Annotated in this window: 218 protein-coding genes, 2 tRNA genes, 3 pseudogenes and 1 riboswitch (2 of these 224 cut by a window edge); of the genes and pseudogenes, 120 read left to right on the forward strand and 103 right to left on the reverse strand. The window is 60.1% G+C overall.

Annotated elements, in window-relative coordinates; genetic code table 11:
- Positions 1–505 carry the 5' portion of an MFS transporter gene (locus AXG89_RS06450; RefSeq protein WP_075359056.1) on the reverse strand. Its footprint begins 719 nt before the window's first position, so the window shows 505 of its 1,224 coding nt (coding positions 1–505); its start codon is at positions 503–505; its stop codon lies beyond the left edge, outside the window.
- A 156-nt stretch (positions 506–661) separates the two neighbouring features.
- Here AXG89_RS06450 and AXG89_RS06455 point away from each other — a divergent pair, with 156 nt between their 5' ends.
- From AXG89_RS06455 to AXG89_RS06465, 3 genes are all read left to right on the forward strand, one after another.
- On the forward strand, positions 662–1,327 hold the full coding sequence (locus tag AXG89_RS06455) for a HugZ family pyridoxamine 5'-phosphate oxidase (RefSeq protein WP_062170345.1): 666 nt from the start codon (positions 662–664) through the stop codon (positions 1,325–1,327).
- 385 nt (positions 1,328–1,712) lie between these two features.
- Positions 1,713–2,018, forward strand: coding sequence for an H-NS histone family protein (locus AXG89_RS06460; RefSeq protein ID WP_062168663.1), 306 nt, complete (start codon positions 1,713–1,715; stop codon positions 2,016–2,018).
- Between the two features lie 194 nt (positions 2,019–2,212).
- On the forward strand, positions 2,213–3,406 hold the full coding sequence (locus tag AXG89_RS06465; RefSeq protein WP_062168664.1) for a cation diffusion facilitator family transporter: 1,194 nt from the start codon (positions 2,213–2,215) through the stop codon (positions 3,404–3,406).
- 15 nt (positions 3,407–3,421) lie between these two features.
- On the opposite strand, the gene AXG89_RS06470 is transcribed toward AXG89_RS06465, so the two are convergent.
- From AXG89_RS06470 to AXG89_RS06480, 3 genes are all read right to left on the reverse strand, one after another.
- Entirely contained in the window at positions 3,422–3,880 is a 459-nt protein-coding gene (locus tag AXG89_RS06470; protein WP_062168666.1) for an Lrp/AsnC family transcriptional regulator, read from the reverse strand.
- Positions 3,881–3,974: 94 nt separating this feature from the next.
- Positions 3,975–4,625 carry a hypothetical protein gene (locus AXG89_RS06475; RefSeq protein ID WP_062168668.1) on the reverse strand — a complete coding sequence of 217 codons (651 nt, stop codon included), beginning with the start codon at positions 4,623–4,625 and terminating at the stop codon, positions 3,975–3,977.
- Positions 4,622–5,536, reverse strand: coding sequence for an MBL fold metallo-hydrolase (locus AXG89_RS06480; RefSeq protein ID WP_335671959.1), 915 nt, complete (start codon positions 5,534–5,536; stop codon positions 4,622–4,624). The genes AXG89_RS06475 and AXG89_RS06480 overlap by 4 nt, the downstream gene beginning before the upstream one ends.
- Positions 5,537–5,939: 403 nt before the next feature.
- On the opposite strand from AXG89_RS06480, the gene AXG89_RS06485 reads away from it, so the two are divergent.
- Positions 5,940–6,569 (forward strand): septal ring lytic transglycosylase RlpA family protein, encoded by a 630-nt coding sequence (locus AXG89_RS06485; protein WP_062168672.1) that lies wholly within the window; start codon positions 5,940–5,942, stop codon positions 6,567–6,569.
- Positions 6,570–6,627: 58 nt separating this feature from the next.
- On the opposite strand, the gene rsmI is transcribed toward AXG89_RS06485, so the two are convergent.
- A complete protein-coding gene (gene rsmI, locus AXG89_RS06490) occupies positions 6,628–7,539 on the reverse strand; it encodes a 16S rRNA (cytidine(1402)-2'-O)-methyltransferase (protein ID WP_062170346.1) in 912 nt (303 codons plus the stop codon).
- A 27-nt stretch (positions 7,540–7,566) separates the two neighbouring features.
- On the opposite strand from rsmI, the gene AXG89_RS06495 reads away from it, so the two are divergent.
- The 7 genes from AXG89_RS06495 to AXG89_RS06525 all read left to right on the forward strand — a co-directional run bounded on the left by AXG89_RS06495 (position 7,567) and on the right by AXG89_RS06525 (position 10,681).
- Positions 7,567–7,962, forward strand: a complete 396-nt coding sequence (locus tag AXG89_RS06495) for a YraN family protein (protein WP_236873382.1) — start codon at positions 7,567–7,569, stop codon at positions 7,960–7,962.
- 147 nt (positions 7,963–8,109) lie between these two features.
- The gene (locus tag AXG89_RS06500; RefSeq protein ID WP_062168674.1) at positions 8,110–8,697 is read left to right on the forward strand and encodes an SIS domain-containing protein; all 588 of its coding nucleotides are present in this window, start codon (positions 8,110–8,112) and stop codon (positions 8,695–8,697) included.
- Positions 8,698–8,716: 19 nt separating this feature from the next.
- Positions 8,717–9,523 (forward strand): BON domain-containing protein, encoded by an 807-nt coding sequence (locus AXG89_RS06505; protein WP_062170350.1) that lies wholly within the window; start codon positions 8,717–8,719, stop codon positions 9,521–9,523.
- The gene (locus AXG89_RS06510) at positions 9,520–9,882 is read left to right on the forward strand and encodes a c-type cytochrome (RefSeq protein ID WP_062168675.1); all 363 of its coding nucleotides are present in this window, start codon (positions 9,520–9,522) and stop codon (positions 9,880–9,882) included. The genes AXG89_RS06505 and AXG89_RS06510 overlap by 4 nt, the downstream gene beginning before the upstream one ends.
- A gap of 69 nt (positions 9,883–9,951) precedes the next feature.
- Positions 9,952–10,027: transfer RNA gene (locus tag AXG89_RS06515), tRNA-Ala, on the forward strand.
- 184 nt (positions 10,028–10,211) lie between these two features.
- On the forward strand, positions 10,212–10,487 hold the full coding sequence (locus tag AXG89_RS06520; protein WP_062168677.1) for a hypothetical protein: 276 nt from the start codon (positions 10,212–10,214) through the stop codon (positions 10,485–10,487).
- Positions 10,487–10,681 (forward strand): hypothetical protein, encoded by a 195-nt coding sequence (locus AXG89_RS06525; RefSeq protein WP_062168679.1) that lies wholly within the window; start codon positions 10,487–10,489, stop codon positions 10,679–10,681. Before AXG89_RS06520 ends, AXG89_RS06525 begins: the two co-directional genes overlap by 1 nt.
- Before the next feature lie 252 nt (positions 10,682–10,933).
- On the opposite strand, the gene AXG89_RS06530 is transcribed toward AXG89_RS06525, so the two are convergent.
- Complete coding sequence (locus AXG89_RS06530; RefSeq protein WP_062168681.1) at positions 10,934–12,613, reverse strand: Na+/H+ antiporter; 1,680 nt, start codon at positions 12,611–12,613, stop codon at positions 10,934–10,936.
- Between the two features lie 407 nt (positions 12,614–13,020).
- On the opposite strand from AXG89_RS06530, the gene AXG89_RS06535 reads away from it, so the two are divergent.
- The gene (locus AXG89_RS06535) at positions 13,021–14,340 is read left to right on the forward strand and encodes an EAL domain-containing protein (RefSeq protein WP_062168683.1); all 1,320 of its coding nucleotides are present in this window, start codon (positions 13,021–13,023) and stop codon (positions 14,338–14,340) included.
- 41 nt (positions 14,341–14,381) lie between these two features.
- On the opposite strand, the gene AXG89_RS06540 is transcribed toward AXG89_RS06535, so the two are convergent.
- Positions 14,382–17,951 carry an indolepyruvate ferredoxin oxidoreductase family protein gene (locus AXG89_RS06540; protein ID WP_062168685.1) on the reverse strand — a complete coding sequence of 1,190 codons (3,570 nt, stop codon included), beginning with the start codon at positions 17,949–17,951 and terminating at the stop codon, positions 14,382–14,384.
- Positions 17,952–18,208: 257 nt separating this feature from the next.
- Between AXG89_RS06540 and AXG89_RS06545 the strand changes: the two genes are divergently transcribed.
- Positions 18,209–18,832 (forward strand): glutathione S-transferase family protein, encoded by a 624-nt coding sequence (locus tag AXG89_RS06545; RefSeq protein WP_062170358.1) that lies wholly within the window; start codon positions 18,209–18,211, stop codon positions 18,830–18,832.
- On the opposite strand, the gene AXG89_RS06550 is transcribed toward AXG89_RS06545, so the two are convergent.
- From AXG89_RS06550 to AXG89_RS06590, 9 genes are all read right to left on the reverse strand, one after another.
- Positions 18,829–19,074 (reverse strand): hypothetical protein, encoded by a 246-nt coding sequence (locus tag AXG89_RS06550; RefSeq protein WP_062168687.1) that lies wholly within the window; start codon positions 19,072–19,074, stop codon positions 18,829–18,831. The two genes, AXG89_RS06545 and AXG89_RS06550, sit on opposite strands and share 4 nt — an antisense overlap.
- A gap of 70 nt (positions 19,075–19,144) precedes the next feature.
- Positions 19,145–19,369 (reverse strand): hypothetical protein, encoded by a 225-nt coding sequence (locus tag AXG89_RS06555; RefSeq protein ID WP_062168689.1) that lies wholly within the window; start codon positions 19,367–19,369, stop codon positions 19,145–19,147.
- A gap of 89 nt (positions 19,370–19,458) precedes the next feature.
- Positions 19,459–20,379 carry a carbohydrate kinase family protein gene (locus AXG89_RS06560; RefSeq protein WP_062168691.1) on the reverse strand — a complete coding sequence of 307 codons (921 nt, stop codon included), beginning with the start codon at positions 20,377–20,379 and terminating at the stop codon, positions 19,459–19,461.
- A complete protein-coding gene (locus AXG89_RS06565) occupies positions 20,376–21,668 on the reverse strand; it encodes an AGE family epimerase/isomerase (protein ID WP_062168693.1) in 1,293 nt (430 codons plus the stop codon). Before AXG89_RS06565 ends, AXG89_RS06560 begins: the two co-directional genes overlap by 4 nt.
- Positions 21,665–22,705 carry a LacI family DNA-binding transcriptional regulator gene (locus AXG89_RS06570; protein WP_062168695.1) on the reverse strand — a complete coding sequence of 347 codons (1,041 nt, stop codon included), beginning with the start codon at positions 22,703–22,705 and terminating at the stop codon, positions 21,665–21,667. The genes AXG89_RS06565 and AXG89_RS06570 overlap by 4 nt, the downstream gene beginning before the upstream one ends.
- Positions 22,706–22,904: 199 nt before the next feature.
- A complete protein-coding gene (locus AXG89_RS06575) occupies positions 22,905–23,510 on the reverse strand; it encodes a class I SAM-dependent methyltransferase (RefSeq protein ID WP_062168697.1) in 606 nt (201 codons plus the stop codon).
- Positions 23,507–24,295: a PIG-L deacetylase family protein gene (locus AXG89_RS06580; RefSeq protein ID WP_062168699.1), complete on the reverse strand. Its 789-nt coding sequence runs from the start codon at positions 24,293–24,295 to the stop codon at positions 23,507–23,509. Before AXG89_RS06580 ends, AXG89_RS06575 begins: the two co-directional genes overlap by 4 nt.
- Positions 24,283–25,329 carry an acyl-CoA dehydrogenase gene (locus AXG89_RS06585; protein ID WP_236873383.1) on the reverse strand — a complete coding sequence of 349 codons (1,047 nt, stop codon included), beginning with the start codon at positions 25,327–25,329 and terminating at the stop codon, positions 24,283–24,285. The genes AXG89_RS06580 and AXG89_RS06585 overlap by 13 nt, the downstream gene beginning before the upstream one ends.
- A 332-nt stretch (positions 25,330–25,661) precedes the next feature.
- A complete protein-coding gene (locus AXG89_RS06590) occupies positions 25,662–26,681 on the reverse strand; it encodes a bile acid:sodium symporter family protein (RefSeq protein WP_062168701.1) in 1,020 nt (339 codons plus the stop codon).
- Between the two features lie 498 nt (positions 26,682–27,179).
- Between AXG89_RS06590 and AXG89_RS06595 the strand changes: the two genes are divergently transcribed.
- Together AXG89_RS06595 and AXG89_RS06600 are read left to right on the forward strand one after the other, a co-directional pair.
- Positions 27,180–27,626, forward strand: coding sequence for a hypothetical protein (locus AXG89_RS06595; protein ID WP_062168703.1), 447 nt, complete (start codon positions 27,180–27,182; stop codon positions 27,624–27,626).
- Between the two features lie 745 nt (positions 27,627–28,371).
- Entirely contained in the window at positions 28,372–29,394 is a 1,023-nt protein-coding gene (locus tag AXG89_RS06600) for a porin (protein WP_236873413.1), read from the forward strand.
- Between the two features lie 82 nt (positions 29,395–29,476).
- On the opposite strand, the gene AXG89_RS06605 is transcribed toward AXG89_RS06600, so the two are convergent.
- Complete coding sequence (locus AXG89_RS06605; RefSeq protein ID WP_062168707.1) at positions 29,477–30,442, reverse strand: NAD(P)H-dependent flavin oxidoreductase; 966 nt, start codon at positions 30,440–30,442, stop codon at positions 29,477–29,479.
- Positions 30,443–30,645: 203 nt separating this feature from the next.
- Between AXG89_RS06605 and AXG89_RS06610 the strand changes: the two genes are divergently transcribed.
- Positions 30,646–31,542: an alpha/beta fold hydrolase gene (locus AXG89_RS06610; protein WP_062168708.1), complete on the forward strand. Its 897-nt coding sequence runs from the start codon at positions 30,646–30,648 to the stop codon at positions 31,540–31,542.
- A gap of 190 nt (positions 31,543–31,732) precedes the next feature.
- Here the strand turns inward: AXG89_RS06610 and AXG89_RS06615 are convergent, their stop codons facing one another.
- From AXG89_RS06615 to AXG89_RS06635, 5 genes are read right to left on the reverse strand one after another with little or no spacing between them, the layout of a single operon-like run.
- Positions 31,733–32,641 carry an MBL fold metallo-hydrolase gene (locus AXG89_RS06615; RefSeq protein WP_062168709.1) on the reverse strand — a complete coding sequence of 303 codons (909 nt, stop codon included), beginning with the start codon at positions 32,639–32,641 and terminating at the stop codon, positions 31,733–31,735.
- On the reverse strand, positions 32,638–33,186 hold the full coding sequence (locus AXG89_RS06620) for a DUF1289 domain-containing protein (protein WP_236873414.1): 549 nt from the start codon (positions 33,184–33,186) through the stop codon (positions 32,638–32,640). The genes AXG89_RS06615 and AXG89_RS06620 overlap by 4 nt, the downstream gene beginning before the upstream one ends.
- 41 nt (positions 33,187–33,227) lie before the next feature.
- Positions 33,228–33,728, reverse strand: coding sequence for a YbaK/EbsC family protein (locus AXG89_RS06625; RefSeq protein ID WP_062168711.1), 501 nt, complete (start codon positions 33,726–33,728; stop codon positions 33,228–33,230).
- Positions 33,729–33,755: 27 nt separating this feature from the next.
- Positions 33,756–34,679, reverse strand: a complete 924-nt coding sequence (locus AXG89_RS06630; RefSeq protein ID WP_062168713.1) for a hydroxymethylglutaryl-CoA lyase — start codon at positions 34,677–34,679, stop codon at positions 33,756–33,758.
- 24 nt (positions 34,680–34,703) lie between these two features.
- On the reverse strand, positions 34,704–35,645 hold the full coding sequence (locus AXG89_RS06635) for a 2-hydroxyacid dehydrogenase (RefSeq protein ID WP_062168715.1): 942 nt from the start codon (positions 35,643–35,645) through the stop codon (positions 34,704–34,706).
- 203 nt (positions 35,646–35,848) lie between these two features.
- Between AXG89_RS06635 and AXG89_RS06640 the strand changes: the two genes are divergently transcribed.
- Together AXG89_RS06640 and AXG89_RS06645 are read left to right on the forward strand one after the other, a co-directional pair.
- Positions 35,849–36,472, forward strand: coding sequence for an RBBP9/YdeN family alpha/beta hydrolase (locus tag AXG89_RS06640; RefSeq protein ID WP_062168717.1), 624 nt, complete (start codon positions 35,849–35,851; stop codon positions 36,470–36,472).
- 92 nt (positions 36,473–36,564) lie between these two features.
- A complete protein-coding gene (locus AXG89_RS06645) occupies positions 36,565–37,575 on the forward strand; it encodes a sulfate ABC transporter substrate-binding protein (protein ID WP_062170364.1) in 1,011 nt (336 codons plus the stop codon).
- A 67-nt stretch (positions 37,576–37,642) separates the two neighbouring features.
- Here the strand turns inward: AXG89_RS06645 and bioB are convergent, their stop codons facing one another.
- From bioB to AXG89_RS06715, 13 genes are all read right to left on the reverse strand, one after another.
- Positions 37,643–38,692, reverse strand: a complete 1,050-nt coding sequence (gene bioB, locus AXG89_RS06650; protein WP_062168720.1) for a biotin synthase BioB — start codon at positions 38,690–38,692, stop codon at positions 37,643–37,645.
- Positions 38,693–38,727: 35 nt separating this feature from the next.
- Positions 38,728–39,453 carry a dethiobiotin synthase gene (gene bioD / locus AXG89_RS06655; RefSeq protein WP_062168722.1) on the reverse strand — a complete coding sequence of 242 codons (726 nt, stop codon included), beginning with the start codon at positions 39,451–39,453 and terminating at the stop codon, positions 38,728–38,730.
- Positions 39,450–40,661, reverse strand: coding sequence for an 8-amino-7-oxononanoate synthase (gene bioF, locus AXG89_RS06660; RefSeq protein ID WP_062168724.1), 1,212 nt, complete (start codon positions 40,659–40,661; stop codon positions 39,450–39,452). The genes bioD and bioF overlap by 4 nt, the downstream gene beginning before the upstream one ends.
- Positions 40,658–42,019 (reverse strand): adenosylmethionine--8-amino-7-oxononanoate transaminase, encoded by a 1,362-nt coding sequence (gene bioA, locus AXG89_RS06665; protein ID WP_442861745.1) that lies wholly within the window; start codon positions 42,017–42,019, stop codon positions 40,658–40,660. The genes bioF and bioA overlap by 4 nt, the downstream gene beginning before the upstream one ends.
- A gap of 78 nt (positions 42,020–42,097) precedes the next feature.
- A complete protein-coding gene (locus AXG89_RS06670) occupies positions 42,098–42,883 on the reverse strand; it encodes an enoyl-CoA hydratase/isomerase family protein (protein ID WP_062170367.1) in 786 nt (261 codons plus the stop codon).
- Between the two features lie 1,072 nt (positions 42,884–43,955).
- On the reverse strand, positions 43,956–45,209 hold the full coding sequence (locus AXG89_RS06680; RefSeq protein ID WP_062168728.1) for a dienelactone hydrolase family protein: 1,254 nt from the start codon (positions 45,207–45,209) through the stop codon (positions 43,956–43,958).
- Between the two features lie 345 nt (positions 45,210–45,554).
- Entirely contained in the window at positions 45,555–45,974 is a 420-nt protein-coding gene (locus AXG89_RS06685) for a YchJ family protein (RefSeq protein ID WP_062168730.1), read from the reverse strand.
- Complete coding sequence (locus AXG89_RS06690) at positions 45,971–46,576, reverse strand: glutathione S-transferase family protein (RefSeq protein WP_062168732.1); 606 nt, start codon at positions 46,574–46,576, stop codon at positions 45,971–45,973. Before AXG89_RS06690 ends, AXG89_RS06685 begins: the two co-directional genes overlap by 4 nt.
- A gap of 50 nt (positions 46,577–46,626) precedes the next feature.
- The gene (locus AXG89_RS06695) at positions 46,627–47,304 is read right to left on the reverse strand and encodes an SDR family oxidoreductase (RefSeq protein WP_061998253.1); all 678 of its coding nucleotides are present in this window, start codon (positions 47,302–47,304) and stop codon (positions 46,627–46,629) included.
- 10 nt (positions 47,305–47,314) lie between these two features.
- Positions 47,315–48,508 (reverse strand): acetyl-CoA C-acetyltransferase, encoded by a 1,194-nt coding sequence (locus AXG89_RS06700; protein ID WP_062168734.1) that lies wholly within the window; start codon positions 48,506–48,508, stop codon positions 47,315–47,317.
- The gene (gene can / locus AXG89_RS06705) at positions 48,501–49,286 is read right to left on the reverse strand and encodes a carbonate dehydratase (protein WP_062168736.1); all 786 of its coding nucleotides are present in this window, start codon (positions 49,284–49,286) and stop codon (positions 48,501–48,503) included. The genes AXG89_RS06700 and can overlap by 8 nt, the downstream gene beginning before the upstream one ends.
- Positions 49,287–49,316: 30 nt before the next feature.
- Complete coding sequence (gene aceK / locus AXG89_RS06710; RefSeq protein WP_062170370.1) at positions 49,317–51,119, reverse strand: bifunctional isocitrate dehydrogenase kinase/phosphatase; 1,803 nt, start codon at positions 51,117–51,119, stop codon at positions 49,317–49,319.
- An 86-nt stretch (positions 51,120–51,205) separates the two neighbouring features.
- Complete coding sequence (locus AXG89_RS06715; protein WP_062168742.1) at positions 51,206–51,658, reverse strand: MerR family transcriptional regulator; 453 nt, start codon at positions 51,656–51,658, stop codon at positions 51,206–51,208.
- Between the two features lie 111 nt (positions 51,659–51,769).
- On the opposite strand from AXG89_RS06715, the gene AXG89_RS06720 reads away from it, so the two are divergent.
- Entirely contained in the window at positions 51,770–52,849 is a 1,080-nt protein-coding gene (locus AXG89_RS06720; RefSeq protein WP_062168744.1) for an MBL fold metallo-hydrolase, read from the forward strand.
- Between the two features lie 51 nt (positions 52,850–52,900).
- Here AXG89_RS06720 and AXG89_RS06725 read toward each other — a convergent pair whose 3' ends face one another.
- Complete coding sequence (locus AXG89_RS06725) at positions 52,901–54,487, reverse strand: ABC transporter substrate-binding protein (protein WP_062168745.1); 1,587 nt, start codon at positions 54,485–54,487, stop codon at positions 52,901–52,903.
- Positions 54,488–54,739: 252 nt separating this feature from the next.
- A riboswitch (yybP-ykoY riboswitch) is annotated at positions 54,740–54,911 on the forward strand.
- A 97-nt stretch (positions 54,912–55,008) separates the two neighbouring features.
- Between AXG89_RS06725 and AXG89_RS06730 the strand changes: the two genes are divergently transcribed.
- The gene (locus AXG89_RS06730) at positions 55,009–56,019 is read left to right on the forward strand and encodes a sodium:calcium antiporter (protein WP_062168747.1); all 1,011 of its coding nucleotides are present in this window, start codon (positions 55,009–55,011) and stop codon (positions 56,017–56,019) included.
- A 142-nt stretch (positions 56,020–56,161) separates the two neighbouring features.
- Here AXG89_RS06730 and AXG89_RS06735 read toward each other — a convergent pair whose 3' ends face one another.
- The 3 genes from AXG89_RS06735 to AXG89_RS06745 all read right to left on the reverse strand — a co-directional run bounded on the left by AXG89_RS06735 (position 56,162) and on the right by AXG89_RS06745 (position 59,396).
- Entirely contained in the window at positions 56,162–56,461 is a 300-nt protein-coding gene (locus AXG89_RS06735; protein ID WP_061998260.1) for a flagellar protein FliT, read from the reverse strand.
- A gap of 12 nt (positions 56,462–56,473) precedes the next feature.
- Positions 56,474–58,003 carry a flagellar filament capping protein FliD gene (gene fliD, locus AXG89_RS06740; protein WP_062168749.1) on the reverse strand — a complete coding sequence of 510 codons (1,530 nt, stop codon included), beginning with the start codon at positions 58,001–58,003 and terminating at the stop codon, positions 56,474–56,476.
- Positions 58,004–58,184: 181 nt separating this feature from the next.
- Positions 58,185–59,396 carry a flagellin gene (locus AXG89_RS06745; protein ID WP_062168751.1) on the reverse strand — a complete coding sequence of 404 codons (1,212 nt, stop codon included), beginning with the start codon at positions 59,394–59,396 and terminating at the stop codon, positions 58,185–58,187.
- Positions 59,397–59,680: 284 nt separating this feature from the next.
- Here AXG89_RS06745 and AXG89_RS06750 point away from each other — a divergent pair, with 284 nt between their 5' ends.
- Together AXG89_RS06750 and rpsU are read left to right on the forward strand one after the other, a co-directional pair.
- Entirely contained in the window at positions 59,681–60,628 is a 948-nt protein-coding gene (locus AXG89_RS06750) for an aldo/keto reductase (protein WP_062168753.1), read from the forward strand.
- Between the two features lie 363 nt (positions 60,629–60,991).
- Positions 60,992–61,204 carry a 30S ribosomal protein S21 gene (gene rpsU / locus AXG89_RS06755; RefSeq protein WP_031357080.1) on the forward strand — a complete coding sequence of 71 codons (213 nt, stop codon included), beginning with the start codon at positions 60,992–60,994 and terminating at the stop codon, positions 61,202–61,204.
- A 145-nt stretch (positions 61,205–61,349) separates the two neighbouring features.
- On the opposite strand, the gene AXG89_RS06760 is transcribed toward rpsU, so the two are convergent.
- From AXG89_RS06760 to AXG89_RS06770, 3 genes are all read right to left on the reverse strand, one after another.
- Positions 61,350–61,709 (reverse strand): hypothetical protein, encoded by a 360-nt coding sequence (locus AXG89_RS06760; RefSeq protein WP_061998263.1) that lies wholly within the window; start codon positions 61,707–61,709, stop codon positions 61,350–61,352.
- Positions 61,710–61,777: 68 nt separating this feature from the next.
- Positions 61,778–62,203, reverse strand: coding sequence for a hypothetical protein (locus AXG89_RS06765; RefSeq protein WP_062000648.1), 426 nt, complete (start codon positions 62,201–62,203; stop codon positions 61,778–61,780).
- 479 nt (positions 62,204–62,682) lie between these two features.
- Complete coding sequence (locus tag AXG89_RS06770) at positions 62,683–63,327, reverse strand: DNA-3-methyladenine glycosylase I (protein ID WP_062168754.1); 645 nt, start codon at positions 63,325–63,327, stop codon at positions 62,683–62,685.
- Between the two features lie 162 nt (positions 63,328–63,489).
- Between AXG89_RS06770 and AXG89_RS06775 the strand changes: the two genes are divergently transcribed.
- A complete protein-coding gene (locus AXG89_RS06775) occupies positions 63,490–64,392 on the forward strand; it encodes a BadF/BadG/BcrA/BcrD ATPase family protein (protein ID WP_062168755.1) in 903 nt (300 codons plus the stop codon).
- Positions 64,393–64,431: 39 nt separating this feature from the next.
- The gene (locus AXG89_RS06780; protein WP_062168757.1) at positions 64,432–65,256 is read left to right on the forward strand and encodes a Cof-type HAD-IIB family hydrolase; all 825 of its coding nucleotides are present in this window, start codon (positions 64,432–64,434) and stop codon (positions 65,254–65,256) included.
- A 78-nt stretch (positions 65,257–65,334) separates the two neighbouring features.
- Here the strand turns inward: AXG89_RS06780 and AXG89_RS06785 are convergent.
- Positions 65,335–65,636: pseudogene (locus tag AXG89_RS06785) on the reverse strand (PXPV repeat protein).
- 347 nt (positions 65,637–65,983) lie between these two features.
- Positions 65,984–66,697, reverse strand: a complete 714-nt coding sequence (gene aqpZ / locus AXG89_RS06790) for an aquaporin Z (protein WP_061998268.1) — start codon at positions 66,695–66,697, stop codon at positions 65,984–65,986.
- A 294-nt stretch (positions 66,698–66,991) separates the two neighbouring features.
- Between aqpZ and AXG89_RS06795 the strand changes: the two genes are divergently transcribed.
- Positions 66,992–67,297: an H-NS histone family protein gene (locus AXG89_RS06795; RefSeq protein ID WP_062168759.1), complete on the forward strand. Its 306-nt coding sequence runs from the start codon at positions 66,992–66,994 to the stop codon at positions 67,295–67,297.
- Positions 67,298–67,486: 189 nt separating this feature from the next.
- Here AXG89_RS06795 and AXG89_RS06800 read toward each other — a convergent pair whose 3' ends face one another.
- Positions 67,487–68,551 (reverse strand): glycosyltransferase family 4 protein, encoded by a 1,065-nt coding sequence (locus AXG89_RS06800; RefSeq protein WP_061998270.1) that lies wholly within the window; start codon positions 68,549–68,551, stop codon positions 67,487–67,489.
- 217 nt (positions 68,552–68,768) lie between these two features.
- Positions 68,769–69,095: a hypothetical protein gene (locus AXG89_RS42015; protein WP_162916012.1), complete on the reverse strand. Its 327-nt coding sequence runs from the start codon at positions 69,093–69,095 to the stop codon at positions 68,769–68,771.
- A gap of 158 nt (positions 69,096–69,253) precedes the next feature.
- Between AXG89_RS42015 and motA the strand changes: the two genes are divergently transcribed.
- The 13 genes from motA (at position 69,254) to AXG89_RS06865 (ending at position 82,342) form a co-directional block, all read left to right on the forward strand.
- On the forward strand, positions 69,254–70,114 hold the full coding sequence (gene motA, locus AXG89_RS06805) for a flagellar motor stator protein MotA (RefSeq protein WP_061998271.1): 861 nt from the start codon (positions 69,254–69,256) through the stop codon (positions 70,112–70,114).
- A gap of 37 nt (positions 70,115–70,151) precedes the next feature.
- Complete coding sequence (gene motB / locus AXG89_RS06810) at positions 70,152–71,123, forward strand: flagellar motor protein MotB (RefSeq protein WP_062168761.1); 972 nt, start codon at positions 70,152–70,154, stop codon at positions 71,121–71,123.
- A gap of 48 nt (positions 71,124–71,171) precedes the next feature.
- Positions 71,172–71,552, forward strand: coding sequence for a response regulator (locus tag AXG89_RS06815; protein WP_061998273.1), 381 nt, complete (start codon positions 71,172–71,174; stop codon positions 71,550–71,552).
- Positions 71,553–71,656: 104 nt separating this feature from the next.
- A complete protein-coding gene (gene cheA / locus AXG89_RS06820) occupies positions 71,657–73,876 on the forward strand; it encodes a chemotaxis protein CheA (RefSeq protein WP_062168763.1) in 2,220 nt (739 codons plus the stop codon).
- Positions 73,877–73,927: 51 nt separating this feature from the next.
- On the forward strand, positions 73,928–74,458 hold the full coding sequence (gene cheW / locus AXG89_RS06825; protein ID WP_061998275.1) for a chemotaxis protein CheW: 531 nt from the start codon (positions 73,928–73,930) through the stop codon (positions 74,456–74,458).
- Positions 74,459–74,479: 21 nt separating this feature from the next.
- Positions 74,480–76,264, forward strand: coding sequence for a methyl-accepting chemotaxis protein (locus AXG89_RS06830; protein WP_062168765.1), 1,785 nt, complete (start codon positions 74,480–74,482; stop codon positions 76,262–76,264).
- 56 nt (positions 76,265–76,320) lie between these two features.
- A complete protein-coding gene (locus AXG89_RS06835) occupies positions 76,321–77,247 on the forward strand; it encodes a CheR family methyltransferase (RefSeq protein ID WP_062168767.1) in 927 nt (308 codons plus the stop codon).
- The gene (gene cheD, locus AXG89_RS06840) at positions 77,244–77,963 is read left to right on the forward strand and encodes a chemoreceptor glutamine deamidase CheD (protein ID WP_061998278.1); all 720 of its coding nucleotides are present in this window, start codon (positions 77,244–77,246) and stop codon (positions 77,961–77,963) included. Before AXG89_RS06835 ends, cheD begins: the two co-directional genes overlap by 4 nt.
- Positions 77,960–79,075: a protein-glutamate methylesterase/protein-glutamine glutaminase gene (locus AXG89_RS06845; protein WP_062168769.1), complete on the forward strand. Its 1,116-nt coding sequence runs from the start codon at positions 77,960–77,962 to the stop codon at positions 79,073–79,075. The genes cheD and AXG89_RS06845 overlap by 4 nt, the downstream gene beginning before the upstream one ends.
- 85 nt (positions 79,076–79,160) lie before the next feature.
- A complete protein-coding gene (gene cheY / locus AXG89_RS06850) occupies positions 79,161–79,556 on the forward strand; it encodes a chemotaxis response regulator CheY (RefSeq protein ID WP_061998280.1) in 396 nt (131 codons plus the stop codon).
- A gap of 13 nt (positions 79,557–79,569) precedes the next feature.
- Entirely contained in the window at positions 79,570–80,268 is a 699-nt protein-coding gene (gene cheZ / locus AXG89_RS06855; RefSeq protein WP_062168771.1) for a protein phosphatase CheZ, read from the forward strand.
- Positions 80,269–80,563: 295 nt separating this feature from the next.
- On the forward strand, positions 80,564–81,022 hold the full coding sequence (locus AXG89_RS06860) for a DUF2844 domain-containing protein (protein ID WP_062168774.1): 459 nt from the start codon (positions 80,564–80,566) through the stop codon (positions 81,020–81,022).
- A gap of 18 nt (positions 81,023–81,040) precedes the next feature.
- On the forward strand, positions 81,041–82,342 hold the full coding sequence (locus tag AXG89_RS06865; protein ID WP_061998282.1) for a DUF3443 domain-containing protein: 1,302 nt from the start codon (positions 81,041–81,043) through the stop codon (positions 82,340–82,342).
- A gap of 73 nt (positions 82,343–82,415) precedes the next feature.
- Here the strand turns inward: AXG89_RS06865 and AXG89_RS06870 are convergent, their stop codons facing one another.
- From AXG89_RS06870 to argS, 4 genes are all read right to left on the reverse strand, one after another.
- Positions 82,416–83,207 (reverse strand): SDR family oxidoreductase, encoded by a 792-nt coding sequence (locus tag AXG89_RS06870; protein ID WP_062168776.1) that lies wholly within the window; start codon positions 83,205–83,207, stop codon positions 82,416–82,418.
- 4 nt (positions 83,208–83,211) lie between these two features.
- Positions 83,212–83,865 carry a thiol:disulfide interchange protein DsbA/DsbL gene (locus AXG89_RS06875; protein WP_062168778.1) on the reverse strand — a complete coding sequence of 218 codons (654 nt, stop codon included), beginning with the start codon at positions 83,863–83,865 and terminating at the stop codon, positions 83,212–83,214.
- A gap of 150 nt (positions 83,866–84,015) precedes the next feature.
- Entirely contained in the window at positions 84,016–84,774 is a 759-nt protein-coding gene (locus AXG89_RS06880; RefSeq protein ID WP_062170372.1) for an SPOR domain-containing protein, read from the reverse strand.
- Positions 84,775–84,892: 118 nt separating this feature from the next.
- Complete coding sequence (gene argS, locus AXG89_RS06885) at positions 84,893–86,677, reverse strand: arginine--tRNA ligase (RefSeq protein ID WP_062170374.1); 1,785 nt, start codon at positions 86,675–86,677, stop codon at positions 84,893–84,895.
- Positions 86,678–87,083: 406 nt separating this feature from the next.
- On the opposite strand from argS, the gene AXG89_RS06890 reads away from it, so the two are divergent.
- Positions 87,084–87,410 carry a DUF1840 domain-containing protein gene (locus tag AXG89_RS06890; protein ID WP_061998286.1) on the forward strand — a complete coding sequence of 109 codons (327 nt, stop codon included), beginning with the start codon at positions 87,084–87,086 and terminating at the stop codon, positions 87,408–87,410.
- A 99-nt stretch (positions 87,411–87,509) separates the two neighbouring features.
- On the opposite strand, the gene AXG89_RS06895 is transcribed toward AXG89_RS06890, so the two are convergent.
- The 7 genes from AXG89_RS06895 to AXG89_RS06925 form a co-directional block, all read right to left on the reverse strand.
- A complete protein-coding gene (locus AXG89_RS06895) occupies positions 87,510–87,716 on the reverse strand; it encodes a hypothetical protein (RefSeq protein ID WP_062168780.1) in 207 nt (68 codons plus the stop codon).
- A 137-nt stretch (positions 87,717–87,853) separates the two neighbouring features.
- The gene (gene metH / locus AXG89_RS06900; protein ID WP_062168782.1) at positions 87,854–90,571 is read right to left on the reverse strand and encodes a methionine synthase; all 2,718 of its coding nucleotides are present in this window, start codon (positions 90,569–90,571) and stop codon (positions 87,854–87,856) included.
- A gap of 47 nt (positions 90,572–90,618) precedes the next feature.
- Entirely contained in the window at positions 90,619–91,686 is a 1,068-nt protein-coding gene (locus AXG89_RS06905) for a homocysteine S-methyltransferase family protein (protein WP_062170376.1), read from the reverse strand.
- A gap of 175 nt (positions 91,687–91,861) precedes the next feature.
- Positions 91,862–92,119, reverse strand: a complete 258-nt coding sequence (locus AXG89_RS06910; protein WP_056358215.1) for a BTH_I0359 family protein — start codon at positions 92,117–92,119, stop codon at positions 91,862–91,864.
- 119 nt (positions 92,120–92,238) lie between these two features.
- The gene (locus tag AXG89_RS06915) at positions 92,239–93,027 is read right to left on the reverse strand and encodes an alpha/beta fold hydrolase (RefSeq protein ID WP_062168785.1); all 789 of its coding nucleotides are present in this window, start codon (positions 93,025–93,027) and stop codon (positions 92,239–92,241) included.
- A 153-nt stretch (positions 93,028–93,180) separates the two neighbouring features.
- A complete protein-coding gene (locus AXG89_RS06920) occupies positions 93,181–94,380 on the reverse strand; it encodes a DUF3108 domain-containing protein (protein WP_062168787.1) in 1,200 nt (399 codons plus the stop codon).
- Between the two features lie 129 nt (positions 94,381–94,509).
- Positions 94,510–95,376 (reverse strand): IclR family transcriptional regulator, encoded by an 867-nt coding sequence (locus AXG89_RS06925; protein WP_082771350.1) that lies wholly within the window; start codon positions 95,374–95,376, stop codon positions 94,510–94,512.
- A gap of 104 nt (positions 95,377–95,480) precedes the next feature.
- On the opposite strand from AXG89_RS06925, the gene AXG89_RS06930 reads away from it, so the two are divergent.
- The 4 genes from AXG89_RS06930 to AXG89_RS06945 all read left to right on the forward strand — a co-directional run bounded on the left by AXG89_RS06930 (position 95,481) and on the right by AXG89_RS06945 (position 99,326).
- Positions 95,481–96,482 (forward strand): fumarylacetoacetate hydrolase family protein, encoded by a 1,002-nt coding sequence (locus tag AXG89_RS06930; protein ID WP_062168791.1) that lies wholly within the window; start codon positions 95,481–95,483, stop codon positions 96,480–96,482.
- A 74-nt stretch (positions 96,483–96,556) separates the two neighbouring features.
- Positions 96,557–97,738 carry an ABC transporter substrate-binding protein gene (locus AXG89_RS06935; protein WP_062168793.1) on the forward strand — a complete coding sequence of 394 codons (1,182 nt, stop codon included), beginning with the start codon at positions 96,557–96,559 and terminating at the stop codon, positions 97,736–97,738.
- A 34-nt stretch (positions 97,739–97,772) separates the two neighbouring features.
- Positions 97,773–98,600, forward strand: coding sequence for an enoyl-CoA hydratase/isomerase family protein (locus AXG89_RS06940; protein ID WP_062168795.1), 828 nt, complete (start codon positions 97,773–97,775; stop codon positions 98,598–98,600).
- Positions 98,601–98,645: 45 nt separating this feature from the next.
- Positions 98,646–99,326: a PhaM family polyhydroxyalkanoate granule multifunctional regulatory protein gene (locus AXG89_RS06945; RefSeq protein ID WP_062168797.1), complete on the forward strand. Its 681-nt coding sequence runs from the start codon at positions 98,646–98,648 to the stop codon at positions 99,324–99,326.
- Positions 99,327–99,354: 28 nt separating this feature from the next.
- Here the strand turns inward: AXG89_RS06945 and AXG89_RS06950 are convergent, their stop codons facing one another.
- Genes AXG89_RS06950 through AXG89_RS06965 form a run of 4 tightly spaced genes read right to left on the reverse strand, consistent with a single transcriptional unit; the run spans position 99,355 to position 103,319 of the window.
- Positions 99,355–99,888 carry a chalcone isomerase family protein gene (locus tag AXG89_RS06950; RefSeq protein WP_061998297.1) on the reverse strand — a complete coding sequence of 178 codons (534 nt, stop codon included), beginning with the start codon at positions 99,886–99,888 and terminating at the stop codon, positions 99,355–99,357.
- Between the two features lie 11 nt (positions 99,889–99,899).
- Entirely contained in the window at positions 99,900–101,189 is a 1,290-nt protein-coding gene (locus AXG89_RS06955; protein ID WP_082771352.1) for an SAM-dependent methyltransferase, read from the reverse strand.
- Positions 101,190–101,196: 7 nt separating this feature from the next.
- The gene (locus AXG89_RS06960; RefSeq protein ID WP_062168798.1) at positions 101,197–102,030 is read right to left on the reverse strand and encodes a DUF1365 domain-containing protein; all 834 of its coding nucleotides are present in this window, start codon (positions 102,028–102,030) and stop codon (positions 101,197–101,199) included.
- Positions 102,027–103,319: an NAD(P)/FAD-dependent oxidoreductase gene (locus AXG89_RS06965; protein WP_062168800.1), complete on the reverse strand. Its 1,293-nt coding sequence runs from the start codon at positions 103,317–103,319 to the stop codon at positions 102,027–102,029. Before AXG89_RS06965 ends, AXG89_RS06960 begins: the two co-directional genes overlap by 4 nt.
- A gap of 355 nt (positions 103,320–103,674) precedes the next feature.
- On the opposite strand from AXG89_RS06965, the gene AXG89_RS06970 reads away from it, so the two are divergent.
- The 3 genes from AXG89_RS06970 (at position 103,675) to rfaE2 (ending at position 106,559) form a co-directional block, all read left to right on the forward strand.
- Positions 103,675–104,604, forward strand: coding sequence for a MerR family transcriptional regulator (locus AXG89_RS06970; protein ID WP_069638339.1), 930 nt, complete (start codon positions 103,675–103,677; stop codon positions 104,602–104,604).
- 462 nt (positions 104,605–105,066) lie between these two features.
- Positions 105,067–105,939, forward strand: coding sequence for a hypothetical protein (locus tag AXG89_RS06975; RefSeq protein WP_061998301.1), 873 nt, complete (start codon positions 105,067–105,069; stop codon positions 105,937–105,939).
- A gap of 137 nt (positions 105,940–106,076) precedes the next feature.
- Entirely contained in the window at positions 106,077–106,559 is a 483-nt protein-coding gene (rfaE2, locus tag AXG89_RS06980) for a D-glycero-beta-D-manno-heptose 1-phosphate adenylyltransferase (RefSeq protein ID WP_062168802.1), read from the forward strand.
- Between the two features lie 35 nt (positions 106,560–106,594).
- On the opposite strand, the gene AXG89_RS06985 is transcribed toward rfaE2, so the two are convergent.
- The 3 genes from AXG89_RS06985 to AXG89_RS06995 are packed head-to-tail and all read right to left on the reverse strand — an operon-like array spanning position 106,595 to position 108,620.
- Positions 106,595–106,834 (reverse strand): hypothetical protein, encoded by a 240-nt coding sequence (locus AXG89_RS06985; RefSeq protein ID WP_062000652.1) that lies wholly within the window; start codon positions 106,832–106,834, stop codon positions 106,595–106,597.
- A gap of 44 nt (positions 106,835–106,878) precedes the next feature.
- Positions 106,879–107,676 (reverse strand): type III pantothenate kinase, encoded by a 798-nt coding sequence (locus AXG89_RS06990; RefSeq protein WP_062168804.1) that lies wholly within the window; start codon positions 107,674–107,676, stop codon positions 106,879–106,881.
- Positions 107,673–108,620 carry a biotin--[acetyl-CoA-carboxylase] ligase gene (locus AXG89_RS06995; protein ID WP_061998304.1) on the reverse strand — a complete coding sequence of 316 codons (948 nt, stop codon included), beginning with the start codon at positions 108,618–108,620 and terminating at the stop codon, positions 107,673–107,675. The genes AXG89_RS06990 and AXG89_RS06995 overlap by 4 nt, the downstream gene beginning before the upstream one ends.
- Before the next feature lie 183 nt (positions 108,621–108,803).
- Here AXG89_RS06995 and AXG89_RS07000 point away from each other — a divergent pair, with 183 nt between their 5' ends.
- From AXG89_RS07000 to AXG89_RS07040, 9 genes are all read left to right on the forward strand, one after another.
- Entirely contained in the window at positions 108,804–109,937 is a 1,134-nt protein-coding gene (locus tag AXG89_RS07000) for an MlaE family ABC transporter permease (RefSeq protein WP_061998305.1), read from the forward strand.
- Entirely contained in the window at positions 109,937–110,815 is an 879-nt protein-coding gene (locus AXG89_RS07005; RefSeq protein ID WP_062168806.1) for an ABC transporter ATP-binding protein, read from the forward strand. Before AXG89_RS07000 ends, AXG89_RS07005 begins: the two co-directional genes overlap by 1 nt.
- Before the next feature lie 62 nt (positions 110,816–110,877).
- Positions 110,878–111,837, forward strand: a complete 960-nt coding sequence (locus tag AXG89_RS07010) for an MlaD family protein (protein ID WP_062168808.1) — start codon at positions 110,878–110,880, stop codon at positions 111,835–111,837.
- A 75-nt stretch (positions 111,838–111,912) separates the two neighbouring features.
- On the forward strand, positions 111,913–112,572 hold the full coding sequence (locus tag AXG89_RS07015; RefSeq protein WP_061998307.1) for an ABC-type transport auxiliary lipoprotein family protein: 660 nt from the start codon (positions 111,913–111,915) through the stop codon (positions 112,570–112,572).
- A 46-nt stretch (positions 112,573–112,618) separates the two neighbouring features.
- The gene (locus AXG89_RS07020) at positions 112,619–113,785 is read left to right on the forward strand and encodes a VanZ family protein (protein WP_062170380.1); all 1,167 of its coding nucleotides are present in this window, start codon (positions 112,619–112,621) and stop codon (positions 113,783–113,785) included.
- Between the two features lie 56 nt (positions 113,786–113,841).
- Positions 113,842–114,174, forward strand: a complete 333-nt coding sequence (locus AXG89_RS07025; protein ID WP_061998308.1) for a (2Fe-2S) ferredoxin domain-containing protein — start codon at positions 113,842–113,844, stop codon at positions 114,172–114,174.
- 9 nt (positions 114,175–114,183) lie between these two features.
- Positions 114,184–114,816, forward strand: a complete 633-nt coding sequence (locus tag AXG89_RS07030) for an alpha/beta hydrolase (RefSeq protein WP_062168810.1) — start codon at positions 114,184–114,186, stop codon at positions 114,814–114,816.
- A 433-nt stretch (positions 114,817–115,249) separates the two neighbouring features.
- Positions 115,250–116,461, forward strand: coding sequence for a D-alanyl-D-alanine carboxypeptidase family protein (locus tag AXG89_RS07035; protein ID WP_062168812.1), 1,212 nt, complete (start codon positions 115,250–115,252; stop codon positions 116,459–116,461).
- A 107-nt stretch (positions 116,462–116,568) separates the two neighbouring features.
- Positions 116,569–116,841, forward strand: coding sequence for a DUF493 family protein (locus tag AXG89_RS07040; protein WP_062000655.1), 273 nt, complete (start codon positions 116,569–116,571; stop codon positions 116,839–116,841).
- On the opposite strand, the gene AXG89_RS07045 is transcribed toward AXG89_RS07040, so the two are convergent.
- Positions 116,825–117,814: a transcriptional regulator GcvA gene (locus AXG89_RS07045; protein ID WP_062170382.1), complete on the reverse strand. Its 990-nt coding sequence runs from the start codon at positions 117,812–117,814 to the stop codon at positions 116,825–116,827. The two genes, AXG89_RS07040 and AXG89_RS07045, sit on opposite strands and share 17 nt — an antisense overlap.
- 125 nt (positions 117,815–117,939) lie before the next feature.
- On the opposite strand from AXG89_RS07045, the gene AXG89_RS07050 reads away from it, so the two are divergent.
- From AXG89_RS07050 to AXG89_RS07075, 6 genes are all read left to right on the forward strand, one after another.
- Complete coding sequence (locus AXG89_RS07050; RefSeq protein WP_061998311.1) at positions 117,940–118,266, forward strand: DUF2917 domain-containing protein; 327 nt, start codon at positions 117,940–117,942, stop codon at positions 118,264–118,266.
- An 83-nt stretch (positions 118,267–118,349) separates the two neighbouring features.
- The gene (gene lipB, locus AXG89_RS07055; protein WP_062168813.1) at positions 118,350–119,123 is read left to right on the forward strand and encodes a lipoyl(octanoyl) transferase LipB; all 774 of its coding nucleotides are present in this window, start codon (positions 118,350–118,352) and stop codon (positions 119,121–119,123) included.
- A complete protein-coding gene (lipA, locus tag AXG89_RS07060) occupies positions 119,120–120,121 on the forward strand; it encodes a lipoyl synthase (protein ID WP_062168815.1) in 1,002 nt (333 codons plus the stop codon). Before lipB ends, lipA begins: the two co-directional genes overlap by 4 nt.
- A 463-nt stretch (positions 120,122–120,584) precedes the next feature.
- Entirely contained in the window at positions 120,585–121,877 is a 1,293-nt protein-coding gene (locus tag AXG89_RS07065) for a dicarboxylate/amino acid:cation symporter (RefSeq protein ID WP_236873384.1), read from the forward strand.
- Positions 121,878–121,923: 46 nt separating this feature from the next.
- Positions 121,924–123,927: a sensor histidine kinase gene (locus tag AXG89_RS07070; protein WP_082771353.1), complete on the forward strand. Its 2,004-nt coding sequence runs from the start codon at positions 121,924–121,926 to the stop codon at positions 123,925–123,927.
- A gap of 47 nt (positions 123,928–123,974) precedes the next feature.
- A complete protein-coding gene (locus AXG89_RS07075) occupies positions 123,975–125,315 on the forward strand; it encodes a sigma-54-dependent transcriptional regulator (protein ID WP_062168820.1) in 1,341 nt (446 codons plus the stop codon).
- 69 nt (positions 125,316–125,384) lie between these two features.
- On the opposite strand, the gene AXG89_RS07080 is transcribed toward AXG89_RS07075, so the two are convergent.
- The gene (locus AXG89_RS07080; RefSeq protein WP_062168821.1) at positions 125,385–125,921 is read right to left on the reverse strand and encodes a TlpA disulfide reductase family protein; all 537 of its coding nucleotides are present in this window, start codon (positions 125,919–125,921) and stop codon (positions 125,385–125,387) included.
- 172 nt (positions 125,922–126,093) lie between these two features.
- Between AXG89_RS07080 and AXG89_RS07085 the strand changes: the two genes are divergently transcribed.
- Positions 126,094–126,651, forward strand: a complete 558-nt coding sequence (locus AXG89_RS07085) for a hypothetical protein (protein ID WP_236873385.1) — start codon at positions 126,094–126,096, stop codon at positions 126,649–126,651.
- Positions 126,652–127,030: 379 nt separating this feature from the next.
- On the opposite strand, the gene AXG89_RS07090 is transcribed toward AXG89_RS07085, so the two are convergent.
- The gene (locus tag AXG89_RS07090; protein ID WP_062168825.1) at positions 127,031–128,608 is read right to left on the reverse strand and encodes a YifB family Mg chelatase-like AAA ATPase; all 1,578 of its coding nucleotides are present in this window, start codon (positions 128,606–128,608) and stop codon (positions 127,031–127,033) included.
- A gap of 115 nt (positions 128,609–128,723) precedes the next feature.
- The gene (locus tag AXG89_RS07095) at positions 128,724–128,990 is read right to left on the reverse strand and encodes an accessory factor UbiK family protein (RefSeq protein WP_062170386.1); all 267 of its coding nucleotides are present in this window, start codon (positions 128,988–128,990) and stop codon (positions 128,724–128,726) included.
- Positions 128,991–129,465: 475 nt separating this feature from the next.
- Between AXG89_RS07095 and AXG89_RS07100 the strand changes: the two genes are divergently transcribed.
- The 7 genes from AXG89_RS07100 (at position 129,466) to ptsP (AXG89_RS07130) (ending at position 137,069) form a co-directional block, all read left to right on the forward strand.
- Positions 129,466–129,804 carry a P-II family nitrogen regulator gene (locus tag AXG89_RS07100; protein ID WP_031364354.1) on the forward strand — a complete coding sequence of 113 codons (339 nt, stop codon included), beginning with the start codon at positions 129,466–129,468 and terminating at the stop codon, positions 129,802–129,804.
- Between the two features lie 34 nt (positions 129,805–129,838).
- Positions 129,839–131,326 (forward strand): ammonium transporter, encoded by a 1,488-nt coding sequence (locus AXG89_RS07105; RefSeq protein ID WP_062168827.1) that lies wholly within the window; start codon positions 129,839–129,841, stop codon positions 131,324–131,326.
- 290 nt (positions 131,327–131,616) lie between these two features.
- Positions 131,617–132,906 carry a glutamate--cysteine ligase gene (gene gshA, locus AXG89_RS07110; protein ID WP_056358120.1) on the forward strand — a complete coding sequence of 430 codons (1,290 nt, stop codon included), beginning with the start codon at positions 131,617–131,619 and terminating at the stop codon, positions 132,904–132,906.
- Positions 132,907–133,054: 148 nt separating this feature from the next.
- Positions 133,055–134,014 (forward strand): glutathione synthase, encoded by a 960-nt coding sequence (gene gshB, locus AXG89_RS07115; RefSeq protein WP_062168829.1) that lies wholly within the window; start codon positions 133,055–133,057, stop codon positions 134,012–134,014.
- Positions 134,015–134,316: 302 nt separating this feature from the next.
- The gene (locus AXG89_RS07120; protein ID WP_062168831.1) at positions 134,317–134,805 is read left to right on the forward strand and encodes a PTS sugar transporter subunit IIA; all 489 of its coding nucleotides are present in this window, start codon (positions 134,317–134,319) and stop codon (positions 134,803–134,805) included.
- 50 nt (positions 134,806–134,855) lie between these two features.
- A complete protein-coding gene (locus tag AXG89_RS07125) occupies positions 134,856–135,125 on the forward strand; it encodes an HPr family phosphocarrier protein (RefSeq protein WP_060817338.1) in 270 nt (89 codons plus the stop codon).
- Positions 135,126–135,308: 183 nt separating this feature from the next.
- A complete protein-coding gene (ptsP, locus tag AXG89_RS07130; RefSeq protein WP_172811903.1) occupies positions 135,309–137,069 on the forward strand; it encodes a phosphoenolpyruvate--protein phosphotransferase in 1,761 nt (586 codons plus the stop codon).
- On the opposite strand, the gene AXG89_RS07135 is transcribed toward ptsP (AXG89_RS07130), so the two are convergent.
- The 4 genes from AXG89_RS07135 to gpmA form a co-directional block, all read right to left on the reverse strand.
- Positions 137,057–138,283, reverse strand: coding sequence for an autotransporter strand-loop-strand O-heptosyltransferase (locus AXG89_RS07135; protein WP_062168833.1), 1,227 nt, complete (start codon positions 138,281–138,283; stop codon positions 137,057–137,059). The genes ptsP (AXG89_RS07130) and AXG89_RS07135 overlap by 13 nt on opposite strands.
- Positions 138,284–138,397: 114 nt before the next feature.
- A complete protein-coding gene (locus tag AXG89_RS07140) occupies positions 138,398–139,156 on the reverse strand; it encodes a HesA/MoeB/ThiF family protein (protein WP_062168835.1) in 759 nt (252 codons plus the stop codon).
- Positions 139,157–139,302: 146 nt separating this feature from the next.
- A complete protein-coding gene (locus AXG89_RS07145; protein WP_062168837.1) occupies positions 139,303–140,880 on the reverse strand; it encodes a S41 family peptidase in 1,578 nt (525 codons plus the stop codon).
- A gap of 356 nt (positions 140,881–141,236) precedes the next feature.
- On the reverse strand, positions 141,237–141,983 hold the full coding sequence (gene gpmA, locus AXG89_RS07150) for a 2,3-diphosphoglycerate-dependent phosphoglycerate mutase (RefSeq protein ID WP_062168839.1): 747 nt from the start codon (positions 141,981–141,983) through the stop codon (positions 141,237–141,239).
- Between the two features lie 212 nt (positions 141,984–142,195).
- Between gpmA and AXG89_RS07155 the strand changes: the two genes are divergently transcribed.
- From AXG89_RS07155 to AXG89_RS07170, 4 genes are all read left to right on the forward strand, one after another.
- Positions 142,196–142,621 (forward strand): rhodanese-like domain-containing protein, encoded by a 426-nt coding sequence (locus tag AXG89_RS07155; protein WP_062168841.1) that lies wholly within the window; start codon positions 142,196–142,198, stop codon positions 142,619–142,621.
- Positions 142,618–142,878, forward strand: coding sequence for a glutaredoxin 3 (grxC, locus tag AXG89_RS07160; protein WP_056358080.1), 261 nt, complete (start codon positions 142,618–142,620; stop codon positions 142,876–142,878). The genes AXG89_RS07155 and grxC overlap by 4 nt, the downstream gene beginning before the upstream one ends.
- 91 nt (positions 142,879–142,969) lie before the next feature.
- Complete coding sequence (gene secB / locus AXG89_RS07165; RefSeq protein WP_056358077.1) at positions 142,970–143,443, forward strand: protein-export chaperone SecB; 474 nt, start codon at positions 142,970–142,972, stop codon at positions 143,441–143,443.
- 22 nt (positions 143,444–143,465) lie between these two features.
- Positions 143,466–144,464 (forward strand): NAD(P)H-dependent glycerol-3-phosphate dehydrogenase, encoded by a 999-nt coding sequence (locus tag AXG89_RS07170; protein WP_062168842.1) that lies wholly within the window; start codon positions 143,466–143,468, stop codon positions 144,462–144,464.
- Positions 144,465–144,476: 12 nt separating this feature from the next.
- Here the strand turns inward: AXG89_RS07170 and trmL are convergent, their stop codons facing one another.
- Both trmL and AXG89_RS07180 read right to left on the reverse strand, forming a co-directional pair.
- Positions 144,477–144,947 carry a tRNA (uridine(34)/cytosine(34)/5-carboxymethylaminomethyluridine(34)-2'-O)-methyltransferase TrmL gene (trmL, locus tag AXG89_RS07175; RefSeq protein WP_061998329.1) on the reverse strand — a complete coding sequence of 157 codons (471 nt, stop codon included), beginning with the start codon at positions 144,945–144,947 and terminating at the stop codon, positions 144,477–144,479.
- 18 nt (positions 144,948–144,965) lie between these two features.
- On the reverse strand, positions 144,966–145,781 hold the full coding sequence (locus tag AXG89_RS07180) for a ComF family protein (protein WP_082771454.1): 816 nt from the start codon (positions 145,779–145,781) through the stop codon (positions 144,966–144,968).
- A 133-nt stretch (positions 145,782–145,914) separates the two neighbouring features.
- Here AXG89_RS07180 and AXG89_RS07185 point away from each other — a divergent pair, with 133 nt between their 5' ends.
- The 8 genes from AXG89_RS07185 (at position 145,915) to AXG89_RS07215 (ending at position 153,149) form a co-directional block, all read left to right on the forward strand.
- Positions 145,915–146,886, forward strand: a complete 972-nt coding sequence (locus AXG89_RS07185) for a methyltransferase domain-containing protein (protein ID WP_062168844.1) — start codon at positions 145,915–145,917, stop codon at positions 146,884–146,886.
- A 316-nt stretch (positions 146,887–147,202) separates the two neighbouring features.
- On the forward strand, positions 147,203–147,679 hold the full coding sequence (locus tag AXG89_RS07190) for a DUF2244 domain-containing protein (RefSeq protein ID WP_062170390.1): 477 nt from the start codon (positions 147,203–147,205) through the stop codon (positions 147,677–147,679).
- A gap of 80 nt (positions 147,680–147,759) precedes the next feature.
- Positions 147,760–149,379 (forward strand): cytochrome c oxidase subunit II, encoded by a 1,620-nt coding sequence (gene coxB / locus AXG89_RS07195; protein ID WP_062168845.1) that lies wholly within the window; start codon positions 147,760–147,762, stop codon positions 149,377–149,379.
- 90 nt (positions 149,380–149,469) lie between these two features.
- On the forward strand, positions 149,470–151,107 hold the full coding sequence (ctaD, locus tag AXG89_RS07200; protein WP_061998332.1) for a cytochrome c oxidase subunit I: 1,638 nt from the start codon (positions 149,470–149,472) through the stop codon (positions 151,105–151,107).
- A 97-nt stretch (positions 151,108–151,204) separates the two neighbouring features.
- Entirely contained in the window at positions 151,205–151,345 is a 141-nt protein-coding gene (locus AXG89_RS42020; protein WP_086383990.1) for a cytochrome oxidase small assembly protein, read from the forward strand.
- Between the two features lie 56 nt (positions 151,346–151,401).
- On the forward strand, positions 151,402–151,926 hold the full coding sequence (locus tag AXG89_RS07205; protein ID WP_062168847.1) for a cytochrome c oxidase assembly protein: 525 nt from the start codon (positions 151,402–151,404) through the stop codon (positions 151,924–151,926).
- Between the two features lie 83 nt (positions 151,927–152,009).
- On the forward strand, positions 152,010–152,216 hold the full coding sequence (locus AXG89_RS07210; protein ID WP_062168849.1) for a DUF2970 domain-containing protein: 207 nt from the start codon (positions 152,010–152,012) through the stop codon (positions 152,214–152,216).
- Positions 152,217–152,291: 75 nt separating this feature from the next.
- Positions 152,292–153,149, forward strand: a complete 858-nt coding sequence (locus AXG89_RS07215) for a cytochrome c oxidase subunit 3 (protein WP_061998335.1) — start codon at positions 152,292–152,294, stop codon at positions 153,147–153,149.
- A 219-nt stretch (positions 153,150–153,368) separates the two neighbouring features.
- On the opposite strand, the gene AXG89_RS07220 is transcribed toward AXG89_RS07215, so the two are convergent.
- Positions 153,369–153,578 carry a twin transmembrane helix small protein gene (locus tag AXG89_RS07220; RefSeq protein ID WP_060817322.1) on the reverse strand — a complete coding sequence of 70 codons (210 nt, stop codon included), beginning with the start codon at positions 153,576–153,578 and terminating at the stop codon, positions 153,369–153,371.
- Between the two features lie 108 nt (positions 153,579–153,686).
- Between AXG89_RS07220 and AXG89_RS07225 the strand changes: the two genes are divergently transcribed.
- The 5 genes from AXG89_RS07225 to AXG89_RS07245 are packed head-to-tail and all read left to right on the forward strand — an operon-like array spanning position 153,687 to position 157,828.
- On the forward strand, positions 153,687–154,430 hold the full coding sequence (locus AXG89_RS07225) for an SURF1 family protein (RefSeq protein ID WP_062168851.1): 744 nt from the start codon (positions 153,687–153,689) through the stop codon (positions 154,428–154,430).
- A 48-nt stretch (positions 154,431–154,478) separates the two neighbouring features.
- Positions 154,479–155,141 (forward strand): cytochrome C oxidase subunit I, encoded by a 663-nt coding sequence (locus AXG89_RS07230; RefSeq protein ID WP_082771356.1) that lies wholly within the window; start codon positions 154,479–154,481, stop codon positions 155,139–155,141.
- Between the two features lie 21 nt (positions 155,142–155,162).
- On the forward strand, positions 155,163–156,320 hold the full coding sequence (locus AXG89_RS07235; RefSeq protein ID WP_062168855.1) for a COX15/CtaA family protein: 1,158 nt from the start codon (positions 155,163–155,165) through the stop codon (positions 156,318–156,320).
- A 6-nt stretch (positions 156,321–156,326) separates the two neighbouring features.
- Positions 156,327–157,232: a heme o synthase gene (cyoE, locus tag AXG89_RS07240; RefSeq protein ID WP_062168857.1), complete on the forward strand. Its 906-nt coding sequence runs from the start codon at positions 156,327–156,329 to the stop codon at positions 157,230–157,232.
- Positions 157,229–157,828: an SCO family protein gene (locus AXG89_RS07245; RefSeq protein WP_062168859.1), complete on the forward strand. Its 600-nt coding sequence runs from the start codon at positions 157,229–157,231 to the stop codon at positions 157,826–157,828. The genes cyoE and AXG89_RS07245 overlap by 4 nt, the downstream gene beginning before the upstream one ends.
- Positions 157,829–157,911: 83 nt before the next feature.
- Here AXG89_RS07245 and AXG89_RS07250 read toward each other — a convergent pair whose 3' ends face one another.
- Complete coding sequence (locus AXG89_RS07250; RefSeq protein ID WP_062168861.1) at positions 157,912–158,790, reverse strand: bifunctional helix-turn-helix transcriptional regulator/GNAT family N-acetyltransferase; 879 nt, start codon at positions 158,788–158,790, stop codon at positions 157,912–157,914.
- A 711-nt stretch (positions 158,791–159,501) separates the two neighbouring features.
- Here AXG89_RS07250 and nagA point away from each other — a divergent pair.
- The 9 genes from nagA to cyoD all read left to right on the forward strand — a co-directional run bounded on the left by nagA (position 159,502) and on the right by cyoD (position 171,878).
- Positions 159,502–160,605 (forward strand): N-acetylglucosamine-6-phosphate deacetylase, encoded by a 1,104-nt coding sequence (nagA, locus tag AXG89_RS07255; RefSeq protein ID WP_061998342.1) that lies wholly within the window; start codon positions 159,502–159,504, stop codon positions 160,603–160,605.
- Positions 160,598–161,605 carry an SIS domain-containing protein gene (locus AXG89_RS07260; RefSeq protein ID WP_062168863.1) on the forward strand — a complete coding sequence of 336 codons (1,008 nt, stop codon included), beginning with the start codon at positions 160,598–160,600 and terminating at the stop codon, positions 161,603–161,605. Before nagA ends, AXG89_RS07260 begins: the two co-directional genes overlap by 8 nt.
- Before the next feature lie 14 nt (positions 161,606–161,619).
- Positions 161,620–164,211 carry a phosphoenolpyruvate--protein phosphotransferase gene (gene ptsP, locus AXG89_RS07265; RefSeq protein WP_062168865.1) on the forward strand — a complete coding sequence of 864 codons (2,592 nt, stop codon included), beginning with the start codon at positions 161,620–161,622 and terminating at the stop codon, positions 164,209–164,211.
- A gap of 105 nt (positions 164,212–164,316) precedes the next feature.
- A complete protein-coding gene (gene nagE, locus AXG89_RS07270) occupies positions 164,317–166,092 on the forward strand; it encodes an N-acetylglucosamine-specific PTS transporter subunit IIBC (RefSeq protein WP_062168867.1) in 1,776 nt (591 codons plus the stop codon).
- Positions 166,093–166,429: 337 nt separating this feature from the next.
- Positions 166,430–167,791: a DUF1996 domain-containing protein gene (locus AXG89_RS07275; RefSeq protein WP_062168869.1), complete on the forward strand. Its 1,362-nt coding sequence runs from the start codon at positions 166,430–166,432 to the stop codon at positions 167,789–167,791.
- Positions 167,792–168,036: 245 nt separating this feature from the next.
- Entirely contained in the window at positions 168,037–168,930 is an 894-nt protein-coding gene (gene cyoA, locus AXG89_RS07280; RefSeq protein ID WP_062168871.1) for a ubiquinol oxidase subunit II, read from the forward strand.
- 15 nt (positions 168,931–168,945) lie between these two features.
- Positions 168,946–170,937 carry a cytochrome o ubiquinol oxidase subunit I gene (gene cyoB, locus AXG89_RS07285; protein ID WP_062170392.1) on the forward strand — a complete coding sequence of 664 codons (1,992 nt, stop codon included), beginning with the start codon at positions 168,946–168,948 and terminating at the stop codon, positions 170,935–170,937.
- Positions 170,937–171,545 carry a cytochrome o ubiquinol oxidase subunit III gene (gene cyoC, locus AXG89_RS07290; protein WP_062168873.1) on the forward strand — a complete coding sequence of 203 codons (609 nt, stop codon included), beginning with the start codon at positions 170,937–170,939 and terminating at the stop codon, positions 171,543–171,545. The genes cyoB and cyoC overlap by 1 nt, the downstream gene beginning before the upstream one ends.
- Positions 171,546–171,878, forward strand: coding sequence for a cytochrome o ubiquinol oxidase subunit IV (gene cyoD, locus AXG89_RS07295; protein ID WP_062168875.1), 333 nt, complete (start codon positions 171,546–171,548; stop codon positions 171,876–171,878).
- Positions 171,879–171,954: 76 nt separating this feature from the next.
- Here cyoD and rpoH read toward each other — a convergent pair whose 3' ends face one another.
- A complete protein-coding gene (gene rpoH / locus AXG89_RS07300) occupies positions 171,955–172,890 on the reverse strand; it encodes an RNA polymerase sigma factor RpoH (protein ID WP_061998349.1) in 936 nt (311 codons plus the stop codon).
- Between the two features lie 395 nt (positions 172,891–173,285).
- Here rpoH and AXG89_RS07305 point away from each other — a divergent pair, with 395 nt between their 5' ends.
- Positions 173,286–173,852, forward strand: coding sequence for an acyloxyacyl hydrolase (locus tag AXG89_RS07305; protein ID WP_062168877.1), 567 nt, complete (start codon positions 173,286–173,288; stop codon positions 173,850–173,852).
- A gap of 46 nt (positions 173,853–173,898) precedes the next feature.
- On the forward strand, positions 173,899–174,294 hold the full coding sequence (locus AXG89_RS07310) for a nuclear transport factor 2 family protein (RefSeq protein ID WP_062168879.1): 396 nt from the start codon (positions 173,899–173,901) through the stop codon (positions 174,292–174,294).
- Positions 174,295–174,421: 127 nt separating this feature from the next.
- On the opposite strand, the gene leuA is transcribed toward AXG89_RS07310, so the two are convergent.
- Complete coding sequence (leuA, locus tag AXG89_RS07315) at positions 174,422–176,080, reverse strand: 2-isopropylmalate synthase (protein ID WP_062170394.1); 1,659 nt, start codon at positions 176,078–176,080, stop codon at positions 174,422–174,424.
- A gap of 424 nt (positions 176,081–176,504) precedes the next feature.
- On the reverse strand, positions 176,505–177,473 hold the full coding sequence (gene ybiB / locus AXG89_RS07320) for a DNA-binding protein YbiB (protein ID WP_062170396.1): 969 nt from the start codon (positions 177,471–177,473) through the stop codon (positions 176,505–176,507).
- A gap of 225 nt (positions 177,474–177,698) precedes the next feature.
- Between ybiB and AXG89_RS07325 the strand changes: the two genes are divergently transcribed.
- The 3 genes from AXG89_RS07325 to AXG89_RS07335 are packed head-to-tail and all read left to right on the forward strand — an operon-like array spanning position 177,699 to position 179,671.
- Positions 177,699–178,397: a fumarylacetoacetate hydrolase family protein gene (locus AXG89_RS07325; protein ID WP_062168881.1), complete on the forward strand. Its 699-nt coding sequence runs from the start codon at positions 177,699–177,701 to the stop codon at positions 178,395–178,397.
- Positions 178,398–178,418: 21 nt separating this feature from the next.
- Positions 178,419–179,063 (forward strand): maleylacetoacetate isomerase, encoded by a 645-nt coding sequence (maiA, locus tag AXG89_RS07330; protein ID WP_062168883.1) that lies wholly within the window; start codon positions 178,419–178,421, stop codon positions 179,061–179,063.
- Positions 179,060–179,671: a LysE/ArgO family amino acid transporter gene (locus AXG89_RS07335; RefSeq protein WP_062168885.1), complete on the forward strand. Its 612-nt coding sequence runs from the start codon at positions 179,060–179,062 to the stop codon at positions 179,669–179,671. The genes maiA and AXG89_RS07335 overlap by 4 nt, the downstream gene beginning before the upstream one ends.
- 44 nt (positions 179,672–179,715) lie before the next feature.
- Here the strand turns inward: AXG89_RS07335 and ftsY are convergent, their stop codons facing one another.
- A complete protein-coding gene (gene ftsY / locus AXG89_RS07340) occupies positions 179,716–180,954 on the reverse strand; it encodes a signal recognition particle-docking protein FtsY (protein ID WP_062168887.1) in 1,239 nt (412 codons plus the stop codon).
- Positions 180,955–181,003: 49 nt separating this feature from the next.
- Complete coding sequence (locus tag AXG89_RS42025; protein WP_162916013.1) at positions 181,004–181,153, reverse strand: hypothetical protein; 150 nt, start codon at positions 181,151–181,153, stop codon at positions 181,004–181,006.
- Positions 181,154–181,298: 145 nt separating this feature from the next.
- Here AXG89_RS42025 and rsmD point away from each other — a divergent pair, with 145 nt between their 5' ends.
- The 3 genes from rsmD (at position 181,299) to AXG89_RS07355 (ending at position 182,988) form a co-directional block, all read left to right on the forward strand.
- Positions 181,299–181,991, forward strand: coding sequence for a 16S rRNA (guanine(966)-N(2))-methyltransferase RsmD (gene rsmD / locus AXG89_RS07345; RefSeq protein WP_082771359.1), 693 nt, complete (start codon positions 181,299–181,301; stop codon positions 181,989–181,991).
- Between the two features lie 190 nt (positions 181,992–182,181).
- Positions 182,182–182,685, forward strand: coding sequence for a pantetheine-phosphate adenylyltransferase (coaD, locus tag AXG89_RS07350; protein ID WP_061998356.1), 504 nt, complete (start codon positions 182,182–182,184; stop codon positions 182,683–182,685).
- 45 nt (positions 182,686–182,730) lie between these two features.
- Positions 182,731–182,988, forward strand: a complete 258-nt coding sequence (locus AXG89_RS07355; RefSeq protein ID WP_061998357.1) for a YfhL family 4Fe-4S dicluster ferredoxin — start codon at positions 182,731–182,733, stop codon at positions 182,986–182,988.
- A gap of 30 nt (positions 182,989–183,018) precedes the next feature.
- On the opposite strand, the gene hisC is transcribed toward AXG89_RS07355, so the two are convergent.
- From hisC to AXG89_RS07395, 8 genes are all read right to left on the reverse strand, one after another.
- The gene (gene hisC, locus AXG89_RS07360) at positions 183,019–184,083 is read right to left on the reverse strand and encodes a histidinol-phosphate transaminase (protein WP_062168889.1); all 1,065 of its coding nucleotides are present in this window, start codon (positions 184,081–184,083) and stop codon (positions 183,019–183,021) included.
- 27 nt (positions 184,084–184,110) lie between these two features.
- A complete protein-coding gene (gene pth / locus AXG89_RS07365; RefSeq protein WP_062168891.1) occupies positions 184,111–184,713 on the reverse strand; it encodes an aminoacyl-tRNA hydrolase in 603 nt (200 codons plus the stop codon).
- A 152-nt stretch (positions 184,714–184,865) separates the two neighbouring features.
- Positions 184,866–185,492, reverse strand: a complete 627-nt coding sequence (locus AXG89_RS07370) for a 50S ribosomal protein L25/general stress protein Ctc (protein WP_061998360.1) — start codon at positions 185,490–185,492, stop codon at positions 184,866–184,868.
- 161 nt (positions 185,493–185,653) lie between these two features.
- Complete coding sequence (locus AXG89_RS07375) at positions 185,654–186,607, reverse strand: ribose-phosphate pyrophosphokinase (protein WP_061998361.1); 954 nt, start codon at positions 186,605–186,607, stop codon at positions 185,654–185,656.
- 48 nt (positions 186,608–186,655) lie between these two features.
- A tRNA-Gln gene (locus tag AXG89_RS07380) sits at positions 186,656–186,732 on the reverse strand.
- Between the two features lie 55 nt (positions 186,733–186,787).
- A complete protein-coding gene (gene ispE, locus AXG89_RS07385; RefSeq protein WP_082771360.1) occupies positions 186,788–187,708 on the reverse strand; it encodes a 4-(cytidine 5'-diphospho)-2-C-methyl-D-erythritol kinase in 921 nt (306 codons plus the stop codon).
- A 30-nt stretch (positions 187,709–187,738) separates the two neighbouring features.
- Complete coding sequence (gene lolB, locus AXG89_RS07390) at positions 187,739–188,359, reverse strand: lipoprotein insertase outer membrane protein LolB (protein ID WP_061998362.1); 621 nt, start codon at positions 188,357–188,359, stop codon at positions 187,739–187,741.
- Positions 188,360–188,370: 11 nt separating this feature from the next.
- On the reverse strand, positions 188,371–190,239 hold the full coding sequence (locus tag AXG89_RS07395) for a tetratricopeptide repeat protein (protein WP_062168893.1): 1,869 nt from the start codon (positions 190,237–190,239) through the stop codon (positions 188,371–188,373).
- Between the two features lie 85 nt (positions 190,240–190,324).
- Here AXG89_RS07395 and mutM point away from each other — a divergent pair, with 85 nt between their 5' ends.
- Both mutM and mutY read left to right on the forward strand, forming a co-directional pair.
- Positions 190,325–191,155: a bifunctional DNA-formamidopyrimidine glycosylase/DNA-(apurinic or apyrimidinic site) lyase gene (mutM, locus tag AXG89_RS07400; protein ID WP_062168896.1), complete on the forward strand. Its 831-nt coding sequence runs from the start codon at positions 190,325–190,327 to the stop codon at positions 191,153–191,155.
- Positions 191,156–191,160: 5 nt separating this feature from the next.
- Positions 191,161–192,219 carry an A/G-specific adenine glycosylase gene (mutY, locus tag AXG89_RS07405; protein ID WP_062168897.1) on the forward strand — a complete coding sequence of 353 codons (1,059 nt, stop codon included), beginning with the start codon at positions 191,161–191,163 and terminating at the stop codon, positions 192,217–192,219.
- Here mutY and AXG89_RS07410 read toward each other — a convergent pair.
- The 11 genes from AXG89_RS07410 to kdsD all read right to left on the reverse strand — a co-directional run bounded on the left by AXG89_RS07410 (position 192,216) and on the right by kdsD (position 201,725).
- On the reverse strand, positions 192,216–192,848 hold the full coding sequence (locus AXG89_RS07410; RefSeq protein ID WP_062168899.1) for an LON peptidase substrate-binding domain-containing protein: 633 nt from the start codon (positions 192,846–192,848) through the stop codon (positions 192,216–192,218). The genes mutY and AXG89_RS07410 overlap by 4 nt on opposite strands.
- Positions 192,849–192,883: 35 nt before the next feature.
- Complete coding sequence (gene rapZ, locus AXG89_RS07415) at positions 192,884–193,780, reverse strand: RNase adapter RapZ (protein ID WP_062168901.1); 897 nt, start codon at positions 193,778–193,780, stop codon at positions 192,884–192,886.
- A 72-nt stretch (positions 193,781–193,852) separates the two neighbouring features.
- Entirely contained in the window at positions 193,853–194,821 is a 969-nt protein-coding gene (hprK, locus tag AXG89_RS07420) for an HPr(Ser) kinase/phosphatase (RefSeq protein WP_031357600.1), read from the reverse strand.
- A gap of 163 nt (positions 194,822–194,984) precedes the next feature.
- Positions 194,985–195,440, reverse strand: a complete 456-nt coding sequence (ptsN, locus tag AXG89_RS07425; RefSeq protein ID WP_061998368.1) for a PTS IIA-like nitrogen regulatory protein PtsN — start codon at positions 195,438–195,440, stop codon at positions 194,985–194,987.
- A gap of 399 nt (positions 195,441–195,839) precedes the next feature.
- Entirely contained in the window at positions 195,840–196,193 is a 354-nt protein-coding gene (hpf, locus tag AXG89_RS07430) for a ribosome hibernation-promoting factor, HPF/YfiA family (RefSeq protein ID WP_056357928.1), read from the reverse strand.
- A 172-nt stretch (positions 196,194–196,365) separates the two neighbouring features.
- Complete coding sequence (locus AXG89_RS07435; RefSeq protein ID WP_061998369.1) at positions 196,366–197,883, reverse strand: RNA polymerase factor sigma-54; 1,518 nt, start codon at positions 197,881–197,883, stop codon at positions 196,366–196,368.
- Between the two features lie 167 nt (positions 197,884–198,050).
- Positions 198,051–198,818 carry an LPS export ABC transporter ATP-binding protein gene (gene lptB / locus AXG89_RS07440; RefSeq protein ID WP_172811958.1) on the reverse strand — a complete coding sequence of 256 codons (768 nt, stop codon included), beginning with the start codon at positions 198,816–198,818 and terminating at the stop codon, positions 198,051–198,053.
- Between the two features lie 11 nt (positions 198,819–198,829).
- Positions 198,830–199,528, reverse strand: coding sequence for a lipopolysaccharide transport periplasmic protein LptA (lptA, locus tag AXG89_RS07445; protein ID WP_062168904.1), 699 nt, complete (start codon positions 199,526–199,528; stop codon positions 198,830–198,832).
- Positions 199,529–199,576: 48 nt separating this feature from the next.
- Positions 199,577–200,173, reverse strand: a complete 597-nt coding sequence (gene lptC / locus AXG89_RS07450; RefSeq protein ID WP_061998372.1) for an LPS export ABC transporter periplasmic protein LptC — start codon at positions 200,171–200,173, stop codon at positions 199,577–199,579.
- Between the two features lie 5 nt (positions 200,174–200,178).
- The gene (locus AXG89_RS07455; RefSeq protein ID WP_086386421.1) at positions 200,179–200,742 is read right to left on the reverse strand and encodes a KdsC family phosphatase; all 564 of its coding nucleotides are present in this window, start codon (positions 200,740–200,742) and stop codon (positions 200,179–200,181) included.
- Positions 200,742–201,725 (reverse strand): arabinose 5-phosphate isomerase KdsD, encoded by a 984-nt coding sequence (gene kdsD, locus AXG89_RS07460; protein WP_062168906.1) that lies wholly within the window; start codon positions 201,723–201,725, stop codon positions 200,742–200,744. The genes AXG89_RS07455 and kdsD overlap by 1 nt, the downstream gene beginning before the upstream one ends.
- A gap of 179 nt (positions 201,726–201,904) precedes the next feature.
- Between kdsD and AXG89_RS07465 the strand changes: the two genes are divergently transcribed.
- From AXG89_RS07465 to purU, 5 genes are all read left to right on the forward strand, one after another.
- Positions 201,905–203,908 (forward strand): monovalent cation:proton antiporter family protein, encoded by a 2,004-nt coding sequence (locus AXG89_RS07465; RefSeq protein WP_062170405.1) that lies wholly within the window; start codon positions 201,905–201,907, stop codon positions 203,906–203,908.
- An 18-nt stretch (positions 203,909–203,926) separates the two neighbouring features.
- Positions 203,927–204,502 (forward strand): adenine phosphoribosyltransferase, encoded by a 576-nt coding sequence (locus AXG89_RS07470; protein ID WP_062168908.1) that lies wholly within the window; start codon positions 203,927–203,929, stop codon positions 204,500–204,502.
- 17 nt (positions 204,503–204,519) lie between these two features.
- Positions 204,520–205,134, forward strand: coding sequence for a LysE family translocator (locus AXG89_RS07475; protein WP_061998375.1), 615 nt, complete (start codon positions 204,520–204,522; stop codon positions 205,132–205,134).
- A gap of 72 nt (positions 205,135–205,206) precedes the next feature.
- Complete coding sequence (locus AXG89_RS07480; RefSeq protein ID WP_062168910.1) at positions 205,207–206,052, forward strand: NUDIX hydrolase; 846 nt, start codon at positions 205,207–205,209, stop codon at positions 206,050–206,052.
- A 24-nt stretch (positions 206,053–206,076) separates the two neighbouring features.
- Complete coding sequence (purU, locus tag AXG89_RS07485; RefSeq protein ID WP_061998377.1) at positions 206,077–206,946, forward strand: formyltetrahydrofolate deformylase; 870 nt, start codon at positions 206,077–206,079, stop codon at positions 206,944–206,946.
- A gap of 48 nt (positions 206,947–206,994) precedes the next feature.
- Here purU and AXG89_RS07490 read toward each other — a convergent pair whose 3' ends face one another.
- Together AXG89_RS07490 and uvrA are read right to left on the reverse strand one after the other, a co-directional pair.
- A complete protein-coding gene (locus AXG89_RS07490; protein ID WP_062168912.1) occupies positions 206,995–208,068 on the reverse strand; it encodes an AI-2E family transporter in 1,074 nt (357 codons plus the stop codon).
- Between the two features lie 88 nt (positions 208,069–208,156).
- The gene (gene uvrA, locus AXG89_RS07495; protein WP_062168914.1) at positions 208,157–211,030 is read right to left on the reverse strand and encodes an excinuclease ABC subunit UvrA; all 2,874 of its coding nucleotides are present in this window, start codon (positions 211,028–211,030) and stop codon (positions 208,157–208,159) included.
- A gap of 1,101 nt (positions 211,031–212,131) precedes the next feature.
- Here uvrA and ltrA point away from each other — a divergent pair.
- The 9 genes and pseudogenes from ltrA to AXG89_RS07550 all read left to right on the forward strand — a co-directional run bounded on the left by ltrA (position 212,132) and on the right by AXG89_RS07550 (position 225,014).
- Positions 212,132–213,832, forward strand: coding sequence for a group II intron reverse transcriptase/maturase (gene ltrA, locus AXG89_RS07500; protein ID WP_062168916.1), 1,701 nt, complete (start codon positions 212,132–212,134; stop codon positions 213,830–213,832).
- 322 nt (positions 213,833–214,154) lie between these two features.
- Complete coding sequence (locus tag AXG89_RS07510; RefSeq protein ID WP_062168920.1) at positions 214,155–215,357, forward strand: MFS transporter; 1,203 nt, start codon at positions 214,155–214,157, stop codon at positions 215,355–215,357.
- Positions 215,358–215,422: 65 nt separating this feature from the next.
- Positions 215,423–215,959 (forward strand): single-stranded DNA-binding protein, encoded by a 537-nt coding sequence (locus AXG89_RS07515; protein WP_062168921.1) that lies wholly within the window; start codon positions 215,423–215,425, stop codon positions 215,957–215,959.
- A 667-nt stretch (positions 215,960–216,626) separates the two neighbouring features.
- Positions 216,627–217,844 (forward strand): tyrosine-type recombinase/integrase, encoded by a 1,218-nt coding sequence (locus tag AXG89_RS07520; RefSeq protein WP_062168923.1) that lies wholly within the window; start codon positions 216,627–216,629, stop codon positions 217,842–217,844.
- The gene (locus AXG89_RS07525; protein ID WP_062168926.1) at positions 217,845–219,455 is read left to right on the forward strand and encodes a tyrosine-type recombinase/integrase; all 1,611 of its coding nucleotides are present in this window, start codon (positions 217,845–217,847) and stop codon (positions 219,453–219,455) included.
- Complete coding sequence (locus AXG89_RS07530) at positions 219,442–221,385, forward strand: hypothetical protein (RefSeq protein ID WP_062168928.1); 1,944 nt, start codon at positions 219,442–219,444, stop codon at positions 221,383–221,385. Before AXG89_RS07525 ends, AXG89_RS07530 begins: the two co-directional genes overlap by 14 nt.
- An 83-nt stretch (positions 221,386–221,468) precedes the next feature.
- Entirely contained in the window at positions 221,469–221,885 is a 417-nt protein-coding gene (locus AXG89_RS07535; RefSeq protein WP_069638367.1) for a hypothetical protein, read from the forward strand.
- An 883-nt stretch (positions 221,886–222,768) separates the two neighbouring features.
- Positions 222,769–223,752 (forward strand): annotated as a pseudogene (locus tag AXG89_RS07545) (nucleoid-associated protein); the annotation flags it as partial.
- Positions 223,753–223,754: 2 nt separating this feature from the next.
- Complete coding sequence (locus AXG89_RS07550; protein ID WP_062168935.1) at positions 223,755–225,014, forward strand: hypothetical protein; 1,260 nt, start codon at positions 223,755–223,757, stop codon at positions 225,012–225,014.
- Between the two features lie 328 nt (positions 225,015–225,342).
- Here AXG89_RS07550 and AXG89_RS07555 read toward each other — a convergent pair.
- A pseudogene (locus AXG89_RS07555) lies at positions 225,343–225,579 on the reverse strand (hypothetical protein); the annotation flags it as partial.
- Between the two features lie 546 nt (positions 225,580–226,125).
- On the opposite strand from AXG89_RS07555, the gene AXG89_RS07560 reads away from it, so the two are divergent.
- A protein-coding gene (locus tag AXG89_RS07560; protein WP_062168940.1) for a response regulator crosses the window boundary here: on the forward strand, positions 226,126–226,203 show its start. It continues 855 nt past the right edge of the window; only the first 78 of its 933 coding nucleotides appear in the window; the start codon lies at positions 226,126–226,128; its stop codon lies off the right edge, out of view.

Genomic DNA, 226,203 nt, shown 5'->3' on the forward strand with positions numbered 1-226,203 from the left:
CCGCCATCCCGCCGACGCTGAACATGCCGTGCAGCGACGACATGATCGGGCGCTCGAGCGCCTCTTCTACTGCGCTTGCTTCGGCGTTCATGGCGACATCCAGCGTGGCCATGCTGAAGCCGAACAGCGCCAGCACGAGCACCAGAAGCCAGTAAAACGGCGCGACTAGAATGAGCGCCCCAAACACCGTCATGCCGATACCGCCTGCCAGACATGCGCGGCGCGTCCCGACACGGCCGATCCACCGGCCATTTGTGAGCATTGCGATGATCGAGCCTGCGGCGACCGCCAGCAACGCGATTGAAAGCGCGCCGGGGCTGAGGTGAAACTTATCGCGCACGGTGGGAACATGGACGCCCCACGAGGCGTACAACATCCCCGCAATGAAGAAAACGGCCATGGTGGCGTACCGGGCGCGCTCACGCTTCCTGGCCGGGAGCCTCCTGTGCGCGGCTTGTACGGTATCGGAGCTGGCGGCGGGGGCGCTGGAAACTGATTCAGACACGGAACTCGCTCTCGTTATATCTTCGTTTTGAAGGCCGGTTCAATAACGTTGATGCAATTATTTACCCGACGAAGCTTTCGATTCTATCGAACGCGTTGTCGATACGCTTGTCTGAACACATCGAGATCCTGGTTTGGCTTCCTGATGAGGTTCGCCTTGAATATTCCGTCGCACGCGCCGTTGCATTTGTTGCATCAGGCGTCCAGTGGCACGCTCGCCACACATTCCCGCGAGCCGCACGGTTATCCCTATCCCACGGCATTGCCCTTCGCACCTACATCAGCGCATGTGCCGATGGTCTTGATCAGTCATCTGGCCGAACACACGCGAAACCTTCAGTCGGACGCGCGAGCCGGTTTTCTCATAGCTCACTCAGCGAGCGATGCCGTTCTCGAAGGCCAGCGTCTGACAATGCTCGGTTCTTTTTCTCAAGCCCCGGCAGAATCCATGTCTGAACTGTCGCGCCGTTATCTTCGATATCACCCTGATGCTGCCCGATATCTCGAACTGGGCGACTTCACTTTCTGGGTAATGTCAGTTGAACGCATGCGTTATATAGGCGGGTTTGGCGCAATGGGCTGGCTGGACGGAACTGCCCTCGATGAATCTGAAGCAATATCCGAAGAGAATGAATTGCACCTGCTGGAATTATTTTCCGATTGTTCGTTGCGGCCGCCGGAACTTGAACTAATCGGCGTCGACAAATACGGTTGTGATCTAAGAAGCTCAGGCGTGCGCAATCGTTTCACCTTTGATAAACCGAAAGACACGCAAGCCGAATTGAATGCTGCGCTGATCGATTGTATTGAACGGCATAGGTGATTGTCTGAACTCCAGACCTCGCAAACCTATGCAGACGCGTGCTGTTATGTCACTTGTTTACAGGAAACGCTCATTGTCTGAAGGGTTTCTAACGCAAGCTCGCATCGGATGGAAGGTTTAAGCGACTCGTTTTAAGAGTATTCCCATTTTGTGAAAGATTTTCCGCATTCATTCAAAGATGTAAGTTGGATGAATGGAAAGTGCGGACCATTTAAAGAATCGCACCAAATGTTACCCACACCCGTTCGGCTGAATTGATTTAGATCGAGTGTGTTGAAACACGCATAAAGCCGTGGTTGTGTTAATCTGCGATCCATTGAGAGGCTTTACAATATAACCCCAAGCGGGCACTTGACTCGTACACTGCAAACCAAAGGAAAACATCATGACGTCTTACAAGGAACTTCTCGCGCAGCGCGAAAATCTCGAGCGACAGATTGAAGAAGCGAAGTCGCGGGAATACGCTGAAGTTCTCAATGAAATCAAGCAGAAAATGACCGACTACGGGATCACGCTTGCCGAACTGGCTGGTGGTCGCGGCGGTAAGAATCTGAAAAACGCAGCACGTCCGCGCGCTGGCGTGGCGCCGAAATATCGTGATCCGGATAGCGGTAGCACATGGTCGGGCCGCGGTAAGCCCCCAAAGTGGATTGCCGGTCAGGAACGCGACAATTTTCTGATCCAGAAGTAAGGTCTTTTCATATTAAAAAAGCCGCACCTGCAAAGCAGTGCGGCTTTTTTGTTTCCGGATGATATGGGCGGCTGACTGAGAACGCGTCGCGTTTCTTTTAAATCGATGATTCAAAAGGTTTTTATGGTCGTTTAGCGATCCCGTTTCCCGTTCGCCTTGGTAAGATTGCTCGTACAAACACTCCGAGCAATGAAATGCCGCTATCAACAGCGCGCACCGCTGAGAAGCATGAGGTCGCGCGTAAAACAACCTTTACCAGCATCGCGCTCAATTGCGTTCTGATGAGTGCGCAGATCGTTGTGGGCGTATTTGCTCATTCCCAGGCGCTTATTGCCGACGGTGTTCATTCGTTGGCCGATCTTGTGTCCGATTTTGTCGTATTGCTGGCAAACAAACGAAGTGCTGCGGCCCCGGACGATGACCATAATTACGGGCACAGCCGCTATGAAACAGTCGCTTCATTATTTCTCGGCGCATTGTTAATTGCGGTCGGCATCGGAATGTTATGGCGTGCCGGCGAGCGCATCACGAATCTCCAAGACATTCCGCAGGTCCATGCGAGTGCACTCGTGGTTGCGGTCATCGTCCTTGTTTCGAAGGAACTTTTATTTCGTTATATGTTGCGTGCGGCCGAACGTGTCCGATCCGCCATGCTCATTGCAAATGCATGGCATGCACGTTCGGACGCGGCGTCGTCATTAGTGGTGGGAATCGGGATTATCGGCAGCATGGCGGGCTGGCGCTTGCTCGATCCTATCGCCGCCGCAATCGTGGGATTCATGGTCGCCCGAATGGGTTGGACCTTCGGATGGGACGCTCTGCAGGATTTGTCCGATCGTGCCCTCGACCAGGCTGAATCCGAAAAACTGCGAACCTTGTTAATGGAAACGCCAGGCGTGCGCGACGTCCATGAATTGCGCACACGAAAAATGGGTGACCTTGCTCAAGTCGATGCGCATATTCTGGTCGATCCGCTGATCTCGGTTTCCGAGGGCCATTACATCGCTGAATCGGCGCGAGCGCGCTTGCTCACGAATACGCGCGTGGTCGACGCGTTGATTCATGTCGACCCGGAAAACGACGATATCAGCCCGCCGCCTGCGCGGTTGCCAACGCGCTCTGCGGTGAGCGATGCTGTGAGTGGGTTGCTGAGTGCGCAGGGAATGAGCTTCGATCAACTCAACCTGCATTATCTGAGCAGCGGGTTTGAAATCGATGTGCTGCTTCCCTCCGATTCAAGCGATGCTCAGATCGGGAAGCTGAGACAGATAGATTTCGATACCCTCAGGAAAGAGCTTGGCGTGCGACAGATCCGACTCGCCCGGAGTGTGCAGCCGGAGTCGTCGCCGCAAGCCCGGCCGCTCGAAGACGGCCGGGTGCTTGGCTGAGTTACTACAGCGTGATCAGAGCGGTAATTGGGTATCGAACTTGATTTCGCGAAGTACTACGCTGGTCCGAACCTGCGCTACCGCCGGGATCTTGAAAATGCGGTCATGCAGAAATGCGTCGTACGACTTGATATCGGGCGCGACGATTTTCAGAATGTAATCGGCTTCGCCTGTGGTGCTGTAGCACTCGGTGACTTCAGGACACGTGATGATCTCGCGTTCGAATTGCTCGACGCCGCCCTCCGTATGTCGAGTGAGGTGGATATGCGCGAGCGCGCAAACATGCAGGCCGAGTTTCTCGCGATCGAGCAGCGCCGTGTAGCGCTGAATCACACCTGATTGCTCCATATCCTTGATGCGCCGCCAGCAAGGGGTGCTGGAGAGCCCCACTTGATCGGAAATTTCTTGGACCGAACGCCGGGCATCGAGCTGCAGGAGTCGCAGGATTTTTTGTGAGAACGTATCGAGAGTCAACTGCGCCTCCTTTCGGCCGTTACCAACTCCAATAGTAGAGGTGGCAGAAAGGATGCGCAATGTCAAACGCCTGTCGTGAGCAATATTCCCTAACTCATTGCCCAGACTGCGCGTTTTGTGCTTCGTCGCCGTTGCCGCCGGTCGTTTCGCCGGCGGTTTTGAGCGATGCCAGCCTGGCGCGTTGAGCGCGCAACTCGGCCAGCATGTTGCAGAAGAGCGCGCCCTGTTCGATGGCGTCGTCCAGCGCCACATGAGTATGCGGATGTTCGTCGAACCAGTGTTTGGGCAAGCGCGGCTTGATGGCCTTCCGGTAGGGGAGGTCGGTGAGCGCAAAAGCGAGTGTCTTGATATCCAGCGCCGACCACGAAAACGGGCAGCTTCCGGCGAAACGCATCATGTACCAGAACATATAGGTGAAGTCGAAACCCGCCGGGTACGCCACGAACACGGGCTTGCCGGGCAACGCCTCGACCCACTTGACGTAAGCCTGCATTGCGGCGAGTGGTTGCTGCAGATCCGTCCGGCACGCAGCCCACGCTTCGGGCTGCGTCTTCCACCACGCGGCCTGGACTGGGTGAGGCGTAGCGCCCTCGAGCGTTTCGAGATTTGCCGAGAACGTAGCAACCAATTCCTTGTTCTCCGTATAAGCCGCCGATGCAAAACTGAGCATCGAATGAGGACCCGGAATCGGGCCGTCGGCTTCGACATCCGTGCTGACATAGATTTCAGGGATGGCGGTGCTCATGCAGTTTTCCTGTCGCCGACGTAGGGATTGGTCCGGCGTTCGTGGCCTAGCGTTGAAGTGGGACCATGTCCCGGCACGAACGTGACGTCGTCGCCGAGAGGCCAGAGTTTTTCTTGTACGGAGCGCACGAGGTCGGCGTGGTTACCGCGCGGGAAATCGGTTCGTCCGATCGAGCCCGCGAAAAGGACATCGCCTACCAGCGCAAGCCGGTTTTCGCGGCTGAAGAACACCACATGGCCGGGCGTATGCCCCGGGCATTGATAGACCTCCATGATTTCTTCGCCGAACTGAACAGTATCGCCTTCTTCTAGCCACCTCTCGGGCGTGAACACCTGGGCTTCGCCGAAGCCGAAGCGCTTGCTCTGCTCGGGCAATTGGTCGATCCAGAAAGCGTCTTCCTTGTGAGGGCCATGGATCACGACGCCGTAGTGATCGGCGATTGCCTTGGCGCCGCCACAATGATCGAGGTGACCGTGGGTAAGCAGCACTTTATCAATGGTTACGTCGAGTTCGGCGACCGCTTCAATGATCCGGTCGACATCCCCGCCCGGATCTACGATTGCTGCGCGCCCGGTTGCCTCGCACACAACGATGGAGCAGTTCTGCTGAAAGGGTGTCACAGGAATCAGGGTGACCTTCATGGATAGCAACCAGCATGTAAAACGTTCATTGTAGCGGGCGTAAACAATGGCTGCGGCTGCGCATGCAGCGTTGGCCGATCGATCTAACGCGTGCGCAACAATTAGGAAAAATCCGCAATTTTTACGCTCCCAGAGAGAATGAGTAACAAATTGTGCTTGAATGGAGGGTCGGCTGGAGCTTTTGGGTATAATCGGTCCACTTGTGCATGGTTTGAGCATGCCATCAATGGGCAGGCCGGGAGCGCCATCAGCGCTTTCTACAATTGCCATCAAGTACGCAGTTCGAAGCAAATCGCTTTGAAATCGCAATCAAGCATCGATTCCGATCGATGTGCACGTCTTGTCCAGCCGGGTGCGAAGCACCCGCTCACGGCCTTAGCTGCCGTAACGCTGGATGGGGCCTACGCCGCCGTTCCTGTGCTGTTTATCGCGCAAGAACGTGTTTGCCACGTTCGATGGCGGCATGTGGGGTCTGGTCAGGCTGCCGGGGACAGGTTGCGCCAGACGTGAAAACTAACCGGGCTTGTGCGGCGAGGTACGCCGTTCCCGTGGACACGCGCGTCGGTCGAATTCTCGAGCGACGTCTGCTGTCGCGCGGAAAGCCTTGAGTTGTCTAATACCGTCTGAGAAATAGCAGACGGAACAGGCGGCTCGAACCGTTGATTACACGTCTATGAATGTACGACTCACTCGGCATTTCGGGAGTCTTTTTGTCGCAGCAATCCTCACGGGTTGCGCAATGCCACCGAGCGGTGGCGATCAGGCCGGCATCCAGAACACCGGAACGCAGGTCACGAAGAACGCTGCAGCACCGAAGTCCAGTTCCCCTCACGCCGCAACACCGCTGGCTTACGATTCCCGGCTGAACTCGATTCCATCGTCGATCGATAAATCCGCCGACGCCTCGTCGCTCGCCAATGCAGAGCCGATCACCGCCGGTCCGAATGTCGGCGACTTCGAGCAGCAGGGCCGCGCATCCTGGTATGGCCGTGGTTTTCATGGCCGCAAGACTGCCAGCGGCGAGCGTTACGACATGCACGCCATGACCGCGGCGCACCGCACGTTGCCACTGGCTTCGTGGGTTCGCGTGACCAACCAAAGCAATAACAAGTCGGTGGTCGTCAAGATCAACGATCGCGGCCCGTACGTCGGAAACCGTGTAATCGATCTGTCCTATGCGGCGGCCGCTGCGCTGGGTATGCGTGGCGCAGGCATTGGAAAAGTGAAGATCGAAGGGCTGACGCAGCAAGAAGCGCGACTGGCGCGGGAGCAATCGCTCGCGTCGCTCTCTTCGACTGACTGATCGGCTTGATTTGCCGAGCATCACAAACAAGCGGGCCGTTATTGCAACGGCCCGTTTCCTATTCGACGGACGATTCCTCCGCGTCCTGATCACCGCTGCGCGCTTTGTCCATCGCAAGCGCGCGCGTGTACAACGCGTTGCGCGATGCACCCGTCAACGTGGCCGCGAGCCGCGCCGCACTGCTGACCGATAATTCTTGCAGCAAGGTCTCGAGCAACGCGTCGTGCGCGTCATCGGCGGCTTCCTGCTGCGGCGCCCCTTCCACCACCAGTACAAATTCACCGCGTTGCCGGTTGGCATCGGCGGCTAACCACGTTGGCCCTTCGGCCAGGGTGCATTGGTGAATGCTCTCATGTAACTTGGTCAGCTCACGGGCAATCAGCAGTTTCCGATCGCCGCCGAACGCGCGTTCAAGCGCCTGCACCGTCTCCACTATCCGATGCGGTGCTTCGTAGAACACGAGCGCGGGTACGTGCGTGAGCAACGAGTGCAATTGCGTGTCGCGCTGTTTGGTCTTGGTCGCAAGAAAGCCGATGAACGAGAAGGTGTGAACCCACGCGCCCGCCACGCTCAACGCGGTCGTGAGCGCGCTTGCGCCTGGCAACGGGATGACGGGAAAGCCGGCTTCGCGCACGGCATCGACGAGTTTTGCGCCTGGGTCCGAAATGCCGGGCGTGCCGGCATCGGAGACACATGCAATACGTTCGCCATTACGCAGATGCGCGATCACGTGCTCGGCGGCGCTGCGCTCGTTGTGCTCGTGTACCGCTATGGTCGGCTTCGAAATGCCATAGCGCGAGAGCAGTTGCGACGTGTTGCGCGTGTCCTCGGCGGCCACCCGGTCGGCCAGGCCGAGCACGTGCAACGCGCGCACCGTGATGTCCGCGACATTGCCAATAGGCGTCGCGACGATGTAGAGCGCGCCAGCCGGAAACTGCTGGCCCTGGGCAAGTTCGGAGAGTGGAGTCATGAGGGCGGGCGGCATGCGAAGAACGCATTGTGCCACGCGATCCGATACAACTTTTTGGGGAACGGGGTGTCGAAAACGATTGGAAGCGCGTTCGAGGAGCGCGCGCTGGAGTATTTGCAGCGTCATCGGCTGCGCTTTGTCACTCGCAACTTCGTGTGCCGCGGCGGCGAGATCGATCTTGTGATGCGTGAGATCGGCAGCGCGCGCACGTTGGTGTTCGTAGAGGTGCGGGCGCGGCGCAGCCGGCAGTTTGCCGCTGCGGCGGCAAGCATCGGCGCACACAAGCAGAGGCGACTGGTTCTCGCGGCGCAGCATTATTTGATGACCTGGCGCGGCGCGTTGCCCGCGTGCCGATTTGACGTGATCGCGTTCGACGCGGGCCGTATCGTCTGGCTGCGCGATGCTTTTCGTGCGGATAACTAGCGCAAGCCGTGTGTATCTTGAGTATGGGGGACAACGAGTGCGGTAAACTGCGCGGAGCCCGAAGTGCCAGGACGCCGGGCTCGCAAACCTCCGACGTAACCCATCACTGAATCACCGCGCCTGGTCGCGGCCGTTAACCGAGAGTCGATGTCCGTCGAACGAATCCAGCAGCATTTCCGCGAAAGCGCGGCCGTCCAACGCGAAGCAACTGATGCGCTTGCGTTTCCCATTGCCGCCGCCATCGACGTGTTGTTCGGCGCGCTTGCCAACGGTTCGCGCATTCTCGCGTGCGGCAACGGCGGATCGGCAGCCAATGCACAGCGGCTCGTCGCCACGCTCGTTGGACAGTTCGAGCGTGAGCGTCCTGGCTTGCCTGCCATTTCGCTCGATGCAAATGCGCTGATGCTCACGGCCATCGGGAACAGTTCTGCATTCGAAGAGATCTACTCGAAGCAGGTCCGGGCGCTCGGCCAGGCAGGCGACGTACTCGTCGTCATCTCGACGTCGGGCAACTCGGTCAACTTGCTGGCCGCGATCCAGGAAGCACATGAGCGCGAGATGTTCGTCATTGCGCTCACGGGCAGCGGCGGCGGGGTGATCAGTGAAGTGCTCGCCGACACCGATATCCAAATCTGCGTGCCGTCCGAGCGGGCGGCGCGAATCCAGGAAGTCCATCTGTTAACCATTCATTGCCTGTGCGATGGCATCGACGCGATGCTGCTCGGCGAAGAATGATCTCAAGGGGAACGAGTTGATGAACACGACACGCGTCAAATCGACGCTTGCCAAGGCCACGTTGCTGGCTGGACTGTTATCGGGCGTCGCGCTGAGCATGCAGGGCTGCGCGCTTCTGGCAATTGGCGCAATGGGTGGCGCCGTGGGCGGCGGCACGCTGGTCGCCACCGACCGGCGTACACTCGGCGCGCAAACCGAGGATCGGGAGATCCAGGTGAAGGCGAAGAGCCGCATTGGTGAGAGTCTGCCCGATCAGGCACACGTCAGCGTGACTGTGTTCAACCGGCGCGTGCTGCTTACCGGCGAAGTGCCGACCGACCAGGCGAAGCAGAAGGCCGAAGAGGTCGTGCGCGGCATCAACAATGTGAACAGCATCGTGAACGAGCTTGCCATTCAGGGCGCGAGTTCGTTGTCATCGCGTACTAACGACGCTTATCTGGAAAGTCGCGTGAAGGGCGCGTTGGTCGGCGAGAAGGATCTGCGCGCGAATTTCTACAAGGTCGTGTGCGAGCGCGGCACGGTGTACCTGATGGGTCTCGTCACGCGTGACGAAGGCGCGGCTGGCGCGAGTGTCGCCGCGCAAACGCCTGGCGTGGAGCAGGTTGTAAAGGTGTTCCAGTACATCAAGCCTGAGGATGCGCAGGCATTGTCGGCGGCGGCTGCATCGGGTGCGAGTGCGCCGGCGGTGACGCCTATCGACGATAACCCGACGGTCGGCGCCGTGCCGGATTCATCGGTGAGCTCGAAGCCGCTCGACGGAACATCACCCGCGCCGGTCAAGAACTCGGATGTGCATCCGGGCAGCCCGGCGCCGGCGGCAAAATGAAGCGGTGGTTTTTGAGTGGCGTAGTCGTTGCGGTGGGTTTGGTTGCGGCGGGGCAAGGCGCGGTCGCGGCTGACGCGCCGGCGGCCGCTGTTTCCCCCGCCGATGCCATGAACATTGCGCGCAAGAACGCCTGCATGGGATGTCATGCAGTGGACCGCAAGCTCGTGGGGCCATCGTTTCAGCAGATCGCCGAGAAGTACAAGGGCGACGCGAAAGCGCCGGCGCGGCTCGAGGCAAAGGTGAGGGATGGCGGCAGCGGCGTGTGGGGCATGTTGCCAATGCCCTCGCATCGGTCAATGGATTCGGGCGATATCAGGACGGTCGTTGCGTGGATTCTGGCTGGATCGCCATCGAAGTGATGGGGTGGTTCGCACGCACCTGACGCTTGTCAGGCAGTCATTAGGCTGTGCTAGAATCGATTTCAAGATGGGGGGGTAGCTCAGCTGGGAGAGCGTCGCGTTCGCAATGCGAAGGTCGGGAGTTCGATCCTCCTCCTCTCCACCACGCTTCAACGACAAAACCGGCTTCGGCCGGTTTTGTCGTTTCCGGGCCGAGAGTTATCGCACGTTTTCAGGCTGCAACTTCTGTCTGCACGCTTCTTGACACAACGCAGCGAATCTTTGCTTGACGTCGAGCTTTCGCGCAGTGTTATGTTTCTATCCATGGGGAAACAGGCTTAGGAGCGGAAATGGCAGCAGCAAGCGGACGGATTATCGTGCAGGTGACGACGGGGCAGAAACGCGCTATCGCGCGCACTGCAAGACGGCTCGGATTGAACCTGGGAGAACTCATGCGTCAGGCAGCACAAGGCTTTGCACCGTCAGAAGACGAACGCGATCTGCTCGCCTTGATCGAGCGTGCAAATGTGTCTGCGAGGCAAGCGAGCGAATCACTTGTTGATACGTTGTCGTTTATCCAGGAGTCGAACAAGCGTATCGCTGCAATGACGGCGGAGAATGCTTAATGGGCGTGACTGACAAGTTGTGGGACGCGCTCACGACCGTCATCAAGATAAGCGACAACATGGTGTCGTTGAACAGCAGCGTCAAGGCGCAACAGGCGAAGGTCGAAGGGCTTACAGAGCGCGTGATCCGCCTTGAAACGACATTGGAGCTCCTGTTGCGCACCGGCGGCAATACCAGGAAACTGCCGCGCTAATTGGCGAGCCGCTGGATTGTTCCGTTCGCTCCGCTTGACCCGGGTTCTCCAGTGCCCCAAAAAAAACCGCTCAGTGCCAAAGGCAGTGAGCGGGAAGATCGGAGAGTTACAACGACATCATGCGCTTTCATGGAGTACGCATGGGATGAAGTATGGCGCGGCGGTCATCGTTGAAAAATACGATAACTCCTAAAACGTCCGTTATGTTATTCGTTAGTCCGTTTTAAATCGCTGATTGAAATGAAGCTCCCTTCAAGCGGCCGCGCCTTTCTTGCGATTCACAATCGCGGTTTCGGACAAATCGATTTCGCGCATCAGCTTGTTCAGGGTTTCGTCGTTGATAGCCTGGCGCGTGCGCAGTTTCAGAAGCTCCGATCGCTCCGCCCGCAGCGCGGCCATCTTCAGCTTGGTTTCGACCATCTCACTTTGTCGTGCGGAACGACGAGACTCTTCTTCATCGCCGAGTCCTTCAAGTCGCCGTCTGTACAAACTCATCACGCGTGCCGTGGAGTCCGCACAATGCGCCGCGCCGGTTTCATCCATCTGGCCGGTGAGTTTTTCCTGAGCTGCATCGATTGCACGAATCGCTGCCTGAGCTGCGTGACGGCGCGCGATGCGTTCTTCCGCCGCGTGTGGATCGCCGCGACGCTTCAATCCGCTCAGCAACAGCGGCAATCCAATCACGCCGATTAGCAGCGACATCAGGATCGTCCCCGACGCGATGAAAATGGCCAGATCACGTCCCGGCAACGCGGTACCGTTCGGCAGAACCTCGGGCAACGACAACACGCCGGCCAGCGTGACTGCGCCGCGCACGCCGCCAATAGTGGTCATGGCCACCGTGCGCACACCCGGCACTGCGTTCGACACGCCATGCTTCGCGGCGCCGCGGCTCGCGACCCAGCGCAGCACCCACACCCACGCAAATCGCAACCCATAAAGCGCGATGACCACCGCGGCCACGTAGCCCAGCAGCAAGCCCACTTGGTATAGACCATCGTGATGCGCCTCGATCAACGCGCGTCCGATGATGTGTGGAAACTGCAGCCCGAGCAGAATGAACACCATGCCGTTGAAGACGAACTCGATCATCGTCCAGGTACTCGTCATGCGGATGCGCGCCGCCGTCGGGATGATCTCGCGCAGGCTCTGGAAGTTCATCATCATGCCTGCGGACACCGCCGAGAGGATGCCCGAACAACCGAGTTTCTCGGCGATCAGATACGCGGCGAACGGAATCAGCAACGTGAGGACGACGCCGGCGGCTGGGTCATCGTCGTCGGACATCTTTACGATCCGCCGTGGGATCGTGGTCACGAGCCAACTGATCACCGCGCCGATCAAGAGGCCGCCGACGGCGATCACCACAAAACTTATCGATGCCGCGCGCAACGAGAACACGCCTGTCAGCGCCGCCGCGATGGCGAACTTCAGCGCGACCAGGCCAGACGCGTCGTTCATCAACGCCTCGCCTTCGAGGATGTGCATGAGGTTCGCCGGAATGCGTCCCTTGCCCGCAATGCCGCTCAACGCGACAGCATCTGTTGGCGATAACACCGCTGCCAGCGCGAACGCGACCGGCAAGGGCATGACGGGAATCATCACGTGCAGGAACCAGCCAAGCGCGCCCACCGTCATGAATACGAGGCCGAGCGCGAGCAGCAGGATCGCGCGGCGTTGCATGAAAAATTCGCGCTTCGGGATCCGCCAGCCGTCGGCGAAGAGCAGCGGCGGGATAAAGAGCATCATGAAGAGCTCGGGATCGAACGTGACGTGCAAGCCGAATCCCGGCCACGCGAGACACGCGCCGATTGCGATCTGAATGAGCGGCAAGGGCAACGTGAACGGCAACTTGCTGGCAAGCGCGCTCGTGATGAAGCCGGACAGCGCGACTGCCAGCATCAGAATGAGTACGGTGAAAACGATATCCATTTTTTTCTTGGTGCGGTAATCGGAGCAATGAGGAGCGAACTTCGTCCCGCCACGCTCTTTTGATAACAAAGGACCAAAGTTTAGCTTGGACGGGCGAGCCAGTCTGAATCGGGGCCGCGCACTGCAATGGTGCGATCCGCACGCCGTCCCGTGAAAGAGGCGTCTCGCCTCGGTGCACACGGTGACGAAAGCTCCGCAAACCACTCATGGCTCGTGAGCACGGAGCTTGCTTTATCCAAAGGGACGGGACGCGCAGATTCCCCGCTTAAAGATAATCGAGGGCAGTGTATGAAACCAGGATTGAGCGTGCGGGCGGCGCAGCAAGCAACGCAATCGATTGCGAAAAACAAAGAGGATGGTGTGCACGATACACAAACGCAGGCGTGCATTCGTCCGGGGAAGGCATGATGGCGATAGCGAATCCGGAGAAGATCAAGCCGATCTCGCCGCGGAATTTTGAACTGAGCGTGACATCGGGGTTCGACCGGTATTCGGTCGACCACGGCAACTGGACGCTATCGAGCGTCTTCCAGCCGGTGTTCAGCCTCTCGCACATGCGGGCGGTCGGATATGAGGGTTTGTTGCGTGCGCACGATGCGCTCGATCGCGCCGTGTCGCCGCTCGATGTGTTTGGTCAGGCCGCGCGCATTGGCGAGGCCATGCAGCTCGACCGCCTGTCGCAGGCGCTGCATCTGGAAAATTTCAACGTGTTGGGCGCTCAGAACGAATGGCTGTTCCTGAATGTCCATCCGGGTTCGTTGACCGAGCCGTATCACATGGCCGCGTTGCTGGCGAATCTGAAGCGCCTGAATATCGAACCGCGTCGTGTGGTGCTGGAGGTGCTGGAGGATCGGGCAGACGACATCGAGAAACTCGCCGAAGCCGTGCAGCATTTTCGTGAACACGGCTTTCTGATCGCGCTCGATGACTTCGGCGCGGGACATTCGAATATCGAACGGATATGGCAACTGGATCCGGATATCGTGAAGCTCGACCGCGTGATGCTGTCGCATGCCGCGCAGTCGGCGCATACGCTGCACGGGATGAGCCACTCCAAGCACCGGCGCAACATGGAGGCCATCCTGTGCGGCGTGGTTTCGCTGCTGCATGAAGCGGGCAAGCTGGTGTTGATCGAAGGCGTGGAAACCGAGCATGAGGCGCAGCTGGCGCTCGCAAGCGGCGCGGATTTCGTGCAGGGATTTTTCTTCGGACGTCCGAATCCGGGTCTTGCCGATGCGCCTCAGGCGCACACGTTGATGAGCGAGCTGACGGAGCGTTTCCGCCTGCAGACCGAGGCGAAGGAGCGGCGGGTGGCAGCCCGTCTGCAACCGTATGTACGTGCGTTCGAGCGCGCGGCCGAGCGGCTGGCGGCAGGCGAGCCGCTGGAAGAGGTGTGCTGGAACTTCCTCGCCCTCGATAACGCCGCCCGATGTTTTCTGCTCGATGTCAACGGGCGGCAAGCCGGCCGGAACGTCGTCCTTCGGGCTGATCGGGCTGCCCATGAAGCGCGGTTGTTGCCTTTGATCGATGCTCAAGGCGCGAACTGGCTGCGCCGTCCCTACTTCAGGGACGCGCTGGGTGCGCCGGATCGCGTGCACGTGACGAAGCCGTATTTATCGATCAATGAGGCGCTTCCTTGCGTGACGTTGTCGGTGGAGACTCGCATGGGCGGCCAGCGCGTCGTGCTTTGCGGAGACATCGATTGGGAGGCGGAGGAGGAAGAGTAGGAATGGGTCGAGCTGATCCACGTGAATCAGCTCGCGTCTTTTCATTTCGCCACGACGACTGGAATCCCCCTCAGGGCGCCGGCGCCCTTGAGCTCATCCAGTGATGCCTGCACGTAGCGTCCCGTCTCGACCGCAATCCCGAGCTTCGCGCCCAGATCGCGTTCGCGCCGCTTCACCATCGATAAATTCGCCAGCTTCACGTGCCCATATCCGCGAATGCGTTCGTGCAGCAGCGCAAGCGCTTCGACGTCCTTTGTGTTGTCAGGCGTCATCGCCCTGAGCGCGCGTTGAACGGTGATTTCGTAGTCGCCGGGAAGCTGGCGTTCCATCTTGCGTTCCAGCGACCGGCCGAATGGATCGATCACTGTTCCTCGCAAACCACGCACCTTCGACATCACGCCGAGCACCGGCCATAGCCATTGTCCGAACGTCATCTTGCGCGGCGCGCCGCCATTTTTCGCCCTCGATAAAACCGGCGGTGCCATGTTGAACTTCACGGCGAAATCCTGGCCGGCAGTTCCTTCGAACTGTGCTTCCAAAGCCGCGCGGAAAGCGGGATCGGTGTGAAGCCGCGCGACTTCGTATTCGTCTTTCACAGCAAGCAGCCGATAAAACGTCGTGGCGACCGCCCGCGTCACGGCATCGTTGCCGGATGCAGCGGCAACTGAAACCAACGAGCGGTATCGCGTCACATATTGCGAACCGCCATATGCCAGCAATCGCGCCTCGCGATCGGCAATCAACGTTTCGAGCGGCATCGCGTTCATTTCGATTCGCGGCACGGCGGAGGTCTTGCGCAGCGCCTCAAGCGCGCCGATATCCGCAGCCGCCAATCGCCCGATGGCAAATGCGAGCTTGTTCATAGGTACAGCGACGTTGTTCAACTCGATGGCGCGCATCAACGCCGCGTGCGACACGGGCACGAGTCCGAGTTGCCACGCGTAACCCAGCATCAGGATGTTCGCGCCGATCGTGTCGCCGAGAAAGCGCGTTGCCAGCGCCTGGGCGTCACACGTGTTCATGCGCTCCGCGCCCGCTGCATGCTGCATCTTTTCGAGCAGCGATCCGGCGTGAAGATTCGCGTCCGGGTTCTGCACGAACGTCGCGTTCGGAATGGCGTGCGTGTTCACGACAATGCGCGTGCGGCCATGCCGGACGGTTTGCAATGCGTCGGCGCTCGCGCCCACGACCATGTCGCACGCGAGCAGCACATCAGCCTGCTGGGTATCGATGCGAACCTGGTTAAGCAAGGCATCGGTCGCGGCGAAACGTACGAATGAAAGCACCGCGCCACCCTTTTGCGCGAAGCCCATGAAGTCGAGCACCGACGCGCTCTTGCCTTCAAGATGCGCCGCCATGCTGATGAGCGCGCCGACCGTGACCACGCCCGTGCCGCCGACTCCGGTGATCAGGATGTCGTACGGCGCGTTATCGAGTTCGAGCGCGGGTTCCTGCAACCCATCCACGCGTGCCGCGAGCGCCTCGGGATCGAATCCGTTACCGGCCGCCTTCTTGAGTTTCGCACCTTCCAGCGTCACGAAGCTCGGGCAAAAGCCGTTCACGCACGAGTAGTCCTTGTTGCACGACGACTGGTCGATGCGGCGCTTGCGTCCGAGTTCGGTCTCCACCGGTTCGACCGATAAACAATTGCTCTGCACGCCGCAATCGCCGCAACCCTCGCACACGGCTTCGTTGATGAACAGGCGTTTGTCCGGGTCGGGGAATTCGCCTTTTTTCCTTCTGCGGCGTTTTTCCGCTGCGCACGTTTGATCGTAGATGAGGACCGTCACGCCTTTGATGTCACGCAAACGCCGTTGAACGTCGTCGAGTTCGCTTCTGTGGTGGAACGTCGTGCCCTTCGGAAACTGATCGTGATGCCCGTCGTATTTTTCGGGTTCGTCGCTGACCACGACCAGCGTTGCGATGCCTTCCGCTTCGACCTGCCGCGCGATTTGCGGCACGGAAATGCTGCCATCGACAGGCTGGCCGCCGGTCATTGCGACGGCGTCGTTGTACAGGATCTTGTACGTGATGTTCGTCTTCGCCGCGGCCGCCTGGCGAATCGCCAGGATGCCCGAATGAAAGTACGTGCCGTCGCCGAGATTCTGGAAGACGTGCGGCGTTTTCGTGAACATGGAATGCGACGCCCAATCCACACCTTCGCCGCCCATCTGGATCAGGCCGGTCGTGTCGCGTTCCATCCAAGAAGCCATGAAATGGCAACCGATTCCGGCTTGGGCAATCGATCCATCGGGCACCTTGGTGGATGTATTGTGCGGACAGCCCGAGCAAAAATACGGCGTGCGTTTGACGGCATCGGCGGCATTCGACAGGATTTGCGGCGCAACGAGATCGACAACTTTGTCGCGCCGATCAAGCGCCGGTTTGTGCCGCGCGAGCCAGTCGGCGAAGACAGGCAACACGCGCGACGGACGCAGCTCGCCAAGCGCGCTCAACAGCATTGCGCCGTCCTGCGCATTCTTGCCGATCACAACCGGCCGCGCACCTTGTGTCCGGTTATACAAATGGTCTTTGATCTGCTGCTCGATCACCGGGCCTTTTTCTTCGATGACCAGCACTTCGGACAGGCCTTCCACGAACGTATCGAGCCGCGTGGTTTCTAGCGGAAACGACAAGCCCACTTTATAGATGCGCACGCCAGCGGCGTCGAGATCATCGACGGTCAGATCCAGACGGCGCAACGTTTCCATCAAGTCCAGATGCGCCTTGCCGCACGTCACAATGCCGACGTTCGCATGACGGCTTGGGGCGATCCATTTATCGATGGAATTGGTCTTGGAGAAATAGCGCACCGCTTCCAGCTTAGCGGCCAGCCGCGCTTCGATTGTCAGGCTCGGCAGGTCGGGCCAGCGATTATGCAAACCGCCTTCAGGCGCGACGAAACCTTCCGGCGCCGGCCAAACGGTCTGCAACGCATCGAGGTCGACGGTCGATCCTGACTCCACTGTTTCCGAAATCGCCTTGTATCCCACCCATGCGCCCGAAAAGCGTGACAACGCCCATCCATAAAGACCGAACTCGAGCATATCGGCGATATTCGATGGATTCACCACCGGCATATGCCACGCAATCATCGCCTGGTCGGACTGATGCGGCATGGATGACGACACGCAGCCGTGGTCATCGCCCGCCACGACGAGCACGCCGCCATGGGGCGAGGAACCGTAGGCGTTGCCGTGCTTGAGCGCATCGCCGGCACGGTCCACGCCCGGGCCTTTGCCGTACCACATGGCGAACACGCCATCGACCGTGCGTTCAGGATCGGATTCCACGCGCTGCGTGCCGAGAACCGCGGTGCCCCCAAGTTCTTCGTTGATTGCGGGAAGGAAGCGCACGTCGTGCGACGCCAGCAGCTTCTTCGCCTTCCACAATTGTTGATCCACCATGCCAAGCGGCGATCCACGATACCCGCTCACGAAACCCGCGGTGTTCATGCCCGCAGATCGGTCCAGTTGCCGTTGCATCAGGACGAGGCGAACCAGCGCCTGCGTGCCGGTCAGGAAGATCCGGCCCTGAGTTGCGTTGAGGTTATCGGTGAGCTGATAGGCGGCGAGCGGCGGATGGTCTGCAAATGGGACACGCGCGTTCATGAAGTCTCCGGCGTTTATCGTTGGTATTGAGGGATGTCGTCATTCTTCCTCGCCATAAGCGGAGATTTTTTGCGTTTCTCGCGCTCATATGAGCTGCAGCGCAATGAAACCCATCTTATCGATCGCCGTTGAGTAGAAAAAGCCGGCCGAATGGCTAACGTGTGGTTAACCCGTACCGCGAAGTGCCCAGGAGCGGGTAATCTCAATGCTCCTGCTGCGACGAAGATATGCAGCCTCACAACGAGGAAGATCCGCCCATGAAGCTCTACTACTGGCCAAAGACTCGCGCGTTTCGCGCGCTGTGGATGCTCGAGGAACTGGGTGTGCCGTACGAGTTCGCATACGTGAACATCCGCGCCGGCGAACAAAACGAAGCGGCGTTCTGTGCGGTGAATCCCATGTCGAAGCTGCCCGCGCTCGATGACGACGGCGTCTGCGTTGCAGAGTCGGGCGCGGTGCTCCTCTATCTCGCCGATAAACACCCGCAAGCCGGCCTCGGCGTTCCACTCGACGATCCTCTACGCGGCCGCTTCCTCCAGTGGATGTTCTTCACGGGCGCGTGCCTTGAACCGGCAATGGCTGAAAAGATGATCGGCGCGCCCGGAAACAGCGTGAGTTTCGGCTGGGGTGATCTGGGTCGCGTGGAGAAGGCGATCGAATCGGCGCTCGCGCACGGGCCGTGGTTGCTCGGCGAGCGTTTTACAGCCGCCGATATCCTCGTTTCGAGCACGCTGCAGATTGCGTATATGGCGAAGCTGATCGAACCGGGCGGCGCGCTGTCCGAGTACGTCGCGCGTGCAACGTCACGCGAGGCGCATGAGCGCGCGGTATCGATTGATAAAGCCGAGGCGCAGAAGGCTTCGTCCGCTGCCAAAAATTAAGGAAACGTCTTTGGTTTGGGAATGCCCGCGCCGGCTTCAATGTCGGCGACGGCCTGTACATGCGCGGCATCGACGGCATCGGTCGGGCTCGACAAACCGTTGTCTCCGCCTATGGTTTTCCACGGCTGCACGGCTTTGTCGAGATGACGGATTTCGTATTCAGCGTCCCACCGCGTTCCCTCCAATTCAATAGGACGAACGTGGATTGAATAGACGCCGTAAAGAAAGAGTTGTTCGGACATGCTGAGTCTCCCGTCCAAGCTGAGTTAAACGGAAACGGCGGCGCGGGAAATCCAGTGCCGCCGTATATTTTCAGAGTTCGATTTCGCCGAGAATCCGGTGCGCGAGCGCGCGGGCTTCGTCCAGCGCTTCCTCTTCGGAGAGGGATGTGGCGGCGACATCGTAGAGTTTCGGTTCGTCGCTATCCTCGCCGTCGTCCCGGACCAGCGAGACGACGCCCTGGAACTGGCCGTCGTCGGTCGGACGAACGCCGATAGTCGCGGTGTAGATGCCCTTCGTGTAGATCGTGTCTTCCATGATGCGCTCCGCCAAAGGTTGAAAACGATGCTAGCACGCGTATTTATCGCGCGTATGACCGTCTTTTTCGTAAGCGGTGAGCGCACGTTTCAGGCCAGCAGATCCTCGACTTCTTCGAGCGACGGAGAATGCGCGCCCGACATGCGGCAAGCCGCAGCGCCGGCCGCCAACGCAAACCGCAGATGGTCGGGCCAGCCGCCCGGCCGGGTCATGAGGCTGTAGAGCAAGCCGCCGATGGACGCATCGCCGGCGCCGACTGTGTCCGCGACCTGGACTTTAGGCGGCGTGGCTTGCCAGCTTTCCTCGCCGACATGCAAGGTTGCCTGCGACGAGCCGCGCGTGACGAGCACGGTAGCTTGCGGGTTCATCGCGCGGATTTCGGCGAGGGCGTCGGCCTCGTTTGCAATGTGCGGGAAGAGGCGTTGCAGATCTTCGTCGGAGACTTTGATGAGATCGGCGAGTGCCGCCATCTTGCGCAAGGTCGGCTCGTAACCGTGTTCCATCAGATTCCGGTAATTCGGGTCGAAGCTGATCTTCACGCCGTGTTCGCGCAGTTGCGCGGCAAGACCCGCGAGCGTGTCCCCAAGCGGCTGGCGCACGAGGCTGATGCAGCCGAAGTGCGCCCATTTCACGGCGTCCATCCAGCCGGACGGGAGCAGCGCGGGATCGAAGGCGAGGTCCGCGCCGTTTTCGCCCATGAAGTAATAAGTCGGTGGCTGCGTCTTGTGGACGATCGCCAGTAACGGCGGGCGTTCGACGCGCTGCATGAAGCGCATGTCGAGACCGGCGGCGACGCTCGCGTCCCAGAGTTCATCGGAGAAATTGTCCGTACCGAGCGATCCCGCCGACGCCGTCGGCAAACCGAGACGCGCAACGGCGCGCGCCACGTTCCAGCCCGCGCCGCCCGGACGCGAGAGCCAGTCCGACGGGCCGGTGCGGATCAGGTCGGTGAGGATGTCGCCAGCGGAGACGAATTGCGGGAAGGCAGGAGTGGAGGTCGTCGCGTTCATTGTCTGGCCGTCTCTGTTTCGGCGATGTGCTGGGTCGTGGTGGCTGAGGCTGATGTGTCCGGCGTATTGACGCCCAACGCGTTCAGCACCTCGTAGCACGCGCCCATCGTGTGGTAATCGGTCTTGCCGGCGGGGCTTTTTTCATCGCCGTATTTGCGGTTGTCGCAGGTCAGGATGCGGAACCACGCGCCGTATTTGTGATCGACGAAGTGCGCCCAGCTATAGCGCCAGAGTTCGTCGTAGCAATCCCAGAAGCGTTCGAGGCCCGTGCGTTTGCCGAGCAGCGCGGCCGTGGCGAAGGTCTCGGCCTGAACCCAGAAGTATTTGTCGTGGTCACAAATGGAATTGTCGGGGCCGAAGCCGTAGTAGAGGCCGCCGTGCTGCTCGTCCCACGCGCGGTTGAAGCCGGCATCGAACAGTTCGATAGCGCGCGGTGCGAGCCACGGCAACGCCCGATGCCGCTCCAGGATCAGCAGCAGCTTTGCCCATTCGGTCTGGTGACCGGGCTGGAAACCCCACGGGCGGAAGATGTTCGAACTGTCGGATTCGTTGTAATGCCAGTCGACCGACCAATCCTCGTTGAAGTGTTCCCACACGAGGCCGTTAGAAAGCCGCGCCTGACGCAGCGTGATGTTGCCGGCGATCTTCTCTGCCCGGTCCAGATAGAGCACATGGCCGGTCGCCTCGTACGCGGCGAGCAGCGCTTCGGTCGCGTGCATGTTCGCGTTCTGCCCGCGATAAGGCGACAACTGCCAGTCGGGCGTGGCTTCGTCGGCGTAGAGACCGGCATTCGCATCCCAGAAGTGCTGGTCCATCAACTGGAAGGTTTCATCTATCAGAGGCCGGGCTTCGTCGATACCCGCCATCGCCGCGTGCGCACACGCGAGCAGCACAAACGCGTGGCCGTAGCAATGCCGCGTGCCGTCCAGCGTGCGTTTCGCGCCATCGCGCCACTCGATTTCCCAGTCGTAGCCCTGGTTCACTGCGTCCCAATGGGCGTTGCGCAAAAACGCAAACGCGTGGCGCGCGTTGTCCAGATGATGCTGGCTACCGAAATGGCGAAAGGCCATCGCGTGATTGAAGACAAAGCGCGTACTGCTGACCAGATGCCGCGTGGTGTGGTCGTAGACCGTGCCGTCATCTTTGAAGAAATGATAAAACCCGCCCGATGGATCGCGGGCCGTCCGCTCGTAGAACGCGAGCGTGTGGCGCACATGATCGAGCAGGAAATCGCGGCTGCGGAAGTCCGGTTCGGCCCGGTCCGCCGCCTGGAACGCGGTTGAGTTCATACCGATGTCTGTGTCCGTGTTATTGCCGAGCTCGCGCGCGGAATCAGGCGCACGGGCACGAGCGTGTCGGTGGTGATGTCCATGTCGGCATCGCTGGCGTCGTTGTTTTGCGCTGTTTCCAGCAGCAGGTCCACGCCGCGACGGCCAAGCGCCTCCTTGTCCACCGTGACCGTGGTGAGCGGCGGCGTGCTTTGGGCTGCGGCGGGAATGTCGTCGAAACCGACAAACGCCACGTCTTCCGGAATTCGCAGCCCGTGCGCCACGCAGACACGCATGGCGGCGAGGGCCGCTGCATCGTTATAGGCGAAAACAGCGTCCGGCAGCGGCTTCGATTGCTGGTGAGCTTGCGCGATCAGGCGCTCCATGGCGTCGGCGGCGGCGACTTCCGCGTCGATGGCCGGCTGCGTCGTCACTTCGAGCGTAGGGTCGAAAAGCATGCCGGCTTCGAAGTACGCAAGCCGGTAGCCCATCGCCCGCTGCGCGATGCTGTAGTGCGCCAGCGACCCGCCAATGAACGCGATGCGCTTTCTGCCCATGGCGAAAAGATGCTGCATGGCGAGCGCCGCGCCGCGCGTGTTGTCGACGTTGACCGAACGGAATCCCGGCGCGTGCAGGTCGATCAGCACGACGGGCCGGTTCATCGAACGCAGGTGAGCAAGCAATTCAGGTTCGATGAATCCCGCGACGGCCACCGCGTCGGGTGCGTGAAGCCGCATTTGCTGGGCGAGGTCGTGGGTCGGGCCGGCTGTCAGTACCGAAGGCACCAGCCGCCGCTCGCGGCACGCTTCCTCGAAGCCATGCAAAACGTGGGAGAAGAACGGGCTGACCGCGAAATTATTGTGCTGGCGATGCAGCAGGAAGGTGACGCGCCGGATGCGCGTGCGGAGCTGGGCGGCGTCGTAGCCGAGTTGCCGCGCCGCTTCCACTACACGTTCGCGCGTCGCTTCCGACAAACCCGGCTGGTTCTTCAGTGCCCGCGATACCGTGCCGATCGACACGCTGGCTGCGCGTGCGACATCACGAATGGTTGTACCCATCTGTCTTTCAATCTCCGCATGCGTGTTCTATGGTTTATGAAGCTCGTTCGGCCGGTGTTTATCGGTAAAGCGAGGTTCGCATGATCGCGGGGATTGTATAGTAAAACGATGGGCATTTTACCGTCGCGGGCCTTAGAGAAAACCCGCAACGGCTTGCTGACAAGACTTTCGGTTTGCTTCCTTGTTTAGTAAATGGGATTTAACGGGCTTCGCGCTGATGCACCGACGCCTTGTTCGATGACCACACGTCGAGCACGAGGTCGTCGTCTTCATAGTGCGACAGGGCCGGAATCGCAAGCGTTGCGCGGAGTTCGGCGTGAACGTCGTCGCCGGTAAATCGCCATCCTTCGATTGGTCGACGCCAGTGGCACGCAACCACGGTTCCGCCTGCGCACAGGGAAGACGTCAGCCGTTGTACCAGCCGTCCGAGCTGGTCGTGCGTCAGGTAATAAGCCACTTCGCTGACGACAATCAGGTCGAACTCGCCGTCGGGCCAGTCATCGGGCATTGCGCGTTGTTCGACCTGGACGTGGCGCAGATCCGCCACTCGGCGACGCGCCAGATCGACAGCCGCCGGATTCAGATCCGCCGCGAGAAGCGTGTCGCAACGCGCCGCCAGTTCGGCCGTGAATTCACCATTCGCACAGCCGGGTTCATAGGCGCGGCGGTAGCGTTCATCGGGTAATGCAGCGAGCGTCAATGCCCGCTTGCGGCGTTCGTACCAGCGGTCGCGAAGCAGCCAAGGGTCGTCACTACGCTTGTACAAGCCGTCGAAGTACTCGTGCGCGTTCGGTTCGCCGGTCATATCAGGACGACCTCGTAGGGGCGCGTGAGGCGCTCCAGCACATGGGCCGGGAGAATGGCGTCGCGGCCCGTGGAACCATCGGCTTCTATCTGGCTGCGGAACGCTTGGACCGCGTGAACCTTGCGAGCGAGGGTTGCGTCGTCAAGCGAGATGCGGCGCGCACGGCTCCAGGGCACACGCGAATCGTCGGGCGCTGCCCAATGCCACGTCCAGACCGGAACTTCCACGAAGGGTAGATCAAGTGCGCCGGCAACGGCTGTAACCGCCCGGCCGACCGATTCGTGGTCGGGATGGCCGTCATAGCGCCAGGTGCCGAACACGACGTCCCCGGGTTTCAGGTGCGCTTCGAGCGCTTTCGACAGGTCTGACTCGAAGGTGTTGCCGCCGCCATCCGGCAAATGGAGCCGAACCAGCGCAACGTGGCGCATGCGCAAACGCTGGAGCGCGTCACGTGTTTCCTGCGGCCGCGTGGCGGCGAGGCGCGCGGCTGGCCATTCAGGCGAATCGGGATGGCTTGCGGTGCCATCGGTCACCGCGATGATCAACACCTTGCGGCCCAAATCGGAAAGGCGTGCGAGCAAGCCGCCGGTGCCGAGGATTTCATCGTCGGGATGCGGAGAAACAATCACCGCACGCGCGCCCGGCGGGACGAGCGTGCCCGGATCGACTTCGGGGAGAGTGGAAAGTTGCTCCGAGCTTTGCCATGCAGCTTCTGGCGTGCCGCGTCCCTCGATTGCCCGATCATTGTGCTCTGCGTTTTCCACTTGAGTAACTACAGGTTCCATGCGCTGCCTTCCTCTTTCACGATCCGCTCTGCAAGCGCGGCTTCGTCGCGTTCGGCGTGACTCTGCCGGATAAAGACGGGTAGATCAGCCATCAGGCTGGCGAAATGGCGATTACGACAAAGCGGCGCCGCGCCAAGCGCACGCCCCGCACGTTCGATGACTTCGATTGCCGCCCGCTCCGCCGCAAGCCGCGCGCGAAACGCGCCCGGCATGGGGTCGGCGCGAGGCTCGCGGTCAATCTGCGCAGCCGTTTCCCGCAGAAGGCTGGCTGTGCTGGCAAGTGCGGTATCGATAGCGCCAAGATGCGCGAGCTTGTACGGGTCGGCGCGACGCGTCGCGTCCTGCTTGACGAAGTTGCCGATAGCCGCCGCCGCGCCGAACCAGCACGCGGCAATTCCGCCGCCGCCATGCCAGAAACCCGCGCGTTCCAGATAAGCGCGTGGCGCGCCGATGCGCGTGGCGTGGGCGTTATCGAAGTGAACGTCCACGCTGGCGCTCGCGGACATGCCCACCGCCATCCAGCCCTCGTTAGTGACTCGAACGCCCGGCTGACGCAGATCGACGGCGGCCAGGATCGGCTCGTCCTTTTCGTTCCAGGCGGTGACGAGCGCGTGGCTTACCGACGCCGCGCCCGAGCACCATGCCTTGGTGCCCTGAAGCGTGAGCGCGCTCCCGCCGTCCGACGATGCGCTCGCAGCGAGGCGTGCGGTCGGCGGCTCGGCTGCCCAAACGCCCCATGTCTGGCCGGCTGCCGGAGCAAAGCCATCGCCAATTTCCGCGATGATTGCGAGTACATCGGTATGTCCTTCGTATAGCTTGACCAGCGCCAGGTCGCACGCGGCGACGGCGGCAAGGGAGCGCCACCGCTCGAGCGTCGCGCCCTTGCCGGGAAGCGGCAGCCGGTCGAGACCGGCGTCTATTAATGCCTGCAGAGCGTGGGCTGTGTCTGTGGCGGAGCCTCGCTTGAAGCGGAGCTCGCGCAAAAACGGATCGAGCGCGGACGAAGTCGCGATGCCGTCAGTCATTCTTTGCATGATGAAATCCTGGCCGCTTCGATTAGAACTTGATGGAAACGCGTGCGGGCCGTTCGCTGCCCGTGACGATGCGTTGTCTTCAAGTGTGGCAAGGCACATGCCCGGCCACCAGTCCGCCAAACGGCATATGACGTGAAGCGAAGCGAAACAGTCGATTTGCCCGACGGCGAATCAACTCATATCCCATTCGACCGAGTCGACAGGACGCCTGAACAGACTTCAAATAGCAAAAAAGCCGCACGGGGCGGCTTGATGCTCGGTTCGATGGAGTGGTTATGCTGATTCTGCAACAGGTTGCTGCAATGTTCCCAGGGGAAGCAAAGAGCCGGAGCTTATTGGCGAACCTGCGCGCCTGCGCCTTGAGACTGGTTCGCTTCTTCGCCGGAAGTATCGCGTGCGCCCCAGCGTTGGGCGAGTACTGCGCACGTCATCAGTTGGATCTGGTGGAACAGCATCAGCGGCAGCACGACCGCGCCTACCGCGTGCGAGGCAAAAATGACCTTCGCCATCGGAATCCCCGACGCCAGGCTCTTCTTCGACCCGCAAAAGATGATGGTGATCTGGTCCGCCCGATTGAACCCGAGCCGTTTGCTGGCGAAGGTCGTGACCAGCAGCGCCACGGCCAGCAGCACGATGTTGACAACCACCAGCCCGCCGAGCGTCTGCAAAGAGATGGTGTGCCAGATGCCTTCGTTCACCGCTTCGCTGAACGCGACGTACACGACCAGGAGAATCGAGCCCTGATCGACAAAACGCAGGATGCTGCGATTCTTGTCGAGCCATTTGCTGATCACAGGCCGCAGCAACTGCCCGGCAATAAAAGGAACCAGCAATTGCAGCACGATATTGCCGACCGTATGCCAAGCAGATCCCGCGCGGCCGGCACCGTCCGTTACAACCAAGCCCACGAGGGCGGGTGTGATGAAGATTCCGAGCAGGCTGGACGCCGACGCCGCGCAGACGGCGGCCGGCACGTTGCCTTTGCCAATCGACGTGAACGCGATGGACGACTGCACCGTGGAGGGCAGCGTGCAGAGAAACAGGATGCCCATGTAAAGCGCGGGTGTGACGAGTGGGGTGAGGATGGGTTTCAGCGCCAGTCCCAGCAACGGAAACAGCGCAAACGTGCTCAGCAGGACGACGATATGCAGACGCCAGTGCGTCATTCCAGACACGATGGCTTCGCGCGACAGCTTTGCGCCGTGTAGGAAAAACAACAGTCCGACCGCGATGTTCGTCAGCCAGTTGAAGCCGACAGCAGCGGCACCGCGACAGGGCAAAAGGCTGGCGAGGATCACTGTGCCGATCAGGGCAAGGGTGAAGTTATCGGGAAGGAACTTGGGGCGAGTCATTGAAGATTCTTGGCAGTTTGCGGCGTAAAGGTACTTAACGGGGACCGACGCCTCTCATGGACGACCAAAACCGCTCGAACACGCGTCGAGAACGCCTATTTTCGCCGGATAGCCATTCAATATGCAAATTCATTTAAATGATTTATTAATGCGGCAAACGCATGAGTTTCGATGCTCGAGTGTGGCCGGTAGGACCAGCCGCGTACCACTGGTCCCAGAGCGGAATTCTTGTTTTTCACTCATACAAAACGGGCATCCGCACTTACCCGGATCGGCAAAAAAGTGTGAAGTAACATGGTGTTACAACCATCAGGAAGACCTAACACTTTTTGGCTCGACGCCGATCACCGGGCACAATAAATTGACTGGTAGACCGGTTGGCGGGACGTCATCGTATAGACGAAATGTCCTGATCATCCGACAGCAACCGGTCGGCGATGCAAACGGAACACACGTCCAAAGCACGCTGGAACGAGTCGGACGCCCTGCAGTATCGACATGTCGCTCATCCGAATCCGCCACGCCCGTCGCTTGTTTCTCGCCGCTGCAGCCGGTCTGGTTGCGGCGTCGGCAATGTGTGCAACGGTGGCGTTCGCCGGTGGTGCCGGCTCGAATGGCGCTGTGCTCGCGCATGGCGCTTTCAATCGCGGCGGCGATGCGCACGGGCAGTGGCAAGCCGTGAATCGACGCGCGATGCGAGTCGACGACGTCGACAGTGGCGCGCGGCCTTTTGGTTACCAGCGCGTTGCCGCCGGGTCCGGACTCACGCCGGTCAGCGCAGAAGTCCGTGGCGGAGCGCGTGCCGATCAAGGCGCGCAATTGCATGGCGGAGGGTCGATCCGCGCGGACATCGCGCGTTACAACGAAGAGCGCAGCACGCCACGTGCATCGGGTCGTCCGTCGGACGACCCCCGCTCGCCCGCAAATTCCCCGTACCGCAATTAGTCCATAAACCGAATCGTCGAAGCTACGTGAAGCTCGTTGTTTAAATATCGGTGATAGTGCATAAGCACATTAATCGATCCACGCATTTTTTAATACCGATTCGAACGCGCGGCGATTAAGCCAGTTTCCTTTTCTCATCCGAAACAAAAAACAATTCCGTCGTCTACGGGAAGCATGGCAATGACGTAATGACGCCACAGTTTCCAGACTACCGGCTGCAGTTCCCTTCCTCCCAAAATCATCTGCATTAACAATGCGCTCTGTCTGATTTTTGCGTGCATTTTCAATGTCCGCTCCAGAGTAACCAGCGCGTCTGCGCCGTAGCGTATGGCGCGCGGGGCAATCGATGCGTGCAATCAATCACCGGGTTCAACCGCGGCGGCTTGCGCCGGATCACGTTTCGTTTAAGTCCGTCATGCGCAACCTATTCAAAACGCTATACGCGGCATAAGCAAAGTTATTTTTGTCCGGAAAAATGATCCGTAAAGATGGTCCCCGCCCTGAGTGAGCTCCATCAGCGCGTACACCGTTCAGCGTACGCCAGGAGTCATGTCATTGAGCCATGCCCGGGTGACGCTTGAATCAGGTTGTCCATAACGGGCATTCATAAGAACAGTTAAATAAAGAGCGAGGCATTCATTGCTCGCGACATCCCGGTTTTAACGTTGATACGACAGGAGAGTCCATGAAGCCAACCGTGAACCGCGTGCTGAAAGCCGCGGCCAAGGCGACCGTTACTGCTGGCATGTTCGGCTTGCTTGCCGCCAGTTCCGCCCAAGCGCAATCGAGCGTCCAGTTGTACGGACAGGTCGACGAATGGGTGGGCGCCACGAAGTTTCCAGGCAGCGACCGCGCCTGGAACGTGGGTGGCGGCGGTATGTCGACGTCGTACTGGGGCATGAAGGGCAGCGAAGATCTGGGTAACGGCTACAAAGCCATCTTCACGTTGGAAAGCTTTTTCCGTGCACAAAACGGTCAATACGGCCGCTTTCAGGGCGATACGTTTTTCGCCCGCAACTCGTATGTGGGCATCCAGTCGCCGTACGGTACCGTCACTGCGGGCCGGCTGACGACGCAGCTGTTTGTATCGACGATTCTGTTCAACCCGTTCATCGATTCCTACACCTTCTCGCCGATGGTGTATCACGTGTTCCTCGGACAGAGCACGTTCCCCACGTACACGACCGATCAGGGCGTGGTTGGCGACTCGGGCTGGAACAACTCGGTCCAGTACACGACGCCGGATTTCAGCGGCTTGTCGGGTAGCGTGATGTACGGCCTCGGCAACCAGGCAGGCGAAAACGGCGCGAAGAAATACAGCGCGCAGTTCCTCTACTTTCACGGCCCGTTTGCCGCGACCGGCGTGTACCAGTACGTGAACTTCAGCTCGGCACCAACTGACCTGTCGACCTTCATACCGGGCTACAAGAGCCAGAGCGTGGCTCAACTCGGTGCGTCGTACGACATGAAGTACGTCAAGTTCTTCGCGCAATACATGTACACGAAGAACGATATCGATCCGGGTACGTTCCACGTCAACACCGGGCAGGGCGGCGTGACGATTCCGGTGGGCGTTGGCTCGGTGATGGCGTCGTACGCGTATTCGCGCAGCAATGGCGGCCTGGATCAGACGCACAAGAGCTGGGCGCTCGGCTACGACTATCCGCTGTCCAAGCGTACCGATGTCTACGCGGCATACCTCAACGACAAGTACACGAGCATATCCAGCGGCAACACGTACGGCGTTGGCATCCGCGCGAAGTTCTGATTAGAGCAACACGCTTGAAAAAAATCCCCGCTCGGTCCTGACCATGACGGGGATTTTTTAATTTCGCCCAATCAGCTGAAAATCAACGCGCGATCCCGAGCCGATCCTTCGCGCCGTCGTATTCCTGCTTGAGGCGCGTCACGAGTTCGGCCACGGTCGGGACATCGTCCATCAGGCCCACGCCTTGGCCCGCGCCCCAGATTTCCTTCCACGCCTTGGCCTTGACCGCGGCATCGCCGAAATTCATCGCGTTTTTATCCGATGCAGGCAGCGCATCCGGGTCCAGCCCCGCGTTCACGATGCTTTGGCGAATGTAGTTGCCATGCACGCCGGTGAACAGGTTCGTATAGATGATGTCGGCGGCCTTCGATCCTACGATTGCCGTCTTGTAATCTTCCAGCGCATGGGCCTCGCGCGTTGCAATAAAGCGCGTGCCGATGTACGCGAAATCCGCGCCCATTGCCTGGGCGGCGAGGATCGATCCGCCATTGGCGATGGCGCCGGACAACGCGATGGGTCCATCGAAAATGCGCCGTACTTCGCCGACCAGCGCGAACGGCGACGTCATCCCCGCGTGGCCGCCGGCGCCCGCTGCTACAAGGATCAGGCCATCAACGCCTGCCTCCAGCGCCTTTTCCGCGTGCCGCATATTGATCACGTCGTGCAGCACGATGCCGCCGTAGCTGTGAACCGCGTCGATCATCTCTTTCACAGGCGCGCGCAAGCTCGTGATGAAAATCGGCACGCGATGCTCAACGCACACGCGTACATCGGCTTCAAGCCGCGCGTTCGAATGATGCACGATCTGGTTCACCGCAATCGGCCCGACCGGCGCACCGGGATTCGCCGCCTTGTGCGCCTCGATGCCCTCGTTGATCTGCGTGAGCCACTCGCCGAGCAACTCGGCCGGCCGGGCGTTCAGCGCGGGAAATGAGCCGACAATGCCCGCCTTGCACTGCGCGAGCACGAGATCCGGATAGCTGACGATAAACATCGGTGAAGCAATGACCGGCAGCGCGAGGTGTTGCAAAGCGGCGGGGAGTGCCATGACACGAGTCTCCTGATTGAATATGAAGCTGAGCACGAAAGCCGAACGATCGTTCGATTATAGGCGAAGCTGTAGCGCGCATGACCGGCATGAACTGAGGAAGTCTTCAGGTTCTACCCTGATTCGGGCACGAGAGCAGTCTAGTATCGTCGAGGACGCCTACAATCGTTTTCCCGTTCATCGGATCATCGGATAGAGACGCCATGCCGTTCGAAGACTACCAACCGTTCACCTTCAATGTTTCGGGCGTCGATATTTTCGGCATGAAGGGCGGCAGCGGACCGCCGTTGTTGCTGTTGCACGGCCATCCGCAGACGCATGAGATCTGGCACAGGCTCGCGAAAGATCTGGCGCAGCATTTCACCGTAATCGCCACCGACCTGCGCGGCTACGGCGCGTCGGGCAAACCGCCGAGCGACGAACACCACACGCCGTATTCGAAACGCGTGATGGCCGCCGATCAGGTCGCCGTCATGCGGCATTTCGGCTTCGAGCGTTTCATGGTCTGCGCGCACGATCGCGGCGCGCGCGTGGCGCACCGGATGGCGCTGGATTTTCCGCAAGCCGTCGACCGGCTGATGCTGCTCGATATCGCGCCCACGCTCGCCATGTACGAAGCCACCGACCGCGCTTTCGCCACCGCTTATTTCCACTGGTTCTTCCTGATCCAGCCGGAGCCGCTGCCCGAGCTGCTGATCGGCGCGCATTCGGATGCGTATGTGGAGCGCGTGATGGGCAGTCGTCACGCGGGTCTCGCGCCTTTCGCGCCGCATGCGTTGCAGGCGTATCGCGATGCGTTGCGTCAGCCCGGCGCGGTGCACGCGATGTGCGAGGACTATCGGGCATCGGCGAGTATCGATCTCGAGCATGATCGGGCGGATCTGGAGTGCGGCAACAGACTCGCGTGCCCGTTGCGGGTGTTGTGGGGCAAGGAGGGCGTGATCGAACAATGTTTCGAGCCGCTCGACGAATGGCGGCGCGTGGCGCGCGATGTCAGCGGCCGTGCGGTGCCGTCGGGCCATTACATTCCGGAGGAAGTGCCCGACGAATTGCTCAAGGAAATCCTCGCCTTTTTCGAGGCAACCGAGCGCGCCGCATGATGCGGCACCTGGCGTCATCGAGTGTTCAGGTAAGTGTTATCGGTCTGTAGGGAAAGCACCGATGCATCTCAAAAACAGGCGCGTTAGGATGCATCAGGCGCTGATCACGTCAACAAATTCCGCCGCTTGGACCTGTTTATCGATAACCCATCGACAGCAGACAAGCGGCTTTCTTTTTTGCCCTGGCGCTTCAGACAACCGTCACCGTCTCGCCATCCACCTTCAGCACGCCGCTCGTCTGAAGCTCGCCGAGATACTTGCGTATCAGTTGCGCGTGGTTGCCGGAGAGCATGGCTGCGGCGGCGCGCATGGCGCGGGCGGTAGCGGCCATCAGGATCAGTTCGCTGACCTGCATGGAGCGCAACTCCATCAGCTTGAACACGATCAACACCTTCAGCGCGTTCTTCGCGTTGCGCTCGGGATCGGCACGCAAAAAATCGATACGCGATGACGCCACATCCAGCGCCTTCGAAACATCGGTGAAGGGCGCGCCGTGGCCGGGAATCACCGCGCGTACATCGAGCGTGGCGATCAGGTCGAGCACCGCGCGCTGTTCCGCGAATCCGCTTTCGCCTTCCAGCTCCGGGAAGATCACGCCGAAGCCGGTTTCCCACAGCGCGTCGGCGCTGATCAGCAAGCGTTCCGCCGATGAATACAGCATCAGCGAATGCGGATCGTGGCCGGGTGCGCCGAGCACGGACCAATCGATACCTCCAAGATTCAAGACCACACCCGGCGCAATCGTGCCGGTAATACTGAAGCGCTCGCAGGTTTGCCCGGTCGCGCGGAACGTGAGTTTGCCTTCGTCCCAGTCGCGTACGGCTTGCGCTTCGGTTTGCGGAATCAAGGTTTCGCACGCGAAGTTAGCCTGCAACAGCGCGTTGCCGCCGCAATGGTCGGAGTGCAGATGCGTGTTCAAGATCAGATCGAGCGAACGCCCGGCGCCGAGCGCATTGCGCACGAGCGCGAGCGTCTGCGCCGCGTGCGACGAGTAGCCGGAATCGATCAAGGCGGTGTTCTTATTGTCGATGAAAAGCACGTTGTTCGACGACAGCCAGCCGCGCTCGAAGACGCGCATCGAAGCAGGAAACTGGATCATGCCCGGGCCTTCCGAGGCATCACCACGATCGTCGCTGTCGCCTTGACGACTGTCTCGCCAAGCTGATTCAGCACCTCGCCGTCGAGCTTGACCAGGTCGCCGTCGAGGCTGGCTTTCCAGTGGGCATCGGTGATCAGCCAGCGCATGGCGAGCACGTCGTTCACCTTGACCGCGCGCACGAGCTTGATGCCGAACTCAAGTCCGAGCGGTTGCGCGTAAGCCGAAAAATGTGTCGCGAGCACCGCCATCAAATGCGCGGTGGGCTGCGTACCCGATGCAATCAGAGACCCGAACCGGCTGGCTTCGGCGTAGGCATCGTCGTGATGCAGCGGGTTCTGGTCGTTGACAAGGGTCGCGAACGACTTGATGGAATCAGGCGGCAGTTCGAGCGTGGCCTCCATCCGCTCGCCGACGCGAACAACACGAGGACGCTTTGACGCAAGATCCAGCACCGTGCGCTTTTGCGTGTCATCGAATGACGACCAGCCCGCGATTTCATCGATCGTGCGAAAGCAGCCGTCGCAAAGTTCCGTGCGCGGGTTCATCCTGCATACATCGATACACGGCGACGCCACGGCTTCAGTCATCACGCCGTCTCGCGCAACGCGACATCCACGACGGGCGCGTCAGTGAGCGCGATCAATTCCTGTGGCGTCAGGTTGAACACCGCGTGCGGATGACCGGCGGCAGCCCAGAGGCTGTCGAGCGCGAGGAGGTCTTCATCGATCAACGTGACCGGCGGCGTGACGTGACCAATCGGACAGACGCCGCCGATCGCGTAACCCGTTTTTTCGCGGACGAACCTGGCATCCGCGCGGCCGAGCTCGCCCACGCGCGCAGCGACTTTCTTTTCATCGACGCGATTTGCGCCGCTCGTAATCACGAGCACCGGCGCGTCGTCCTCCTTGCGGCGAAACAGGATCGATTTGGCGATCTGCGCGACCGAGCAGCCCAGTCCGGCCGCAGCTTCCGCCGATGTCTTGCCGGTTTCCGCGAGCATCACGACAGGTTTTGCGTGGCCGCGTTCGCTGAGCAAACGGGCTACGCGCCGGGCGGATTCGGGCAGGGCGTCGAGTGTTTCGTTCATTGGGTCCGGTTCCTGAGAGCTTGTTTTTCAGACGCAAGGCGTCACACCGTGGCGTTTTTTCGCGAGCAATGCGCGTCCCACGCGCGATGCGCTCGGTTTGCCAATGGCCTGCGAAATGAAGTCGCCGATTTCCACGAGCTGATCCAGATCCACCCCGGTTTCAATGCCGAGTCCATTCAGCAGGAAGATCACGTCTTCGGTCGCCACGTTGCCGGTCGCACCCTTGGCATACGGACAGCCGCCGAGCCCCGCCACCGATGCATGGAATATCTCGATGCCTTCCTGCAGCGCCGCGTAGACATTCGCGACGGCCTGGCCGTAGGTATCGTGAAAATGGCCGGACAGCCGTTCACGCGGGAATACCTTCGATACCGCCGCCATCACCTCGCGCGTGCGCCCCGCCGTGCCGACGCCGATGGTGTCGGCAATATCGATTTCATCGCAGCCCAGCGCCTTCATGCGCTCGACGACATCGACCACGGACGCGACCGGCACGTCGCCTTGATAAGGGCAGCCGAGCGCGCAGGAAATGCTGCCGCGCACGCGTAATCCCGCTTCTTTCGCAGCCTTCGCCACCGGCTCGAACCGCGCGATGCTTTCCGCGATGCTGCAATTGATGTTCTTCTGCGAGAACGCTTCGCTCGCCGCGCCGAAGATCACGATCTCGTCGACCTTCGCTTCGAACGCTGCCTCGAAGCCCCGTAGGTTCGGCGTGAGCGCCGAGTAGATCGTGCCCGGACGCCGTTCGATTCCGGCCATGACTGCGGCGCCATCGGCCATTTGCGGCACCCATTTCGGCGATACAAACGACGCCGACTCCACGTTCTGCAAGCCAGCTTTCGCGAGCCGGTTGATCAAGTCGATCTTGAGCCCGGTCGCGACGAAATCCTTCTCGTTCTGCAGGCCGTCGCGTGGTGCGACCTCGACGATTTTCACTTTAGGCGGAAGCATGCCTGTCTCCTTTGTTGGGCGGCATCAGTAGCCGCGTTTTACGTCGACTATGCCGGATATGGGCTCACCGCGCGCAAGCGCCCGGATCTTCAGCGCAATCTGTTCGATGCTTTCATCGCGCAACGTAATGGCCGCGACATGTGGCGTGATTTCGATGCGTGGCGTGGTCCAGAACGGATGATTATCGGGCAAGGGCTCCTGATGAAAGACATCGAGCGCCGCCGCCGCGACCTGGCCGGTCTTCATGGCGCGCAGCAGATCGTCATCCACGACGTGCGCGCCGCGCGCCAGGTTCACGATATACGCCCCCGCCGCAAGCCGCTCGAACGCGCGGGCGTTCAGGATGCCTTCGGTGTCCGGCGTGTGCGGCAACAGGTTGATGAGCATCTTCGCGCCATCGAGGAACGCATCGAATTGTTCCGCGCCCGCGAAAGTCTGCACGCCTTCAATCTCGCGTTTCGTGCGGCTGAAACCGCGAACGGGGACGCCGAGCGTGGTCAGCGTTCGAGCCACGCGTGCGCCGAGCACCCCCATTCCCAGCACGCCGACCGTGAATGTCTTGCGCGGATGCGGCTCGAGCTTTTCCCATCGATGCTCACGCTGGATCGCCTCGTACTCGTCCATCCGGCGCAGATAGCGCAGCACCGTGTAGATCGCGTATTCCTCCATTTGCTGCGCCATGCCGCTGTCTTCCAGGCGCACGAGCAGCGCATTGGGCGGCAGCGTGCCCGGTTCCTTGCGTTCGATATCGAGGATTGCATCCACGCCAGCGCCGAGATTGAACACCGCCTGCAGATCCGGGCGGTTCGCGAACAATTCACGCGGCGCGCGCCAGACGACGGCGTAATCGGCGGGGGCGTTATCGCCGGGTTGCCATAGTCGGATATCCGCTTCTGGAAGCGCGCGGGACAGGTCATCGAGCCACTCCTGGGCCTCGGCTTGATGCTCGTAGAGAATGATCTTCATCGATGGGTCGTGTTCGCTGGAGTAATGAGGCGGTTGCGCAAGTGGATTCACGCATTTTACGGTTTCGCCGATAAAACCGCCCTCCGGTAAAAAAGGGTCGCCGGCTCGCCGATAACCAAATGACGATAAGTTGGTTCTCGCCAACGCCGCCTCGCAGCAGAATTGGTCCTCACCATGCCGGCTTTGGCCGCAGCGAGGTTCACATGAGTTCAAACAGCACATCCGCCTGGCCGCCGCGACTCGTCACCGTGCCGGGTCTGCACGGCAGCGAGGGCGCGCATTGGCAAACGTGGCTCGAGCGGCAATTGCCGAAATCGCGCCGCGTCATGCAGGACGACTGGGACGCGCCACAACTCGATACTTGGGCGCAAGCCGTCGCGGACACGGTATCGAGCGTTCGCGGCCGCGTCATTCTCGCGGCGCACAGTTTCGGCTGCCTCGCGGCGGCGCATGCGATCGCTGAAGTTTTGACGGGCGATGCCGTCGCAGGCGTGCTGTTCGTCGCGCCGGCAAGCCCCGACAAATTTCGGTTCGCGGGCACGTTCGAGGCGCGCAAGCTGAACGTGCCGTCGGTGCTGATCGCGAGCCAGACGGATCCATGGATGCCCTTCGACGATGCCCTGCGTCTTGCCAGCCAGTTCGGCAGCGCGCTGGTGAATCTCGGCGACGCCGGCCATATCAACACGGCCGCGGGCTTCGGTCCGTGGCCGCGCGCGAAGTATTTTGTCGATACGCTGATCCATTGCGCCGCGCCGTCGCATTTCGGCGAGAAGAAAGCAGTGGCGCGCGACGTATTCGAGCGCTTCGAACAACCGGCGTATGGATAACGCATCCGACCGTTTGCGGCCCGAACCTTCGAATGTTTTCGATAGAATCGCCGCTGGCGGCGGTTTTTACTATTCGAACAATCGGGGGATACATGGCGGGTTTGAAGCACTGGGCTGCATTCGCGGCGTTGGGTCTGAGCACGTTCGCGCATGCGGACACGTCGTTGCTGAACGTTTCTTACGACGTGACGCGCGAGTTGTACAAGGACATCGATACAGCGTTCATTGCCGACTATAAGCAGAAGAACGGCGAAACGCTGTCCGTGCGCCAGTCGCATGGGGCGTCGAGTGCACAGGCTTTGTCGGTGATGCAGGGCCTGCAGGCCGACGTCGTCACGATGAACCAGCCTAACGATGTCGACTTGCTGGTCGAACGTGGCGGCCTGGTGCCGGCCAACTGGCGCACGCATTTCCCGAACAACGCGGTGCCCTACACCACGACGATGGTGTTTCTCGTGCGCGCCGGCAACCCGAAGAACATCAAGGACTGGAGCGATCTGGCGCGCCCGGGCGTGCAGGTCGTGATCGCCAATCCGAAGACCTCGGGCAATGGGCGGTATGCGTATCTGGCGGCGTGGGGCTACAAGAAGCAGCAGGGCGCCACGGATCAACAAGCGCAAGCCTTCGAAAAAGCCATCTTCAAGAACGTGCCGGTGCTCGATACAGGCGGTCGCGGTGCGACGACGACGTTCACGCAACGGGGTATCGGCGATGTGCTGGTGACGTTCGAAAACGAAGTTGCGCTGATGGATACCGGCGCGGGCACCGGCGCGGGCGGGAAGGATTTCAGCTCGGTATATCCGTCGGTGAGCTTGCTGGCGGAGCCGCCTGTCGCGGTGGTCGACAAGGTGGTGGACAAGCGCGGCACGCGCAAACAGGCGCAGGCGTACCTGCAGTATTTGTGGACGCCGGCGGTGCAGGAAATCATCGCGCAACATCATTTGCGGCCGCGTAATGCCGAGGTGCTGGCAAAGCACGCAAGCGAATTCAAGCCGATCAAGACGTTCACGGTGGAACAGGTTTTTGGCAACTGGCAGAAAGCCCAGCAAACCCATTTCGCCGATGGCGGGACGTTCGATCAGGTGATTGTGGACAAGAATTGAAGCTGATGCGAAAGGGCGTTCCAACCTGAGTTGGAACGCCCTTTTTACTTAGCGGTGAGAGTCAGGCTTACTGCACCTGCGCATGCCCGCATTTCACATCGCACGCGTCCGCCGTTTCCATCTGCTGAGAAGCCTCGGCGCGCATTCCCAGACGTTCCAGCAATTTCCGGTCGGCTTCTGCTTGCGGGTTGCTTGTCGTCAGCAACTGGTCGCCGTAGAAGATCGAATTCGCGCCGGCCACGAAGCACAGCGCCTGCAGCGCTTCATTCATCTGCTCGCGTCCCGCCGACAACCGCACCATTGCCTTCGGCATCGTGATGCGCGCAACCGCGATCGTGCGCACGAATTCGAACGGATCGAGCGGCGCCGTGCCCGTCAGCGGCGTGCCTTCGACCTGCACCAGATTGTTGATGGGCACTGATTCCGGATACGGCTCCATGTTCGCCAGTTGCGTGATCAACCCGGCGCGTTCACGCCGCGATTCACCCATCCCCACGATACCGCCGCAACACACGTTGATGCCGGCATCGCGTACATGTTCGAGCGTGTCCAGACGATCCTGATACGTGCGCGTCGAGATGATCTGGCCGTAGAACTCGGGCGATGTATCGAGGTTATGGTTGTAATAATCGAGGCCGGCATCGCGCAGACGGGTCGCCTGGTGCGCTTCCAGCATGCCGAGCGTCACGCAGGTTTCGAGACCCATCGCCTTCACGCCGCGAATCATGTCGGCGATCGGCTCAAGATGCTGATCCTTCGGATTGCGCCACGCCGCGCCCATGCAGAAACGGGTCGCGCCGTTCGCCTTCGCAATTTCGGCGGCCTTCAGGACTTCATCGACGGGCATCAGTTTTTCGGCTTTCAGGCCGGTGTCGTGATGCGACGATTGCGGGCAATACGCGCAATCTTCCGGGCACCCGCCGGTCTTGATGGAAAGCAGCGTGGAGAGCTGAACCGTGTTGGCATCGAAATATTCACGGTGAACCGTCTGCGCGCGAAACAGCAAGTCGTTGAAGGGCAGGTCGTAGAGCGCGACGATATCGGCGACGCGCCAGCGGGCCAGCGTTTGCGGTGCGGACGTCTGAGCGGAAGTTTCAGCAGTTTGCAATTGCGACATGTGATGATCCTTTTCGTTTTGCAGATAACGATGAATTACTGGCCTGCATCTGCCGAACGCAAAGTGTCCAGCAGCAGGGATGTATCGATATATTTCGTCGCCGTCAGCGCATCAGGCGGCGCGAGGCGGGGAATGACGCCGAGCAGCGGCGCGTTGTACTGGCTGTCGAGCCGCAACCGGATTGCTTCAATGTTCTCAGCCGGAAACAGCATGTTCGGATCGATTTGGTTCGCGACCCAGCCGACGAGATGCAACCCGCGTGCGGCAATGGCCTCGGCGCTCAGCAACGCATGGCTGATGCAACCAAGGCGCATGCCGACCACGAGCACGACCGGCAAATGCAATGCGAACGCCAGGTCGGCGGTATCGTGAACGTCGGTGAGCGGCACGCGAAATCCACCCACGCCTTCCACCACGACCACGTCCGCCTGCTTGATGGCCGCCTGATGCGCTTCCACAATGCGTGCGATGTCCAGCGACACGTTTTCGCGCGCCGCTGCAATGTGCGGCGCGGCGGCGTCCTTCAGCAAGAACGGCGTGCGTATGGATGGTGGCAGCGTGACGTTCGCGGCGGCGTCGAGTTGATCCGCGTCTTCGTTGTGCCATTCGCCATTGCGTTCGAACGCGCCGGCGGCGATGGGTTTCATCGCGGCGGCGCGCAGTCCGAGCGATGCAAATCCGTGCAGCAGCGCCGCTGAAACGAGCGTCTTGCCGATCTCGGTATCGGTGCCGGTGACGAAGATCGAGAGGGGAGCTGTCATGGTCGATTGCTCAAGGTTTGCAAGGCATGGTCGAGCTTTGCGAGGTCTTCGTGACTGTGCGCCGCCGACAACGAAATGCGCAGTCGCGATGTACCCACTGGAACCGTCGGCGGCCGGATCGCGGGAACCCACATGCGGTGTTCATCGAGCGCGGCGGCGAGCTGAAGCGTCTCTTCATTGCCGCCGATGATCAACGGCTGGACCGCCGTATGCGAATCCACCGGCTGCCATTGTGTACGCTTCAAAATAGCGCGCGTGCTGTCGATCAGTGTCGCAAGATGCGCGCGTCGTTCGTCGCCTTCGGTGCCGCCAATGATCTTCAAACTCGCCGATACCGCGTGGGCCACAGCCGGCACGGATGCCGTCGTGAAGATATACGGCCGCGCGCGCTGGACGAACCATTCGATCACGGTTTCGTGCGCGATCACGAACGCGCCCGATACACCCGCCGCCTTCCCCAGCGTGCCGACATAAACCAGGTGGGGTGAATGCAGTGCGGCATCGGCGAGCGCGCCGCGGCCTTGCGGACCGAGCACGCCGAAACCGTGCGCGTCGTCCACGACGAGCCACGCGCCGTATCGTTCGGCGACTTCGAGCAAACGCGCGAGCGGCGCAATATCGCCGTCCATGCTGAATACCGAATCCGTAACGATGATCTTCGTTGCGCCAACATTGCGCGATGCATCGAGCATGGCGTCGAGCGCTTCGGCATCGGCGTGAGGATAGATGCGGATTTCAGCACGCGATAACCGTGCGCCATCGATCAGCGATGCATGATTCAACGCGTCGCAAAACATGAGCGTGTCGCGGCCGCTCAGGGCGCCGAGCGTGGTCAGCGTTGCCAGGTTGGCCATGTAACCGGTGCTGAAGTACAGCGCACGCGCCTGGTTCACAAAACCGCCGGAGAACGCCGCCAGATCGTCTTCCAGCTTCGCGTGCGCGCGCGAATGGCCGCCGAGCAAATGCGATCCACCGCTGCCTGCGCCGTATTTGCGTGCGCCTTCGGCCAACGCTTCGCGCAAGGTCTCATGCGCGGCGAGCCCGAGATAATCGTTGCTCGCAAAGCCGATGATCTTCCGCCCATCCACCATCATGTGCGCAGCGCAGGCGCTATCCGCAACTTTCCGGCGACGACGCAACCCGTTGCGATCGATATCGGCAAGACCTTGTTTCAGCGTGTCGAACAACGCGGCCGATGTATCGCTCATGCGGCCTCCGCGAGCGTTGTATCGAAGACCTCGAGCGTGCGTTCTGCGAGCAGCGTCTGTTCGTCGTCGCTGAGAATGTACGGCGGCATCAGATAGACGGTCGTGCCGATCGGGCGCAATAAAAGCTCTTGTTTCAAGGCGTTTTCGAAGAAACGGCGCGAGAACGTGCGTGCTTGAGCCGGGTCTTCGATCACGGCATCGAACGCGAAGATCGTGCCCTGCTGACGCAGGTTTTTCACGTGCGCGTGATCTTGCAACGGGCTCAGCGCAGTGCGCAGCAACGACGACTTCCGGCGATTCTCCTCAAGCACGTTGGCCGAGTCGAAGAGATCGAGCGTCGCCAAAGCCGCGCGGCACGCAAGCGGATTCCCCGTGTACGAATGCGAGTGGAGAAAGCCGCGCGTCATGTCGTCGTCGTAGAAAGCGGCGTAGATTTCGTCCCGTGTGAGGACGATCGACAACGGCAAATATCCGCCGCTGATTCCCTTCGACAAACAAATGAAATCCGGCCAGATCCCGGCTTGCTCGCACGCAAAGAATGTCCCGCTCCGGCCGCAGCCGACAGCGATTTCATCGGCGATCAGATGCACGCCGTATTGATCACAGAGGGCGCGCAAGCCCTTCAGATAATACGGATCGTGCATCGCCATGCCGGCCGCGCACTGAACCAGCGGCTCGACGATCACCGCTGCGAGTTGCGACGCCTTGGCTTCGAACAAGGACTTCATGTCAGCGAGTGCGCGTTGCGCGACATCGCGTGCGGTCTTGCCTTCGCGGGCGTTGCGGGCATCGGGCGATGTCACAACGTGCGCGTTGCGGATCAGCGGATCGTAGGCATCCTTGAACAACGCGACATCGGTTACGCCAAGCGCGCCGATGGTCTCGCCGTGATAGCTGTTCGCGAGGCAAACGAACTCGCGTTTCTCTGTGTGCCCGCTGTTGCGCCAAAAATGGAAGCTCATTTTCAACGCGATCTCCACCGCCGAAGCGCCATCGGATGCAAAGAACGCGTGACCCAGCGTGTTGTGCGTCAACGCGTTCAACCGTTCCGCGAGAAGGACCGCCGGCTCGTGCGTGCAGCCGGCGAGCATCGCGTGTTCGAGCGTGTCGAGCTGATCCTTGAGCGCCGCGTTGATGTCGGGATTCGCATGGCCGAAGAGGTTGACCCACCAGGAACTGATGGCATCGAGATAACGATTTCCGTTGTGGTCATATAGCCACGGACCCTTGCCGCGTGCGATGGGCACGAGCGGCATGCGCTCGTGATGCTTCATTTGCGTACACGGATGCCATACGGCGCGAAGGGAGCGGGCAATCCAGTCATCGGTTGCCGGCGTGTGTTGGTTGTTCAGATTCAAAACGACTCCATGGGAGCGGCTCGTCTGTATTGCGCTTTGCAGCGCCATAAGAAAAACAGGCGGCGCTCCCGATCACAATCACGCAAGCCACGACGGCTTGCGTTTTTCCAGAAAACTGCGCACGCCATCGCGGCCTTCGTCCGAGGCGCGAATCCGTGCAATGCGGTCAGCGGTGTCCGAGATCAGCGTGTCGTCGATGGTTTTGTCGGCCAGATCGACGACCAGTTGCTTGCATTCGCGCACCGCGTTCGGACTATTTGCCGCGATGGCTGCGGCGACGGCATCGACGGTGGCATCGAGTGCTTCGTCGGACACCACCTGATGCACGAGGCCGATGCGCAGCGCTTCGTTTGCATCGATACGTTCCGCCGTCACAAAATACCGGTGCGATGCGCGCGCGCCGATCGCGCGGATGACATACGGCGCGATGGTCGCCGGCATCAGCCCGAGCTTTGCCTCGGAGAGACAGAAGTGCGCCGAATCCGCCGTTATCGCGATGTCCGCTACCGCCACGAGACCCATGCCGCCCGCGTATGCGTCGCCCTGAACGCAGGCGATCACCGGTTTTCTGCACGTGTAGATGGTGTTGAGCATGGTCGCGAGACCGAGGGCATCGGCGCGATTTTCCGCGTCCGAGTAGTCCGCCATGCGTTTCATCCAGTTGAGGTCGGCGCCGGCGCAGAACGACGGGCCGTTCGCGGCGAGGATGATCACGCGTATCGACGCGTCGTCGGCCAGGGCGCGAAACGCGGCGGTCAATTCGACGATGGTGGCGTCGTCGAAGGCGTTGCGCACGTCCGGGCGATTGAGCGTGACGCGCGCCACGTGGCCATCGGCGGTGACGGTCAGGCGCTGTAGATTCATGTCGGGCATAGGGGTTCGCGGGGTGCGCGCGGCTCGGTGTTTCGATGAGTATCGATTATCTCTAAATTTGTCGCGGGAGTTTTGGTTTGCACGCCGGTGGGGCCTCCGGCGGGCGTGGCACGCGGTGGGGGTTTTTTTGTCTTTGACGCTAACGTCGGTCTATTGGGAGGCTTTTTGGAGGGAATTGACGGGAAGTTGAGCGGGGAGGTGGTTGCTGGACGGTTTTGGAAGCGGTCGGGGTTGGTGCTGGGTTGCTGCTGGGTTGCTGCTGTTTGGGCTTGCTTGGGTTTCGTTCTAGCTGATCTCTTTAGCACTATTAGCCACTGTCCGTGGCGGGACTTCATTTCTTTGTCCAACGGCGACAAAGAAACGAAGCAAAGAAAACGCCTCCCAACCGCTAATTCTTAAGTGTCCCGAGCGTGCAATGTCAACTGTTTGGTACTTCAGAAGAACGCTCGACGCCATAACCACGAACACTTGAAACCCTCCCCCTCCGTCAACCGCAACCCACACGCTTCGCCACCAGTGTGGGAATCCGTTAACCAGGCTTCCGCGCTTCGCGCCCTGGCGCCCAAATGGAGGGGCTGGTTGTACTGGTTACGTTTGATTCCGTGCTTGCCGGGGACCACCGGTGCGAAGTCTCGGGCAGGTCCATGACCCAGTGGAGCGCTTGGATTCAACCGTTGTTATGGGTTGGGCGGGTTTCCGTATTGACTGCCACAGTTACTGGTGGCGAAGCGTGTGGGTATCTGTTGACGGAGGGGGAGGGGTTCAAGTGTTGGTGGTTATGGCGACAACTGTTCTTCTGAAGTACCAAACAGTTGTCAGTGCACGCTTGGGACACTTATGTGCCTTCGTTTGGAAGGCGTTTTCTTTGCTTCGTTTCTTTGTCGCCGTTGGACAAAGAAATGAAGTGCCGCCACGCACAGTGGCTAATAGTGCTAAAGAAGTCAGCAAGAACGGAACGCGCGAAGGCCCAAACAGCAGCAACCCAGCAGCAACCCAGCACCAGCCCCGACCGCCGCCCATTGAACGTCCAGCTCCCAGCCTTTAGCTGAACAAAGGCAACTCCCTACCGCGAGGCAGTCTGCGTCTGCGCCGCACTGCGCTCATCCCAGACCACGGCATTATTGACCGCATACAACCTGCACGGGTCCGTGCTCTGCTTCTGGCATCCATCGAGCGCCACGGCCATCGGATCATCGCCGCCCTCGGCCCACGACCACGCACCCGAATCCGATACGGCAAACGCGCGGCTCGAATACTGATGCAGGAAATTCTCGTAACCCTCGCGGCCGCGTTCATCGAGGAAAGGCACCGCCGCCACCGCGTCCAGGTTCGCATAGCCCGAAGGCAATGGCGCCTGCGGATACGAAACCTGATACTGCGAATCCGTCGGCATGCCGATTTCGGCCAAAAACGTCTTCACGCGCGGCCACCAGATCGGCACGCCATCGCGATCCCCGACCAGCCGATGCGCATCGTTCTTGTACGCGCCAAAATCCACCATGTCGGCTCGCGCGCCATGCGCCGTGTAAGACGCGAACATGTCATCGGGGAGCGAACCCTGCCACACCGAATCATTGCTGCCATACATCCACAGCGACGGCAGCTTTACGTGCTCGCCATATTCGCCAAACGCGCTGGTCAGGTTCTTCTGCCAGTTGGGGCATTCATCCTGCCGAAGGCCGCCGGAAAAGTTGATCAGACCACGCACGCCGGTGTCCGAACGTGCATCGCGCGCGCCATACGCCATCGTGACCAGGCCGCCATGCGAGGCGCCCGCAACCACGACATGCTTGCTGTCGACAAACGCCTGCTTGTCCATGTAAGCGACCGTCGCCGCAACGTCGCTCGCTTGCGTGAAGCCGTTCGCTTCGACGTTGCAACCGTTGCCGACGTACTCGCCGCCCGACCCGGCGAAGCCGCGGCGATTCGGCACCACGACGACATAGCCATGACGAACGAACTCGCGCGCCAGCGCCAAGGGACGCGCGCGCGGCTGGTCATGTGCGTTGCCGGGGAGTTTGCCGTGATTGAAAACGACCATCGGGAACGGGCCCGTGCCGTTGGGTTTGAAGATGGTGGTTTCGAGCGTGACATCGCCCGATGGAATCTCGATGACCGCCTCGTTGAGGGTGGCATCGACTACTGGAAGCGAGGGATCGAACGCCGGCTTGACCGTGCCGAACGCGGGTGCGTCGAGCGACGCGTATTGCTGTGCGCCGGGGAACGGTTCCGCGGCCGCCTGGGTGGACATGCCCACCAGCGTTGCCGCCACTGCACATACAGCAAAACAACCGGACACCACTTGCCTGAATGCCATCCCCGAAACTCCGCCTGCTTTCGGCCTCGCTGCTGGTTAGCTAAAGCGTGGCCGGCTTATTGTCACGATCCATCAGTTCCGCGCTTTTGTACTGCTGAAAGCAGTATCGCCTGGCGGTCCGTGAAGTCATGTCCCGAATGGACACGACAATGGGCTTCAATATGCAACGTCAGACCGCCGACCAGTAATTAGCTTATGAAACAATAGCTTGCTACCGATTCGCCAACGGCTGGCTAAAAGACAGAGTACCCGTACAAAATGATTGGGCGCAATTAGAAAGTACCCGTGCACTGCACAATTTTTTAAACGAAAGCGCGCGTTAAGGAAATATTTGCCGTGGATTTTCTAATCGCGAAGGGCGCCATCGATATAACGCCAGCGGCCGGCGTTATCGCGTTCAAAGCGGCTGGTCTCGTGCAGACGATGCGCACGCCCGCCCACCTTGTAACGGGCGACGAACTCGACCTCGGCGTGAGTGGTGTCTATGGGCGTATGGCGCTTGATCTGCAGCCCGAGCCAGCGAGTGGCGGAATCGGCCGATGCTTCGAGATCGGGCGGGCAGGTCGCATCGCTCCAGGTCGCACGCAGATATTCGGTGTTGCCAATTACGTACGCGGTGTAGCGCGAACGCATCAGTTCCATGGCGTTCGCCGGCACTTCATCGTCTTCTATGAAGCGTCCGCAACATTGCGTGTACTTCGGTAAACGCTTAACGGCCGCTTCCGGCGATGCCCCACCGCAAGGACATTCGACAGGCTGGGTCACGCGTCGACGCCCGGCATCTCGATATGACCCGGCTGCGCTTTCACGCGCGCAAGCCACGCGCGAATGGCAGGGTATCGGCCGAGGTCGAGGTTGGCTTCATCGGCGACATGGGTGTATGCGTAGAGCGCAATGTCCGCGATGCTGTACTGCTCATCGACGAAATACGTGCGCGTCGCGAGATGCGTTTCCATCACGTCCAGCGCCCGGTATGAACCTGCGGTCTTCTCGGGCAAACGCGGATCGTCGGGGCTTTTCGTGAACTGGAGAATGAAGCGCGCGACTGCGACGTTCGGCTCGTGGCTGTACTGCTCGAAGAACATCCATTGCAGCACGCGCGCCCGGGCGAGGCGATCCGTGGGCAAAAGCGGCGTGCCTTCGGCAAGGTAATAGAGGATGGCGTCCGATTCGAACAGGCACGTGGTTTCATCGATCTGCAGGACCGGCACCTTGCCGTTCGGGTTCATCTGCCGAAACGAATCGGTGCGGGTGGCGCCGTTCATCATGTCCACTTCGTTCCAGACATAGGGGAGGTTCAGTTGTTCGAGCGCGAGTCGAACCTTGTAGCAATTCCCCGATGACGCCACGCCATGCACTTGATACATCACTTCATGTCCTCGTCTTTAGTCGAAAGTCCCTGCGCCAGCGTACGACATTACCATTTGATTTGCGTGCCGTCGTACTGGATGAAACTGCCGTTGAACGTTTTGTGATCCGCAGCGGCCGCCGCGATCACCGCGCGCATGCCGGTTACGCTGTGCGCAGGATCGATCGCCGCCGACGAACCGCCCATATCCGTTCGGACCCAGCCCGGGTGCAGTGAAACGCACGTCGCGCCGCGCGCCTGCAGCGACGCCGCCTTGAGCGCCGCATTCAGCGCTGCCTTGCTCGCCCTGTACAACCACCCCGCCGTAGCGTTCATCTCCGCAATGCTGCCCATCTTGCTCGATACGACGGCAAGCACGCCGTGCGCGGCGTCCGTCAGCGGCAAGAGGATGGGAAGCAATTGCATGGGACCACGGACGTTCGTGCGCATGACTTCATCGAAATCTTCCGCGAGGATGGTTTCCACGTGCTCCGTGCGCGGACCATAAACCCCCGACACGATGATCGCCGCATCCAGCTTCTCGCCATCGAGTTGCCAGCCGAGCGCGGCGATGTCCTCGGGTCTGGTTGTATCGAGCGAGAAGGTCTTGGCGCCCATGGCTTCGAGACCGCTTAACGATGCCGCATCGCGCGCCGTGGCGAGCACCCGCCAGCCATCGCGGCAATACTGGCGCGCAAACTCATGGCCGAGTCCGCGCGATGCACCCACGATCAATACCGTTTTCATAGCGTCACCTTCAGATCAATTCGATGCCCATTGCCGTCGCCTCTCCGCCGCCGATGCACAAGCTCGCCACACCGCGCTTCAGGCCGCGCTGACGCAATGCGCCGATCAGCGTGACGAGGATTCGCGCGCCCGATGCGCCGATAGGATGTCCCAACGCGCATGCGCCGCCGTTGACGTTGACTTTGTCGTGGGGAAGATCATGTTCGCGCATGGCGGCCATCGCGACGACGGCGAACGCCTCGTTGATCTCGTACAGGTCGACATCGCTCGCGCGCCAGCCGTTTTTCTCGAACAGCTTGCGGATCGCGCCGACGGGCGCCGTGGTGAACAACGCCGGTTCCTGCGCGAACGTGCTGTGGCCGACCACGCGTGCGAGCGGCGTCACGCCGAGCCGCCTGGCGGTCGATTCGCGCATCATCACGAGCGCGGCGGCGCCATCGGAAATGGACGATGCATTCGCCGCCGTCACGGTGCCGTCCTTCGCGAAAGCGGGTTTGAGCGTCGAAATCTTTTCGATGTTCGCCTTTGCCGGCTGTTCATCGTGATCGATAACCGTTTCGCCCTTGCGGCCCGATACCGTCACCGGCGCAATTTCCCAGTCGAACGAACCGTCTTCGTTCGCGCGCTTGGCGCGCTTGAGCGATTCGATGGCAAATGCGTCCTGCGCCTCCCGCGTGAACTTGTACGAACCCGCGCATTGCTCGGCAAACGTGCCCATCAGCCGGCCTTTTTCGTACGCGTCTTCGAGGCCATCGAGGAACATGTGATCGAGCACCTGGCCGTGACCCATGCGCATGCCGCCGCGCGCTTTCGGCAACAGGTACGGGGCATTGGTCATGCTTTCCATGCCGCCTGCGACGATTACATCGTGGGAACCGGCGAGCAGCATGTCGTGCGCGAACATGGCCGCGCGCATGCCCGAGCCGCACATCTTGTTGACGGTCGTACTTCCGGTCGATAACGGCAAACCCGCGCCGAGCGCAGCTTGGCGCGCGGGCGCTTGTCCGAGACCCGCGGGCAGCACGCAGCCCATCACGGCTTCCTCGATCTGCTCGGGTTTCAGCCCTGCACGTTCAACGGCTGCGCGGATCGCGACCGAGCCTAGTTGCGGCGCTGTTACGCTTGCGAAGTCGCCCTGGAAGGCGGCCATCGGCGTGCGCGCAGCCGAGACGATTACAACAGGATCAGCGACGAAATCATTCATGCTTCAGCTCCTTGATCACACCTTCCACAATGGCGGGGACATCGCCGAGACGGGCGGCATCCGAGGCAAGTACATCGTTTTCCGCTGAATGCGCACCGCCGCGAGCCAGCGCCGCGATGCAATGCTGATAGGTCGGCTCGACCTCGTCCGGCCCGCTGATCATCATGCCCATGTTGCGCACGCGGCCGTCGTGAACGCCGTAGGTCCAGCCGTGCACGGTGATTTCCTGACCACGCGCCCATGCATCGCGCAGGATGGTCGTGTGGCACACGTTGACCGTTTGTTCGATCGTGTTCAGCTCCACAAGCCGGCGATTCCTGGCGATGCCCATTGGCCATTCTTCGAGCAGCGAGGCGTGTTTGTCGCGTACGTCCTGTACGTGACGCAGCCAGTTGTCCGCAAGACCGACACGCGTTCCAACGAGCGCCGCACCCACGCCGGAACAACCGTAGTGGCCGACGACCATGATGTGCTTCACCTTCAGCAGATCAACGGCAAACTGGATCACCGACAAACAATTGAGGTCCGAGTGCACCACCACGTTCGCGATGTTCCTGTGCACGAACACTTCACCCGGCGGCAAGCCGATGATCTGGTTCGCCGGTACGCGCGAATCGGAGCAGCCGATCCACAAATATTCGGGCGCTTGCTGATGCGCGAGGCGAGAGAAATACTCGGCATCTTCGGAGAGTTTGCGCTCGACCCATTGCAGGTTGTTGTTGAACAAATGCGAGAGCGGGTTGCTGTCTGGATTTTCAGTGTTGTCGATGTTTGACATGGCATTCAGTGCTGGTAGGTCACGCGGGTTTCATGCGGCGGCGCATGCGGCAGGTGCGCCGTTCAGAAAACGCTCGGGATAGCGAACGCTGAAACGGTTGCTGCGTTCGTAGGGGAAAAACTCGGCGAGTTCGCCGTTGAGGATCTGTTCCTTATGCTTTTGCCAGAGAGCCGGATCGAAGAAATCGGCATGGTGTTTCATGAAGACGTCGCGCACTCGCGGATCGCCAAGCAGGAACGTTCCATACGTTTCCGGAAAGATGTCGTGCGGCCCGACGGTGTACCACGGCTCGCCCGACATTTCCTCTTCTTCGGTGCGCGCTTGCGGCACATGGCGCACGTTGCAATCGGTCAGGTATTCGATTTCATCGTAATCGTAGAACACCACGCGGCCGTGCCGCGTGACGCCAAAGTTCTTGTACAGCATGTCGCCGGGAAAGATGTTCGCCTGCATCAGTTGCTTGATGGCGTCGCCGTACTCCCTGATGCCATGCTCGATCTCGTGTGGCGTGCCGTTCTGCAAATACAGGTTCAGCGGCGTCATGCGGCGTTCAATATACAAATGCCGGATCACGAGCTTGTCGCCTTCGTATTCGATCATCGACGGGATTTCTTTCCTGAGTTCCTTGAGCAATGCATCGTCCAGACGGGCTAACGGCAACGCGACGCTCGAATATTCGAGCGTGTCGGCCATGCGCCCCAGCCGGTCATGGCGCTTCACCAGCCGGTACTTGTCCTCGACTTTCTCGCGCGTGGTCTCCTTCGGCGGCGGGAAGTTGTCCTTGATCAGCTTGAACACATAGGGGAACGATGGCAACGTGAACACCAGCATGACCATGCCCTTGATGCCCGGCGCAAGGGTGAATTTATCGCTGGAATGCGAGAGGTGATGCAGCAAGTCACGATAGAACAGATTCTTGCCCTGCTTCTGCAGTCCCACGGACGTATAGATCTCCGCCTTCGCTTTGCCCGGCATGATGGTGCGCAGGAACTGCACATACGCCGACGGCACCTCCATATCCACGAGAAAGTACGAATGCGAAAAGCTGAAGATGATCAGCACTTGTTCGCGTTGCAACAGGACCGTATCCAGCGCGAGCAGACCTGGTTGCGCGTGACGCACGGGCAAGACGAACGGCAGGATCAGGTCGCCATTGATGATCCGCCCGATCATGTACGCCGCCTTGTTGCGGAAGAACAGGGACGACAACATGTGGATCTGGAAATTCGGTGCCGCCTCGAACTCGCCTAATGCCTCGGTGATGGCTCGCATGACGCATTGAACATCGCGTTCGAGCTCTTCAAATGCAGGCTCGAGCTGGAAGTTCGTGACAATGCGCGCGAGCGTTGCAGCGAGCCCGTCCTTCTTTGGGTAATACGCGCGATACGTCGGCTTGGCGGCGGGTTCATCGTTCTCGATATATTCCGTCGATATGGCCGGCCGCACAAAGATAAAGTCGTTACTGAAATACGACCTGTGCAGGATCTTGCAGCACACGGAGTTGAAAAACGTCTCGGCGCATTCGGGTTGCCGATGCGTCGTCAACAAGCCGATGTAATGCAGCTTGATCTGCTGCCAGACTTCATCGTCTATGTTCTCTGCGTCGTATTGGTCCTGCAGACGCGTCACACATTCTTCCACGCGATCGTCGTAGGACGTGATGCGCTCGCGCGCCAGGCGTTGCAGCGCATGCCAGTCGCTTTCTTCGAATAAATGCTTCGCTGCGATCGCAGCATCGCTGAAAACGCGATAGTGACGATCGAACCCTTCGAGCAGCGTTTGCGCGACATCGAAGCCAATCTGCGACGACAGCAATCTGGGAAAGTGATTCATATCGACCCTGCACTTCGTGTGGTGTCGCGTGAGGTGCGTTACTTCCTGTGCATTCAAACCGGGCGATATTGTATCGCCATGGCCGTTCATACCGCCTTCGCGCGTTTCTCCGTGGCCGGAGATGGCGCGGGCATCTTGCGTGCGCGCTTTTCAGCACTCGCCGAAAGCAGCGCACGGCCTTGCGTTTCGTACGCGGCAAGCTCGGCCAGCGTCGCGTTCAGGTCTTCCAGTTGCCGCTCCAGCACCACGCGATGTTCCGCGATCGTGTCCAGGAACGCGTGCAACTGCGCGACGGTGCCCGTGGGTGAATCGTAGAGATCGAGCAGCCGGCTGATTTCGGACAGCGTAAACCCGAGCCGCTTGCCGCGCAGCGTCAGCCTCAGGCGCGTGCGGTCGCGCGCCGAATAGACGCGCCGCACACCGTTCGTGCCTTCGCGCGCCGGCGTGAGCAAACCCTGATTCTCATAGAAACGGATCGCGCGGGGCGTGATGTCGAATTCACGAGCCAGTTCGGTGATGGTGTAACGCGTGTCGGTCATTTGAAAGTAGTGAAGCGCTGAACGGCTTTTGACAACCACTGTAAAATACGAGTTAACGTTAGCGTCAACTTGGCGGCATTGCAAGAATCGACAACCCGGAGACCGACCCGCATGAATCCGCTCGAACAACAACTGGATTACGTTTTCGCCGACCGGCTTCCCGAACCCGGCCGGGCGATGGAAGTCGCGCCCGGCGTCTTTTGGGTACGCATGCCGCTGCCGTTCGCGCTCGATCACGTCAACGTCTGGGTCATGCGCGATGAAATCGATGGCGTGAAGGGCTGGACCGTCATCGATTGCGGTATTTCAGACGAAACCATCCGCGCCAGTTGGGAAAGCGTCTTCGGTACGTTGCTCGACGGCTTGCCGGTTTTGCGTGTGATCGTCACGCACTGCCATCCGGATCACCTGGGCCTCGCCGACTGGCTCTGCAATGGGGGCGAGCAAAAGCGCTGGGGTCCGGTAAGACTCTGGATGTCGCACGGCGAATACGCGATGGGCCGCGTCATGTCCAGTGGCGACGGATCGGATGCAGGCGGCGAGCGCGCCGCACAGCACTTCGCGCGACATGGCATGAGGGACCCGGCATCGCTCGAAGCGTTACGCAAACGCGATACGTATTACCCGAAGCTCGTTCCATCCATACCGCAGCATTTCCGCCGACTGCGCAACGGCGACATGGTCAGGATTGGCGGGCGCGACTGGGAAGTAATAACGGGTTTCGGTCATTCGCCCGAACATTGCGCGTTCTATTGCGCGGAGACCAACGTGCTGATTTCCGGGGACATGGTCTTGCCGCGCATTTCGACGAATGTGTCCGTGTTTGCTATCGAACCGGAGAGCAATCCGGTGGCGCTGTTCCTGGAATCCCTCGGCCGATACGAAGCGTTACCCGCCGATGCGCTTGTCCTGCCTTCCCACGGCAAGCCGTTTCGCGGCATGCATACGCGTATCAGGCAGCTTCGCGACCATCACGCGGCGCGGCTCGCAGAAGTGCGCGAGGCGTGCGCGGCGAAGCCGCAAAGCGCGGCGGACATTGTGCCGATCATGTTCAAGCGTCCGCTCGATGTACATCAGATGACCTTTGCGCTCGGCGAAGCGCTGGCGCATTTGCACTTGCTCTGGCTGAAAGGTGAACTGGTGCGTCGTACGAATGAAGACGATGGCGTAATCCGTTTCGCGCCGGCATGAAAAAACCGGGCGCTTTTATAAGGCGCCCGGTTTTTCAAAGAGCAACAACGCTTACTGCACGGATACGGTCGAAAAGTTCTGCCGTCCAAACGGACTGACCCGATACCCGCTCACGTTGGCTTGCGTCAGCGCGGACGCGGTCGGATAACCGAGCGGGATCCACAGCGCCTGGTCGTGGATGATCTGCTGCGCTTCGGTATAAGCCTTGGTCCGCTTGCCGATATCCGCCGATGCCTTGCCTTCATCGATCAAACGATCCAGCGTCGGGTCGCAAAAACGCGCGAAGTTGATGCCCGAGCGCACGGCGGCGCAACTGAACAGCGGCGAGAGATAGTTGTCCGGATCGCCATTGTCGCCAGCCCACCCCATGAACAACATGTCGTGCTGGCCTTGCTTCGCTTCCTTGATCAGCTCACCCCATTCGATCACCTTGACCTGCGCCTTCACGCCGATCTTCGCCAAGTCCGCCTGCAGCAATTCTGCGCCGGCCTTCGGGTTCGGATTCAGCACGCTGCCGTTCGGACGCACCCAGATGGTTGTATCGAAGCCATTTGGATAACCTGCATCGGCGAGGAGTTTTTTAGCGCGATCGACCGAATACGCGTATGGCGTCACCTGCTTGTCGTAGCTCCACGTGTTCGGCGGGAACGGATTCACGGCGGCCGTCGCCGTGTTCTCGAAGACCGTTTTCAGGTACGTCGTGCGATCGAATGCCTCGTTCAGCGCCTGGCGGACCTTGGGGTTATCGAGCGGCTTTTTCTGCGTATTCAGCGCCACGAACGCCGTCATGAACGCCGGCGTTTCGACGACCTTGATCGAGCCGCCTTTCTTCGCATCGATCACATCCTGCGGCTTCGGCGACAACGCGATCTGGCATTCACCCGCCTTGATTTTCTGCGCGCGCACGGAGGCGTCGGGCGTGATTGCATAGATCAACCGGTCGACCTTCGGCTTCGCGCCCCAGTAGGTCGGGTTCACGTCGTAGCGGATCACGGCGTCCTTGGTATAACTCTTCAACACGAACGGACCCGTGCCGATGGGTTTCGCGTTCAGATCGGTTTCCTTGCCGGCCTTGAGCAATTGGTCGGCGTATTCGGCCGAATAGATCGATGCAAAACCCATCGTCAGAATGGGCACGAAGGTCGCGTTCGGCGTGTTCAGCACGAACTTCACGGTGTTGTCATCGACCTTGGATACCGACTTGATCAGCTTCACCAGACCCATCGATTGCGCATGCGGAAAGCCGCTCGCGCCCGCCACCTTGTGCCACGGGTTGCTGTCCGAAAGCATGCGATCGAACGAAAACACGACGTCATCGGCCGTCAATTTCCTCGATGGCTTGAAGTAATCCGTGCTCTGGAATGCCACGTTCGGGCGCAGATGGAACGTGTAGGTCAGGCCGTCGGCGCTCACATCCCACTTCTCCGCGAGCGCGGGCGTGACCTTCTTCGCGACTTCATCGTAGGAGACGAGTGTGTTGAAGATCACATCCGCCGATGCATTGGTCGTCACGAGCGAGTTGAACTGCACGACATCAAAGCCGTCGGGACTCGACTCCGTGCACACGGTAAGCGGTTTTGCTATCGCGAGCATCGGTATTACGGCCAGGACTGCGGCTGCGAGCATTCTGAAGCGCATGGAATCTCCCGTTTTTGATGCTGTTGTCGGTTAGTCGGTTAATTTTCGTCATTTTTCGATGCAGGCAGCGTTGCGACTCGTTGCGACTTATTGTACGGCGCGCTTCGGCGCACGGTCCTGCGCAACAAACCCGCGTCGGCGTAGCTTACTGAAACGTTATTTCCGCTACAACGACCGATTGGGGATATCGATATGGGACCGATCCCGCCCGGCTGCGTCGCCTTGCCTAATCCGTAGCCCCACGCTAAACTCATGCCCGTCTTTGGGGAGTAGCCTTCCTTCCGCAATGGGAGGAGGACGCGTCAACATACTCGGCTGGTGCCGTGGCGCGTTCGACCGGTCAGGTTTGGCGAGACCATGGGTGCATCTTGTCGTTCACGGTCGGACGGCGCGGGATAGCACCCTGGTTCGCTGACGTCCGACCGTGAAATCATCGTGTCTCCAAAACAAAAATACCCCACTCCGGTCACAAGCCTCTCCTTGCGCAGCGGTCGCCAGTACCCCTCATTGCGAGGTGCGGCATGACCATGCTCTTCCTGCAACTCGCACTCATGCTCGTGGTGATTCTGGCGGCATCGGAATTGTTCACCAATGCGCTCGAGCATCTCGGCGAAAAACTCGGTATCTCCGAAGGCGTCACGGGTTCGCTCTTTGCGGCCATTGGCACGGCATTGCCTGAAACCACCGTGCCGATCATCGCGTTGCTGGGCGCCTCGGCAAATCGTTCGGTCAACGAGGAAATCGGCGTCGGCGCCATTCTTGGCGCGCCGCTGATGCTCGCGACGCTTTCCACCTGCCTGATGGCCATTGCCGTGATCAAGACGCGCGGCCTGAAGGGTCTGGTCACGCCTGAACACACGGGTTTTACCCGCGATCTCAACTTCTTCCTCTGCGCGTTCATGATTGCAGCCGGCGCGATGTTCGTCCCGCATCACGCGTGGCCCGTGCGCGCGTTGTTCGCCGTCGGCCTGGTCGGCGTGTATGTGGTGTATGTGATTACGACGTTTCGCGCATCGGCCAGTCTGGTCGAGAAAGGGCACGGCACCGAGGCGCCCGAGCGCCTGCTGATCGCGCGTGTGGGCTTGCCGACGACGCTTGCGACCATTGCGCTACAGATGCTGATCGGCGTTGCACTGCTGGTTGGCGGGGCGAAGGGGTTTATCGCGGGCGTTGAAGGTGTGTCGCATGTGCTGGGCATTTCGGCGTTGCTGCTCTCGCTGATCATCATCCCGATCGCGACCGAACTGCCGGAAAAGGTGAACAGCATCATCTGGGCGCGGCGCGGGAAGGACACGCTCGCGTTCGGGAACATCACCGGCGCAATGGTGTTTCAAGGCACGTTGCTGCCGGGTATCGGCATCATGCTGACGCCCTGGGAACCGCGCGTTGAAGTGCTGACCGGCGTTTTCATCACGCTTGCCGCCGCCGCATGGCTGCGGTTCAACGCGAGAAAAGGCGGGATCGTGCTTTGGGCGCTGCTCGTGAACGGCGGCCTGTACGCGCTTTATCTCGGATTGACGCTGGGACGGTAAGTCATCGCAGGTGGCGGCGTGCGCCTCGGCATGCCGCCAGTTCGCGCGCAAAAAAAAGCCCGCCGAAGCGGGCATCAATCACATTGCGCGTCGCACTTACCGCGCATCTGTTGTTGTCCTGCGTTGTCTCTTCACTGCCGCTTCAGAGTCGTGCTGCCTGCTGATACCGGCTGGCGGCGCTCGCCTGGTTCATCGCTTGCCGGTGATTCCTCATCAACGCTGTTTCCGCCGATGTCGCCACGTTCATGATCGTCGCAATGCTCGCCTGGATCCGGCGGATGATGACCATGGCATCGGCGGGCTGGTCGGCTTGCAAGCCCATCAGGAGCGGCGAACGCGTTTGCGTGAGTTCGGCGGCGCGGGGCCAGTCGTTATCGGCGGCTGCATTTTCGATGGCTTCCGTCAGCGCCCACGCCTGCGCGATCAGTTCTTGCTGGTTCATCGCTTTGCTCCCTTACTTGTTGGTCGCGAGTGCGCCCGCGCTGTCCGTGCCGCCGAATAACTGCGTGAGGTAGCTGGCGTTGCTTGTCGATTGCGACATCAGCGTGTTCAGCGCCGTGAATTGCGCGTTGTATGAAGTCGTCAACTGCGCGGCGTATGCCGTGAGTGCCGTTTGCTGGTCGCTCAGGCTTTTCAGGTCGGCGGTCAGCGCGGTCGAGCGCGTATCCATGATGCCGCCGGTCGCAAGGAACGACGTCAGGTCGTTGTTCATGTTCGCGGCAACGCCGTTAGTCGAATTGAACAACTTCGCGACGGTTTGCGGATCGCTGCTGAGCGCGGCGGTGAGCGCATCGGAATCGGTCTTGAGCGTGCCGTCCGGCTGCAGCGTGATGCCGATAGACGCGAGATTGACCGCGGACGAGCCCGCGCCGACCGCGCCGCTGATGGCGCTCGAGAGCGTGTTACGGATCGTGTTCATCATGGAGTCGCCGAGCAGCGCGCCCCCTTGCGAACCGACTGCCTGGGTCGAGTCGAACGATGTCAGCGACTGGACCGTGCTCATGTAGTTGTTGTACGCGGTGACGAAGGCGTTGATGGCCGTTGCCTGTCCGGTCGTATCGGGCGCGACGGTCAGCGTCTGCGTGGTGCCGACCGATGTGGAATCGAGCGTCATCGAAACGCCGCTGAGCGCCGTGGTGATCGTGTTGCTGGCGCTGGTTCCGGGCGTGCCCGCGATCGAGAAGTTGGCGTCTTCTCCGGCTACGCTCTGCGTCCAGTTTCCCGATGCAACCGTGGTCACCGAGCCCGTGTAATTGCCGGCCGTTTCCGAGCTGCTTGCGGGCGCGGATGCCGTGCCCGAGGTCACGGCGAGGTTGTTCAGCGCATCGCCCGATGCCGTCCCCGAGATCGAGACATTGATCCCGTTCGAAACACCCGTGGACGACGAACGCAGCACGAGATGCGCGCCGTCCGTGCCGTTCACGATGGCCGCCGTCACGCCCGGATTGCCGGACGCCGAATTGATGGCCGATGCAATGCCCGACAGCGTGTTGTTGTCCGACGTGACCGGGATCGACATGTTCTTGCCGCCGACCGAGATGGTCATGGTCCCGGTGCCGAGCGTATCGGTCGACTTGAACGCGCCCGACGTAATCGACTGCGATGTCGCGATATTCGAGACCTGCACGGAATAGGAGCCCGCCACCGCGCCGGAGGTGCCCTTCGCAGTGATGCCCTTGCCGTCGCCGGTCGCCGTGAAGGCAGAGAGCGTCGTGCCGTCCGAGAGCGCCGAAAGAGACGTCTGCAGCAGGGACATCACCGATTTCAGCGTGCCGAGCGCCGTGACCTGCGTGTTGTCCGTGGTGGTCTTGCTATTGAGAGTGTCCGTCTGGCCCGCGATTTTCGAATTGACGAGCGCGGTGACCAGGGAGTTCACGTCCATGGTCGAGCCGGTCGAGCCGCTGATGATCGACTGTGCGGCCTGCTGGACCGCGCTGTTCGGGTCAACGGTTGAACCGGTTGACGATGTAGATATCGTGCTCATGCATTGCTCCGTTCGTGCGTGGGCCGGAAAACGCTCGATAAATTCCGGAAACGCGAACTGGGAGGCAAGCCTCCCAGCGGTTTTTTTGCTTCTTTTTGCTGCCACTACCGCTGTGATGCGGATGTTTCACCCGGCGCGCATTGTAAGCGGTGCGCGCCGGTTACTGCGTCGGCCAAACTGCTTAGCCGAGGAGCTTCAGTACTTGTTGCGGCAGCGAGTTGGCCTGTGCCAGCACCGAGATACCTGCTTGCTGCAGCACTTGCGCCTTGCTCAGGTTCGCGGTCTCCTGCGCGAAGTCCGCGTCGGTGATTTGCGATTGAGCCGACGACAAGTCCGTCGATTGTGCTTGCTGCGTCGTGGCTACCGAGCTGAAACGGTTCTGGACAGCGCCCAGTTGCGATTGCAGTGCGTTGACGGTGTTCAGCGCATTGTCGATCGATTCAATAGCGCTCGATGCGCCGTTCGTCGTGCTGATGTCGATTGCGGACACTTGCGGCGGTGCGCTGTTTGCGTCGAACGAAGCGAGTTCGCTGGTTTGCTGAGCGGTCGCGGCGGCACCGCTCGCTGTCACGTAAGACGCGGCCAGCGTGCTCGGCGTGCCGGTGGAACCCGCCGTAATGACGTTCGCAGCTACGAAGGCGTACTTGGCCGTACCGTTGCCGCCGTCAGATGCCGGAATAACTTCATTACCGGTGCCGTCGCCCAGCGCTTTGTTGTTCTGGTCCGTATAGGAATAACCACCCTTGCCGTCAGCGATGACGTTGACTGTGGTGATAGCAGCGGGGGCAGCCGTGGTGCCGGCAACATAAGTACCAGCAGCGGCCAGCGACAGACCGTCGATACTGCCAACTGCCGTGCCCTTTTGCGGAACGCCGCCACCGAGCTTCAGGGCCGATACATTGGCCGATGCACCCAGATCCACGCTGATCGACTGGCCGACGTTCGCGCCAACCTGGAAGCTCTTCACGCCAGCCGAACCGTCCAGCAAGTTCGTGCCGTTGTACGTGGTTTGCGACGAGATGCGGTTAATTTCACTGATACGCTGCGACACTTCCGACTGGAGCGCTGCCTGGTCGGTCGACGACAGCGAACCGCTCGAAGCTTGCACAGCCAGTTGGCGAATACGTTGCAGGTTGTCCGTGATCTGGCTCAGACCGCTCGATGCCGTTTGCGTCATCGAAACGCCGTCGTTCGCATTCGATACACCTTGGTTCAGGCCGTTGATCTGCGACGTCATGCGCGATGCAATGGCTTGTCCTGCTGCGTCGTCCGCGGCGCTGTTGATGCGCTTGCCCGACGACAGGCGGGTGATTGCCGACGACAGCGCGCTCTGCGTGCTGCCCAGGTTTTGCTGAGCGACCAGCGAGTTGATATTGCTGTTAATACCGATCATTTGGATTTCTCCTGAAAAAGCTATGTGAGCTAAAAGGGCTGTTTTTGGCTACTACGCCGTCCTGTTGCCTGGCGGTTCCGAGCGTGTTAGCCGGCCGCCTACTTGGGTTAGCGGCCCCTCACAAAAACTTGAGGAATTCGAAAATCATTTGTAGAAGGAATGCCTTGAACGCTGGAGATAGTCTTGCCGTAAGGGGTTTGCAATGGCACACCGCCTGCGGGCATGGAGATTCACGGGTATTCTTTTTCGCAGCATTCCCTTGATTGCACACGTCAGGAGCCACCATGCAACACCGCACCATCGGTACCTCGGACCTCAAGGTCGCGCCGCTCGTCTTCGGCGGCAACGTGTTCGGCTGGACCGCCGACGAACGCACGTCCTTCTCCCTTCTCGACGCTTTTGTCGACCACGGCCTCAATTTCATTGATACCGCCGACGTCTACTCGGCCTGGGTCGAAGGCCACCAGGGCGGTGAATCGGAGACGATCATCGGCAAGTGGCTGAAGGAGAGCGGCAAGCGCGACAAGGTCGTGCTCGCCACCAAGGTAGGCATGCTGAGCACGCGGCCGGGGCTGTCGGCGGCGAACATCGAAGCGGCCGTGAACGACTCGCTCAAGCGGCTCAAGACGGATTACATCGACGTCTATTTCTCCCATCTCGACGACGATAAAACGCCGCTCATCGACACGCTCGGCGCCTATCAGAAGCTGATTGCAGCCGGCAAGGTGCGGGTGATCGGGGCATCGAACTACACGGGCGAACGGCTGGAAGAGGCGCTGAAGATCTCTCAAAAGGAGGGCATTCCGGGTTATCAGGTGCTGCAACCGGAATACAACCTCTATGATCGCGCAGGTTACGAAGGCGACCAGGAGCCGGTCGCCGCGGCGCATAAGGTCTCTGTGGTGACGTACTACAGCCTCGCGAGCGGTTTCCTGAGCGGAAAATACCGGTCCAAAGCCGATACGGAGAACGCTGCGCGCGGTTCCAAGGTCTCGGGCTATCTGAACGATCGCGGCTTGCGGATCATCGATGCGCTCGTCAAGGTCGCCGACCGCCACGGCGTCGCGCCCGCTACAATTGCGCTCGCATGGCTGATCGCACGTCCGAGCGTGACAGCGCCGATTGCCAGCGCGACTTCGGTCAAACAGCTCGAAAATCTTGCCGAAGCCACGCGCATCACGCTCGAGCCTGAAGACATTGCGTTGCTGACGGAGGTCAGTGATCCAACGTAAGTTTTCGCATAAATGCCTGAAAAACTTCGGATTTTCATGGAGTTGCGCCCCGCAAACCGGCTTTGCGGGGTTGGCGATACGTCGACGATCTGATAACATCTCGCCCGAATCGAGATTTTTGCCCGATGACGCCGCAGCTTTTCGCGACGTCTGGCGGCCCGAAGTGCGCTGTTCCGGATTCCAGGGAATGCGCATGCCGTGATCGGCGGTGAAATCCCACCTCTCTCTTTTCCGGCCTCCGTGGCCGCTTTGCTCGTGTTCGCCGCGTTGGGTGGACGATCGGAGTGCCGGCGCGCGGCGTAAGCCCGTTTGGTTACGCTTCGCCGCGCAGTCAGAAAAACGTATTAGCGATTTAGGACTTCCATGACCACTATTGTTTTGAAAGAAAATGAGCCGTTCGACGTTGCGATCCGTCGCTTTCGCCGGACCATCGAAAAGAACGGCCTGATCGCCGAACTTCGCGAACGCCAGTCGTACGAGAAGCCGACGACAGCACGCAAGCGCAAGAAAGCGGCTGCAGTTAGCCGCCTGCGCAAGCGTCTGCGCAGCCAGATGCTGCCCAAGAAGCTTCACTAATTCTTGGCATGTTGCGGCCTCAGTCTGGGCCGCAACAAAGCAAAACGGCGATGCTGCCCGAAAGGGTTGCATCGCCGTTTTGCTTTGTGTTCTGCTTTGCGCTTCGTGTTTTGCTTTGTACTTTGTGGCAGCCGTGCTGTACTTTTCAGACGAAGGCGTGGCGCTCCGCCAAGCGAGCCAGGACCTGCGGCCATTCGTCGACGCGGAAGTCGTCGTGAACTTCTTCCAGCTCGATCAGCAGCTCGGCAATTTCAGGATCGTAGGCATTCACGTTGGATGCATACAGCGCCCGCAATAGCGATCCGTCTCTCGCGTTCCGGTAGTACGAGATACCAATGCCTTCAATGTCCGGCTGGTACACGTCGTCAGCAATCAGCGACCCGATAGCGCATTTGCGGCCGTCGCTGCTGCGAAGCCGGCACGAACCGTTGTCATCCTCCGACACGGCCCGCTGCGTGAGCAGATGCGCGCTCACGCGTTCGTAGATGTCTCTTGCCGTTAACATTGCGTTACTCGTTGTTCTAATTGATGCATTTCCTGGAACCTCGACGGAGCCAGGCAGTGTCCTTGAGCTCAAGCCGCTGACTTCAACCGTTCCGCCGACAGATTGAACTGGCGTGCAATCGATGCAAACCGCTCGCGCCATTCCCATTTGCCGAATACGTCGTGCACGTTCTGCAGGCAACTGAGCAATTCGACGGTAGTCGGGTCGTAGACATTGATATTCGAGCGCAACAACGCCCGCTTCAACGCTGTCACGCCGACATCCATATACGAAGGCACAGACTCGGGACCTTTGTCGATGTAGCGGATAGGCACGCCTTCCATCGCTGTCATGTAGTCTCGCGGCTTGATGAAGCTGCCTACTGGACAGCCGCCGCAGTATCCGCGATATGCGCCGCCGCCTCGCGGCAGCAAAGCTGCCTGACCCTGGCCAAACAAGTGGTGCACGGCGCTATCGAAGATTTCCTGATGCGTCAAAAAGTTGAGGTTTTTCATTCTGCTTTCCCCTGCACCGACATCGCGGCGCTTCGTGGGTGTCATCAAACAGCGTTATCAGTATCGGACGCGATTCGGGTCGTCTTAGCGCGGTGAGCCACACAATCCGCGTTTTTCGATTCGCCATTCGCTTTCCTGCAATACCGCCCGCCAGGACCAAGCACGCTTCGGCCAGCCTCACATCGCGACTGACGGCAAATAAGCCGTTCACGCGCTGCAAAACCAGTTCGCACTTAATTTATAGCGGTTCTTCCCGGTAAAAAATGGGTGCTGGCACTCAGTAGGTCGCAATTTTGACATGCTGCCCGGGTTTCTGCACGGCCGGTGGCCGGCCGACGCGGCTTTGTAGTAAAGGCTCCAGAGCGTTTTCTACCCGCCAAAAAGCATTGCCGTCGGGATTTTCCCTGAGGATGCCTTAAACAACGAAGTTTGTTGCGAAAACGCAATATCTGAGCTGCAAACCCGTGGCAATGAATTTCTTAAACTGATGGCTTTTTGGCGGATTGACGCTTCTCACCTGCGAGAGCGCGGTTCGAGCGGCAGAAGCAGGCGGCTTCGTGGTCGTTGACCATTCCGGTCGCCTGCATGAAGGCGTAGCACGTGGTGGATCCGACGAACGTACAACCGAATTTCCTCAGCGCGCGACTCAATGCGTCCGATATTTCCGTGGAGGCCGGCGCGTGCGAGTACGAAGCGCGCGGAGTGTCGACAGGCGTGCCGCCGACAAACGACCACACGAATGCCGCGAAGGAGCCGTGCTCAGCCTGAATTCGCTGTACCGCGCGAGCGTTGGCGACAGCGGATGCGATCTTCGCCCTGTTGCGGATGATGCGGGCATCGAGCAGGAGTTTGGCTGCATCGTTTTCCGAGAAGGCGGCGATCCTGTCGATATTGAAGTTGTGAAACAGCGTCTTGTAGCCCTCGCGCTTGTTAAGAATCGTCGACCAGGACAAGCCGGCCTGAGCGCCCTCGAGCACGAGCATTTCGAAGAGATGACGATCGTCGTGCGAGGGGACGCCCCATTCCGTGTCGTGATAGTGGGCGAGGGCCGGCGTGCTCACCCAGCCGCAGCGGTGCGGCTCGGGAGTTTCGTTGGGCTGGGCTGATCTCTTAGGTTTTGTCATGGCTGATTCAGGGGATGCATGGTGAACGTTCGATCAGCATAGGTGGAAGGCTTTGCGCGGAACAGTCGGCCGAATGGCATGGTTGGTGATGCGGTCTTGCGTTCAAGTTGTATCCCATTCGGCTGAGTGGCGGTCCCGGCGCCGGGCCGTTAAGCTTCCGGCATGACTAAATCAAACCACTCCTACTCTTATCTGATCGGCGTCGATGGCGGCGGCAGCGGCACGCGTGTTGTCCTGGCCGACGCAAACGGCGTCGAACTCGCTCGTGCGTCGGGTGGACCTTCAGGGCTTGGACTTGGCGTCGAGCGCGCCTGGAAAGCGATCGACTCAACGATCTCACGCGCGTTCGGTTCGGCGGGCTTGCCGTTCGAATGGCAAGCCTGTGCGCTCGGCTGCGGCCTGGCCGGCGTGAACCACGCTGGCTGGCTCGCCCAGTTTCATGAAAGTGCGCCGGATGGATGCGCACTTGTTGTCGAAAGTGACGCATTGACTACGCTCCTGGGCGCTCACGGCGGCGAGCCTGGCGTGATCGTGGCGCTGGGTACGGGCAGCATCGCGGCATCGCTTGATACGCAGGGTCAAGTCGCGATTGCGGGCGGCTATGGGTTTCCGAGCGGTGATGAAGCGAGCGGCGCATGGCTCGGCATGCGCGCGGCGGTGCATCTGCAGCGCGTCCTGGATGGGCGCGCGCCGGCTGACGACTGGTCCCATGCGCTGCTTGAATGCACCAATGTCGCCGATCGCGATGGTCTGGTGGTGTGGCTGAGCGCTGCCAACCAGACCGCCTATGCCACGCTCGCACCCACGATCTTCCAGCATCGAAATCATCCGTTCGCCGAGCGGCTGCTTCAGGAGGCGGGTCGCGAGATCGAGACGATGGTGGCGGCGCTCGACCCCGACAAGGTAATGCCGGTGGCATTGTGCGGCGGTCTTGCGAGCCCGCTCGAACCGTTTGTGCCGGAGACGCTTCGCGCCCGCTTGCGAGTACCGCTTGCGGACTCAGCAGCGGGCGCGCTGCAACTGGCTCACCGCGCGGCGGCGGGGGAAGGGCAGGCAGCGCGCTAGAATGACAGAGTCCTAACAGCTAAAAGGAAGCGCCTTCCCATGTATTCGATCATCGCAACCGATCTCGACGGCACCTTGCTCAACAGCGACCATCAGGTCGACCCGTTCACCGTCGAAACGGTCCGCGAACTTGAAGCGCAAGGGGTGCGTTTCATTATCGCCACGGGGCGGCATTACCGGGACGTGGTGGGGATTCGAATGGTGCTGGGTATCAATGCGTATCTCATCACGTCGAACGGCGCCCGCATCCACGCGCCCGACAACGAGCGTATTTACGCGCGTGACATTGCGCCTTCAGCCGTGCGCCGGCTCGTCCAGCCGGATCTGGCGGGCAGCGAGCGTGTGATCGTGAACCTGTTCGCCGACGACGCCTGGCTGATCGACCGGCATGCGCCGACCTTGCTCGAATTTCACCAGGATTCGGGATTCAACTATGACGTCATGGATCTGCGCCAGCACGACGGCGAGAACATTGCGAAGGTGCTTTATATTGGCGATCCGGAAGATTTGAAGGTGACCGCGGCGAATCTCGAACGTGAATTCGGCGATTCCATCTACGTGACCTTTTCAATGCCGGATTGCCTGGAGGTGATGACGTCGGATGTATCCAAGGGAAGGGCATTGCGGTTCGTGCTGGACCGGCTCGATATCGATACCGCGCATTGCGTGGCGTTCGGCGACAACATGAATGATATCGACTTGCTTGAAACCGCCGGACGTCCATTCATGATGAAAAACGCGAATCCTGATCTGGTCAAGCGCCTGCCGAATATTCCGAGAACTGGCAATAACTTCGAGGCAGGGGTCGCACATCAGCTGCGCAGTTTGTTCGGCATGAGCGACAAAATCGCCGCTGGCGAGTAACACGACCAAACGCGAACAATAAAAAAGGAGCGCCCATACGGCCGCTCCTTTTTTTAGATCTGGCGAAACGCCGGATCTTTATCCACGATGATTCCATCCGCCGCGATTATCGCCGCCATAATTCCCGCCGCGATGGTCCCAGCCGGTACGATCCCAACGGCCCCGGTCCGGTCCGCCCCAGCGCGGTTCATCGTGATGACGCCAGGCGGGCGGCGCCGCACGATAATAAGGTGCGGGTTGTACATAAACGCCGCGGGACTTGTATAAACCGGTGCGCCAAGCGACAAGCCGATATTCAGATCTGTATGTGCCTGCGCGGCTCCTGCTGCACCTAACGCGAGACCAGCGGCAACCAGCAGATGCGTAACGATGCGTGTCATGGTGTTCTCCTTTATGGGCGACGCGTGTCGCATGAATCTAATGTACGCATCCGTCGTCTTACGAGTGTCGACGAGTTGTTACCGGGTGAAAGTGTTGCGAAAGGGAGTCTGCGGGATTAAAGCGTGGCTGGCATGGGTGCAAAACCCATGATGGTAAAAGCTTTGCGGTTGATGGAACGGCGTGTGGCTCTGACGGCCAGCATTTCCAGATTCGAAAAGCAGTAAACGCACATTACATTTGTCGCAGCCGATTCATATTGCCTGGCTGGTTTAAACGGTTGAAACCGCGACCTCAATAAAAAAACGGGCGCCGGGCGCCCGTTTTTCCTCAATCGACTTGCTGTGAATCAGGCCGATGCAAGCGCCCGTTTCTTCGCGCCGGTCAGCAGCGGATAAACCACACCCGCGATGATCGCGCCGATGATCGGTGCAACCCAGAACAGCCACAGTTGTTCCACTGCCGCGCCGCCGACGAACAATGCCGGGCCGGTCGAGCGAGCCGGGTTCACAGACGTGTTGGTCACCGGGATCGAGATCAGGTGGATTAGCGTCAGGCACAGGCCGATTGCGATCGGCGCAAATCCGGCGGGCGCACGGCTGTCGGTTGCGCCAAGGATGACGAACAGGAAGAAGAACGTCATGACCACTTCGCAGACGAGCGCGGCCATCATCGAGTAATGACCAGGCGATTGGTCGCCAAAGCCATTGGTCGCGAAACCGCCGAGTTCAAAGGTCGGCGAACCGCTTGCGATCACATACAGCACGTACGCGCCTAGAATGCCGCCAATCACTTGCGCGACAATGTACGGAGCCAGATCGCGAACCGGAAAGCGGCCGGCGACGGTCAAGCCAACGCTTACGGCCGGGTTCAGGTGGCAACCGGAGATGTGGCCGATGGCATAAGCCATGGTGAGCACGGTCAGGCCAAACGCGAGCGAGACGCCCGCAAAGCCAATACCAAGTTGAGGAAATCCAGCGGCAAGTACGGCGCTTCCGCAGCCGCCCAGCACGAGCCAGAACGTACCAAACATTTCTGCGCCGAGGCGCTGTCCCAATCGCATGATTCGAAGTCCTAAAAATATATAAAAAACTGAAACGTTTTCGCTGCGTGTGATCGCTATTAAATTGACGACCAAATGCAGCGGGTAGGCAGTGTAATCCGAGTATCGGCAGTAGTTGTCAACAATTGTCAAATCAGCCAGAACTAAGGCAAGTCCTATTAAGATTGGCCTATAGTTTCAAGAATCTTCTTAAGTTGTTTGGGACTTTCTGCAATTGCGTTGGCAACCGTTGCATCTTTTATTCGATATCGTTAGGCTTCTCAATAATCGCTGCCTATTGAAAAGGGATTGGAAATGTCGCAATACATTGAGCTGAAGGCGCAAATAGCCAAACTTCAGGAGCAGGCTGAAGTAGCGCGCCGCACGGAACTGGAAGCTGTACTCGTGGATATACGGCGGAAGATCGTTGAGTATGGGCTTACCGCACAGGATTTGGGGCTGACGGTTGTACGCCGCGGGCGCCCGCCGAAGAAAGAACCATTGCCACCGGTCTACCAGGATCCCAAGTCAGGTAATACGTGGAGTGGCCGTGGCAAACCGCCGAAGTGGATCGTGGGTAAAAGCCGGGAGCGTTTCTTGATTAATCAGGAGCATTCCTGACAACGCCGTGCATCGGGACAAACTGCGAAAAAGGCCCCGCTGGTGTCTCTGGATACAAAAAAATCCACCCTGTTGCGGGTGGATTTTTTTGCGCTGCAATAACGCGATTTATTCCAGCTAAGTAAATCAAAAATTCTCCGATGTCGAATCTTTATGGATCGCAACATCGGATTAATCGGCGTTCCTCGATCAGCCTACTGCAACCTGGCGCAGCATCGGGCGCTTTGCCGCCTGAAGCAGGGCGGTATAGCTGTCGACATAATTCTGCGCCATCGTGCTTGCACAGAAACGGCGTTCGAACTGCGCGCGGATTTCGGTGCGCGACAGTTCATCGAGTCGCTGAAGTGCGCCAACTGCGCCCTGCACGTCTTCGCAGATAAAGCCCGTCACGCCGTGATCGATGACTTCCGGGACCGAACCGCGATTGAATGCGATTACCGGCGTACCGCACGCCATGGCTTCGATCATCACAAGGCCAAACGGCTCCGACCAGTCGATCGGGAACAGCAGCGCCTTGGCGCCCGACAGGAACTCCGGCTTTTGCTGCTCGTTGATCTCGCCGACGAATTCCACATTTGCGCTCGAAAGTAACGGCTCGATCGTGCTCTTGAAGTACTCCTGGTCAACCTTGTCAACCTTTGCGGCGATCTTCAGCGGCAGACCGGTTTGCGCTGCGATCTGAATTGCCAGATCGGCGCGCTTTTCCGGGCAAATACGGCCGAGAAAGGCGAGGTATTCCGGCTTCTTGTGTTTTTGCGGCGTCAGGAGATCCTGCGGTAGCCCGTGGTAAATCGTGTTTAGCCACGCGGCTTGCGGCAGCGGCTGGCGCTGCGAATCCGAGATCGAGATGACCGGCGCTTCTGGAAATGCATCGAAAACCGGCTGCAATTCGGGCAGGTCAAGACGGCCATGCAGCGTAGTCACGAACGGCGTATCCATCTGCGAGAACGTCGAAAACGGCATGTAGTCGAGGTGGAAGTGGAGCACGTCGAACTCATGCGCGCGGCGGCGAACCTTCTCCAGCAGCAGCGCGTGGGGCGCGTTCCAGTCACGGATGGTCGGGTCGAGGCGCAGCGCACGCGGCCATGCGGCGTCGAGCGTCGCCTTGGTTTCCGAATCGCCGCTTGCAAAGAGCGTCACGTCGTGACCGAGATCAACCAGGGCGTCGCTCAAATACGAGACAACGCGCTCGGTGCCGCCGTAGAACTTCGGAGGAACTGCTTCGTGCAAGGGTGCAATTTGTGCGATACGCATAACGTGACTCTCCTGTTCGTTGCGGCTTCGAAATACGGTTTCCGATAGAAACCCGCTGAAGCCCTGCGGACGGGCCAGCCTCTATGCTGCCGCCCCCGTTGGAAATCGGACCCGGGTGAATCGGGTTATCCCTTACGACCCATTATCAAGATGACTGCGGTTATCGCCGAGTCATTTTGCAAACGCTTAACCTTGTTACAGGGCGAAACACCGCTGGCTACGAATTGCTGACAACGGCTGAGGTCCTTGCCTGGCGGGCGATTGCATGAATATCGACAAGCTGCGTCGGACTTGATGCGATGCCCAGGACGCAACAATGAGCAATGCCTGTGCCAAGGGTGCGAAAGGCACCACAGCCCGCCTCGTATGGTTTCAGCCACCAAACCGGGTCAATTCGAAGCGGTTTTGCAAAGTAATTGCCGGACGGTGCCGTTAAACAATCAATGCGCCCGTGTTGTAAGAAAAAATGCGCTTGATAGGTAAATCGAAAGCGGGTTTTGCAGAAGTTGGACGACAAATCGGCAGGTTTGCCCGATTTGTTCACGGGATTTTGCGTTGCCCGTGAATCACCTTACACGGTAATCGCCCCGCCAATAAAGACGCAGCCGGTTTCGCGCCGCCCATTTCCCTTCAAAGTTTTCCAGCCTCGTGCCGTAAACCACTTAACGGCGGTTTCGCCGCTGCAACCATGAGGATTCGATTGTGCTGATTTTCATCGGAACACTAGTGACGCTTTTGTCGGTTTTCGGCGGTTATGCGCTGGAAGGCGGGCATCTGGGCGCGCTGGTCCAACCCGTTGAAATCCTGATGATTGCAGGTGCGGGTGTCGGCGCTTTCATCCTCGGCAACGGCATGAAGACGATCAAGGCCACGCTGCGCGTGATCCCGACACTCTTCAAAGGCTCCAAGTACAACAAGGATGTGTACATGGAGCTGATGGCGCTTCTCTACGTGCTGCTTGCCAAGGCGCGCAAGGAAGGCACGCTGACGCTGGAATCCGACATCGACGATCCGGCTAAAAGCCCGATCTTTGCGCAGTATCCGAAGATCCTCGCGGATCACCATATCGTCGAGTTCCTGACCGATTATTTGCGCCTGATGGTCGGCGGCAACATGAACGCGTTCGAGATCGAAAGCCTGATGGACGAGGAAATCGAAACGCATCACGCCGAAGGCGAAGGCCCGGCGCAGGCGCTCCACAAGGTCGGCGACGCAATGCCTGCGTTCGGCATCGTCGCGGCCGTGATGGGTGTGGTCCATACCATGGCATCCGCCGATCAGCCGCCCGCGATTCTCGGCGAAATGATCGCGCAGGCGCTGGTCGGGACGTTCCTCGGCATCTTGTTGTCGTACGGGTTGATCGGGCCGCTGGCGAGCGTTGCGGAGCAGCGCGTGGCCGAGTCGACGAAGATGTTCCAGTGCATCAAGGTCACGATTCTCGCGAGCCTGAACGGTTATGCCCCGGCTATTGCGGTCGAGTTCGGCCGCAAGGTGCTTTTCTCCACCGAGCGTCCGTCGTTCTCCGAACTGGAAGAACACGTGCGCCGCGTGAAGGCCAAGTAACGCCTTCACGCGAGAACGCGCTCCCGGAGAATCTGCCATGTCCAACAAAACCGATCGCCCGATCTTCATCAAACGGATCGTATCGAGCAAGAAAGCGCATCACGGCGGCGCGTGGAAGCTTGCGTACGCTGACTTCATGACCGCGATGATGGCGTTCTTCCTGCTCATGTGGCTGCTGAGCGCGGTGTCGCCAGTGCAGCGCCAGGGCATTGCGGAGTATTTCAACATGCCGCTCAAGAACGCCATCATGGGCGGGCAGAGTTCAGGCATGGACTCGAGCATTCTCAACGGCGGCGGACGCGATATCTCCAGCCCCGAGCAAGGCACGACACGCATGAGCGACGGCACGCGGCGCTCGAATCGCATTGATGAACAAACGCTGAGAGACGCGCAAGGCGAACTTGAACGCCGCGATCAGGCGCGCTTGCACGACCTGCAGGTCAAGCTGATGTCGGCGATAGATGCAAATCCGGTGTTGCGCCAGTTCCGCCAGCAGATTCGCATCGATTCGACGCAGCAAGGTTTGCGCATTGAAATTGTCGATACACAAAAGCGGCCGATGTTCGCCCTCGCAAGCAATTCCGTGCAGCCGTACATGCGCGACATCCTGCGCGAAATCGGCAAGGCGCTCAACGACGTGCCGAACCGGATCGTCGTGCAGGGACATACCGACGCCACGCAATACGCGGGCGGCGAGAAGGGCTACAGCAACTGGGAATTATCGGCGGATCGTGCCAACGCATCGCGCCGCGAATTGATTTCGGGCGGCATGGATGAAGCGAAGGTCTTGCGTGTGATCGGGTTGGCATCGACGCAAAACCTGAACAAGCAGGACGCCCTGGATCCGGAAAACCGCCGCATCAGCATTCTCGTTTTGAATCGCAAATCGGAAGAGTCGATGACACGCGACGAAACCGCCGCGACCACGATTACCAGCAATCCCCTTAACGCTGGCAATGCCACGCCTGGACTCGGCGCGCTCGTGCCGGGCAAAGCGGCGGCCAAGTAGCCAGCTTCAGGAAAAGCCTCAAAACATCGGACCAGGTACGACAAAACCATGATCAAGAACATTCTGACAATCGACGATTCCGCTTCAATGCGCAAAGTCCTCTCGGCGACATTCGTGGCGGCGGGGTATCGCGTGGAAGTTGCCGCCGATGGCGCCGAAGGCTACGAAGCGGCGCTCGCCGAACAGTTCGACCTCATCGTGACCGACCAGAACATGCCGGCCATGAGCGGGCTCGATCTGATCGTGAAGCTGCGCGGGCATCGTGCATATGCGAATACGCCGATCCTCGTGCTGACGACCGAATCCAGCGACCAGTTCAAGGCGGCGGCGCGCGAAGCGGGCGCGACGGGCTGGATCGAAAAACCGATCGATCCCGACATGCTGACCGAACTGGTCGCGACGTTGTCGGACGCCGAGCAGTCGCACTGAAGCAGTGAAGCACTCAAGCACTGAAACACGCAGCACGAGACAAAGCACAAGCAATTACGACGCGCATAGCGACGACAGACAAGGCATCCGGTGGTGACCCAGGCATGACACTCGACATTACGCAGTTCTATCAAACATTCTTCGACGAAGCCGACGAGCTGCTCGCAGACATGGAGCAATTGCTGCTCGCGCTGGATCTGGCGAACCCCGATCCCGAAGACCTCGGCGCGATTTTCCGCGCGGCGCATTCCATCAAGGGTGGCGCGGCAACGTTCGGTTTTTCGGCGCTGACCGAGACCACGCACATTCTCGAATCGCTGCTCGACCGGGCGCGTAACAACGAGCTGGTCTTGCGCCGCGACATGATCGATACCTTCCTTGAAACCAAGGACGTGTTGTCGGATCAGTTGAGTGCTTACCGTGCAAGCGCGGAACCGGATGCGGCCGCCGCAAAGGCGATCTGCACGAAGCTCGAGTTTCTCCGGGATAACGACGCGTGTAACGACGCGGGCCATGCGCCGCAAGCTGCTGCAGAATCGGCACCGTCTTTCGCCGATGCAGCCGCGATCGCCCAGGACCTCGCGCAAGTCGCGATGGCGCTGGGTCCGAACGAGCCGCCCGCGCACGTGGTCGAGCAGGCAAACGAAGCCGTGGAAGAAGAGGGCGACTGGACGGAGTTTCCGTCCGCGCCGGAATCCACGGACGCAAGTGCTGACACCGGCCCGCATCTGAAAATCACGTTACGTGGGGTAGGGGAGAAGGACCAGGCTCTGTTGACCGAGGAGCTTGGAAACCTGGGGACAGTCGTCGGGGAAAAGAAGTCGGGCGGTGACCTGACGTTGTGGCTGGACTCGGATGTATCGGCGGATGACATCGTTGCCGTGTGCTGTTTCGTGATCGATGATTCGCAGATTTCGATTGGTCGCGGCAATGCGTCGAGCGCATCGGTGGATGAAACGCCGGTTGCAGCCGTGGAAGAAATCAAAGAGGTGGCAGAAAAAGCGCCCCAGGCAGAGAAGACGGAACCGGCGGCGGCTGCATCTGCTGCCGCCGAGTCCCGCGCAAACACACCGGTTTCGGCTCCGGCCGAAGCTCCCAAGGCGCGCGCCGCAGCAGCGCCGGCTGCTGCAGAAGGCAGTTCGATTCGCGTGGGCGTTGAAAAGGTCGATCAGTTGATCAACCTCGTCGGCGAACTCGTGATCACGCAGGCCATGCTCGCCGAAACCACAAGCACGTTCGATCCCGCGCTGCACGACCGCCTCTTCAACGGCATGGCGCAACTCGAACGCAATGCGCGCGACTTGCAGGAAGCCGTGATGTCCATCCGCATGATGCCGATGGATTACGTCTTCAGCCGTTTCCCGCGTCTCGTGCGCGATCTCGCCGCGAAGCTCGGCAAGGAAGTCGAACTCGTCACGTTCGGTCAGGCGACGGAACTCGACAAGAGCCTGATTGAACGCATTATCGACCCGTTGACGCACCTCGTGCGCAACTCGCTCGATCACGGCATTGAAACCGTTGAAGCGCGTCGCGCGTCCGGCAAGGCCGCGGCGGGGCAACTGGTGCTGTCGGCGGCGCATCACGGCGGCAACATCGTGATCGAAGTCAGCGACGACGGCGCGGGCCTGCGCCGCGACAAGATCCTCGCCAAGGCGATGAAGCAAGGCATGCAGGTCAGCGAGTCGATGTCCGACGACGAAGTCTGGCAACTCATCTTCATGCCCGGCTTTTCCACTGCCGATCAAGTCACGGATATCTCCGGCCGCGGCGTTGGCATGGACGTGGTGAAACGCAACATCCAGGCGATGGGCGGCCACGTGGAAATCCAGTCGCGCGAGGGCAAGGGTACGACCACGCGTATTGTTTTGCCGCTGACGCTGGCGATTCTCGACGGCATGTCGGTGAAGGTCGGCAGCGAAATTTTCATCCTGCCGCTGAACTTCGTGATGGAGTCGCTGCAACCCGTTGCCGACGATATCTACACCGTCGCGGGCGGCGAGCGCGTGGTGCGCGTGCGTGGCGAATATTTGCCGCTGGTCGCGCTGCACCAGGTGTTCGAAGTCAGCGACGCACGCACCGAACCCACGCAGGGAATCATTACGATCATCCAGTCCGAGGGACGGCGTTTTGCCATGTTGATCGATGAGCTCGTCGGGCAGCAGCAAGTGGTGGTCAAGAACCTCGAAACGAATTACCGCAAGGTGCACGGCATCTCGGCTGCAACCATTCTCGGCGACGGCAGCGTCGCGCTGATCGTGGACGTGGCGGCGCTGAATCGTGAAAACCGCACGGCGCACGGCGCGGTGGCGTCGCTCACACATTAAGCATCAACGCACTGACGCAGTAACCAAACAACCGAACTCCGGGAGCTAAAAATGGCAGCAGACATTCAATCCATCACTTCCGCGGCGCAGCGCCGCGACGTTCAACGCGCTTCCACGCAAGCCGAAGCGGCCGGACAGGAATTCCTGGTCTTTACGCTGGGCGCGGAAGAGTACGGCATCGACATTTTGAAAGTGCAGGAAATTCGCGGCTACGACAACGTCACGCGCATCGCGAATGCGCCGACGTTCATCAAGGGCGTGATCAACCTGCGCGGCATCATCGTGCCGATCGTCGATATGCGCATCAAGTTCAATCTCGGCCGTGTCGAATACGACAACCAGACGGTCGTGATCATCCTGAACGTGGCGCATCGCGTGGTTGGCATGGTGGTCGACGGCGTGTCCGACGTCCTCACGCTTCAGGCTGATCAGGTCATGCCGGCGCCGGAATTCGGCGCGACGCTCACGACCGAGTATCTGACGGGACTCGGCACGGTCGATGGCCGCATGCTGATCCTGATGGACATCGAAAAATTGATGACGAGCAAGGAGATGGAGTTGATTGACTCCGTCGCGGCTTGATCCCACGTTTGGAAGAAAGACATGCTTAAGAACTGGTCGATTCGTACCACGCTGACCCTCGTGGGCTTGCTGTTCGTAGGCTTTGCCGCCGTGGTGGCTGCGCTGTCCCTGAACGGTTTGCGCTCGGCGGGCAATTCGTTGTCCATGCTGGCGGATAGCGACATGGTCTCGGTGCGCGCGCTCAACGACGCGTCGTCGTACTTGCTGCGCGCTCGCGTGACGCTTGACCGGGTGCGTTCACTCGATGAAGCCGGCAAGACCGACGAAGCGAAGAAGGCGATCGATCGCGGCCAGTTTTTGCTCGATAAATCCAACGAGAACTGGAAGCTGTTCCTTGCCACGCCGAAGCCGACCTTGCCGCAAGCAATGCTCGATGAAGTCGTCGCCAAGCGCGACACGCTGATGCGCGAAGGCGTGGATCCGGAGTTTGTCGCTATCCGCGCGAACGACCTGGCCGCGTATCACGCCATCGCCGACACGAAGATCAGCCCGATGTTCGTCTCGCTCGACACGGCGTCGTCCGCGGTCGTGGACTTTACGCAAAAACACGCCGATGCCTTGCGCGCGGATACGCAGGCGCATATTACGTTGCTGATCCAGGTGATCACGGGCGTGATGGTGCTGGCGGTGCTGACGTTGATTGCAACCCGTTTCGCAATGGGCGGCATGATCGTGCAGCCGATCAACGACGCGGTGGATCATTTCGAGCGCATCGCACGCGGCGACCTGACGCGCTCCGCTCACACCGATAAAACCAACGAGATCGGCCGCCTGTTTGCGGGTATAGAACGGATGCGCGTGAATTTGACCGCGATGGTCGGGGCGGTGCATCACGGCGCGGAATCCATCGATGTGGGTGCGCGTGAGATTGCAAGCGGCAATACGGACCTGTCACAACGTACCGAGGAACAGGCGGCGTCGTTGCAGGAAACGGCGTCGAGCATGGAACAGTTGACCAGCACGGTCAAGCAGAACGCCGAGAACGCGCGGCAGGCCTCGCAACTGGCCGTGAACGCGTCTGACATTGCATCGCGCGGCGGTGAAGTCGTCGAGCAGGTCGTGGACACCATGAACGCGATTTCATCGAGTTCGAGCAAGGTGGTGGACATCATCGGCGTGATCGAAGGGATCGCTTTCCAGACGAACATCCTTGCGCTGAACGCGGCGGTCGAAGCGGCGCGCGCCGGTGAGGAAGGGCGTGGATTCGCCGTCGTGGCCGGTGAAGTCCGCAGCCTCGCGCAACGCAGCGCGGCGGCGGCCAAAGAGATCAAGTCGCTGATCGGCGACTCGACGGCAAAGGTGGAAAGCGGCTCGCAACTCGTGGCGCGTGCCGGCACGACCATGGACGAGATCGTCCAGGCGGTGCGTCGCGTGACGGACATCATGGGCGAGATCAGCGCAGCGTCCGACGAACAGTCGCAGGGCATCGAACAGGTGAGCCGCGCGGTTGGGCAGATGGACGAAGTGACGCAGCAGAATGCCGCGCTGGTTGAAGAAGCGGCCGCTGCTGCGGCATCCCTCGAAGAACAGACGCGCAAGCTGAAGGACGTGGTCGGCCACTGGCAAGTCAGCGGCGACACGGCTCAGCAAGGCCGCGTCGAGCCGTCGGTTGCAGCGTCAGCACACGCAAGACGCCCCATTACGCCGATAAAAGTTGCTGCGCGGCCTAACGTCGCGGCCAATCGCGCCGTTAATAAGATTAACGAGAAGATGGTTGCAGCGACTCAGGCCTCTCAAGACGCCGCACCCGCAGCAAAAGCTCCGAAGCTCGCTGCAGTCGCAGCCGGCGACTGGGAAACCTTCTAAGGCAGTGGCAGAAGATCATGCAGGCTCACCGCACGTTCCAGAAGAACAAAGGCTAGATGATGGCAACGCGCTCACCCGTCGATACACCCCGCGACCGGACCCGCTACGGTTCGGAAGTGGAACGCGACTTCGAATTCACCGGTGCCGATTTCGGCCGCATTCGCGACCTGATTCATCGTCGCGCGGGGATTTCGCTGTCCGAGCATAAACGCGACATGGCCTACAGCCGTCTCGCGCGACGTCTGCGCGCGTGCAACATCGATACGTTTCGTCTTTACCTCGACCGCCTCGAAGCGCAGCCGGACAGCGCCGAGTGGGAAGCGTTCACCAACGCGCTGACCACGAACCTGACCGCGTTCTTCCGCGAATCGCATCACTTTCCGATTCTCGCCACGTTTGCGAAGAGCCGGCCGCAGCCGTTTTCTGTGTGGTGCTCGGCGGCATCGACGGGCGAGGAGCCGTATTCCATCGCCATGACGCTGATGGAAACGCTTGGCGACTCGGCCGCGCGCCAATGCACGGTGATCGCGACAGATATTGACAGCCAGGTGTTGCAGAAGGCCGACGCGGGCGTCTATTCGCTCGATTCGGTGAAGACGCTCGGCAATGACCGGCTCAAGCGCTTCTTCCTGAAAGGCACGGGCGCGCACGCCGGCATGGTCAAGATCCGCCCGGAAGTGCGGGCGATGGTGAAGTTCGAGCAACTGAACCTGACGGATTCGAAATATGCGCTGCCGGGCCAGTTCGACGCGATCTTCTGCCGCAACGTGATGATCTATTTCGATAAACCCACGCAAGCGCAAGTTCTCGCGCGCTTCGAGCCGCTGATGAAAAGCGGCGGTCTGCTGTTCGCCGGGCATTCGGAAAACTTCACGTATGTGACGCAGGCGTTCAAGCTGCGCGGCCAGACGGTGTACGCGTTATCGCGTGATTCCGTTGCTGGAACCGCCAAGAAGAAGGCGCTCGCCGGAGAGCCGGCATGAGCGCATTGCCGATCGCGACGAACCTGTATTTCGACAACCACTTCAAGCTCCCGGGCGTGAAGCTGTTGCCGAACGAGTTCTACATGACGGGCGAGAACATGGTGCTCGTCACGGTGCTCGGTTCGTGCGTGGCGGCGTGCATTACTGACCGGACGGCGGGCATTGGCGGCATGAACCATTTCATGCTGCCCGACGACGGCGCGGACGCATCGCAGTCCAGTTCGGATTCCATGCGATACGGCGCGTACGCCATGGAAGTGCTGATCAACGAGATGATCAAGCGCGGCGGCCGGCGCGAGCGCTTCGAAGCCAAGGTATTCGGCGGCGGCGCGGTGCTGGCGGGTATGACGACAATCAATATCGGCGATAGAAATTCCGAGTTCGTTCGCCGCTATCTCGCGCTGGAAAAGATTCGCATCGTGGCTGAGGACTTGCAGGGCATGTATCCGCGCAAGGTCGCGTTCATGCCGCGAACCGGCCAGGCGATGGTCAAGAAACTGATCACGCAGCAAGACCCGAGCGTGGTCGAACGCGAACAGGCGCTGGTGCGGCAAACGCCCGAAGCGCGCAGCGAACGGCTGGCCAAGGCGCGTGCGCGCGTCGAACTTTTCAGCCAGCCGAAAGCCAGGACAACCGATAAACCCCGCATCGAACTATTCGGTGCCGCAGCCGGCCTGCAGCGAACCGTCCGCATGAAGACGGTGGAGGAAGCATGACAACGGCCCGGAGCACGGAACCGAAGATCAGCGTTTTGTGCGTCGATGATTCGGCGCTCGTGCGCAGCCTGATGACCGAGATCATCAATTCGCAGCCCGACATGCACGTGTGCGCGACCGCGCCCGATCCGCTGGTCGCACGCGATCTGATCAAGCAGCACAACCCCGACGTGCTCACGCTCGACGTGGAAATGCCGCGCATGGACGGCCTCGACTTCCTGGAAAAGCTGATGCGGTTGCGGCCGATGCCGGTGGTGATGGTGTCATCGCTCACGGAACGCGGCTCGGAAATCACGCTGCGCGCGCTTGAACTCGGCGCGGTGGATTTCGTGACGAAACCGCGCGTGGGCATCCGCGACGGCATGCTCGAATACTCGGAGAAGCTCGCCGACAAGATCCGCGCCGCCGCGCGCGCTCGTGTCAGGCAAACGCCTCATGTCGTGCATGCGGCGGCGGGTTCAAGCGGTTCGGTCACGGCGTCGAAACCCACGCCGAACCTGAACAACCCGCTGGTGAGCACGGAAAAGCTGATCATTGTCGGGGCATCGACGGGCGGCACTGAAGCTATCCGCGAACTCCTGGTTCCGCTTCCGCCCGATGCACCCGGCGTGATGATCGCGCAGCACATGCCGCCGGGCTTCACCAAGTCGTTCGCGCAACGTTTGAACGGCCTGTGCCGGATCGCGGTGAAGGAAGCCGAGCACGGCGAACGTGTACTGCCGGGCCACGCGTATATCGCGCCTGGCGACGCTCACCTCGTGCTGGCGAGAAGCGGTGCGAACTATGTCGCGCATCTCTCCGACGCGCCGCCGGTCAACCGGCATCGGCCATCGGTGGATGTGCTGTTCCGTTCCGCCGCGCAGCACGCGGGCAAGAACGCGCTCGGCGTGATCCTGACCGGCATGGGCCGCGACGGCGCGCAAGGCATGCTGGAAATGCAACAAGCCGGCGCGTACACATTTGCGCAGGACGAAGCGAGCTGCGTGGTGTTCGGCATGCCGCGCGAAGCCATTGCAACCGGCGGCGTGAGCGAGATCGCGCCGTTGTCGGAAATGACCCGGCGCGTGATGGCGCGCCTCAATTCCATGGGCGAGCGCGCACAACGCGTCTGACCTTCCTCGCGAGCACACGAATTCGAATACCCACGCGGCGTGCGCGCCGCCTGAAGAAACAACGGGAATACAAGGAGCAGTGAAGATGGACAAGAACATGAAGATTTTGGTCGTCGATGACTTCCCGACGATGCGCCGTATCGTCAGAAACCTGCTGAAGGAACTAGGTTTCTCGAACGTCGATGAAGCCGAGGACGGCGCAGCCGGCCTTGCGCGTCTGCGTGGCGGCGGTTTCGAGTTCGTCATTTCCGACTGGAACATGCCGAACCTCGACGGTCTGGAAATGCTCAAGCAGATTCGCGCCGATGCCGCCCTCTCGCACTTGCCCGTGCTGATGGTGACGGCGGAATCGAAGAAGGAAAACATCATTGCCGCGGCGCAGGCTGGCGCGAGCGGTTACGTGGTCAAGCCGTTCACGGCCGCGACCCTCGACGAGAAGCTCACGAAGATTCTCGAAAAGATGGCCAAGGCCGGGAGCTGAGATCGTGAATGAAATGACGACGCAGGAAGCGCTGACGGCGATCGAGCAGGACGGGGATGCATCGAGCGATCGCATTTTGGCGCGCATTGGCCAATTGACGCGCACGCTGCGCGATTCCATGCGCGAGCTCGGCCTCGACAAACAGGTTGAAGCCGCCGCCGAAATGGTGCCGGATGCCCGCGACCGCTTGAAATACGTCGCGACGATGACAGAACAGGCCGCCGATCGCGCGCTGAACGCCATCGAACTCGCGAAACCGATTCAGGAAACCATGCAGCGCGACGCCCAGGCGCTCGATGCCCGTTGGGAAGCATGGTACGGCGCGGCGCAGGACAAGTCCGACGTCAAGACGCTGCTCGCCGATACCCGCGGTTTCCTGCAGCAAGTGCCCGTGCACACGGTCGCGACCAACGCGCAGTTGCTCGAAATCATGCTCGCGCAGGATTTCCAGGATCTGACCGGCCAGGTGATCAAGAAAATCACCGACGTGGTGTACGTGATCGAGCAGCAGTTGCTCACCGTGCTGCTGGAAAACATTGCGCCGGAACGGCGTGAACAGTTTGCGGCGCAGGCGGCGGCGCTTGCGGCATCGAATACGTCCAGCACGCCGGAAACGCTGCTCAACGGTCCGCAAATCAATCCCGAGGGACGCACCGACGTCGTTCAGGACCAGACGCAAGTCGATGACCTGCTCGCCAGCCTGGGCTTCTGACGCCATGCTGATCTGACGCGCGCGGAAGGTAGCTACCAACCGTGCGCGTCAAAACGACACCTATTTCAGCCATCCCGGCGCATTTAGCGTTGCAACATATGTTCACTTTCCCGAGTTCGACGCATTCGGCTGGCATACTTATGTCTCGACGAACGACGCGCACTCGCGCAGCGTTTCAGACGGCAAGATATTGCATGGCTTGAAATAATCGGAACGGAGAAGCGAAGTGGACACTTCGATCATTTCATTCGGCTTTCGGCGCGCTCGCGCGCTGGTTAGTCTCGCAGCAGGATTGATGGTTAGCTTGGCTGCCGTAACGCCCGCTCATGCGGTTCTGGGCGGTGCGCCCATGACGGCGCCGGCCGGCGCTACGGTCAGCAATTCGGTATCGCACGCAGCGGCAGTTGCGGGTTCGGCAGCATCGGCGAGTTCCGCCAGCGCCTTTACCGTGCGCACGACAACGCTTGCCGTCGGCACCGTGGTCAATGAATACGTAGGCGCGGACGGCACGGTTTTCGGCATTGCGTGGCAAGGTCCGCGCATTCCTGATTTGCCGTCGCTGCTCGGCACTTACTTTCCGCAATACGTCCAGGGCATCCAGAACCAGCGCGCCAACGGCGGCGGCCGTGGACCCGTCAGCGTGGCCGGCAGCGCGCTGGTCGTGCGTTCCGGTGGCCACATGGGCGCATTCGTCGGCCAGGCTTATCTCCCGCAAGCCTTGCCTGCCGGCGTCAGCGCCAGCGACATCCAATAACGGACGGAGACTTTCACTATGCGTCCGATGTACTCATCGTCCCTGTTCTCCTTGAAGTCCGGTTTGTTCCGATGGCTCGCCGTGCTCAGCCTGTCGGTGTTTCTCGCTGCCTGCGGCGGCGGAGGCGGCGACTCCGGCAACAGTTCCGTCAGCAGCGGCGGCAGCTCCGGTAGCGGTGGCAGCAGCGGCAGTGGAGGTTCCAGCAGCGGCACGCCGAACGCACAGCCGATTGCATCGACTGCCTCGAACACGGTGCCGATCACCGTCGGCCCCGGCGCACAGAACTTCGTCAACATTCCGAACGTGACCGTGACCGTTTGTGCGCCCGGCACGAGCGTGTGCCAGACCATCGACAACATCCAGGTCGATACCGGCTCGTACGGCCTGCGCCTTGCCAGCGATGCCGCCGCGCAAATCATCACGAACCTGCCGATCAACCAGTCGACGAGCGGCGGCCAGCTTGCGCAGTGCACGCAATTCGCCGATGGCTTCACATGGGGCACCGTGCGTACTGCCGACGTGAAGATCGGCGGCGAAACGGCGAGCGCCATTCCGGTTCAGGTCGTAGGTGATCTGGCCGATTCGACGGTTCCGGCATCGGGCTGTATCAATGGCAGCAACGAAAGCACGTCGCGGCAACTGGGTGCGAACGGGATTCTTGGCGTGGGTGTATCGGCGACGGATTGCGGTGCTGCCTGCGCGAACGCCGCGACCAGCAACTACTATTCATGTCCGTCGGGCACCAATTGTTCGCAGACCGCCGTGGCAGTGGCCAATCAGGTCGTGAATCCGGTGACGAAATTTGCCGTGAACAACAACGGCGTGATCGTGCAATTGCCGCCGGTGACAAGCTCGGCGGCTTCGGTGACGGGGACACTGGTGTTTGGTATCGGGACGCAGAGCAACAATACGCTGGGCAGCGCGACGTCCTATCGTTCAACGGCATTCGGCAACCTGAGCGGCACGTACAAGGGCGCCTCGGTCACGACCATCGTTGACTCGGGTTCGAACGGGCTGTTCTTCAGCGACTCATCCTTGCCGGCGTGCACGACGACCTTCACGGACTTCTACTGCCCGGTGAACTCGACGGCATTATCGGCGACGGTTATCGGGCTGAACGGGACGTCAGGCACGGTAAACTTCACGGTCGCGAACGCGAAGACGCTCGCTGGCAGCGGCACGAACTACGCGTTGAACGGATTGGCCGGCGCCATCGGCTCGTTCCCGACGCTGTTCGACTTCGGCCTGCCGTTCTTCTTCGGACGCTATGTGTACTTCGGGTTCGGCACCAACGGGAATGCGCCTTTCGTGGCGTTCTGACCTCGCGATCCCTTTAAGTCAAAAGCCCGGCGGATTCTCAGTCCGACGGGCTTTTCTTTGGCCGCGCTAATACTTATTCCCCCGCCCGAGGTTTCCTCGGCGCCTTCTCCATCACGCGGTCGTAAAGCCATCGCGGCACGACGTGCAACAGCGCGCCAGCCACGCGCATCTGCCACGGAAAGGTGGCAAACCGCGTCTTCTTGCCAATGGCATCCGCCGTCTTCCTCGCGAACACATCGGCATCCATGAGAAAGGGCATCGGATACGGATTGCGGCGGGTCATCTCCGTGCGGATATAACCCGGCGCGATCGTCACCACCGATACCCCCGCCGGCCGCATCTCCACCCGCAGCGCTTCGAGATACTTCAACGCCGCCGACTTCGATGCACTGTACGCCCCCGATCCCGGCAGTCCGCGCACGCCCGCCACACTTGCGATACCGACAAGCGTGCCGCGCCGCTCGGCAACCATCCGCGCGACGAACGGTTCGAACGTCGCGATCGTGCCAAAGTAGTTGGTATCCATCACTTCGCGAAACGCCTCCAGGTCGCCATGACCGGTCAGCGCGCCGCGGCTGATCCCTGCGTTTGCAATGACGATATCGGCGCCGCCATGCAACGCGCAGAAGTGCTCGGCCGCGCGGCCAAGTGCGGCGGCGTCGCGGACATCGGCGGGATAAAGGGAAATCGATGCAGAGGGAAAGCGCGCGGCAAAAGCCGCGAGGGTGTCGCCACGACGGGCAACGAGACCGAGGACCGCACCGCGCTTCAAATATTCTTCAGCGAGTGCGAGCCCAATGCCGCTCGACGCGCCGGTGATGAAAACCCTCAGCCGGGCCGGCGTGTCGTTCGTAGCGGCGTTCACGTCTTTACATCTTCTTCGCGCGAACCTGATTCACGATGAAATCCATCACCTGGATCGTGCCCGGCAGGCTGTTCGTGGTCGCCGGACCCGTTTCGTACTTGCCTTGGATCGCGATGGTCGGCACGCCGTCGATCTTGTAGGCATCGAGCAGCTTTTTATCGCGTTGCAGATTGCTTTGCGTGGAGAACGAGTTGTACGCATCCATGTACTTCTTCTTGTCCACGCCTTGGGTAGCGAGGAACGTGGCCTGTGCTTCCGGCGTCAGCAGATAGTCCTTCTTCACGTGGATCTCGTTGAACACGGCGGGCGTGAGCTTGTCGGCGAGGCCGAGTGCATCGAGCGCATGGAACATCTTCGAGTGCGGGACGAAGTCGTCGCGGAAGGCAACCGGCACGCGCTTGAACACCACGTCAGGACCTTGCTTCTTGATCCACGCTTCCAGATACGGGTCGAATTCGTTGCAATGCGGGCAGCCGTACCACATGAATTCGATCACCTCGATCTTGCCCTGCGCTTCAACCGGCTGCGCTGCTTGCAGCACGGTGTAGTCGGTGCCCGCGACAGGCGCAGACGGCGATGCATGAGCGGCGCTCATGAAACTCAGGGAGCCGGCAGCGAGGCCGAGGGAAAGAGCGAGGGCGCTGAAGAGTTTTTTCATGGTGACCGAGAATGAGCGTGAGAGGCAAAAGGGGAACACACGACGCTTAAGGGAGGCTTAAGGGGCTAGTCGAAGAGCCCGCCAAGCCGGCTGTCCCCGCACGGACTGCACGCGCCTTGATGTGCTCAAGGCGCGTGCAGTCCATGGAACTCACTGCTTGGAAAAGCGGATGACGGCGGTATCGACGCCTGCATCGGAGAGCCGTTGACGCACGTTGTTCATGTCCTCGAACTTCGTGAACGGTCCGATCCGGACACGGTAATACGTGACGTTGCCGGCATCGCGCTGGGTGACCTTTGACTCGAATCCCTGGAAGCCAAGACGCGCGCGCTGCTGTTCGGCATCGGCTTGCGTCTTGTACGCGCCCACTTGCAGGAAGTAGCCGGTGTTCACGTCACCTGGCGCTGGCGGCGTGACCTTGGCCGTCGACGAAGGCTGCGCATCCGATGCGGGCTTCTTGACCAACGCGGCCGTGGACGAGCCGCTGGGCGCCGCGGCCGGCGAAGCAGGCTTCGGCGTGGCGGCCTTCGGCACTCCGGCCGTGCCATTGTCGCCGGGCGGAACTTCCACGATCTGCGGCTCGTCCAGAACACCCGACGACTGCGTCTGGTTGTTCGTCTGACCCGGCGCGGTGTTCGTCGGCGCGGGCTGTGCGGCTTGCGGCACGGCCTGACCCGGCGACTTGCCCTGCAGCGGACGATTTGGATCGTAGGGCTGGCCGTTTGCGGGCGCCGTACTGGCGTCATTCTGGGCGGGCGCCACTTTCGCCACGAACGGGGTGGGTGCGCGCGTGATGTACAACGCCACGATCACTGCGATTGCGAGGCCGACAATCAAGCCCAGCACGATACCGAGAAAGGTGCCCCCGGTCTGCTTCGACTGCTTCGACGTGCTGCGTGGTTTTGCCATCGTATGAATCACCTGCAAAAAGTCTTCTGAATGGGCGTCGATTATAACGGCGGCTTCAGGCGCGCCAATGCTCGAACGGTCGCACAGGCGCCGGGGTGAACCCGGCCCTGCACTGCAACTACATCTTGACGGGAGCCGATACGCCGATCAGCGCGAGACCGTTTTCGAGCACTTGCCGCGTGGCGGCCAGCAATGCGATACGCGCATTACGCACGCCGTCTTCGTCCACCAGCACGCGCTCCGCATTGTAGAACGAGTGGAATTCGCCCGCGAGGTCACGCAGGTAAAAGGCGACGGCGTGCGGCGCGAGTTCGTCGGCGGCGTGCGAGAGCATGTCGGGATATTCCGCGAGCTTGTTGAGCAGCGCCATGGCGCGTTCGCTCGCGAGCGGCGTGAGATCCACGGCTGGCAAAGCGGAGAGATCGCCCGCGTAGCGCGTCTTCCAGTCGCCGAGGATCGTGCAGATCCGCGCGTGCGCGTATTGCACGTAGTACACCGGATTCTCGTCGCTTTGCTTGAGCGCGAGATCGATATCGAAGACGAATTCCGTGTCGGCCTTGCGCGAGATCAGGAAGAAACGCACGGCGTCGCGGCCGCGGCGAATGGTGTCTTCGTCGATCTGATCCGGCGCGACCTCTTCGCCCGGCGTCATCCCGCCCGACCATTCGATCAGATCGCGCACTGTCACATAACTGCCCGCGCGCTTCGAGATCTTCACTTCCACGCCGTTGCGCATGACCGTGACCATCTTGTGCAGCACGTAGTCGGGGTAGCCCTTCGGGATGCCGATTCCAAGCCCTTGCAGCCCCGCACGAACCCGCGCGATGGTGCCGTGATGGTCCGAGCCCTGCACGTTGATGACCTTGGTGAATCCGCGTTCCCACTTCGCCACGTGGTACGCGACGTCCGGCACGAAGTACGTGTACGTGCCGTCGGACTTGCGCATGACGCGGTCCTTGTCGTCGCCGTCGTCGGTCGTGCGCAGCCACAGCGCGCCATCCTGCTCGTAGGTCTTGCCGGCCGCGATCAACGCATCGACGGTTGCCTGCACGCGGCCTTCGTTATACAGCGATGACTCCAGGTAGAACTGGTCGAACGCCACGCCGAACGCGGTCAAGTCCAGGTCCTGTTCATGGCGCAGATAGGCGACGGCGAAGACGCGAATGGCATCGAGGTCGTCCACGTCGCCCTTTGCCGTCACGGGCGCGCCGTCCTTGGCCGCAACCGTTGCGCCGGCCAGGTAATCACGCGCGATATCAGCGATGTACTCACCGTTGTACGCGTTCTCGGGCCACTCCTTGTCGCCGGGTTTGAAACCGCGCGCACGCAGTTGCGTGGAGGCCGCGAGGTTGCCGATCTGCACGCCGGCGTCGTTGTAATAGAACTCACGATGCACCGCGTTGCCCTGCGTTGCGAGCAGGTTGGCAAGGGCGTCCCCGAGCGTCGCCTGACGGCCGTGCCCCACATGCAGCGGCCCGGTCGGATTCGCGGAGACGAATTCGATCAGCACCTGCTTGCCTTCATCGCGCGTGCTGCGGCCGTAGCCGACGCCTTCGGCGAGCGCCGCCGGCACGACGGATTGTTTCGCCGCTGCCGCCAGCCGCAAGTTGATGAACCCGGGGCCGGCGACTTCCGCTGCATCGACAAGACCTTGCGCCGCGGGCAATCCCAGCACGGCGTCGACGATCTGTTGCGCCAGTTGCCGCGGATTCGCGCGCAGCGGCTTGGCGAGCTGCATGGCGACGTTCGACGCCACGTCGCCGTGCGCCGCGACCTTCGGGCGTTCGAGCACGATTGCCGGCGTAACGAAATTCGCTTCCGATGCGCCTTGCGACGCCTGTACGACCTGCTTGACTGCATCGGTCAGCAGCGTTTCGAGGATAAGTTTTTGTGCGGGCAGCATGCTGATTCTTGATCCGGTGATGTGTTTGTTCGTTTCCGCGCGCGGGTAATTTTCAATCCGCGCGCGGGTAAAAAGCGCGACAAACAGAGGTCGGGCAGTCGGTCGGGACTGCCTCGCGCGCATGCGCATGTTCGCGTCTGGAGGCATGGCTGCAGCCGTTCCCGGCGGTAGCGACAGACCAGCGGTTTGCTATCCGGCGCAACATTTGCTCAGCTAATTCGGGATTTTAGCAGGTGCTAATATGTCGAATCAGGGTCAAGCCGGGGAAAAGATTCAGGAGTTGGAACAATGCGCTGGCGCTGTGGACTGATTGGCCGGACGTCGCCGCGCACTCTCTGAATCGCCCAATACATTGCCAGACATTTAGCCGAACAACAGGCCAACAACAAAAGGAAGGGACCTTGCCATGCTGATCACATTCAAAACCAGCGCTGCACCCGACGTGCAGATGCTCGATAACCTCGCTGACTATTTACTGGGCATCGTAGGAAAACGGCTGGGAGAGCGCGGCGTCATCACGCACGAGGAATTGCCAGCCTGCATCCAGAAACTTGAAGCGGCGGTCGCCACCGACAAACAGGAGCGCGCCGAACACGACGGCCATTTCCACGAAGGCGAAGCCGGCCACGAGCCGCATGAAATCCCCGTGGGCCTGTCGCAACGGGCGTATCCGTTCCTCGACATGATGCGTCTCGCGCATCAGGCGAACGGCGACATCCTTTGGGGCGTTTGACTTCGGCCAGCGTTCGAGCGGCATGAGTATTAAGGCAGCACATAAAAAACCCCGCAATTGCGGGGTTTTTTGTTCATATCAATACCTGTTGCTGACTGCTTACTGTGACGCCGGCATAGCCATGCCCTTCTTCATCTTCGGCTTGCGGGGCTTTTTCTTGTGCTCGGTGACAGGCGGCGAGTAGCTCGACGCAGTGCTGGAACTCGCGCCCATACCAGGCTTTGGGGCCTGCGCAAAAGCGGCCGGACTCAACGATGTACACAGCACCGCGACCGCAACAGCGAGGACAGGCGTCAGCTTGATCATTTTCGACTTTCTCCGAGACGTTTAAGAGTGCGTGACCGCCGCCATGACGGTCCTGCGCACGGTTCCAGTGTAAGGAAATCCAAAATAACCGTAACTGTCTTCGCCAAAATTGCGCGTTTGTAATTCCCGGTATAAGGCTAGAGCAACGGAGCGAGGGCGCGCTCGGCGTCGTTTTTCGATAACGCCATGCGCTGCGCGAAGCTTTCCACCTGGTCGTCCGCGATCTTCCCGACCGAAAAGTACGTACTTTCCGGATGTGCGATGTAAAAACCCGACACGCTCGCCGCCGGCAGCATGGCAAGCGACTCGGTCACCGTCATGCCGATCTCGTTTGCCTGCAGGACGTCGAACATGTCCTGCTTGACCAGATGGTCCGGGCACGCCGGATAGCCCGGCGCCGGCCGGATCCCGCGATATTTTTCATCGATCATGGCGGCGTTGTCGAGCGTTTCGCCGGCCGCGTAGCCCCACAATTCACGACGCACCCGCGCGTGCAGCGCCTCGGCGAAGGCTTCAGCGAAGCGGTCGGCCAGCGCCTTGAGCATGATGGCGCTGTAGTCGTCGTTATCGGCCTCGAACTGCTTTTCCTTTTTCTCGACGCCCAGGCCCGCCGTCACCGCGAACATGCCGATGTAGTCCTTCACGCCTGATTCCTTCGGCGCGATGAAATCCGCTAGCGACCGGTTCGCGCGCTGCACGCCGTCCACGATCGGACGCACGGTTTGCTGACGCAGATTGCGCCACGTCATGGCGACTTGCGTGCGGGTATCGTCGGTATAGATTTCGATGTCGTCGTCGTTCACCGTGTTCGCCGGCAGCAGCATGACCACGCCGTTCGCCTGCAGCCAGCGGCCCTGGATGATGCGCGAGAGCATGGACTTGCCATCGGAGAAAACGCGCCGGGCAGATTCGCCCACGATCTCATCGTTCAGGATCGCTGGATACGGTCCGGCCAGATCCCAGGTCTGGAAGAACGGCGCCCAGTCGATGTAGTTCGCCAGCTCCGCCAGATCGTAGTTCTTGAAGACGCGCCGCCCGATGAACGTGGGTTTCTTCGGCTCGTAACTCGCCCAGTCGATCTTCGTCTTGTTCGCGCGTGCTTCGGCGTAGGTCACCATAGGCGTGGCCTTGCGGTTCGCATGCTGCGTGCGGATGCGCTCGTAGTCCGTCTTCAGGTCGACGAGATACTTGGTCGCGCCCTCATCGGAAAGCAGGCTTGACGCCACCGATACCGAACGCGACGCATCCGGAACATAAACCACGGGGCCATCGTAATGCGGCGCGATCTTCACGGCCGTGTGCACGCGCGAAGTCGTCGCGCCGCCGATCAGCAGCGGCGTCTGCTTGCCGCGGAAATAATCGTCGCGCTGCATTTCGGACGCAACGTAAGCCATCTCTTCGAGACTCGGCGTAATCAATCCCGACAAGCCGATGATGTCCGCGCCTTCCTCCTTGGCTTTCGCCAGGATGGTCGCGCAGGGCACCATCACGCCCATGTTGACCACTTCGAAGTTGTTGCACTGGAGCACGACGGAGACGATGTTCTTGCCGATATCGTGCACGTCGCCCTTGACGGTTGCGATCACGATCTTGCCCTTCGGCCGCACGTCCTCGCCGGCATCGGCCATGCGCTTCTTTTCTTCCTCGATGTACGGAATCAAATGCGCCACGGCCTGCTTCATCACGCGCGCCGACTTGACCACTTGCGGCAGGAACATCTTGCCCGCGCCGAAGAGGTCTCCGACGACATTCATGCCGTCCATCAACGGCCCTTCGATCACGTTGATCGGACGTCCGCCCGCAGCTTCGATGCGCTGACGAACTTCCTCCGTATCTTCCACGATGAAGTTCGTGATGCCATGAACGAGCGCGTGAGCGAGGCGTTTATCGACGGGCTGATTGCGCCATTCCAGGTTCTCTTCTTTCTTCGCGGCGCCGGTTTTGAATTTGTCGGCGATTTCGAGCAGGCGATCCGTTCCGTCTTCACGACGATTCAGCACTACGTCTTCCACGCGTTCGCGCAGTTCGGGGTCGAGATCCGCATACACGCCGAGCTGCCCCGCATTCACGATGCCCATGTCCATGCCGGCCTGGATTGCGTGATACAGGAACACGGTATGAATGGCTTCGCGCACCGGATCGTTGCCGCGAAACGAGAACGACACGTTCGATACACCGCCGCTGATCTTGGCGAACGGCAGGTTTTCCTTGATCCAGCGCGTGGCGTTGATGAAGTCGACGGCGTAGTTGTTGTGCTCTTCAATACCCGTTGCGATTGCAAAGATGTTCGGGTCGAAGATGATGTCTTCAGGCGGAAACCCGACTTCGTTCACGAGGAAATCGTACGAGCGCTTGCAGATCTGCGTCTTGCGTTCGTAGGTATCGGCCTGGCCGTCTTCGTCGAAGGCCATGACGACGGCTGCGGCGCCGTATCGGCGGATCAGTGTGGCGTGATGGCGGAAGGCTTCTTCGCCTTCCTTGAGCGAGATCGAGTTCACGATCGCCTTGCCCTGCACGCACTTCAATCCTGCTTCGATCACCTCCCATTTCGACGAGTCGATCATGATCGGCACGCGCGAGATGTCCGGCTCGGACGCGATCAGGTTCAGGAAGCGCACCATGGCCGCCTTCGAATCAAGCATGGCTTCGTCCATGTTGATGTCGATGATCTGCGCGCCGTTCTCGACCTGTTGCCGCGCGACGGCGAGCGCCTCGTCGAACTGGTTGTTGAGGATCATGCGTGAGAACGCCTTCGATCCCGTCACGTTGGTCCGCTCACCCACGTTGATGAAGAGCGAACCGTCGGTGACGTTGAACGGCTCGAGGCCGGAAAGGCGCATGGTGTGATCGGTCATGGTGTCCCTGAACGTTGCTTTATTGCTTCGCTGATTGCGTTGTCTTTTCAGGCGGCTTCACGATAATGCGACGGCCACTTCCTCGGCTTGACATCGGCGAGCGCCTTCGCGATTTCCGCGATATGTTCCGGCGTCGTTCCGCAGCATCCGCCAGCCAGGTTCACCAGTCCCGCCTGAGCAAACTCCTTCAGCAGGTTCGACGTCACGTCCGGGGTTTCATCGAAACCGGTATCGCTCATCGGGTTGGGCAAGCCCGCGTTCGGATAGCAGGACACGTACGTATCGCAAAGCTTCGCCAGTTCCGCGATGTACGGCCTCATCAGCGCCGCGCCCAATGCGCAGTTCAAACCAAACGTCAACGGCCGCGCATGGCGCAGCGAATTCCAGAACGCCTCGACCGTCTGGCCCGACAAGATCCGTCCGGAAGCGTCGGTGACCGTGCCGGAAATCATGATAGGCAAGAGCTCGCCCGTGTCTTCGAACAACTGGTCGAGCGCAAAAAGTGCCGCCTTTGCGTTCAAGGTGTCAAAGATCGTTTCAACGAGGAACAGGTCGCAGCCCGCGTCCATCAGCGCCTTGGCCTGCGCGTAATAGGCCTCGCGCAGTTCGTCGAAGGTGACGTTGCGCGCGGCCGGGTCATTCACGTCCGGCGAAATGCTCGCGGTCTTGGGCGTCGGTCCGATCGCGCCGGCGACAAAGCGCGGCTTGTCCGGGGTCGAAAATGCGTCGCATGCTTCGCGCGCCAGCTTCGCCGATTGCGCGTTCATCTCGTCGGCAAGCGACTCCATGCCATAGTCGGCCTGGGCCACGGTCGTTGCGCCAAACGTGTTCGTCTCGACGATGTCCGCGCCCGCAGCCAGATACTGGTCATGAATCTCGCGAATCACATGCGGCTGCGTGATCGACAACAATTCATTGTTGCCCTTGATGTCACGGTCATAGTCCGCGAACCGTTCTCCGCGATACGCCGCTTCGTCGAGCTTGTAGCGCTGGATCATGGTGCCCATCGCGCCGTCGAGGATAAGAATGCGCTGCTGCAAGAGCGCAGGCAAAACGGCGCCGCGCGTGTAGGTGCGGCGTTCGGCGGCGGATTTCGGGGCGGGGGACGGATTCATGACGGACATGGCTCCAAACAGGCTTAAATAGCCCAACATTGTATCTGTAGTAGGGCACAAACGCTTTTTAACGGCCTTTTCTGCAAACGCGCAGCGAACAAAAAACCCCGCCATTTGCATGGCGGGGTTTTCAGGGGTGTCGCGGGTGTTCTTGCTGCGCAGTCGGGGCGCTACGTTAGTGAAGGATCACCGGCTGGTTCATCAATATGTCGAATTGGCCGAGAAATTCATCGACGTCTTCAAGCGATTGCTCTTCCTGCATCAACTTCTGAACATGCTCGCGGAATCGTGCGGCAAGCGCTCCGTCGATAAAGATTTCGCGCTGCATGGTCTTGTCCACGATCTCGTAACCCCCCGCCTTCATGGCGAGATGATTGTCCTGCGGCGGGAACTCGACTACGCAATAGTTGGGGCTGTTGTAAATCATCTGCATGGCGACACTCCTTATTCCTGTTTGCCCGTAAGGCGTTTCTGCGTCTTACATTGAGCGTTTGGGTTGGAATTCAAGGGGTGGCCTCGACGTTGATTCCGAAAGCCCATCGAGGACCTTTGTTAGACATTCTCCCGCAAAAATGTTTCCAGAAGAGCCACGAAACGCTGTGTTTCTTCTACCGGGGACAGATGTGCCGCGTCAAGTATTTCAAATTTTGCACCAGGTATTGAATCCGCCACCACTTTGGACTGCGCCGGCGGTAAATCAACATCGTGTTCACCTGCAACAACGAGCGTGGGCGCACTAATCGACGCCACTCGCCCTCGCAGATCGAAATCCCTGATGGCTTCGGCCACTTTGGCGAAACCTTCAACGGACGTCCGTGCAACCATTTCGCCAACATGTTCGACCACTTCAGGATGCGCTTTTCTGAACCGTTCCGTCAGTACGCTTTGTACCGTAGCTTCCACGATACTCGACGTGCCGTTTTGCCGCACGTTGGCTGCACGCTTGTCGAAATCCGGCTTCATCTCGCTCGTTGTGAAAACCGGAGCGCCTGCAACGGTCAGCGTGTTCACCTTGTCCGCATGGTCGACTGCGAACTGCTGAGCAATCATCCCGCCTGCCGACAACCCGACCAGATGCGTCGATGTCACGCCCAGCTTGCTCAACAGCTCGGCAAGATGACCGGAAAGTGCTTCGATGCTCAATGGTTCCGTGGGCGCGGCGCTTTCACCATGTCCGGGAAGATCGTAACGCAGTACCGTGTAGTCATCGCGGAAGTAACCCGCGATCTGGTCCCATACCGATAAATCGCCTGAAAGATGATGGGCCAGGGTCAGCCATGGACCACCACCTTCGTTGCTCACAACATAACGCGTGTCGATACCGTTAATCGTCACATGCATACTGGCTCCGTTGGAATGCGGGTTCAGTTCGGGATCGAACCTTGGTTGCACAACCGCGCGCCTGGAGTCGTCTGCATACCTTCTTAACGGATGTTTCCGTTGCAATCTTTAACCCGTTTGCATGCGTTGTGACTGCATGAAACATGCTGCGGGTCAGGGCTTGTCGGGCTCGGGCGCGCCGGGTGTTGCATCAGGAGTCGCATCCGCCGTGCCCGCACCCGGCGTGGACGAAGGCGGCTGAAGCTTGCCGCGCCAAAGCAGTTCGATCTGCAAGCCGTTGGGCTCGGTTTGCACGATACGAACCGGCAGCCATCCAATCGATGGCGCAAGCCAGATGTCGAGACGGCGACGGTCGTTGTCGCGTCTTGCGAGACGCGTGAAATGACGCGCCTGTACGTTGCCGTCGCGGGCTTGCACGTTTTCGTCGCCGACGGTTTCTATCGGCCAGAGCTCGTTGCTGTCGTTGTCCGCGACGCTGAACTGGCGCACGACGCCGGGTTTGTAGGTATCGGGTGAGCCGCGTACCAGGCTCGCAAGTTGCATCACGACGCTGAAACGATCCTGCGCGCCGTCGACAAGCGGCTGGCTGTTCGGCGTGCGCGTGTAGACGAGTTGTTTCGTGCTGCGATCGAAGACGGTGATGTCGGCGGCCCGGCGGCCGCGTTGTTCCGAGTATTGCTCGGGTGCGATGCCGAAGCCGTCGATATGACCCTTGCTCGAATACACGAACGGTCCGACGAACGGCAATGGAATCGATACGACCATCTCGTAGTGTTGCGCCAAATTGATCCAGTGGATCGTGCCGGTCTGGTTCATGACGCCGTTGATCAACGTGTCGTAGCGGAGGTCGCCGGTGGGCGGGACGTCGAATTTATCGCCGGAAGCGGCTGGTTTTGCAGCCGCGGCCGATGCCGCTTGCGCGGCTGCTGTATTGCTGGCGGCTTTTGCGGCGGCCTGGGCCGCTTGTGCGGCTTGAGCTGATTGTTGGGCCTGAGCGGCTTGCGCTGCTTGTGCGGCTTCAGCAGTTTGTTGTGCTGTCGTGATGGCGTGCGTCGGCTGGGCCGGTTGCGGTGCTGGCTTCGGTGCCGGCTTCGGCGGCTGCGCAGGAAGCGCCGGTGCCTGCGCAACGGGCTTGGGCGTCAGCAACTCCACTTGCACCGGGACATGCTCGGCGGGCGCGGGATTCGATACATTCCGGCTCCTGTCCACCCAGCGTCCCGCAGCCCAATGCAGGGCCAGAACTGCAAGCAGCACGGCAAGCCACAAGGTCCATCGGAAGGATGGAGCGGCGGATGACTCATCGGACGAGGCGCCGGATACAGTGCGACGGCGGCGAAGCAAAGAGAACGGCATCAATAAGGTCGGAAGCGTTCGGGCAGAAAAGGAGCGTGAATGGATGTGAGCCATTGGCGCCAACGCCAATGTGACTCATGCGTGCGCCGCGGCGTTCCGCACACGCTGCAAATCAGGCGCATTGAAATCTTACCGTTCTCCCGGCTTGTACCCGAGTTCGTAAGAAAGCTGGCCGGCGCATTCGCGTAAGGCGGTATCGATGTCGCTGCCCCAGCGGGTATCGAACGATCCTTCATGACCTAGCGCAATCAGTCCGAGCGCGAGATCGCCGGTTGAGTCGAACACGGGCATGCAGAAAGCATGGATCCCCGGCAGCAACATGCCCTCGACGCGCGATGCACCGTGCGCGCGGATCTCGGCGAGCAAGGGTTCCACATCTGCCATGGTCTGGCGCGTGGCCTCGAGTTCGCGATCGAGCATCGCCTGCGTCTTGCTGCGCGGCAGGCACACGGCAAACAGCAAACCCGTCGCCGATGACAACAGCGGCATGACATCGCCAAGCTTCAACGATGCCTTCGCTGGATGGCTCGATTCCATCCAGTGCACGACTGTCGGGCCATGATTGCCCCATACCGCGATCCCCACCGTCTGGTCCAGCCGGTCGCGCAAATCCGTCAGTGCGATACGCGCGAGCTTCACGCCATCCACGCGTGCAAGGCGGGCAAGACCCATCTGCAACGCGAAGCCGCCAAGCTCGTAGCGCCCGGAAACCGGATCTTGCGATACCGCGCCGAGCCGCAAAAAACTCACCAGATACCGGTGTGCTTTCGCCGGACTCATCCCCGCGCGCTGGGCGAGATCGCGCAGCATCATGGCGCGCGGCTCGTTGGTTAGCACGTCGAGCAGACGGAAACCCACCTCGATCGACTGAATGCCGGAACGCGACTTTTCCCCGGCGGTATCGGAGGAATCTTCCGCGTCGGCGGGTTCGAAAGCCGGTGGTTCCAACCGTGATTTCAACCTTAAGGACGATGCTGGACGGCTGGGAGATGACATGAAGAAATCGATTCCGGCACAAACCGGGCGGTAAAAACGGGGTGGACACGATTCACCATCGTAAAATAGATTTCCTCCATCGTCACTAAACGTCGAAACGCTCTATGAAACTTGCCACGCTGAAGGACGGGACGCGCGACGGCCAACTGGTCGTCGTATCACGTGATTTGCGCACGGCCGCCATTGCGGACGCGATCGCGCCGACGCTGCAACGCGCGCTGGACGACTGGAATTTCTACGCGCCGCAATTGCTCGATTTGTCGGACGCACTCAATCTGGGCCGTGCCCGCCATTCATTCACGTTCGATGCCAAAGCGTGCATGGCGCCGCTGCCGCGCGCATTCCAGTGGGCCGACGGCTCGGCCTATGTGAACCACGTCGAACTCGTCAGGCGCGCCCGCAAGGCAGAAATGCCGCCCGAGTTCTGGACCGACCCGCTCATGTACCAGGGCGGCGCGGATGATCTGCTTGGACCTGCGGATGACATCGTGTGTGCGTCGGAGGCATATGGGATCGACTTCGAAGCCGAGGTCGCCGTGATCACCACCGACGTTCCGATGACCACCACACCCGCCGAAGCGCTCAGGCACGTACGCTTGCTGATGCTCGTCAACGATGTCTCGTTGCGCAACCTGATCCCGGCTGAACTGGGCAAGGGCTTCGGTTTCTTCCAGAGCAAACCCGCGACCGCGTTCTCGCCGGTTGCCGTCACGCCCGACGAACTCGGCGATGCCTGGAGTGAAGGCCGCGTCCACAGACCGATGATCGTTCACTGGAACAACAAGAAAGTCGGCCAGCCCGATTGCGGCACGGACATGGTGTTCGACTTCGGCCAGTTGATTGCGCACGCGGCGAAGACGCGCAACGTGCGGGCGGGATCGATTGTCGGTTCGGGCACGATCTCGAACAAGGACGCAAAGCGCGGCTATGCGTGCATTGCGGAGAAGCGGTGCCTGGAAACCATCGAGCACGGCGCGCCCGCGACCGAGTTCATGAAGTTCGGCGACAGCGTCAAGATCGAAATGTTCGATGACGCCGGCAAGTCGATCTTCGGCGCGATCGATCAGTCGGTGGTTGCCCTGCACGAGCAAAACGCCATCCAGTAACGGGTTTCGCCCGATGCGCCCGGATGCTGCGCCGCCCTACACTTAGCCGCATTGTCCATAACAAGGAGATTTCAATGCATTCAGGCGGGGGATGGGGCGCGGCATTCAGGCGGCTGGCGGCAGCAAGCGCATTGATCACGGTTTCGGCGGCTGCGTGGGCGCAGACGCCGCATGTGAAGATTGGGCTGGTTTTATCGCTGACGGGACCGGCCGCGTCGCTCGGCATTCCGGCGCGCGATACCGTCGCGTTGCTGCCGAAGGAAATGGGCGGACGTCCGGTGGATTACATCGTTCTCGACGATGCATCGGACACCACGCAAGCCGTCCAGACCACGAAGAAGCTCATCTCCGAAGATCATGTGGACGCGATCATCGGGTCATCGATCACGCCGAATTCGCTTGCCATGATCGATGTCGTCGCCGATGGCAAGACGCCGATGATCTCGCTCGCGTCGTCATCGAAGATCATCGAGCCCGTCGATGCCAAGCGCCACTGGGTCTTCAAGACGCCGCAAACCGATGCCATGATGGCGTCCGCCATCGCCGAACATGCCAGCAACCATGGCGTCAAGACAATGGCGTTCATCGGGCAGGCCGACGCGCTCGGCGAGACGTTCTACACGGAAGTGTCGAAGTTCGCCCAGCTTCACAAGATCACGATGGTCGCCAACGAGCGCTTCAACCGCACGGACACGAGCGTGACCGGGCAAGTGCTGAAGATCCTCGCGGCGAAGCCCGATGCCGTGGTCGTGGGCGCGGCGGGAACGCCGGCCGCACTGCCGCCAAAGACCTTGCGCGAACGCGGCTTCAAGGGCCCGATTTATCATAACCACGGCACGGGCAACCGCGATTTCCTGCGCGTATGCGGCGCCGATTGCAACGGCACGTTCCTGCCTACAAGCCCGGTGCTGGTCGCGTCGCAGTTGCCCGACGATCATCCGGCCAAACGGCTCGCGCTCGACTACATCAAGCTGTATGAGACGAAGTATGGCGCGGGCACGGTATCGGCGTTCGGTTCGTATGCATGGGACGCGGGCATGTTGCTCAACCGGGCAGTGCCGATTGCGATGAAAGCGGGCGCGCCGGGCACGCCGGAATTCCGAAGCGCGCTGCGCGACGCGCTGGAAGCCACGAAGAATTTTGCGGACACGAACGGGCTGGTCAACATGACGCCGAACGATCATATCGGGCTTGACCAACGGGCGCGCGTGATCGCTGAAATCGAGAACGGCAAGTGGGTTTATCAACCGCGCTAAGAACCTCAACGCCAATCATCAAATCCGTCAAACCATGAGCGATCTTTCTCTTTACTCGCAATACACGTCGCTGGAATTGCGCCGGCACGAGCACGGCGTGCTCGAAATCATCATGAACGGCGCGGGCGCAAATAAGAGCGGACTCGCGACGGCCGATGCAAACACGCATCGCGAGCTTGCCGATATCTGGCGTGATATAGATCGTGATCCGGACACGCGCGTGGCGCTGATTCGCGGCGAAGGGAAGGGTTTCTCGGGCGGTGGCGACCTGCATCTGGTCGAACAGATGGCCTCCGATTTCGATGTCCGCGCGCGTGTCTGGCGTGAAGCGCGCGACCTTGTCTACAACGTGATCAACTGCAGCAAGCCGATCGTTTCCGCGATGCACGGCCCGGCTGTCGGCGCGGGTCTGGTGGCGGGGCTGCTCGCGGATATATCGATTGCCGCGAAAACGGCGCGCATCATCGACGGTCATACGCGGCTCGGCGTCGCCGCCGGCGATCACACGGCGATCGTGTGGCCGTTGTTGTGCGGCATGGCGAAGGCGAAGTATTACCTGCTGTTGTGCGAACCGGTGAGCGGCGAAGAGGCGGAGCGGATCGGGCTGGTATCGCTGGCAGTGGATGAAAGCGACTTGCTGCCAAAAGCGTTCGAAGTCGCGAATCGTCTGGCTCAAGGCTCGCAAACGGCCATCCGCTGGACCAAGTATGCGTTGAACAACTGGCTGCGATCGGCGGGTCCCGCCTTCGATACGTCCCTCGCGCTCGAATTCATGGGTTTCGCCGGGCCCGACGTGCAGGAAGGCATCAAGTCGCTGCGCGAGAAGCGCGCGCCGGATTTTCCGGGCGGCTCGCCTTTTTGATCGGCGATCATTGAATCCATTGCGCAGCACCAAGGAGCAAGTCTGATGACCGATACACCCGGCGGTACACCGCCCTTCGGAAGTTTTCCCGGCATGTCCGGTTTTCCTCAGGGCGACATGATGGAAAAAATGTGGGACATGATGAAGATGAATCCGTTTGCGGCGGCGGTATCGTCGAGCGGATCGCCTTCGCTCTCCATGATGTCGGACATGCTTGCTCCGCTCACGAACGTCGAGGAACTCGACAAACGCATCAAGGACATGCGCGCCGTCGAGCAATGGCTCAAGCTCAACCTGAACATGCTGCAATCGGCGATTCAGGCGCTGGAAGTGCAGCGCGCGACGCTCGCGACGCTGCGAGCATTCGGCGCGTTCGCGCAGTCGTCGGTGGACAGCGCGAGAAACTCGGCTGCGGCGTCTTCGTCGGCGTCTGCCGGGGCCTGGCCTGCGCCACCTCTAAGGGAAGAACAGCCCTCGCCGGAAGCGGAAGCGCCGAGCGAAGCCAGCGCGAACGACGCTTCATTCGATCCCACCGGCTGGTGGAACATGCTCCAGTCGCAGTTCAACAACCTGGCGACGCTCGCGATGGCGCAGCAACCGGCTGCATCGGATTCGGCGAATGAGGACGTCGAACCGCCGAAAGCCGCCGCGCCCAAAGCGCCGGGAAAATCCGCTGCCAAGAAAGCAACCGCAGCCAAGCCGGCGGCGAAAAAAAAGCCGCTGTGAAGCGGCGTTGATCATGAGTCGGCGCGGATTACTGCGCCGCCCCATTTGCCAGCAACTGATTGCGCAACCCCGGCGCCGATGTCCGCGGATCGAACCAGATCGAGAAAAACGCGCGGGCGAAGTCATCGCCGGGAATCGTGCCGATGACCTTGTCGTCTGCATAAAAAGTCGTGCCGCGCTCGGGCACGAACACGCCGACAACATGGTCGCCAGGCTGTACGTCCGGAAAAATCTTTTCCAGTTCCTGCTGCCATTCCCGCGTCTGCGACTTGCTCGCGAGTTTCAGGTCGTCCATCTCTTCGCGGCCCCGTTTTGCAATAGACGCGCCTTTGAATGGCCGCGCATATTCGATGTCGAGCGCGAACGGCCGCGCCGTCAGTTCCTTGCTCGACAGACCTGTTGGGCCGACGTAAAGCCTGGCATCGTAGATATGAAAGCCGTACATGCGCAGTTCGCCCTCGCCCTGAACGCGCGCTTGCGGAATCGTCTGACGCACGAGCGGCGCGGCATCGAAGGCAAACGCCTGCAGCGGCAAGACCAGCAGCATCAGCGCCGCAGCCATGAACCTTCGAATCAGGCGTGTTCCAGCGTGAACTGGATCACGTCGGTGTTCGAGTGCGCGAAAGCGGCCTCGCAATAACATAGGTAAAAGTCCCACAAGCGGATGAAACGTTCGTCGAAGCGTTGCGCGCGGATTTCGTCGAGGCGCGCCACAAACGCATTACGCCACAGCTTGAGCGTGCGTGCATAGTCCTGGCCAAACGAGAGCTGATTGACCACTTTCAGCCCGTGGCGTTCGGCAGCCTGCATGAAGACAGCCGGTGAGGGCAGCATGCCGCCTGGAAAAATATATTGCTGGATGAAGTCGGTGCTCGTGCGGTAACGGTCGAACAGGGCGTTATCGATGGTGATGGTCTGCACGCATGCACGTCCGCCGCGCTTGAGGTTGCGCTTGATGCACTCGAAGTAGCTCGGCCAGTATTCCTCACCCACGGCTTCGAACATTTCGATGGACGCAATGGCATCGAACTGGCCGTGGGTATCGCGGTAGTCCTGCAGGCGCAAGTCCGAACGATCGCCGAGACCCGCGTCCGTCATGCGCTGCTGCGCGTACGCAAGCTGTTCGGTGGACAACGTGAGACCGGTGACGCGCGCTTTCGCTTCGCTCGCCGCGAGTTCGGCGAACCCACCCCACCCGCAGCCAATTTCCAATACGTTCAAATCGACGCCGTCGAGCTGCAACTCGTTCAGCAGGCGCCGGTACTTCGCGCGTTGTGCATCGGCGAGGGTCTGGTCGGGCGTGCCGTCGAAGAGCGCGCTCGAATAGGTCATCGTGCTGTCGAGCCAGAGCTTGTAGAACGCGTTGCCGAGGTCGTAATGCGCGTGAATGTTGCGCCGGCTGCCTTCCTTCGTGTTCGCGTTGCGCAAATGGCGCAGGCGGTTCGTCAGCTTGCCGAACCACGAGCCGTAGATCACCGCTTCAATGGTCGTGCGATTGCGCACCATGATGTCGAGCAGTGCGGCGAGGTCGTCCGTATGCCAGTCGCCGGCGAGGTAAGTCTCAGCAAAGCCGATATCGCCACTCTTCAGCGCCGCCGCGCACACATTCCAGTTCGTCAGCACGACGCGGGCGTGCGGTGCGTTCGCGGCTGCGGGTTCATCGGCGGGCTGGCCGTAGCGGCGCGTGGTGCCGTCCGGCAGGTGGACATCAAGAACGCCGTATTGCAACTGGCCCAGCAACCTGAGCACCACGCGCGCAGCCGCCGGTTTGTACAACGCGCGGTGCGTGCGCAAGAGCGGCCGGATGAACCAGGACGCCGCGGGACTTCGAAGCGATGAAGGAGAGGAGGGCTGAGTCGACATTTGCAAGTCACCTGGTCGGCAGTTCGGCCCGCTCGTGCGAAACATTCGCGGACGGCGGATTGGGTTTGCTCAGGAACGGCACGCGTTTGATGAACAGCTTCAGCGCCTGCCAGTGAATTTTCGCGACGACGCCAAATGTCATCAGCGGATAACCGAAGAACACACGCAGCACGTTGGCTGAGTCAAGCGCACGCGCTGTGCCCGCAATGCTGGTCAGCAGAAGGGGACCCTCGTCGTCTTCATAGTCGATGCGCGCGAGCGAGCGCATCGGCTTGCCGTGTTTCGGCGGCGCGAACATGAAGCGGAACGTGTAGCGGCCCTCGACCTTGCAGAACGGCGAGACGTGGAAGACCTTGCGCGCGGTGAGCGGTGTGCCGTTCAGAATGCCGCCGCCGGGGTCGAGCAAATAGCAATGGCGCTCGCCGAACGTGTTGTTCACTTCGCAGACGACGGCGCGCAACGATCCATCTCCACGTTCGCAAAACCAGAAGCTCACGGGATTGAACACGTAGCCGAGCACGCGCGGGAAAGCCTGGAGGTAGATCTCGCCGTCGGCATCCTGGATGCCGTTGTCATGCAGCATCGATTCGATCCACTGCAGCGCCGTTTGTCCGGGTACGCCGTGGTCACTGTCGTGAAAGCTCAGCAAGCCGAAGCGGTTGTACGCGAACATGCGCGAGTCTTGCAGCGTGCCTTGGGCGAGCCGCGCAGCGCGGGCGCGCAGCGGCAGGCGCAACGTGTAGACGCCGTAGGCAAAGGCGTTGCGTGCCGGGCGCAGGCGCTTATGGCGCACGGGGCCGACGAGCAGCAGGTCAGGTGAATTGAAAACGGGCGCTTTCATGCTGCAAGCGCCGGTTCATCGCGATTCAACGCGATGGCTGTCAATCTGGCCGCCGCATCCAACCCGGATTTCAGGCCGTCCTCGTGGAAGCCGTAACCCGTCCATGCGCCGGCGAACCAGGTGTTGCGCGCGCCTTGTATGGATGGCATGACGCGTTGGGCCTGGACCGCCGCTTGATCGAACACGGGATGGCTGTACGCGAACTCGCGCAGCACGGTTTCGGGACGCGGCTCACGAACCGGATTCAGCGAAACGATCACCGGAGTTTTGAACGGCAACGGCTGCAGCTTGTTGATGAGGTAATGCACGCACAACTGCGGTTCGGCGCCGAGTTCGCCGGTACGGCTTTCGTAGTTCCATGCCGACCACGCGCGCTCGGCCGGCAACAGCGACGCATCCGTATGCAACACCGCGCGATTCGGCGCATAGCCGATTGCGCCGAGGGTCACGGTTTCATCGTTCGATGGGTCGGCTAATAGCGCGAGCGCCTGATCGCTGTGGCATGCGAGCACGACGTGATCGAAGTGTTCGATACCCCGCGTGCTTTCGACTTCCACGCCAAACGCCCCGCGTTTCACCGATGTCACTGGCAGCCCGGCATGGGCATCGCCGATGGCGGGCAACATCCGCCGCACGTATTCCCGTGCGCCGCCGTTGACCGTGTGCCATTGCGGCCGGTCGTTGACTTGCAGCAGGCCGTGGTTATGACAGAAGCGGATCAGCGTGCCGATCGGAAACGCCATCATCTGCGTGGTCGAGCATGACCAGATCGCGCCGATCATCGGCAGCAGATACCAGTCGCGAAACGCAACCGAATACTTCTCACGTTCGATAAAGCGGCTTACCGGCTCGGCGAGTTCAACGTCCTTGCCGGCGAGCGCCATGGCGGTCGTCGTGCGGTTGAAGCGCAGGATATCGGCGAGCATGCGCAGGAATGCGGGGCGCAGCAGGTTGCGGCGCTGCGTAAAGACTGTGTTCAGGTCGCTGCCGGCCCATTCCAGATGTTTATCCGTTACCGCGACGGAGAACGACATGTCGGTTGCGGTCGTCGGGACGTCGAGTTCCTGGAACAGCTTCACGAGATTCGGATAGGTGCGGTGGTTGAACACCAGGAAGCCCGTGTCCACCCCATGCGTCACGCCGTCCAGCGTTACGTCCACCGTGTTCGTATGGCCGCCGAAATACCCGTTGGCTTCAAACAGGGTGACGTCGATACCCGCCTGGGACTTTGCCAGCCGGTATGCGCACGACAACCCCGAAATCCCCGCTCCGATTACCGCAACCTTCATGACGTTGCTCCGTGTGTCTTTGTCTTGTTGTCTGTTTCCGGCGTCTTTTTGCGCCGTGAAACGTCCCGCGTCGCTCCTCGACGGTCAAGGTGATTTACGCAATATCCACTGCGCTGGATGCAAGGCCAGGCAATTAATGTCCATGCCCTGGCAACGGTTTGTCCACTACAAAATACAAAACTCGTCTATGATCAATCATGTTGCCAATCGTTGAGAATGTCCATATATATTAGGTCTAAGGCGATTTCGCTGCAGTCGTCACAATTTTTAGGTCGCAATTTTGTCCATGACAAATACATCGGAAAGTAATCTGCCCCTCAAAAATGGCAGCCTCAACGCCGGCGATGGAGAAGCCATGGCGACGCAGTTGGACGGCGTTGGCGTAGGTATCGGCATTGGTGCGATCGCGCACGAGATCGGACTGACCAAGGACACCTTGCGTGTCTGGGAGCGGCGTTATGGATTTCCGCAACCGTTGCGCTCAACGGGCGGCGAGCGGCTGTATCCGCAGGAGCAGGTGACCAAGCTGAGGCTCGTCAAGCGTTTGCTCGATGCGGGTCATCGGCCGAGCAAGGTATTGCCCCAATCCATCGCGCTGTTGCAGCAACTCGCCGAAGATTCGGGCGTGGGGCAGGACGCGCCGGATGTGGAGCTGGACAAGATGGTGGAGCTGCTGCGCTCCGGCCGATACGACGACTTTCGTTTCGAGCTGCTCAAGCGCGCCACGCGAGAGGGCCTTGCGCATTTCGTGCTGGACGTGGCGGCGCCGCTGTCGGCGCGCATCGGCAACGCATGGGCCGCCGGGACGTTGCAGGTCTATCATGAGCACCTTTTCAGCGAAGCAATGCAGGTCACGCTGCGCTCGCTCATGCGTCCATTGTCCGAAGCGTTGCGTGGCCGCGGCGCGCATCCGCGCGTGTTGCTCACGACGCTGCCCGGCGAGGGTCATGGCCTGGGCATCCTGATGGCCGAGGCCATGTTTGCGCTCGCCGGGTGCGAATGCATTGCGCTGGGCGTACAAACACCGCCGCAAGACATCATCGATGCAATCCCCGCGCACGAGGTCGATGTCCTCGCGTTGTCCTTCTCGGCGTCCGTCCCGGTGCAGTCCGTGGTGAACGGACTCACGGATCTGCGCCAGGCGCTGCCGGCGAAAGTCGCAATCTGGGTTGGCGGGAGCAGTCCTGCGTTGCGACGCAAGTTGCCGGACGGCATTCTCACTGTGAACGGGCTTGCGCCGATTGAAGAGGCCGTCGCCGAGTGGCGTCAGAACGCCATGCTATGATCGGCGCGGCTGTTTGCCGTGTTTCGGTAGTCGCATCAAAGGACTGCTGGCGGTGTATGCGGGTTCACACCGACGCATCAGAGGGAACGGTATGCGTCTTGCGCCTGTCATAACCGGAAGGCATGCTCAGGCGGCTGTGCTGGATGCATCTGGACCGCTTTTAAGAGCATCCTAAATAGTTTCACTCGAGCTCCATACAGCTCGCGCTTCGTACTTACCTCAGGCACAGGGTTCGCTCCTCACCCACGGTAGACATTGCTTACCGCCCAATGCGGCGGAACGGCAACGGGCAAATCGTCGCAGATGGACGCGACAGGCGCTTCTTTACCGCTTTTGCATCTGGGCGCCTGATTCCCGCGTAAAATTGAAAGCTTCGCTGCTGGCGGCGCGGATGACCGCGCGGGCTGGCTACAGTTACAACAGACAGAATCGTCGCACTATGTTGCAATCCAGGGGTGGACTATGAACACGATGCTTTATCCAGAACTGTACAAATCGCTTGAATCGGTTCGTTGGGACATGGAGAAAGACATTCCCTGGGACAAGTTCGACTCGGCGCTCTTGACCGACGAACAAGCCAAGACCATCAAGATGAACGCGATCACCGAATGGTCCGCGTTGCCCGCCACGGAAATGTTCCTGCGCGACAACCACAACGACAGCGACTTCTCTGCGTTCATCAGTGTGTGGTTCTTTGAAGAGCAGAAGCATTCGCTCGTTCTCATGGAATATCTGCGCCGCTTCAAGCCGGAGATGGTGCCCACCGAAGCCGAGCTCGACGCAGTGCGCTTCGAATTCGACCCGGCGCCGCCGCTCGAAACGCTGATGCTGCATTTCTGCGGCGAGATCCGCCTGAACCACTGGTACAGGCGTGCGGCCGAATGGCATACCGAGCCGGTCATCAAGCACATCTACGAAACTATTTCCCGCGACGAAGCCCGGCACGGCGGCGCGTATCTGCGCTACATGAAAAAAGCGATGGTGCAGACCGGCGATATCGCGCGTGCGGCTTTTGCAAAGATCGGTGTGCTGATGGCCTCGGCGCGACGCACGGAAAAACCGCTGCATCCGACCAACCTCCACGTGAATCAGGCGCTCTTTCCGCGCGACACCATCCAGTCTCGCCTGCCTGATCCGGAATGGCTCGAACGCTGGCTCGACGACCAGATTCGCTTTGACGATAGCTGGGAGAAGAAGGTCGTCGAACGGATCTTGCATAACTTATCCATCCTGTTCGAGCGTTCGTTCCTGACGGCTCAGGAGCTGAACCGGTATCGCAAGGAAGTGGTGTTGCGGTTGCAGGCGGCCAAGGGCGCGTCGGAACAGCCTGCCTGAGCTTGACTGCTGGTTTGTTCAGTTCTGGAAACAAGGAAACAGCCCGCCGGTTCATGCCCGCGGGCTGTTTTCTTTTTCGAGGCGTCGTCGCGTGCGTGGCACACTACGCACCTTCCTGATTTCTCCTTGTTCCTGCCATGGCCGCTCCTTTCGAACGCAAGATCATGACGCGCATTGCGCTTGCCGCGTTGCGCCCGCAACTGAGCGCGCCCGTAGTCTTCACGAATGGCGTTTTCGATATCCTGCATCGCGGACATGTGACCTATCTCGCCGATGCCAAAGCGCTGGGCGCAACGTTGATCGTGGGTGTGAACAGCGATGCATCGGTGCGTTTGCTCGGCAAGGGCGATGACCGGCCGATCAATCGTGAGGACGACCGCATGGCGCTCCTGGCTGCGCTGGAAAGCGTCGACTGGGTGGTGAAGTTCGAGGAGTTCACGCCGCTGGAACTGATCGGCGAACTGCATCCGGATGTGCTCGTGAAGGGCGGCGATTACGACATGGACAAGCTTGCCGAATCCGCTCTGGTGCGCAGTTGGGGCGGCAAGGCGCTCGCCATTCCGTTCGAACATGATCGCTCGACAACCGCGCTGCTCAAGAGGGTACGCACGCAGGGGTAGGTGCCTGGTTGCCTGGCAGCGGCCGAGTTAGCGGCTTATTGCGAAAGCGGCGCGGCCTGAACTGCCGCCGCTGGCGCAGGACCGCCGACCACGGCCTGATCCGCCGCTTCTTCCGGGCTGATGGGACGCGTGCGAACGAGTTCAGGGTGAATCTGGCGGTCGAGGTGTTGCGGTTCGCGTCCGCCGGCAGACGGCAACGGTCCGAACACGCCTTGCACGACCACGAACATCAGCAGGTTTGCGAGGAACAACAGGGCGATCAGCCAGCGCAGCATGGAAAGCGCTCCATCAATGAGTTGATCAATCGGGTTCAATTGGTTCATTCGAGTGTTCGGGTCACTGCAGAAGGTGCAGCGTTCTCGCGCGCGATCAACGCGAGTCCGGCGAGCACCAGCGAGTCGTGACGAGTATGCGGCACCTTTAACGCGCCCGCTACTTCGCTGGCCGCGCCGCCGCTCAGAATCAGGCGGAAATCGCCGTTCCATTGCGCGCGCAGATCTTGCCACGCACGCTCTATCAAGCCGGCCTGCGCCAGCAAACATCCTGTCGATAAAGCCGCGCGCGTGTCATTTGCAAAAACGCTTGCGGACGACGCGAGCGCGTCGCGGGCTGTATCGGGCTGGAGAGTGGGCAACTGCGCCGTGTGGCTGCCGAGCGATTGCATCATCAACTGCCAGCCGGGCGCAATCAGGCCGCCGGTAAAGGTGCCATCGGCGAGCAGCGCTTCAAGTGTTGTCGCCGTGCCGAAGGTCGCGATCAACAGGTTTTCGCCGGGATACGCGGCGTGCGCGCCGATCATGCCGCACCAGCGGTCGCTGCCAAGCGATGACGGTTCCGAATAGCTGTTCGTCACGTCCAGTTGTTTCGCCTGAGCGCGCACGAATGTGTACGGCAAGCTTGGCCAGCGTTGCTCGATCTGACGGGCAATACGCTCGTGCACGGCCGCCCCGGCGACGTTCGATATCCACACGCTTCCCGGTTTCACATCATGCGGCCATTCCAGTGGGTCAGCGTGTTCGACGGCGCCGTCGCGCAGGCTTTCGCCTGCGGTCGTCAGGATCGACCACTTGATCCGGCTATTGCCGGCATCGATGAGCAAAAACGGCGCTTCACTCACGGACGTTGCTCCGCGAGCCGTAACGAGACGTCGCCGTTGCTGGCGGTTCTGAGGCCAGTCGCGGTATCGATCTGCAACTGGCCGTTATCGTCGATACCCACCGCCAGACCGCGCGCCACCTCCACGCCTTGCTCCAGCAACACGACCTCGCGCCCCGCATACGCGTGCGCCGCGAGCCATTGCTGGCGAAACGGGCGGAAGCCGTCGGCGCCGAACCGCGCGAGCGTGGCGTCGAGCGCGTTCAGCACGGCGGCGAGGGTATCGGTGAGATTCGCGTCGCTCCAGGCCCTCGACAATGACGCCGGCGTGTTCCCCGGCGTGGGCAGCGCGTTGCGGCGCTGGGCCTCATTGAGTTCCGCCGCCAGTTGCGCCGCGCCGTGCAGGTTGATGCCAATTCCGATCACCACGGCGCTCGCCCGCGGCGTGCTCCACGCGGTTTCGATCAGGATGCCGGCGAGCTTGCCGTCGTCGAGCAATATGTCGTTCGGCCATTTCAAGGCGAGTCTCGCCGATGCCGACAGCGGCAACGTGTTCAGCGCCTCGAGCACGGCGGTGCCGACCGCGAGGCTCAACCCCGCGAGCCCTTCCAGCGGCCGTGGCAACACACATCCGACCGAGAAGGTCAGCGCGTTGCCCGGCTGCGCAATCCACGCGCGCCCGCGCCGTCCACGCCCGGCGGTCTGCAGGTACGCGACGCGCACGAACGGGCCGCCATCAGCCGCCTTCAGCGTGGAACGTGCCGAGAACGAGTCCGGCGCCGACGCCGACGTCCTGTTGCGCGGCTGCGCCTTGAGCTGCGCCATCAGGTCGGCGTTCGTGGAGCCCGTTTCATCGACGATCTCGATTGACCAGTCGCGCACCGGCCGCGCGGCCAGCGACATGAGCCGCTCGCTGTCGATACGCCAGGCGGCATCGAGAGGAAAAGACGAATTGGATGAGTTCATATGCGCATTGTAGCGATGTGCCGGACCCGGGCGTGGCGCCGGAACCCTTCGCGACGGTTGATGCACGGGCCGGAGCGCGGAAAACCCGGCCAAATGGCCAACGCTGTCACCTTTCGCGAGATTCCAGAATAGCTTCGCTACAATGAGTGCTCCCTGAAACCCTACTCCGAGCGTTTTAGAGCCTTGAACTTCGACACTCCGCCAGGCCTCAAGGTCGAGGCCGGCCAACAGGGCAAGGTTGTCCGGCTTTCCGGCCAGTGGACGGCGCTTGCACTGGCGCGCGATCATGCGACCACCAAGCGCGGCGTGGTGGAACGGCTGCGCGGCGTGGGCCAGGAAGCAATCAAGCACTGGGACCTGCTGCCCGTCGAACGGCTCGATCACGTGGGCGGCCAGGCGCTCTGGCGCGTGTGGGGCAGGAAGCTCCCGGAGCAGGTGTCACTCTCCGACACGCAGAAAGAAATCTTCGAGCGCGTCGCATTGCTCGACGCCAATCGCGACGAGCCCGAGGTGGTGGATCGAATCGACCCCATCACGCGCTTCGGGCTGATCCTGTTCTCGTTCTTCGAGCATTTGTACGGCGGCCTGGCGCTGTTCGGCGGCTTCGTGCTGGACCTGATCGGACTGGTGCGTCGGCCGAAACGAATTCCGTGGACGGAGATATCCGCGAACATATATAGCGCCGGCACGCAGGCGCTCGGCATTACGGCGCTGGTCGCATTTTTGATCGGGATCGTACTGAGCTATTTGTCCGCGCAACAATTGCGCATGTTCGGCGCGAACCAGTACATCGTGAATATTCTCGGGTTGTCGGTGATCCGAGAACTGGGGCCTGTGCTCTCGGCCATCCTGGTCGCCGGGCGTTCAGGGTCCGCGATCACCGCGCAGATCGGCGTGATGCGGGTGACGGAAGAACTCGACGCCATGCAGGTCATGGGCATTCCGCACGGCTTGCGCATCGTGCTGCCGCGCGTGCTGGCGCTTGGTATTGCCATGCCGTTGCTGGTGATGTGGACCAACATGGTCTCGCTGCTCGGCGGCGCGCTGGCCGCGAAGCTGGTGTTGGGTATCGATCTGTCGTTTTTTGCGCGGTCGCTGCCGTCGGTCGTGCCTATCGCGAATTTGTGGATCGGGCTCGGCAAGGGCGTGGTGTTCGGCATGCTGATCGCGCTGGCCGCGTGTCATTTCGGCTTTCGCATCAAGGCGAACTCGCAAAGCTTGGGCGAGGGGACCACGACCTCGGTGGTGTCGTCCATCACCATCGTGATCCTGGCGGACGCCGTCTTCGCGATCCTTTTCCAACGGGTGGGAATCTGATGTCGGCAACGCTCGCCTCGGCCGTTCGCCATAAGCCGACTCCGGTGACGGCGGAGCCTGTCATCGAAGTGGTCGATGTAACCAAGCGCTACGGCAGCACGGTGATTCACGAGCACCTGAACCTCGAAGTGCGGCGCGGCGAGATCCTCGCGCTGCTCGGCGGTTCGGGTTCCGGCAAGACCACGCTCGTGCGGCAGATGCTCGGACTCGAGTCGCCCACGAGCGGCACCATCCGCGTGCTCGGCGAAGAATGGGCCAAGATGAACGAAGAAACCGCGCGGATGCTGCGCACGCGCTCCGGCATGATGTTCCAGCAGGGCGCGCTGTTTTCTTCTTTGTCGGTGTACGACAACATTGCCCAGCCGTTTCGCGAACTCGGCAAGATCCCGGAAGACCTGATCCGCGAGTTCGTCATGCTCAAGCTCGAAATGGTCGGCCTTTCGTGCAAGAACATGAGCAAGATGCCGTCGGCGTTATCGGGCGGGATGGTCAAGCGCGTGGGTATTGCGCGGGCGATCGCGCTCGAACCCGAACTGCTTTTCCTCGATGAACCCACGGCCGGGCTCGACCCGAAGGCATCGGACGAATTTGTCGATTTGATTGCTACGCTGCATCGCGCGTTGGGTTTGACCGTGGTTCTCGTCACGCACGACCTGGACACCATGGTCGCGCTTTCCACGCGCGTGGCGGTGCTCGCCGATCGGCGGGTGCTGGTCGCCGCGCCCGTGGAAGAGGCGGTCGCGGTCGATCACCCGTTTATCCGCGAGTATTTTCTCGGGCGGCGCGGCAGGCGCGCGTTGCAGGCGCTTCCGCCCGAACGCCGCAAAAGGTTGCCGGCGGTCGCGCTCGAAGATGCGCCGTGCGGCCCCACGCTCTAGGCGTTCTCATGAGTGGCTTCGTTTTGCGCTCAGGCAGTAAGCAGTAACAAAGGAACCTGTTGATGGAAAACAAATCCCATGCGTTCTTGGCCGGTCTGTTCACTATCGGACTGATGGTCGCTATTGGCGTTGCGGTGTTCTTCTTCAACGTCGACCGCACGGTGCGCGTGCCGTATGACCTGGTCGCGCGGACCAACGTGACGGGCCTCTATACCGACGCCGACGTGCGTTATCGCGGCCTCGGCGTCGGCAAGGTGCAGTCCATCAAATTCGACCAGGGCCATCCCGGTCAGATCCGGATTCGCATCATGGTCGATAAAACCGCGCCGATCACGCAATCCACGTTCGCCACGCTTGGGTTCCAGGGCGTAACGGGCATTGCGTTCGTGCAACTCGACGACACGGGCAAGGACCCGGCGCCGTTGACGTCATCGTCGACCCAGGTCGCTTCGCTGCCGCTGCATCCCGGTTTGTTCGATCAATTGCAGCAACGTGGCGACATCCTGATCAAAAAGTTTGAACGCATCGCCGACGACGCAGACAGATTCCTGTCCGACGACATGCGCGACCAGGTCATGCAGACAACGAAGAGCCTGCAGGGCGCGGCCGACGGCATCGCCATGTTGAGCAAGCAAGTCGGACCGGTGGCGGAACAGTTGCCGCGCACGCTGCATCAGCTCGACCGCACGCTCGCTTCCACGAACGCGCTGGCGAACAACCTGAGCCGTGCGGACGGTCCGTTTGTCACGAACCTGAACAAGGCGGGCGACGCGGCGGAACGCGCCGGCCGCGTATTGAACGAAGTGAACGAGTCGTTACAGGAGATGTCGGCGCGAGTCGGTTATGAAACCTTGCCACGCGTGAATTCGCTGGCCGATGACGTGGGCAGTGCGGCGCGTTCCGTTGATCGCGCGGCTGACACGTTCAACCGGAACCCGCGCAGCGTGCTGTTCGGCGCGCCGCAGCCCGAGCCGGGCCCGGGCGAGCCGGGTTTCAAATGGCCGGCGGCGCCGTCGAAATAAATCTGTTCGTCCACTGCCGCCGTGGTTTCAAACGGCAGCAGCCGGACCTTTCGATAAATCAATCAGGAAACTGAGATGCCACACACGATCTTGCAGGCGAAGCGCTTGGTAAAGCGCGCTGTGCGCCCGCTGCCGCGAGCGCGCTCCGGTTTTATTGTTTTTTCCCTCGCTGCAGTGCTTGCCGGTTGCGCTTCGGGGCCGCCGGCGGCGGTATCGAATATTCGATACGACCTCGGCGACCCCGCACCGCTCGGCAACACCATGCCCATGCCGCCGGTAAAGGTGCTGGCAGTGAGCGCATCCAAGAACCTGGATACGGATGCGTTTTTATATCGCTTGAAATACGCCGATGCACAGCGCATCGGGCGTTATTCGGACAGTCACTGGACCATGTCGCCTGCCGACCTGCTGACGCAGCGTTTGCGCGTCGCCCTGGCGTCACGTGGTCCTGTGCTGACCGGCTCCGACCCGGTGCGCGCGCCCATGCTGCAGGTCGATCTGACGGACTTCGAACAAGTCTTCGATGCCCCCGAAAAGAGCCACGGCGAAGTATCGGCGCGGGTGACGTTGTCGCAGCACGGGCAGGTGGTCAGCCAGCGCACGTTCATTGCGCGCGCCCCTTCCTATACGCCCGATGCCGCCGGCGGCGCACGGGCGCTTGCCGCCGCGTCTGACGACCTGATCGCGCAAATGGCCGCCTGGCTTGGCGTGCAGCCACTGGTTGCATCGCAGTGACAGCGAGGGCGAACCACGCAGCGCCGCGCGCTTCAAGGCGGCCTGCATGATCGTCAAGCACTGGCAACGCCGGCCATCGGCGTTGTCGCGGCAAGCGCTCGCCGTTTATACGCTGCTGATCGTCTATGGGTCGCTGTATCCGTTTTCCGGCTGGCGGTCGCTCGGCATCGGCCCGTTCGCCTATCTCACCGATCCGCTGCCGCAATATCTCACCGCGTTCGATGTGATCACGAACGTGCTCGGTTATATGCCGTTCGGCGCGCTGGCCGTGCTGGCGCTCTATCCGCGATACCGCGGCGTGCTCGCGGCTGGCGTTGCGTTCATTGGCGGGGCGATGTTGTCGGGCGCCATGGAAGCCGTGCAGACGTATTTGCCGACGCGGGTTTCATCGAACCTGGATCTCGCGGCGAACGCGCTGGGCGCGCTGCTCGGCGCCGCGCTGACCGCGCCGGCCACGAGCATGCTGCTCGACCGTGGCGCGCTGCGGCGCCTGCGCTTCATGTGGTTCGAGCGGGACGCGGCGTACATGCTGGGGTTATCGGCGCTCTGGCCTTTCGCCACGATGTACCCCGCACCGTTCCTGTTCGCCGTCGGCAATTTGCCGCGCCTGCTGTGGCAGCAACTCGACCCTGTGATGCAGGAGGCACTGCTTTCATGGATACCGGTAGCGTGGAACGTGACCGCATGGCCGATGCGTCTTGGCGATCGCCTTCCCGATGACACCTGGGAAATGGTCATCACATCACTCAACTTGTTTGCGGCGCTCGTGCTGACCACATTGCCCATGCGAGCCCGCGCACCGCGCGTGCGTCTTTTACTCGGGCTCGTGATTGCAACGCTGTGCGCGAAAGCCGGCGCGACCTTCCTGCAATCGCGCTCGGGGCTGACCTTCGACTGGGCCACCGACGGCGCCGTGTATGGCATCGCGGCCGGCACGGCGGCGGGGCTGCTGTCCCTGCAATGCTCCCGGCCATGGCGTGCAACGCTCGCCGGCATTGCGTTGATCGTGGCGCTCGTGCTGGTCAATCTGCTGCCGGTGAATCCTTACTTCGATATCGTCGTGGCCGACTGGCGCCAGGGACGTTATCTGCATTTCAACGGTCTCGCGCACTGGCTCGCGTGGGTGTGGCCATATGCCGCACTGGGATGGCTGGCATCCACGGCGGAGCGCGCATTCCTGGCGTGGCGGCGTGGCGGTGGCGTGAAAAGCTGACCCGGGTAACGGTCGTTATAATCGAATCAACCCCCACAAAATCCCCGGCCAAGCTCATGGACCCTTTCTACAAGTATCACGTGTTCTTCTGCCTCAACGAACGCGCGCCCGACGCCCCGCGCCCAAGCTGCGCGAATTGCGGCGCCCAGGCCATGCAGGAGTACGCGAAGAAACGCGTGAAGAAACTCGGCCTCGCGGGCGACGGCAAAGTGCGCATCAACAAGGCGGGCTGCCTCGAACGATGCGAACTCGGGCCCGTGATCGTCGTATATCCGGAAGGCACCTGGTACACCTACGTGGATGAAACGGATATCGATGAAATTGTCGATTCGCATCTGGTGAACGGCAAGATCGTGGAGCGTTTGCTCATCGATCAGCCGGCGGCCTGAGGTTCAGGAATGAATGCACAGACCGAGAAGTTCCTGATCGATGGCCCCGCAGGCAAGATCGAAGTCGCGCTGGATCGTCCGGCCGACGGCACCCCCTCGCGCGGCATTGCGCTCGTGGCGCACCCGCATCCGCTTTACGGCGGCACCATGGACAACAAGGTCGCGCAGACGCTCGCACGCACGATGGTCCAGCTTGGTTACATCACGTATCGGTCGAATTTTCGCGGCGTGGGACAAACGGCAGGCGAACACGACAACGGCACGGGCGAGCGCGACGATCTGCTGGCGGTGGTCGCGCATATGCGTGCGCAACCGGGCCAAGCCGATGTTCCGCTCGTGCTTGCCGGGTTCTCGTTCGGCACCTTCGTGCTCTCGCATGTGGCGAAGCAGTTGCGCGAGTCCGGCGAGGCGATCGAGCGCATGGTCATGGTCGGCACGGCAGCGAGCAACTGGCCGGTCGCCGAGGTGCCGGACAACACGCTCGTGATCCACGGCGAAGTCGACGATACCGTTCCGATCACCTCGGTCTACGAATGGGCGCGCCCGCAGGAATTGCCCGTCGTCGTGATCCCGGGCGGCGAGCATTTCTTCCATAGAAAGCTGCATGTGCTGAAGAAGATCATCGTCGACGCTTGGCGTTGAGGCTTACGCAGGAACAACCGCTACTTTCTGCAGGATCAACGCGCGGCGCCAGGGCTTTCAAAGGCTTCGCGCCGCGTTCGTTTTTACACTCGCTTTCAAGAATCCCCGGCAAATCAAGCCACTTCCACGGCAAAAGCAACATTGCGCACGCGTATAATGGCGCAGAATTTTGCCCGGCCGACTATTCGGCCGCCGCTTGGCCGCAGCGCATGCAGCACGCGATTCACCGCTCGATTCAACGGTCGCGTTCAGTCCATGTGCCGCTCGAGTATCGAAGCGCGCGGAGGTCGGTCCGAACGAATCTTCGCGCCCTGCGTCGAAGCACAGCGCTCCGCCGGACTGACCCTCCGCCTGTACAACCCGCGAGTCGCGTCTTTTCTCGGACATCCGGAAAACGCCGACTCGCCGATGCCTTTTCTGCCAATCCGAACCTATGCGCTTTTCCCCTTCCGGCTTGCCCTTCGTTGCTCCCTCTTTCGTTCATCGTGCCGTTGCTGCCGCTATCGTCCTGCCGGCGACGCTCGTAGCGGCGAGCGTTTTCGCCCAGGTTCCGCCACCCGATGTAACGGCCCGCTCGTGGGTTCTCGTCGATGCAACCAGCAACCAGGTGCTCGCGTCCGGCAACCCGGATGAACGCTCGGAACCGGCATCGCTGACCAAGCTGATGACCGCGTATCTCGTTTTCGACGCGCTCAAGTCGAAGAAGATCAACATGGACCAGACCGTCATGCCGAGCGAGGCCGTGCGCCGCGTGGGCACGGACGAGTCGCGCATGTTCATCGAGGCGAACAAGCCGGTGACCGTTCATGATCTCGTGTACGGCATGATCATCCAGTCGGGCAACGACGCAGCCATCGCACTGGCTGAGCTGGTGGGCGGAAGCGAAGGCAATTTCGTCACACTGATGAACGCGGCGGCCAAGCAGATTGGTATGAAAAATACCCATTTCGCCGATGTCAACGGCATGCCCGACCCGAATCACTACACCACGGCAGGCGACTTGGCCGTGCTGTCCACTCGCCTGATCCGCGATTTCCCCGAGTACTACGCCATTTTCTCGGTGAAGGATTTCACCTATAACAAGATCAAGCAGCCGAACCGCAACCGCCTGCTGTGGATCGATTCAACGGTGGATGGCCTGAAGACCGGCCACACCAAGGCAGCGGGTTATTGCCTGATCGCGAGCGCGAAGCGTCCGCTGGAAGGCGTGCCTGACGCGAGCCGCCGGCTGGTCGCCGTGATGATGGGCGAGCCGAAAGAGCACAACCGCGTGCAGGACAGCCTGAAGATGCTGAACTACGGCTACACGGCTTATGACGCGGTGCGCCTCTACAAGGCAGGCCAGGTGATCGATTCGCCGCGCGTCTACAAGGGCACGGAAAACGCGCTCAAGGCCGGCGTGGAAACCGATCAGTACATTACCGTTCCGAAGGGCATGGGCGAGAAGGTCAAGCCCACGGTCACGCATAACGACACCATCGTCGCGCCGGTCAAGAAGGGCCAGCAGGTCGGCACCGTCAAGATGATGGCCGACGGCAAGGAAGTCGCCCAATTCCCGCTGGTCGCGCTGCAGGATGTGCCGCAAGCCGGTTTTGTCGGCCGGACGTGGGATTCGCTGCTGATGATGTGGCAGAAGAAGAAATAAGGAAGAAGCAAGCAACATCGGGCAAGTTGGAATCGGCCGATCCGGCTCCATCTATGTCTGCTGTGAGACGCCCGGACAGCCCGGGCGTCCGTTAGATGGAGAACACCATGAGCTCACCCGATATCGACGCCCTGTTCGATTTCCCCTGCGATTTCCCGATCAAGGTGATGGGCGCGACGCATCCGGAATTCCGCGATGCCGTCGTCACCGTGATCCGCGAATTCGACGACCACTTTGACATCGAGCGCATTGAAACGCGTCCGTCGTCGGGCGGTAAATACACCGGTCTGACGCTCACCGTTCGCGCGCAGAGCCGCGCGCATCTGGACGATATCTATCGTGCGCTGACCGGTCACCCAATGGTCAAAGTGGTGCTTTAAGTACCTGCAGCGACGGTGCCCCTGGCGGCCCGGGCGTGCGCGCAGGCCCGTCGCACACGGCCGGCGTGCGCTCGTAAAGCTGCTTGAACTGCATGATCTCGTCCAGCAGCCACGCGCGAAACGTCTGCACGCGCTGCGTCCCGAGCAGTGCGAGCGGACACACGAAGTAGTAATTCCACGGGCTCGGCCCATCAATATTGAAAAGTCTCACAAGCCGTCCCGCCACGATTTCATGCATGGCGAGCGACCGGCGCACGAGCGCGATCCCTTGCCCTTGAATGGCGGCCTGTAGCAAATTCGACGAATCTTCGTATAGAACGCCGCGCTTGGGTTCGGGCAGATCCACGAGCCCGGCTGCGTCGAACCAGGGGCGCCAGAGTTCATCGTGTGAACGCAGCAAGGGCGCGTCGGCCATATCGGCGGGCGTGCGAGGCAGCTTGCCGCCGCGGAAGTTCGGTGAACAGGCAGGGAAAAACACTTCATCGAGCAGTTCTTCGGAATGCAGCCCCGCGTATTTCCCGGTGCTCGCGAAGCGAATGGCGACATCGACGTCTTCGCGCGTGAAATCGGTCAGTTCGTTTGTCGAGAGCAGTTCGAGATTGATTTCCGGATGCTCTTCGATAAACCCGCCAATTCGCGGCGTCACCCAGCGTGCGGAAAACGACGACAGCATCGATACCACCAGCCGCCGGTCGCGATCCCCCGCACGTACCCGCCGCGTAGCTTCGGCGAGCGTGGCGAGGGTCGTACGGACTTCCGCGGCGTATTGCCGCCCGGTATCCGACAGCCGCACGCGCTTGCCATCGCGAACGAAGAGCGTGACGCCGAGATCCGCCTCGAGCGCCCGGATTTGATGGCTCACGGCGCCGTGGGTGACGAAGAGTTCGTCGGCGGCGCGCGAGAAGCTTTCGTGTCGCGCGGCGGCTTCGAAGGCGCGCAACGCATTGAGAGCGGGGAGTTGGCGTAGGTCCACGGTCATCGGCTCGAATGTGTGTATGTGTGAATATATCTCACATACAGACGAAAATTGCTCGTTTTGCTTAAACCCTTGCTGAGTCTATCTTCTACTCATCAACACGATTTTTGGCGGAGGCTGTCATGCGAGAAATATCCACAAGCATCACGTTCGAAATAGCCGATGGCGAAACGGTGCCGATGCGTATTGGCAACAGCGTCAAGCTGTCGGTTCTCGGCGCGCCGGTATGGGCCACGCGCAGCAACGATACCGAAGACTACTGGCTCGTCCCCGGCGATTCCCTGAAGCTGCGCCAGCACGAGCGGCTTTGGCTGAGCACGGAAGCCGGCGGCACGGCGCAAGTCGTTTTCACGCTGGCGCGGCGTCCAGACCAACGTGCGATCGGCTGGCTGGCGCGTGGCTTCGATCGGCTTGCCGAGCGTTTCCGGTCGGGCTGGCGGACGGTTTGAACCAGCTTTCGACGCATCCGGGCGATCATGCGTTGATTCGTCCTCCGGCGAGGGCGGCGGGATTTCGGTAAACTAACGGAATCATGTCCGCCACGCCGGTAACAACTCCCCCCTCCGCTGTCCTTTATCGCGTTCCAGGCGCTTCAACGCCCAAGGTCAACGTTCATTGGCGTGGCGTGCAGCCATACCCAGAAAGCTTCGACGCCATGCGCGCGTTCACGGAAGCCCGCACGGCCGACACAGCCGATGAAATCTGGCTCGTCGAGCATCCGCCGGTTTTCACGCTCGGGCTGGCTGGCGACCCCGCACACCTGCTGCATCCGAATAGCGATATCCCCCTTGTAAAAGTCGATCGCGGCGGCCAGATCACGTATCACGGGCCGGGGCAGGTCGTGGCGTATCTCATGCTCGACCTGCGCCGGCGCAAGCTGATGGTTCGTGAACTCGTGCAGCGGATCGAGCAGGGCGTGATCGAAACTCTTGCATCGTATAATCTCGAAACGGAACGCAAAGCGGGCGCGCCCGGCATCTACGTCAGCGAGACGCCCGCTCAGCATTCTCATGCGGGCGCGAAGATCGCCGCGCTTGGCCTGAAAATCCGCAACGGCTGCAGTTATCACGGCGTGAGCCTCAACGTGAAGATGGACCTGCAGCCGTTCCTTGCGATCAATCCTTGCGGTTACGCGGGACTCGAAACCGTCGATATGGCCACGCTCGGCGTGCTGGCCGACTGGCACGACGTGGCTCAAACGCTGGCTGACAACCTTACTCACCACATCGGCGGACAAAGCGCTCCCGCCGCCCAACCGCAGAACGGCGTGATTCACGCGAGCCGTCTGAATGGACCGACCGAATGACTGACGTAACCGGAAACATCGCAACCCAGGGCACGACGCCCGCCGTCCCCTACGACGCCACCGCCAAGCAAAAGGCGCAGGCGAAAACGGCGCGCATCCCGATCAAGATCATTCCCATCGAAAAGCTGAAGAAGCCGGAATGGATCCGCGTGAAAGCCGCGACGGGCAGTTCACGTTTCACGGAGATCAAGCAGATCCTGCGCGAGCACAACCTGCATACGGTGTGCGAAGAAGCGAGCTGCCCGAACATTGGTGAGTGCTTCGGCAAGGGCACGGCCACGTTCATGATCATGGGCGACAAATGCACGCGCCGCTGCCCGTTCTGCGACGTGGGCCACGGCCGTCCTGATCCGCTCGATGCCGACGAACCGCTGAATCTGGCGAAGACCATCGGTGCGTTGAAGCTGAAGTACGTGGTGATCACGAGCGTGGATCGCGACGATCTGCGCGACGGCGGCGCCGCGCATTTCGTGGAATGTATCCGTCAGGTGCGTGAGCATTCTCCGCTGACGCGCATCGAAATCCTGACGCCGGATTTCCGCGGCCGTCTTGACCGCGCGATCGGCATTTTGACCGCCGCGCCTCCCGATGTAATGAACCACAATCTCGAAACGGTACCGCGTCTCTACAAGGAAGCGCGTCCGGGTTCGGATTACGCGCATTCGCTGAAGTTGCTGAAGGACTTCAAGGCGCTGCATCCGGAAGTGGCGACGAAGTCCGGCCTGATGGTGGGCCTCGGCGAAACGGAAGAGGAAATCCTTCAGGTGATGCGCGACCTGCGTGCACATGACGTGGACATGCTGACCATCGGCCAGTATCTGCAGCCGTCGGAGCATCATCTGCCGGTGCGCTCTTACGTTCACCCCGATACCTTCAAGATGTACGAGGAAGAAGCGTACAAGATGGGCTTCACGCACGCGGCCGTCGGCGCAATGGTGCGGTCGAGCTATCACGCGGATCAGCAAGCCCACGATGCTGGACTGGTCGGCGCGGTTTGATATTGCTGGTTCTGACGCGATGAAAAAACCCACAACGACGTGGGTTTTTTTATGCCAGCGCGCGTCTGTTTGCGCAGAAAACCTCAATGTCCAATGCTGCTTCCCTGAACCCTCAAAACCTCGGGAAAGCCCGTAGATAAAGCGTCTCAGGGATTACCCGAATGCCGTCCGGATGGTCGGAATGGGTTTTCTTGAAAATCCGGAAAGACAGATTCCGGTCGCTCCAAGGCAACGAAAACCCCTTAAAAATCAAGCGTCGACGCGTTGCAAAAACTGGCACTGACCTTGCAATATAGAAGGAAGGCCAGCAGGCCCCCAAAAAAACAAGGAGACCATTCAATGCAGCCCTGTTCACGCAAATCAACCTGATTTCTGCCGACGCCGGACGCGCATCGCCGCAGTCGGGCGCCGGCGCGTTTTTGTCTCACCCTTTCGCCATTTGCCGACCATGCCCGGAACAACTGTGACAACCGTCAAAAAACCTTTTTATAAAATCCTGTATGTGCAGGTGCTGCTGGCTATCGCCATCGGTATCGCGCTCGGGCATTACTATCCCTCGCTCGCCACCGACATGAAGCCGCTCGGCGATGCGTTCATCAAGCTCATCAAAATGGTGATCGGGCCGATCATCTTCTGTACGGTCGTGACCGGAATCGCCGGCATGGAAGACATGAAGAAGGTCGGGCGCGTCGGCGGCAAGGCGCTGCTCTACTTCGAAGTCGTCTCGACGTTCGCGCTCGTGCTCGGCCTCGCCGCCACGCACATCCTGAAACCGGGTGTGGGCTTCAACATCGATCCGGCTACGCTCGACGGCAAGGCGGTCGCTTCGTATGCTGCGAAGGCGCACGGCCAGACCACGACCGACTTCCTGCTGCACATCATTCCTGACACGATGTCCTCCGCGTTCGCGCAAGGCGAGATCCTGCAGATCCTGCTGATCGCACTCCTGTTCGGCGCGGTGCTGGCCACGGCGGGCGAGAAAGGCCGTGTCGTGACGGGGTTTATCGAAGGGCTGTCGCATATCCTGTTCGGCATCGTGCGCATCATCACGAAGCTGGCCCCGATCGGCGCATTCGGCGCAATGGCCTTCACCATCGGCAAGTACGGCATCGGTTCGCTGATTCCCATGCTCAAGCTGATCGGCACGTTCTATCTGACGTCGGTGATCTTCGTGGTCGTGGTGCTCGGGATCATCGCAAAGCTGGTGGGCTTCAACATTCTGCGCTTCGTCGCGTACATCAAGGAAGAGATGCTGATCGTGCTGGGCACGAGCTCGTCTGAAGCTGCGTTGCCGCAACTGATGCTCAAGCTCGAAAAGCTCGGCTGCTCGCGCTCGGTGGTGGGCCTCGTGGTGCCGACCGGTTATTCGTTCAACCTCGACGGCACGAACATCTACATGACGATGGCCGTGCTCTTCATTGCACAGGCGACCAACACCGACCTTACCTGGACGCAACAACTGACGCTGCTCGCGGTGACCATGCTGACGTCGAAGGGTGCAAGCGGCGTGACCGGCGCAGGTTTCATCACGCTGGCCGCAACGCTCGCCGTAGTGCCGACCATTCCGCTGTCGGGCATGGTGCTGATTCTCGGCATCGACCGCTTCATGAGCGAATGCCGTGCGCTCACGAACATCGTGGGTAACGGCGTGGCGACGGTGGTCGTGTCGGCATGGGAAAACGAACTGGATCGCGACAAGCTGCGTGACCAGCTCAAGCACGGCGCGGTCGATACCGAAGCCGAAACGGTTTCCTGATCGGCGCTGAAGCGATTCGAACGATCGCACAAAGGAACCAACGGCAATGAAAGCGGCGAAGCATTTTCTGGCGGATGCTTCGCCGCGCGTGTTTTCGGGCGCCGGGCATCCGGGCGCCGGGCATCCGGACGCTGCGTTCGAAGCCGCGCGTGCCACAATCGGTGGATCTCACCGATTGGAGCCCGTTCACTTGACGCGGCGATTGCTGGTTTTCCTCGTGCTTCTCGCGGCGCTTTGCGGCGTGTGCGCGCTCACGTGGACTGTTGCGTGGCAGCGCGGCCTTGACGACCTGCGCCAGAACGCGGCGACGCGCGTGGATCGCACGACCGCCGAGCTCAAAAGCACGCTCGACCGCTACGAATACCTGCCGTATCTGCTGTCGCGCCATCCGTTCGTCCAAGAAGTCCTCGCCGATCCAAACCCGCGTTACGCGGCGCGTGCCGATCGTTATCTCGAAGACCTGAACACGCATGCGCGGGCTACGGCGACTTACATCATCCAGGCGAACGGGCGCTGCGTGGCGGCGAGCAACTGGAACGGCCCGGACAGTTTCGTGGGCGCGGAATACCTGTTCCGCCCGTACTTCGTCGATGCCGTCAAAGGCGGCACCGGGCGCTTCTTCGGACTCGGCACCATCTCGCGCGAGCCGGGATATTTCATCTCGCAGCCGGTTTTCCGCGAGGGCTCGCACGAGATCATCGGCGTGGCGGTCGTGAAGCTGAATCTGGAATGGCTGCAGGGCGCCGATTCCTCGGAACCGCTTCTCGTCACCGATGACCACGGCGTGATCTTCCTGTCCTCCGTGCCGGAGTGGAAATATCACACGCTGCGGCCATTGCCGAAGGACATCGAGGCATCGGTTTATACGGCGCGGCAGTACGCGCAACATCCGGTGACGCCGTTGCCTATGACCATCGTGCGCACGCTCGAAGGCGGCGCGCAGATCGTGCGGGTGGGCGGCGGCCGCGACGCGCCCAGTTATCTCGCGACGCAGCGTGCGCTCGGCGAACCTGACTGGCATCTGATGACGATGGTGTCGCTCGCACCGGCCGTCGATGCTGCGCGTAGCGCGACCATTGTCACGGCGCTGGTGTTCATCTCGCTGTGTTCGGTGGCGTTTTACTGGCGCATGCGCCGTGCGCGAATGCGCGAAATGATCCGCAGCCGCGCGCTGCTGCAGACCGCTTACGCCGAGCTCAACGAACGCGTGGCGGAGCGGACGGCGGATTTATCGCAGGCGAATGCGTTGCTGACCAGGGAAGTGAGCGAGCGCACGCGCGCTGAGCAGGACCTGCGCGCCGCGCACGACGAGCTCATCCAGGCGAGCAAACTGGCCGCTTTGGGGCAAATGGCTGCGGGCATCACGCACGAACTGAATCAGCCGCTCGCCGCGCTGCGCAGTTTTTCGGACAATACGCGGGTGTTTATCGAACGAGGGGATCATGTCGCCGCGAATGAGAACCTCGAAGCGATCGCCGCGCTCACCGAACGCATGGGCAAGATCACGAATCAACTGAAGTTGTTCGTGGCGAAGGCGCGGCCGAAAAATGCGCGTACCGATGTCCGCCGCGCGCTGCGAAACGTGCTCGCCATGCTGCAGCCGCGCATGAAAAACGTGAAGGTCGCGTTCGGCGCGGATGACCAATCGGCTCTCTTTGTACGCTGCGAGGACCTGCGTCTCGAGCAGATCCTGATCAACCTGATCGGCAACGCGCTGGATGCGGTGGTGTCGTGCGACGTGCCGCGTATCGATATCGAGCTGATCACGAACCAGACGACGGTCGAAATCGTCGTGCGGGACAACGGCCCCGGCATTGCGCCCGATATCCTGCCGCGCCTGTTCGAGCCGTTTTTCACGACGAAGGAGATGGGGCACGGCCTGGGGCTCGGCCTGGCGATTTCGTCGGCAATCGCACGCGATTATGGTGGTACGTTGGTCGCGCGCAACGTCGCGCCGCAAATCGAAGTCGATGGACCCGAAGGCGGCACGCAGGCCGACGCCGATCGCTCGCACGGCGCAGAATTCGTGATCACGTTGTTGCGCGCTTAAGCGCCGGCCTGGCGCTGGCCGAGAGAATCAAGCAGGAGCAGGAAGCCATGACAGCAGGACTTCAAGTGATCTTCATCGAAGACGACGAACTGGTGCGGCGCGCGAGCGTGCAAAGTCTCCAGCTCGCCGGTTTCGACGTCGCCGCATTCGGCAGCGTGGAAGGCGCCGCACGCGCTATCGACGCCAGCTTTCCAGGCGTGATCGTGAGCGACATTCGTCTGCCCGGCGCAAGCGGCCTCGATCTGCTCGCGCAATGCCACGAGCGCGCGCCCGAAGTGCCGGTGATCCTCGTCACGGGCCACGGCGATATTTCGATGGCCGTCCAGGCAATGCGCGACGGCGCGTACGATTTCATCGAAAAGCCGTTTGCGTCCGAACGGCTGATCGAAGCCGTCCGTCGCGCGCTTGAACGGCGCAAGCTTGTGCTGGAAAACCGGGCGCTCAGGCGCGAACTCGCGGGACAGAGCAGCGTGGCGCCCAGGATCATCGGGCGCAGTCCCGCCATTGACCAGGTCCGCAAGCTGATCGCGAACGTGGCGCCGACCGATGCCTCCGTGCTGATCAACGGCGACACCGGCGCGGGCAAGGAACTGATCGCGCGAAGCCTGCACGATCTCTCGCCGCGTCGCGATAAACCGTTTATCGCTGTGAACTGCGGTGCGTTGCCCGAGCAGATGTTCGAATCCGAGATGTTCGGCTACGAAGCCGGCGCGTTCACCGGGGCGCAGAAAAGGCGTATCGGCAAGCTCGAACACGCGTCGGGCGGCACGCTGTTCCTGGATGAAATCGAAAGCATGCCGCTCGCGCTGCAAGTGAAACTCCTGCGCGTCCTGCAGGACGGCGTGCTGGAACGGCTCGGCTCTAACCAGCCGATTCGCGCGAACTGCCGCGTGATTGCGGCGGCCAAGGGCGACATGGAGGAACACATTGCGGCGGGGACCTTCCGGCGTGACCTGATGTATCGGCTGAACGTCGTGACGATCACGCTGCCGCCGCTCGCGGAACGCCGAGAGGATGTGGTGCCGCTCTTCGAGCATTTTCTCCTCGATGCCGCCGTGCGCTACGAGCGCGCCGCGCCGCTCCTGAGCGATCGGCAGCGTGCAGAGCTGATGCAGCGCGACTGGCCGGGGAATGTGCGGGAATTGCGTAATGCGGCTGACCGGATGGTGCTGGGGATCATCGATGAAACGGGTGTTCCTATCGACGCTGCCACGCAGTCGCTCAAGGAGCGCACGGAGCAGTTCGAGCGCGCGGTGATCGGCGAGGCGCTGGAGCAGTGCAGCGGCGTGGTGGCCGCGGCGGCTGACCGGCTGCAGTTGGGCAAGGCCACGCTCTACGAGAAGATCAAGCGGTACGGGCTTGCGGCGAAGGGTGAGGGCGAGCGCTAGGTGAGTGAAGGCAGGCCATGAACGAAAACGCCCAGCTTGGCTGGGCGTTTCTTTTGACGAAGCTCAAACTCAGGCGGCGTTCAGCGCCTTGTCGAGCAAGGCATCGAGTTCCGCAAACGTCGGTTCACCCACGTAGCGCTTCAGGATCCTGCCGTTCCTGTCCACCACGAAGGTGGTCGGCGTGAGCTGCACATTGCCGAATTGCTTGGCCGCGCTGCCGTCGTCCATTGCGACCTTGAACGGCAGGTTGCGTGTCTGCGCGTAGTTGTTCACGTACATCGGTGCGTCGTAGTTCATGGCGACGGCGACGAATTCCAGGCCGCGGCCCTTGAACCGGTTATATGTATTGATCATCTGCGGCATCTCTTTCATGCACGTTTCGCAGCTTGTTGCCCAGAAGTTGATCAGGTAGACCTTGCCCTTCAGATCGGTCGAGGTCGAAACCTTCTGGCCCGACAAAAGCGTGAACGTGGCGTCCGGCACGCGTTGCTGGCCGCCGAACGCGAAATAGCCGGTACACGCAATCACGCCCGCCACGACCGCCATGACGATATAGCGCAGCGGGCTCTTGCTGCGCGCCGATGAAACCTGTGAATTCTCTGACATGGGAGACCTCGAGCGTGCTCGATATAAGGCAATTGCGTCGGTGTGACCGGATGCTGCGCATTTTAGCCCGAATCCCGGAAAAGCGTCTCCGCTGAAAAGTCCGCTCTGGCGCGGCCAACAGCGCCGTCGGTTCGGGCAGCGGATAATTACGTTTTCTCTTTTTGCTTTGCTCATGAACCGATCTTCGCGAACCGTAGTCCTCAAATCCATGATGGTGGCTTTTAGCGCTGTAGCGCTGCTCGCCTGCACGCCGGCCTACGACTGGCGCACCATTCAGAACAACGACGACGCCTACGAAGTCACATTCCCCGCCAAACCCCGCTCGGATGCGCGGGATATAGAGATCGCCGGAAAGCCGATGCACATGAAGATGCAGACCGCCGAAGCCGGTGACGCGGTATTTGCCGTGGGAACGGTCGACTTGCCCAACGGGGACGCCGCAACGCAGCAAGCCGCGCTCGACTTTCTCCAGCAAGGTTTGGCGCGCAATGTGAACGCTGCGCCGACTGCGCACCCGGTTCAGATCGAAATTGCGGCAGGCGGCAAGCTGCCCGGCTCGGAGATCGAGGTCAACGGTACACGCGATGACGGCCAGAATCGCGAGACACGCCAGATTCGCGCTCGCTTCATCGCGAAAGGAATGCACGCTTATCAACTTGCGATCGTTTCAACCAAAGCGCCCCCGGCTGAGCAGATCGATCAGTTTTTCTCGTCGTTCAAGCTTTATTAAGTATTCGCAGGCCTTCGTCCTTCCGCATTTATCGCCATTTCATTAGTTGAATGACGCCACGACAACGTTTCACGACGAAGAATCTGGACAAGGTTTTAAGGCTAAAACTCGGATTTATCTCAGTTTTTTGAACTATCCACAGAGGTTGTGGATAACTTTGTGGAAAACATCGTCCGGTGAGCCGCAAGCGCCCGTCTGACGCGGCTTTCCTTACTTTGCCTTGATTCGTGGCATCGGAAAAAGATCAATAAAATCAACGGCCTGTGCTTCATTGCCGAAACTGGGGTTTGATCTGATGTTAAGGAAACAAAGAACGGCCCAGTGTGCATAAGTCAAGTCTTGACACGCGAATTTCTTTCTACGGCGACGCGCGGGCGGCCTATACCGCGGCGAAAGCCCGCCGATACTGGATCGCCTCAGCCAGATGCCCCGCCGTGGGTGAGTTGGCGGCAGCCAGATCCGCAATCGAGCGCGCCACTTTGAGCACGCGGTAATACGCTCGCGCCGACCATCCGAAGCGCTCACCCGCTTCGCGCAGCAAGGCTTCGCCGGCCGCGTCCGGGCGGCAGACCGCGTCGACTTCCCGGCCATCGAGTTCGCGATTTGTCTTGCCTTGGCGCTGAAGCTGGCGCTCGCGTGCATCGGCGACACGGCGCGCCACGACTGCGCTTGTCTCTCCCAGAGACCCACTCCTCGCCGATAACTCCGCCGGCGACAATGCGGGCAGCTCGATCTGGATATCGATGCGGTCGAGCAGTGGTCCTGAAAGTTTGCGCAGATAACGAGCGGCGATCTCGGGTGTGCAGCGGCATCGGCCGTTCGGATCGCCGCGCCAGCCGCACGGGCACGGATTCATGGCTGCGACCAATTGACACGCAGCCGGGAAGTCGGCCTGATGCGCGGCGCGTGAAATGGTGATCCGGCCGGCTTCCAGCGGTTCGCGCAGCGTTTCGAGCACTTTCCGGTCGAACTCCGGCAGCTCGTCGAGAAACAGCACGCCCAGGTGCGCCAAGGTGATTTCGCCGGGTTGCGGCGGGTTGCGACCGCCGACAAGCGCCACCGAACTCGATGAATGATGGGGTGCCCGGAACGGCCGCTGGCGCCACTGAGCTGGGGAGAATCCAAGCATGCTCGCGGAAAGGATCGCCGCAGAGGACAGGGCTTCTTCGTCTGTCATGGGTGGGAGAAGGCTGGGCAATCGCGCGGCGAGCATCGATTTGCCTGCGCCAGGCGGTCCGACCATCAAGAGATGATGTCCGCCGGCCGCCGCGACTTCCAGTGCACGCCGTGCGCCGGGATGGCCGATGACATCGACGAGATCGGGCAAGGGTGGGCGCCGGTCTAGCCGGGAGCCGAGCGTTGCGGCACGGACGGGCGTGAGGCGGCCGTTTTCCGAGCCGCAAAGATGTGCACACAAAGTGGGCAGATCGGGCGCACCAAATACTTCGACACCTGGCACGAGCGCGGCTTCCGATGCACTCGCGGCCGGCAGATAAATCTCAGGCATGCGCACGTCGGTGTCCCGCACGAACCCACCTTCCATTGCAACGACGCCCGCATATTGCCGCGCTGCGCCGCACGCCATCGCAAAGGCGCCGCGCATTGGCCGGATGGAACCGGTCAGCGACAACTCGCCCGCAAACTCACGATGCAACAACGCCTCGACGGGAATCTGACCGCTCGCTGCAAGGATGCCCAATGCAATAGGCAAGTCGAACCGGCCGCTTTCTTTCGGCAGATCGGCAGGGGCAAGGTTGACGGTGATCCGGCGAACGGGAAATTCGAAGCCGCAATTCTGAAGGGCGGCGCGAACGCGCTCGCGGCTTTCGCGGACTTCAAGATCAGGCAGGCCGACGATTGAAAACGAAGGTAATCCATTGGCGAGATGAACCTCGACGGTCACCTCGGGCGCGCGCCCAGGAGCGGGCGCGCGGCTGCGCACCACGGCAAGCGACATGATTTTTCCCCGCTGCCCGCGCCCCGTCGTTGCAATTGCAATCGCAAGGCGGCGGTTTATTGATTCAACATCACGGCTCGCTTAGCCGGTGACACGCTCTTTCAGCTTCTTGCCCTTAGTCCTGACTACTCGATGACGTAGCACCACCCAGCTTTGCTTCCAGTTGCGCCACACGCCGTTCGAGCTCTTCAAGCCGGGTACGTGTGCGCACGAGCACTTGCGTCTGGGTATCGAATCCTTCGCGCGTGACGAGATCCAGCTTCGAGAAGCCTTGCGAAAGCATGGCTTTCATATTCTTTTCAATGTCCTTGGCCGGCGAATTCTTGAGCAGCTCGCTCATCTTGGCCTGGAAGTCATTGAATACGTCGTTCGGTTGTTTCATGCGGTCTTTCCTCTTGCGCACCATAAAAGTGCATTCATTGTTAGCTCAGTGCCACGAAATTCTTCATGATCCAAATTGGTGCGTCATAGCGCGAAAGCTGATGGCGGCTGCGCCCAACTCGTCCCTTGACGCGGCGTTTCGTCACGCCCAGAGAATCTGAACTTCGTGCCTGACCTTGCGTGCACTCTAGCAACGATCCACGGTACGCGCCAGCACATGGAAGCACCGTTAGCCATCCGGTCTAGGGAGCGGGCCGGGACCCCGTGAAGCCCTGATGAGCATGCGTAAAGGCTTGCATGGCATACGAGTTGCATAAGTGGCCCCGGCCTTGTCCGGTCGCGCTTTTCCGGGCGATGGGCAAAGCGGCGTGGCGCATGAGACGCCGCTCGCGATGGCACGAGGCAACAAAGGACAGGCATGGGACCAGAGCAAGCGCCAACACGCCAACTCTGTTCGACACACACGCGAGGGATACATGAAGCTCATTACCGCAATCATCAAGCCGTTCAAGCTCGACGAAGCACGCGAAGCGTTGTCGGCGATCGGCGTCTCGGGCATCACCGTCACCGAGGTAAAAGGCTTCGGCCGCCAGAAGGGCCACACGGAGCTGTATCGCGGCGCCGAGTACGTGGTCGACTTTCTGCCGAAAGTGAAGATTGAAGCAGCGGTATCGGACGATATCGTCGACCAGGCGATCGAAGCGGTGGAGCGCGCAGCACGTACGGGCAAGATCGGCGACGGGAAGATCTTCGTCACCCCGATCGAACAAGTCATTCGCATTCGTACCGGTGAAACCGGCGCGGACGCTCTCTAAAAAAAACGAAACGGCGATAAGAGGAAACACAAGAATGCGCAATTTATTGATGTCCTTGTTGATGGCGGGGTCGCTGCTGGGAGTGAGCGCCGGCACCGTGATGGCGCAGGATGCATCGGCGCCCGCGGCTGCGTCGGCCATGGCGGCGCCTGCAAGCGCACCAGATTCCGCGTCTCCGGTCAGCGCCAATACGGCACTGGCTTCCGGCGCGGAAGCAGCATCGGCCGCAGCGCCGGCTTCCGGCGCATCGGACGCAGCAGCCGCACCGGCTGCCCCGACAGAACCGTTCTCTGTGGATTCGTCGAAGATCAGCTCGGGCGACACCGCCTGGATGTTGACCTCCACCGCTCTCGTCCTGTTCATGACGATCCCGGGCCTCGCACTCTTTTACGCCGGTATGGTGCGCAAGAAGAACGTGCTCGCGACCGTGATGCAGTCGTTCGCAATCTGCTGCCTGGTCACGATCATCTGGACGGTCGTCGGCTACTCGCTGGCGTTCACGCCGGGTAACTCGTTCATCGGCGGATTCTCGCGCGTGTTCCTGCACGGCATGAACTACATCAAGGGCGACAAGGCCACGACGCTGACCGTCAGCCACCTGGCCCCGACGATCCCGGAATCGGTCTACTTCGTCTATCAGATGACGTTTGCGATCATCACCCCGGCGCTGATCGCCGGTGCGTTCGCTGACCGCATGAAGTTCTCCGCGATGCTCGTCTTCATGGGCTTGTGGTCGATCATCGTCTACTCGCCGATCGCGCACATGGTGTGGGAACCGACGGGCTGGCTCGCAACGGCCGGCATCCTGGACTTCGCAGGCGGCACGGTGGTTCACATCAACGCCGGTATTGCAGGCCTTGTGTGCTGTCTGGTGCTCGGCAAGCGTGTCGGTTATGGCCGCGAAGTCATGGCGCCGCACAACCTCGTGCTTTCGCTGATTGGTGCATCGATGCTGTGGGTCGGCTGGTTCGGCTTCAACGCGGGTTCGGCAGTGGCGGCTGACGGCCGTGCCGGCTTCGCAATGCTCACGACGCAAATCGCAACGGCTTTTGCTGCATTCGGCTGGATGTTTGCCGAATGGCTGGCGAAGGGCAAGCCTTCGGTACTCGGCATCATCTCGGGCGCGGTTGCCGGCCTGGTGGCGATTACGCCGGCTTCGGGCTACGTTGGCGTGACCGGTGCGATCGTGATCGGTATTGCGGCGGGCGTGGTCTGCTTCTGGTCGGCTACGTGGCTCAAGACGAAACTCGGCTACGACGATTCGCTCGACGCGTTCGGCGTGCACGGCGTGGGCGGTATTCTCGGCGCATTGCTGACGGGTATCTTCGCGGTGAAGGACATCGGCGGCGCCGACGGCAGCATCTTGCTGCAAGCCAAGGGCGTTCTGACCACGCTGGTGTACAGCGGCGTGATGAGCTTCGTCCTGCTGAAAATCATCGACATGGTCATGGGCCTGCGTGTCACGGAAGAAGAAGAACGTGAAGGCCTGGACGTGACGCTGCATGGCGAGCACGTTGAATAAACAATGTTTCAGACCGATTGCGGCAGGGGCGCGAGAGGCCCCGGCTTCAATCGGAGTATGTGGAAAGCAATAGCAGCATAGCTCCGAGATAAGCGCAGCGATTTTGCCCGCCCGTCCTACGGCGGGCATTTTTTTGTCCCGTTTTTGTGCAGTAAGACAGATTCGGATCAGGTGAAATGCTCGCGAAAGACGGCACGAACCGTGCGAATAGGCTTGGGAAAAGGGAGTTCATACCCAAATAGATGAGGCATTTGCTCTACAATCTTTCCTCTTAAGTCCGCGAGTCATCAATGGTTCCGCATCTCGTAACGGCGTTAAACGGCCCCCTGCTCGATCTCGAGCGGAAGATACTCGACGCGACGCCGTCCATTGAACGCTGGTTCCGGCTGGAGTGGCAAGAACACACGCCGCCGTTCTACTGCTCGGTGGACTTGCGCAACGCGGGTTTCAAGCTTGCCCCGGTCGACACCAACCTGTTCCCCGGCGGTTTCAACAACCTGCCGGTCGAAGTGTTGCCGCTTGCCGTGCAGGCCGCCATGGCATCGATCGAAAAGATCTGCCCTGATGCGAAAAACCTCCTGGTGATACCGGAGCGCCATACGCGCAACGCGTTTTACCTGGAGAACGTCGCGCGGCTCGCGACCATCATGCGTCAGGCCGGATTGAATATCCGCTTCGGCACGCTCGATGAAAACATTCATGGCCCGGTGACGATCGCGCTGGCGGATGGCCAGAAGATCGTTCTCGAGCCGCTCGAGCGCACGCCGCGCCGCCTCGGCCTGAAGAATTTCGACCCGTGCTCGATCCTGCTGAACAACGATCTGTCGGGCGGCATTCCGCCGGTGCTTGAAAACCTGCACGAACAATACTTGCTGCCGCCGCTGCATGCTGGCTGGGCGGTGCGCCGGAAATCCAATCACTTTTCCTGTTACGACGACGTCGCGAAGAAGTTTTCAAAGCTCGTCGAAATCGATCCGTGGATGATCAACCCGTATTTCGCGCACGTCGAAGGCGTGGATTACGAGGCGCGCACGGGCGAGCAGGAACTGGCGGATGCCATCGACGGCGTGTTGAAGAAGATCGCGAAGAAGTATCGCGAATACGGAATCAGCGAGAAGCCGTACGTGGTGATCAAGGCCGACGCCGGCACCTACGGCAAGGGCGTGATGACCGTGCACGACGCCAGCGAAGTCGCCGCGTTGACCAAGCGCGAGCGCGTCAAGATGAACGACGCGAAGGACGGCCTGGAAGTGCACGACGTGATCGTGCAGGAAGGCGTGCATACGTTCGAGCGCGTGGAAAACGCGGTCGCCGAGCCGGTGGTCTACATGATCGACCGGTATGTGGTCGGCGGGTTTTATCGTGTGCACGATTCGCGGGATCGCGACCAGAACCTGAACGCGCCCGGCATGCATTTCGTACCGCTCGGCTTCGAGCACACCGCGCTGCCCGATGCCCACGCGAAACCCGGCGCAGCACCGCCGAACCGCTTCTACATGTATGGCGTGGTGGCGCGGCTGGGATTGCTGGCGGCATCGGTGGAACTGGAAAAGACTGATCCGGAAGCCATTCAGGTTTAAGCTTTGAATCCGGAGCACGACGGCCGCACGAGTTGCGGCCGTTTGCACGTCAGGCGCGAACGCACGCAACGTGTTAAAAATCGCGTATTGCAGACCGCTGCCGCTTCTTACCGAATAAACCAAGGCCGAACGGCCGTTCTGGACGCTTATGGACATCCTTTTTATCGCCGATCCGCTCGATCATTTCAAGATCTACAAAGACACGACCTACGCGATGATGGCCGAAGCCGCCCGCCGCGGGCACGCGCTCTACGCGTGCGAGCCGCAGCACCTGGCCTGGGTGTCGGGTAAGGTCGAAGGGTTGGTGCAACGCGTGTCCATAGTCGGCGACGTGGCGGATTCCGCGCGTTCGCCGTGGTATTCGGCCGCAACGCCGGAACTGCGCGATCTGAAGCAGTTCGATGCCGTTCTGATGCGCAAAGACCCACCGTTCGACATGGAATACGTGACGACCACCTGGCTGCTCGAATTGGCCGAGCGTACCGGTGCACGCATCTTCAACAAGCCGCAGGCAATCCGCGACCACTCCGAAAAACTCGCAATCGGCGAATGGCCGCAATTCGTCGTGCCGACGCTGGTCACCCGTGACGCCGACCGGCTGCGCGCGTTCCACGCAGAGCACGGCGACGTGATCCTGAAGCCGCTCGACGGCATGGGCGGCATGGGCGTGTTCCGCGTGAAAGCCGATGGCATGAACCTCGGCACGATCGTGGAAATGCTGAGCGACAACGGCGCGCGCAGCGTCATGGCGCAGAAGTTCATCCCGCAAATCACCGATGGCGACAAACGTATTCTGATCATCGGCGGGCAGCCGGTGCCGTATTCGCTTGCGCGGATTCCGCAAGGCAACGAAGTGCGCGGCAATCTGGCCGCCGGTGGCTTGGGACGCGCGCAACCGCTGACCGAGAACGACCGCAAGATCGCTGAAACGCTGGGGCAGACGCTGTTCAATCGCGGCCTGCTGCTGGTCGGGCTCGACGCCATCGGCGACTATCTCACCGAAGTGAACGTCACGAGCCCGACGTGCTTCCGCGAGATCATGGATCAGACCGGGTTCGATGTGGCGGGAATGTTTATCGATGCACTGGAGCGTGCTGTTGCAATTTAGAGGTGCCTGTCAAAGTGGCAGCCGGGCAGTTGAATCCGTCCGGACTGCTACAATCTGCCACTCATGAGATTCGTTTCGCGGTGCGATCCGGCCCCGAAATTGAAAGTGAGAACTTGCCGCAACGTGTTTCATATTGCGCTGCGCAAGACGTGCAAATTCCGACTAAGCTTGTAATATCCGGGCTTTTTCGACCCTTTTGCATCCGGATCGATGTTTGCGGTCGCTTTTTAATTGCGCGCATATAACAGCAAGTTCCCACGATTTCCGACGTATCTCGTCGTTTTGGGGCAGCACACTCTGATATGGCTGGCATTCTGATCATTGCTCACGCACCTTTCGCTTCGGCGCTACGTGAGTGCATTTCCCACATTTACGGCGGTTTGCCCGCGCGCATCGGCGTGATCGATGTGATGCCGGACTGCGATCCTGTAGAGGTGCGTGCGTTCGCGCGCTCCGAGATCGACCGTCTGAAGGAAGAGAACGGCGCGATCGTTCTCACCGATGTTTTCGGCGCAACGCCCGCGAACATTGCGCAGAGCCTCGCAAGCGACACGGTTCGCGTACTGGCCGGCGTCAACCTGCCCATGCTCGTGCGCGCCGTGTGTTACCGGACCACGCCACTGGAAACGATGGCCGAAAAGTCGCTCCAGGGTGGATCGAAGGGCATTCAGGAGCTGGACGCGTCGACACCTGCAAATCCTTGCGCAATGGCGAGCGCCGCTGCAGCGGCAAGTTGTGCGGTGAAATCGGCGGCAGTTGCCAGCGAACCGGAAAAAGTAGTCAGTCATTAAAATCAAGGCACCTGCACGAGTCAGCCCTTTCACCTAGCGCCCGGAGCATCATGCTGCAACAAGAAACAACGATTGTGAACAAGCTGGGTTTGCACGCGCGTGCCTCAGCAAAGCTCACACAACTGGCAGGAAGTTTTCAATGCGAGATCTGGATGAGCCGCAACGGCCGCCGGATCAACGCAAAAAGCATCATGGGAGTGATGATGCTGGCAGCGGGAATCGGCAGCACGGTGACGATCGAAACCGAGGGCGCCGACGAAGCCGAAGCCATGAAGGCCGTTCTCGCCTTGATCGCCGACAAATTTGGCGAAGGTCAGTGAGGTTGTCACTGAAGATGTTTTGAAGAGAGCCGCGTTCCAACGCGGCTTTTTTTATGCGTTGCTGCAGCGCAAACGGTGAGGGACCGCGTTCGAATTTATAATGAGGCGCGCAATCGTATGTTCGGGCATCGCCAGCCTGCAAATACGACGCAACCGCGATCCACCCTAACCAGAGAGGTGCGCGTGTCGTTCACGCTGCATGGAATCCCAGTCTCCCGCGGCATTGCCATTGGCCGTGCGTATCTGATCGCGGCCGCCGCGCTGGATGTCGACCATTACCTCGTCGAGCCGGATCGTATCGACGGTGAGATCGAACGCTTTCACGCAGCCCAGGCGCAGGTCCACGCGGAGCTCGACGCGCTGCGTGAGGACCTCGCGGCCGATGCCCCTAGCGAAATGGGCGCCTTCATCAACGTCCATTCCATGATCCTGAACGACGCCATGCTCGTTCACGAAACCATCGATCTGGTGCGGACCCGCCGATACAACGTGGAATGGGCGCTCACCGAGCAGCTCGAGATCCTGAGCCGCCATTTCGACGATATCGAGGACGAATATCTGCGCGAACGCAAGGCTGATATCCAGCAGGTCGTCGAACGCGTGTTGAAGGCGCTGGCGGGCGCTCCGTCCACGGCGACGCTCGTGGTCGATGGCGCCGCAACCAACGGTCACAACGACATGATCGTGGTCGCGCATGACATTGCGCCGGCCGACATGCTGCAGTTCAAGACGCAGGCGTTCAAGGGTTTTGTCACGGACCTGGGCGGACGCACGTCGCACACGGCGATCGTGGCGCGCAGCCTGGGCATTCCGGCATCGGTAGGTGTGCAGCAGGCGAGCGCGTTGATCCGGCAGAACGATCTAATCATCGTGGACGGCGATCACGGCATTGTGATCGTGGATCCCGCGCCGATCGTGCTCGAAGAATATTCGTATCGGCAAAGCGAGAAGGTGCTCGAACAGAGGAAGCTTCAGCGCCTCAAGTTCTCGCCCACGCAGACGCTCGACGGCACGAAGATCGACTTGTGCGCGAACATCGAGTTGCCCGACGACGCAAAGACCGCGCTCGATGCCGGCGCAATGGGCGTCGGCCTGTTCCGCAGTGAATTCCTGTTCATGAATCACAAGGACGAGCGGCCGGAGGAAGAGGAGCAATTCGAGGCCTACAAACGGGCCATCGAACTGATGAACGGCCGGCCGGTGACCATCCGGACAATCGATGTCGGCGCCGACAAGCCGCTTGAATCGATGAGCAGCGGCGACGGCTACGAGACCGCGCAAAACCCGGCGCTCGGCTTGCGCGCGATCCGCTGGAGCCTGTCCGAACCGCAGATGTTCATGACGCAACTGCGCGCCATCCTGCGTGCATCGGCGTTTGGCCGGGCGAAGATCCTGATCCCGATGCTCGCGCACGCGCAGGAGATCGACCAGACGCTCGACCTGATCCACGAAGCGAAGCGTCAGCTTGACAGCGCCGGTATCGAATACGACCGCAATGTGCAGGTCGGCGCGATGATCGAGATTCCAGCCGCGGCGATTGCGGTGCGCCTGTTCCTGAAGCGGCTCGATTTCCTGTCGATCGGGACAAACGATCTGATCCAGTACACGCTTGCCATCGATCGCGCGGATAACGCTGTAGCGCATCTTTATGATCCGCTGCACCCCGCTGTGCTGCACTTGATCGCGTTCACGTTGCGCGAAGCGAAAGCCGCAGGCGTGCCAGTTTCAGTGTGCGGCGAAATGGCCGGCGACCCGAGCGTGACGCGCCTCCTGCTCGGCATGGGGCTGACCGAATTTTCGATGCACCCCAGTCAGTTGCTGGTCGTCAAGCAGGAGATCCTGCGCGCGGATCTGAAGGCCTTGAACAAGCCCGTCGCGGACGTGCTTGCAGCGTATGAACCCGCGGAATTGCTTGCGGCCCTGGCGGTGCTTCAGAAGGCTTGAGCCAGCAGTTTCTTGTCGGCTATCAGCTTGTCCACCACGCGCATCACGAATTCAGGCGTGATGATCGACGTGCACTGGAACCGCTGCGCCTTGTCCGCGCGGCGGGGGCACCACGCGAAGTCCGTGGCTTCGAACTCGGCGGTCGTGTCGTTGAAGCAGCTATTGCAGCCATGAAAATTGATCACGCGATACGGCGTGCGAAATTCCGTCGATGGATGCGAAAATCCGCTGATCATCACAACGGGCGTGCCCGCGGCCCACGCGAGCCACGACAACCCGCTTCCCAGTCCGATAAAAAAATCCGCGTGATTCAACAGGCTCAAACGTTCCTGCAATGGCCGGTTGCCGGTGAAATCCTCGGCGCCTTCGGGCATCGTGTTCATGTATTCGGCGTTGCCGTATGACTGCTCTTTATCGATGCACAGGACGCGGTAGCCGAGTGTTTTCAAATGCGCGATCAACGTTGGCCAGCCGCGCGGGTTGTTCCAGTACTTGCATTGCGCAGTCGATTGCGTCGCGATGCAAACATAACGCTCCGTGATTAGGCGGGATTTATCGGCGATGACCACGTTCGGGCGGCGTTCCTCGCAAGGCACGCCGAGCAGGTAGGCAATCATGTCCTGCATGTTGCTCACGCGTGGGTCGGTCGGTTGATGATCGCGCTCTGAAAATGGCTTGAGCAGACCGATGTAGTACGTAGCGTAGAACGTATCCGCCTGACTGTTCAGTTCTTCGTCGGTTTCAATATGCAGACGCGGATAACCCTCGCGGAAAAGCGGCTGCAGATGCGGCCCCAGCGGCATGTGCAGTTCGCAATTGTGCTGCTCGCGAAATGCATCGATGACCGGCATCCACGCGATCGAATCGCCGAGCGCAAGCGGCGCCATGCGTAATGCCACTTTCTTGTTGGCCGCATTGAAGGTGTGGGAGAAGACGAGGCGCTGACCGTCGAACACTTCTAGCAGGAAACGCACGAAATATTTACGCCTGCTCGTGATCACGGTGTTGGCTTCCACAGCTTCGTCAAGTACGACGTTGAACGTGTCCAGGTCGATCATGCGAACGCGCCAGCCATCCACCGGCACTTGCACGCGGCATCCATAGTTGAAGTCGAAGCGGACTCCTTCGGCGCCGCTCAGTGCCGGTGGGCCCGGGCGTGCAAATTCAGTTTCATTCCGGCCGCGCTGCGTGCTTTGGCTTGCTGTCTCACTCACGTGTTGCTCCAATCGCTTTAAGGTTCAGCAGCCACGATAAGGCAGCCGAACCATCAGCTAAATTGGAGGAATCTTAAATTTGAGACAACGCATGCGGGCGACGCGCGAAAGGCACTATTTCGCCGTATGTGATCCGCAAACAGGGCAGTCCGCCTGCCTTGCAATGCGCATGGTGTTCCACTCCATGCGCAGCGAATCGAGCATCATCAGGCGTCCTTGCAATGTCGTGCCGAAGCCGCCAATCAGACGCAGCGCCTCCGCCGCCTGCATCGTGCCGATAATGCCGACCGTCGGCGAGAAGACACCCATGGTCGAGCAGGCCACTTCCTCGAACGCGTCGTCAGGCGGGAACACGCACGCGTAGCACGGCGATTGCGCGGAGCGAAAATCGAAGGTGCTGATCTGGCCGTCAAAGCGGAGCGCGGCGCCCGAGATCAGCGGCACGCCATGCGCGTAACAGGCCGCGTTGATGGCGTGGCGGGTGGCGAAGTTATCGGTGCAATCGAGTACGACAGTCGCGTGCGGGACGTTGTCGTTCAGCCATTGCGCGTCGGCGCGCGTGGCGACCGCGTTCACCTTGACATCGGGGTTGAGCGCGGCGAGCGTCTTGCGCGCCGAGTCCACCTTGGGTTCACCCACGGATGCCGTGGCGTGGACGATCTGGCGCTGGAGATTGGTGAGATCGACGGTATCGGCATCGACCAGCGTCACCTCGCCGATACCCGCCGCCGCCAGGTACATCGCCGCCGGGGCGCCAAGGCCGCCTGCGCCAATGATCATCACGTGCGCATCCAGAAAGCGTTGTTGCGCTTCGATGCCGATTTCATCGACGAGAATATGGCGGGAGTAGCGGAGAAGCTGATCGTCGTTCATCGGGCGCTCGAGTGGGCAATGACCGGCGCGGCGGTCAGGAAGCGCCTATTTTAAGCGCGAGGCTCGCAAACGCAGTAAACCCCGGCAAGGCAGAAACGAAAACGCCGCCCACATGGGGCGGCGTTTGATCTGGCTGGCCGAAAATCTTACTGCGTAGCCGATGCCGGCACGGGCGCCGAAGCAGGCGCCGCAGCGTCCGATCCAGGCGTTGCCGGCAAGGCCGGCTGCACCGCGATCGGAGCGGATGCCGATGGCGTCGGCTTGTCCTGCGCAAGCTTGCGCTCGGAGTACGACTTCGACTCCTGAACCGGTTTGCCTTCAAGCTTGTTCAGGCCTTGGGCAAGCATGAAGTCGTCCGCACTGCCGAACTCGACAGGCTTTCTCTCACGATCCTTCCGGCGCTGCTCAGGCGTCTTCTTGTCGTTCTGCTCTTCAAGAATCCGCAGTTGCTCGAGCCGGTCTGCTTCGCGGGCTTCCTGTTCCTTCTTCTCGTTCGGGTCCTGCGTGTTCGCCAAGTGGTTCGAATAATCCACTTCCCGCGTCACGAGTGCGTCGTCCGGATCGCCTTCCGCGTATTGATCGACCGGAACGTCAGGACGGATGCCCTTGTTCTGAATCGACTTGCCGCTCGGCGTGTAGTAGTACGCGGTAGTCAGGCGCAGCGCGGTGTCCGCGGTCATCGGCCGGACGGTCTGCACCGAACCCTTGCCGAACGTGGTCTTGCCGACGATCAACGCACGATGATGATCCTGCAGCGCACCCGCCACGATCTCCGAGGCCGACGCCGAATACGCGTTGGTCAGCACGACCATGGGCACCTTCTTGAAGATTTCCGGCAGGTTCTTCAGCGGATCGGAGTCGAATGACGGCAAGCGATAGTTGTCGTACGTATCGCGGAAAGTCTGCTTCGCGTCCGCAATCTGGCCGTTGGTGGACACCACCACCGCATTGTCCGGCAGGAACGCGCCGGCCACGCCGACGGCGCTTTGCAGCAGGCCGCCGCCGTTGTTGCGGAGGTCGAGCACGAGACCCTTCAGGTCGGGCTGCTGACGCGCGAGATCCTGCAGCTTCGCGGCGAGATCAGGCACCGTGCGCTCCTGGAAGCTCGTGATGCGGATGTAGCCATAACCGGGCGCCGGGATCTTCATCTTCACGCTTTGCACGCGAATGAGCGCGCGCGTGACCGTGATCGGGAACGTCCGGTCGTCGGTCTTGCGGAAAATGGTCAGCGTAACCTTGGTACCCGGATCGCCGCGCATTTGCTTGACGGCGTTGTCGAGCGTCATGCCGCGCACCGGCTTGTCGTTGATACGCGTGATCAGGTCGCCGGGACGAATGCCGGCGCGAAACGCCGGCGTGTCTTCGATAGGCGAAATCACCTTGATCAGTCCGTCTTCCGACGAGATCTCGATACCGAGCCCGGCGAACCGGCCCTTGGTCTGTTCCTGCAACTCTTCGTAGTCGGTCTTGTCGAGATACGACGAGTGCGGGTCGAGGCTCGACACCATGCCTTTGATGGCGGCGGTGAGGAGTTTTTTATCGTCGACCGGTTCGACGTATTCATGCTTGATTTGCCCGAAGACTTCGGCAAACAACCGCAGTTGATCTAGCGGGAGAGGCGCGGTAGCGGCTTGCTGGGCAGATGCGGAGAGTTGCAGCGTGGCAAATGCGCCGGTAGCAAGGCCCGCGGCGATCAGGCCGATGTTTTTCAGGTTCTTTCGCATAGAGTCTGTTGCGGTCGGAAGCGGATTAGGCTGCGTCGTGGTTGACTGGGCAGTATAACTGCAAGCCCCGGACCACGACTTAAACGCAGCTTAAACGGCGTCCGCCGGCATGGTGGGTAAATTCTTTTCGAAGCCGCGGTTTATTAAAGCGGTAATCCCTGCGCAAATGTCGGGCCCGGCTTATGGGACTTCAGCAAAAAGACCTGATGAAGATTTATGGAGGCCAGTATGAATCGTCTCAACCAGAGATGTCGAATGGGCCTTGGCAAGTATCCAAACAGCTTCGCAGACGATTCGAGCGTGGTTGATCTCGCATCGTCTGCCGGTCAGGCTTGGGATTTGGGCGGAAAGCCCGCTTATCCTGCCTTCCCCTGCTTTGCGACTGCAGCCTGCGCCTTCGCTATGGCATCGGGGTCGCCGAGATAATAGTGCTTGATCGGTTTCAGGTTTTCGTCGAGTTCATAAACGAGCGGCACGCCATTCGGGATATTCAATCCGACGATATCGTCGTCTGAAATCCCATCCAGATATTTGATCAGCGCACGCATGGAGTTTCCATGTGCTGCGATCAGCACGCGTCTTCCCGACTTGACGGCCGGTCCGATGGACTCGTTCCACATGGGCAGCACGCGTGCGACCGTGTCCTTCAGGCACTCGGTCAGCGGCAGCTCTTCGCGCGGCACTTTCGCATAGCGCGGATCGTTGAACGACGTGCGTTCGTCCGACGGATCGAGAGCCGGCGGCGGCGTATCGTAGCTTCTGCGCCAGACCAGCACTTGCTCGTCGCCGTATTGCTTCGCTGTCTCAGCCTTGTTCAATCCCGCGAGCGCACCGTAGTGCCGCTCGTTCAGCCGCCACGAATGCACGACGGGCAGATACATCTCGTCCATTTGATCCTGCACGTGCCAGAGCGTGCGGATTGCGCGCTTGAGCACCGAGGTGTACGCAATGTCGAAACTGAAACCCGCTTCTTTCAACAGCACGCCGGCTTGCTGCGCTTCGCGGACGCCTTGTTCCGTCAGGTCGACGTCGACCCAGCCTGTGAATCGGTTTTCCTTGTTCCACGTGGATTCGCCGTGGCGGATGAGCACTAGCTTGTACATGATGTCCGTTTAGAGGTCGGTTAGTTGGGAAGCCTGTTAAGAAGCAGCAAGAAGCGGAAAACTGGCATCGATTTTGTGCGGCAACGCGCTTCGGCGCAACTCAGCCGATCGGCCGATGCCTTTACGGAGAACGGTTATTTTATAATGGCTGGATTGTCCTGATTTTTTTACGGCTTTTCTTTTCTCCACACTCCCAATCCGGCGGTCCCGAAGTGAAGTTTTTCACCGATTACACCAACCTTGTACTTATCGCCGTCCTCCTCATTTCGGGCGGGTTGCTGCTGTGGCCAACGCTTATGCGGCGCGGCCGCGGCGCTGTTTCACCGGCCGACGCGGTCCTTTTGATCAACCGGCGCAACGCCTCGATCATCGACCTGCGGCCGGTCTCCGAGTACTCGCAAGGGCACATTCCGGCCGCGAAAAACTTTGGTTTGGCGGAGCTCCAAGCAAAAGTTGGCCAAATCGCCAAGAATAAGAGCAATCCGGTCTTGCTCGTTTGCCAGACCGGGCAACAGTCCCAGAAGGCGAGCCAGATTGTGAGCGATGCAGGCTACGCCGAGGTCCATGTATTGCAAGGCGGACTGGATGCCTGGCAAAAAGCTGGCATGCCGGTCGTGAAACAAGGAGCCCTAAAGTGAACAAAGTAATCATGTACAGCACGCAAGTGTGCCCGTATTGCCAGATGGCCGAACGTCTACTAAAGTCGCGCGGCGTGGAAAATGTCGAGAAGGTGCTGATCGACCGTGATCCTGCAAAACGTGAAGAAATGATGACGCGTACGGGCCGACGGACGGTGCCGCAGGTGTTTATCGGCGAAACGCATGTCGGCGGGTACGACGATCTGTCAGCGCTCGACCGCAAAGGCGGCCTGATGCCGCTGCTCGAAGCGGCCTGAACGCATTGCCGGCAGCAAAGCAGCCCGTGGCATTGATCCGGAAAAACCGGAAACGCCGCGGGCTGCACTTTAAATAATCAAGGGAATCAACATGTCTGACGACAACAACCAACCGTTCTTCAACATTCAGCGCATCTACTTGAAGGATATGTCGCTCGAGCAGCCCAATTCGCCGGGAATTTTCCTCGAGCAGGACATGCCGTCGGTGGAAGTGGAAGTGGACGTGAAGGCCGAGCGCCTGGCAGAAAGCGTGTTCGAAGTGCTGGTGACGGGCACCGTGACCGCGAAGGTGTCGGACAAGGTCGCGTTCCTGATCGAAGCGAAGCAAGCCGGCATTTTCGATATCCGCAACATCCCGGCTGACCAGATCGATCCGCTCGTCGGTATTGCTTGCCCGACCATCCTGTTTCCGTACCTGCGCTCGAACATTGCTGACGCTATCACGCGCGCCGGTTTCCCGCCGATCCACCTCGCGGAAATCAACTTCCAGGCGCTGTACGAACAACGCATCTCGCAATTGTCGGCCGCCCAGGAAGGCGTGGCCAACGGCGCGACGCTGAACTAAAACCGATATTCCGGAGCCGGGCATGCAAGTAGCCGTTCTCGGCGCCGGTGCGTGGGGCACCGCGCTGGCTGGCCATCTGGCCACTCGCCACGACACGGTCCTCTGGGCGCGCGATCGCGCGCTCATCGAATCCCTGTCCGCTTCTCATGAAAACGAGCGCTATTTGCGCGGCGTGACGCTGCCTGAAACGCTTGTGTACGAAGCGGATCTTTCCTCCGCGTTGAGTCACGGTGCGGCCGGTGATGCACTTTGCGTAGTCGCCGCGCCTGTAGCGGGCTTGCGCGCGTTATGCCGGACGATGCGCGAGTCGGGGATCGTCCCGGCGCATATCGTGTGGCTGTGCAAAGGGTTTGAAGCCGATACGCAATGTTTGCCAAATGAGGTCGTCGCGGCCGAACTGCCGCAGCACGCGAGCAACGGCACGCTTTCCGGGCCGAGCTTCGCCCGCGAAGTCGGGCAGGGCTTGCCGGTCGCGCTGACGGTCGCGAGCGCATCGGTCACGCTGGGCGAGCGTACCGTCGCGGCCTTCCACCATGGCGCGATGCGTATCTATACCGGTGACGACGTGATCGGCGTCGAGGTAGGCGGTGCGGTGAAGAACGTGCTGGCGATCGCAACGGGTATCGCCGATGGACTCGGGCTGGGCCTGAACGCGCGCGCCGCGCTGGTCACGCGCGGCTTGGCCGAGATGGCGCGACTGGGCGTGGCGTTGGGCGGCCGCGCGGAGACGTTCAACGGCCTGACCGGACTCGGCGATCTGATCCTGACGGCGACCGGGGATTTATCGCGGAATCGCACGGTAGGCATGCAGCTCGCGACCGGCCGATCCCTGACCGATATCCTCGCCGCGCTCGGCCACGTGGCCGAGGGCGTGCGCTGTGCGCGGGCGGTGCTGGCGCTGGCTGAATCTCATGGCATCGATATGCCGATCACCCATGCCGTTTGCCGCGTCTTGTTCGATAACGTCGCGCCGCGCGATGCCGTCCACGCATTGCTGAGCCGCGACGCAAAGGCTGAATAACGGCGCTTCGCTTTATTCGCCACCCTCGAAGCCTGTCTGACGCCACGCCTCGAACGTCACGATCGCAACCGTATTCGACAGATTCAAACTCCTGTTTCCCGGGCGCATTGGCAAGCGGACGCGCCGTTCGGTCGTGAATTGTCCAAGCACCGCGTCCGACAAGCCACGCGTTTCCGCGCCGAACACAAACCAGTCGCCTTCCTGGAACGCGTGCCCGAAAAACGGCGTGGCGCCGCGTGTGGTGAACGCGAACATGCGCGTCACGTCGGGTGTTTCCTTCTCGATAAAAGCGTCCCAGTTCGCATGGACGTGCATCTGTGCGTACTCGTGGTAATCGAGTCCGGCGCGGCGCATCTTGGCGTCATCGAGAGGAAATCCTAACGGCTCGATCAAATGAAGCCGTGCGCCCGTGTTGGCGCACAGCCGAATGACATTGCCGGTATTCGGGGGAATTTCGGGTTCGACCAGAACTACGTTGAACATAAGCGATGACTCAAAAGATTAGTCTTGCGGTGTGCGCAGCGCGACAAAGTTGGTGACACGCCGCGCGCCCGCGGTTTTCAGAGTACGGGCCAGCGCGTCGAGCGTGGCGCCGGAAGTCATGACGTCATCGACTATACCGACGTGTTTGCCGCGGACGTCGCGCAGCACTCTGAAGGCATCGCCGACATTGTGGCGGCGCGTATCGAGATCGAGCTTCGCTTGCGGCGCGGTATTGCGGGTACGCTCGATCAGCGTTGCATCTGCATGCGCACCCAGCCGGCGTGCCAACGGCTTGCCGATGGACCATGCCTGGTTGTAGCCGCGTGTCCTGAGACGCTTCCTGGACAAAGGCACCGGCGCAACGATATCCGGCGCGGCTACATTGGAATCTTCGAACGTGGCTTGCAACTGGCGCGCGAATTCATCGGCGCCCGCTAGCCGCGCCTGAAACTTCAGCTCGAGCGCGAGTGTATCGAGTGGCGCGCGATAATCGGCGAGCGCGATGGTCGCATCGAAATGCGGCGGCTCGGTGATGCAAAGCTTGCAGCGTGACTGAGCGCGGGAGCGGTCTTCGCCGGGGCCGGCAAATACCGACATGGGCAATGCACAAATGAAGCAGCGCGTGCGTGCCTGGTTCCAATACTGCTCATCACAGCCGGCACACAACACTCGATGTGACAAATTGCCACACAATGCGCACTGACTCGGCAAAGCGATGTCGTGCAACCGCACAAACAAACGCGCGGCATCGATAAAGCCTTTTTGCAACAAGCCCAAACCTGCACTTGAAGCGAGGACTGAACGGCGCAGGATGAAGAGAAATTGTCGATCCATCAGTCCGATCCAAAGACGCGGAAACATTCCGAAATACTGGCTATAACGCCAGCGAACCGTTGTGGCGTCTGGTTTTGCTGAACGTTTTAACAATCGACCGAGTATACTTCGCACTCTTAGAAAACAGGTTGTCATGTCCTCAACTTCCGCCAACGCTGGCCGTCCGGCCTACGATTCGCGCCGTATCAGGCGGATTTTCGATCGCCGCGCCGCGAGTTTTGATGACGTCGCATTCCTGCCGCGCGAAATCGCGGTGCGCATGCGCGAGCGGCTCGAGTACATCAAGGTCGCGCCCGTGCGCGTGCTCGATGCCGGCTGTGGCATGGGGGCCGATCTGCCGGGGCTGCGCGAGCGGTTTGCGGATGCATCGGTGATCGGGCTTGATCTGTCGACTGGAATGCTGGACCGGGCGAATAAGGCCGAAACGGCGGAATCGGAAGCCAACGCCGGCTGGCGGCGTTTCCTGCCCGCCACGCTGGGCAAGGCTTTTGGCGCACGGGGTCCGCAACTGGCGCAGGGCGACTTCGCCGAGCTTCCGTTTTCCGCCGGTGCGTTCGAGATGCTGTGGTCGAACCTCGCGCTGCAATGGCACGCGCGGCCCGACCTCGTGTTCCCTGAATGGGCGCGCGTGCTCAAGGTGAACGGCCTGTTGATGTTCAGCACGCTCGGACCCGACACGCTGAAGGAGTTGAGCGGCGCTTACAAGCAGGCGGAGAAGTCCTTGGGATTGACGCCGCGGCGCCACACCATCGAATTCGTCGATATGCATGACCTGGGTGACATGCTTGTCGAAAGCGGTTTTGAGATTCCAGTGATGGATCAGGAAGTGCTGGCAATCACCTACAAATCGCCGGAATCGTTGTTGAAGGATGTGCGTGGCTGGGGTGCTTTCCCCGTCGGGACGGGCGCGCAGCAGCACGGACGCGCGTTGCGCGACGCGCTGCACGCAGCGCTGGAATCACGCCGTCGCGAAGATGGGACGATCCCGCTGACCTTCGAGGTGATTTACGGCCACGCCTGGAAGGCCGTGCCGCGAATGACGGCGGAAGGGCATGGAATCATCAGGCTGGAAGATATAGGACGCGGCCCGAAACGAAGCAAGTGAACAGTGCGGATTGCAGCAGAAGGGCTGGCAAGACGCACTCATGCCGAATTTAATGCACCCTTGACCGCCTCCTGGATACGCGCGTCGACAAGCATCCAAAAGGATGCGGCAAAAGGGCGCAGAGGCTTGTGCGGCTTGGCTTTGCGGCGGGCGCCACCTTGCTTGTGGATGCTGGGCAACACGCCTATAATGCGTCAGTTTGTCGCCTGGCTGGCATGAATTTCGTCGTCTTCATGGTGGCGGGTGAGCATTAAATGAACAGGGCTTGGCACTTGGCGAGAGCGCGGGTGAGACAACTCTGAAGCGGGAGACGGCGATGCAAGCAACCGATCTGCTGATGGACTCCGAGCCAGTCGTGAAGGACTGGTTGTTCAAGCGGAACTGTTCTGTCTCGCCGCGCCAGTTCGTAGCGTTTTATGTATCGCTGGCGCTGTTTTCGCTGCTGATCGCGAGTTTGCTGGTGTGGGCAGGCGCTTGGCTGGTGCTGCCTTTTACGGGTATCGAGTTGCTGGCGGTCGGTATCGCGTTCGTCGTCTACGCGCGCCATGCTGTCGATTACGAGCGGATCCTGCTGTTTCACGACCGGCTTGTGATTGAACGCATGGACGCCGAAACCCTGACGCAGGTGGAATTTAATCCGCGCTGGGTTCGGGTGGAACCGGGAGCGAGGCCGAGAGATCCGGTCAAGCTAGTGTCGCGGGGCCAGTCGGTGCCTGTCGGGATTCATCTGGCACAGTACCGGCGCAAGCAGTTTGCCGTCGAGTTGCGCACATGGCTGATGCGCTGCAACTGACACGCGTCACCGGGTAGGTCGTTTCCGGGGGGGGGGCGATGCATGAGTCGGGCGGATGCAAACGGGGGTCGAGGGTCTGAATGGAAATTTTGGGTAAGGAAGCTATGAAAACAATCAAGCGAGCCCTCTCGGGCGTGCTGGCGTTAAGCGGACTCCTGTTCGCCGGCGCAGCCCTGGCGGTCAGTGACGTTCCCGGCGGTCCTGGAGTGAACGAACTCAACTTCCAGACGCCCGTGACGAAGATCGCCGAGGAGCTCTACGGCCTCCATACGTTCATGCTGATCATCTGCACGGTGATTTTTATCGGCGTGTTCGGCGTGATGTTCTATTCCGTCCTGATGCACCGCAAGTCAAAGGGGCACAAGGCGTCGAATTTCCACGAGAGCACCACCGTCGAAATCATCTGGACGATCGTTCCGTTCGTGATCGTCGTGCTGATGGCGCTGCCGGCCACCAAGGCCGTGGTTGCCATGAAGGACACCACCAACGCCGACCTGACCGTGAAAGTGACCGGTTATCAGTGGAAGTGGGGCTATGACTATGTGAAGGGCCCGGGCGAAGGCATCAATTTCCTGTCCACGCTCACCACGCCGCGCAGCCAGGTCAATGGGCAAGAGCCGATCGGCGAGCTGTATTTGCAGGAAGTCGACAATCCGCTCGTGGTTCCTGTCGACAAGAAAATTCGCATCATCACGACCGCCAATGACGTTGTTCACTCATGGTATGTCCCGGCATTCGGCGTGAAGCAAGACGCAATCCCCGGCTTCGTGCGCGACACGTGGTTCAAGGCCGAGAAGATCGGTACGTTTCGCGGCTTCTGTACCGAGCTGTGCGGCAAGGAACACGCTTACATGCCGGTTGTGGTCGAGGTGCTGTCTGCTGACGACTACAACAAGTGGGTCGATGGCCAGAAGAAGAAAATGGCCGCCAGCGCCGACGATCCGAACAAGACCTACACCATGGACGAACTGAAGGCGCGCGGCGAAAAGGTTTACACGTCGAACTGCGCGGTCTGCCACCAGCCTACGGGCAAGGGCGCGGGTCAGTTTCCGGCACTCGACGGCAGCAAGATCGCGAACGGTCCGATTGCCGAGCACGTGAGCATCGTGCTGAAGGGCAAGGGCGCAATGCCGAACTGGAGCGCGACATTGAATGACGTCGAGATCGCTTCGGTGATCACGTACGAACGCAACACGTGGGGTAACCACACGGGCGACATTCTCCAGCCCAAGCAAGTTGCCGATGCACGCAACGGCAAGATGCCCGAAGGCGGCGACCATCTGGCGGCAGCGGGCGCTGCTGCGCCGGCGGCGGCTTCCGATGCGGCGGCCAGCGCGGCGCCGGCAGCATCGGCGCCGGCTTCGGATAGCGCGGCTCAATCGGCCGGACTTCCCGCCAGCGTTTATTTCGAAACGGGCAAGAGCGCGTTGCCCGCCGACGCAGCAGCAGCCGTCACGGCCGCCGCTGATTACGCGAAGGCGCATCCGGACGCAAAGTTCACGTTGTCGGGTTTCACCGACGCAACCGGTTCTGCCGCGATCAACGCCGACTTGGCGAAGACTCGCGCGCAAGCCGTTCGCGACGCGTTGAAGGCCGCGGGCATTGCGGAAGACCGCATCATTTTGAAGAAGCCGGAAACGATCACGGGCGGTGCTGACGCGAGAGAAGCACGGCGTGTGGAGATCAGTCCGGCTGCTTGACGTACGTACCCAAACGTCGCGCTTCCTTCTGAAAGAAAGCAGGCGTAGCGTATCGCCCAAGTGCCGCAGTATTCGCTTTAGGAGATTGTCATGTCGAGCATCGGACACGATGTAACCGCGGGCCACGAACACGGCCACGCTCATGATCACGGTCATGAGCACGACGAGCACGCGCACGAGCTGCCTTACGGCTGGCGTCGCTGGCTGTTCGCGACCAACCACAAGGACATCGGTACGTTGTACCTGTTGTTCTCGTTCATCATGTTCCTCTCCGGGGGCGTGATGGCGCTGATGATCCGCGCCGAGCTCTTTGAGCCCGGCTTGCAGATCATGCGTCCGGAGTTCTTCAACCAGTTGACCACCATGCATGGGCTGATCATGGTGTTCGGCGCGATCATGCCGGCGTTCGTCGGCTTCGCGAACTGGATGATCCCGCTGCAGATCGGTGCGTCAGACATGGCGTTCGCGCGCATGAACAACTTCAGCTTCTGGCTGCTGCCGGTTGCCGCCATCCTGCTGATCACGTCGTTCTTCGTTCCCGGCGGCGCAACTGCTGCCGGCTGGACGCTGTACGCGCCGTTGTCCACGCAGATGGGCCCGGGCATGGACTTCGCCATTTTCGCGATCCACCTGATGGGTGCGTCGTCGATCATGGGCGGTATCAATATCGTCGTGACGATCCTGAACATGCGCGCGCCCGGCATGACGCTCATGAAGATGCCGATGTTCTGCTGGACCTGGCTGATCACCGCGTACCTGCTGATTGCCGTGATGCCGGTTCTGGCAGGCGCGATCACCATGGTGCTGTTCGATCGCCATTTCGGCACGTCGTTCTTCAACGCGGCGGGCGGCGGCGATCCGGTGATGTACCAGCACATCTTCTGGTTCTTCGGGCATCCCGAGGTGTACATCATGATCTTGCCGGCGTTCGGGATCGTGTCGCAGGTGATTCCGGCGTTCTCGCGCAAGCCGCTGTTCGGCTATAGCTCGATGGTGTATGCAACGGCCTCCATTGCGATTCTGTCGTTCATGGTCTGGGCGCACCACATGTTCGCGACCGGCATGCCGGTGACGGGCCAGTTGTTCTTCATGTACGCGACCATGCTGATCGCCGTGCCGACGGGCGTAAAGGTGTTCAACTGGGTTGCCACCATGTGGCGCGGTGCGTTGAGCTTCGAAACACCAATGATCTTCGCGATCGGCTTTCTGTTCGTGTTCACCATGGGCGGTTTCACGGGCTTGATCCTGTCCATGGCGCCGCTCGATATCCAGATGCACGGCACTTACTACGTGGTGGCGCACTTCCACTACGTGCTCGTGGCCGGCTCCCTGTTCGCGCTGTTCTCGGGCTGGTATTACTGGGCGCCGAAATGGACGGGCTGGATGTACAACGAGACGCGCGGCAAGATCCATTTCTGGGCGTCGATGATCTTCTTCAACATCACGTTCTTCCCGATGCACTTCCTGGGCCTCGCCGGCATGCCGCGTCGTTATGCGGATTACCCGGCGCAGTTCACGGACTTCAACCAGATCGCAACGATTGGCGCGTTCGGTTTCGGCTTGGCTCAGGTGTACTTCCTGTTCGCTGTCGCATTGCCGACGTATCGCGGCGGTGGCGATCTGGTGAAGGCGGAAGACAAGCCGTGGGACGGCGCTGAAGGACTGGAGTGGACCGTGCCGAGCCCGGCTCCGTTCCATACGTTCGAGCGTCCGCCGCAGGTCGAGTAAGTTTTTTGGCGGTGCGTCCCGCAGAAGCGGCGCGCACCGGCCAAACCAGCAGCACACTGACAGCGAATGCATGACTAGCGGAATAAAGTCTGATCGGATGACCCGTAATTCACAGAAGCAACGAACGCCCGCCGAAGTCCGCGCGGGCAACAAGCGGCTCGGATTTATCCTGCTGGCGGTAGCCGCGGTGTTTTTCCTGGCCGTGGTCGTCGACCAGTACGTGCGTTCGAGAGGCTAGGGAGCAACGTGTCTACGCCTCAAGAGGTAAAGGAAGACCGCGCGTTCAATCGCTCGATGATGTTCAAGCTGATCGTCGTCGCGGCCGCCATGTTTGGTTTCGGTTTCGCGCTGGTGCCCATGTACCGTGCGATTTGCTCGATCACCGGCATCAACAACCTTGTGCAGCGCGACGTCGGTGCGCGGGAAGCGAAGAACACGCAGGTCGACACGAGCCGCAAGATCGCCATCGAATTCGATGCCAATGCGCGCGGCCCGTTGCAATTCAAGCCTGAGCAGAACTCGCTCGACGTGCATCCCGGCGAAGTGATGACGGTGATGTACGAGGTGACCAACCAGCAGGGCCGTACGGTTCAGGCGCAAGCCATTCCTAGCTACGCGCCCATGCAGGCCACCGAGTACTTCAAGAAGATCGAGTGCTTTTGTTTTACGCAGCAAACGTTGAAGCCGAACGAGACCCGGCGCATGCCCGTGGTGTTCGTGGTGGACCCGAAGCTGCCGAAGGATGTGAAAACGATCACGTTGTCATACACGTTCTTTGAGTTGACCGCGCCGGCGACGGTGTCACGCAGCGGTACCTGAAGCGGTTACCTTCAAGGCAGCCCGCGAGGCAAGGATGCGCGGCGATGTAGTCCACAAGTCGTGTGAAGCGGCGGAGAAGCATGATGGTCGAAATACAAAAGCCGGTTCCGAAGAGCAGTTTTCTCCGGTTGCTGAAGGCGGTTTTCTGGTCGTTCTTCGGTGTGCGCCGTCGCCGCGACCTCGAAAGCGATGCGTCCCTGAATCCGCTGCATCTGATCGCGGCGGGCGTCATTGGGGCAGTGCTGTTTATCGTCGTGTTGCTGGTGGTGGTGCGGGCAGTAGTGGGATAAAGCTGGTGGGACCGCGTGGGGCGGCGCCCGAGGCAGAAAAAATTCAAGCAACTGGATCGAAGTGGAGAATCAATAATGAGCGGTCAAAACGAAAGCCCGTACTATTTCGTCCCGCACCCGTCGAAGCATCCAATCATGGCCGCCACTGGTCTTTTGATTTCGATGGCTTCGCTGGCGTCGTGGGTGAATGGTGAACCGTGGGGGCCGATCGGCTTTGTTATCGGCCTGCTTTGGCTGCTTTATACGCTGTGGCACTGGTTTGGCGATTCCATCGGGGAATCGGAAGGCGGGATGTACGGCAAGAATGTCGATCTGTCGTACCGCTGGAGCATGAGCTGGTTCATCTTTTCCGAAGTCATGTTCTTTGGTGCGTTCTTCGGCGCGCTGTTCTATGCGCGGCAGATCGCGCTGCACGAACTCGGCAGCCTGGATTACAAGCTGATCTGGCCGGACTTCACCGCGGTATGGCCGAACAACGGCCCGGCTGCGCTGATCTCCCATTTCCGTTCCATGACCCCGTGGCCGCTGCCGACGATCAACACCGCACTGCTGCTGAGCTCGGGCGCGACGCTGACTGTCGCTCACCATGCGCTGCGCGAGAATCATCGTAAGAAAACGATTATCTGGCTGGCTGCGACCGTTGGCCTTGGCGTGATGTTCCTGTTCTGCCAGGGCTACGAATATTTCCATGCCTACAACGAATTGAACCTGACGCTGGCGTCCGGCGTTTATGGCTCGACGTTCTTCCTGCTGACCGGCTTTCACGGCTTCCACGTTTTCCTCGGCGGCACCATGCTGACGGTGGTTCTCGTGCGTGTAATCCGCGGACACTTCACCGCGGACCATCACTTCGCTTTCGAAGGCGCCGCGTGGTACTGGCACTTCGTGGACGTGGTCTGGCTCGGGTTGTACGTGGTCGTCTATTGGTTGTAAGCGCGAACTACGAAGGGACGCGACAATAGTGCGGACCCTTCGCCAGATAGTCTGAAGTCGATTGAAGAAGATGCTTTGAAAAGCGCCGCCTCGACCTGATTCGGGCGGCGTTTTGCGTTTTTGCGATGTGCCGTTTTGTCGCAGCACGGATTGCACGGTCAGGCGCTGGATCGCGGAAAATCGCGCGGAGTTCGAGCCCAACACTTTACTGATGCGCGATCAGCGGCCGAGCGGGATACCGGTAGACTGAATCCAGCCCATCCAGTGCGCGAACAGGATGAAGAGAAACAACGAGATCGACAGCCCGACGCGCATGGCGAGGGACCACACCATGCGCTTGCTCTTGCCCTTGTCGGTCATCATGAAGTACAGCGCCGAACCCAGGCTCGCGATGATGAGAATGAATGCGATGGCAACGAATATGTGCATGAAGACAGCCAGTTGGCCTATGAAGTTCGATTCCTCGATTATCGCATCGCAGGTAATGTGCCGCGTGCGAGTTGAAAGTTTCATCGGTGCACATACGGCGGTCGCGGTATGAAGATCCGCTTCTGGCCGGCGCTGATCATCCTGATCGTGATGGCGGTGACGGTGCGTCTGGGCTTCTGGCAGCGCGATCGTGCGCATCAGAAAGAGCAGCTCAATGCGCGGATCGTCGCGTTCGAGAACGCTCCGGCGCAACGTGTGAGCGCAGCGCCAATGGCCCTGAAGGATGTCGAGTTTCATCGCGTGCAGGCGCGCGGCACGTTCCTGCCTGATCAGGTGGTCTATCTGGATAATCGGCCCTACCAGGACCAGCCGGGGTTTTATGTGGTGATGCCGCTCAAGCTCGACGATGGCGGCGTGGTGTTGGTGAACCGCGGCTGGCTGCCACGGAATCTGGCGGACCGTACGGGTATCGAACCGTATCTCACGCCTGGCGGCGAAGTGGACATCGAGGGGATTGCGCGCGCAAATGCATCGCAGGCGTTCGAGCTCGGGCGCGGCGGATCGGATGCGAAACTGAAGATTCGACAGAACCTGAGTGTCGCCGCCTACGCCACCGAGACCGGCTTGCCGCTGCAACCGTTCGTGATCCAGCAATTGAACAACACCGCTGACAAGCTGGTGCGGGACTGGCCGGCGCCCACCATGGGTGTCGATACGAATTACGGTTACATGCTCCAGTGGTGGGGCATAGCGGCCGCGGCGCTCGGATTCGGCCTGTATGCCGCGCGACGGGCCGCGAAGAAAGACGAGTCGAAGGATCTTCCGGAACAGCCGCTCGACCAGAAGATTTAAAGACGCTACGCAAACCGAACCAAGCGACCAACAAATAGAGGCAACATTTTGTCCATGCAAACTCCCCGTCCTTCGCCGTCCGCTGTCAACAAAGCGCGGGCGCAGCAACAGGAACGCACGCCCGGTTCGTGGAACAAGGGGCGCTGGATGTTGCTGTTGCTCGCCTTAGTGTGCGCGGCGCCGGTGCTTGCGTCGTATTTCATGTACTACGTCGTCAAGCCGACGGGCGGCACGACGAGCTATGGCGCGCTGGTCGAACCGCAGCGCCCGATTCCCGATCAACTCGTCGTCACCGACGAACAAGGCAAGCCGATGCCGCTCTCCGCCTTGCGCGGCAAGTGGCTGATGGTCACGGTCAACGGCGGCGATTGCGACGAAAAGTGCGTCACCCGTCTCTACTTCATGCGGCAGGTGCGTGCGCTGCAGTCGGCTGAACGTGAGCGCGTGGTCAACGTATGGCTGCGTACCGATGATAAACCCGTGTCCTCGGTGATCCAGACGGCGTATCCGCAGCCGGACACGCGCATGCTCATCGCTGATCCGAAAGCCGTGGCCGCGTGGCTGCCGGCAGGCGCAGATTCGCAACTCACCGATCACATCTTTCTCGTCGATCCAAACGGCAACCTGATGATGCGTTTCCCGAAGGACCCGCAGCCGGAAAAGATCAAGGCGGATCTGGCGAAGCTGCTGAAGTGGTCGCGGATTGGTTGAGACAAAAGGGGCCATGCAGGCATGACTTACGTTTTACAACTTGGCTTGATCGGCATTTGCATTGCGTTGTTGCCGCTTTCTTATGTGTGGGTGAAAGCCGACGACAATAAATTTAGCAAGCTCGTCTGGCTGACCACCTTCCTGACACTCGATCTCGTGATGTTCGGCGGCTTCACCCGCCTCACGGACTCCGGCCTCGGCTGTCCCGACTGGCCGGGTTGCTACGGCACGTCGTCGCCTTTTATTGCGCATGCCGCAATCACGGCGGCGCACCAGGCGATGCCCACCGGGCCGGTAAGTATCGGCAAGGCGTGGATTGAAATGATTCATCGCTATTTCGCGATGGCGATCGGCGTGTTGATCATCGCGCAGGTGATCATTGCGTGGACGGCGCGTCTGAAACGTCGCCCGTTGCACGTCTCTCCGTGGTGGCCAACTTCCATCTTGCTGCTGATCGTGGTGCAGGGCGCGTTCGGCGCGTGGACGGTCACCATGAAGCTGCAGCCGGTGATCGTGACCATTCACTTGCTGCTCGGGCTCGCGTTGCTCGGATCGCTCGGCTGGCTGGCGGCGCGCCAGACGCCGATCCCATCGATAAACCCTGCCGCCGCCCGCTGGCTTCCAGCGGCGCTCGTGGGTTTGCTGTTGTTGATCGTGCAGATCGCACTGGGCGGCTGGGTCAGCACGAACTACGCAGTGCTGGCGTGCACGGACTTCCCGCTATGCAACGGCGCCTGGATTCCGCCGATGAACTTCGAGCACGGCTTTCATCTGTGGCGCGCGCTCGGCATGACCGGCGACGGCGATGTCATCTCGCAGGACGCGCTGGTCGCAATCCACTGGACGCATCGCACGTTTGCGGTCGTCGTGGTGCTGTATCTGCTGTGGCTCGCTGCGAAGCTGCGTCGATTTGAGTCATTGCGAAAGCCCGCAAACGGCGTAATGTTCGTGATCGTCGTGCAGTTCCTGACCGGCCTCTCGAACATCCTGTTGCAATGGCCGCTGCCTGTCGCGGTGGCGCACAACGGTGGTGCGGCCATCCTGCTGCTACTGCTCGTTATGATAAACTTTCGGATCTCTTCCAGCCGCCACGGCCACGCCCTGAGTCCCGCTGCGGGATCGTCCGCCACCGCCTCGCTGGACGCGGTATCCGCATCATTCCCGCGCCAAGCTCCGTGAGTTTCTATGGACAGCACCACACTGATTTCTCCCTCCGGTAGCCGCCTCTCGCAATACATTGCGCTGACCAAGCCGCGCGTCACGCAGCTTGCGGTGTTCTGCGCGGTCATCGGCATGTTCTTGTCGACGCCCGGCATGGTGCCCTGGACTGTGTTGATCGGCGGAACGGTCGGCATCTGGCTGCTGGCCGGCGCCGCGTTTGCCATCAACTGCCTGATGGAACAAAAAATCGATGCCATGATGCGCCGCACCGCATGGCGTCCGTCGGCGCGTGGCGAAATCACGGCTGCGCAGATCCTGCTGTTTTCGGCGGTGCTCGGTGCAGCCGGGATGTGGACGCTCTACACGTTCACGAATGCGCTCACCATGTGGCTGACCATCGCCACGTTCGTGGGCTATGCGGTGATCTATACGTGTTTGCTGAAGCCGGCCACGCCGCAAAATATCGTGATCGGCGGGGCTTCCGGCGCCATGCCACCGGCGCTCGGCTGGGCGGCGGTGACGGGTCATGTTCCCGGCGACGCCTGGATTCTCGTGCTGATCATCTTCGTATGGACGCCGCCGCATTTCTGGGCGCTCGCGCTATACCGGAGGAAGGACTACGAGAACGCCGGCTTGCCGATGTTGCCCAACACGCACGGCGAGAAATACACGCGCCTGCACATCCTGCTGTACTCCGTGATCCTCTTTGCCGTGACCATGATGCCCTTCATTTCGGGCATGAGTGGCGTGCTGTATCTCGCATCCGCCGTTGTGCTCGGCGGCATGTTCCTCGGGTATGCGTGGAAGATTTATCGTGATTACTCCGATGCTCTCGCGCGCAAGACCTTCCGGTTCTCCATCGCGTATCTGTCGCTGCTGTTCGGCGCACTGCTCGTGGATCATTACGTGCGGACGGTGATCGGCGTATGAAGTTTTCAGTTCGCGGGATCGTTGTCGGGATGGGATTTGCATTCGCTGCCGTATTGCTCGCCGCGTGCGACAGCAAGCCGGCATTCACGAATCTCGACATTACTGGCAACACGCAGTTCGGCAGCGATTTCTCGTTACCTGATACAACTGGCAAGACCCGCACAATGGCCGACTTCAAGGGCAAGGCGGTCGTGCTGTTCTTCGGCTATACGCATTGCCCGGACGTATGTCCGACCACGATGGCTGAGTTATCGCAGGCGCTCCAGAAGCTCGGCGATGACGCCAAGCGCGTTCAAGTCCTGATGGTCACCGTCGATCCCGCACGCGACACCGCGCCTTTGCTAAGCGAATACGTCGCGGCGTTCAATCCGTCGTTTATCGGCTTGCGTCCCGCCGATACCGCGCAACTCGTGAAGATCACGAAGGACTTCCGCGTGTACTACGCGCAGGTTCCGGGCAAGGCAGCGGGCGAATACACAATGGACCATACGGCGGCCAGTTACGTCTTCGATCCGCAGGGACGCTTGAGGCTATTTGCTCGCGACGGGCAGGGTGTCGACATCTGGGTTCATGATCTGAAATTGCTGCTGGATTAAGCGCAACACACGCCGCGCAGGCGCAAAAGACAAAAGCCCGTTTCAACGCAAGTTGGAACGGGCTTTTTGGTTTCCAGGCCCGGCTACTTCAGGTATTTCTCCCACACCGTTTCGTCGTCGCGTTGCTTTTGAAATCCGCAGCCGCGAAGGAGAGGTTCTGCAAGTTCAATGTAAAGACCCGCCACGCATTCAATGCGCTCATAGCCCGATTCGATGGCGAATTCCTGGCATGCTTCGAGCAAACGCCGGTCGATGCCTTCAAGTCTCGAATCCGGCTCGACGAAGAGCAAGACGATCCGCACATCGGCGGATGAAGGCGAACCGATCAACAAGGCCGCGCCCGCGCTCACGCCATCTTTCTGCGCGATCCAGCACCTGTTGCGCGTGGGATCGGGCGCTGTCAGATATTCTGCGACGACCCTCGCGGCGTGCATCTCGCGTGCCCGTTTTGCTGCGCTGCTCCCGATACCGAGTTGTGCCTCGCGCTCGACGATCCAGCCAAAATCGCCCGGACGCGGACCACGCAACCGGACCCGTGGTGAGCCTTGCGGCAGTGTCAGCAGTTTCTCGACGAGCTCCATCGATGCCATCAGTTGCGAGCCCTCATCCGGCGTCATGGCTTCGAGAGCCGTCGAGACATTGTTGCGTACGTGCGTGCTTGTCGCAGCCAGCACGCTCTCCCCGGCAGGCGCCAACGAAATGTGTCTGCTGCGCGCGTCGCCGGCGTATGGACTCCTGACGATCAGGCCACTACGCTCGAAATCGTTCAGCAGGCGGCTTAGATAGCCCGTGTTTATCTGGAGCGTGCGCGAAAGATCGGCTGCGATTGCCGTGCCCGCGTGCATCACCGCGAAAAGGACGCGCCACTCGGTCGGCGATAACGCACTCTGCTCCGTCAGTTCGTACGGCGCCCAGACGTGCCGCGTGTAAAACCATTGAAACTTGCGCACTGCTTCAGTCATTCCCTCGTTCGAGCTACGGCTCCTCATTTCTTCGCCTCTCTCATCATGTTGTTCACGGTTCACCGTTTCCCCTGGCGAACCGATTTGAATCATTGTGCCGAAAAATAGTATGACCGTGCCATCCTTGCGTCTGACGATAGCTTGCGAAGCTCACAGGGCGTCTATAGTGTGTAGACCGGCCTCAGCGAAGTGGGCTGCATGCAAGGGTAATCACTAATGCGAAATCAATCGTTCGGTCGCGTCAATATTTTTATAAACCATTGATTATGAACAATTTTAACGATGCATTGAATAATGATTTCGTAAATTAACTGGTATTATTTTGGTTATATAATGGGCTCGCCGATTGCACCGGCCATGCGACGATTCCTATGGACATTTCGTCGACGGGGTTATCGTGAAAATTGATCAAATAATGTCAATGAAGGTGCCATTCCGGTGCTTGATTACAGCGTGTTCATCGGTTGGGAGGCGGTGCCACGCGGTGAGGTACCACCGGCAGGCATCGATAAAAACTATCCAGGGTGAAGTACGTCGTCGCAGGAAAACGCCATTTTTTTCCCATGGCGGTTTCCAGCCTGCTCGCAGCGGGCGCGGCGGCTGACGGAGCCTTACCACGCGTCGAAGCGCCGCCGTGCGAGCGCTTCAGGGCCGCCCGCCATGCGAGCGCGACCCACGCGCGTCACGCAGTACGTTTCACGAGAGAGATTCATGCTGAAAGGAAACATCCTGACGACCGACGGCTGGATCCACGGTTCGATCGCGTTCGAGAACGGCCGGGTGACGGCGCTCGAAGGTGCAAGCGTGGACCCCAGGACCAATGACGACCCGTATATCCTGCCGGGCTTCATCGATTGCCACGTCCATGGCGGTGGCGGCGCCGACATCATGGAAGGTGGCGATGCGGCCGTGACCGTTGCGCGCGAACACGCGAAGCACGGCACGACCAGCATGCTCGCCACCACCATGACCGCACCGCGCGACGAACTGATGGCGGTGGTCGCCGGCCTCGGCGAGCAGTCCGTTCGCCGCGCGCCGGGTGGCGCGCGTGTGCTGGGCGTGCATCTAGAAGGGCCATATATCAATCCGGGCAAGCTCGGCGCGCAACCCGATGCAGCAGCCGTCGCCGTGCGCGACGAAGTGCTGAAGTATCTTTCGCTCGCGCCCATCCGCGTGGTGACCATCGCGCCGGAAATCTCGGGGCACATTGAAGTGATCCAGGAAATGGCGGCGCGCGGTGTGCGCGTGCAACTGGGTCATTCACTGGCGACCTATGACGACGCGGTCAACGCGCTCAAACACGGCGCGCGCGGTTTCACGCACTTGTTCAACGCCATGTCGCCGCTGCATCACCGCGATCCCGGCATGGTCGGCGCTGCGCTCGCGCATGCCGAGTACGCCGAACTGATTCCTGATCTTCTCCACGTGCATCCCGGCGCGATCCGCGCCGCGTTGCGAGCCATTCCGCGCCTGTATGTGGTGACCGACAGCACATCGGCGTCCGGCATGCCTGATGGCGAATATCGCCTGGGCAGCCAGCACGTGACCAAGTGCATGGGCGGCGTGCGTCTTGCCGACGGCACGCTCGCCGGCAGCACGCTGACCATGGACCAGGCGCTGCGCAATCTTGTTTCCATCGGCTTGCCGATGGCAGATGTTTCCAATCGCCTGTCACGTTACGCCGCCGATTACCTCGGACTCGAAGACCGGGGCCGGATCGCGCGTGGCGCGTGGGCGGACCTCGTCGTGTTCGACCGTGAACTGGCGTTGACAGCAACTTATGTAGAAGGTGAATCAATTGTCGAATATGCTTGATGAAGCGCTGGCGTCCGCCGACGTGGTGGTTGCCCAGCTTGCCGATACATCCCACATTGAAGCACTCGCCGCCCGGCTCGCCGAAGAGCCGCGGCATGTCGCGCTGACGGTTGCGCGCGGTTCGTCGGATCACGCCGCAAGTTACTTCGCAGGACTGACGATGAGCCGTATCGGCGTGCCGGTCGCGTCGTTGCCCATGTCGGTCGCCACCCTGCAGCAAGCACCATTGCGCGTGAAGGGCCAACTGGCCGTGGCGTTTTCGCAGTCGGGCAAAAGCCCGGATCTGATCGGCACCATGCAGGCACTGCGCGACGCAGGCGCCCTGACCGTCGCCGCCGTGAATGCGCCCAATTCTCCGCTTGCCGAAGCCTGCGAGTGGAACCTGCCGTTGCTCGCCGGCCCGGAGTTGTCCGTGGCGGCAACGAAGAGCTATATCGCGATCCTGTCGCTCTCGGCGATCGTCATTGCGCATGTGCAGAAAGACGCCGAGTTGCTCAACGCGCTCAAATCCTTGCCCGACGCGTTGCGCGCCGCCGGCAAGCTCGACTGGTCGCACGCGGTCAGCGAACTCAAGGACGTCGACCGCATGATCGTGATCGGCCGCGGTCTCGGACTGGCAATCGCCCAGGAAGCGGCGCTCAAGCTCAAGGAAACGTCGGGCATTCAGGCCGAAGCGTTTTCGAGCGCGGAAGTGCGGCATGGGCCAATGGAACTCATCGGCGAGGACTATCCGCTTCTCGTATTCGCACCGCGCGGACCGGAGCAGGCTGGCCTGGTGCAGCTTGCCCGCGACATGCGCGCCCGCGGCGCACGCGTGCTGCTCGCAGCACCCGCCGATATCCCCGAAGCCAACTTGCCGCTGGTCGAGACCGCGCACTTCGCGCTTGATCCGATCGCAGCGATCCTGTCTTTCTATGTGATGGCCGACAGCCTGGCTGCCGCGCGCGGGCGCAATCCCGACTCGCCGCGCCATTTGGCCAAAGTCACCGAAACCCGTTAATCGAGAGTCATCCGATGCGCCGTGCCGAGGAGTCCCTGTTGAACCATTCCCCTGAAAACCTGAGCGATTTTGTATTGGTCGCGCCGTTCACCGGGCCGATGGTGCCACTCGCCGAAGTGCCCGATCCGGTCTTCGCCGACGGCATGTTCGGCGACGGCATCGGCATCGATCCGCTCGCGGGCGTGATGGTCTCGCCGTGCGACGGCGTCATCACGCACCTCGCGCGCACGCATCACGCGGTGACCTTGCGTACGGCGCAGGGCGCGGAAATCCTCGTGCATATCGGTATCGATACGGTTGAGCTCGGCGGCAAAGGTTTTACGCCGAAGGTCGAGCAGGGCGCGACCGTGCGCGCGGGCGACGTGCTGATCGAATTCGATGCGGACTTCGTTGCGCAACACGCGCCGAGTCTTGTTTCTGTGATCGCGGTGGCGAACAGCGACGCGTTCGAAGTGATCGATCGCGCCGGCCTTGGCATGTTGCGGGCGGGCGAAAGCCAGTTGCTGGTGTTGCGCAGCAAGGACGGCGTGAAGGCGGACGCGGCGCGCAGCCCGGCCAACGTCACGGAAGAAGCGCGCCGTAGCGTCACGCTCGGCCACGCGGGCGGCTTGCACGCGCGGCCGGCCGCACGCGCACGCGAGGCGGCGCGCGGGTTCGACGCAAAGGTCGAGGTGCGTTTCAACGGCCGCAAGGCACCCATAGAAAGCGTCGTCGGCCTGCTCGGACTGGGTGCGGGCGAAGGGGCGACCGTCGAGCTGCTTGGCGTGGGTTCGCAAGCAGCGGCGGCGGTGGAAGCGGTCGCCGCGGAATTGCTGCGTGAAGCACATGGCGAAGTGGAAGAAAAGCCGGCACGTACGCGTTCGCCGGCGCCTGTTGCGGTTGTTCGCGACGCGGGCACGCCGCTCGATCCGAATACGCTGGCGGGTGTATGTGCGTCGGCGGGAATTGCTGTTGGCAAGCTCGTCCGCTGGGACGACAACGACGTCGCGCCGCCCGAACAGGCGACGGGGACCTCGGCGGCGGAAAGCCGGCTGCTCGACAAGGCGATTGCGGCCATCGACGCCGAGCTCGACGAAACCGTGCGCACCGCTTCGCAGCGCGGCGCGGTGGGCGAAGCGGGCATTTTCGCGGTGCATCGCGTGTTGCTCGAAGACCCGACATTGCTCGATGCCGCACGCGACCTGATCAGCCTCGGCAAGAGCGCCGGGTTCGCATGGCGCGAGGCGATTCGCGCGCAGATCGTGCTGTTGTCCAACGTTGAAGACGCGTTGCTCGCGGAGCGCGCCGCGGATCTTCGCGATATCGAAAAGCGTGTGCTGCGAGCGCTCGGATACACGAACACGGCCGCGCGTCAGTTGCCCGACGAAGCCGTCCTCGCCGCCGACGAATTCACGCCTTCCGATCTGTCTTCGCTCGACCGCACGCGCGTGACGGCGCTGGTCATGGCGCGTGGCGGCGCGACGTCGCACGCGGCGATCATCGCGCGCCAGATCGGCATTCCGGCGCTGGTTGCCGTGGGCGATGCACTGCACGCGATTCCAGACGGCACGCAAGTCGTGGTCGACGCATCGGCGGGCCGTCTGGAATACGCACCGACCGCACTCGATGTGGAACGCGCGCGCCTCGAGCGCCAGCGTCTCGCGGGTGTGCGCGAGGTGAACCGCAAGACGTCGCAGGCCGCGGCCGCGACCAGCGACGGCCGAACCATCGAAGTTGCAGCGAACATCGCAACACTCGACGACGCAAAGACAGCCGTGGAAAACGGCGCGGATGCCGTCGGCCTGTTGCGTACCGAGTTGTTGTTCATCCATCGCCAGTCGGCGCCGACCGCGGCTGAACACGCAGAAAGTTATCAATCGATAGTCGGCGCGCTGAGCGGACGCACGGCCATCATCCGCACGCTCGATGTGGGCGCGGACAAGGAAGTCGATTACCTCACGCTGCCGCCCGAAACCAACCCGGCACTTGGCCTTCGCGGCATTCGCCTCGCGCAGGTGCGCCCGGATCTGCTCGACGACCAGTTGCGTGGTCTGCTCGCGGTGAAGCCGTTCGGCACGGTGCGCATCCTGTTGCCCATGGTGACCGACTCGGGCGAACTCGTGCGGCTGAGAAAGCGTATCGATGAACTCGCGGCCGAGATCGGCCGGACCGATCCCATCCAGGTCGGCGTGATGATCGAAGTGCCGTCGGCGGCGTTGCTCGCCGACCAGCTCGCTCAGCACGCGGATTTCCTGTCCATCGGTACGAACGACCTCACGCAATACACGCTCGCCATGGACCGTTGCCAGGCGGATCTCGCTGCTCAAGCCGACGGTTTGCATCCCGCTGTCTTGCGCCTCATCAAGGCGGCAACCGATGGCGCGGCGAAGCACGGCAAATGGGTCGGCGTGTGCGGCGCGCTGGGCGGCGATCCGGTTGCGGTGCCCTTGCTCGTGGGCTTGGGCGTGACGGAATTATCGGTGGACCCGGTTTCGGTTCCCGGCATCAAGGCGCTCGTGCGCAAACTCGATTACCCACTGTGCCGTCAGCGCGCGCTCGATGCATTGGCGCTCGAATCGGCACAGGCAGTAAGAGCAGCAAGCCGCGAAATCTGGCCGCTGGACTAACACGTCCTTCCGGCTGCCAGGCTTCGCGTTCACTAGTAAAAAGAATCGATCGACAACACGTTTCACCTCACGATCAACGACAAGACACTTTCTTTGGAGAATTCGATGGACGCTAACCTGTTTGCAAAAATGCAGCGTCTCGGCCGCGCGCTGATGCTGCCGATTGCCGTGCTACCGGTGGCCGGGCTGCTATTACGCCTCGGCCAGCCGGATGTCTTCAACATCAAGATGATCGCCGATGCAGGCGATGCAATCTTCACAAACCTGCCACTCTTGTTCGCCATCGGCGTGGCAGTGGGTTTTGCGAAAGACAACAACGGTACCGCCGGCCTGGCTGGCGCGATCGGTTACCTGATCGAAATCGCGGTGATGAAAGACATCAACGACAAGCTCAACATGGGCGTGCTGTCGGGGATCGTCGCAGGTTGCGTGGCCGGGTTTCTCTACAACAAGTACAAAGACATCAAGCTGCCTGAGTACCTCGCGTTCTTCGGAGGGAAACGCTTCGTGCCGATTGTCACGGGAGTCGTCTGTCTGGTGCTCGGTATTGTCTTTGGCTATATCTGGACGCCGATTCAGGCAGCCATCGATGCAGCCGGCGGCTGGCTGACGGGCGCCGGCGCTCTCGGCGTGTTCGTGTTCGGCGTGCTGAACCGGATCCTGCTGGTCACGGGCCTGCACCACATCCTGAATTCGCTTGCATGGTTCGTGTTCGGTTCGTACACGCCACCGGGCGGCGGCGCAGCAGTGACGGGCGATCTGCACCGCTTCTTTGCTGGCGATAAAACCGCTGGCGGTTTCATGACGGGCTTCTTCCCGATCATGATGTTCGGCTTGCCGGCAGCGTGTCTTGCCATGTTCCACGAAGCACCGAAGGAACGTCGTGCAGTGGTGGGCGGCCTCTTGTTCTCGATGGCCTTGACCGCGTTCCTGACGGGCGTGACCGAGCCGATCGAGTACAGCTTCATGTTCCTCGCTCCCGCGCTCTACGCCATCCATGCTGTGCTCACGGGGCTGTCGCTCGCGATCTGCTCGGCGCTGGGCATTCACCTGGGCTTCACGTTCTCGGCTGGTGCGATCGACTATGTGCTGAACTACGGTCTGTCGCAGCGCGGCTGGCTGGCGATTCCTATCGGCCTGGTCTACGGTCTGGTCTATTACGGGCTGTTCCGCTTCTTCATCCGCAAGTTCAACATGGCAACCCCGGGTCGCGAGCCCGCAACGACGGACGCCGAAGTCGAATCGTTCGACAACACGGGCTTTGTCTCGCCGACGGCCGGCGCAACGGTGCCGCGCGCCGTGCGTTACATCGCGGCCTTGGGCGGTGCATCTAACCTGACGCTCGTCGATGCCTGCACGACCCGTCTGCGTTTGTCCGTGGTGGATTCAGAGAAGGTCTCGGAGCCGCAACTGAAGGCAATCGGTGCACGCGGCGTGTTGAAGCGCGGCGCGACGAGCGTACAGGTCATCATCGGGCCGGAAGCCGATCTCATCTCCGATGAAATCCGTACCCAACTCGAGCGCTCGTCGACTCGCGGTGCGACGCCGGCTTCGTCCACGCCCGCTGCCAGTGAAGCCGCGCCATTGGCTTCGGTTTCTGCCGCCGAGCAAGGTCCGCTCGATCCGGATCCGGTGCGCTGGCTTGCCGTATTCGGCGGCGCAACGAACGTGGCTTCGCTCGACGCCGTGGCTACCACGCGTCTGCGCGTGGTCGTGCGCGATCCGTCGTCGGTTGATCGTCAGCGCTTGTCGACGCTCGATGTAGCGTGGGTTTCCGCCGATACCTTCCACATTGTCGTGGGTAACTCGGCGCCGCGTTATGCCGCCACGATGGCCAAGCGTTTGTCGCCAGGTAACGGAGCTTCTCCGCTGCCGGCGTAAGCGGGCAGTGAAGCACCGCGGCTGAGCCTTCGGGTCTCGGCCGCGGAAGCTCTGTTTAGGTTCACCAAGTTTCAAATTCCAAGGCTGCATTTAAATCCCGGCATGGCGAAAGTCATGAGCCGGGTTTATTATTTGCCGGCAGAAAAGTCACTAGATCTAATTAACTCGCCACTTTTGTCAGCGAGCCCATTCGTCGTTCATTTCCCTGTTGTGTGGAATGCGAAATCACGTCAGCGAATAACGTTGATTTCGTAAATAAAGTAGTTGTGCTGATTAATAAAATAACGCGCAGAAACAGTTCGAGTCAGTGTTTCTCTATCTATTTCAGGAGTCGTTCATGAAAATAAAATCAGTCATCTGGATCATCCTCATGCTGGCCGCTGGTGCAGTCAATGCCCGTGGATTCGATGTCCAATGCAATTACTCTCATACGTTGCCGGATGATGCGATCGTTTATCCCGGGAAACCGGGCGAAGCCATGGTTCATGAATTCTTCGGAAATCCAAATACGAACGCATACACCACCTACGATTCGTTGAACAATAACAAAGTCACGACCTGCAACTCGACGGCAGATATCTCCGCGTACTGGGCGCCGCAATTGAAGCGAAAGTCGGGCATTGTCTTCCCAACGTATCAGAAAACCTATTACCTTAATGATCAGCCAGTGGTGCCTGTTCAGCCAATTCCGCCAGGACTCGAGATGCTGGCGGGAGATCACATGGGCACAGGGCCGAACTCGCACGTGTCATTCCTGTGCTCGGGCGGCCAGTACACAACGTCGATGCCGACGAGTTGCCCGCCTAAAACTCCGGGTGCATCTACCCAACTCAATATCTCAGTGCATTTTCCGGATTGCTGGGATGGAAAGACGCTGAAGCCGATTCTGGGAACTGACAGGACGACGCGAATGAGCAACCTCATGAAAGCTGCGAAAGGTGACCTCAACGTAGCGTATCGAAACACCGACGGCACGTGTCCAAGTGCGTATCCGGTGAAAATCCCCGAACTGCAATACAACCTCGCGTACAACCTCGGAACTGATCCGGATTTATCCAGCGCTCAGCTTTCGCTCGACCCGGTGTTCGAGAACGGGCAATGGGTGCCGCAATGGGGAAGCATGTACACCGCTCACGGCGATTTCATCAGTGCATGGCACACGCAGACCATGCAATATCTGACGGATATGTGCATGAATAAAGACGTCATCTCCGGCGGGTGCGACACCAGCATTCCTGTCTATTATTCTGCCGTTACCGCGAACGTCCAGCTCGATAGCGACGGCACCGCTCACCCTGCGGACACGACGTTAACTGCGGCCCCCGGGAACATTGTTTTGATGAAGTTTCCAATACCCAAGGATCTCAACGATTTTCCTTATGCAGCATCCACTATTCAGACCTTCGGCGGTAACGTGACCGATTCCAGCGCGGTCATGCTCAGTCTCTACTCTGCATCAACGAACTGGGACGACTCGGCCAACTTGCCTGCGGCATCGGCATGCAGCATGAACGGTATTGGCGGTATCTACCTCGATAGCGCTCGGCAGGTCAGGCAAAACGACATCAGCTCGTACATTGCGGACCAGAAAGCGGCCGGGGCGACGGAGGGAGCCCTCTGCATTCGTAACACAACAGGAAGAACAGTCACTTTCTCGTCGCGCACAGGATCATGGACGCCTGGGCTTTTCTTAAAGTGAAGGAGGCGGTGCCTTGAGCCTGATTATCCCAAATAATTAACACTCCCTTTTGTCGCGATGATAAGGGAGTGTTTTCAATGCGAATGAAGAATAATAAACGCGACAATAAGACGCACCAAAGAAAACACAAAAGATTTTTAGAAAAAGTTGGATTAAGCCGGGCCTTGAAATCGCGCTACCCTTCTCCCGAGACTAGTTGAAAGTCTAAAACGTAATATCTCAAAAACGTTGAAATCGGGCAAGGTATGAAACAAAAATCCGGGTCGGGGTTTTGCAAGCGGTTAGCAATTTTCCCTGCTCTTCTTCTGTCAGGTTGCGGCGGCCAGATGGATCTTCTCGATCCAAAAGGCAGCATCGGACTGGCTGAGAAGAATCTTATTCTGACGTCCACGTACGCCATGCTGATCGTGGTCGTACCGGTTATTTTCCTGACGCTGCTGTTTGCATGGAAGTATCGGGCGTCGAATACTTCCGCTGAATATTTACCGAAATGGGCGCATTCGACCAAGATCGAGATTGTGATCTGGCTGGTGCCTGCACTGATCATTCTCTATCTCGGTATTCTGACTTACAAGAGTACACATGCACTGGATCCTTATAAGCCGCTGGAATCAGGGGTAAAGCCAATCAATGTCGAAGTTGTTGCGCTCGACTGGAAGTGGCTTTTCATCTATCCGGATCTTGGCATTGCCACAGTTAATCAAATTCAATTTCCAGTCGGTACCCCGGTGAGCTTCAAGATCACGTCGGATTCGGTGATGAACTCGTTTTTCATCCCGCAATTGGGCGGTCAGATCTATGCAATGGCGGGCATGCAGACCAAGTTGCATCTGATCGCGGACCATGCCGGCGACTATGCCGGTTTGTCTGCGAATTTCAGCGGACATGGATTTTCGGATATGAAGTTTCGCGCCATCGCGACCACGCCCGAAGAGTTCGCAGCCTGGGTCAAAAAGGTGAAGGCATCGCCGAGCCAGCTTGATGGCGTGAACTATGCCGCTGTTGCCGCGCCGACCGAAAAGCAACCGGTCCAGTACTTCTCGAAGGTCGACGCGAATCTGTTCCAGACCATCGTCGCGAAATACAACAACGGGCATGCTCGCAACATACCCGACCCCATCTGCCGTACGAAGGGATAAGTCATGTTTGGAAATTTGCTGGGAAAACTAACGCTGGCGGACATACCGTTCGACCAGCCCATCATCATGGGTGCGGCAGCGTTCATGGCGCTCATCGTGGTGGCCGTGGTCGTCGGGCTGACGTGGTCCGGAAAGTGGGGCTATTTGTGGCGTGAATGGCTTACGTCGGTCGATCACAAGAAGATTGGCGTGATGTACATCGTGGTAGCGGTACTGATGCTGCTGCGTGGTTTTGTCGACGCGCTCATGATGCGCACGCAACTCGCACTCGCTTATAACGGGCCGGGCTTCCTGCCGCCCGAGCATTACAACCAGGTCTTCACGGCGCACGGCGTCATCATGATTTTCTTCATGGCGATGGCCTTCATGATCGGCTTGATGAACATTGTCGTGCCGTTGCAAATCGGCGCACGCGATGTCGCGTTTCCGTTCATCAACTCGCTCAGTTTCTGGATGACGGCGGTTGCAGCGATCCTGATCAACGTTTCCCTGGTGATCGGTGACTTCGCGCAAACGGGCTGGCTTGCCTATCCGCCGCTGTCCGAGCTGCAGTTCAGTCCGGGTGTGGGTGTCGACTACTACTTATGGAGTTTGCAACTTTCCGGAATAGGAACGTTACTCACCGGCGTCAACTTCTTCGTCACGATCATCAAGATGCGCGCGCCCGGCATGACGTACATGAAGATGCCCGTATTCACGTGGACGTCGCTGTGCTCGAACGTGCTGATTCTCGCCACGTTCCCGATCCTGACCGCAACGCTCGCATTGCTCGCGCTCGACCGTTATCTCGGCATGCACTTCTTCACGAACGATGCCGGCGGCAATGCCATGCTTTATCTGAACCTGATCTGGGCTTGGGGGCATCCGGAGGTGTACATCCTGGTATTGCCGGCGTTCGGCATCTATTCGGAAGTCGTCGCCACGTTCGCCAAGAAGCCGCTGTTTGGCTACAAGACAATGGTCTACGCCACGTGCTCGATCATGGTGCTGTCGTTGCTGGTCTGGTTGCATCACTTCTTCACCATGGGTTCCGGCGCGAACGTGAATGCGTTCTTCGGGATCATGACCATGATCATCGCCATTCCGACCGGCGTGAAGATCTTCAACTGGCTGTTCACCATCTATAAGGGCCGCCTGGAGTTGTCGTCGCCTGTGTTGTGGACGATCGGCTTCATGATCACGTTCACCATCGGCGGCATGACGGGCGTGCTGCTGGCCGTGCCCGGCGCGGACTTCGTGCTGCACAACAGCCTGTTCCTGATCGCTCACTTCCATAACGCAATCATCGGCGGCGTGGTGTTTGGTTATTTCGCCGGCTTCACGTACTGGTTCCCGAAGGCGTTCGGTTTCAAGCTGAACGAAACGCTTGGCAAGTGCGCGTTCTGGTGCTGGCTCATCGGTTTCTGGACCGCATTCATGCCGCTGTACGTACTGGGCTTCATGGGCGCAACCCGCCGTATGAACCACTACGACACACCGGGCTGGCAACCGTACATGATCGTCGCGCTGATCGGCGCGCTGATCATCTTGCTCGGCGTGGTGCTTCAGATTACTCAAGTCGTGGTCAGCGTAGTGAAGCGCAATTCGCCGGCATACAAGGACGTCACGGGCGATCCGTGGAACGGCCGCACGCTCGAATGGGCGACCAGCTCGCCACCGCCGGTTTATAACTTCGCGGTCCTGCCCGTGGTGCATGAACTCGACGCCTTCGCTCACATGAAAGAACGCGGCCGCACGCGTCACGCACGCGAGGCCTATCGCGATATCCACATGCCCCGCAATACGAGCGCCGGCCTGATCGTCGCGTTGTTCAGTCTGGCGATCGGTTTTGCGCTGGTCTGGCACATCTGGTGGCTTGCTATTGCCGGATTGCTGGGCGTGATCGTCACGCTGATCATTCGCAGCAACGACACCGACATCGACTACACCATTCCCGCCGCGACCGTTGCCGGAATGGATGGCTCGCCGGCGCAAACGCGCGCGCGCGATCTGCAGGAGGCACTGTAATGCTGACTAAAACCCTCTCACTCAATTCGTCGGAATCGCACGACGATCACGGTTCATCGAATACGGTCCTCGGGTTCTGGGTGTACCTGATGACCGACTGCATCATCTTTGCGTCGTTGTTCGCCGTATTCGCCGTGATGGGAAACCAGTTCGCGGGAGGTCCTTCAGGCAAGGACGTCTTCGAACTGCCTGGGGTCATGCTGGAAACCGCGATCCTGCTGGTCAGCAGCATCACATTCGGCTTCGGCATGCTGGCCGCGTACAAGGGCAAGAAGGCTGCGTTGCTGGCGTGGCTCGGCGTCACGTTCCTGCTGGGCGCGGCGTTTATCGTGCTGGAAATACACGAGTTTCACTTGTTGATCCAGCAGGGTTATGGCCCGGGCACCAGCGCGTTTTTGTCGGCGTTTTTCACGCTGGTGGGAACACACGGACTGCATGTCACGGCAGGCCTGATCTGGATGGTCGTGCTGGCTGTGCAGGTTATCGGCAACAAGAAAGTTACCCAACGCGATCTGACACGCCTCGCGTGCCTGAGCCTGTTCTGGCACTTCCTGGATATTGTCTGGATCTGCGTCTTCACCTTTGTTTATCTGACGAGCGTCGTATAAATGGCACACGCACAATCAATCGATACCGGCGCGGGCCACGGCAGCGTTCGCTCGTATGTCATCGGCTTTGTTCTGTCGGTCGTGCTCACGGCCGCAGCGTTCGGGTTGGTCATGCAACAGGCGTTGGGCCAGACTGAAACGATCATCGCGATCTCGGTGCTCGCGTTCATCCAGATCCTCGTGCATCTCATGTTCTTCCTGCACATGAATACGTCGTCATCGCAGCGATGGAACGTCGTCGCATTCGGATTCACCGTTCTGGTGGCCGTGATCGTGATCGGCGGCACGTTATGGGTGATGCATAACGTCGGCCACCACATGATGTCGCGCTAGGCTCCCAAGCTCACACGCACAGAAAAAAAGCCCGCTGTCTTTCGACAGCGGGCTTTTCGAACTTTCGGCTTACGGGTTATGCGTATTCGTGCAGCGCCGTGCGCATCTTCTTCATTGCGCTAGCTTCGATCTGACGAATCCGTTCGGCCGATACACCAAATTCGTCGGCGAGTTCATGCAGCGTCTTGCCGCCCGAGCCGTCGTCTTCCACCTCGAGCCAGCGCGCCTGGACGATCCGGCGGCTACGTTCATCGAGCGATTCAAGCGCGGTGGACAATCCTTCGCTCTGCAGCTTGTCGAACTGACGCGATGCCAGCACGTTGGTCGGCTCGTTGTGCGAATCCGCCAGATAGGCGATCGGCGCGTACGATTCCTCGCCGTCGTCAATCTGGCCTTCCAGCGCGATGTCGCCGCCGGACAGACGCGTCTCCATTTCCGAGACTTCCTCGCGCTTCACATTCAGCTCTTTTGCAAGACTGTCCACTTCGCCCGGTGTGAACGCGTTGTGTCCGGTCTTGTGGCTGCGCAGGTTGAAGAACAGCTTGCGCTGTGCCTTCGTGGTCGCAACCTTCACCGTGCGCCAGTTGCGCAGGATGTATTCATGAATCTCGGCCTTGATCCAGTGCATGGCGTACGAAACGAGCCGCACATTTTGCTGCGGGTCGAAACGCTTTACAGCCTTCATCAAGCCGATGTTGCCTTCCTGGATCAAGTCGGCATGCGGCAGGCCGTAGCCCAGATAATTCCGGGCGATGGACACGACCAGGCGCAAGTGCGACAGCACGAGCTGACGGGCAGCGTCGAGGTTGTCGTTCTCGCGAAATTCGGTGGCGTACTGACGTTCTTCCGACGGCGTTAGCATCGGAATCCGGTTGACAGCCGAAATGTAGGCGTCGATGTTGCCGATCTGACCGGTCAACATGGACGACTGCGCAAACGTCAGCGCACCTGCCGAAGCGGCCTTGGCCGACGCCGAGTGTCCAGTATTCGGAAGGGTTATCGCATTGGTCACGCTTGTCTGCTCCTTATCAACAAAAAACCCGATGAAAAACCGGGTCCAGCCACAATATTAGCACTCTGCTATTTCGAGTGCTAAAGATTAGAGGGGCAATCAACCCGAGAGTTCCCCAAAAGCTATTAGAACTGATGCTCCAATAGCCCGTAGGTGATTTCCCGAACCTTTCCTTGGATTTCGCCAGAAGAAACGAGTTCCTTGCCAATTTTACCGAAAGAAACTTGCAAGTTTTAGCACGATTTACCTCTTAAATCGTCGATCGGCGAAACTTAATGCCGCATTTCCAACAATCCACAGAACTGTTTTGAGCTTTTTTTTGAGACCGTCTCTAAAATGGCGACGTGCCGCTTTTGCGGTAATTGCGTTTCGAGAAACCAGCCCCGGAGTAGTTCATGCAAAAGAACAAAAGTGTTTGGCAAAAACGCTCTTTTTACGGTGCCCTGCTGGGGGCGCTTGCCCTGGTTTCGGCGAGTGCCAAAGCAGATCAGTTTGGCGTGCAGATCGCCGGCGGGGTTGCCGACCACGATGTCCGCAAGGCGGACGTCGGCGTTGTGTGGGACCCGAACTGGACTTGGTGGGAGATCGGCGGCTTCCATTTCACCGTTGTAGGCGAAGCGCACGTCGCTTACTGGGACATTCGCGAGAGCAACGCTGCACATCCGAATATCTGGGAATTCGGGCTGACGCCGGTATTCCGGTTCATCAAGAGTTCTGGCTGGTTCAGGCCGTATGTGGAGGCGGGCGTCGGCGTGCGGCTCCTGTCGCACGTGCGCGAGACGCAGGACCGTACGTTCTCATCGTCCTTCCAGTTTGCCGACATGGTGGGTGTCGGCGCGGCGTTCGGCGCGCATCAGAACTACCAGGCGGGCTTCCGGTTTCAGCATTTGTCCAACGCCGGTATCGAACACCCGAATCCTGGTATAAATTTCAGCCAGTTATATTTGCAGTACAACTTCTGACGGGGACCGGGTCCATCGGGTCCTCCATCGTGAGAGGAACCGATCGATGCCGGCACAACCCCCCGATGCGCCCGCCGAGGCAATCCGCGAACTCGAGCGCAGCCGTTTTCGCGCAATGGTCGACGGCGACGGCGAGGTGCTCGACACGCTGCTGGCGGACAACGCCAGCTATGTCCACACCAACGGCAAGCGTGAGTCGAAGCGGCAGTTTATCGATGCAATCACCGCCGGCCGGCGGCGCTACCGGCAAATCGAGATCGAGACTCAGGACCTGATGCCGGGCGGGCGGGACACGTGGATAGTGCATGGACGCGCGCTGATCGAGATGGAGTCGAAAAACGGCGCGCTGTTGTTTCCGATCGCTTACACGGCGGTTCATCTTTACGTCAATGGGCAATACAGATTGCTCGCGATGCAGGCGACCCGCGTGGCGCTGGATTAGCGCCGTCGATGCCCGCCGGGTTGGGCATCTGAAGACCGGTAGCGAAGGACAGCGCCTTGTAAGCGCAGATCGCGGTGCCGGTCCCCAGGAATCACCTGTTTTACCACTCGCAAAAATTTGCTAAACGCTAAGCCGCAACTGCTTCGTCCTCCACCGCCTTGCGTCCCGCCCAGCGCGAGCGGTTGACCGCGCTGATAATCGCATCGCTGATAGCCTGAACCGCGTTTGCATGCACGGCGACGCCGTAACGCGCGGTCTGATCGCCAATCCGGCAACCGATGAACACCGCCGTCTCTCCCTTAGCCGTCACCGCTGTCTCAAACGAAGTCACATCGATCGCGGCGCCCGCCGCCTCGCTCATTGCAGCCGCGACGGCCTGGGCATGCGCTTCGTCGGCCGTCTTCGACACCGGCACCAATACGCGACGGTCGTTGAAGCGAATCGCCGAAGCGTCGGCGCGTGACGCGGGCCCTTTTGCATCGAAGTATTCGCGTTTGAAGAGGGCGCAAATGGCGTCGCCTGAAACTTCTTCGCCGGAGGAATCGGCGACTTTTTGAACAGCGTGGCTGAACTCGATCTGCACGCGCCGCGGCGGCGTGAATCCCAACCCGCGTTCGAGGAGATAAGTCGCGCCTCCCTTGCCCGACTGGCTGTTCACGCGGATCACGGCGTCGTAGCTACGGCCGAGGTCGGCGGGGTCGATCGGGAGATAGGGCACATCCCACACGGTGCCGGCCACGCGCTGCGCAAATCCCTTGCGGATTGCGTCCTGGTGCGAACCTGAGAAGGCCGTGAACACGAGATCGCCGGCATACGGGTGACGCGGATGCACGGGGATCTGATTGCATCGTTCGACGACACGCCGCACGCCATCGATATCCGAAAAATCGAGGCCCGGGTCGACGCCTTGTGTGTACAGGTTCATGGCGAGCGTGACGAGATCCACGTTGCCAGTGCGCTCGCCGTTGCCGAAAAGACATCCTTCCACGCGATCCGCGCCTGCCAGGATCGCGAGTTCCGCCGCGGCGACCGCCGTGCCGCGATCATTATGCGGATGCACCGAAAGCACGATGCTGTCGCGATAACCCATGTTGCGGTCCATCCACTCGACCTGATCCGCGAACACGTTAGGCATGGCCGCTTCGACCGTGGCGGGCAAGTTCACGATCATCTTGTGATCGGGCGTCGGCCGCCACATTTGCGCGACGGCGTCGCAGACTTCGCGGGAAAACGAAAGCTCGGTCATGCTGAACGTTTCCGGCGAATACTGATACGTCCAGTGTGTGCCGGGGTGCGCTGCGGCGCATTCCTTGATGATGCGCGTGCCTTCCACCGCCAGCGCCTTGGTTTCTTCCTTCGTCATCCCGAAGACGATTTTCCTGAACGACGGACAAATCGCGTTGTACAGATGCACGATCACGTTCGGCGCGCCTTCCACCGCTTCAAACGTTCGCTCGATGAGGTCCCGGCGCGATTGCACGAGCACTTCGATGGTGACATCGGCGGGAATGCGGTTTTCCGTGATCAGCTTGCGCGCGAAGTCGAAATCCGTCTGCGATGCCGACGGAAAACCCACTTCGATTTCCTTGAAACCCACCGCCACCAGCATCTCGAAGAATTCGAGTTTGGCGTCGATGCTCATCGGGTCGATCAGCGCCTGGTTGCCGTCGCGAAGATCGGTGCTCATCCAGATGGGCGCCCGTTCGATCGTACGGGTCGGCCATTGGCGGCCTTTGAGCGTGACTTGAGGGAAAGGGCGGTATTTCTCGGAAGGGTTGCGCATCATCATCGTGGGCCTCGGCTGAACGCGTTGTACGCGTGAAAGCGCAGTCGTTGCGAGGCGGACACTTGGCCGGCGGCTTGCCGGCATGGGTCCGATGCGCGCTGCCAGGGTTCACGTGTTGCCCGGACGCGGATGACGCCGGTGACAAACGTGAACGATGCAAATGCAGCGTGCATGTGATCCTCGCGTTTTCGTGGCCGTGGATGAACGGACGAAAGCAGACGACTACGGGTGGTGAAAAGGGAACTGCGAAAGGGGCACTACGGGACTACAGGCGGGACCGGGCGTTGGGAACGCACGGCGCCACGTTTAGCGACTTACGCTAGACGTGGCGATAGGGGCCGCGCTAGGCGACCCAGGGTAATTCGAAGGGAGGAGAATTGGGCAAAGCTCATTACTGCACAGTAGCCGACGGCGTGCGGGTTTGTCAACCTGCTTGTCTTCTGACGATTTCCGCAATCAGCTCGGCCTGACGCGCGAGCGCGGCGGGAATCGGCGCTTCGCCGCGCAGAACGGTCTCGATCCAGCGCGCGGTAGTCGCTGCGTCGAGGGCCTCGGGCAAGGGCACGGCAGGCGCTTCCGGCGACGAGCGTTCCGGCGAGAGCAGCGTTTCTGCATGACCATCGTGGAACCAGTCGACTTGCACTTGACGGCGTGTATCGGCGACCGCTTCGCCTTCCGTGCCCCGGGCGAGCAGCGCGCCGCCAGCGGCGGCATCGGGATGTTCGGTGAAAAGTCCCGTCAGGCTTTCCCGATATTCCGGATGCGTGTAGTTCACGAGCCGCAGGCCGGGCTGCGCGAACGGCTGGAGGATCTTGACCAGGGTGTGCGTTGAATTGCGCACGCCCATGATCCGCCGGATGGCCAGAAGACGCGCGAGCTTCGGCGCGAGCACCCCGATGGGCGCGAACGACAGGCGGCGGGAGGCGAGGTTGTCCTCGATCTCATCGTGTGAAGTCGAAGCTTCGATACCCAGTTCCGCGAAAATCGCCGCGCTCGTCACGCGCCCCGGGTCGTCGGTCACGCCGTGCACGAGCACGGGCACGCCTTCACGCGCGAGCAGAAGCGCCAGAAGCGGTGTCAGGTTGGGCTGCTTGCGCGCGCCGTTGTAAGTCGGAATCGATACCGGACGCGCGTCATCGCGGCCATTCTGGATATGCAGGGGCTCGAACGAGCGATGCGCGGCCGCGAGCATCGCGGCGAGCTCCGCCGAGGTCTCCCCCTTCACGCGATACGCCAGCAATACCGCGCCGAGCTCGAGGTCGGAAACGCGGTTGTCGAGCATCGCTTCGTAGAGCGCGTATGTGTCCTCGCGCGTGAGCGCACGCGCACCGTTTGGCCCGCGGCCAATTTCCTTGATGAAACGGGCGCAGGGGAAAGCAGGGGAGTCGGTCATCGAATGGTCCGGGCGGCCGTCTGGTTGTGCACGTTCAGCCGCTTCAGTTGCGCAGTGCGGAAACATATTCAGTACCGCATTTGCGGCGGCCTTGCAAGCAATTGAGCCGCGTCTGCCCCACCTCCCATGCCATTCGGCCGAGTCGCGACGGCAAACCGCGCACGTTAAACTTGAGTCCTTGGTCGAGCCATCCGGGTCGAGTCATACCAACAGGAGAGAAGCGCGATGAGTCATGTATTTGCTGCGGCGCCCGTGGTTGCTGTACCGGTAGCCGGTTCCAGCGACGAATTTCCCGTTCGCCGGATCTATTGCGTCGGCCGGAACTACGAGGCGCACGCGCGTGAGATGGGCCACGATCCAGATCGCGAGCCGCCGTTCTTTTTCGCCAAGCCCGCTGATGCCGTGCTGTTTGTCGCACCCGGCGCGACCGGCGAATTCCCGTATCCGTCGCAATCGAAGAATGTGCAATTCGAGATGGAACTGGTTGCGGCCATCGGCAAGCGGGGCAAGGACATTCCCGCCGATCAAGCGCTTGACTACGTGTTCGGCTACGCGCTCGGCCTCGACATGACTCGCCGCGACTTGCAGGCCGAAGCGAAGAAACTCGGCCGTCCGTGGGATACCGCAAAGGGCTTCGATCAATCCGCGCCGCTTGGTCCAATTCATCCGGTCGCGCAAGTCGGGCATCTGGAAAAAAGCGCGATCTGGCTCACGGTCAATGGCGAAGAAAAGCAGCGCTCGGACATCTCGCAACTGATCTGGTCGGTCGGTGAGACGATCGCGTATTTATCGACTTTGTTCGAGTTGTTCCCCGGCGACCTGATTTTCACGGGCACGCCTGAAGGCGTTGGCGCGATCCAGAAAGGCGACTTGATGAAAGGTGGCGTGGACGGAATCGGCGAATTTGCGGTGCGCGTGGTCTGACTTTAAAAACGGGAGGGGACGATGAAGCTCTATAGCTATTTTCGGAGTTCGGCCGCGTATCGCGTGCGGATTGCGCTGAACCTCAAAGGGCTCGATTACGACTACGCACCGATTCATCTGCTGCGCGATGGTGGGGAGCAACTTAAGCCCGAGTATCGAGAGCTGAATCCGGATGGCATCGTGCCAACGCTCGTGGACGGCGACGACGTGCTGACGCAGTCGATTGCGATCATCGAATATCTGGAAGAGACGCATCCCGAGCCGGCATTGCTGCCGGGCACCGCTCTCGATCGTGCGTTCATTCGTTCGGTCGCGCTGCAGGTAGCGTGCGAAATTCATCCCATCGACAACTTGCGGGTGCTGAAGTACCTGAAGCACACGCTGAAGGTTGGCGAAGAAGCGAAAGACGCGTGGTACAGGTATTGGCTGGAAGCGGGATTCAGCTCGCTGGAAAAGCGTCTTGCGAACGATCCGCGCGTGGGCGCGCTGTGCTTCGGCGATACCTCCACGCTCGCGGATCTGTGTCTCGTGCCGCAAGTGTTCAATGCGCGGCGTTTCAATATCGATACGAGCCGGTATCCGACGATCGAACGTATTGTCGAACACGCCGGGCAAATCGATGCGTTCGCGCGCGCTGCGCCAGGGCAGCAACCGGACGCAGAATGACGACAGCAGTTTTTTTATCCGGCGCCGGGCTTGGCGCAAGTTTGATCATCGCGATTGGCGCTCAGAACGCGTTTGTATTACGGCAAGGTTTGAAGCGCAGACACGTAGGCCTGGTCGTCTCGATCTGCGCGCTGATCGATGTATTGCTGATTGGGTTGGGTATCGGCGGAATGGGCGCGTTGATTGCCCGTGCGCCGGTGCTGCTCGACGTGATTCGATGGGCCGGTGCAGTGTTCCTGTTCCTCTACGGCGTTCGGGCGTTTCATGCGGCATTGAAAGGGCCGGGGCATTTGCAGGCCGAAAACGGCGAGACGCAGACGGCGTTGAAAGCGGCATCGACTGTGCTCGCCTTGTCGCTGCTCAATCCGCACGTTTATCTGGACACCGTTGTGTTGCTGGGTGGGATTGGCGCGCGATACGGCTGGCCGGGGAACGCGTGGTTCGCAGCCGGGGCGATGTGTTCGTCGGTTATCTGGTTCACCACGCTCGGGTTCGGTGCGCGATTGCTGCGGCCGCTGTTCGAGAAAGATGTCTCGTGGCGCGTGCTCGATGTGATCGTGGGTGTGGTGATGTGGTGGATTGCCGGGATGCTGATCTTTTCGCATTAGAGCTTTCGCGCTGCGGGCGTCGAGAAAACGCCCGCAGCATCGGTTCAACTGCCCAGCAACGCGTCCGCGAATTCGTCGGCGCTGAACGGCTGCAGGTCTTCCACCTTCTCGCCCACGCCGATGAAATAAACCGGAATCGGACGCTGGCGTGCGATCGCGGCGAGAATGCCGCCCTTGGCGGTGCCATCTAGTTTCGTCACGATCAACCCGGTCAGGCCGAGGGCATCGTCAAAGGCTTTTACTTGGGCGAGCGCGTTCTGGCCCGTGTTTGCATCGATTACCAGCAAGACTTCGTGCGGCGCATCCGGCTGCGCCTTTGCGATCACGCGCTTCACCTTGCGCAGTTCTTCCATCAGGTGAAGCTGGGTCGGCAGACGGCCGGCGGTGTCAGCCATCATCACGTCGATCTTCCGCGCCTTTGCGGCGCCAACCGCGTCGAAGATCACGGCGGCTGCGTCGCCGCTTTCCTGCGATAAAACCGTCACGTTGTTCCGCTCACCCCACACGCGCAATTGCTCGCGCGCCGCGGCGCGGAACGTGTCGCCGGCGGCCAGCAACACCGACTGGTCGAAGCTTTGCAAATGCTTGGCCAGCTTGCCGATGCTCGTCGTTTTTCCCGCGCCGTTCACACCGGCGATCATCATCACGAGCGGTTGCGCGCGGCCGAGCATCAGCGATTTTTCTAGCGGTCGCAGCAGATCTGCGAGGAGTGAACGCAGCGCGGCCTTCACTTGCATTGCGTCGGTGAGGCGCTCGCTGCGCACTTTTTCGCGCAGTTCTTCGAGCAGATATTCAGTGGCGTCCATACCCGCATCCGACATCAGCAACGCGGTTTCCAGCTCTTCGTAAAGATCGTCATCAATCTTCGCGCCGACGAAAATCCCCGTCAGCCCCGAACTCGTTTTCGACAATCCCGTTTTCAGCCGTGTGATCCAGGAGCGTTTCGCGACCTCTTCCGGCTCAGGCGGCGGCACGATAACAGCCGTTTCCTGCGCCGTGGTCCATTGAGATGCTGTGCGTCCTTGCCAGTAGGGCTTCGCTTGTACTGCAGGTGAGCTGTCAACCGGTTGCGCCGGAGTTACCGGCGTGGTGGCGTGCTGCAGCGAAGCGTCAGGGGTCTGCACCGGCTGTGCCGGCGTAACGGGCGTGGTCGCATGCCGGAGCCCTTCTTCGGCTGGGATTTCGGCTTCGGCTTCGGAATCCAGACCAGCCGCGTCCTCGGCCTGATCTTCCTCAGGCGTGTCGCTCGTTTTGCCTACTAATCGTTTGAAAAAGCTGAACATGGTCTGCAGTGGTGAAGGAGGCGTTTCATCTGTATTGTCGCAAGCGTGTTCAGGAGTCGAACGCCCGCAAAAAAGCCAGGATGACATGGGCCGCCGTGCCGCGAAAAACCGCCAAAAACAGCGGGAAGAGCCGGGCGAAAGGCGTAAAAACGCGAAAGAAACGTATTTTATCAGCCGGCACCGATTGTAGTGGCTGCATGGCGGGTTCCCCCGACATCGAGGATGTCAGGGCTGTGGTAACGTGCCCGCATCGGTGACGCGATCAATCGCACGCCGGCAATGCTTGCAGTCACTTTTTCTCTGTCCCACGCCCGGCTAAACCACCTGCCAACTCACGCACGTCCATGTCCCGCTCTGACATCACCCGAACGCTCACACGAAATCCCGAACGCACCCGCGATAAAAACCGCGACACCGCGCCGAGTCAGCGGGGGCCGAAAGTGCGTGAAGCGCTGCCGTCACGGGGCGGCAAGCCGCATTCCATTCGTATCATCGGCGGTGACTGGAAGCGCACGCCGCTGCCGGTGCTGAGCCTGGATGGTTTGCGACCGACGCCCGACCGCGTGCGCGAGACGCTTTTCAACTGGCTTGGCCAGTCACTCGATGGCCGCCGTTGCCTCGATCTCTTCGCCGGCAGCGGCGCGCTCGGTTTCGAAGCTGCGTCGCGCGGCGCCGCACGCGTCCTGATGGTGGAGCGCAGCGGCCGCGCGGTTGCGCAATTGAAGGCGAACCAGGCGCGTCTCGCCGCGAAAAACATCGAAATCGTCGAAGCCGATGCGCTGCGGCTCGCCGCAAACCTGCCGTCGAACTCCTTCGATGTCGTGTTCCTCGATCCCCCTTTCGGCGATACCGCCATGCTCCAGCGGGCGCTTGAACTCGCGGCGCCGCTGGTATCGGCGAATGGATTGTTGTACGTGGAATCGGGCGAACCGCTCGACCCCGCGGAAGTCCCGGCCTTAGCCGGATGGGCAATTACCCGCGAAGGCAAGGCCGGCGCGGTCCGCTATCATTTGCTGCAGCGCGAAAATGAGGAATAATGCGCGTTCCGAAACGCTGGCCGGCGATTCGCCGGTTTCGGCGGAAGGAACATGCGAAGGGCTTGCATCGGGGCATGATTAGAGACGGCTTCTTGTAGATACCGGCATCGTCCCAATTTTCATCTGGCGAAGTATCGTCAGGAATTCTGCAAAAAAGCGCCAGAAAAAGTATCAGAAGAGGAGATGCCCCATGGTTACTGCCGTTTATCCGGGAACGTTCGATCCGCTCACGCGCGGTCACGAAGACCTTGTGCGACGCGCTTCGAGTATTTTCGATACGCTGGTGGTTGGCGTCGCCGACAGCCGCAATAAGAAGCCGTTTTTCAGCCTGCAGGAACGGCTGGACATTGCCCACGAAGTATTGGGGCACTATCCAAATGTCAAGGTGATGAGCTTCAAGGGACTTTTGAAGGATTTCGTGCGCAAGAACAATGCGCGCGTGATCGTGCGAGGGTTGCGTGCCGTCTCCGACTTCGAATATGAATTCCAGATGGCCGGCATGAACCGTTACCTGTTGCCCGACGTCGAAACCATGTTCATGACGCCCTCGGACCAGTACCAATTCATCTCGGGCACGATCGTGCGCGAGATCGCGCAACTGGGCGGCGATGTCAGCAAGTTCGTGTTTCCATCGGTGGAAAAGCGCCTGCAGGACAAAGTGGGTCCGATCGCGCCTGATTCATCGACGCCCTGAGGGCATCGAAATGCCGGCTGAAACGCCGGACGAAGAGAGTAAAGCATGGCCCTGTTCATTACCGACGAGTGCATCAACTGCGACGTGTGCGAGCCCGAGTGCCCGAACGACGCCATATCGATGGGTGTCGACATCTACGTGATCGACCCGAAAAAATGCACGGAATGCGTCGGACACTACGACGAACCGCAGTGCGTGCAAGTGTGCCCCGTGGAATGCATTCCGCGAGACCCGGCGCATGACGAAAACCCCATCCAGTTGATGGCGAAATATCACGCGTTGATGAAGGCGAAGGGCGTTTGAAGTTGGAGTAACGCCCAACGCCCAACGCAGTTAAAGCACCGCGCGCAACGCGGCCACGAGCGCATCACATTCGGCGTCCGTCCCGACGGTAATCCGCAAGTGTTGATCGATCCGTGGCAGCCTGAAATGCCGCACGAAGATCTCCTTTTCCTTCAGGCTCGCGGCGAGCGCTGCGGCGTCGTGTGCCGGATGGCGCGCGAATACGAAGTTCGCCGCCGACGGCACCACGTCGAATCCCAGCGCTTTCAATTCAGCCGATAACCGCTCGCGGCTCGCGATCACCTTCGCGCAGGTAGCGCGGAAATAATCGTCGTCCTCGAACGCTGCGATTGCCGCAACCTGCGCCAACCGGTCGAGCGGATACGAGTTGAAGCTGTCCTTCACGCGCGTGAGCGCCTCGATCAACGCCTCGTGTCCAAGCGCATATCCGACGCGCATTCCGGCCAGCGAACGCGCCTTCGACAACGTCTGGATCACCAGCAGATTCGGATATTCATCGACCAGAATGGCCGCCGATTGCGCGCCGAAGTCCACATACGCTTCGTCGATCACGACAACAGAATCCGGGTTCGCCGCGAGCAGGATACTGATCTCGTCGAGCGGCAACGCGCGGCCCGTGGGCGCATTCGGATTCGGCAGCAGGACGCCGCCATTGGGCGCACGATAATCATCGACATCAATACCAAAATCCGCGTTCAGCGGCACCGCGTCGAACGCGACGCCGTACAACTGCGCGTACACCGGATAAAAGCTGTACGTGATATCCGGGAAACGGATTGGCGTGTCGTGCTTGAGCAGCGCCTGGAAGGTGTGCGCGAGGACTTCGTCGGAGCCATTGCCGACGAACACTTGCTCCGCGCGCAATCCGTGATGCTGCGCAATGGTTTCGCGCAGCGCGCGTGCCGTCGGATCGGGGTACTTGCGCAGCGAATCGCCGTTGTTCCCAAGCTCGCGAGTGATGGCATCGATAACCCGCGGCGACGGCGGATACGGATTTTCGTTCGTGTTGAGCTTCACGGGACGCGCGAGCGCGGGTTGTTCTCCCGGCACATACGGCGTCAGCGTATTGACAATGTCGCTCCAGAAACGGCTCACGTTTCGCTCCTTATCAAGGCATTCAGTTCAACCGGCGCGATGCAGGTTCATCACCGCGCGTTCCATTTCGTCGTTGATCGCGACAGGCATGACGGCAAGCGCGCGTTCGATCGATGCATCGATCACGTCCTGCTCTTCGCGGCGCGGCGGTTTCAGCACGAAGTTGGCGACATCGGGCTTGGCCCCGGCGCGTGATGCTTCGGGAATCAGATTCCGTGGATGCCCGATGCCAATCCTCAAGCGCCAGTACTGCTGCGACGACAAATGCGCGGAGATGTCCTTCAGGCCGTTATGGCCGCCGCTGCCGCCACCGAGCTTCAGCTTGACTGTGCCGGGCGGCAAATCGAGTTCATCGTGCGCGACGAGTATCTCGTCCGGCAGGATCTTGAAGAACTGGGCGACGGCTACGACCGATTGCCCCGATCGATTCATGAACGTCTGCGGCTCAAGCAGATGGATCTCGTGGCCATTGAGCCGGCCCCGCCCGTAATGGCCGTGGAACCGGCGTTCATCGCGCAGGGATGCCCCCGAGTCGCGCGCCAGTTGATCGACGAACCAGAAGCCTGCGTTATGGCGCGTCGCTGTATATTCGGCGCCCGGATTGCCGAGCCCGACGATCAGTTTGATCATGTTCAATCGTGGCGGCGTGGCTGCGCGCGAATCAGCGCTTCAAACCTCGACCGCACCAGAAAAAGGCTAAAAAAAACCCGCCGGCGCAGAGCAACGGCGGGTCACTTTGTCCACTCGTGAGAGTGGACTCAAGCGTACAGGCTTCAGCAGACTTATGCAGCCGGCTTGTCGCCTTCGGCAGCGGCATCGCCAGACGCGGCTTCCTCGGATACAACGGCAGCCGGAATGGTCGCCGAAGCGATAACCGGGTTTTCTGCTTCGAGGTGAGCGATCAGCGCCACGCCCTTCGGCAAAGCGATGTCCTTCACGTGCAACGCCTGACCCGCTTCGATCTTGGCCAAGTCGAGTTCGACGAATTCCGGCAGGTCAGCCGGCAGACATTCGATTTCGATTTCGTTGATCACGTGCGAGATCACGGCGCCACCGGTCTTCACAGCCGGGTTGGTTTCCTGGTTAAGGAAGTGAACCGGAACCTTGGTGTGCAGCTTCTTCGATGCATCGACACGTTGGAAGTCAACGTGCAGAACCATTTGCTTGAACGGATGGTATTGCACGTCGCGCAGCAGGACTTGTTGCGTCTTGCCGGCAACTTCCAGTTCGAGAATCGACGAATGGAAAACTTCTTTCTTCAGCGCGTGCCAAAGGGCGTTGTGATCGAGCTCAACAGCCAGAGCTTCAGCATTTGCGCCATATACGATACCCGGCGTCTTGCCCGAGTTACGCAGGCGGCGGCTCGCACCCGTACCGTGCAGATTGCGCTCAAAAGCGACTACTTTCATGATTCAACTCCATAATCTGCCCGCGACCAGGCAGTGAAAACGGGGCTGTCCGCAAAAGCGTTCAGCCCCAGAGCAGCGATTCAGGCCTTCGTTCGCCTGAACCGATTACGCGGTATTGAGAAGTTCGATCTCCGCTTCACCGCAAATACTTTCAACCTCGTTCAACCCTCGGCGAACAGCGACATGACCGAGTCGCCGCGCCGGATCCGCGAGAATGTCTCGGCCAGCAGACCCGCGCTCGACAATACACGCACCTTGGTGCATGCGCGCGCTTCGTCGGAGAGGGGAATGGTGTCCGTGACAACCAGTTCGTCCAGTTCCGATGCCGCGATCCGTTCACCCGCGCCGCCCGACAAAACCGGGTGCGTGGCATAAGCGAACACTTTTACGGCGCCGCGTTCCTTCAAAACCTGTGCTGCCTTGCAAAGCGTGCCGGCGGTGTCGACCATGTCGTCCATGATCACGCACGTGCGGCCTTCCACTTCACCAATGATGTTCATCACTTCAGCGACGTTCGCCTTCGGGCGACGCTTGTCGATGATCGCGAGATCGGTGTTGAGCTGCTTGGCCAGTGCCCGGGCGCGAATCACACCGCCTACGTCAGGGGAGACGACCAGCAGGTTTTCGTGATTTTGCTTGCGCAGATCGCCGAGCAGTACGGGCGTTGCGTAGATGTTGTCGACCGGGATGTCGAAGAAACCTTGAATCTGGTCGGCGTGGAGGTCCATGGTGATGACACGATCCACACCGGCGATTTCCAGCATGTTCGCCACGACTTTCGCTGAAATGGCGACGCGAGCCGAACGGGGACGGCGGTCTTGGCGGGCATAACCAAAGTACGGGATGGCTGCAGTGATCCGGCCAGCGGATGCGCGCTTGAGCGCATCGACCATGATCATGAGTTCCATCAGCGTGTCATTGGTCGGTGCGCAGGTGGACTGCAGCACGAACACGTCTTTGCCGCGCACGTTTTCCTGGATCTCGACCATGATTTCGCCGTCAGAAAAACGGCTGACCATTGCCTTGCCGAGAGGGATACCAAGGATCTTGACGACTTCCTGTGCAAGCGCGGGATTCGCGTTGCCAGTGAATACCATCAGGCCGTCACTGCTCATCGTGCACCTGTTCTTGGCTGGGGCGAGAGGAAAAACGCGGGAAATTAATGGCAGGGGAAGAAGGATTCGAACCTTCGCATGCTGGAATCAAAATCCAGTGCCTTAACCAACTTGGCGACTCCCCTACACTAACTTTGAGTCTCACCGGGCAGTGTAGGCCAAACCCGGCAAAACGAAACTTTACGACGCGAAAGCGAAGAGAGGATGCGAATCCAGGCTTTCGGTCACTCTGCTTTTCCAGCTTGCCGGGAGTTTGGCTTGCGCCATCTCAGCTTCGGCTTTACTACGAAAAGCGGCAAACACGCTCGCTCCAGATCCGGTCATTCGCGCAGGTGAAAGATTCGAAAACCACTCCAGCACCTGAGCTACTTCCGCGTACTTCTCTGTCACAACTGACTGCATGTCATTTCGACCGAAACTGTCTGGCCAATCTGCTTCAGAACTATGTTGTGCAAGGAAGTCCGTTATTGTGAGGACTTTTGAGTCCCTTGTCAACGCTTTCTCTGAAAAAATCGCGGCAGTTGGAACATGTACCGCAGGACTCACCACCAGGAAGAAACGTTTCGGTAAATCGACCGCTTGCAGCGCTTCGCCCACACCTTCAGCAAAAGCATTTTGACCGAAGACGAAAAACGGTACATCGGCGCCCAGTTTCAACGCCAGATCCTGCAGCGCCTGCCTCGACAAACCCAAGCCCCACAAGCGATTCAGTGCAAGCAGTACGGTAGCGGCATCAGAACTGCCACCGCCGAGACCGGCGCCCATAGGCAGTATTTTATCAATTTCTATGTTTACGCCAAGGGGGGTGCCGGTGGTCGATTGCAGCAGACGTGCCGCGCGTACAACAAGGTCATCCGCTTCGGGAACGCCCGGGACTTCGGTAATTCGTGCGATCACGCCATCATCGCGGCGGGCAAAGTGAAGCACGTCGCCCCAGTCGAGCAACTGGAACACCGTCTGTAGCGCGTGATATCCGTCCGGACGACGCCCCGTGATATGCAGGAAAAGATTGAGCTTGGCAGGCGCAAGACAGTTGCGCAGGGACGCGTCGACCAGCGGACGCGCCTTGACCTGCGATAAGCCCAGTTCAGTTGAAGACATGCCGATAGGTGCGAAAATGTGCGAAAAACGTTACTGGTCGAGGACGAGCTTGATATCGAGCGGCGGTTCTTCGCGCGACAGGTTCAGGCGTTTGACGCCAGTGGCGGGTGCATCGGCATAGGCCAGATAGTCGATGGTCCAGCCGTCCTGCTTGATCTGCTTCAGGTGGTCATTTTGCGACGACGAGTCCATGGTCGTGCGTGCCCGGGAAGTCGGCGCCGGCGATGGCTGCAGCCAGTAGCGCAGACCTTCCACTGGCAACGCGAAGCCCATTGTGTTGCGCATCAGTTCCGAGACATTGTCAGCGGTTTGTGGGTCACGGTTGGGCAATTCCAGCGTGGCCGATGACGGCGACGACGTCACGATAGCCATGGTTTGCCCCAGCGGATTGCGCAGTTGCAACGTGACGGTATCGCCCGTTTCCTGCCAGTCGAAGTTGCCGTACGCGTTGCGTTGCTGACCGTTCTGGTCGTCGTACTGCACTGCAAACCGGCCGTGATACGCGCGGGTCGTTTGCGCCGTGACGGCGGTTGCCGCATTCGATGTTGTCGGCACCCGCGGCTTGACCGCGCAGCCGGAGAGGACCACGGCGCTTGCCGCCATCAACGCCAGTGCGCTGCGTCGAGCGCGCTGGCCGTTCAGAACATTCATTGCATTCAAGTTCAAAGGTCGTTCACCTGGAATCGTTTGAGCGTTTTGACGAGCGTGTCGTTGCCGGGTTCGAGCTTTTGCGCCTGACGCCACGTGCTGCGAGCCTGGTCCTGCTGCCCGGACTTCCATTGCACTTCGCCGAGATGCGCGCCGATTTCCGCGTTCGGCTGCAAATCGTAGGCTTTCTTCAGGATGTTGGCCGCTTCGGCGTCATTGCCCTGCCGATACTTCGCCCAGCCCAGGCTGTCCATGATGAACGCATCGTTCGGCGCCAGCGATACCGCCTTTTCAATCAGCTTCACCGCTTCGTCCAGACGCTCGTTGCGATCGACGAGCGAATAACCGAGCGCGTTATACGCTTGCGGGTTATCCGGCTGGGTCTTCATCAGCTTGCGAAGCTGCGTTTCCATTACGTCGTAGTGGCCGTTTTTCTCGGCGGCCATTGCGTAGTCGTACGTGAGATCGGGGTCTTCGGGGAAAGCCGCCGATGCCTTCGACAAAGCCGCCTCCGCCTCCGGATATCGCTGCGCCTGGAACAGCAGCGATGCGTCGGTTCGGGCGAGCAAAGCGAGGTCGCGCGGGTCAGAGGTCTGCAGGCTGCCGAGCAACTGACGGGCTTCGTCGACCTTGCCGTGGTTCGCAAGAATCTGTGCGCGCGTGACCTGCGCCGGCAAGTACTGCTGGCTCGAACGCGTGATCTTGTCGAGATACTGGTTCGCCGCGACGTCGTCTTTCTGATCAAGCGAAATCTGCGCGAGGTAGATGTACGCCTGACCCGGATCGGCACCCGGCGTGGCTTCAGCCGCCTTGGCATACTGATTCAGGTAATCCTTCGCCTTGTCCGGCTGCTTCTTCTGGATGTTGATCAACGCGAGCGCCATCAGCGGCGTCAGGTCCTTCGCGTCGTTCTTGCGCATGGCTTCGAACTGCTTTTGCGCGTCATCGAGCCGATCCGCCGATAAATACAGTTGCGCGAGCGCAAGCCGCGCGTCGTGCGATTTCGGATTCTTGTCGACGTACTTTTCGAACGAAGCGATACCTTCGTTGCGCTCAGCCGGACCCATGCGTGCGAGCGTCAACGCGGCGGGCAAGTAATCGGGCTTGAGCTGCAGCGCTTTCTCAAGCGATGCCTTTGCACCCGGCTGGTCGTCGGCGGCGATTTGCTGACGGGCGAGCGCGAGTTGCGTTTCGGGCCGGTCCATGTCGTTCTTGACCAGATCCTTCAACACATTCAGCCCGCCTACGCGATTGGGCCCGCGCGAGATCAGGACCTGCAGCGAGATGATGGCGTCGCCGCGCTGTTCCTGCGGAATCTTCGCGAGCTCGCGTGCGAGGATCGGTTCGGCGTCGTCGGGCTTGCCCGACAGGATCAGCAACGACGCGCTCAATTGCGCTGCGCGTTCCGAGTTCGGCGAGAACTGCTGCCAGAGCTGAACGGCCGTCAGCGCGTCGTTGGGACTTTGTGCGGCAATCGCAATCTCGGTTGCGCGTTGGGCGAAACGAGGGTCGTGCGTATCACGCGCGAGCGCGAGATACGTCTGGTAAGCGGGCGCTGCCTGGCTGCGCTGCAACGCGACTTCGGCCGCGAGCACCTGGAACACGATCTGGCTGGACGCCGCAATATTGGGCAGGTCCTGTGTTTCCTTGCCCGTGGGCGGCGCTGTAATCAGGTCGGCTGCGCTGATCGCGGCCTGGTCGTCGTCCGGAGCGGGGAGTTGCGCCGGACTTTGAGCATGGGCGGAGCCAAGCGCGAACACTGCTACGGCGAGCGCAACCGCTGCCGCAAGCTTGTTCGATGGGACCGGCTTACCGCGTGCCGCAATCGTTTCAGCGGCCGCTGCACGCTGTTTCGAAAACAACTTAACGAAGGACAAGTTCATGGAAATCCGATCAATGTTTCAGTCGATTGTATCGCGCTCGCTACAATACGCGCACGTCCCACAGCAAGTTGCAGACCAGTAAAACATGCCAGAGCTGCCGGAAGTCGAAGTAACCCGACGCGGTATTGAACCGTTCGTTGCCGGCCGCCGTGTCGAGCGTGTCGATATCCGCACGCCCGCGCTTCGATGGCCGATTCCCGCGCATCTTTCAAAGACGATGAAAGCGCTGAAGATCGACAAGGTCGAGCGCCGCGGCAAGTACCTGCTGTTCGAAACCTCTGAAGGTTGGCTGATCGTGCATCTTGGCATGACGGGAACGCTGCGGGTCTTGCGTAACGTGCCGCGCCCGCCCGACGCTGCAAAGCATGATCATATCGATTTGATCTTCGACGACTTCATTTTGCGCTTTCGGGACCCACGGCGTTTTGGCGCCGTGCTCTGGCATGCGCGCGAAGACGGCGACGTTCTCGATCATCCGCTGCTTGCCGGCCTGGGCGTCGAGCCGTTCACCGCCGGGTTCTCCGGCGCGCTGCTGTACCGCATGACCCGCGGGCGCAAGGTGTCCGTCAAACAGGCGCTGCTCGCGGGGACGATGGTCGTGGGCGTCGGCAATATCTATGCATCGGAAAGCCTGTTTCGTGCTGGAATCCGGCCGACGGTCGCCGCCGGGCGCGTCTCGCTCGTGCGCTACGATCTCCTCGCCGACGCCGTGCGCACGACGCTCGCGGCGGCCATCGAAAAAGGCGGCAGTACGCTGCGTGATTTTGTCGGCAGCAACGGTGAGTCCGGTTATTTCCAGCTCGATTATTTCGTCTATGATCGCGCCGGCCTGCCGTGCCACGTTTGCGGCACCGCCATCAAACATATCGTGCAAGGCCAGCGATCCACGTACTTTTGCCCGCGCTGCCAGCGCTAGCCGACATGCTCCAGCTCACCGATTTCTCCACTCGCCTGATCGCGTGGCAACGCGTTCACGGCCGTCATGACCTGCCGTGGCAGAACACGCGCGATGCGTACCGGATCTGGCTGTCCGAAATCATGCTGCAGCAGACGCAGGTGTCGACGGTGATTCCGTATTACGCGCGTTTTCTCGAGCGTTTCCCCGACGTGGACACGCTCGCCGCCGCGCCTGTTGATGACGTCATGGCGCTTTGGGCCGGCCTCGGCTACTACTCACGCGCGCGAAACCTGCATCGGTGCGCCGATGTCGTCGCGACCGAACATGGTGGTGCGTTCCCGCGCAGCGTCGATGAACTCGCGGAATTGCCTGGAATCGGCCGCTCGACGGCGGCGGCGATTGCATCGTTCGCGTATGGTGCGCGTGCGACGATTCTCGATGGCAACGTGAAGCGCGTCCTGGCGCGCGTGTTCGGCGTAGAAGGATTCCCGGGCGAGAAGAAAGTCGAGAACGCGATGTGGACGCTTGCAGAATCCTTGCTGCCAGATGCTGCGCACAAGGACGAAGTCACGGCCTACACGCAGGGTTTGATGGATCTGGGCGCGACGCTTTGCGTGCGCGGCAAGCCGGATTGCGCGCGCTGTCCGTTCGCGCCGGATTGCGTGGCGAATGTCACCGGGCGGCAAAAACAGTTGCCCACGGCGCGGCCGAAAAAGACGGTCCCGACGCGCAAGACATGGATGCTGGTTCTGCAGGACGGCGACACGGTCCTGCTCGAAAAACGGCCGCCGAGCGGCATCTGGGGCGGCCTCTGGAGCCTTCCCGAAGCCGCAGATGAAGACGCTCTGATTGCCGTCGCGCACAGCCTTGGCGGCACGGACACGCTTCAGCGCCTGAGCCCGTTCACGCATACGTTCACACATTTCAAGCTGGACATTGAGCCGCGTCTTGGGCGCGCGGATGCCGCAGCAGAACTCGCCGACAGCCACACGGTCTGGGCGTCGTTATCGGATATCGATGCTTACGGCGTGCCGGCGCCGGTGCGCAAACTCCTCGACGCACTGCAGGGCTCGCTGCTTTAAAGAAGCTGGTGCTGCTGCATGTAGTGATGCACCACGTCGATACGCGCCGCAGCATCTTCCAGTTCCATCAGTTTTTGCCGGGCGCGCATGGGTATTGGCAGAATCTCGGACAAACGGTTCGATACCCACGTCGGGTCATCGAGCAGGAACGGTTCGGTGAAGGGCAGGTCCTTCGGGTCACGCGCCTTGATTGCTTCGATGATCCGCTCCAGAACCTCCGCGCACGCACCAAACTTCACCAGCGCTTCGGCGCTTTCCAGCGGCGCGTCGTCGCCAATCGTCTCCGCCACGCCGACCAGCAGGTTGCTCGGGTCCACGCGATGCGAAAGCAGCCGGAACCGCGTCGTGCCGCGCGCCTGGATCAACAGCATGCCGAACGTGTCCACGTCGCATTGCGTGATTTCGGCCAGGCATCCAATGCTTTCCGGCACGGATGGATCTCCCGGCGACGCGATCTCGTTCCCGCTTTTCAGCAAACAGACGCCAAACGGCGTGCCCTCGCGCAGGCACGCACGCGCCATGTCGAGATAACGCGCTTCGAAGATCTTCAGAGGGAGATGGCCACCGGGAAACAGCACGGTGTGCAGGGGAAACAGCGGCAGGTCGGAGAGAAGGGGATTGGTGGACATCGCACGCTTCTTCTAAAAAGGCCGCCCGAAGGCGATCAGGTTTGCAAGGGTGCGACGTTTCCATCGACGGCGATGGGTGCGTCGCGATGCCGCACGATCACATTGGCGCTTTCGCCGAAACGCGCGGCCAGCGTCTGGGCGATGAACACCGAGCGGTGCTGGCCGCCCGTGCAGCCGATCGCGACCGTGAGGTAACTGCGGTTGTCTTCGCGAAACTGCGGCAACCATTTCGCAATGAACGTGCCGACGTCGTCGATCATCTGATGAACCATCGGCTGGGCCGACAGGAAATCTATCACCGGCTGGTCCAGGCCCGTCAGCGGCCGCAGCTCGCGGTCGTAATAGGGATTGGGGAGCGTGCGGACATCGAAGACGAAATCGGCGTCGAGTGGCACGCCGCGCTTGAATCCGAACGACTCGAACATCAGCGTCAGCCCGGCCGTTTCCTGCTCCACGAAGCTTTTCACCCACGCGCGCAACACGTTCGCGCGCAGGTTGCTGGTGTCGATCTGATGGCCGAATTCCGCGAGCCCTGACACCAGTTCGCGTTCCCGTTCGATCGCTTCGCCAAGCGACGTGTGCAGGCCGACGTCGGCGTCGTGCGTGGGCGAACCGGACAAGGGGTGACGGCGGCGCGTCTCGGAAAAACGCTGGATCAGCGACTGCGTGCTGGCGTTGAGGAACAGCACGCGCACATCGAAGGATTGCGTGAGACCGTTGATGATGGCCGGGACTTCGTCGAGCGAACGGCTGGAACGGGCGTCGATGGCAACCGCGAGGCGCGCCTGCCCTTTGGAGTCGAGATACGTTGCAAGCTCGGGCAAGAAGCGCGGCGGCAAGTTGTCGACGCAATAGTAACCGGCGTCTTCGAGCGCGTTCAAGGCGACGGATTTGCCGGAGCCGGAAATGCCGGTAATCAGGATGATGCGCATGAATGAGGACTCGTCAGAATGGGCGAAAGTTCGGGTCCAGACGTCGCGGGCTTGGTGCTCGATATCAGCCGGTCAGATCAGCTTGCCGGGGAACTGGCTCTCCGGGTCCTGCATGGCAAGACGCTGACGATCCATGAAGTCCCGCAAGGTATCGATACCCCGCAGTTGCAGGATCGTGTTGCGCACTGCGGCTTCGACGAGCACGGCGAGATTTCGGCCGGCCGCCACCTGAATGGTGACTTTGCTGATCGGCAAGCCGAGCACATCGACCGCCTGGCTTTCCAGCGGCAGGCGCTGGAATTCGCCGTCCGGCCGGCGCACGAGCTGAACGATCAGCTTGAGCTTCATTTTCCGCCGGACCGCGGTTTCACCAAAGATGGTCTTGATGTCCAGCAATCCGAGACCGCGGACTTCGAGCAGGTTCTGCAGCAGCGGCGGGCACCGTCCTTCGACAAAATCCGGACCCAGGCGCACGAAGTCTACGGCGTCGTCCGCGACAAGACCGTGACCACGGCTGATCAACTCAAGCCCGAGTTCGCTTTTGCCGAGTCCCGAGTCGCCCGTCAGCAGCACGCCCATGCCGAGGATATCGAGAAACACGCCATGAAGCGTGGCGCGCGGCGCGAGGATCCGCGACATGTAGAGCCGCAGGCTGTCGATAACAGCTGCCGCCGACATGCGCGTGGTGAACAGCGGCGTGGACGAGCGCGTGCAGCGCAGAACCAGTTCCGGTGGCGCCCCGACTTCGCCGGCAACTACCAGGAAAGGCGGTTCTAGCGCGATCAGCTCGGCCATGTTGCGCGAGCGATCTTCGTCGGACTGACGCTGGTAATAGGTGATTTCGGCGTCGCCGAGCACCTGGATTCGGTTCGGGTGAATCAGGTTCAAGTGGCCGACCAGGTCGGCACTCGATGTTGCATTGGCGACCGTCTCTGTCGAGAAGCCGCGTTCCCAGCCTTCGTGACCCGTCAGCCAACTCAGTTTGAGCGCGGCCGCGTTGTCGTCGAAAATACTCTGGGCATTGATGCTGGACGTATCCATGAGGCCGGAACTCCGTGAGGGGCCGCGAGCGCTGGGCGACCGAGAGGGCCGGGGTTGGCCCTTTCAGTGCTCCGCTCAATAGGACTGATTGTGCGCTAGAAGGGCCGCCGGCGCGAGAGGGCTGCTCGCGCCGTATGCGTGGTTTCGAGCAGATTTGACGGGTTCAGGCCTGCCATTGCGTGAGAAGCTGGTGCAGCGCCTCACGGTTTTCTTCGGTGTTCAGGCGTTCACGCGTGTCCCGATCGGACAATAACTGTGCAATCTCCGACAGGATTTCGAGGTGTTGCTGCGTGGCCTGCTCGGGCACGAGCAAAAAGATCAGCAGCGATACAGGCTGACCATCTGGCGACTCGAAGGCGATCGGCTCGGCGAGGCGCACGAAAGCGGCGAGCGGATGCTTCAGGCCCTTGATACGTCCGTGGGGAATGGCGACGCCTTCGCCCAGACCGGTCGAGCCGAGGCGCTCGCGCGCGAAGAGATTGTCGGTAACGGTGCTGCGGCCAATGCCGTTCTGATTCTCGAAGATCAGGCCCGCTTGCTCGAATACACGTTTCTTGCTGGTGACGGACAGTCCGAGGACGACATTTTCGAGGGGAAGAAATTTGGCTAAACGATTCATGTTGGCAGGCAGATGCGTGGCCTGAATTCTCCTCACGGTGGCGACTTCAGAAGCTCGAAATGGCACTGAGCGCGCACGGCGATTTTGGTTAGGAATGCGCGGAAGACCCAATTTCAGCCTCGACCCGCTCGTTTCATTCCGATTAACAACCCCGGTATTACCCGGACCATTATAGAACAGCGTCATCAGCGATGGTGCGGCGCGCAATACGGCGCCAACGTTTGGTACCACCAACGCAACACCGCAACTGCCGGAGACAAAAAAGCCGCCTGCTGTCAGGCGGCTGCTGTGGGAAGCGGGTCCGGTGCTGCTTGTCCGAACCCGGCGCATCAGAGAAATCCTTCAAGCTGATGCGCTACCCACGCTTTCGATACAAACCTCTAAAACGTGCCCGGCAACTTACGGCGCAGGCGCTTCGCTTTCTTGCGGTTCGTACTTCATTGTTGCATGCGCATGGCCCTGGATCTTGTCCTTATGGCGCAGGACCTGCCGATCCAGCTTGTCGACCATCAGGTCGATTGCTGCGTACATATCAACGTCACAACTTTCGATGAAGATGTCCTTGCCCTTCAGGTGCAGGTTGATTTCGACCTTCTGCCGCTTGTCCTTTTCCCTATGATTGTCGACCGAGAGGACCACACTGCCGTCGATCACCTGATCGAAGTGCCGAAGCACTCTATCCAGTTTGGTGATCACATATTCTCGCAACGCAGGCGTCAATTCGAGATGGTGTCCACTGATCTGCAGATTCATAGTTGCTCTCCAAGCTAATGGCCGCCTGGTCGCTTGTGCGCTGCTGAAAACCGGTCGCTGCGCCCGTGGTTGGCCATTGTTGCTGATGGCTGAACGGATCGGGAACGCATCGGCCGGCTCGTTCGCGTGTTCGCGACGCGGCCGGTAAAGGCCCGCCGCAACATGCAGCGGGCTACAGAGACTTTCGCAGGTTCACTGCCGGAATTTTCAGGGCTTCGCGATATTTGGCCACCGTGCGGCGTGCCACCACGAACCCTTGTTCCGCCAGCAATTCGGCGATGCGGCTGTCTGAAAGAGGAGATTTTGAGTCTTCGGCTCCTATCAGTTGCTTGATGAGTGCCCGGATCGCCGTTGACGATGCCGCGCCACCCGTGTCGGTAGAAACGTGCGATCCGAAGAAGTACTTGAATTCAAGCGTCCCGAACGGGGTCAGCATGTACTTGCCGGTTGTCACACGTGAGACAGTGGATTCGTGTAAACCCAGCGTATCAGCAATCTCCCTCAAAACCAAGGGCCGCATTGCAATTTCACCGTGCGCGAAAAAGTTCTTCTGACGCTCCACAATTGCTTGCGCCACGCGAAGAATTGTCTCGAATCTTTGTTGAATATTCTTAATTAACCAGCGTGCTTCCTGCAGTTGCTGACGCAACGAACCGCTGCCCGGATCGCCGCGATTGTTGCGCAGAATATTCGCGTAAAGGTGATTGATTCGCAGCCGAGGGACGATTTCCGGATTCAATTCCGCAGTCCATCCGCTCGACATCTTGCGCACCAGAATGTCGGGAACCACGTAATCCGCCTCGCTCTTGCCGAACGCCGCACCGGGAAATGGTTCGAGCGAACGGATCAGCAGGTGGGCGTCCCGCAATGCGTCATCCGAGGCTTTGAGCTGCTTGCGAAGGCGCGTGAAATCGCGCGCGGCGAGCAGCTCGAGATGATGCATGACGATATCCAGCGCCAGCGTCCTGATAGGCGTCGATTCGAGCCTGAGAAGCTGCAGCTTGAGACATTCCGATGCCGAACGCCCGCCGACACCCGGCGGATCGAAACTTTGCAGCAGTGCGAGCGCAGCGCTCAACTCGTCGAGATCGACTTCGAGTTCGTCGGGCAGGTCGGCCTTCACTTCATCGAGTGAGGACGTGAGGTAACCGTCTTCGTCGAGCGATTCGATCAGAAACGTGATCAGCGCACGATCGCGCTGATTGGCCTTTGTCATGCGCAACTGCGACATCAGGTGATCGCGCAGCGTGGTCGTGGATTCGTGGATTTGCAGCGGGGGCAGGTCATCGTCGTCCGAACCGCTGTTCGAGCGGCCGTAGTCCTCCAGGTTCCACGAACTGGAATCCGGGCCGTTGTCCGACGAACTCATGCCGTTGTATTCGTCGACGCCCTGCGGTTCGCCGTTTTCCGAGCGCTCGGTCGTGCTGCTGCTCGACGACGTGCCGTTGCTCATCATGGGCTCGGGCGCGCTCACCGAAGCGCCTGTGGTGATCAGCGAGCCGTCCGCCGCCACGCGCAACGGACTCGTGGTCCAGTCGTCCTCGTTTTCGAGCAACGGGTTCTGCGCGACAGCCATCGCGACTTCCTGCTGCAATTCGAGCGTCGACAACTGCAGCAGCCGGATGGACTGCTGCAGTTGTGGGGTCAGCGCAAGATGCTGCGATAGGCGTAGTTGGAGGCTGGCTTTCATGGCAAGGTTTTAATCATTGTAGAGAGTTTGCCACGGGCGCGAAACCTCGCGGGGATCGGCCAAAAACAAGCGTGCCGCCCGCGGGCGGCACGTAAGAATTGCTGGCGGTGCTCCAGACCCCTGCTTTCCAGCCCGTCGGGCTGGCGCCGGGCGCGGAGCCCACGCCGTCACATGCGGAAATGTTCGCCGAGATACACGCGTCGCACGCTCTCGTTTTCGATGATGTCGCTCGGCGCGCCGGCCGCGAGCACGCTGCCGTCGCTGATGATGTACGCGTGATCGCAAATGCCGAGCGTCTCACGCACGTTGTGGTCGGTGATCAGCACGCCGATGTTCCGCTGCTTCAGGAACTTCACGATCTTCTGGATTTCCAGCACGGCGATCGGATCGACGCCGGCAAACGGTTCGTCCAGCAGGATGAAAGCCGGATTGGTCGCAAGCGCGCGGGCAATTTCCACGCGACGGCGTTCGCCGCCTGAAAGCGAGAGCGCCGGGTTCGCACGCAAATGCGCGATCTGCAGTTCGTCGAGCAAGGCTTCTGCACGATCCGTTATGGCTTGCTTGGAAAGCGGCTTGTCGTTCTCGCCGGTCTGCAGTTCGAGCACGGCGCGAATGTTCTGCTCGACGGTGAGCTTGCGGAAAACCGATGCTTCCTGCGGCAGGTAGGACAGTCCGAGGCGCGCTCGCTGGTGAATCGGCAACAGGCTGATGGACGTGCCATCGAGTTCGATTTCGCCGGCATCGAGCGGAACGAGGCCCACGATCATGTAGAACGAGGTGGTCTTGCCCGCGCCGTTCGGCCCGAGCAGCCCGACCACTTCGCCGCTTTTCACGTCGAGCGAGACGTCCTTCACGACCGTGCGCGAGCCGTAGCGTTTCTTCAGATTGCGGACGGTGAGCGAACTGCTCGTTCCTTCCGGCTTTCGATGAGGCATGGCGGGCGAGTTCACGGCTGCGGCGATCCTTGCAACGTGTTGGACGGGGTGAGCTTGGCCGGCCCGCCGGTCAGCGGTGCGGCACCGCCGTTGCGCGGCGCGAGCATGGCGCGGACACGGCCGGTCGGGTTGCCCGGACCCGCGACGTCCTTGCCGGCTTTCGCCGTGTAGAAGTCCTTTTGCCCGTCATAGGTGATCACGCTGCCGTGCACTTCGTCCTGAATCTTGGTCAGCCCGACCAGGCGGCGCACGACCGCGCGCGTGGTGAGCGTGGTGAGATCCTGCTTGCCGTCGTAGTCGATCCGCACGGCATTGCCTTCGATGTATTCATCCAGGCCGTCGCGTTTCTGGCGGAAATACGAGAGATTGTTGCCCGTTGACGTGCCGGTGGCGTACTGATAACCCTGCGGGTCCTGCGTCACTTCCACGCGATCAGCCTTGATGATGATCGTGCCTTTGGTCGCGACCACGTTACCCGTGAAGATGTTGACCTGCTTCAGGTCGTCATAGGTCATGTTTTCGGCCGAGATGTTCAGCGGTTTGTCGCTGTCGGCGCGTTCGGCATGTGCGGCCGGGGCGAAACCTGCCAGCGGCAATGCCACGCAGGCTGCCGCCATCCCGAATTGCATGAGGCGTGCGGCGCGGCGCATAAACGCAGTGCGCGCTGCTCGCAGACGGCCTGGTTCGGGTCGGAGAAACGGTTTGTTCATGCAGTCACACTTGAATGGATTAAGCGCAATTCGTCGGAACTGCCGGGTTTATTTGGACGAGTTGTTCAGGGTTGAGGCGGCAATCTGGCCGCGTACCGTCCCGAAGAGCTTCATTACCCGGGTCGCGTTGTTGTAGTTCATGCCGTCGCCCGTCATCACCGACGGACCGCGCTGAAGTTTAACCGGCTTTTCTGTTTCGATGACATCGTCGTTCACCAGGATCCGGAAGTGCTCGGAATCCGCGGTCATCTGCGGGTCGCCAAAGCCGGCCACGCGCAACAGGTGGGCGTTTTCGTACAAATCGACGATCGATACATCGCCGTTCACCGTCCCGCGCTCCGAAGTCGCCGTAACTGTTGGCCGCAGCGGCTGGAACATGCGCATGGCGGGCTTCACCAGGTCGCTGTTTTCGTCGTCTTCGTAATGCACCATCGATATGGCTGTCAGCCGGTACTGCGTCGTGCCGGTGGTATCGAGTTCGGAGACGGAGAAATTATTGGCGAAATAGTCGGGCGCGTGTTCTTTCGGACGCTCGGGTGTTTGCGCCGGCGGCAGCGTGGCCTGCAGCAGCCAGTACGTGATGCCGGCAAGCGCCGCCATGGCGACGAGCGGCAAAAGTGAAGTGAGTTTGGTCGGGCGCGCCATGATCTTCAGGCTCCCATAGCCGCTGCAAGCAGGCCGTCATAACGATCTTGCGCGCGCAGGATGGCGTCGCAGACTTCGCGCACCGCGCCTTCGCCGCCGCGTTTCGATGCCGCGAAGTGCACGCGCTGCAGCACTTCCGCATGCGCGTTGGCGGGCGCCGCGGCGAAACCGCAGAGGCGCATGACGGCGAGATCGGGCCAGTCGTCGCCCATGTAGCCGCATTCAGTCGCCGCGATGCCGGTGGTATGCAGGAGTTCGGCGAGCGCGATGGTTTTATCGGCGACGCCCTGGTGGAGGTGCGTGATACCGAGTTCGCCCGCGCGCGCCGCGACAATGCCGGAGTTGCGGCCGGTGATGATCGCGGTCTGCACGCCGACCGATTGCAGCATCTTCACGCCGTGGCCATCGAGTGAATTGAAGGATTTCATGGCGTCGCCGGCGGCGGTGAAGAAGAGGCTGCCGTCTGTGAAAACGCCGTCGATGTCGAAAATCATCAGCTTCACGCGGCCCGCGCGCTCATGCGCGTCTTCGGTTGCGGCAATATCCGGCGTGAAAGACAAGGTCGACATCAGATTACCTTCTTGGAAAAGAGGTCATGCATGTTCAGGGCGCCGATCAGGATCGCGTTTTTATCGACGACCAGCATCTGATTGATGCGATAACGCTCCATCAGTTCCACCGCTTCCACCGCGAGATGGTCCGGACCGATGGTTTGCGGATGACGCGTCATCACGTCCGCCAGCGGCAGCGCGCGGAAGTCGCCATCGCGCTGGAGAATGCGGCGGAGGTCGCCATCGGTGAAAATGCCTTCGACGTGGTTCTTCGTGTTGACCACGGCCGTCATGCCCATGCGCTTCGCGGTGATCTGGAACAGGGCGTCGGACACGGTGGCGTCGAGCGACACCACAGGCACTTCCGGTCCGATGCGCATCACGTCGCGTACATAAGTCAGCAGGCGCCGGCCGAGCGCGCCGCCAGGATGCGAGCGCGCGAAGTCGTCCGGGCCGAAGCCGCGTGCGTCGAGCACGGCGACCGCGAGCGCGTCGCTCAGCGCGAGAACCGCGGTCGTGCTGGCGGTTGGCGAGAGGTTCATCGGGCACGCTTCCTTGTCGACATGTGCGTTCAGATGCACGTCGGCGAGTTTAGCGAGACTGGATTCGGGGCTTCCCGTGATGGCGATCAGCTTGGCGCCGAGGCGCTTGATGATCGGCAGAATGGCGACGAGTTCAGAAGTTTCGCCAGAGTTCGATAACGCGATAAACACGTCATCAGCGGTTACCATGCCAAGATCACCGTGGCTGGCTTCCGCCGGATGAACGAAGAAACCGGGCGTGCCGGTGCTCGCGAGCGTAGCCGCGAATTTGCGGGCAATGTGCCCGGATTTTCCGATGCCCGAAACCACCACGCGGCCCTTGCATCCGAGCAGGAATTCGACGGCGCCGGTGAAGTTGTCATCGAGTTGAGCGGACAGGCCTCGAACAGCGTCGGCTTCAATTTCGAGCACGGTGCGAGCCAGCGCGAGTGCCCGGTCGCCATTGATTTTCGCTATCATGCGCGGAGTATATCAAAGGCACCTTTATGCCGCGCCGGACGTGGCTGACGGGCTTTTGCCCGCCGCTTTTTCCGCGCTCATCCGCCCACGCAGGTCGGGCTTCCAGTTGCGCTGGTCGACAACCCGGCGCTTGGATGAAGCCGATCCGCAATCCAACGACCAACGAGGATTCCAGACGGATGACTTCTCCGCTTGAAATGACGTTGCTGCTACTGCTGTGTTCGGTGGTCGGCGTCGTCGTGTTCCGCTTTTTCAACCTGCCGCCCATGTTGGGCTATCTGGCGGTGGGAATCATTGTCGGGCCGCATGCCGCGGGCATTGCGCCGGACAGCGAGCGCGCCCAGCATCTCGCTGAATTTGGCGTCGTGTTCCTGATGTTTTCCATCGGGCTCGAGTTTTCGTTATCGAAATTGAGATCGATGCGCAGGATTGTGTTCGGACTCGGCGCAAGCCAGGTCGGCGGGACGATCCTCCTTGCGCTGCTGTTTGGCTGGATTGCGAACTTCTTCACCGATATGTCGTGGGAAGCGAGCATTGCGCTTGGCGGCGCGTTGTCCATGTCGTCGACCGCGATCGTGTCGAAAATGCTCGCCGAACGGCTCGAACTCGAATCCGAGCACGGCCGCAACATCTTCGGCGTGCTGTTGTTCCAGGATCTGGCCGTAGTGCCGCTGCTGATCATCATTGCGGCATTTGGCAACGGAAATTCAAAGGAACTGGCGTTCTGGCTCGCGATTGCGGCCGTAAAAATCGTGGTCGCGTTGACCGTGTTGCTGTTCGTCGGCCAGAAGTTCATGACGCGCTGGTTCAACATCGTGGCACGCCGGCGGTCGCAAGAACTCTTCATGCTGAACTTGCTGCTGGTGACGCTCGGCGCTGCGTTCATCACCGATAAATTCGGCTTGTCGCTCGCGCTCGGCGCTTTCATCGCGGGGATGCTGATTGCCGAGACGCCTTACCGGCATCAGGTGGAAGAGGACATCAAGCCGTTTCGCGACGTGCTGCTGGGTCTTTTCTTCGTGACCACCGGCATGCTGCTCAATCCGCGTGTGATCTGGGAGCATCCGTTTCTCGTGGCCGGATTTTTCGTCGTGCCGATCCTGCTCAAGGCCGTGATGATCACCGGACTTGCACGGCTTTTCGGCTCACCGCCGGGTGTGGCAATGCGCACCGGCCTGAATCTGGCGCAAGCCGGCGAATTCGGTTTCGTGCTGTTGAACCTGATCCTCGATAAACATCTTGTCGAGCCCGTCTTGCTGCAGGCCATTCTTTCGTCGATGCTGCTTTCCATGCTCGCCGCGCCGTTCATCATCCAGAATGCCGACCGGATCGTGCTGCGGCTTTCATCGACGGAATGGTTGCGGCAATCGTTGCAAATGACGCGGATCGCGACGCAGAGCATCAAGCAGAGCGGTCACGTGATCATCTGCGGGTACGGCCGCGCGGGGCAGAATCTGGCGCGGATGCTGGAGCACGAGGGCTTGTCCTACGTGGCACTCGACCTGGATCCGGATCGCGTGGCGGCAGCGGCGGCGGCCGGCGAAAGCGTGGTGTACGGCGATGCGGGGCGGCGCGAGGCGCTGGTCGCGGCAGGTTTGCATCGCGCGGCGACGGTTGCCATCACGTTCGCCAACACGCCTTCCGCGTTGCGCGTGCTGCACAGCATTCACGAACTCGAACCGACCTTGCCGACCATCGTGCGTACCGTCGATGACGCCGATCTCGAGAAGCTGATTGCATCGGGCGCGACTGAAGTGATTCCTGAAATCGTGGAAGGCAGCCTGATGCTCGCCTCCCACACGCTCGTGCTGATGGGCGTGCCGATGCGCCGGGTGGTGCGGCGCGTGGAAGAAATGCGCGATGAGCGTTACAGCTTGCTGCGCGGATATTTTCACGGCGCGGACGATTCCGACGACGAAGAACGCCGCGAGCAGGTGCGGCTACAATCGGTTCCCGTCGATGAAAACGCCGACGCCGTAGGCCGTACGCTCGACGAACTCGGGCTCGTGGAGGACGGCGTGGAAGTGACGGCGATCCGGCGTCACGGCATTCGCGGCGTGGCCCCCGATCCTGACACCAAGCTGCGTGCAAGCGATATTGTCGTGCTGCGCGGTTTGCCTGAAGCGCTGCAGCGGGCCGAAGAACGGCTGTCGCGCAATCGCCGTGCGGGCGCGGTAGCCTGACGTTTTTCCGGAGAGATCATGTCCTCATTCGCGGCGCCTTCGGCGTCCTCTTTGTCCGAAGCCACCGCTTTCATTCGCGAGCGAATCCGCACCGTCCCGGACTGGCCGCAGCCCGGCGTGCAATTCCGCGATATCACGCCTGTGCTGCAGGACCGGCGCGCGTTGCGCACGTTGATCGATTTGCTGGTGCAGCGCTATATAGATGCAGATATCGATACGGTCGCCGGGCTGGATGCGCGCGGTTTCATCATCGGGCCGATCCTCGCCTATGAGCTGAGTCTTGGTTTCGTGCCGATCCGCAAGAAAGGCAAGCTGCCGTACAAGACGCTGTCGCAGTCTTACGAGCTCGAATACGGCAGCGCGACGGTCGAAATCCACGAGGACGCGTGCAAGCCAGGGGACCGCGTGGTGCTCGTGGATGACCTGATTGCAACGGGCGGCACGATGATGGCCGGCAAGATCCTGCTGGAGCGCCTGGGCGCGGAAGTGGTGGAGGGCGCGGCGATCATCGATTTGCCGGCGCTCGGCGGTTCGAAGCTTTTGCGCGATTCCGGCCTGCCTCTGTTCACCGTTTGCGAATTCGACGGTCATTGACTGGAGCGTTTCGAACCATGCCAAATTTCCTTTTGTTCCTGGCCGCGTCCATTGCGATAACGGCGGCTCCCGGTCCCGATAACCTGCAGGTGCTCGCACGCGGCATTTCGCAGGGACGTGCAGCCGGACTTGTCGCGGCGCTTGGTTTTGCAGCAGGCATTTCGTTTCATACGACGCTTGCAGCGCTTGGCGTGGCAGCGTTGCTGAAATCGTCGCCGATTGCGTTCCAGGCCGTGAAGCTCGCCGGCGCGGCGTATCTGATCTGGATTGGCATCAAGGCGATCCGGAGCAAGGGTTTGTCGAGCGCGCACGAACGGCCGAGCCAGCCGCTCACGACCGTGTTCCGGCAGAGCGTGGTCGGCAATCTGCTGAACCCGAAAGTGACGTTGTTTTTCATCGTGTTCCTGCCGCAGTTCGTGAATCCGCATGGTGCGCAAAGCGTGATGCTGCAGATGTTCGAACTGGGCGGCGTGTTCATGCTGCAGACGGTCGTGGTGTTCTCGGTGTTTGGCGTGGCCGCGGGAATGATCGGCGCGTATCTGAAGCGTCGCCCGAAAGTCGGCGTGTGGCTCGACCGGCTGGCGGGCGCGACGTTCATCGGGCTGGGGATTCGGGTGGCGCTGAAGGATTAGGCGCTCGCCTGCGCAGGGCCAACGAGCCTGCCCTTGTACAATTCCAGCCTTTGCGCCGCCGGAGGCCCCGTAATGACCTTGCCCGCGATCATCGCAGCGCGCCGTTTCGATGCTTCCGCGCATCTGCCGTTTAATATCGCCGATGAGCGGGTCGGCTGGATTCGCCGCGCCGACGCATCAGCGTTGAAATCGTGGCCTGACGTGTTCGAATTCACCGAAGCCGCGATTCATCTTGCAGCCTCCTTCAATACGCTGGAATCCCGTAGCGCGGCGCTTGGCGCGGTTATCGGCATGCTCGCCGCCGATGGCCGCATCCCCGGCTGGCGCAACGAAACCTACGCAATCCGCAATACCTTCGATGCCGAGCCGCTGGCGTTCATCGAAAGGGCGGCGTCGCGGTTCTTCGGCACAATGACGTACGCGGTGCATTTGAACGGCATCGTGGAAGAGCCGGGCCGGGCGCCCAACCTCTGGATCGCGCGCCGCAGCGAAACCAAAGCAACCGATCCGGGCATGCTCGACAACGTGGTGGCGGGCGGTATCGGCTGGGGGATGGGGATCAAGGAAACGCTCGTGAAGGAATGCTGGGAAGAGGCTGGCATGCCGCCGGAACTGGCCGCGAACGCCACGCGCGGGCGCATCTTCCACGTGCTGCAATCGCTGCCCGAAGGCACGCAAGCCGAGCAGATCTACGTTTTCGACCTCGCGCTGCCGGTGGATTTCGCGCCGCGCAATCAGGACGGCGAAGTTGGCGAACACAGACTTGCTCGAATCGATGAAGTCGCGCGCTGGATCGAAGAAGGTTCCATGACCGTGGATGCAAGTCTTGCCACGCTCGACCTCTTGCTGCGCCGCCAATGGATCGATGAAGACGCGTGCGCAGGCATGCAGGCGGTGTTCTCGCCGCCACTGCTGTGAAATATTTTAAAGGAGTATCGGTTAATGTCGACCGAACATAGTTTTATCTTGAAGTTGTCGTGTCCTGATCGTCCGGGAATCGTGCATGCCGTGTCGGGATTCTTGTTCGATCTCGGCAGCAACATCCTGGACTCCGCGCAGTTCGGCGACAGCCACACCGGCGAGTTCTTCATGCGCGTGCATTTCCAGCAAGTCGGCGGCGATCCGGGACTGGAAGCATTGCGGACATCGTTCGGTTCACTCGCCGATCAGTTCGGCATGAAGTGGGAACTGCACGACGCATCGGTCAAGCCGCGTGTGATGATCATGGTGTCGAAGATCGGGCATTGCCTGAACGACTTGCTGTTCCGCTATCGCACGGGGCAACTCGGGATCGAGATTCCGGCGATCGTTTCGAATCATCGCGAGTTCTATCAGCTTGCCGCGAGTTATGACGTGCCGTTTCATCATTTGCCGCTGATGGCGTCGACGCCTGAAGCCAAGGCGTCGCAGGAAGCGCGCGTGCTGGAAATCGTCGATCAGCACAAGATCGATCTCGTCGTACTCGCGCGATACATGCAAATCCTGTCGCCGGAACTGTGCGCCGCGCTCAATGGCCGGGCGATCAACATCCACCACTCGTTCCTGCCGAGTTTCAAGGGCGCGAAGCCGTATTACCAGGCGTTCGATCGCGGCGTAAAGCTGATCGGCGCCACTGCTCATTACGTGACGACGGATCTCGATGAAGGTCCGATCATTGAACAGGAAGTCGAGCGCGTGGACCACAGCATGGCGCCGGATCAGTTGACGGCAATCGGCCGTGACGTGGAATGCGTGACGCTGGCGCGTGCGGTGCGCTGGCACGTCGAGCACAGGATCGTGCTGAACGGCAGCAAGACGGTGGTGTTCAAGTAAATCGAATAGCTGGCGGAGATCGCATTGAATCTCCGCCGGTTCCGCGATTTAAACCAGCCTCAAATAAACCAGTTCGCGCTTGATATAAGCATAAAAAATCGGCGCGGCAATCACGCCTGGAAGGCCGAACGCGGCTTCCATCGCAAGCATTGCCAGCAGCAATTCCCACGCGCGTGCTTCAATCTGCCCGCCAATGATCCGTGCATTCAGGAAATATTCCAGCTTGTGAATGACGATCAAGAACGCGAGCGATGCCACCGCCGTTCCAAACGACACGGAAAGGGAGATCGCGACAATCAGCGCGTTGGAAATCAGATTCCCGATCACCGGCAGCAATCCGACGATAAACGTCACCATCACCAGCGTCTTGGACAACGGTAGCCGCTCGTGAAAGACCGGCAGCGCGACCAGCAAATACAGCGCGGTGAATGCCGCGTTGATGGCGGAAATCTTCACCTGCGCGAAAACGATCCGGCGAAATGCCTCTGAGAACCGCGTCACGCGCGTGACAAGCGCGGTGGAAAGCGGCAGCCGATGCGTGGTCCGGGGCGCGCCCACTGCGATGATCGCGCCGATGATCATACCGATCAGCACATGCCCGAAACCCCGCGCCGCGTCTTTTCCGCCTTGCTGCAGCATGGCGGCGTGCTTCTGCATCAGGTCGGTCGCCTTGTCCTTCATCTGCTCGGCGTCGACGGGAAGGTAATTCGCAATCCAGTCCGGCACCTGCAGACGCGCATGCGACGTGATCATCATGAGTTGATCGAGGAGCTTCTGGACGCTCGGAACATCGCGCTGAAAATGGTCGATGGTCGCAACCGTCGCACCGGCGAGGCCGCCCACGATCACCACCGCCAGGATCACGACCGCGACCCAGCGGGCGCGCCCGCTCGTCATGGTTTTTTCGATGACCGGCGCAATGGTGTGCACGAGCTGAAACACGAGCATGCCCGCCAGCAGCGCGCCGAGCAGTTGCAGATGCAGAACGGCGAACATGCCGGCGAATGCGGCGATATAACTGCCGATCTCAACCGCCGACAGCTTGGGCATGCTCATATCGCTCGTCAGCCGCACGGGCCGGACTGCGGGCCTGTTCTCGGCCGCTTCGTTGCGCTTAGCCATGAATCCTTCGGTCTCCTGCCGCGAACGGGTTATAGAGTGCTACGGCCCGAAGGCGGGCCGGCTCGTGCTTGGCATTTGTGCGTGTACGTCATGCCGCCGATCTCGGCCGCTGCAGCAACGGCGCAAGATATCGGCCGGTAAAACTGGCCTTCGATTTGGCTACCTGCTCCGGCGTCCCCTGCGCGATGATCTGGCCGCCGCCGGCGCCGCCTTCCGGACCCAGGTCGATCACCCAGTCGGCGGTTTTGATTACATCCAGATTATGCTCGATGATTACGACAGTATTACCCTGATCGCGCAACCGGTGTATCACTTCCAGCAACAGCGCGATATCGTGGAAATGCAAACCCGTGGTCGGTTCGTCGAGAATATAGAGAGTCCGACCCGTATCGCGCTTGCTCAGTTCCAGCGAAAGCTTCACGCGCTGCGCTTCGCCGCCCGAAAGCGTGGTCGCCGACTGGCCGAGGCGTATATACCCCAAACCGACATCGAGCAGGGTTTTCAGCTTGCGCGCGACGATCGGCACTGGCTTGAAGAACTCGTGCGCCGCTTCCACGGTCAGGTCGAGCACCTCGTGGATGTTCTTGCCCTTGTACTGGACTTCGAGCGTCTCGCGGTTATAGCGCTTGCCGTGACAGACGTCGCACGGGACGTACACGTCGGGCAGGAAGTGCATTTCGACTTTCAGCACGCCGTCGCCCTGGCACGCTTCGCAGCGCCCGCCCTTCACGTTGAACGAGAAACGGCCCGGATCGTAACCTCGTTCCTTCGATGCCGGCACGCCCGCGAACAACTCGCGGATCGGCGTGAAAAGGCCGGTATACGTAGCCGGATTCGAGCGCGGCGTGCGGCCGATAGGAGATTGATCGACGTTGATGACCTTGTCGAAATGCTCCAGCCCTTCGATTGCCTCGTAAGGCGCCGGTTCGGTCGCCGAGCCGTACAGATGCTGCGAGACGGCGTGGTACAGCGTGTCATTGATGAGCGTGGACTTGCCCGAGCCCGACACGCCCGTCACGCAGGTCAGCAAGCCAACGGGCAGGTCGAGCGACACGTTCTTCAGGTTGTTGCCGTACGCCTCGATGATCCGCAGCCGCCGTTCATCGGGCGCGGTGCGATCGGTCGAATAGCTGATGCTGCGTTTGCCCGACAAATACTGCCCGGTCATGGAATTCGGGTCGTTCTGGACATGTTTTGCCGTGCCTTGCGAGACGATCTCGCCGCCGTGCACGCCCGCACCCGGGCCCATGTCGACCACATAATCGGCCATGCGGATCATGTCTTCGTCGTGCTCGACCACGATCACCGAATTGCCGATGTCGCGCAGATGCTTGAGGGTATCGATAAGCCGGTCGTTATCCCGCTGATGCAAGCCGATGGACGGTTCGTCCAGCACGTACATCACGCCCGTCAAGCCCGATCCAATCTGCGATGCCAGCCTGATCCGCTGCGCCTCACCGCCCGAAAGCGTCTCCGCGCTGCGTTCCAGCGACAGATAATCCAGCCCCACGTTGTTCAGGAACGTGAGCCGCGCGACGATTTCCTTGATGACCCGGTCGGCAATCTCCGCCTTCGAGCCTTCGAGCCGCAGCGTCTGGAAATAGCCGAGCGTGTCGCGCAGCGGCCAGCCGCTCACCTCGAAGATTGCCCGCGCGTGTTCGCCGGTGCCGAGCTTCACATTGCGCGCTTCGGTGCGCAAACGCGTGCCTTCGCACGCCGGACACGCCTGGTTGTTCTGAAACTTCGACAATTCTTCACGTACCGCCGCGGAATCCGTTTCCTTGTAGCGGCGCTCGAGGCTCGGGATGATCCCTTCGAACGCGTGCTCGCGAACCGTGGTGCGGCCGCGCTCGTTGATGTACGCGAACGGGATCACCTGTTTGCCGGAGCCGAACAGCAGGATCTTGCGCACTTTCTCCGGCAAGTCCTCGAACGCGGCATCGAGATCGAATTCGAAGAACGCCGCCAGGCTTTGCAGCATCTGGAAGTAGAACTGGTTGCGCCGGTCCCAGCCTTTCACCGCGCCGGCTGCCAGAGACAGCGACGGATGCGCGACCACGCGCTTCGGATCGAAGAACGTGATTTGCCCGAGGCCGTCGCATTCCGGGCACGCGCCCATCGGGTTGTTGAACGAGAACAGGCGCGGCTCGAGTTCCTGCAGCGAGTACGAGCAGATCGGGCACGCGAACTTCGAGCTATACAAATGCTCGCGCTCCGAATCCATTTCGAGCGCAACCGCGCGGCCATCGGCGAGACGCAGCGCGGTTTCGAAAGATTCCGCCAGACGCTGTTTCATGTCGGGCCGAACCTTCAACCGGTCGATGACGACATCGATCGTATGTTTGTCGTTCTTCTTGAGCTTCGGCAGCGACTCGATCTCATGGATCTTCGCGACGCCCTCGTTGGCCGTACCGCCGCCCGAGCGCACGCGAAAGCGGATGAAACCCTGCGCCTGCATGGCCTCGAACAATTCGGTGTGCTCGCCCTTGCGATCCGCGACCACGGGCGCGAGGATCATCAGCTTGGTTTCCTCGGGCATGGCGAGCGCGGCATCGACCATTTGCGACACGCTTTGCGCTTCCAGCGGGATGTGGTGATCCGGACAGTGCGGCGTACCGACGCGGGCAAACAGCAGCCGGAGGTAGTCGTGAATCTCGGTGACCGTGCCGACGGTCGAGCGCGGATTGTGCGAAGTCGCCTTCTGTTCGATCGAAATTGCCGGCGACAACCCTTCGATCAGATCGACATCCGGCTTTTCCATCAGTTGCAGGAACTGGCGCGCGTACGCCGACAGGCTTTCCACGTAACGGCGCTGGCCTTCCGCGTAGAGCGTGTCGAAGGCGAGCGACGATTTCCCCGAACCCGACAAGCCCGTAATCACGATCAGCTTGTGACGCGGCAAGTCGAGACTGATGTTTTTGAGATTGTGGGTACGAGCCCCACGAATACGAATTTCTTCCATGAATCCGGGCGGAAAGTAAGGGGGCTAAACCTGCTACTATAACGACTTTTGTGCGACACGCACGCTCGTGTCCGTCAGCCCTACGTCATGGGCATCGACCGTCGAATATCAGTTGGGATCTCGGTCCTGGCTGCGCTATCGACCATTTGTTGGCACCTTGAGGCCAACGCTTTGTAGTGAAGCGAAACCCGGTAGGGCATTTTAGGGTTTCGCCATAGGCGATTCCTTGTATGCCGTCTGTACCGGGAATCGCATTGCATGTGTCTGATTACCATCAGGCACCGTGTTGTCGGCGGCTTCATCCATGCCGACAAGGCGGATGTGGTTTGCAATTCCTGCGCCGATAGGCAACGGATTCGCTAGGCGATACGAGCGAAAGCTCGGTGTGTCATTGTTCGATTCGCTTTGCTGTTCGAAGGCGAATAGTGAACCTGCTATACGACTAGCAGTAGCCTAGGAAGACATGCGTCACTGGTAACGGTGAGGTCTGAAGCTCTTCCGACAATGTAGCCCCCGGACGTTCGGGCAGATGCACATCGTGAGATGTTCATCTGGAGGCTCCTAGCAGCGAAGGGGTCGAGGAGCTAGGCTGGCTGATACGGTTAATGTAAGTGAACTGCTGATAAACCCCGTGATTATAGCGGTGCCTAAGCTGCTGCGTGGCATCAACCAAAAATGGTGTGCAGTCGGTTAACTCGTTGGAAGTTCGAGTTACGTCGTTGTTGGACTGCCGGGGGAGAGGTGGAACCTAAGTCAGTCGTGTGACATGCCGGGAACGTGGTAAGCCCGTATGGTTGCCAGTGCGGTTTGACTGGCAGGCGAACCGTAAGGAACGCTGTTGATTATGCGGGTATGGGAGGACGGAAAAAGCGAACGTCGGGCTGTAATGGTCCGGATAGGAGTTGAGACATTACTCCACGCGAAAGCGGGCAGACTTCCGTCTGGTCTACCGTCGCAAGACGGCTGACTACCCTCTGTGTCTTGGTTAGGTACGGGTGCATGCGCCCGTACTGAGGTGTTTGTTGTTCCCCAGCGGGGTGTATCTACCCCGCTGGGGGAGATGCGCCTTCTGCTCGGGACTTTTCCAAGTAGGAGAGCAGCATGAAAGTATCTGGTCGAAAGGCCGGATCTGCGCTTTCCCACGCGCCGGACGATTGGTACGCCGTAGATTGGCGTCGGGTTGAACGAAACGTGAGAGGGATGCAGATTCGAATTGCGAAGGCGACGCGGGAAGGCAAATGGCGCAGGGTCAAAGCCTTGCAACGGATGTTGACCCGCACGTTGTCCGCCAAGTTGCATGCGGTACGACGTGTTACGCAGAACCAAGGTGCGCGAACGGCTGGAGTCGATCGTGAACTATGGGATTCGCCTGAAAGTCGACGGCTTGCTGTCGATCGGTTGAAGCGGCATGGATACAGGCCTCTGCCTTTAAGGAGGGTCTTTATCCCCAAGGCCAATGGGAAGGAGCGCCCTCTGGGCATTCCGACCATGCATGACAGAGCGATGCAAGCTCTGTACTTGCTGGCCTTGGAGCCAGTGGCAGAGTCCACGAGCGACCCGAACTCATATGGGTTCAGGAGTCATCGCTCAACGGCCGATGCCATGTCCCAGATTTTTGTTTCCATGTCTCAGAAGGGCTCAGCCCGATGGGTCCTGGAAGCGGATATCAAGGGGTGCTTTGACCACATCAACCATGACTGGTTGGAACGCAATGTCCCAATGGACACGGCGATTCTCCGGAAGTGGTTGAAGGCTGGCCTGGTTTATCAAGGTCAGTTGCAGGCGACGACGGCCGGTACGCCGCAGGGGGGCATCATTTCCCCGACGTTGGCCAATGTGACGTTGAACGGGTTGGAGCGTGAACTGATTGAGCACCTCGGTGCTAAATTCGGGATCGCGAAAACCAAGAAGCTCAAGATTCATGTGGTGCGGTACGCGGACGACTTCGTCATAACCGGTGACTCGCAAGAGGTACTAGTTGACGAAGTCAGGCCTTGGATAGAAGCCTTCCTCGCGGTTAGGGGTTTGCAACTATCCGAGGAGAAAACGCGGATCACCCATATAGATCATGGCTTTGATTTCCTTGGGTGGAATTTTCGGAAGTACTCGGGAAAGCTGCTCATCAAACCGAGCAAGAAAAACGCACAAGCGTTCTATCGCAAGGTGGCGGATACGATCAGCGGTAACAAGACGGTAAAACAGGCGGATCTGATCCGCCTGTTGAATCCGATGCTTCGGGGCTGGGCGCAGTACCACAGTCCCGTGGTAGCCAAGCAAGCGTACAGTCGCATGGAGCATTTGGTGTTTCAAAGGCTCTGGCGATGGTCAAAGCGGCGGCATCCGCAGAAGAGCGCCGATTGGGTGAGAAAGAAGTACTTTCATTCCGTCGGCGACCGTCACTGGGTGTTCGCTGTTCCTGTAGTAAAGCGGGACGGCAGTAAGGGGTTGCTTGAGCTGTACCAGATCAGCGGCACAGTGATCAAGCGGCATCTAAAGATCAAAGGGGATTTTCATCCTTTTGACCCTAAGTGGGAGCAGTACGGCGAGAAACTGCGGCAGGATCGCATGTGGGAGTTGATGCGTTATCGCAAGCAGTGGGCAACGCTGTACATGTCACAGGGCGGGCTGTGTGCGCACTGTGGCACGGCGCTGACGGACGAAACGGGTTGGCACGATCATCATCTAGAGTATCGGATGCATGGTGGCAAAGACACGCTGTCCAACAGAGTTTTGCTTCACCCGCACTGCCACCAGCAGGTGCACGCTGGTAAGATTGCGGTAACTAAGCCGGTTCTGTCATAAACGCGGAGCTTCGTTTGTAGGCTTGAGCTGTATGCGGGGAAACTCGCACGTACAGTTCTTAGGGGGCCCTTCATCCATAAGGATGGAGGGCTACCCTACCGAGGGCGCGTTGCCCGCGCTCATCGGCGTCAATCAAGCGTGCGGCGGGCTTTTCATGACCTTCACGCAGGGCCGGAATGCGGTTCCGAAGCACGTTCTGAAGCATAAATTTCCGCCTCGGCCGTCTGTCTCATATAGTGCCGATCCGGGCAACCACAAGGCGACCGCCCGGTTTGCGCGAGCCGCGCACACCGCCTGACGCGTTTCCACATTACCTCGTCCGATGTCCAATCCGTCTGTTACGTCCACACGTCTGAGCGCGCCCGAGTTGCGTGCGACCGTGTCGCTTGCCGCGATCTTCGCGCTGCGAATGCTTGGTCTCTTCATGATCATGCCGGTGTTTTCCATCTACGCGAAAACGATTCCCGGCGGCGACAATGTGCTGCTCGTCGGCATTGCGCTCGGCGCTTACGGCGTCACGCAATCGCTGCTTTATATTTTCTACGGCTGGGTCTCCGACAAGCTGGGGCGCAAGCCGGTCATCGCGTTCGGGCTGATCGTCTTCGCCATCGGCAGCTTCGTGGCGGCGGTCGGGCATTCCATGACGTGGATCATCGTCGGGCGTGTGATTCAGGGCATGGGCGCGGTTTCGTCGGCGGTGATTGCGTTCATCGCGGATCTGACTACAGAGGAAAACCGCACGAAAGCCATGGCGATGGTCGGCGCGAGCATCGGCGTCTCGTTCGCGGTTGCCATTGTCGGCGCGCCGATCGTGTTCCAGTGGGTCGGCATGAGCGGCCTGTTCACGCTGATCGGCTTTTTATCGATACTCGCCGTGGGCGTGGTGATCTGGGTGGTCCCGGACGCGCCCAAGCCGCCCGTGCATGTAAAAGCGCCGTTCGCCGAAGTGCTGCACAACGTGGAATTGCTGCGCCTGAACTTCGGTGTGCTCGTCCTGCACGCCACGCAAACCGCGCTGTTCCTGGTCGTGCCGCGCATCCTGGAAGCAGGCGGTCTGCCGGTCGCGGCGCACTGGAAAGTCTATTTGCCGGTCATGGGCCTCGCGTTCGTGCTGATGGTGCCGGCAATCATTGCCGCCGAAAAACGCGGAAAAATGAAAGCGGTGATGCTCGGCGCCATTTTGCTTATCCTGATTGGCCAGTTGTTACTCGGCGCCGCTCCGCATACTCTGTGGTCAGTGGCCGCGATCTTGTTCATCTACTTCCTGGGTTTCAATGTGCTGGAGGCGTCGCAACCGTCGCTCGTCTCCAAACTTGCGCCCGGCACGAGAAAGGGTGCGGCGGCCGGCGTGTACAACACCACGCAGTCGATCGGCCTGGCAATCGGCGGGGTGATCGGCGGATGGCTGCTGAAAGTGGATGGCCAGAGCGCTGTGTTTTTCGCGTGCTCGGGGCTGGTGCTGGCCTGGCTGATCGTGGCGACGAACATGAAGCCGCCGCCGCAGAAGATCCGGCGCACGGCGTAGTGAATCAGGTCCGCGCGACATCGAATTGAATCGTATTGAACTGAATTGAATCAACAGGAGAAATCATGGCATCCGTCAACAAGGTCATTCTGGTGGGAAATCTGGGCGCTGATCCGGAAACCCGGTATCTGCCGAGCGGCGACGCCGTGGCCAACGTCCGTCTTGCGACGACTGACCGCTACAAGGACAAGGCATCCGGCGAAATGAAGGAAGCCACGGAATGGCATCGCGTGACCTTCTTCGGCCGGCTGGCCGAGATCGTCAACGAGTACCTGAAGAAGGGCTCGTCCATTTACGTCGAAGGCCGTATTCGTACGCGCAAGTACACCGATCAGGCGGGCGTGGAGAAGTACGCAACGGAAATCGTCGCGGAACAAATGCAGATGCTGGGTGGACGTGGCGGTGCGGGCGGCGGCGGAGGCGGCGATGAAGGCGGTTACAGCAGCCGCGCGCCTGCTGAGCGCAGCGGCGGCGGTGCGAGCCGTGGAGGCGCGCCGTCGGGCGGCCGTCCGGCAGCAGGAGGAGGCGCTGGTGGCGCAAGCCGTCCGAGCGCGCCGGCCGGCGGCGGTTTCGACGAAATGGACGACGATATTCCCTTCTAGGGTCGCCTGAACAGAAATACGTAAGTTTCGGAAGGGGTTTTTCGAGGTAAAGAACTGATGTAGAACGTTTTTTTCGGCGAGAGTGAGACGCAAGTTTCCTCTCGCCTTTTCATTTGTTTCGGCGCTTGAATACTTCACGTTCGACAAAACAATTCCGTCTAATGACCCGCCACTTTTTTTCGGGTCGTACCAACTTACCCCGCTTTTCTCTCTGATATTCGTGTGATTCCGCGTGCCGCCGCTAGTGAAGTGGCACCTCTCCCGTTTGATAAAAAAGGAACTCCTACGGTCTAGGTGCTTACGTTGCTGAGCATCCGAGTCCTGCCAAGCGTGAAGGTGCGCTGCCCCGTGCGCAATAGAAGCGCGGTGGCAACACCGAATCTGGTACCGCCGCACGTTCCTGCAGGTGGGTCTCGCAGTTTCGTCGACAGCAAACAGAAAAAAAATTACTTGTTGGTGTTTGCGGGTCGCTGTGAACTCCCGTTCCTCACCATAGGAGAAGCCCGTTTCAATGGCCTTCGCTTCAAGACATTGCTTAACTCAATGTTAAAAATTTACACATTGCGTATCTATAGACAAGTTGTTGATTGTTAAGGAAAATTTATGGTCTACAAGCGTCGCCGGAGCTGGATTCGAGCAGGTGTTTTCACATCACGAGGGCAAACACATGGACGTGACGAGGATGGGCGAAAGGCCTATACAACGCTTTGAAGTGAAGCGCCTAACCCTCACCGGGGCAAATGCTGGTGAGCGATTTGTGTTGGTCATTGACGCAGATACCAGATGGCCAATTGCGCTAGTCAACGAGTACCTCATGATTGTGCTGCGTCTCATCGTCGCGTCTTCCACCCTTTATCGTGCTGCCACCGCGCTAGCGCTTTTCCTTTCGTGGGGTGCTACGAATGGCGTAGACGTCGCGGCGCGCCTGCTGTCGGGCGAAACGTTCACGAAAAACGAACTTAATACCTCGCTGAGGACTTTTCTACGTAAGCCACGCCGCCGTGCGGGCGACAATAAAACACAGAACATCGTTACATCAAATGACGAGTTTCGAAAGCGCGTTTGGGCCATACGCAAGTTCTGTGGACAGGTGATGGATGACGTCATGTCCCGTGCACCGGAAAGACGTCTTCGTGCGCTCAATATCCGCAAAGAATTATTGAATAGGATGCTGACAGAACTTCTTCCTAGGAAGAATGCCCCCGCAAAGCGGATTGCATTAACTGATAAACAGGTTGCGGAATTAATAAGACTCACAGCGCCCGAGTGCCATGAAAACGCTTGGGTGAGACCCGCTGTAAGGGTGAGAAATCAAGTGATTGTCCTTCTGTTTTTGCTTTGTGGCCTTCGACGCGGTGAGCTGCTCAAACTGCAAGTCAATGACATCAGGCTCGAGAAACTCCAGATTGCCGTTTGCCGACGCCCAGACGACGCGTTGGACCCAAGAATAATTGAACCGAACGTGAAAACTGCCGCCCGCCTACTTCCTATTCCGCCAGCGCTGGCTTCAATTCTTGAGTCATATATCCTTGACCACCGGCGACAGATTCGTAACGCAACGCGTGGCCCCTACCTCGTAGTGAGCTCAAAGGATGGCCAGCCTTTAACTGTTTCAGCCACAAACAAAGTGATTGTGGATATTCGGGACAGTTGGCCGACGCTATTTCCCGGTTTAAAGCCTCACATTCTGCGGCACACGTTTTTCGAGAATGTAAAACGCGTCATGGCAGAAAGTCAGACCGTGCCGGCCTCGAAAGTTAAAACGGGCAATTATCTGATGGGATGGGCCGGAGACAATAGTAGTACTTACGAACAGGGAGCGATTGCTAAACAGGCATTTGATGTCGCAAAGGAATATCAACAGCAGCTATTTGGCGAGTCCTAAATGAAAACTCTTTTACTTAATGAGTTATTGGCATCGTTTGAATACGACGATGAGACCTATGGCATTCCAACTGAGGTCATCGATTCACAAGGTCAACCAGTCGACACAAGCTCCGATTTGTGGCGTCTGAATGGCGGGGTCAAACGCCTAATCATCGATTGGGATTCGTTTGCTTGTCCTAGCATTTCGTTGGAATACGTTCTCAAACTGTACGTCATTGACCGTATTGAAAAGTGTTCCTCGGCCGAGGCTTACAACTTGTTCCGGCAGTTCTGCAATTCGTTGCCAAAGACTGCAGCTTGGGAACAAATGAGGAAACTCAGAATACACGGCACGTTCCGCGTGTTGCTAAAAAATATGGTCTCGGAAATCTTGACGCAGCTTAGACATAGCGAGTTTCTTTGGAAGTTTGCTCGCATCAGGGCGTGGTATCTCTGGGTGGTCGATGAGTTTTCGTCTCTTATCGCATCAGAATTTTTTCTAGATGAAATCCAGAACATTAGGATACCCGGAAATCTGAAAGGACATGCCGTCTCCACTAATGACCCTGACGAAGGGCCGCTGTCGCCTGAGGAGGTACAACTTGTCCAACGGGCGCTTCACGACGACAGCTGCTGGGGTTTTGAGTCCGTCCAACAAAGAGCAGCGGTCGCTCTATGCCTTGCCTACGGAAGGAACGCATCGAACTATGCGCTCCTCAGGGAGTGTGACGTCGTCCAGACGAATCCAGGGGTGCCCCTGAACCGGCGTGTCTTTATTCTTAATATGCCTCGCATCAAAAAAAGAGACCAAGACTATCCAAGGCAAGATTTTATCCAAGAGTACTGCGACGATGGACTATTGCTGATGATTGAGTTCTTGATAGGCGCAAGTCGTCATATTGACACCGGGCATTTGCCGAGACCGCTATTTTCGAGGCAGAAGCCGTTTGAATGGGACATCGGAACTCCGAATGAGCCGTTTGCGTGGCATATGCACCCAACGGATTTCACAAAACTCGTAAGAAACTTCGCTAAGCGGCTTGGGCTAGTGTCCCCCCGGACAGGTCGAAGCCTACGGTTGACGCCGCGCAGGCTGAGATACACGTATGCAGTCGCGATGGTCCGCATGGGCGTAAGCAAAGAGGTTCTCATGTTGAAGCTCGACCACAGCGATACGCAGAATTTGCAAGTCTATTTGGATTTGAGGGATGAGCAACTTGCTCTACTCGATGCGGCAGGCGGGCAGCGCTTCAATGAAATTTTCGGATATTTTAAGGGAACGGTTGTGGCAGGGCCTGATGATGCACTCAATGGGCACGACCCTGCAAGGCGCGTAATATTTTTAAGACGCGAAAGCCCGGAGGATGCGGTTGACCTCGGTGCTTGCGGCCAACATTCGCGTTGCTTTCAACATCCCCCATTTTCGTGTTACGGCTGTCCCAAATTCCAGCCGTTCGTCGAGGCACAACACGGCAAGGTTCTCAACTACGCGGAGAACGAACGGTCAAGATATCTCAAGGCGGGAAATGAGAACCTTGCCGAGCAAATGAACGTTCTCATAGCCGGGGTAAGAGAAGCCATAGCGAAGGTAAAAGTCTGGAAGGAGAAAAAGGCAAATGGCGGAGGATAAACCAATAAAAACGCTTATTCCGTTGGCCCGAAGGGAGTGCGAGGCGCGACAACAAGCGCTCATTGCGGAAGCGAAATCGCTCGCGCCATTCGGCCCCGTCGATTGGGACTGCTCTTGTTGGGACGTTACTGCGGCCTATGCCAAGCGCAACAGCACCTCGAAGGGGCGGCCAACGACTCGCCTTCACTTCACGCAGCATCGCGCGGAGAGCAAGAAAAAGGGTGTGGGAGAGCCATTTACGTCGTCGTTCTCCAACCTCGTGAAAGCCCTTGTTTGCCTACGTGCTTCTCGGCGCAATCAGGGCTCGGGCAATCAGCAAATATATATAAATGTTTTTCGGTATATATACGATGTTCTAAAAACTTCAGGGCGCAGATTGCTCGAAGTCACTCATGCCGACTTCGACCTCGCTTGGGACGCTGCCCACCGCTCCCCCATGAAGCTGGTTACCTTGATTAAGGTCAAGGGACACTTGGAGAATGCTGCCGCCGATATCGACCGCTATCGTATAGCTGCCGTCCGGCTAAACTGGAGCGGCGCCGTGCGACCCCATCGGCGCTCGTCTCCAGCGAGTCAGTCAGGCCCCAACCCAGGAACCGTCTTGTCAGACAAAGGCTGTAAGCTTCCCTCAGAAGATGTATATAGGGCAGTTGGCTGGCTGTACCAGAACATCCCCCGTTATGTCTGGCCAGACCGGGTTCTCATATGTCTTACCACTATTTCCTGCTTTCTTGGTTATCGTTCAGAGGACCTCCGTAAGCTACCGTCGCAGCCCGTTCAGTACGATGCGAATCGCAAGGCCCACTATCTGGTCAGGTACGGCTCCAAACGCGGGAAGCCCGGTGAAAAAATTATTCCGTCGGCTGCAGTCGAGATTATTAGTGAAGCGGTTGAGGAGCTATTGTCCTTGACGCGAGATGTCCGCGCTACGGCTACATGGCTCCGTTTAAATCCAGGCAAAGCCTATCTCGGGCGCATGCCCGAACACGCAACCCTGGCGCAAGCGGCCGAAGCTATGGTCGGATTTGTTAACGCAAAATCGGCTGGGAAATACCTCGAAAAGAACGGAGTCACGATAATTGATGGGCGCGTCGCCAAGGACGACGTCGAGGTTCAGCTCGGGAAGTTGGTCCAATCCACACCGTGCCATACCGTGTTGGGTGGAACTCACGAGATGTGGTTGAAAGACTGCCTGGGAATTGCGTTTATCGACGGAATGCATCGAGGAAGCCGATGGACAAAGGAGTATTCAGTAAAGCCGATAACGCACGGGCAACTCTATGACTTTCTTTGTGGCAAGGGAAAAAAAGCGTCGGTGTTTGAACGCTATGAGTTGCTCGGTGCCTACGGCGACCCGCTTAGACTACCGACCCATGGACCACGACATTTTGTGAACGACCTGCTTGACCGTGGCGGGATGCCAGAACTAGTCCAGGCAGAATGGTTTGGCAGAAGGAACATTTCGGATAACAAAGCTTACCAGCACAAAACTGACGTCGAATACGCAGATGAAGCCCGGGACAAGCTTAAGCAAGGAACTTTATTTGGAAAATTCGCGGAGCAGGTTGCAAAAGAACCAGTCGAGCGCCGCGAGGCGGTCATCGCGGCAAAGATTCATTTTGTGCATAGGACTGACTACGGAATGTGCATTCGCGACTTCTCTCAGGTGCCGTGCGACCAGTATGGGGAATGTCTGCAGGGTTGTGGAAGCGTTCTCTTAGACCCGTTCAACGACGTGACGACAGAGGCGCTTAAGGAGAAGCGCCGGTTCCTTCTTGTCGCACTGCGGTCAGTTCGAAAGAAGCTCGGTGAGGGGGTCTATGGTGCGGACTCGGCATTGAATGCGTATAGACAGGAACTCGTGGTTATTCGAAAATTTTTGCTTCGTCGCGCTGCAGGAGCGCCCACAGCATGTTGCGGACAGGGCTAACCTAAGCACTCTAAAAATGTCGGTCAACATGCAATTTAACCCACTTCGAGCCGGCGCCACGGATGACGGGCGAGGGATTTAATATGAAACGAAAGATTCGTGCTAACCGCAAGATGACTGAAGATGATGTACTTCGGATTAAGGGTGAGCTCAAGCGCTGGGAGATGAAAGAGCTTGGTACCAAACTGACTTGGGACATTCTCGAGCGGTTCAGCGGTTTTACGCGGCCGGCACTGTCGGCGCACCCGGAGATTGTGGATGCTCTGAAGTTAGCGCGGTTGGCTTTGCAATCCGACCGAGCCGCTGCAACTCGCGCGTCCCTTTCCCGAGCAGACGAGATAGTGCGAGAAAATGCGCGATTGGCCAAAGAACTTGCAAAGTATAAGCGTGGTGAAGACGTGTGGCATGAAAAGTGGATTTGCATCGCATATAACGCGCAAGCTAGAGGAATTTCGATTGAGGAGCTGACCCAGAATATTCCTCCGAATGGTCGCAGATAGGGAGGCACGTAAAGCCGTTAGGAAGGCTACAACGGATATGGCAAGAAGAGGCACACCAGTCGAAGTCAGGACTGGCGCATGCCACCAATAAGGTGCCTCCTTGCCCGTGCAGGACGCTGGGCCGACAAGTGAATCACTCGACGACGCATCCTCGGCATTGCGGCGACTCATTCCGATTGGGAGGCAAGGGCGAACTTGCGCGACCGGGTCACGGCCGCCAAGTGTCGGCGAAGCCGATTCGAGAACGTTAGACAAACAACCTCGGTGACAGCCTGACGGACTCGCCGTCGCGCCAACACTTGAATCGCGCAAAGAAGTACTGTATAAATATACAGTACTAAACGGCCCTCACATACTTCGTTAAGTATCTGACATTCGGCTGAAATTTCGTCAACTTTGGAGTTCGTGCGATGTGAATTTCTAGATATGGGTATTCAAGTAACGCGTGTTGCTGAATTTTTTATTCGTCCGGCATTTTTCAACTATGTTGCCATTAGGCGCTGGTATAGACTACGGCGATTTTCCGCAAAAGGTGAGTTTGACTTCACTCCGTTTTGCAGGATGTTGAAACTAAACAGGGCGACTGAGAGGCGACGCGTCGTTGGTCTGGCGCGCGAAAGGTCTGCCCGACGAAAAGATTGGGACCAACATGTCAATCAAAGTTCATCACAGCATCATCCACGCATTCGAGAAGGATTCAGACAAGCCTTTAGGTCTAGTCACGAAAATGACGGTCCTTTTAGATAGCGAGTTGCAGGGAGTTAGGTCACTAGTCTGGGGAATGGCGGCACTGTTCGGAAAAAAGGAAAACAGTCAGGAATGAGGGCATTTCGGTGGTGACGGTAGAGAAGGGCCGTTTCCGCCCAGCTTCGACGGGTTCGTTCGCAACCTCGACAATGGCAAACAATTTTTGTCTCTGTCGCACACAATCCTTGATGAGGTTACGAAACTCGCGAGTGAACAAAAGTGGGCGACCGGAGGCCACGTCCTGTGCGCTATATATGAGTTCGTCAAGAATGAAGCGCCAGCCGTTGCTGGGAATGACGATGTAGAAGCGAACGCCGCAGCCGGCAATGCCCCGGCCGCAGGCGGGGTCGAGGTTGCGCCCGAGTTCGATGGCCCCGCTGGAGAGATGTTCTTTATAGTTGCAATGGTCAAGCAGCGAGGCGGATTAACACTCGACGCCAATCTTGTCCCTGTCGGCATCAACGAGGTCGACATGTCGAAGCTTCACCAAGCCGCCCTGATTCGAGTGGGCAGGTACAACACGGTTAAAGCGCTTCCGCCTCTTCAAGAAGATTCGGATGATGAACATGACCGCATCTACCTGTCGTTCGTTTCCCAGCATGCTAATCGTGGCTCCTCAAGCTATTTCATTCATGCCCTGGGCTGCGTGGTCGGCGTGTCGCCAGCAAAGGCGACAACAAAGCTGTTCGCAGCGGTCGACGCGTTTTTTACCGAACGCAAGCCTCTATTGCCATATCGCCGGTCCGCGAAGGAACGCCTAACTGCACACTTGCAGAACGCGTCCGAGAACGGGAAGCCCGTAACAATAGACGGACTGTACGAACTGCTAATACGCGAGGTGCCACCTGACCTGGCAGAGCAAGTTCGAGATATCGCGGAATTTCTGAACGACGAGCGTCGTCAAGTTCCAGCGACTTTCGAGGTTAGCAAGTCCGTCTTAACGCGCTTCGCAAGCGTTGCGCTAAACGGTGAAGGCTATACAGTCAAGTTTGAGAAGTCTCTTCTCGGGACAGACGTCAATTCCGATTTCCACTACGACAAGGAGCAGAAAACCTTGACTATTCGCAATCTCAGTCCGGATGTCACGGCGCGGCTCGACAAAGTGCTCACGGGCGGCTGACCATGCTGTCAAATGCTGTCGCGCTTTATCGCGCTTTAAACCGGCCGCAGGTTACGCGGGGGGGGAACTTCGAGTTCACCGGTACCTTGAATCCGAAGACCCTCGCGTTGCTTGTTCAGTGTGAGCAACTGGATGAGAAGTTCGGCCGCTACGAACGTCAGGCTCTGCCCGATGGGACCATGCGCGTGGAGGGTCGTTTTCCTCGCAATGGCGAGGCGCGCTCCTACTCTTCTCTTCATGAGTTTTTCGAGCTGACGCCAACGCTGGCGACCGGCACGCTGCCGGCAAGTTATTTCATCGTCGATATCGATTACTGTTCCTTCGACACCGTCAAACCAGATGTCATCGTCAAGGTTGAGCGCCTTGTGACTTTCGTGGAGCTACTCACGAAGCTCGCGGACGACAATATGCGTTCCAGCAGTCAAGCAAATCGATTGCTGTTTATTCTTCCCTCAGATGGAGGAAAAGTTCGACGGACCGCTTTGATGCAAATTCGTGCGGAGGAAGAAGCGCTTGGATGCGCTTCTCCGGATGTTGGGGTGCTGACGGAACTTGTCGACGGAGAGAATAGCGCGAAGCTGCACATAATGGAACGGCGGCTGCTGATGCGAACTGCCATTAGCGATGTACTGGCAACGGCGTCGGTCGACACTAATGACTTAACGCACCTGTGCTTCAATTGGGAAGAAGTGCTGCGCCAGTTCAGCAACAATCTGCATGCGTACATCAACAACTTCGCGTTTGATGAGGTTAGGAAAAAAATCGTCGATGCAGAGCTCGAATATGCGTCGAAGTTAAGCGCCGTCTTCGGCGACATCGCAGGAAAATTGCTCGCTCTGCCTGTTTCGTTGTTGGCTGTGGCGTTGCTCGATGAGGCGAAGACAGACTCCGGTTTCGTTTTCGCTTGCGCAGGGCTCGGCGTCGTTTCGTTGGTCCTTGTTTTCGTTTTGTGGAATCTTTGGCTCCAGGCAGCGCGACTGCGGAGCGGTTTTGAGTTTGTTTTCGCGCCGGTATTCGATAAGAGCTCAACCTATCCAGCGGCGCTGCGCGATGTGCTCGACAAACGGAAATTGGAACTTAGAAAGCAGATGCGTCTTACGACGGTCACCTTTTTCGTATTCTTTATGGTGGCGTTAGGACCCGCATTGGGCGCTGTGTGGAAACTCTGGATGAGATTCCCCGCATTTGGCAGTTTGTGGAGCGAACTGCTCGTGTACTGGACCAATTTCCTTGCGAGCGCGCCGCCGTTGCTGCACTCGTAGCGAGTAAAGATTTCCATGCGACCTACTTCGCCGGGAATGCGCGAAGCACGGCTTCAACTATCCTTCCGGCGTCAGGATTGGCGTCAAAATATCGCCAAAATCCTCGACGGTCGCTTCGGTCTTCGTCGTAGATAGCTTCCAAATGCTTTCGTGTCAGTGAGAGTCCTCTGGCGACTGCGATTTCAATGAATGCGGCAGCCGCTAGCGGCTCCAAGGGACGCTTGCCTTTGACGTTCGACCCGACACGCCAGGGAGGCGTCTCCATCTCATCTTTATAAAGTCCAGACCTCGGCTTAGACACACAAATGCTCCACGCCGCATGGGAAATCTTTCCGAGAGTCGCATCGTCCAGTCCAAGCGACTTGTAGTCGCCGATTATGTCTTCGGCTTCCGAAGGAGCGCCCGGTATGGGCGTTTCATCTTCAACTTTCGCCATGGCGAGCATGTCCTTGTCGGGCGCAGCCGCCACCGATTGCCATAACGCCTCGCGCCGATTTCCCGCCAGTGACGACAGTGCGTTAGCCGCAGCGAGAACTTGAAGGTCATGCCGGTCGGCGACCAGTCGCTCTTTGTTACCGTCGGCTCAGTGAATCCGACTTTGACCGGACGCACGCCGCGAACTTCGCGCCGACCGACGCGCGCAAAAGAGTCGCATAGTTGCTCTGACAGGACATGCCGATTTAGAGGGAGGCAGTAGCATGTCAGTTTCCGACGGATGCATCGTCAAGCCGATTGCAATGGCAAGCGCTAGAGGCGCTTTTTCAAAGCCGACGAGCCGTCACAGGTGTGAGTCGGGGGGCGCCGGTCTATTTAGGGCTGTGAGTGCTTCGACGTAGAGTGCGTATGCAATGCCGGCGCTTATCCCGAAACCGTTTCCAGCTTGACGCCGCTTCTGTCGGGTCTCCGCACCAAGCGAGGAAGAAAAGCACCTTGCTTTTGGTCACCATTCTTTCAATACTCCTCATTGGGACCCCAGCATCTCCCTCATGAGGGCCGCCCTTCCGCAATCTAAAGGCCGACGGCCTGAATCGCAAACGCTGGGTGGTCCGCATTAAGCAGCAGTTGCCGGTGCGACTAAGGGCGTTGGCACGCTCTGCGAGGAGACAGCTGGATGAGCACACCATCAAGTGAAAAGGGCGGCGGAATACACCAGTTCGCGACGACCGCATCGGCCGTTATCCGTGCCGTA

The organism is Burkholderia sp. PAMC 26561, from assembly GCF_001557535.2.
Taxonomy (GTDB): domain Bacteria; phylum Pseudomonadota; class Gammaproteobacteria; order Burkholderiales; family Burkholderiaceae; genus Caballeronia.

What these genes read in the sequence shown, in the direction of transcription:
- AXG89_RS06460 (WP_062168663.1), top strand. Translation starts at nt 1,713, where the DNA reads ATGACGTCTTACAAGGAACTTCTCGCGCAGCGCGAAAATCTCGAGCGA.
- AXG89_RS06465 (WP_062168664.1), top strand. Translation starts at nt 2,213, where the DNA reads ATGCCGCTATCAACAGCGCGCACCGCTGAGAAGCATGAGGTCGCGCGT.
- AXG89_RS06475 (WP_062168668.1), bottom strand. Translation starts at nt 4,625, where the DNA reads ATGAGCACCGCCATCCCTGAAATCTATGTCAGCACGGATGTCGAAGCC.
- AXG89_RS06480 (WP_335671959.1), bottom strand. Translation starts at nt 5,536, where the DNA reads ATGGCAATTGTAGAAAGCGCTGATGGCGCTCCCGGCCTGCCCATTGAT.
- AXG89_RS06485 (WP_062168672.1), top strand. Translation starts at nt 5,940, where the DNA reads ATGAATGTACGACTCACTCGGCATTTCGGGAGTCTTTTTGTCGCAGCA.
- rsmI (WP_062170346.1), bottom strand. Translation starts at nt 7,539, where the DNA reads ATGACTCCACTCTCCGAACTTGCCCAGGGCCAGCAGTTTCCGGCTGGC.
- AXG89_RS06500 (WP_062168674.1), top strand. Translation starts at nt 8,110, where the DNA reads ATGTCCGTCGAACGAATCCAGCAGCATTTCCGCGAAAGCGCGGCCGTC.
- AXG89_RS06505 (WP_062170350.1), top strand. Translation starts at nt 8,717, where the DNA reads ATGAACACGACACGCGTCAAATCGACGCTTGCCAAGGCCACGTTGCTG.
- AXG89_RS06510 (WP_062168675.1), top strand. Translation starts at nt 9,520, where the DNA reads ATGAAGCGGTGGTTTTTGAGTGGCGTAGTCGTTGCGGTGGGTTTGGTT.
- AXG89_RS06520 (WP_062168677.1), top strand. Translation starts at nt 10,212, where the DNA reads ATGGCAGCAGCAAGCGGACGGATTATCGTGCAGGTGACGACGGGGCAG.
- AXG89_RS06525 (WP_062168679.1), top strand. Translation starts at nt 10,487, where the DNA reads ATGGGCGTGACTGACAAGTTGTGGGACGCGCTCACGACCGTCATCAAG.
- AXG89_RS06530 (WP_062168681.1), bottom strand. Translation starts at nt 12,613, where the DNA reads ATGGATATCGTTTTCACCGTACTCATTCTGATGCTGGCAGTCGCGCTG.
- AXG89_RS06535 (WP_062168683.1), top strand. Translation starts at nt 13,021, where the DNA reads ATGGCGATAGCGAATCCGGAGAAGATCAAGCCGATCTCGCCGCGGAAT.
- AXG89_RS06540 (WP_062168685.1), bottom strand. Translation starts at nt 17,951, where the DNA reads ATGAACGCGCGTGTCCCATTTGCAGACCATCCGCCGCTCGCCGCCTAT.
- AXG89_RS06545 (WP_062170358.1), top strand. Translation starts at nt 18,209, where the DNA reads ATGAAGCTCTACTACTGGCCAAAGACTCGCGCGTTTCGCGCGCTGTGG.
- AXG89_RS06550 (WP_062168687.1), bottom strand. Translation starts at nt 19,074, where the DNA reads ATGTCCGAACAACTCTTTCTTTACGGCGTCTATTCAATCCACGTTCGT.
- AXG89_RS06555 (WP_062168689.1), bottom strand. Translation starts at nt 19,369, where the DNA reads ATGGAAGACACGATCTACACGAAGGGCATCTACACCGCGACTATCGGC.
- AXG89_RS06560 (WP_062168691.1), bottom strand. Translation starts at nt 20,379, where the DNA reads ATGAACGCGACGACCTCCACTCCTGCCTTCCCGCAATTCGTCTCCGCT.
- AXG89_RS06565 (WP_062168693.1), bottom strand. Translation starts at nt 21,668, where the DNA reads ATGAACTCAACCGCGTTCCAGGCGGCGGACCGGGCCGAACCGGACTTC.
- AXG89_RS06570 (WP_062168695.1), bottom strand. Translation starts at nt 22,705, where the DNA reads ATGGGTACAACCATTCGTGATGTCGCACGCGCAGCCAGCGTGTCGATC.
- AXG89_RS06575 (WP_062168697.1), bottom strand. Translation starts at nt 23,510, where the DNA reads ATGACCGGCGAACCGAACGCGCACGAGTACTTCGACGGCTTGTACAAG.
- AXG89_RS06580 (WP_062168699.1), bottom strand. Translation starts at nt 24,295, where the DNA reads ATGGAACCTGTAGTTACTCAAGTGGAAAACGCAGAGCACAATGATCGG.
- AXG89_RS06585 (WP_236873383.1), bottom strand. Translation starts at nt 25,329, where the DNA reads ATGCAAAGAATGACTGACGGCATCGCGACTTCGTCCGCGCTCGATCCG.
- AXG89_RS06590 (WP_062168701.1), bottom strand. Translation starts at nt 26,681, where the DNA reads ATGACTCGCCCCAAGTTCCTTCCCGATAACTTCACCCTTGCCCTGATC.
- AXG89_RS06595 (WP_062168703.1), top strand. Translation starts at nt 27,180, where the DNA reads ATGTCGCTCATCCGAATCCGCCACGCCCGTCGCTTGTTTCTCGCCGCT.
- AXG89_RS06600 (WP_236873413.1), top strand. Translation starts at nt 28,372, where the DNA reads ATGTTCGGCTTGCTTGCCGCCAGTTCCGCCCAAGCGCAATCGAGCGTC.
- AXG89_RS06605 (WP_062168707.1), bottom strand. Translation starts at nt 30,442, where the DNA reads ATGGCACTCCCCGCCGCTTTGCAACACCTCGCGCTGCCGGTCATTGCT.
- AXG89_RS06610 (WP_062168708.1), top strand. Translation starts at nt 30,646, where the DNA reads ATGCCGTTCGAAGACTACCAACCGTTCACCTTCAATGTTTCGGGCGTC.
- AXG89_RS06615 (WP_062168709.1), bottom strand. Translation starts at nt 32,641, where the DNA reads ATGATCCAGTTTCCTGCTTCGATGCGCGTCTTCGAGCGCGGCTGGCTG.
- AXG89_RS06620 (WP_236873414.1), bottom strand. Translation starts at nt 33,186, where the DNA reads ATGAACCCGCGCACGGAACTTTGCGACGGCTGCTTTCGCACGATCGAT.
- AXG89_RS06625 (WP_062168711.1), bottom strand. Translation starts at nt 33,728, where the DNA reads ATGAACGAAACACTCGACGCCCTGCCCGAATCCGCCCGGCGCGTAGCC.
- AXG89_RS06630 (WP_062168713.1), bottom strand. Translation starts at nt 34,679, where the DNA reads ATGCTTCCGCCTAAAGTGAAAATCGTCGAGGTCGCACCACGCGACGGC.
- AXG89_RS06635 (WP_062168715.1), bottom strand. Translation starts at nt 35,645, where the DNA reads ATGAAGATCATTCTCTACGAGCATCAAGCCGAGGCCCAGGAGTGGCTC.
- AXG89_RS06640 (WP_062168717.1), top strand. Translation starts at nt 35,849, where the DNA reads ATGAGTTCAAACAGCACATCCGCCTGGCCGCCGCGACTCGTCACCGTG.
- AXG89_RS06645 (WP_062170364.1), top strand. Translation starts at nt 36,565, where the DNA reads ATGGCGGGTTTGAAGCACTGGGCTGCATTCGCGGCGTTGGGTCTGAGC.
- bioB (WP_062168720.1), bottom strand. Translation starts at nt 38,692, where the DNA reads ATGTCGCAATTGCAAACTGCTGAAACTTCCGCTCAGACGTCCGCACCG.
- bioD (WP_062168722.1), bottom strand. Translation starts at nt 39,453, where the DNA reads ATGACAGCTCCCCTCTCGATCTTCGTCACCGGCACCGATACCGAGATC.
- bioF (WP_062168724.1), bottom strand. Translation starts at nt 40,661, where the DNA reads ATGAGCGATACATCGGCCGCGTTGTTCGACACGCTGAAACAAGGTCTT.
- AXG89_RS06670 (WP_062170367.1), bottom strand. Translation starts at nt 42,883, where the DNA reads ATGAATCTACAGCGCCTGACCGTCACCGCCGATGGCCACGTGGCGCGC.
- AXG89_RS06680 (WP_062168728.1), bottom strand. Translation starts at nt 45,209, where the DNA reads ATGGCATTCAGGCAAGTGGTGTCCGGTTGTTTTGCTGTATGTGCAGTG.
- AXG89_RS06690 (WP_062168732.1), bottom strand. Translation starts at nt 46,576, where the DNA reads ATGTATCAAGTGCATGGCGTGGCGTCATCGGGGAATTGCTACAAGGTT.
- AXG89_RS06695 (WP_061998253.1), bottom strand. Translation starts at nt 47,304, where the DNA reads ATGAAAACGGTATTGATCGTGGGTGCATCGCGCGGACTCGGCCATGAG.
- AXG89_RS06700 (WP_062168734.1), bottom strand. Translation starts at nt 48,508, where the DNA reads ATGAATGATTTCGTCGCTGATCCTGTTGTAATCGTCTCGGCTGCGCGC.
- can (WP_062168736.1), bottom strand. Translation starts at nt 49,286, where the DNA reads ATGTCAAACATCGACAACACTGAAAATCCAGACAGCAACCCGCTCTCG.
- aceK (WP_062170370.1), bottom strand. Translation starts at nt 51,119, where the DNA reads ATGAATCACTTTCCCAGATTGCTGTCGTCGCAGATTGGCTTCGATGTC.
- AXG89_RS06715 (WP_062168742.1), bottom strand. Translation starts at nt 51,658, where the DNA reads ATGACCGACACGCGTTACACCATCACCGAACTGGCTCGTGAATTCGAC.
- AXG89_RS06720 (WP_062168744.1), top strand. Translation starts at nt 51,770, where the DNA reads ATGAATCCGCTCGAACAACAACTGGATTACGTTTTCGCCGACCGGCTT.
- AXG89_RS06725 (WP_062168745.1), bottom strand. Translation starts at nt 54,487, where the DNA reads ATGCGCTTCAGAATGCTCGCAGCCGCAGTCCTGGCCGTAATACCGATG.
- AXG89_RS06730 (WP_062168747.1), top strand. Translation starts at nt 55,009, where the DNA reads ATGACCATGCTCTTCCTGCAACTCGCACTCATGCTCGTGGTGATTCTG.
- AXG89_RS06735 (WP_061998260.1), bottom strand. Translation starts at nt 56,461, where the DNA reads ATGAACCAGCAAGAACTGATCGCGCAGGCGTGGGCGCTGACGGAAGCC.
- fliD (WP_062168749.1), bottom strand. Translation starts at nt 58,003, where the DNA reads ATGAGCACGATATCTACATCGTCAACCGGTTCAACCGTTGACCCGAAC.
- AXG89_RS06745 (WP_062168751.1), bottom strand. Translation starts at nt 59,396, where the DNA reads ATGATCGGTATTAACAGCAATATCAACTCGCTGGTCGCTCAGCAAAAC.
- AXG89_RS06750 (WP_062168753.1), top strand. Translation starts at nt 59,681, where the DNA reads ATGCAACACCGCACCATCGGTACCTCGGACCTCAAGGTCGCGCCGCTC.
- rpsU (WP_031357080.1), top strand. Translation starts at nt 60,992, where the DNA reads ATGACCACTATTGTTTTGAAAGAAAATGAGCCGTTCGACGTTGCGATC.
- AXG89_RS06760 (WP_061998263.1), bottom strand. Translation starts at nt 61,709, where the DNA reads ATGTTAACGGCAAGAGACATCTACGAACGCGTGAGCGCGCATCTGCTC.
- AXG89_RS06765 (WP_062000648.1), bottom strand. Translation starts at nt 62,203, where the DNA reads ATGAAAAACCTCAACTTTTTGACGCATCAGGAAATCTTCGATAGCGCC.
- AXG89_RS06770 (WP_062168754.1), bottom strand. Translation starts at nt 63,327, where the DNA reads ATGACAAAACCTAAGAGATCAGCCCAGCCCAACGAAACTCCCGAGCCG.
- AXG89_RS06775 (WP_062168755.1), top strand. Translation starts at nt 63,490, where the DNA reads ATGACTAAATCAAACCACTCCTACTCTTATCTGATCGGCGTCGATGGC.
- AXG89_RS06780 (WP_062168757.1), top strand. Translation starts at nt 64,432, where the DNA reads ATGTATTCGATCATCGCAACCGATCTCGACGGCACCTTGCTCAACAGC.
- aqpZ (WP_061998268.1), bottom strand. Translation starts at nt 66,697, where the DNA reads ATGCGATTGGGACAGCGCCTCGGCGCAGAAATGTTTGGTACGTTCTGG.
- AXG89_RS06795 (WP_062168759.1), top strand. Translation starts at nt 66,992, where the DNA reads ATGTCGCAATACATTGAGCTGAAGGCGCAAATAGCCAAACTTCAGGAG.
- AXG89_RS06800 (WP_061998270.1), bottom strand. Translation starts at nt 68,551, where the DNA reads ATGCGTATCGCACAAATTGCACCCTTGCACGAAGCAGTTCCTCCGAAG.
- motB (WP_062168761.1), top strand. Translation starts at nt 70,152, where the DNA reads ATGTCCAACAAAACCGATCGCCCGATCTTCATCAAACGGATCGTATCG.
- AXG89_RS06815 (WP_061998273.1), top strand. Translation starts at nt 71,172, where the DNA reads ATGATCAAGAACATTCTGACAATCGACGATTCCGCTTCAATGCGCAAA.
- cheA (WP_062168763.1), top strand. Translation starts at nt 71,657, where the DNA reads ATGACACTCGACATTACGCAGTTCTATCAAACATTCTTCGACGAAGCC.
- cheW (WP_061998275.1), top strand. Translation starts at nt 73,928, where the DNA reads ATGGCAGCAGACATTCAATCCATCACTTCCGCGGCGCAGCGCCGCGAC.
- AXG89_RS06830 (WP_062168765.1), top strand. Translation starts at nt 74,480, where the DNA reads ATGCTTAAGAACTGGTCGATTCGTACCACGCTGACCCTCGTGGGCTTG.
- AXG89_RS06835 (WP_062168767.1), top strand. Translation starts at nt 76,321, where the DNA reads ATGATGGCAACGCGCTCACCCGTCGATACACCCCGCGACCGGACCCGC.
- cheD (WP_061998278.1), top strand. Translation starts at nt 77,244, where the DNA reads ATGAGCGCATTGCCGATCGCGACGAACCTGTATTTCGACAACCACTTC.
- AXG89_RS06845 (WP_062168769.1), top strand. Translation starts at nt 77,960, where the DNA reads ATGACAACGGCCCGGAGCACGGAACCGAAGATCAGCGTTTTGTGCGTC.
- cheY (WP_061998280.1), top strand. Translation starts at nt 79,161, where the DNA reads ATGGACAAGAACATGAAGATTTTGGTCGTCGATGACTTCCCGACGATG.
- cheZ (WP_062168771.1), top strand. Translation starts at nt 79,570, where the DNA reads ATGACGACGCAGGAAGCGCTGACGGCGATCGAGCAGGACGGGGATGCA.
- AXG89_RS06860 (WP_062168774.1), top strand. Translation starts at nt 80,564, where the DNA reads ATGGTTAGCTTGGCTGCCGTAACGCCCGCTCATGCGGTTCTGGGCGGT.
- AXG89_RS06865 (WP_061998282.1), top strand. Translation starts at nt 81,041, where the DNA reads ATGCGTCCGATGTACTCATCGTCCCTGTTCTCCTTGAAGTCCGGTTTG.
- AXG89_RS06875 (WP_062168778.1), bottom strand. Translation starts at nt 83,865, where the DNA reads ATGAAAAAACTCTTCAGCGCCCTCGCTCTTTCCCTCGGCCTCGCTGCC.
- AXG89_RS06880 (WP_062170372.1), bottom strand. Translation starts at nt 84,774, where the DNA reads ATGGCAAAACCACGCAGCACGTCGAAGCAGTCGAAGCAGACCGGGGGC.
- argS (WP_062170374.1), bottom strand. Translation starts at nt 86,677, where the DNA reads ATGCTGCCCGCACAAAAACTTATCCTCGAAACGCTGCTGACCGATGCA.
- AXG89_RS06890 (WP_061998286.1), top strand. Translation starts at nt 87,084, where the DNA reads ATGCTGATCACATTCAAAACCAGCGCTGCACCCGACGTGCAGATGCTC.
- AXG89_RS06895 (WP_062168780.1), bottom strand. Translation starts at nt 87,716, where the DNA reads ATGATCAAGCTGACGCCTGTCCTCGCTGTTGCGGTCGCGGTGCTGTGT.
- metH (WP_062168782.1), bottom strand. Translation starts at nt 90,571, where the DNA reads ATGACCGATCACACCATGCGCCTTTCCGGCCTCGAGCCGTTCAACGTC.
- AXG89_RS06905 (WP_062170376.1), bottom strand. Translation starts at nt 91,686, where the DNA reads ATGAATCCGTCCCCCGCCCCGAAATCCGCCGCCGAACGCCGCACCTAC.
- AXG89_RS06910 (WP_056358215.1), bottom strand. Translation starts at nt 92,119, where the DNA reads ATGCAGATGATTTACAACAGCCCCAACTATTGCGTAGTCGAGTTCCCG.
- AXG89_RS06915 (WP_062168785.1), bottom strand. Translation starts at nt 93,027, where the DNA reads ATGCATGTGACGATTAACGGTATCGACACGCGTTATGTTGTGAGCAAC.
- AXG89_RS06920 (WP_062168787.1), bottom strand. Translation starts at nt 94,380, where the DNA reads ATGCCGTTCTCTTTGCTTCGCCGCCGTCGCACTGTATCCGGCGCCTCG.
- AXG89_RS06925 (WP_082771350.1), bottom strand. Translation starts at nt 95,376, where the DNA reads ATGTCATCTCCCAGCCGTCCAGCATCGTCCTTAAGGTTGAAATCACGG.
- AXG89_RS06930 (WP_062168791.1), top strand. Translation starts at nt 95,481, where the DNA reads ATGAAACTTGCCACGCTGAAGGACGGGACGCGCGACGGCCAACTGGTC.
- AXG89_RS06935 (WP_062168793.1), top strand. Translation starts at nt 96,557, where the DNA reads ATGCATTCAGGCGGGGGATGGGGCGCGGCATTCAGGCGGCTGGCGGCA.
- AXG89_RS06940 (WP_062168795.1), top strand. Translation starts at nt 97,773, where the DNA reads ATGAGCGATCTTTCTCTTTACTCGCAATACACGTCGCTGGAATTGCGC.
- AXG89_RS06945 (WP_062168797.1), top strand. Translation starts at nt 98,646, where the DNA reads ATGACCGATACACCCGGCGGTACACCGCCCTTCGGAAGTTTTCCCGGC.
- AXG89_RS06950 (WP_061998297.1), bottom strand. Translation starts at nt 99,888, where the DNA reads ATGGCTGCGGCGCTGATGCTGCTGGTCTTGCCGCTGCAGGCGTTTGCC.
- AXG89_RS06955 (WP_082771352.1), bottom strand. Translation starts at nt 101,189, where the DNA reads ATGTCGACTCAGCCCTCCTCTCCTTCATCGCTTCGAAGTCCCGCGGCG.
- AXG89_RS06960 (WP_062168798.1), bottom strand. Translation starts at nt 102,030, where the DNA reads ATGAAAGCGCCCGTTTTCAATTCACCTGACCTGCTGCTCGTCGGCCCC.
- AXG89_RS06965 (WP_062168800.1), bottom strand. Translation starts at nt 103,319, where the DNA reads ATGAAGGTTGCGGTAATCGGAGCGGGGATTTCGGGGTTGTCGTGCGCA.
- AXG89_RS06970 (WP_069638339.1), top strand. Translation starts at nt 103,675, where the DNA reads ATGGCGACGCAGTTGGACGGCGTTGGCGTAGGTATCGGCATTGGTGCG.
- AXG89_RS06975 (WP_061998301.1), top strand. Translation starts at nt 105,067, where the DNA reads ATGAACACGATGCTTTATCCAGAACTGTACAAATCGCTTGAATCGGTT.
- rfaE2 (WP_062168802.1), top strand. Translation starts at nt 106,077, where the DNA reads ATGGCCGCTCCTTTCGAACGCAAGATCATGACGCGCATTGCGCTTGCC.
- AXG89_RS06985 (WP_062000652.1), bottom strand. Translation starts at nt 106,834, where the DNA reads ATGCTGCGCTGGCTGATCGCCCTGTTGTTCCTCGCAAACCTGCTGATG.
- AXG89_RS06995 (WP_061998304.1), bottom strand. Translation starts at nt 108,620, where the DNA reads ATGAACTCATCCAATTCGTCTTTTCCTCTCGATGCCGCCTGGCGTATC.
- AXG89_RS07005 (WP_062168806.1), top strand. Translation starts at nt 109,937, where the DNA reads ATGTCGGCAACGCTCGCCTCGGCCGTTCGCCATAAGCCGACTCCGGTG.
- AXG89_RS07010 (WP_062168808.1), top strand. Translation starts at nt 110,878, where the DNA reads ATGGAAAACAAATCCCATGCGTTCTTGGCCGGTCTGTTCACTATCGGA.
- AXG89_RS07015 (WP_061998307.1), top strand. Translation starts at nt 111,913, where the DNA reads ATGCCACACACGATCTTGCAGGCGAAGCGCTTGGTAAAGCGCGCTGTG.
- AXG89_RS07020 (WP_062170380.1), top strand. Translation starts at nt 112,619, where the DNA reads ATGATCGTCAAGCACTGGCAACGCCGGCCATCGGCGTTGTCGCGGCAA.
- AXG89_RS07025 (WP_061998308.1), top strand. Translation starts at nt 113,842, where the DNA reads ATGGACCCTTTCTACAAGTATCACGTGTTCTTCTGCCTCAACGAACGC.
- AXG89_RS07030 (WP_062168810.1), top strand. Translation starts at nt 114,184, where the DNA reads ATGAATGCACAGACCGAGAAGTTCCTGATCGATGGCCCCGCAGGCAAG.
- AXG89_RS07035 (WP_062168812.1), top strand. Translation starts at nt 115,250, where the DNA reads ATGCGCTTTTCCCCTTCCGGCTTGCCCTTCGTTGCTCCCTCTTTCGTT.
- AXG89_RS07040 (WP_062000655.1), top strand. Translation starts at nt 116,569, where the DNA reads ATGAGCTCACCCGATATCGACGCCCTGTTCGATTTCCCCTGCGATTTC.
- AXG89_RS07050 (WP_061998311.1), top strand. Translation starts at nt 117,940, where the DNA reads ATGCGAGAAATATCCACAAGCATCACGTTCGAAATAGCCGATGGCGAA.
- lipB (WP_062168813.1), top strand. Translation starts at nt 118,350, where the DNA reads ATGTCCGCCACGCCGGTAACAACTCCCCCCTCCGCTGTCCTTTATCGC.
- lipA (WP_062168815.1), top strand. Translation starts at nt 119,120, where the DNA reads ATGACTGACGTAACCGGAAACATCGCAACCCAGGGCACGACGCCCGCC.
- AXG89_RS07070 (WP_082771353.1), top strand. Translation starts at nt 121,924, where the DNA reads ATGAAAGCGGCGAAGCATTTTCTGGCGGATGCTTCGCCGCGCGTGTTT.
- AXG89_RS07075 (WP_062168820.1), top strand. Translation starts at nt 123,975, where the DNA reads ATGACAGCAGGACTTCAAGTGATCTTCATCGAAGACGACGAACTGGTG.
- AXG89_RS07080 (WP_062168821.1), bottom strand. Translation starts at nt 125,921, where the DNA reads ATGTCAGAGAATTCACAGGTTTCATCGGCGCGCAGCAAGAGCCCGCTG.
- AXG89_RS07085 (WP_236873385.1), top strand. Translation starts at nt 126,094, where the DNA reads ATGAACCGATCTTCGCGAACCGTAGTCCTCAAATCCATGATGGTGGCT.
- AXG89_RS07090 (WP_062168825.1), bottom strand. Translation starts at nt 128,608, where the DNA reads ATGTCGCTTGCCGTGGTGCGCAGCCGCGCGCCCGCTCCTGGGCGCGCG.
- AXG89_RS07095 (WP_062170386.1), bottom strand. Translation starts at nt 128,990, where the DNA reads ATGAAACAACCGAACGACGTATTCAATGACTTCCAGGCCAAGATGAGC.
- AXG89_RS07100 (WP_031364354.1), top strand. Translation starts at nt 129,466, where the DNA reads ATGAAGCTCATTACCGCAATCATCAAGCCGTTCAAGCTCGACGAAGCA.
- AXG89_RS07105 (WP_062168827.1), top strand. Translation starts at nt 129,839, where the DNA reads ATGCGCAATTTATTGATGTCCTTGTTGATGGCGGGGTCGCTGCTGGGA.
- gshA (WP_056358120.1), top strand. Translation starts at nt 131,617, where the DNA reads ATGGTTCCGCATCTCGTAACGGCGTTAAACGGCCCCCTGCTCGATCTC.
- gshB (WP_062168829.1), top strand. Translation starts at nt 133,055, where the DNA reads ATGGACATCCTTTTTATCGCCGATCCGCTCGATCATTTCAAGATCTAC.
- AXG89_RS07120 (WP_062168831.1), top strand. Translation starts at nt 134,317, where the DNA reads ATGGCTGGCATTCTGATCATTGCTCACGCACCTTTCGCTTCGGCGCTA.
- AXG89_RS07125 (WP_060817338.1), top strand. Translation starts at nt 134,856, where the DNA reads ATGCTGCAACAAGAAACAACGATTGTGAACAAGCTGGGTTTGCACGCG.
- AXG89_RS07140 (WP_062168835.1), bottom strand. Translation starts at nt 139,156, where the DNA reads ATGAACGACGATCAGCTTCTCCGCTACTCCCGCCATATTCTCGTCGAT.
- AXG89_RS07145 (WP_062168837.1), bottom strand. Translation starts at nt 140,880, where the DNA reads ATGCGAAAGAACCTGAAAAACATCGGCCTGATCGCCGCGGGCCTTGCT.
- gpmA (WP_062168839.1), bottom strand. Translation starts at nt 141,983, where the DNA reads ATGTACAAGCTAGTGCTCATCCGCCACGGCGAATCCACGTGGAACAAG.
- secB (WP_056358077.1), top strand. Translation starts at nt 142,970, where the DNA reads ATGTCTGACGACAACAACCAACCGTTCTTCAACATTCAGCGCATCTAC.
- AXG89_RS07170 (WP_062168842.1), top strand. Translation starts at nt 143,466, where the DNA reads ATGCAAGTAGCCGTTCTCGGCGCCGGTGCGTGGGGCACCGCGCTGGCT.
- trmL (WP_061998329.1), bottom strand. Translation starts at nt 144,947, where the DNA reads ATGTTCAACGTAGTTCTGGTCGAACCCGAAATTCCCCCGAATACCGGC.
- AXG89_RS07180 (WP_082771454.1), bottom strand. Translation starts at nt 145,781, where the DNA reads ATGGATCGACAATTTCTCTTCATCCTGCGCCGTTCAGTCCTCGCTTCA.
- AXG89_RS07185 (WP_062168844.1), top strand. Translation starts at nt 145,915, where the DNA reads ATGTCCTCAACTTCCGCCAACGCTGGCCGTCCGGCCTACGATTCGCGC.
- AXG89_RS07190 (WP_062170390.1), top strand. Translation starts at nt 147,203, where the DNA reads ATGCAAGCAACCGATCTGCTGATGGACTCCGAGCCAGTCGTGAAGGAC.
- coxB (WP_062168845.1), top strand. Translation starts at nt 147,760, where the DNA reads ATGGAAATTTTGGGTAAGGAAGCTATGAAAACAATCAAGCGAGCCCTC.
- ctaD (WP_061998332.1), top strand. Translation starts at nt 149,470, where the DNA reads ATGTCGAGCATCGGACACGATGTAACCGCGGGCCACGAACACGGCCAC.
- AXG89_RS42020 (WP_086383990.1), top strand. Translation starts at nt 151,205, where the DNA reads ATGACCCGTAATTCACAGAAGCAACGAACGCCCGCCGAAGTCCGCGCG.
- AXG89_RS07205 (WP_062168847.1), top strand. Translation starts at nt 151,402, where the DNA reads ATGATGTTCAAGCTGATCGTCGTCGCGGCCGCCATGTTTGGTTTCGGT.
- AXG89_RS07210 (WP_062168849.1), top strand. Translation starts at nt 152,010, where the DNA reads ATGGTCGAAATACAAAAGCCGGTTCCGAAGAGCAGTTTTCTCCGGTTG.
- AXG89_RS07215 (WP_061998335.1), top strand. Translation starts at nt 152,292, where the DNA reads ATGAGCGGTCAAAACGAAAGCCCGTACTATTTCGTCCCGCACCCGTCG.
- AXG89_RS07220 (WP_060817322.1), bottom strand. Translation starts at nt 153,578, where the DNA reads ATGCACATATTCGTTGCCATCGCATTCATTCTCATCATCGCGAGCCTG.
- AXG89_RS07225 (WP_062168851.1), top strand. Translation starts at nt 153,687, where the DNA reads ATGAAGATCCGCTTCTGGCCGGCGCTGATCATCCTGATCGTGATGGCG.
- AXG89_RS07235 (WP_062168855.1), top strand. Translation starts at nt 155,163, where the DNA reads ATGACTTACGTTTTACAACTTGGCTTGATCGGCATTTGCATTGCGTTG.
- cyoE (WP_062168857.1), top strand. Translation starts at nt 156,327, where the DNA reads ATGGACAGCACCACACTGATTTCTCCCTCCGGTAGCCGCCTCTCGCAA.
- AXG89_RS07245 (WP_062168859.1), top strand. Translation starts at nt 157,229, where the DNA reads ATGAAGTTTTCAGTTCGCGGGATCGTTGTCGGGATGGGATTTGCATTC.
- AXG89_RS07250 (WP_062168861.1), bottom strand. Translation starts at nt 158,790, where the DNA reads ATGACTGAAGCAGTGCGCAAGTTTCAATGGTTTTACACGCGGCACGTC.
- nagA (WP_061998342.1), top strand. Translation starts at nt 159,502, where the DNA reads ATGCTGAAAGGAAACATCCTGACGACCGACGGCTGGATCCACGGTTCG.
- AXG89_RS07260 (WP_062168863.1), top strand. Translation starts at nt 160,598, where the DNA reads ATGCTTGATGAAGCGCTGGCGTCCGCCGACGTGGTGGTTGCCCAGCTT.
- ptsP (WP_062168865.1), top strand. Translation starts at nt 161,620, where the DNA reads ATGCGCCGTGCCGAGGAGTCCCTGTTGAACCATTCCCCTGAAAACCTG.
- nagE (WP_062168867.1), top strand. Translation starts at nt 164,317, where the DNA reads ATGGACGCTAACCTGTTTGCAAAAATGCAGCGTCTCGGCCGCGCGCTG.
- AXG89_RS07275 (WP_062168869.1), top strand. Translation starts at nt 166,430, where the DNA reads ATGAAAATAAAATCAGTCATCTGGATCATCCTCATGCTGGCCGCTGGT.
- cyoA (WP_062168871.1), top strand. Translation starts at nt 168,037, where the DNA reads ATGAAACAAAAATCCGGGTCGGGGTTTTGCAAGCGGTTAGCAATTTTC.
- cyoC (WP_062168873.1), top strand. Translation starts at nt 170,937, where the DNA reads ATGCTGACTAAAACCCTCTCACTCAATTCGTCGGAATCGCACGACGAT.
- cyoD (WP_062168875.1), top strand. Translation starts at nt 171,546, where the DNA reads ATGGCACACGCACAATCAATCGATACCGGCGCGGGCCACGGCAGCGTT.
- AXG89_RS07305 (WP_062168877.1), top strand. Translation starts at nt 173,286, where the DNA reads ATGCAAAAGAACAAAAGTGTTTGGCAAAAACGCTCTTTTTACGGTGCC.
- AXG89_RS07310 (WP_062168879.1), top strand. Translation starts at nt 173,899, where the DNA reads ATGCCGGCACAACCCCCCGATGCGCCCGCCGAGGCAATCCGCGAACTC.
- leuA (WP_062170394.1), bottom strand. Translation starts at nt 176,080, where the DNA reads ATGATGCGCAACCCTTCCGAGAAATACCGCCCTTTCCCTCAAGTCACG.
- ybiB (WP_062170396.1), bottom strand. Translation starts at nt 177,473, where the DNA reads ATGACCGACTCCCCTGCTTTCCCCTGCGCCCGTTTCATCAAGGAAATT.
- AXG89_RS07325 (WP_062168881.1), top strand. Translation starts at nt 177,699, where the DNA reads ATGAGTCATGTATTTGCTGCGGCGCCCGTGGTTGCTGTACCGGTAGCC.
- maiA (WP_062168883.1), top strand. Translation starts at nt 178,419, where the DNA reads ATGAAGCTCTATAGCTATTTTCGGAGTTCGGCCGCGTATCGCGTGCGG.
- AXG89_RS07335 (WP_062168885.1), top strand. Translation starts at nt 179,060, where the DNA reads ATGACGACAGCAGTTTTTTTATCCGGCGCCGGGCTTGGCGCAAGTTTG.
- ftsY (WP_062168887.1), bottom strand. Translation starts at nt 180,954, where the DNA reads ATGTTCAGCTTTTTCAAACGATTAGTAGGCAAAACGAGCGACACGCCT.
- AXG89_RS42025 (WP_162916013.1), bottom strand. Translation starts at nt 181,153, where the DNA reads ATGCAGCCACTACAATCGGTGCCGGCTGATAAAATACGTTTCTTTCGC.
- rsmD (WP_082771359.1), top strand. Translation starts at nt 181,299, where the DNA reads ATGTCCCGCTCTGACATCACCCGAACGCTCACACGAAATCCCGAACGC.
- coaD (WP_061998356.1), top strand. Translation starts at nt 182,182, where the DNA reads ATGGTTACTGCCGTTTATCCGGGAACGTTCGATCCGCTCACGCGCGGT.
- AXG89_RS07355 (WP_061998357.1), top strand. Translation starts at nt 182,731, where the DNA reads ATGGCCCTGTTCATTACCGACGAGTGCATCAACTGCGACGTGTGCGAG.
- pth (WP_062168891.1), bottom strand. Translation starts at nt 184,713, where the DNA reads ATGATCAAACTGATCGTCGGGCTCGGCAATCCGGGCGCCGAATATACA.
- AXG89_RS07370 (WP_061998360.1), bottom strand. Translation starts at nt 185,492, where the DNA reads ATGAAAGTAGTCGCTTTTGAGCGCAATCTGCACGGTACGGGTGCGAGC.
- AXG89_RS07375 (WP_061998361.1), bottom strand. Translation starts at nt 186,607, where the DNA reads ATGAGCAGTGACGGCCTGATGGTATTCACTGGCAACGCGAATCCCGCG.
- ispE (WP_082771360.1), bottom strand. Translation starts at nt 187,708, where the DNA reads ATGTCTTCAACTGAACTGGGCTTATCGCAGGTCAAGGCGCGTCCGCTG.
- lolB (WP_061998362.1), bottom strand. Translation starts at nt 188,359, where the DNA reads ATGAATGTTCTGAACGGCCAGCGCGCTCGACGCAGCGCACTGGCGTTG.
- AXG89_RS07395 (WP_062168893.1), bottom strand. Translation starts at nt 190,239, where the DNA reads ATGAACTTGTCCTTCGTTAAGTTGTTTTCGAAACAGCGTGCAGCGGCC.
- mutM (WP_062168896.1), top strand. Translation starts at nt 190,325, where the DNA reads ATGCCAGAGCTGCCGGAAGTCGAAGTAACCCGACGCGGTATTGAACCG.
- mutY (WP_062168897.1), top strand. Translation starts at nt 191,161, where the DNA reads ATGCTCCAGCTCACCGATTTCTCCACTCGCCTGATCGCGTGGCAACGC.
- AXG89_RS07410 (WP_062168899.1), bottom strand. Translation starts at nt 192,848, where the DNA reads ATGTCCACCAATCCCCTTCTCTCCGACCTGCCGCTGTTTCCCCTGCAC.
- rapZ (WP_062168901.1), bottom strand. Translation starts at nt 193,780, where the DNA reads ATGCGCATCATCCTGATTACCGGCATTTCCGGCTCCGGCAAATCCGTC.
- hprK (WP_031357600.1), bottom strand. Translation starts at nt 194,821, where the DNA reads ATGGATACGTCCAGCATCAATGCCCAGAGTATTTTCGACGACAACGCG.
- ptsN (WP_061998368.1), bottom strand. Translation starts at nt 195,440, where the DNA reads ATGAATCGTTTAGCCAAATTTCTTCCCCTCGAAAATGTCGTCCTCGGA.
- hpf (WP_056357928.1), bottom strand. Translation starts at nt 196,193, where the DNA reads ATGAATCTGCAGATCAGTGGACACCATCTCGAATTGACGCCTGCGTTG.
- AXG89_RS07435 (WP_061998369.1), bottom strand. Translation starts at nt 197,883, where the DNA reads ATGAAAGCCAGCCTCCAACTACGCCTATCGCAGCATCTTGCGCTGACC.
- lptB (WP_172811958.1), bottom strand. Translation starts at nt 198,818, where the DNA reads ATGCCTCATCGAAAGCCGGAAGGAACGAGCAGTTCGCTCACCGTCCGC.
- lptA (WP_062168904.1), bottom strand. Translation starts at nt 199,528, where the DNA reads ATGAACAAACCGTTTCTCCGACCCGAACCAGGCCGTCTGCGAGCAGCG.
- lptC (WP_061998372.1), bottom strand. Translation starts at nt 200,173, where the DNA reads ATGGCGCGCCCGACCAAACTCACTTCACTTTTGCCGCTCGTCGCCATG.
- AXG89_RS07455 (WP_086386421.1), bottom strand. Translation starts at nt 200,742, where the DNA reads ATGTCGACCTTGTCTTTCACGCCGGATATTGCCGCAACCGAAGACGCG.
- kdsD (WP_062168906.1), bottom strand. Translation starts at nt 201,725, where the DNA reads ATGATAGCGAAAATCAATGGCGACCGGGCACTCGCGCTGGCTCGCACC.
- AXG89_RS07465 (WP_062170405.1), top strand. Translation starts at nt 201,905, where the DNA reads ATGACTTCTCCGCTTGAAATGACGTTGCTGCTACTGCTGTGTTCGGTG.
- AXG89_RS07470 (WP_062168908.1), top strand. Translation starts at nt 203,927, where the DNA reads ATGTCCTCATTCGCGGCGCCTTCGGCGTCCTCTTTGTCCGAAGCCACC.
- AXG89_RS07475 (WP_061998375.1), top strand. Translation starts at nt 204,520, where the DNA reads ATGCCAAATTTCCTTTTGTTCCTGGCCGCGTCCATTGCGATAACGGCG.
- AXG89_RS07480 (WP_062168910.1), top strand. Translation starts at nt 205,207, where the DNA reads ATGACCTTGCCCGCGATCATCGCAGCGCGCCGTTTCGATGCTTCCGCG.
- purU (WP_061998377.1), top strand. Translation starts at nt 206,077, where the DNA reads ATGTCGACCGAACATAGTTTTATCTTGAAGTTGTCGTGTCCTGATCGT.
- AXG89_RS07490 (WP_062168912.1), bottom strand. Translation starts at nt 208,068, where the DNA reads ATGGCTAAGCGCAACGAAGCGGCCGAGAACAGGCCCGCAGTCCGGCCC.
- uvrA (WP_062168914.1), bottom strand. Translation starts at nt 211,030, where the DNA reads ATGGAAGAAATTCGTATTCGTGGGGCTCGTACCCACAATCTCAAAAAC.
- ltrA (WP_062168916.1), top strand. Translation starts at nt 212,132, where the DNA reads ATGAAAGTATCTGGTCGAAAGGCCGGATCTGCGCTTTCCCACGCGCCG.
- AXG89_RS07510 (WP_062168920.1), top strand. Translation starts at nt 214,155, where the DNA reads ATGTCCAATCCGTCTGTTACGTCCACACGTCTGAGCGCGCCCGAGTTG.
- AXG89_RS07515 (WP_062168921.1), top strand. Translation starts at nt 215,423, where the DNA reads ATGGCATCCGTCAACAAGGTCATTCTGGTGGGAAATCTGGGCGCTGAT.
- AXG89_RS07520 (WP_062168923.1), top strand. Translation starts at nt 216,627, where the DNA reads ATGGACGTGACGAGGATGGGCGAAAGGCCTATACAACGCTTTGAAGTG.
- AXG89_RS07525 (WP_062168926.1), top strand. Translation starts at nt 217,845, where the DNA reads ATGAAAACTCTTTTACTTAATGAGTTATTGGCATCGTTTGAATACGAC.
- AXG89_RS07530 (WP_062168928.1), top strand. Translation starts at nt 219,442, where the DNA reads ATGGCGGAGGATAAACCAATAAAAACGCTTATTCCGTTGGCCCGAAGG.
- AXG89_RS07535 (WP_069638367.1), top strand. Translation starts at nt 221,469, where the DNA reads ATGAAACGAAAGATTCGTGCTAACCGCAAGATGACTGAAGATGATGTA.
- AXG89_RS07550 (WP_062168935.1), top strand. Translation starts at nt 223,755, where the DNA reads ATGCTGTCAAATGCTGTCGCGCTTTATCGCGCTTTAAACCGGCCGCAG.